Raw genomic sequence first — 227,027 nt, forward strand, 5'->3', positions numbered from 1 at the left:
CCGCAGTACCACACCGGCTTCCGTCACGCCATGCCGGTACGCCAGCAGTTGAAGACCCGCACGCTGTTCAACGTGCTGGGCCCGCTGATCAACCCGGCGCGTCCGCCGCTGGCGCTGATCGGCGTTTACAGCCCGGAACTAGTGCTGCCGATCGCCGAAACCCTGCGCGTGCTGGGCTATCAGCGCGCGGCGGTGGTTCACGGCGGCGGCATGGACGAGGTGGCGATCCACGCCCCGACGCACGTGGCGGAATTGAACAACGGCGAAATCTGCAGTTATCAGCTCACGCCGCAGTCCTTCGGATTGGAAACCTATCCGCTGGAGGCCTTGCTGGGCGGCACGCCGGAAGAAAACCGTGACATTTTGGCGCGGCTGTTACAAGGTAAAGGCGAGCCGGCGCACGCCGCGGCGGTCGCGGCCAACGTCGCGTTGCTTCTGAAGTTATTCGGACATGAAGACCTGCGCCAAAATGCGCGGCAGGCACTGGATATGATCAACAGCGGGCAGGCTTATGAGCGTGTCATCGCACTGGCGGCAAGAGGATAAATGATGCAGGAAACCGTGCTACACAAGATTGTCCGCGACAAAGCGCAATGGATCGCGGCGCGACAACAGCAACAGCCCCTGGCCGGCTTTCAGAATGACATCGTACCGAGCGAACGCAGCTTCTACCACGCGCTGCAGGGCACCCGTACGGCTTTCATTCTCGAATGCAAGAAGGCCTCGCCTTCCAAGGGGCTGATTCGCGAGAACTTTGATCCGGTGGAGATCGCCACGGTCTATAAAGATTTCGCCTCGGCGATCTCGGTGCTGACCGACGAGAAATACTTCCAGGGCAGCTTTGATTTCCTGCCGCTGGTGAGCAAAACCGTCAGCCAACCGGTGTTGTGCAAAGACTTTATCATCGACCCGTATCAGATTTACCTGGCGCGCTACTATCAGGCCGACGCTATCCTGCTGATGCTGTCGGTGTTGACCGACGAACAGTACCGCCAGCTGGCGGCGGTGGCCCACAGCCTCAATATGGGCGTGCTGACCGAAGTGATCAGTGAAGAAGAGCTGCAGCGGGCGATCGCGCTGGAAGCGCGCGTGGTCGGCATCAATAACCGCGATCTGCGCGATCTGAGCATCGATCTGGACCGCACCCGGCAGTTGGCGCCGCGCGTGCCGCATGGGGTGACGGTAATCAGCGAGTCGGGCATCAACAACTACGGGCAGATCCGCGAGCTCAGCCACTACGCCAACGGTTTCCTGATCGGCAGCGCGCTGATGTCGGAACCCGATCTGCGCGCCGCCGTGCGCCGCGTGATCCTGGGCGACAATAAAGTGTGCGGTCTGACTCGCCCACAGGACGCCGCCGCCGCGTATCAGGCCGGCGCCATCTACGGCGGATTGATTTTCGTCGGCCGCTCGCCGCGCTATGTGGATATCGTCCGCGCCCGCGAAGTCATTTCCGGCGCGCCGCTGAAGTACGTCGGCGTCTTCTGCGACGCCCAGCTTGATACCGTGGCGCTGACCGTGGAGCGCCTCGGTCTGCAGGCGGTGCAACTGCACGGCGCGGAGGACCAGGCCTATATCAGCGCCCTGCGCGCCCGCTTGCCGGCCGATTGCCGCATCTGGAAAGCGCTGAGCGTGAAAGAACGGGTGCCGGCGCGCGATCTGCAGCATGTCGATCGCTATTTGCTGGACAACGGCGCAGGCGGCACCGGCCAACGCTTCGACTGGTCGGTATTGCAAGGCGAAGATCTGACTAACGTGATGCTGGCGGGCGGTCTGCGCGCCGACAACTGCGTCGAAGCGGCCAAGCTCGGCTGCGCCGGTCTGGACTTCAATTCCGGCGTGGAAAGCGAACCGGGCATCAAGGATCCCGCGCGCCTGGCCTCGGTCTTCCAAACCCTGCGCGCTTACTGAATACGGCTCTACATTAATAACGGATAATGACGGGAACTCTCATGACGCTGCTTAACCCCTACTTCGGCGAATTTGGTGGTCAATACGTACCGCAAATTCTGATGCCGGCCCTGAAACAACTCGAAGAAGCCTTTGTCAGCGCTCAGCGCGATCCGGCGTTTCAGGCGGAATTCATCGATCTGTTGAAGAACTACGCGGGCCGCCCTACGGCGCTGACGCTGTGCAAAAATCTCACCGCCGGCAGCAACACCAAGCTCTATCTGAAGCGGGAAGATCTGCTGCACGGCGGCGCGCACAAGACCAACCAGGTACTGGGCCAGGCCCTGCTGGCCAAGCGCATGGGCAAAACCGAGATCATCGCGGAAACCGGCGCCGGCCAACACGGCGTCGCGTCGGCGCTGGCCTGCGCGCTGCTCGGCCTGAAATGCCGCATCTATATGGGCGCCAAAGACGTTGAGCGTCAGTCGCCGAACGTGTTCCGCATGCGGCTGATGGGCGCGGAAGTGATCCCGGTGCACAGCGGCTCCGCCACCCTGAAAGACGCCTGCAACGAAGCGTTGCGCGACTGGTCCGGCAGCTATGAAACCGCGCACTACATGCTCGGCACCGCCGCCGGCCCGCATCCGTACCCGACTATCGTGCGTGAATTCCAGCGCATGATCGGCGAAGAAACCAAAGCGCAGGTGCTGGAGCGCGAAGGCCGTCTGCCGGATGCGGTCATCGCCTGCGTCGGCGGCGGCTCCAACGCCATCGGTATGTTCGCCGACTTTATCGATGATGCCGATGTCGGGCTGATCGGCGTGGAACCCGCCGGTTTGGGCATCGAGACCGGCCAGCACGGCGCGCCGCTCAAGCATGGCCACGTCGGCATCTATTTCGGCATGAAGGCGCCGATGATGCAGACCGCCGAAGGCCAGATTGAAGAATCCTATTCAATCTCCGCCGGGCTGGACTTCCCGTCCGTCGGGCCGCAACACGCCTACCTGAACAGCACCGGTCGCGCCGAATACGTGTCGATCACCGACGACGAAGCGCTGGAAGCGTTCAAGGCGCTGTCGCGCCATGAAGGCATCATCCCGGCGCTGGAATCCTCACACGCCCTGGCGCACGCGCTGAAAATGATCCGTGAAACGCCGCAAAAAGAGCAAATCCTGGTGGTCAACCTGTCCGGCCGCGGCGACAAAGACATATTTACCGTTCACGACATTTTGAAAGCACGGGGAGAAATCTGATGGAACGTTATCAGCAACTGTTCACGCGTCTGGAAAGCAGCAAGGAAGGCGCCTTCGTCCCGTTCGTGACGCTGGGCGATCCTAATCCGGCGCTGTCGCTGCAGATTATCGACACCCTGATCGAAGCCGGCGCGGACGCGCTGGAGCTGGGTATCCCCTTCTCCGACCCGTTGGCGGATGGCCCAACCATCCAGAGCGCGACGCTGCGTGCCTTCGCCGCCGGCGTTACGCCGACCCAGTGTTTCGAGCTGCTGGCGGCCATTCGTCAGAAGCACCCGACCATTCCCATCGGCCTGCTGATGTACGCCAATTTGGTGTTCCATAAGGGCATCGATGCCTTTTACCAACGCTGTGCGGAAGTGGGCGTGGATTCGGTGCTGGTCGCCGACGTGCCGTTTGAAGAATCGGCACCGTTCCGTGCCGCGGCCGTGCGCCACGGTATCGCGCCCATCTTCATTTGCCCGCCGAACGCCGACGACGATCTGCTGCGAGAGATCGCTTCACACGGTCGCGGCTACACCTACCTGCTGTCGCGTTCCGGCGTCACCGGCACCGAAAGCCGGGCGCAGTTGCCGCTGCATCACCTGGTGAACAAACTGCGCGAGTATCACGCCGCGCCGCCGCTGCAGGGCTTCGGCATCTCCGAGCCCGAGCAGGTGAAGGCTGCGCTGCAGGCCGGCGCCGCCGGCGCCATCTCCGGATCGGCAATCGTCAAAATCATCGAACGGCACCATGCCAACCCGGCGGAAATGCTGACCAAGCTGGCGGCCTTCGTCAGCGCGATGAAGCACGCGACCCGCGCGTGATCCCCTTCGGCGAGCGCCTTGCCGGCGCTCGCTTTAACAGCTTGTTTCCCCTCAAAGTTTGTTCTATTTATTTACAGCAAAAATTTGAACAAACCCGCGTCTTGTCTCACAATAAACATTGTTCGCTATGCATTTCTTCATTTGATTTGGGGAATGCGCTCGCTGCGGCGAAAAAACCGCATCGAATTTCAACCATAACATTGCATGGAGAGTAATTTATGAAGCTGTTTAAAACCCTTTCGGCCTTGTGCATGGCAGCCGTTGTGGCGGTCGCGGTGAGCGCTTGCGCACCGACGGCGAAATCGGAGGGAACAGGCGGTTATATCGATGACACCGTGATCACCACCAAAGTGAAATCGGCGCTGCTGGCGGATAAAAACATTAAGTCGCGCGAAATCAGCGTGGAAACCTTTAAAGGACGCGTGCAGTTGAGCGGCTTCGTGACGTCAAGCGATGACGCCAACCGTGCGGTGCAGGTCACACGCGGCGTGGCCGGCGTGAAATCTGTTGAAAACGTCATGCAGGTTAAATAATACCGACACAGGGAGGCGCAATGCCTCCCTGTTTGCGGCCTTCATCAGAAGCGGTAACCCGCCCCAAACATAAACACCCACGGATCCAACCGCGTATCGAAGCTGTGGTGCCCACCGCTCGCGTCGTTGAAACGCGTTTTGGTTTCGATGTTCATCCACCACACCGACATGTTCAGCATCCAGTGCTCATCCAGGTTGTAATCCAGACCGGCCTGCGCCGCCACGCCCCAGGAGTCTTTCAGATCGAGGTTGCTCAACCCGGCGCTTTTGCCGTAGTCGTTGAACTTCTCGTCGAAGAAAGTGGTGTAGTTAACGCCGACGCCCAGATAAGGACGCAGTTTGTCCTGCTTGTCGCCGAAGTAGTATTGCGCCATCAGCGTAGGCGGCAGTTGATGAACGGTCGCCAGATCGGTGCCGCCCAGGGTAACCTTGTGGCGGAACGGTGTCGCGGCCAACAACTCAACGCCGATGTTGTCCGTCACCATATAACCGAAGGTCAAACCGAGCTGGGTATTGTTTTTCGCATCCAGCGATCCCAAACCCAATACGTTGTCCGAGCCCGCATTTGGACGCACCGTCGCGGTGCCCGCACGGAACAGGAAATCACCGGCCTGATGCGCACTTGCCAACATAGGCGCCATCATCGTCGCCAATACCACCAGAGTTGTCTTTTTCATTATCCATTCCATTTGTGTGGTTAATCTCTCGAGGGGGAATATACCTACTTTCGGGTATTTGTGATCCCATCGAGATCACATCTTATGTGTAAAATTTTAAAATCCCACCAAAAACAAGGTTACCTAACCGCTTAATAAATCAAGGATTGATCTGCATCAAAAAAACGATTTTGTTGCAAATTATCTACATGTTCAAATTTCAGTTGCGGAAAAAAATACGGCTGAGGTAATTTCATCTTCCGTGTTGGTTTTGGTTGGTGCCGTGAGGAGTCGGCGGGCAATCAAGATGAGCGAAATCCTTAATCCCTGTGTCAGCTGCGGCGCATGCTGCGGTTATTTTCGAGTGTCATTCTATTGGGCCGAAGCCGAAGACGGCGGCGGCGCCGTTCCCCTTTCCCTGACGGAGCCTCTGACCCCGTTCCTGCGCTGCATGCAGGGGACCAACAGCAAGTCTCCGCGCTGCACCGCGCTGGACGGCGAGATTGGCAAAGCCGTGTCGTGCTCGATTTATCTTAATCGGCCCAGCCCGTGCAGAGAGTTCGATCAGTCCGGTGAAAACGGCCTGCGCAACGAAGCCTGCGATCGCGCTCGAGAACGCTACGGCCTGCCCCCCTTGCCGGTGCCCTTGCCGCTGTCGTTGCCTGAGACGACGATCGTTGAAGAAATAGACGTAGTGCAATTCGCGGGGTGCCACAGCGGCGTGGAACAGGGTACAATCACCCACTGATTTATCTCTGTTTTCTCGACGCCAAGGAGTCTGCATGCCTATCACGGCCAACGCTTTGTACCGTGACAGTTTTAACTTTTTACGCAATCAACTGGCCAGCATCCTGATGCTGGCGCTGTTGACGGCGTTTATCTCGGTGCTGCTGAACCAAGCTTTCAGCCCCGATGCCGAACAGTTGGCGACGCTGGCCGCCTCCACCAGCGATTTCGCGTCGTCGACCGGCATGGGCATTCAGGACGTGATCCAGCAGATGACGCCGGAACAGCAGATGGTGTTGCTGAAAGTGTCGGCCGCCGCCACGTTCTCCGCGCTGGTCGGCAACGTGCTGCTGGTCGGTGGGATGCTGACGTTGATCCGTCTGGTGTCTCAGGGGCAACGCACCAGCGCCCTGCGCTCGCTCGGCGCCTCGGCGCCCGATCTGCCGCGCCTGCTGCTGCTGCTGTTTATCTGCACCTTGCTGATCCAGCTCGGTCTGACGCTGTTCGTGGTGCCGGGCGTGATCATGGCTATCGCCTTCGCGTTGGCGCCGGTGATCGCCTCCGTCGACAAGAAAGGCGTCTTCGCTTCACTCAAGCTGAGCAGCAAATTGGCCTTCGCCAATGCGCGCGTGATTGTGCCGGCGATGATGCTGTGGTTGGCGGCCAAGCTGCTGGTGCTGTTTTTAGTGAGCCATCTGTCAGTGCTGACGCCGAACGTGGCCAGCGTCGTGCTGACCGCGTTAAGCAACCTGGTCTCCGCCCTGCTGCTGATCTATCTGTTCCGTTTGTATATGCTGCTGCGCGGCTGACGCCGGCGCAACAAATGCCCAGGGGCACGCTTCGGCGCGCCCCTTTTTGTTTACCCCACCGCGGCGGCTTCCGCCTGTTCCTTACTCTGAATCAGCTTCAGCGCCAGATACAGATCCGGCACCAAAATCAGCTCCTTGTCCCGCCCCAACCGATTGATGCGGAACCAGCGCGTCAGTTCAGTGCGGCGCCCGGCCAGCACCAGTTTGACGTTACGCTGCAACAGATCGCGTTTCAGTTCGTCGATGGCCGCCAGCACGCTGATATCGGCATGGGTAAAGCTGGCCACCGCGTCCACCACCACCCAGCGCGGCTGGAATGGCGTACTGTCGACCAAATTGAGAATGCGGCGTTTGAAGTAGGCCACGTTGAAGTAGGTCAGCGGCGAATTGAAGCGATACATCATGACGCCGGGCACCGCCTTCACCCCATTGTTGTTGCCCATAGAATGGATCATGCCTTCGTCGTTAACGCCCAGCAGCTGTTCCGTCGGCCGAAAGACGGTGTGCAGAAACTGCATCAGCCCCAGCAACACCGCCAGCCCGATGCCGCTGATCACCCCGACCAACAAGACGCTGAGGAAGGTAAATATCGCCAGGCGGAAAGCCTGCGCGTTGCGGCGGCGCAAGATCCAGATGCCGCGAAAATCCAGCAGCGACCAAGCCGCATACATCAGCACCACGCCCAATCCCGCCACCGGAATAAACTGCAGCGGCGCCATCAGGAACAGCAAGACGAAAGCGATCACCGCGGCGGCGATGATCGACACAAGCTGGCTCTTGCCGCCGTTGGCGTCATTCACCGCGGTGCGCGAATCCGCCCCGCTGATGGCGAAGCCTTGCGACAATGCGGAGACGATATTCACCATCCCCAGCGCGCGAAACTCAGCGTCAGCGTTGACCTCATAGCCATTTTTGGCCGCGAAACTGCGGGCGGTCAGCATCATGCTGACAAAGCTCACGACCGCCAGGTTGAGCGCCGGGATCACCATGTCGCGCAGCAGCCCGGGCTGAAAGTCCGGCCACTGGACGATCGGTAACACGCCGCTGAAACCGCCCACCGTCACCACGCCATACTGCTGCAATCCGCCCGCCCAGGTGACGAACGCCGCCAGCACGATGGCGAACAGCGGCGCCGGCCAGTTAGGCCGCCATTTTTTAAATCCGAGCAGCGTCACCAGCGTCAACAAGGACACCGCCATCGTCAGCCAGTCGCTGTGCAACAGGTTGGCCGGCAGCGCGTAGATGCGCTCGATCAGCTGCGCCGGGCGCACTGTGAACCCCAACACCTTGCCGATCTGATCGACGATGATGGTCAGCGCCACGCCGTTCAGCAGCCCGCTGAGGATCGGCCGCGACAACAGATCCGCCAGCGCCCCCAGCTTGAACCGGCTGGCCAACAGGCACCAGCCGCCCATCATCGCGGTCATCATGATGGTCAACTGCCAATGGCGTTCCATATTGCCCGCCGCCAGCGGCGTCACCACCGCGGCGATCACCGCACAGGTGGCGGCATCGGGCCCGACGATCAGCTGGCGTGACGAACCGAACAGCGCATAGGCCACCATCGGCAAGATACAGGAATAAAGCCCCACCACCGGGCTAACCCCGGCCAGTTCGGCATAGGCGATGGCCACCGGCAAGGCGACGGCGGCGACGGAAAGACCGGCGCGCATATCCGGTTTGAGCCAACTGCGTTGATAGCCCAATAAATGCGTCAAACCAGGCGTCAGGGCCTGGAGAGATTTCCACTGCATGCTGTTTTCCGCGGTAAATTATCTGGTTATTATGGCACTTACTATGCGATCTGCGGCCAGCGCTGGCAATGCGTCCGTGCTTTCTTGCGTAAGTTTATGCAAATTCCTGCTTTCGCGGCAGAAATCCGCCGGCCAAACGCCGATAATCGGCAGCGCCCGGCGGTACACAGAACTCGCCGAATCCGGTATAGTCGGCCGATGAACAGATGATGGATTGATTTATGAAGCAGTTTCTTGATTTCCTCCCGTTAATTGTCTTTTTCGCTTTTTACAAGCTGTACGACATTTACGTCGCTTCCGGCGCATTGATCGTCGCCACCGCGCTGGCGCTGGTGTTCACCTGGGTGAAATACCGCAAGGTCGAGAAGATGACGCTGATCACCTTCCTGATGGTGCTGGTGTTCGGCACCCTGACGCTGGTGTTCCACAACGATTTATTCATCAAGTGGAAAGTGACGGTGATTTACGCGCTGTTCGCGCTGGCGCTGCTGATCAGCCAGTGGGTGCTCAAAAAGCCGCTGGTTCAGCGCATGCTGGGCAAAGAGCTGACGCTGCCGGACAAAGTGTGGAGCAACCTCAACCTGGCCTGGGCCCTCTTCTTCCTGGCCTGCGGCCTGGCGAACATCTATGTCGCCTTCTGGCTGCCGCAAAGCGTCTGGGTCAATTTCAAAGTCTTTGGCCTGACGGTGCTGACGCTGGTATTCACCCTGCTCAGCGGCATCTATATTTACCGGCACATGCCGGCAGAACAGAAAAAATAGTTACAAATTTGTTAATGCCTGCGGCGCTTGCCGCGGGCAGTATGATGTGATTCCCTCCTTTTAAAAGCAGACTGCTATGACACAACAACGACCTTTACCCAGCGGCGAGCTGGTGCTGCGCACGCTGGCGATGCCGGCCGATACCAATGCCAACGGCGATATTTTCGGCGGCTGGCTGATGTCGCAAATGGACATCGGCGGCGCCATCCAGGCAAAAGAGATCGCCGAGGGGCGCGTAGTGACGGTACGCGTAGACGGCATGACCTTCCTGAAACCGGTGGCGGTAGGCGACGTGGTTTGCTGCTATGCGCACTGCATCCGCACCGGGCGCAGCTCGATCACCATCAATATCGAAGTGTGGGTAAAGAAAGTCTCCTCCGCCCCAATCGGCCAACGCTACCGGGCGACCGAAGCGGTGTTCACCTACGTGGCGGTCGATGCGGAAGGCAACTCGCGCGCGCTGCCTGAGGGTAAAATGAATTTCCGCGTCGGCTTCGAAGAGTAACCCTGCGGCTGCGCCGCAAATGCAAAAAGGGTCGCCGAGGCGACCCTTTTTTTCTTGGCGCAAACCGAAATCAGTTCATTTCGGTGGTGCCGTTCAGCTTGAAACGAATATTGACGATAAGATCCTTCGCTTCTTTGGCTTGATACCGCCATTTGCGCAGCGCCTGTTTCACTTCTCGCTCGAACATGTTGCGCGGCTCAGCCGACAAGATGCGCACGTTGGTCACACGGCCATCGCTGTCGACATCGAACTGCACCCGCACGTTGCCTTCGATCTGCAAGGCTCTGGCGCGCGGCGGATAAATCGGTTCCGCACGGCTGATCGGTTTTGGCCCGACCTCGCGCGAGTTGCCCTGTACCGGCGCGGCGGGCGCTTGTTTCACCGGCGCTTTATCGATCGGTTTGGCCGGCGAGTCGTTATTGAACGGCGAAGGCTCGCGCGGCTCGACCTTCTTCGGCTCCGGTTTCACCGGTTTTTCTACCTTCGGCTTTGGCTTGGGCTTCGGTTTCGGCTTGACCGGCTCCGGTTTCACAATCGCCTTCGGCGGCGGCTCCACAATAGGTTCTGGTTCAGGTTCCGGCTCAGGTTCCACCTGCGGCGGCTCCGGTTCTGCCGGAGCAGGCGGCGGCGGTTCAGCCATCGCGACGGTGTTGACCATCATGACGCTGATCGGCGCCTCTTCAGGCTTTGGCAGCTCAACCACTTCTTTTACCGAAGCGTAAAGCAGTCCCGCCACCAGGGCGCTGTGCAGGCCTACGGACAGGACGAAAGGCACGGATATACGGCGATTAAGGAACATCTTTTTTAGCGGCATAATGATTCTGTTTCCTCTGGTTCGCCAAGTTTAAATGCAAATAGCAATCATATTCAATAACGAAAGGCAAACTATCGCTTTAATCGTCAGTCTCCGCGGCGAAAACCAGCAAACTCATAAGGATATTAACCTGAACGTTGCTTTTTTACCGCCGAATCAACACGCTTCGTTAACGTTCAGACGGCGCTAAAAAATAAAAAACCCGCCGTAGCGGGTGGATTGCGGTGATTAAGCGTTATTCTTCATCACCATAGTAGAGCACGCCCAGTTTGATCAGCGGCCGCCCTTGCGCTTTGCGGTGCAGGTTGGTGTCGCGCAGCGAATAGACGCAGCCGCAGTATTCCTGCTGATAGAAGCGTTCGCGCTTGCTGATCTCTATCATGCGGGCCGCGCCGCCCTTCTTGCGCCAGTTGTAATCCCAATACACCAGATCGGGATACTTTTCCGCCGCCCGAATGCCGCAGTCGGTAATCTGCTGCATGTTCTTCCAGCGCGAGATGCCGAGCGAGCTGGAGATGGTGTCGTAACCGTGCTCATGCGCATACAGCGCCGTGCGCTCAAAACGCATGTCGAAGCACATGGTGCAGCGAATGCCGCGCTCCGGCTCATGTTCCATGCCCTTGGCGCGTTCGAACCAGTTGTCGGTGTCATAATCGGCATCGATGATCGGCACCCCGTGCTTTTCGGCGAAACGGATGTTCTCTTCCTTACGCAGCAAATACTCTTTTTGCGGGTGAATGTTGGGGTTATAGAAGAAAATAGCGTACTCGATGCCGGACGCCTGGATCGCTTCCATCACCTCGCCGGAACAGGGCGCACAGCAAGAATGCAGCAGCAGTTTGCTTTTGCCCGCAGGCAAATCGAGTTTTTCCCTTACCAGTTCCGTCATGTCCTCACCTCAATGGCATATCTGTTTAAGCGCGCCGCACTATACGAATAAAAAGTAGCGGCTTCAAGGCATAAGCGCCAATCCCCCCATAAATTCACCGCGCGCCGTTCCCCTGCCGCGCCTTTTGCGCTAACTTGGTAGCACCGTTTTATAGCCATGATTTTACAGGTGAAATATGCTTTATCTGATCTACGCGCAAGACGTTCCCCACTCACTGGGAAACCGTCTGGCGGTGCGCCCGGCACATCTGGCGCGCCTGCAGGCGCTGCGTGATGCCGGCCGTCTGGTGGTCGCCGGCCCCAACCCGGCCATCGACAGCAACGATCCCGGCGCCGCCGGCTTCACCGGTTCAACGGTGATCGCCGAGTTCGCCTCACTGGCGGAAGCCCAGGCCTGGGCGCAGCAGGATCCGTACGTCGCCGCCGGCGTCTACGCCGACGTGACGGTGAAGCCGTTCAAACAGGTGTTCTGATCTCCAGCCCTCCGAATACCGGGAACGCCCCGCTATACGGCGTTTCCGGCGCTAGCCACACCTCAGCGTCACCGTCGCGCTCGGTTCGTCTTCCCCGCGCGGTCGATATTCATGTTCCGCCCCTGAAATACTCACCGATAACGCTTTCCAGCATCGCCACAGCCGATTGACCGGCGGCAGCGGCAGAGCGCAGCAGCTGCACTTCGTGCGGAGCGACCGACGGCAATTCGTCGAGGATCCGCATCGCCGTCGTCACGCGTGCGCGGTCGAGCAGCGTGACGGCCAATCCTGCCTCGACGGCGGCAGCCACCACGCTGGCCGAAGGACTGCTCACAACCACTCGCCAATGCCTTCCCGCCCCGCTCAATGCATCGATCATAGCCTCTCGGTAAGGGCAATCGGCGGCATGCAACGCCAATGGTATCGGTTGGGCCATATCCAGCGCCAACCGGCGGCCGCCAACCCAAACCGGCGCAGTCACCGCAAGCGGCATCTGGCGCAGTCCCCCCATCGGCAGCACCGCCAACGCCAGCTGTAGCCGGTTGCGTCCGATCTGTTCAACCAACGCCTGGCTGGCGGCCGTAGACACCTCCAGCATCACCGCAGGAAAACGGGTGGCAAACGCCGGCAGCACATCGCGCATGACATGTGATGCGTATTCATCAGGCACTCCCAGCTTGATGTGCCCACTCAGCGGTGCGCCCTGCAGCTCACGCAGAATATCGTCGTGGGCATTCAACAGCCCGAGCGTCGAGGCCAGCAGTTTGTCGCCTAAGGGCGTCAACACGACGGACTGATTGTCGCGCTCCAGCAAGCGGCCGCCCACGACCTGTTCCAGACGCTGAATATGAACGCTCACCGCGGCTGGGCTGCGATGAACAAAGGCCGCCGCCGCACGAAATTGCCCCAAACGGGCGATGGCGTGAAAAGTGCGCAAAAGATTAATGTCCAGGGTTGGCCGCATGGTTTAACTCCATTAAACAACTGAACGAAAATTATTCGATTTATTAAATTATAGCGGCTCACTACCCTTGGGGAAAAAGGAGAAGATCACCATGCCCCTGTCAGAATTTCGTCCACCTGCCTGCCGCGATAAGGTGGGCGACAAAGCCGCCGTCTGGTTGCCGGCCGCGGAAGTCCTGCTGATCGTCGCCTGGAGCTCGGGCTTTGTCGGCATCCGTTTCGCCGCCGATTACGCGCCGGTGTTGCTGGTGGCGTTCTGGCGCTGTGTCGTGGTCGCTTTACTGCTGATGCCGTTTAGCCTTCACGCCATCAGGCGCTCCTCGCCGCAGTCGGTAGCCGCTCACGCCGGGATCGGACTGCTCGCCATGACCGGATACCTGACCGGCGTCAGTAAAGGCATCGAGTACGGCGTGCCGACCGGGTTGGCCGCGCTCATCGCCGATTTGCTCCCTCTCGGCACCGCACTCTTGAACATGCTGTTTCAACGCCGGCAGCCCGATGGCCGCGTCTGGCTCGGCCTGGCATTAGGCTCCCTCGGGGTAATATTGGCGACGGGCGGTGCTATTTCCTGGGGAAGTGCGCCATTGTGGAGCTACCTGTTGCCGCTGGCGGGGATGCTGTCACTGGCACTGGCGACGCTGTGGCAGCAACGGCTGCCGCAGGCGCAAGCGGTGAGCCTGCCCGCCAGGTTGGGGATACAAAGCGCGATTTCAGCGCTGGCTTTTGCCCCACTGGCAGGCGCAGAAAGCCCGCTGCTGCCAACCATGACGACAGGGTTGGTTATCGGCGTGCTTTGGACCGCGCTTTTGGCCACCCTGGCCGGTTACGGTTTGTATTGGTTCTGCCTTAGGCATACCTCTGCATTGCGTGTGACGAGCCTGCTGTTCCTCAGCCCCTTCGTCACCTTCTGCTGGGCAGGGTTAATGTTCGATGAGCCCCTTTCCTGGCCCATGCTGCTGGGCGCAGCAACGGCGGGGAGCGGCTTGTGGCTGCTTATCCGCCCCCCGATGAGGGGCCGGACTGAACGCGCTGAAATGAATAATGGCAGATAAGGTTAACGGAGATGCCGGCTACACGTTGCCGGCACCGTTACACGACGAGTTTTCCCCGTACCACCACCTTGCCCGGTTTTATCTCGGGATCGGCAATACGGCGGATCGCCAGATTCAACGCTTGCCAGGCGATCTCTTGCAAGTCGTGTGACACACAGGGGAAATGGAAACCGTAGATCTCGGCATGTGAAACCTCATCGATGCTGAACAACGACACGTCCTGCATCAACGGCAACCGATGTTCGATACAGGCCTTGATGATGCCCAGCGAGATCTGGTTATTGCAGCCGACGAAAAAATCGGGGGCGGGGTTATTGGCCAGCCAGCGGCTCGTCTCTTGCCAGGCGACATCCATAAAGAAATCGGCATACCGCACGTCGAGCGAAGCCACCTTCCCTTGCAATGCCGCCTGCAAGCCAGTGACCCTGTCACGCGCAACGTTGGAATTCTCCGGCCCGGAGATCACCACCACCCGCTGCGCCTGCTGTTCCAGAAGCCAACGCCCCGCCTGAAGGCCGCAATCCAGATTATCAATATACACCCCGCTGCAGTGGTGACTCTCCAATTCCCGATCGATCAACACCACCGGTATATTGAGCGTTTCCAGACGTTTGAGGTAGGAAGGGCGGTACAGATGATCGTTGGAAATGACAGAGAGAATAATCGCATCGACGTTGTAGCCAATGAGTTTGTCGATGATCCTGTCTTCGCTTTCCTGAGACTCATAGGAGTCGAACACCAGCGTGTCGTACCCCATCTTTTGCGCTTCAAGCGTCATCAGACGCGTCAGGCCGCCAAAAAATGGGTTGGCCATGTCGGGGTTGACGATGCCAATGGTTCTGCTGCTTTTCGCCCGCAGATTGCGCGCCGCGGCATTGACCACGTAACCGAGTTCGGCGGCGGTCTCCCGAATTCTCCTCAACGTTTCCGGATGAACCTTGTCCGGCTGTGAAAATGCCCGCGAAGCGGTTATTTTGCTGACGTTCGCCTGTGCGGCGACGCTAGCCAGCGTCGCTTTCCGTCCTCGACCCACGGCCAAATGCAGCTCCTTAGCTTTAAGATATCATTTTGTATCATTCCCGGCATCATGACAGAACTTTGTTCTTGGCGCTAATGGTTTACGCCGGCAAGACGGTTAATTCGCGGATCGGTAAAAATATCCAGCTCGTCACGGCTCTCGGAAGAGAACTCGGACACCACCGCGCCCTGCTTCCCCGCCTGAAACCAGTGACGGGTATTGGGCGCAATGGTGTATTGTTCCCCCGGCCGCAAGAGGATATAGCGATGACAGGTATACCACTGCTCCGCGCCCTCCGGCACCCGGCATACCGGTTGGCCGCCGCGATCGTTGGGCGCCAGGTTTTCATCATCGACAAACAAAAACACCTCTCCCCAACGGCAACGGAACGTCTCTTGCTTGCCGGGCGTGCCGGCAAAGGGAGGGTGTAAATGTTCCGGGCAAGTCTGCCCAGGAAACAGCACCAGCTCTTTCGCGCAATACCGAGGTGAGTTGACGTAGGTCAGCAGCTGCAATCCGGACACGGGATAGTCGGCCAGACCAAACGTCGCAATTTCAATGCGTTGCTGTTCTTCTTCGGTCAAGATAATGTCCGCCTGGCGCAAATACTCCAGCGTAGCGGCTCTGGCGCTTTGTTGTTTGTTCATCATTCCCCCGGCAAAGTAACGGTATCGATATCAACAGGCCGATATTAAAACCGTCATTGCCACGCCGATTTTGTGACCACCGTCGCTATATTGAATAACAACCCGCCAGCAAAATTAACTCTCGTCGAGTAATTCCAACATTGATCACAGTTTAACCACCCGCATTAGCTCACTATCGCCGCACTGGAATGATACCGTTACCATAAAAATGATTCACCAGGAGGCAATATGAAAGCATTAGTGCTGGCCAAAGCGGGGGAAATCGCTATCGAGGATGTCCAACTGGCCGAAACGCTGGGGCCCGACGATGTACAGATAAAAATTCATTCCGTGGGCATCTGCGGCAGCGATGTGCACTATTACCAGCATGGCCGCATTGGCCCGTTTGTGGTCAAAGCCCCGATGGTGCTCGGCCATGAGGCCGCCGGCGTGGTGCTCGCGACAGGTGAAAACGTCACTCACCTCAGCGTCGGCGATCGCGTTTGCATGGAGCCCGGCATTCCCGACCTCAACTCGGCGCAGACGCGCGCCGGGATTTACAACCTGGACCCCGCCGTTCGCTTCTGGGCGACGCCGCCGGTGCACGGCTGTTTGCGCGAAACCGTCATCCACCCCGCCGCATTCACGTTCAAACTGCCGGACAACGTCAGTTTCGCTGAAGGCGCCATGGTTGAACCCCTGGCCATCGGCATGCAAGCGGCCACCAAAGCCGGGATCAAACCCGGCGATATCGCGCTGGTGATCGGCGCTGGGCCGATCGGCGTGGTCACCGCCCTCGCGGCGCTGGCGGGTGGCTGCTCGGACGTCATTATCTGCGACCTGTTTGACGAGAAACTCGCCGTGGCGGCCAGCTATGAAGGGCTGCACGCCGTCAATATCAAAACCGGCGACCTGGCGGGTAAAGTGGCTGCGTTCACCAGCGGCAATGGCGTCGATATCGTGTTTGAATGCAGCGGCGCAAAACCGGCTATCGCTACGCTGGCCGAACATGCGGCGCCAGGGGCGACCGCCGTGCTGGTCGGCATGCCGATCGACGCCGCGCCGATGGATATCGTCGCCGCGCAGGCCAAGGAAATCACCTTCAAGACCATTTTCCGCTACGCCAACATGTATCCGCGCACGCTGCGGCTGTTGAGCAGCGGCAAATTGCGCGTCCAACCGTTGATAAGCCAAACCTACAAATTCTCCGACAGCGTGGCCGCCTTCGAGCGCGCGGCGGCGGGACATGCCTCGGACATCAAAATCATGCTGGAAATGGAGTGATCCTATGGCGCTCTATGCTGGCATAGACTGCGGTACGCAAGGCACGAAAGTCGTGATTGTCGACAGCACACAGGGCGTGATCCTCGGTGAGGGCAGCGCCCCTCACCGCCTCATCAGCCAAGCCAATGGCCGGCGCGAACAAGAGGCCGACTGGTGGATTGAGGCGTTGGTCACCGCGTTTCATCAAGCCGTGACTAACGCCGGTATTGATGCCGGGGAAATTAACGCTCTCGGGGTCTCGGGCCAACAGCATGGATTTGTGCCGCTGGACGCAGATGGCAACGTGCTGCACAGCGTCAAGCTGTGGTGCGATACCGAAACCGCGGAGGAAAACGAACTGCTGCTGCAGCGGCTCGGCGGCGCCAAGGGCTCGCTGGACAAGCTCGGCTTGCGGCTCGCCACCGGTTATACCGCGTCAAAAATCCTTTGGTTCAAGACGCACCATCCGGCGCTCTGGGCAAAACTGCACACCGTGCTGCTGCCGCATGATTATTTGAACTTCTGGCTGACCGGGGAGCGTGTAGCGGAATATGGCGATGCTTCCGGCACCGGGCTGTTCGATGTGCGCGCCCGTAGCTGGAGTCAAGCCGCCGTCAATCTGATCGATGACAGCGGCCGTTTATGGCATGCCCTGCCGCCGCTCAAAAGCGCGGAATGCTGCATCGGCACGGTGCGCCCCTTCGCGGCGGAAAAGCTCGGCCTTGGCCCGGCAGTTCGGGTCTCGACCGGCGGCGGCGACAACATGATGGCGGCCATCGGTTCCGGCAACATCGAGGCCGGCACCGTTACCCTAAGCCTGGGCACCTCCGGCACGCTATTCGCCTGGTCCGCCGCGCCCGTCGTGGCGGAATCCGACATGATTGCCGGTTTCTGCTCCAGCACCAACGGGTGGCTGCCCTTGATATGCACCATGAATGTCACCTCGGCCACCACGGCCATGCAGACGCTGCTGGACGAAGATCTTGACGGCTTTAACCGCTTATTGGCGCAGGCGGCGCCGGGTGCCGGCGGCGTCGAGATGCTGCCGTTCTTCAACGGCGAACGCGTTCCCCCGCTGCCCCACGCGCGCGCCAGCCTGCATAACCTCGATAGCGACAATTTTACTCGCGCCAATCTCTGCCTGGCGGTGGTTGAAAGCGCCACCTACGGCCTGCGCTATGGCATCGAGCTGTTTCGCCGCCAGGGCATCGAAACGCGCGAGATCCGCCTCACCGGCGGCGGCGCCCGCAGCGTCGCCTGGCGACAAATCGTCGCGGACGTGATGGGGTGCCCGGTGGTCTGCCTGAATGTCAAAGAGACCGCCGCGCTGGGCGGCGCCATTCAAGCGATGTGGGCGACGTCGTTGGCCGATCGCCCGCACCAGAACGCCACCGGGCTCTTGGCAGAACTGTGCCAACGCTTCGTTTCCCTGGATGAAGCCACGCGCACGACGCCAAACGCCGACAGGCAAACGCAATACGAGACGCTTTATCAACGGTACCTGCAGCGTTTGCAGCGGACATACCCGGAGGTTCAATCGTGACGCGAGATCCCCATACGCAAGCCCCTGCCTACCTGCTGGAAGTCAGCGGCGTCAGGAAAGCCTTTGGCCCGGTCGTGGCGCTCAAGAACGCCGAGTTTTGCCTGCGGCGCGGATCCATCCATGCCCTGTGCGGCGGCAACGGCGCGGGGAAATCCACCTTTCTCAGCATTCTGATGGGCTTTATTCAACCCGATGGCGGCGACATTTTTATCAATGGCCAACGCTGTGAATTTCATCATCCCCGGGAAGCCCTCAATGCCGGCATCGCCATCGTGCAGCAGGAGCTGAGCGCGATCCCGGACCTGACGGTGGCAGAAAACATTTGGCTGGGCCGCGAGCCGAGACGCCTGGGTTTCGTCGACTTTGCGACGCTCAACCAACGCACCACCCGTCTGCTCGAGGAACTTGATTTCAAGATCGACGCCCGAGAAAAAAGCGCAACCTGAGCGTCGCCGAGCAGCAACTGGTCGAGATCGCCAAAGCGCTGTCGCACGCCAATGCCGACATCATCATCATGGATGAACCCACCTCGGCGATTGGCGAAGAGGATGCGCAAAAAATCTTTCAGACGCTTCAGCAACTGGCGGCGAAAGGTAAAGGCATTATCTACGTCTCCCACCGTTTGTCCGAGATATTCCAAATCGCGGACAGCTACACCATTTTCCGCGATGGCGCCTATATCCATGAAGGCTATATCGCCGACATTACCCGCGAGCAGTTGATCGAACACATTATCGGCGGCGAGTACGACAGCGAGTTCGCCAAGTTCAATCAACCCGGCGAAGAGGTCTTGCTGGAGGTCAACGGCCTGTGTTGGCGCAGCAAGATAAAGGATATCAGCCTGCAGCTTAAGCACGGTGAGATCCTGGGCATCTACGGCCTGGTGGGATCGGGCCGCAGCGAGTTTCTCGATCTTATCTTCGGCATTCAGCATGCCGACGCCGGCACGATTCGCTTGGGCGACAAGACGCTGAACCGCCATTCCCCGCGAGAGGCCATCGATAGCGGCATTGCCTACGTGACGGAAGATCGCAAGGAAACCGGCCTGGTGCTGTGCCGTTCCGTCAGTGAAAACATCAATATCGCCTCTTTTGCCGGCATCAGCCGAATGGGGTTCGTCAGCGAGAAACGGGAGCAGGCGCGAACCCGCGACATGATCCAGCGCTTTAACGTTAAAACCCACGATGGCGAACAGCCCGTGGGCAACCTGAGCGGCGGCAACCAGCAAAAAGTGGTGCTGGGCCGCTGGGCGCTGCTGGATCCGGAGGTTTTGCTGCTCGACGAACCGACGCGCGGTATCGACGTCGGCGCCAAGAAAGAGATCTATCGATTTATGTCGGAGTTCGCCTTGCAAAACAAAGGGATCATCATGGTTTCCTCCGAGCTTTCGGAAATTATCGGCATGAGCGATCGCATCCTGGTGTTTCGTGACGGGCAGTTGGCCGGCGAGCTTTCGGCAGCCGATGCGACTCAGGCAGCACTGATGAAACTTGCGGTTTAACAGAGAGAGAAAAACAAATGAGCAGCGCCCACTCCTTATCACCAGGAATGTCATTTTTCACCCGCAATAAGCGCCGTATGCACAAATACGGCATTATCATCGCCTTCTTCGCGCTGTGCCTGATCGTGGCGCTGATTGGCGAATATCAGGTCGCCCAGGGGGCCTGGAGCAGCAATTATTTTCTCAGCAATGAAAACACCCTGATCGTACTGCGCCAGGTCTCGATCAACGGCATTCTGGCGATAGGCATGACCTTCGTCATCATCACGGCAGGCGTCGATCTCTCCGTCGGCTCGGTGCTGGCGTTAAGCGGCATCGTCGCCGCCCGCTTCGCCACCAACAATAGCGGATTGGCTATCGGCGATACCGCGACCGCCGTTATGGCGCCGCTGATCGTGGCGCTGGGGATCGGCATCGTCTGCGGCCTGGTGAACGGCACCGTGTTGGCTCGCTACCGGCTGCAGCCGTTTATCGTCACCATGGGCATGCTCTCCGCGGCGCGCGGGTTAACCATGTTGACCACCAACGGCAATCCGGTATCGCAATTGAACAGCGATTTCCGCTGGTTAGGCAATGGCTACCTCGGCGGCGTTCCGGTGCCGGTCATCATCTTCATCGTGCTATTCGCCCTCGCCTGGCTCGTGCTGAATAAAACCCTCTTCGGGCGCTACATCTACGCCGTCGGCGGCAACCCGAAAAGCGCGCGCACCTCGGGAATTAACGTCACGCGCATCAAAATACTGGTGTATACGCTGTGCGGCGCGCTGGCCGGCATCGCCGGCCTGATCCTCACCGCGCGCACCGGTTCGGCGCAAACCAACGCCGGCGCTGGGTATGAGCTGGACGCCATCGCGGCGGTGGTGATCGGCGGCACCAGCATGGCCGGCGGCGTCGGTACGCTGGTCGGCACCTTCTTCGGCGTGCTGATTATCGGGGTGATGAATAACGGCCTCGATCTGCTCGGCGTGCAATCGTATTACCAACAAATTATCAAAGGCGCATTGATCGTTCTTGCCGTCTTGCTCGACCCATCGCGTAAGCAACAGCGCGATTAATAACATCAGACCCAACTCTACCAGGAGAAAACCATGAATAAGACCAAGATAGCGTTGTTTGCCTCTGCCATGCTGTTCGGCAGCCTGTCGGCGGCTCAGGCCGCCCCGGTTAAAATCGCGGTATTGATGTACGGCAACAAAGCCGAGTTCGTGCAATTGATGGAAAGGTTCGGGAAAGAACACCCGGCGGTGAAAAGCGGCGAAGCGGTGCTGACCTTCTACGATGGGCGTTATGATGCATCGGTGCAAAACGATCAGGCCGCCACCGCTATCCAAACGCGCGCCGATGCCATTATCGTCAACCCGATGGATTTTGAGGCCAATATCGATATCGTCACTAATGCCAACGAAGCCAAAATCCCGGTGGTGGTCACCAACGCGCGCCTGAACACGGACGCGATGACGTCTGAAGTGGTGTCTAATGACGAGCTGGGCGGGTATCTGGAAGCCAAAGCCGTACTGGACAAACTCGACTGCAAGAACCAGAAGGTGAACGTGGTGATTATCGAAGGCCCGAAAGGCGGCAGCGGCGAGATCCAGCGCGGCAAAGGCAATGATAAAGCGATTGCCGAGTGCGGCGCCGGCCAGGTGACCGTGCTTGAACGTAAAACGGCCAACTGGTCACGCGCTGAAGCGCAGCCGCTGATGGAAAACTGGCTGCAGAAACACCGGGGCAAAATCAACGGCGTGATTGGCCAGAACGACGAGATGGCGCTGGGCGCCATCGAAGCGATTAAAGGGGCCGGCCTGAACGTGAAAGACTTTGCCATTGCGGGCGTCGACGGCGTTTCCGACGCGATTCATGCGGTGCAGGCCGGTGAAATGGTCTCTATCCTGCAAGATGCCAAAGGCCAGATGCAGGGTTCCATCGACGTCGCGCTGCGCGCCGTGAAAGGGGAACGTTATCAACCACAGTCGGATATCTGGAAACAGTACGCCAAAGATCTGAAATGGGAGGGCGGCACGCAGAAGCATTATTATATTCCGTGGACCGTCGTCACCGCAGAGAATGCCCAGCAACTGTTGGACGCGCGCAAGTAATGTCCGGCGCCCCCTGCCCTCAGGGGGCCTTTGCTCCGAAGCTTGCCGCAGGCAAAAAAAAAGCCAGCACGGAGGGGCTGGCTAAAAAGTTCTTCGAGGGAATATCTTGTGCGATAAACATACGCCTTTCGCCGCACGCTTTACTAGCTATCAGTGCGATAGGCGCTGCCCGTTAAAATCAACGCCTGCATATCGGCGAACATCGTTTCCCATTCCGCCTGGCCGATATCCATCAAACCGAAATAACGCAGCATAAAGGCGCCTTCGGTGGCCAGAAACGCCAGCCGCGCGCGCTTACCCTCTTCGGTAGTCAAATCCAGCCCGGCGATGCGGCTGCGGTACCATTCGCGCGTGCTCGCCAGATGCTCCGGCGTTTGAATCAGCGTCGCCATCAACCCGGCGGCCTTGGCGCTGGCGGTCTGATCCGAACTTTGCGTCGCCAGCATATGCGCCCGCACGCCGGTCTGCGGCGAAGGATCGTCGCCGGCGATCTCCGCGAACAGCGTTTCATAGGCGCTGCCCCAGCGATCGAACATCGCGTCGATCAGGGCGTCTTTGCTGCCGAAGCAATACTGCACCCCGCCCTTGGAGATCCCCATCGCTTTGGCGACGGCGTCGATGGTCAAACCGGCGGCGCCCTGGGTGGCGACAATCTCTTCGGCGGTGTCCAAAACCTTGTCGCGATCGATGCTGCGTTGACGTCCCATTAAGAAACCCTTCTTTTCAATACGAACGTATGGATATATATTATCACCAGTATACCACCCGGCATCGCCGGAGGGTTACCGCAATGGCGGCGCCTTCGCGCCGCCCACGTAAACTGGATTATGACTTATGTACGCCAAGAACCGCTGGTTGATCCTGACGATGGTCGCCAGCGCCCTTTTCCTGATTGTTATCGACATGACGGTGCTCTATACCGCTCTGCCACGTTTAACCCAGGCGCTGGACGCCAGCGCCTCGCAAAAACTCTGGATCGTCAACGCCTACCCGCTGGTGGTCGCCGGGCTGCTGCCCGGCGCCGGCATGCTGAGCGATCGCGTCGGCCATAAGCGGCTGTTTCTCGCCGGGCTGCCGGTGTTTGCCGTCGCTTCGCTGTGCGCCGCCTTTTCGCCAACCGCCGAATGGCTGATCGCCGCACGGGTGTTCCTCGCCGTTGGCGCGGCAATGATGATGCCCGCCACGCTGTCCATCGTGCGCCACGTCTTTACCGACGAACGCGAACGCGCGCTGGCGATCGGCATCTGGGCCTCGGTGGCCTCGGGCGGCGCGGCCATCGGCCCGGTGGTCGGCGGCCTGCTGCTGGAGTATTTCTGGTGGGGATCGGTGTTCCTGATCAACGTACCGGTGGTGTTGCTGGTCTGGCCGCTGGCGTGGAAACTGATCCCCCGCTGCGGCGGCGATAACCCACGTCCCGCCGATATCGTCGGCTCGGTGCAGATCATGATCGGTCTGGTCGGCGCTATCTATGCGCTGAAGGAACTGAGTAAGCCGGCGCCTGACGTCAGCGCGTTGCTCGCAGCGGCCCTGATCGGCATCCTGTTCCTGGCGCTGTTCGTGCGTCGCCAGCAGCGCAGCGCCCACCCGATGATCGATTTCTCCCTGTTTCGCAACCGGCTGTTCGCCGGCGGCATCGGCGTGGCGCTGCTGTCGATGGTGGCCCTGATCGGCGTCGAGCTGGTGCTCAGCCAGCGATTGCAACTGGTGCTCGGCCTCAGTCCGCTGCAGGCGGCGCTGTTTATTTTGCCGATTCCGCTGGCCTCGGCGCTGGCGGGGCCGATGGCCGGTTTACTGTTGCCGCGCTATGGCGAACGCAGCATCATCCTCGGCGGTTTCGCCCTGACCGCCTTCGGCATCGCCGCCCTCGCCCTGTTGTATCAAAGCAGCATGGCGCTGCAGCTGGTGAGCCTGGCGTTGGTGGGCTTTGGTCTCGGCGGCGTGATCACCGCCGCGTCCACCGCCATCATGCTGAACGCGCCGGAGGAGAAATCCGGTATGGCGGCCTCTATCGAAGACGTCTCCTACGAGCTGGGCGGCGTACTGGGCGTGACGTTGCTCGGCGGGCTGATGACGGCGGTCTACAGCCATAGTCTGGCGCTGCCGGCGGAGCTGCCGGTCAGCGAGTTGGCCTACGACAGCATCGACGAGGCGTTGCGCCTGGCGGCCGGGATGGCGGCCGATCGCGCGCAGCAGCTGACGCAGTTGGCGCGTTTGGCCTTCGATCGCGCGTTTATCATGGTACTGATCGCCGCCGCGCTGTTAATGGCGCTGGGCGCCGGCGTGGTAAAACTGGCGCTGCGCAAGTAACCGATAAAAGCGGCTTTTTTCGCCTGCGGATCCTGCGTAAACTGATTCGGCAATTTGCTCGACGGATTTATCGTCATCGGTTTGAGCGATGGCAATGATGCCTGTTATCGTGTTTAACCCTGCGATAAATCCGGTTACTGTAACAGCTATGGAAATTGATTCTGTCTACCCTTGGAACGAATAATCAGGAGAAGATTATTATGGCAACGGCGAAGAAAGCAGCGAAAACCCATATCGGCCTCGACAGTAAACAATCGGCAAAACTCGCCGAAGCGCTAAATGCGCTGTTGGCGAATTATCAGGTGCTGTATATGAATGTGCGCGGCTATCACTGGAATATTACCGGCCCGCAATTCTTTGAGCTGCACGCGAAATTCGAAGAAACTTACAACGATCTGCTGACCAAGGTGGATGAGCTGGCGGAACGCATTCTGACGCTGGGCTCGCAGCCGCGCCACGCTTACAGCGACTATATGAAAACCGCCGATATCAAGGAACACACCAATGTGACCGATGATAAGGGCACGCTGCGCGGCCTGTTGGAAGGGTATTCAATCTTGCTGCAACAGCAGCGTGAACTGCTGACGGTCGCGGCGGACGCCGGCGACGAAGGCACCGCGTCGCTGATGAGCGATTACATCAAAGAGCAGGAAAAACAGGTCTGGATGCTCAACGCCTACCTCGGCAAATAAACCCAGGCGCCATAACAAAACAGTCCCTCACGGGACTGTTTTCGTTTTACCACTCGCAGGATACCGCAAACAGCAGCGCGCGCCGATGCTGATCGTCCAGGCGACGGCGCACCCGGATAATATGGCGATTGCTGCAAGACTGGCGCTCCAGCCAACGATGCCGACGGCGTTGGCTCTGCCGCAACATTCGCCAACGGCCCACTTCATTTCTACTGCGTCTCATAATTCCGTCACTCGTTCGTCTAATGCCAACCGCGGGCATTATAGCCCTTTCAGCCCGCGATCCAAGTCGCCGTTATCGGCGACATCGCAGGCGCCGCGCCGCTAAAAGCCGCCCTTTCGGTTTCGGCAAGTGCCTTAACTTCATCATATTTATGTAACATAAGCGCCGATAAAAGGTTTCGCCTTGACCGATCTGTGCGTACACTCATCATTGGTGGTTTGCGAACGGGATTTTTCGCCTTTATGACAACATTTTATACCGTAATCAGTTGGCTCATGGTGTTCGGCTACTGGCTGCTGATCGCCGGCGTGACGATGCGCATTTTGATGAAACGCCGTGCGGTTCCCTCTGCCATGGCCTGGTTGCTGGTTATCTATATTCTGCCGCTGTTCGGCATCGTCGCCTATTTATCGTTCGGCGAGCTGCATCTGGGCAAGCGCCGGGCCGAGCGCGCCAAGGCCATGTGGCCGTCGACCGCGCGCTGGCTGAAAGAGCTGAAAGAGAGTCGCCGCATCTTCGCCACCGAATACAGTAAAGTCGCCGAACCGCTGTTCCAGCTGTGCAACCGCCGCCAGGACATCGACGGCGTCAAGGGCAACCAGCTGCAGTTGCTCACCACCACCGACGACACGCTGAAAGCGCTGATCCGCGACATCGAGCTGGCGCGCCACAACATCGAAATGGTGTTCTATATCTGGCAGCCCGGCGGCCTGGTCGATCAGGTGGCCGAATCGCTGATGGCCGCCGCGCGGCGCGGCGTACACTGCCGTCTGATGCTGGACTCCGCCGGCAGCCTGCAATTTTTCCGCAGCCCCTACCCGGCGATGATGCGCAACGCCGGCATCGAAGTGGTCGAAGCGCTGAAGGTCAACCTGCTGCGCGTATTCCTGCGCCGCATGGATCTGCGTCAGCACCGCAAGGTGGTGCTGATCGACAACTACATCGCCTATACCGGCAGCATGAACATGGTCGATCCACGCTATTTCAAACAGGATGCGGGCGTCGGTCAATGGATCGATCTGATGGCGCGCATGGAAGGCCCGGTGGCCACCACCATGGGCATCGTCTATGCCTGCGACTGGGAAATTGAAACCGGCAAGCGCATTTTGCCGCCGCCGCCGGACGTCAACATCATGCCGTTCGAGCAGGAAAGCGGCCACACCATTCAGGTGATCGCCTCCGGCCCCGGCTTCCCCGAGGAAATGATCCACCAGGCGCTGCTGACCGCGGTTTATTCCGCGCGCGAACAGCTGATCATGACCACGCCGTACTTCGTGCCGAGCGACGATCTGCTGCACGCCATCTGCACCGCCGCTCTGCGCGGCGTCGAGGTCAGCATCATCGTGCCGCGCGACAACGATTCGATGATGGTGCGCTGGGCCAGCCGGGCGTTCTTCTCCGAGCTGCTGGAAGCCGGCGTGAAAATCTATCAGTTCGAAGGCGGCCTGCTGCATACCAAGAGCGTGCTGGTCGACGGCCAGCTCAGCCTGGTCGGCACCGTCAATCTGGATATGCGCAGCCTGTGGCTGAATTTCGAAATCACCCTGGTGATCGACGACGACGGCTTCGGCAGCGATCTGGCCTGCGTGCAGGAAGATTACATCGCTCGCTCCAAGCTGCTGAACGCCAAAGAGTGGCTGAAGCGGCCGTTCTGGCACCGCCTGGTCGAGCGCCTGTTCTACTTTTTCAGCCCGTTGCTGTAAAAGCCGCGGCGAGCGTGCTTTAATAGCGCCAAATCATTTGTTATCAGGATTTTTTTATGGATTTGAATAACCGCCTTACCGAAGACGAAACGCTGGAACAGGCCTACGACATCTTCCTCGAATTGGCCGGCGACAATCTGGATCCGGCGGATATTCTGCTGTTCAATCTGCAGTTTGAAGAGCGCGGCGGCGCAGAACTGTACGACCCCTCCGAAGACTGGAGCGAGCACGTGGATTACGACCTGAACCCGGACTTCTTCGCCGAAGTGGTGATCGGTCTGGCGGACAGCGACGGCGAGCCGATCAACGACGTGTTCGCCCGCGTGCTGATCTGCCGCGAGAAAGACCACAAGCTGTGCCACATTCTGTGGAAAGAGTGATTCACTGCTAACGTTTCGGATAAAAAAAGCCCCGCTGAATAAGCGGGGCTTTTTGTTGCCGGCTAGCGGCGCATTACAGCGGATCGACCTTCAGGCACGAAACCGCATGGCGGAAACTGCCCTCCAGCAGCGGGCGCGTCTTGGCGCACTCCGGCCCGGCGATCGGGCAGCGGGTGCGGAACACGCAGCCGGACGGCGGGTTGATCGGCGAAGGCAGCTCCCCTTCCAACAGCTGGATCTGCTTTTCCTTCTCCTTGTCCGGATCCGGAATAGGCACCGCCGACATCAGCGCCTTGGTGTAAGGGTGCTGCGGATTGTGGTACACCTCGTCATAGGTGCCCAGCTCCACCGCATGGCCCAGATACATCACCAGCACGCGATCGGAAATGTGCTTCACCACCGCCAAATCGTGGGCGATAAAGATCAATGACAGCCCCATTTCGCGCTGCAGCTGCTGCAGCAGGTTCACCACCTGCGCCTGAATCGACACGTCCAACGCGGAGACCGGCTCGTCGCAGATCACCAGCTTCGGTTCGAGGATCAGCGCGCGCGCGATGCCGATACGCTGGCACTGGCCGCCGGAGAACTCGTGCGGATAACGGTTGATCAGATTAGGCAGCAGGCCGACCTTCAGCATCATCGCCTTGACCTTGTCCTTCACTTCCTGACGCGGCATTTTCGGGTAGTAGGTGCGCAGCGGCTCGGCGATGATTTCGCCGATGGTCATGCGCGGGTTGAGCGAAGCCAGCGGATCCTGGAAGATCATCTGGATATCGCTGCGGGTTTTGCGCCAGTCGGCGTCGCTCATGCCCAGCAGATCTTTACCCAGCCAGGCGACGCGCCCGCTGGTGGCCTTCACCAGGCCGATGATGGCGCGCGCGAAGGTGGATTTGCCGCAGCCGGATTCGCCGACCACGCCCAGGGTTTCCCCTTCGAACAGCCGCAGCGTAACGCCGTCGACCGCCTTCAGGGTTTTCGGCGGCTGCCAGAACCACTGCTTGTCGTCATGAATGTCGAAATGCACTTTCAGATCGGCCACTTCGAGCAGCACTTTCTTGTCGGTTACCGCTGTCATACCAACGCCTCCACCGGTTTAAAGCAGGCGCGCAGGCGCCCTTCCCCAAATTGCTCCAACGGTGGAGCGCTCGCGCACTGTTCCATGGCGTACGGGCAGCGCGGCTGGAACGGGCAGCCTTTCGGCAACCGCAGCAGGTTCGGCGGGTTGCCGGGAATGGTCAGCAACGCCTCGCCTTCGGCGTCGAGACGCGGCACCGCGTTCAACAGACCGATGGAGTACGGGTGGCTCGGCTGGTAGAACACCTCGCGCGCGCTGCCGTATTCCATGGTACGCCCGGCGTACATCACCAGCACCTTGTTGCAGATGCCGGCCACCACGCCCAGATCGTGGGTGATCATGATGATGGCGGTGTTGAACTCGCGTTTCAGCTCGTTGAGCAACGTCATGATCTGCGCCTGGACGGTCACGTCCAGCGCGGTGGTCGGTTCATCGGCGATCAGCAGCTTCGGCCGGCACAGCAGCGCCATGGCGATCATCACGCGCTGGCGCATGCCGCCGGAAAACTCGTGCGGGTACATGCGCATGCGCTTGCGCGCTTCCGGCATTTTCACCGCGTCGAGCATGCGTACCGACTCTTCGAAGGCTTCGCTTTTACTCATTTTCTTATGCAGCATCAGCACTTCCATCAGCTGTTCGCCAACGCGCATATAAGGGTTCAGCGAGGTCATCGGGTCCTGGAAGATCATCGAGATTTCCTCGGCCCGCAGCTTGTTGAGCTGATTTTCCGGCAGGTTGAGGATTTCACGGCCGTTGAATTTGGCCGAGCCGCCGATGCGGCCATTGCTGGCCAGCAGCCCCATCAGGGCGAACGCGGTCTGCGATTTGCCGGAGCCGGATTCACCGACGATGCCCAGCGTTTCACCGGCGCGCAGATCGAAGTTCAGATCGTTCACCGCCGTCACGTCGCCGTCCGGGGTGGAAAACGTGACGCGCAGGTCTTTCACGTCCAGCAGCGGCGACGCTTTGACGCCAGCGGCGGTTTGCAGTTGAGGATGTTCAATGGTGCTCATGGTTGCACTCCTTAACGATCTTTCGGGTCGAGGGCGTCACGCAGGCCATCGCCGATAAAGTTGAAACAGAACAGAGTGACGACCAGGAAACCCGCCGGGAACAGCAGCAACCACGGTGAAACTTCCATTGAGTTGGCGCCGTCGCTGAGCAATGCGCCCCAGCTGCTCAACGGTTCCTGCGTGCCCAGCCCCAGGAAGCTGAGGAAGGATTCGAACAGGATCATGCTCGGCACCAGCAGCGAGGCATACACCACCACCACGCCGAGCACGTTAGGCACGATATGCCGCAGCACGATGTTGCGCGTGGAGACGCCGCACACCAGCGCCGCTTCGATGAACTCCTTGCGCTTCAGGCCAAGGGTTTGCCCGCGCACGATACGCGCCATATCCAGCCACGACACCATGCCGATCGCCACGAAGATCAGCAGGATATTCTGACCAAAGAAGGTCACCAGCAGGATAACGAAGAACATGAACGGGAAGGAGTTGAGGATCTCCAGCAGGCGCATCATCACCGAGTCGACCTTACCGCCCAGATAGCCGGACATCGCGCCGTACAGGGTGCCCACCACTACCGCCACCAGCGCGGCGGCCACGCCGACCATCAGCGAGATGCGCCCGCCGATCGCCACGCGCACCAGCAGATCACGCCCGGAGGAGTCGGTGCCGAAGTAGTGCCCCGATTCCATGCTCGGCGCGGCGGACATCATCGCCCAATCGGTATCGTCGTAGGCAAATTGCGACAGCATCGGCGCCAGCACCACAAACAGCGTGATCAGCGCCAGAATGAACAGGCTGCCGACCGCCGCGCGGTTGTGCATAAAGCGCCGACGCGCGTCTTGCCACAGGCTGCGCCTTTCCACTTCCAGCTTCTCGCTGAAGTGCTCCAGAGCTTCGCTGTTCTTTTTAGTCAACATCATTCGCGTGCTCCAGATTAATAACGGATTTTCGGATCGATGACCGCATACAGCACATCGACGATCGCGTTGAACAGAATGGTCAGAGCGCCCACCAGAATGGTCAGGCTCAGCACCAGGGAGTAGTCGCGGTTCAGCGCGCCGTTAACGAACAGCTGGCCGATCCCCGGCAGACCGTAGATGGTTTCGATCACCATCGAGCCGGTGATGATCCCGACGAACGCCGGGCCCATGTAGGACAGTACCGGCAGCAGCGCCGGCTTCAGCGCGTGGCGGAAAATGATGCGGCGCATCGGCAAACCTTTGGCGCGCGCGGTGCGAATGAAGTTGGAGTGCAACACTTCAATCATCGAGCCGCGCGTGATACGGGCGATGCTGGCGATATAGGCCAGCGACAGCGCCACCATCGGCAAGATGATGAACTTAGGCGCGCCGCCGTTCCAGCCGCCGCCCGGCAGCCATTTCAACGTAATCGCGAAGATCAGCACCAAGAGCGGCGCCACCACGAAACTGGGTATCACCACCCCGGTCATGGCGAACCCCATCACCGTATAGTCCCATTTGGTGTTTTGATTCAACGCCGCGATCACGCCGGCGCTAACGCCCAGCACCACCGCCAACAGAAACGCGGCCAGACCGAGCTTGGCGGACACCGGGAAAGAACTGGCCACCAAATCGTTGACCGAATAGTCCTTGTATTTAAAGGACGGGCCGTAGTCTCCCTGCGCAAGCTGCGCCAGATAATGACCGTACTGTTTCCAGATCGGGTCGTTCAAATGGTATTTGGCTTCGATATTCGCCATGACTTCCGGCGGTAATGCGCGTTCCCCGGTAAATGGACTGCCGGGCGCGAGGCGCATCATGAAGAATGAGATGGTAATAAGGATAAATAGTGTCGGGATCGCTTCCAACAAGCGACGAAGTATAAATTTCAGCATTGCCCTAACCCTGTGCGACAGCCTGATGACGGCTTATTATTCTCAACATGGGCCGGCGGCCTGCGCCGCCGGCTCTTACCGTATCAATGCTTGATGATGTACAGGTTTTTGTCGTACACGTTATCAAGCGGGTCTTTGCCGGTGTAGCCACCGACGTAAGGTTTCACCAAACGGGCGTTCACGTAGTAATACAGCGGAACGATGGCGGAATCTTTATCCAGCTGAACTTCCGCTTTCTGATACAGATCGGCGCGCTCGTCTTTGGTCTTCGCGGTCAACACGTTGGCCATCAGCTTGTCGAACTCGGCGCTCTTGTAGTGCGGGGTGTTACTGCTGCTGTCGGACAGCATCATGTTCAGGAACGAACTCGGTTCGTTGTAGTCGGCGCACCAGCCGGCGCGCGATACGTCATAGGTGCCCTGATGGCGGGTATCCAGGAAGGTTTTCCACTCCTGGTTCACCAGCTTCACGTCCACGCCCAGGTTTTTCTTCCAGATGGAGGCGGCGGCGATCGCCAGCTTCTTGTGCAAGTCGGAGGTGTTGTACAGCAGGGAGAAGGTCAGCGGTTTACCCGGGCCGTAGCCGGCGTCCGCCAGCAGTTTCTTCGCCACTTCGTTGCGTTTTTCCTGCGTCCAGCCGAACCACTCCGGCGGGGTCAGCTTGGCGCCGTCGGTGTATGGCGGCGTAAAGCTGTAGGCCGGCAGATCGCCCTGGTTTTTCACCTTGTTGACGATAATGTCGCGGTCCATGCCCAGCTTCAGCGCTTCACGCACGCGCGCATCGGTGAACGGCGCCTTCTGGTTGTTGATTTCGTAGTAATAGGTGCACAGATAAGGATCGACGTGCACCTCTTTCGGGATCTCTTTCTTCAGCTTCTGGAACAGTTCGATCGGCATGTTGTTGTAGGTCATGTCGATTTCACCGGTGCGGTAGCGGTTAACGTCGGTCACTTCCGACGAAATAGGCAGGAACGTCACTTTATTGATGATGGTTTTGGCGTTATCCCAGTATTCCGGGTTACGTTCCAGTACGATGCGTTCGTTGACAACCCAGTCTTTCAGTTTGTAGGCGCCGTTGCTGACGTAGTTGGCCGGCAGCGTCCACTTCTCGCCAAACTTCTCTACCGCGTCCTTATAGACCGGTTTCATGGCGTAGTGCGGGGTCATTTCAACCAGATAAGGCACCGGCTCGCTCAGGGTCACCTGGAAGGTGTGGTCGTCGATGGCCTTCACGCCCAGCGTCGACTTGTCTTTTTTACCGGCGATGATGTCATCGACATTTTCTACGTGGGCGTACTGCAGGTAGCTGGCGTAAGGCGACGCGGTTTTCGGATCCACCACGCGCTGCCAGCTGTAAACGAAATCTTGCGCCGTCACCGGCTTGCCGTTGGACCATTTGGCGTCTTTACGCAGGTGGAAGGTCCAGACTTTGAAATCCTTGTTATCCCAGCTTTCCGCGACGCCCGGCACGATGGAACCGTCCGGGCTGTTGTTCGCCAGGCCTTCCATCAGATCGCGGGTCACGTTGTTTTCCGGCACGCCCTCGATTTTATGCGGGTCAAGCGACTGCACTTCGGAACCGTTGTTTTTGACGATTTCTTGCTTGTCGGCCAGTTGCACGCCTGCAGGAACGTCGGCCGCGAAGGCGGAGGTGGTTGCTGTGATGCCGAGCGCGGCGATGACGCCGGCGGCAATGAGGGTTTTCTTCGTGATGTTGGTCATACTTATCGACTCCAGTTTTTTATTATCACAGGCTCTTCGTGGAACCTGCGTTGCCCGTAAGCGGACTCTGTTTTCCCGCCGCTGCGGAACGAATGCGGCGGCGGGCCTTCCCCATATTCCCCTGCGGTTCAGCGTGAGGAATACCCCTTTTACTGCTTGATGATGTACAGATTTTTAACGTCGGTATAGTCCAGCGGATCTTTGCCGGTGAACCCGCCTACCGTCGGTTTGATCAAACGCGCGCTGACGCGGTAATACACCGGAATCAATGCGGAGTCTTTGTCCAACTGCGTTTCCGCCTGTTGGTAGAGCGCGGCGCGCGCGGCTTCATCCGGCGCCTTCAGCGTGGCGGCCATGATGGCGTCGAACGCCGGGCTCTTGTAAAACACGGTGTTGATGCTGCTGTTGGACAGCACCAGGTTCAGGAAGGCGCTCGGCTCGTTGTAATCCCCGCACCAGGTGGCGCGCGCCACGTCGTACTGCCCCTGATGGCGGCTTTCCAGCGAGGTCTTCCACTCCTGGTTGCGCAGCGTGACGTCGGCGCCGAGGTTCTTCTTCCACATCGATGCGGCGGCGATCGCCTGCTGTTTGTTTTGATCGGAGGTGTTGTACAGCAGCGAGAACTTCAGCGGCTTGGCGGCGCTGTAACCCGCTTCCGCCAGCAGTTTTTTGGCTTCGGCGTTGCGTTGCTCCTGGCTCCAGCCGGCCCACGCGGGCTGCGTGAAGTTGGCGCCTTCGGTGAAGGTCGGCGTGAAGCTGTAGGCCGGGATCTGCCCCTGGCCCATGATTTTGTTGGCGATAATGTCGCGATCCAGCGTCATCTTCACCGCCGCACGCACCCGCGGATCGGTGAACGGCGCCCGCTGGTTATTGAGTTCGTAATAGAAAGTGCACAGATAAGGGTTAACGTGCAGTTGCTCGGGCACTTCGCGCTTCATTTTGACGTACAGGTACGGCGGAATGGCGCTGTTGGTGATATCGATCTCGCCGCTGCGGAAGCGATTGACGTCGCTGACTTCAGAAGCGATCGGCAGGAAGGTCGCCTGGTTGATCACCGTCTGCTTGTTATTCCAGTAGCTCGGGCTGCGCTCCAGCACAATGCGCTCGTTCACCACCCACTCTTTCAGGCGGTAAGCGCCGTTGCCGACATAGTTAGCGGGCAGCGTCCATTTATCGCCGAATTTCTCCACCACTGCGCGTTTGACCGGTTTGAGCGACGTGTGGCTCAGCATGCTGATGAAATACGGCACCGGTTCGCTCAGGGTCACCTGCAGCGTTTGATCGTCCAGCGCCTTGACGCCGAGAGTCTGCGGGCTCTTTTTGCCGGTCAGGATGTCGTCGATATTCTCGACTTTGGTGTACTGCAGGTAACTGGCGTAGGGAGAAGCGATCTTCGGATCGGCCAGGCGCTGCCAACTGTAGACGAAGTCTTGCGCGGTGACCGGGCTGCCGTCGCTCCATACCGCGCCGGGGCGCAGGTGGAAGGTCCACTGCCGATAATCCTGGTGTTCCCAGCTCGCCGCCGCCGCCGGTACCACATGCCCGTTGGCGTCGGTGCTCACCAGCCCTTCCAGCAGGTTAAGAATGATATTGCTTTCGGGCACGCCCTCGACCTTGTGCGGATCCAATGAAGCCACTTCGCTGCCGTTGTTGATGATAATATTCTGCTGCTGCGCCAATTGGACGCCGGCCGGAACCTCTGCCGCCAAACTGCTATTTACGGCAATGACGCTCAACGCGCCGCTAATCAACAAGGTCAAAGAAGTGCGCTTCAGGGTTTGCTGCATAATCGAGGCTCCTTTTCACCGACAAGCATCGCTTATCGAAGTTTGTGAAGTGTTTATAAGAATTCTAAATAAACGGATACCAGCAAAAATCATTCCCGTTTTTATGGCGCATTTCAGTTAATTGACCACGGGAAAGTTGCTCGGAAATTAGCAGAAGCCAAATTCCATAGCCAATAAATTTTACAAAAATGTTAAGCAATTCTCTTTTATCGCACCAAGCCCGATCCAGCCCTTGTGATGAAGGGCAAAGGAAAACATGAAAACAACCTTGATTTTAAAGGAGAAAACTCAAAATTAGTTTCATTTGAAACTGTCGACGCAATCCCATTGCCGCACAAAGAAACATTCAGTTAACAAACCAGCCATTCAAAGAACAAACACCTGCCTACAGGCGGTTAATCACTAATAACACCTGGATGAAAGTGAGACAAGCCCCACAGAATGATGTGATTAATTTAACAACAGCTTTACCGTTTAACGAGGAGAAAACGCGCGGAAATGGGGAAAGAAAAGTGTCTGAAATAACGCTTAGCCTTTTTTTTAAGCAGCAACATGAGATTTATGCAACATAAGAGTGCAATGGCATAAATTTTATTCATCTTGTGCACTATAATAATGCGAACCAATAAATAATTTAACTTTTAAAATTAATTTTAGCCGCGCTCAAGGTCAGAGGCGCGGCCAAGCGAGAGCGATTACAGCAGGCCGGGGAATATCGCCTTAATGCCGGTAACGATAAATTCGATCCCGAGCGCCATCAGCAACAGGCCCATGATACGGGTAATCACGTTGATGCCGGTCTGCCCAAGCAAACGCACCAACAGCGGCGCGGCGCGGAACAATAACCAGCAGCAAAAAGCGAATAAGGCGATCGCCACCGTAAAGCCGAGCAGGCTTTGCCAATTGTGATAACGGGAACTCCACACGATGGTGGAACTGATCGCCCCCGGCCCCGCCATCAACGGCAGCGCTAACGGCACCACGCCGATGCTTTCGCGGATCGCGCTCTCCGATTTCTCCTGTTTGTTCTGCTTATCTTCACCCAGCTTGCCGCTGATCATCGACATGGCGATGGTCACCACCAAAATACCGCCAGCGATGCGGAACGAATCGATGGAGATGCCGAACATCCGCAATATCCCTTCACCCAGGAACAGCGATGTCCATAGAATGATGGCAACCGACAGGTTGGCGGTCAGGTTGGTTTTATTGCGCCCCGCTTCCGCCTGGTAACTGGTCATACTGATAAACACCGGCAAGATGCCCACCGGGTTGACCAGCGCAAACAGACCGACAAAGAACTTGATAAAGCCGGAAAGATCCAACAGAGATTGGCCCACAGATGGCTCCGCGTTAATTGCTGTAAAGGTGTGCTGACTATGCGCGCTAATGTAATGGAATTGCCGCGGGTAATCCATCCGGCCAGAGCAGCATTTTTGACTACCAGCAAGTTAGGCAACAAAACAAATGCCCTTTGTTAAAGTAATGTATGGCCTTTTGATTTTTTATGTTGAAAAAAGAGTCACCGATCACAGTTATTGAGAATCACTCTCAAAAACACCAAGCTGAAAGGTGTCAGCTTGCACTTTTCATGATTTAGATCACAAATCAACTACCCAACAGTGGGTAAGCTCTTAGTCGTAGTCAGGGAGTAGAACAAAGTAGGCCGCGGCATCGCCGGTTCCGTTCTCCTCACTGCCTGCCCCTCCGGTTGGCGTAGGGTAAAGCTCTTTAAGCAAATCAGCAGCATGCGAAGAAATAACGCGGGAAGACCCCGGTATTCTCATCACCGCTTATCCCCGTTACGACTATACTAGTGGCTCGCACGGCTTATTTACTGAAAGAGTTTAACATTATCAGGAGAGCATTATGGCTGTAACGAATGTCGCTGAACTGAACGAGCTTGTCGCACGTGTCAAAAAAGCCCAGCGCGAATATGCCAACTTCACTCAAGAGCAAGTGGATAAAATCTTCCGCGCTGCCGCCCTCGCCGCTGCTGATGCCCGTATCCCGTTGGCCAAAATGGCCGTGGAAGAATCCGGAATGGGTATCGTCGAAGACAAAGTGATCAAAAACCACTTCGCTTCCGAGTACATCTACAACGCCTATAAAGATGAAAAAACCTGTGGCATCCTGTCTGAAGATGACACTTTCGGTACCATCACCATCGCCGAACCTATCGGCCTGATTTGCGGTATCGTTCCTACCACCAACCCAACTTCTACCGCGATCTTCAAAGCGCTGATCAGCCTGAAAACCCGCAACGGCATCATCTTCTCGCCGCACCCGCGTGCGAAGAATGCCACCAACAAAGCCGCCGACATCGTGCTGCAAGCCGCTATCGCCGCCGGCGCGCCGAAAGACATCATCGGTTGGATCGACCAACCTACCGTCGAGCTGTCCAACCAGCTGATGCACCACCCTGACATCAACCTGATCCTGGCCACCGGTGGCCCGGGCATGGTGAAAGCCGCCTACAGCTCCGGCAAACCGGCAATCGGCGTAGGCGCCGGTAACACGCCGGTCGTGGTGGACGAGACCGCAGACATCAAACGCGTGGTCGCCTCTATCCTGATGTCCAAAACCTTCGACAGCGGCGTTATCTGCGCTTCCGAACAGTCGGTCATCGTCGTTGATTCTATCTATGATGCGGTACGCGAGCGCTTCGCTTCCCACGGCGGCTATCTGCTGCAGGGCAAAGAACTGAAGGCGGTGCAAGACATCATCCTGAAAAACGGCGGCCTGAACGCGGCCATCGTCGGGCAATCCGCGCCGAAAATCGCCGAGATGGCGGGCATTAAAGTGCCGGCCAACACCAAAGTGCTGATCGGCGAAGTGAAGCTGGTCGACGAGTCCGAACCTTTCGCCCATGAAAAACTGTCGCCAACGCTGGCGATGTACCGCGCCAAAGACTTCGAAGACGCCGTCGCCAAAGCCGAAAAATTGGTCGCCATGGGCGGTATCGGCCACACCTCTTGCCTGTATACCGACCAGGATAACCAAACGGCTCGCATCGCCTACTTCGGCGATAAAATGAAAACGGCTCGCATCCTGATCAACACCCCGGCTTCTCAGGGCGGTATCGGCGACCTGTATAACTTCAAACTCGCGCCTTCGCTGACGCTGGGTTGCGGTTCCTGGGGTGGTAACTCCATCTCTGAAAACGTCGGACCTAAGCACTTGATCAACAAGAAAACTGTAGCGAAGCGAGCAGAAAACATGTTGTGGCATAAACTTCCGAAATCGATCTACTTCCGCCGTGGCTCGCTGCCAATCGCGCTGGAAGAAGTGGCGACCGACGGGGCGAAACGCGCCTTCATCGTGACCGACCGTTTCCTGTTCAACAACGGCTATGCTGACCAGATCACCAAGGTTCTCAAGTCACACGGCATCGAAACCGAAGTGTTCTTCGAAGTGGAAGCCGATCCGACGCTGAGCATCGTGCGTAAAGGCGCCGAGCAGATGAACTCCTTCAAACCGGACGTCATCATCGCGCTGGGCGGCGGTTCGCCGATGGACGCCGCGAAAATCATGTGGGTGCTGTACGAACATCCTGAAACCCACTTCGAGGATCTGGCGCTGCGCTTCATGGACATCCGCAAGCGTATCTACAAGTTCCCGAAAATGGGCGTCAAAGCGAAGATGATCGCCATCACCACGACGTCAGGCACCGGTTCGGAAGTCACGCCATTCGCCGTCGTGACCGACGACGCCACCGGGCAGAAATACCCGCTGGCCGACTATGCGCTGACCCCGGACATGGCGATTGTCGACGCCAACCTGGTGATGAACATGCCGAAATCCCTGTGCGCCTTCGGCGGCCTGGATGCGGTGACCCACGCGCTGGAAGCCTACGTGTCGGTGCTGGCGAACGAATACTCTGACGGCCAGGCGCTGCAAGCGTTGAAACTGTTGAAAGAGTATCTGCCGGCCAGCTATAAAGAAGGCGCGAAGAACCCGGTTGCCCGTGAACGCGTGCACAACGCCGCCACCATCGCCGGTATCGCTTTCGCCAACGCCTTCCTCGGGGTTTGTCACTCCATGGCGCACAAACTGGGTTCGGAGTTCCACATTCCGCACGGCCTGGCGAACGCGATGCTGATTTCCAACGTCATTCGTTACAACGCGAACGACAACCCAACCAAGCAGACGGCCTTCAGCCAGTACGACCGCCCTCAGGCGCGCCGCCGCTACGCTGAAATCGCCGACCACCTCGGCCTGAGCGCGCCGGGCGACCGCACCGCGCAGAAGATTGAGAAGTTGCTGGCCTGGCTGGACGAGCTGAAAACCGAGTTGGGCATCCCAGCTTCCATCCGTGAGGCGGGTGTGCAGGAAGCCGACTTCCTGGCGAAAGTCGACAAGCTGTCGGAAGACGCTTTCGACGACCAATGCACCGGCGCCAACCCACGCTATCCGCTGATTGCCGAACTCAAGCAAATCATGCTGGATACCTTCTATGGCCGCGAGTTCAGCGAAACGGTGGAAGAGGAAGCGGCTGCACCGGTCGCAGCCAAAACCGCAGTAAACAAGCCCAAGAAATAACGGTTCCGTGAACCGATGAAAAAACCCGCCGAATGGCGGGTTTTTTATTGCGCCTGGCGCGCGGTTTTTCTTATCCCGCCGCCAAAACGCCTCAGCGGGCGCTGGCGGCATTTTCGCCCCTACTCCAGGGAGTGAATCGCCTCTTTATAATGCTTGCGACAGACGGAGACATAGCTCTCGTTACCGCCAATCACCACCTGCTCGCCGGCGTGCATCGCCTTGCCATTCTCATCCAACCGCAACACCATGTTGGCTTTACGCCCGCAGTGACAGATGGTTTTCAATTCCACCAGTTTATCGGCCCAGGCCAGCAAATATTGGCTGCCGGTAAACAACTCGCCGAGAAAATCGGTACGCAAGCCGTAACACAATACGGGAATGTCCAGTTGGTCCACCACATCGCATAATTGCTCAACCTGCGCTTTGGTCAGGAATTGGCTTTCATCCAGCAGCACACAATGCACCGGCTGCTGTTGATGCTCTTGCTGGATCATGGCGTACAGCATCGAGTCGTTGTTATAGAGCTGCGCCTGCGAGGATAAACCAATGCGCGAACTGACTTTACCTACGCCAAAGCGGTGATCGATCTCCGCGGTGAACACCAGCGTGCGCATACCGCGCTCTTGATAGTTATATGAAGACTGTAGCAGCGCGGTGGACTTGCCGGCATTCATCGCAGAGTAATAAAAATAAAGTTGAGCCATGGCCCCGCAACTCCGATGGTATAAGAAATATTCAAAATGTTGATTAGGACGGTAAGTGTACCATAACCCGCCCCCCAGCTCAGCCCAAAGCGAACGAATATTGCGTTCGCCGTAATAATGCGCTTTCAAGCGAAACATATCGTTCTGTCGGCCTGTTCTTTTTACAGCTATTTACAGGATAATGTATGCCTGTCATCACTATTAATTCTTGCTAATGGTTAAGCCCGGTGATTTGCCCATTAATGCCGACTTGCCCATTCCCTCTCGCTGGCGCTGCAGCCGCGGCGGAGCCCCCGTCTATTATACGCGAGCCCAATACCGGGCATTTAATCACCTGCGCCGACGCGCCAAGGTTTACTGACGCAATCTTTACCTATATACCCCTATTGTTTACAATGTCTGGCCTGCCGTGGCGTGATTAAGCCCACAGAACTCATTGTAATATTGATATAAATTACTACGATAACTTATCGATGAAAGCCTTGTGATACGCGCCTTTTAAAGCCTGTCTGCTGAAATTTTGACTTAAGCGTGCCAAGGGTAATAGTTAACAGCCCTTCCTATTATTAGTCGGACTGATCCGATTAACGGTTTTTTTAAAGGTAAATTTGAGTATTCAAGCCAATTTGGCTATTGCAGAAAAGAAAAGAGCACTCTATTATTATCGAGACGCCCCCCACCAATATAATTTGAGACTAGGACAATGAGCGAAGCATTAAAGATTTTGAACAACATCCGCACTCTGCGCGCCCAGGCAAGAGAATGCACACTGGAAACGCTGGAAGAAATGCTCGAGAAACTGGAAGTTGTTGTGAACGAACGTCGCGAAGAAGACAGCCAGGCTCAAGCAGAAATCGAAGAACGCACTCGTAAACTGCAGCAATACCGCGAAATGCTGATTGCTGACGGTATCGATCCAAATGAACTGCTGCAAACCATGGCTGCCAACAAGGCTGCCGGCAAAGCAAAACGTGCAGCACGTCCAGCTAAATACCAATATAAAGACGAAAACGGCGAACTGAAAACCTGGACCGGCCAAGGCCGTACTCCTGCGGTGATTAAGAAAGCAATCGAAGAGCAAGGTAAATCTCTGGATGATTTCCTGCTGTAATAGCGATTCAGTCCGTATCTGAAAGGCTCCCTGCGGGGGGCCTTTTCATTTTTAGAGCGTATAACCCTGATCCCGTCATTCCTCTCTCCTTTTAGTAAATATCCTAATTCGCTTTTGCGCCGTACATGAGATCGCAGCGAAAAAAAAGGGACCCAAAGGCCCCTTCTATCGCATTTATCCGCGTGCAATTATTGAACCTGATAGAATGCCTTATACCAGTCAACAAAGCGCTTCACGCCCTCTTCAACGCTGGTTTCCGGTTTAAAGCCAATGTCACGATAAAGCTCTTCCGTATCCGCGCTGGTATCCATCACATCGCCCGGTTGCATCGGCAGCATATTCTTACGGGCCGTCACCCCCAATGCCTTCTCCAACGCACTGATATATTCCATCAGTTTAACAGGGGTGTTATTGCCGATATTATAAACGTGATACGGCGCTGAACTGGTTGCCGGCGATCCCTGTTCAACGGTCCATGACGGATCCGCCTGCGGAATAACCGCCTGCAACCGCACTATCGCCTCGGCGATGTCATCGATGTAAGTAAAATCTCGGTGCATTTCACCGTGGTTATATACGTCGATGCTCTCCCCGGCCAATATGGCTTTGGTAAACTTGAACAGCGCCATATCCGGGCGCCCCCAGGGACCATATACCGTAAAGAACCGCAGTCCGGTCGTCGGGAGACCGTATAAATGGGAATAGCTGTGTGACATCAGCTCGTTGGCTTTTTTAGTCGCCGCATACAGTGACACCGGATGATCGACAGAATCTTCGGTGGCGAACGGCAGCTTGCGATTCAGGCCATATACCGAGCTGGAAGAGGCGTAAAGTAAATGCTCAACCTTATTATGACGGCAGCCTTCCAAAACGTTTAAATGACCGATCAGGTTAGCATCGGCATAAGCCAACGGATTGACCAGCGAATAACGTACGCCGGCTTGAGCCCCCAAATGAATGACTCGCTGGAACTGATGCTCGGCAAACAATGCCGCCATGCCTTCACGATCGGCCAAATCCAGCTTGATAAAGCGGAATCCCGGCTTATCCGCCAGTCGATCCAGACGGGCCATTTTCAGGCCCACGTCATAATAATCATTCAGGTTATCAATGCCGACAACCTGATGACCGGCGGTCAACAAACGCTCTGCAACGTGATAGCCAATAAACCCTGCGGCGCCTGTAACCAGGAATTTCATGCTCACTCCTTAAATAACCGGTTTAATCGAGGCGCCGCGGCCAATTGCGTAATAGGTAAAGCCGCGATTTTCCAAACGCTCCGGATCGTACAGGTTACGGCCATCGAAGATCACCGGCTGCTTCAACGCGCCCTTGATCACATCGAAGTCCGGCGCGCGGAAGTTCTGCCACTCGGTGCAGATCACCAGCGCATCGGCGCCGTGCAATGCAGCCTCTTTGGTGCCCACCAGCTTCAAATCGTCACGCTGGCCATAGATGCGCTGAACTTCGTTCATCGCCTCCGGATCGTAGGCTTGAACGGTGGCGCCTGCGGCCCACAGCTGTTCCATCAGCACGCGGCTGGAAGCTTCACGCATGTCATCGGTATTCGGCTTGAACGCCAGCCCCCACAGCGCGAAGGTTTTGCCCTTCAGATCGCCGCCGAAGTAGTCGTTGATAAAGCTGTTCAGCTTGTCTTTCTGCTGATAGTTGACCTGCTCTACCGCCTGCAACAGCTTCGGTTGGTAACCGATCTGCTCCGACGTGCGGATCAGCGCCTGGACATCTTTCGGGAAGCAAGAGCCGCCGTAGCCGCAACCCGGGTAGATGAAGTGATAGCCGATGCGTGAGTCGGAACCGATGCCCTGACGCACTTTCTCAATGTCCGCGCCCAGCATTTCCGCCAGGTTGGACATTTCGTTCATAAAACTGATCTTGGTCGCCAGCATGCAGTTAGCGGCATATTTGGTCAGCTCCGCGCTGCGGATATCCATCATGATCATGCGATCGTGATTGCGGTTAAACGGTTCGTACAGCTCGCGAATAGGCTCGATCACATCTTTATTGTCGGTACCGATCACGATGCGCTCAGGACGCATGCAGTCTGCCACCGCCGCGCCTTCCTTCAGGAATTCCGGGTTGGATACCACGTCAAACGGCACGTTGCTGCCGCGTTTCGCCAGCGTTTCAGCCATCACCTGACGCACCTTGTCCGCCGTACCGACCGGCACGGTGGATTTGTCGATCACCACTTTGCGATCGGTCATGTGCTCGGCGATAGTGCGCGCCACCGCGGTGACGTACTTCAGATCGGCGGAACCGTCTTCATCCGGCGGCGTGCCGACGGCGATGAACTGGATAGTCCCGTGCGCCACGCCCGCTTTGGCATCGGTGGTGAAATGCAGACGGCCGGCCTCATAGTTTTGCTGCACCAGCGGCGTCAGACCCGGTTCGAAAATCGGGATATTCCCTTTTTTCAGGTTTTCGACTTTTCGCTCATCAACGTCAATACACATAACGTCATGGCCTACTTCAGCCAGTACGGCGGCCTGCACCAGACCCACATAACCAATACCAAAAACTGTCACTTTCATGTGAAAATCCTAGTTTTTCAAATTAAGACGAAAGATCACTCAATTACTTCTTGTCAGCGGCAACAACCTGTTGCAGCCACTGAGAAAATTCTTTGCCCAGGCTGGCATGGCGCATGCCGTATTCCACGAAGGCCTGCATGTAACCCAGTTTGTTACCGCAGTCATGGCTCACGCCTTTCAGGTGATACGCTTCCACCGTTTCCTGCTGCATCAGCATTTCGATGCTGTCAGTCAGCTGAATTTCGTCGCCGGCGCCCGGAGGCGTTTTCGCCAACAGCGGCCAGATATCGGCGGAGAGGACATAACGACCGACAATCGCCAGGTTGGAAGGCGCTTTCTCCGGAGACGGCTTCTCGACCACGCTGACCATCGGCGCGCTTTCGCCCGGATGCAATTCGACGCCCTTACAGTCGGCTACGCCGTAGTTGCCAACATCTTTATGCGGCACAGGTTCAACCATGATCTGGCTGATGCCGGTGGTTTCGAAGCGCTGCAGCATGTCGTGCAAGTTGTCTTTTTTCGGATCGGCGCTGTATTCGTCAAGGATCACGTCCGGCAATACCACCGCGACCGGCTCATCGCCCACCATCGGGTAGGCGCACATAATCGCGTGCCCCAAGCCTTTGGCATTCCCCTGGCGGACTTGCATCACGGTAACGCCCTTCGGGCAGATTGACTGCACTTCATCGAGCAGTTGACGCTTGACGCGTTTTTCCAGCATCGCTTCCAGTTCGAAACTGGTATCAAAATGGTTTTCGATCGAGTTCTTGGAGGAGTGGGTGACCAGCACAATCTCGTTAATCCCTGCCGCAATGCACTCATTGACGACGTATTGGATCAGCGGTTTATCAACCAGCGGCAACATTTCTTTCGGAATGGCTTTGGTGGCCGGCAACATCCGCGTACCCAAGCCTGCAACCGGGATCACGGCTTTTCTGACTTTGCGATTTACAGCAGGCATTATTTCCTCTCTTAAAGCTGAAGCGCTCATTTTATGAGCTTGGGCTCGATATAAAAAAACCTTCGGAGTATACCAGCTTATGCGCGCCTGGCATTAACCAGAACACAAATAGAAAACATTTAGGACTATTACCCGTTCTGATAATCGGGAGAAAAAATAAACGGTTTAATTACCGATAAGTGAATAGCTTAAGATATCGCCGATCAACGTCCATTATTCGGCGCTGAGCATCAGCCGCAATCGGCCGCCGCTGCCCCATACCTGACATTGCCAGGCCGTACAGCGTTGACTGATCTGGTTCATGTAGGTGGCGCCCAGCGTGCCCAGCGGCACGCCGTTGCTCAGCTGAATTTGATTGTCGCCGGTATTGACGTTGGCATGCAGCCCGGCGGAAACCAGAATCAGGTTTTTATTTTCGGCGTGATAATATCCCAGCAACAACGGGAATTGGCCCTCTAATTTCCCCTGCCGCAATAATTGATTAACCTGCTTTAACAATGCCGACATTTGCGGCAGGCGATGTTGTTGATTAGCCAGATGGTCTTGCAGCAACCCATTAAATAATGCGCGCAACAGCAGCGCCGCCAATACGCCATTATCACCGGCGCGCGTGACGTCCAGGCAATAGAACGCCAGGTCTTTTTCTGACAATGCCGCGATATCCAGCACCAGCCCGGGATTTTCGCCCGTGGTTAACTGGCGATAGTTGATCCGGCAATGCGCAATGGTTTGCTGCACCGGCGGCTGCAATTGCTTAAGCAGTTTGACGGCTTCGGAAGGATTCTTGCTTAGCGCGTCCCAATCCTGAAACAGCTCAACCTCTTCAATCGCCTGGGAGGTAAACATATTGGGGTATAAACACGCCAGCACCGCCTCACGCAGGCGATTGAGATCGGTCAGCGGCTTCAGCAGCACATCTTGTACGCCCAAACGCAGCACCTTGGCGATGTCCGCCATCTTGTCGGTAGCGGAGATCACCAGCACCGGGATCTGCAGCCCCTGCAGACGCAGGTGTTCAACGAATTCGATGCCGCCCATTTCCGGCATCGCGAGATCGCACAGAATCAGATCCGGCTTGAAGTCATCGACGGCACTCAGCGCCTGTAAACCGTTGGTCGCCTCGCCGGTTTCAGCGCCCAGCGAGGTCAGATAACCGACCAGCACGGAACGAAAAACCTGTTCGTCCTCAACGATCAAGATACGCTTGTGAGTGAGTGGTAATGCCATCAGCCGAGCCTCGTCCCTTTCCATAGTGTAATAGTGGCTCAAAAAGGTCACTTATGCTCGTCTGAAACAGACCAACCGCGCATTGCCAACCAAGAACCGAGAATTATCTATTTTTTATCAACGGCAACAACCGATCCAGTTGTTTTTCAACCGCCAGCAACCCCGCCTCGATCGCTTCATCGGCGCGGTGGAAATCCAGCGTTGAGATCTGCGGGCAAAAAGGCTGGATCAAAACGTCCGGCGGATCGCTCGCCATCCGGTTGCGCTTCAGGCGATTTTCCAGCATTTGAATCGATGTGCTCATAATCTCCATCGCCGTCGGCGCCGTCGTCGGTTTGCGCTTGCGCATTCTGCCGACGCGCTCCCGCAGGCGCCCGCGCCAGGTCTCCGCAGGCGTATCGTCCGGGCTTTCGTCCTCGCCGCGTATCGAGAACAGATCCTGCTGCATCAAATGCGCGTCATGCTGCAGATCGACCGCAATGACAATATCGGCGCCCAGCGCCCGGCAGAGCGACACCGGTACCGGATTAACCACTGCGCCGTCCACCAGCCAATAGCCGTCGGCCCACACTGGCGCCAATAGACCTGGCATGCTGCAAGAAGCGCGCACCGCCTGATGAATATCGCCTTCGGTCATCCACAGTTCGCGGCCGGTGCTGAGATTGGTCGTCACTGCGCCGAACTTCAGCGCACATTCGGCAATATCACTAATCTTCAACAGTTGCCCGACGGCATTGAACACCCGATCGCCGCGCAACAAACCGCCGCGCTGCCAGGAAAAATCCATCAGACGGATGACGTCCCAATAGCTGAACGACCGCACCCACTGCTCCATCACCGGCAAACGGTGACTGGCGAATGCCGCCCCCACCAACGCGCCAACAGAGCAGCCGGCAACGATATCGACCTCAATCCCCAGTTTCTTTAACGCATTGATCACGCCGATGTGCGCCCAGCCTTTAGCCGAGCCCGCCCCCAGCGCCAGTCCGATCTTGATTTGCCGCATAGCGCCATCCTCTCGGTAAAAGGTGTTCTCTGCTTTCAGGGTAGATTGTCACTGACGAATATTGTTAGGTAACATATGCGCTAAATTCATTTTCAGCCTCGTTTTCTCAGGAGTTATTTTGCCCGAATCATGCCCATGCGGCAGCGGACTGGCGTATAACGCGTGCTGCGCCCCTTTTATCAGCGGCAGTCAGCCGGCGCCGACGCCCGGCCAACTGATGCGTTCACGCTTCACCGCCTACGTGAATCATAACGTCGACTATCTGATCGCCACCTGGCACCCCGACTGCGGCGCCGAAGCATGGCGCAATGCGATCGTCGACAGTTTCAAAAACACCGAATGGCTGGGCTTGACGATCGTCGAGGAACAAACCGGCCATGAGCCGGACGAAGGCTTCGTCGAATTCATCGCCCGCTTCACCGATGGCGAAAGCGGCGAGCCCCAGGCGATGCATGAGCGCTCACGCTTCCTTCGTCGCGATCAACGTTGGTATTATATCGACGGCAGCAAACCCCAGCCCGGCCGAAATGCGATATGTCCCTGCGGCTCAGGGAAAAAATATAAGAAGTGCTGCGGGCGCTAGCCGGCCGGCGCTTCACGTTAACGCCTGCGCAGACAGGCCGTTCAGTATCAGACAGGATCCTCAAACCCATGCCACACCAAAATGTACAACGAAAAGTGTTACGCACCATCTGCCCGGACGCCAAAGGGCTGATCGCCAAGATCACCAACATCTGTTACAAACACGAGCTCAATATCGTCCAGAATAATGAGTTCGTCGATCACCGCACCGGGCGTTTCTTCATGCGCACCGAGCTGGAAGGCATTTTCAACGACAACACGCTGCTGGCCGATCTGGACAGCGCGCTGCCGGAAGGTTCGCTGCGTGAGTTGCACAGCACCGGACGTCGGCGCATCGTGGTGCTGGTCACCAAAGAGGCGCACTGCCTGGGCGATCTGTTGATGAAAAGCGCCTATGGCGGCCTCGACGTTGAGATCGCCGCCGTAATCGGCAACCACGACACGCTGCAAACGCTGGTGGAGCGTTTCGATATTCCTTTCCATCTGGTGAGCCACGAAGGATTGACGCGCGAACAGCACGACCGCGAAATGACGGCCAAGATCGATCAATATCAGCCGGATTACGTGGTGTTGGCCAAATACATGCGCGTGCTGACGCCGGCCTTCGTGCAACATTATCCGAATCAGGTGATCAACATTCACCATTCGTTCCTGCCGGCGTTTATCGGCGCGCGGCCTTATCACCAGGCCTACGAACGCGGCGTGAAAATCATCGGCGCCACGGCTCACTACGTTAACGACAATCTCGACGAAGGCCCGATCATCATGCAGGACGTAATCCACGTCGATCACACCTATTCCGCCGAGGATATGATGCGCGCCGGCCGCGACGTAGAGAAAAACGTGCTCAGCCGAGCCCTGTATCAGGTGTTGGCGCAGCGCGTCTTCGTCTACGGCAATCGCACCGTTATTCTGTAATCGCTCAATAAATCGGTGCATTTCGTTCAGGGATGCACCGCCAAGAATAAAAAAACGGCAAACGATTCATTTTCTGCATTTCAATGCTTTACACATCCGCTTCATTTGATATGATGCGCCCCGCTTACCGAGACAGCGCTCTCGCAAGCAAGGCCAGTTAAATAGCCATGTATATGGTGGGGTTCCCGAGCGGCCAAAGGGAGCAGACTGTAAATCTGCCGTCACTGACTTCGAAGGTTCGAATCCTTCCCCCACCACCATCTTCTCTTTGTTGATGAACTTGAAGCGAAAGCTGAAATATCATTAAACGCCGAGGGGGAGGATGAGAAGCTTCGACAAGGTTCGAGCCGAGCGCAGCGAGACAACACGCTTTAGCGCGGTAATCCTTAGAAGCACACAATAGGAATTTAGCCCATTCCTTAAAAAATCAGCAAATCCATGAATACCATGGTGGGGTTCCCGAGCGGCCAAAGGGAGCAGACTGTAAATCTGCCGTCACTGACTTCGAAGGTTCGAATCCTTCCCCCACCACCATCCCTTGCAGAAACCCCCAAACCGAATTAAAAGCACATCGCATCCATAATGCTCCGTATTGGGGAGGGATGAGAAGCTTCGACCAAGGTTCGAGTCTCACGCAGTGAGACAACGCGCTTCAGCGCGGCCCGCAGGGTGAGTCGCGCAGCGACGAATCATCCTTCCCCCACCACCATCCCTTACAGAAACTCCCAAACCGAATTAAAAGCACATCGCATCCATAATGCTCCGTATTGGGGAAGGATGAGAAGCTTCGACCAAGGTTCGAGTCTCACGCAGTGAGACAACGCGCTTCAGCGCGGCCCGCAGGGTGAGTCGCGCAGCGACGAATCATCCTTCCCCCACCACCATCTCTTGCAGAAAAATCCAGACCCTACTTAAAACACGTTGCATCCAATGTTCTCGTATCAATGAATCAAGTTATCTCCCCCTTATTTACCGCTTTCATCCAGACGTTTTATTTCTCTCCTCCGCCCGTAACTTGAACTCCGGCCGACAATTCGCTATACCACTGGCTTCTTTAGTGCAGTAAGGAACAGGTGGATGCGAAACAATATTTGCGTTTTTTGTGGCGCCAGCGAAGGCGTCAATCCCGCTTATGCCGAGCAGGCTCGCCAACTGGGGCAATTGCTGGCCGCACAGGGACGCCGTTTAATCTACGGCGGCGGCAAAAAAGGACTGATGGGGATTGTGGCGGACGCGGTGTTGGCGGCGGGCGGTGAAGCTGTCGGCATTATCCCCGAGCGCCTGGTTGAAGCGGAAACGGCGCATCGCGGCCTGACTGAATTGGAAGTGGTGCCAGACATGCATACGCGCAAAGCCCGTATGGCGGCGCTGGCGGACTGTTTTATCGCCCTGCCCGGCGGCATCGGCACGCTGGAAGAGCTGTTTGAAATCTGGACCTGGGGGCAAATCGGGTATCACAACAAACCGGTCGGCCTGCTGAACGTCAACGGTTTCTACCGCCCACTGAGCCAGTTCCTCGAACACGTCGCCGATCAGGGCTTCATGCGCCACGACTATCTCGGTACACTGCACATCAGCGAATCGGCGCAAACGCTGCTGCAACAGTTTGACGACTATCAACCCAAAAATTACGACCGCTGGGCGAAATAAAGCCGGCTGCGCAGTCAGCGGGCTCGCCGCTGTCTGCGTTACATTTCCCGCCAAACTCTGCTACTATCACAGCACATTTTTCTCGTGAAAACGGCACCGCTCATGAAGTTTGTCTCTTTTAATATCAATGGACTGCGCGCGCGTCCGCATCAGCTGGCGGCAATTATCGAACAGCACCAGCCCGACGTGATCGGTCTGCAGGAAACCAAAGTTCACGATGACATGTTCCCATTGGAAGAAGTCAGCCAGCACGGCTATCACGTGTTCTATCACGGGCAAAAAGGCCATTATGGCGTGGCGCTGCTGACCAAAGCGGAGCCCCTGGCCGTGCGCCGCGGCTTCCCGACCGATGAAGAAGACGCGCAGCGTCGCATCATCATGGCCGATCTGGCTACGCCGCAGGGCACGCTGACGGTGATCAACGGCTACTTCCCGCAAGGTGAAAGCCGCGACCACCCGATCAAATTCCCGGCTAAAACACGCTTTTATCAGGATCTGCAAAACTACCTGGAGCAGCAGCTATCGGCGGAATCCCCGGTGCTGATCATGGGCGACATGAATATCAGCCCCAGCGATTACGATATCGGCATCGGCGAAGACAACCGCAAACGCTGGCTGCGCACCGGTAAATGCTCCTTCCTGCCGGAAGAGCGTGAATGGATGGACCGCCTGCTGAACTGGGGCCTGGTCGATACCTACCGCCACGCCAACCCGGGGCGCAACGACGAGTTTTCGTGGTTCGACTACCGCTCCAAAGGGTTCGACGACAACCGCGGCCTGCGTATCGATCTGCTGCTGGCCAGCACCCCGCTGGCTTCGCGCTGCATCGCCACCGGCATCGATTACCAAACCCGCGGCATGGAGAAACCTTCCGACCATGCGCCGGTCTGGGCGGAATTTACGCTGTAACCCCATCACCCCGGCGTCCGCCGGGGTTTTACTCTGTGAAGCCAATGAAAATTATCGACGTGGTAGCCGCCATTCTGGAAAAAAATGGCCGCATTTTGCTGGCCCAGCGCGGCGCAGACAGCGATCAGGCCGGTCTGTGGGAGTTTCCCGGCGGCAAAGTTGAGCCGGGTGAAAGCCAACCGCAGGCGCTGGCGCGCGAACTGGATGAAGAATTGGGGATTTGCGCCCGTATCGGCAACTATGTGGGCAGCAATCAGTGGCAGCAAGGCGAACGCCTCATCCGGCTGCACGCCTGGCGAGTCGCGGAGTTCTCCGGTGAATTGCAGCTGCATTGTCACTCAGCGCTGGTGTGGGTCACGCCGCAACAGGCGCAGGAATATACCCTGGCCCCGGCCGACGTTCCACTGCTGGCGGACTATATCGCCGCGCAAGGCGATGCACGCTGAGCGCGGCGATAGGTTACATGGTCACTTCTTCAATCGCACCCAAATCAAGGGGTTGGTGCCGATGGTGTTAGGCTCACGCACGCACTGCAGCACTTCTCCTTCGACTTTGAGCACCGCGCCTTCGGAATAGTTTTGATTCTGGTAGACGCAACAGCGGTTGCAGGGTTGCGCCGGTGGCGAATTGGCGCCGTTTTTCGCCGTGCCCCAAATCTCCGGCGAAACCGGCAACACCACGTCCACATCGCCCCGGTTGGCAGCCGCCAGGCCGCAGTACGCCAGGGCAGCGGCAGCCAGCACCCCATTGAGTCCGTGCTTCATTCACTCTTCTCCTGCGCCTTACCGGCGCTTTTCCTGCGTTTTTTGCCTCCGCTGGAAGGCGGCGGCGGCAACCCACGAAACGCCATGCTCGCCCGGCTCTGCTTAGCCTGATAAATCAGCTCTTGCAGCGTGCCGACCAACGGCTGCATAAAGTCCTGATAACGGCAGGATTTCTCGCTGATTTGCGTCAGCGTTGCCTCCCAGTTGGCCGTCATATCAGGACGCGCAGCAAGATCCGGCAGCGAGTGAATCAACGCGCGCCCGGTTTCGCTGGAGTGAATATAGCGTCCCTTCTTGTACAGAAACGCCCGTTTGAACAGCAATTCGATGATCCCCGCTCGCGTCGCTTCCGTACCTAAACCATCGGTCGCCCGCAGGATTTTCTTTAGCGCTTTATCTTGTACGAAGCGCGCGATGCCGGTCATGGCCGACAACAGACTGGCGTCGGTAAACGGCCGCGGGGGCTGCGTCTGGCGCTCCACCACCTCACCGAGCTCACACAGCAGCTCATCATCTTTAGCCACCACCGGCAGCGGTGCGCCTTCGTTTTCTTCGTCGCGTTCCTTGCTCCCCAGCAGCGTACGCCAACCGGCTTCCGCCAGGAAACGCGCCTTGGCGATAAATTTGCCGCCGGCGATATCCAGCTCAATCACGCATTTGCGGAATACCGCATCCGGACAAAACTGCATCAGATACTGGCGCGCCACCAGCCCATACACGTTCCGTTCATCCTGCGTCAGATTAATCTTGCCGGCACGGGCGGTGGGAATGATAGCGTGGTGCGCATCGACTTTTTTATCGTCCCAGCAACGGTTGCGGCGATCGCTGTCAATCACCGGCTGCGGATACAGCTCAGGCTGGTGCACGCTGATGGCGTTCAGCACCGCGTGACGGCCGGCGAAATGTTCTTCCGGCAGGTAGCGGCAGTCGGAACGCGGATAGGTGATTAATTTATGGGTTTCGTACAACCGCTGGCAAACGTCCAGCACCTGTTGGGCGCTGAGGTTATAACGCCGGGCCGCTTCGATTTGCAGCGTGGAGAGCGAAAACGGCAGCGGCGCGGTATCTGATTCCCGCTTATCGTTATAGGACGTGACCAGCGCCGGCTGGCCCTCGATGCGCTTGACCACGTGCTCCGCCAACGGCCGGTGCAGCAAGCGCCCCTCTTCGTCCTGATAAGGCTCGCACGACTCGCTGGGCTGCCACAGCGCCACGAAACGCTCTTCTTTAGGCGTAACGATGTGCGCCTTGACCTCAAAGAAGTCTTTCGGCACGAAGTTTTCGATCTCTTCATCGCGCCGCACCACCAACCCCAGCACCGGCGTCTGCACCCTGCCCACCGACAACACGCCGTCATAACCGGCGTTGCGGCCCAGCAGCGTATAAGCGCGGGTCATATTGATGCCGTACAGCCAGTCGGCGCGTGAGCGCGCAAGGGCGGACACGCACAGCGGGATGAAGTCACGGTTGTCGCGCAGGCGTTCAACCGCGCGTTCCACCGCCTGCGGGTTGAGATCGTTGATCAGACAGCGGCGCACGTTCTGGCGTTTTTCCGGCGTCAGATCCAGGTAGTCCAGCACCTCATCCACCAGCAGTTGCCCTTCGCGATCCGGGTCGCCGGCGTGAACCACTTCATCGGCTTCAAGCAGCAACTTTTTAATGGCGTTGAGCTGTTTACTGACCGACGGCCGCGGCTGCAACCGCCATTTTTCAGGAATGATCGGCAGATCCGCCAACGACCAGCGCGCATAGCGGCTGTCATAAGCGTCAGGCTGAGCCTGCTCCAACAGGTGGCCGACGCACCAGGTCACCACATCGTTGTTGCCGCAGGCGATATACCCGTCGCCGCGGCGATGCGGCTTGGGCAATACGTCGGCAATGGCGCGCGCCAAACTCGGTTTCTCGGCTATGAACAGTCGCATTATTCACCGTTTTTCTGGCTGAACGTCATCAAGAATTCTCTTACTTCTGCATAGTTCCCACGGAAGACAATCCGCTGGGCTTTCTTTTCCAACTGATAGCAATACATCGGATCGTAGTACTGCTGCAACAGGGGCGCCAGCCACTCGCGGTGCGCCTCGCCCTGGCCGCTGAGCCGCTGTGTCCGCAGCGCCGCTTCCAGTCGTTGCGTCAGCTGCTGGAAGCGTTCCAGCCCCAGGCGGCGGCGTATGGCGTACAGGCCGTGGTGCAGATAGTCGTCGTACTGTCGCCAGCCCTCTTCCATGCCATAGGCCTGTTCGAACTGTTCGCGCATGCCGTCGATATATTCCGCCTGCAAACGCGCCAGGCGAATGTCGAACGGATCGTCGATCACCGCCACCGGCGCCTGCTGCATCCCATTGAACAACGGCAGCGGCAAATTGTTGCTGCCGATGATCCGCCCTTCGTCTTCCAGCACCCAACGGCGGCTGCCACCATGCTGTTTTTTCAGCAATAACACAGCCAGACGATTCTCAAAATCGATCTGCGAGCTCTGGCCCGCCAGCGTTCGACCAAAAGATGAACCGCGATGGCGCGCCGCACCTTCCAGATCGACGCCGTCGGCCAGTTCGTTGACCAGCAACGTCTTGCCGCTGCCGGTATTGCCGCCCACCAGGACCATCGGCAATGCTGCGCTTTGCGCCAGCACGCCGAGCAAATAATTGCGCAGCGCCTTATAACCGCCAATGATACGCGGGTACTCGACGCCGGCCTCATGCAGCCATTGCTGCACCAGCTGCGAGCGCAGACCGCCGCGGAAGCAATAGAGATAGCCTTCGGGCCGCTGCGCACAGGCCGCCAGCCAGGCGGCGGTGCGCTGTTCGCGCAGTTTGCCGTTCACCAGACTGTGGCCGAGCGCTATCGCCGCTTGCTGCCCATGCTGTTTATAGCAGGTGCCCACCGCCTGCCGCTCGCTGTCGATCATCAGCGGCAGGTTCAGCGCCTGAGCGAAGGCGCCCTGCTGAAACTCGATCGGCGCGCGCACGTCAATCAGCGCCACGTCCTGCAGGAAAATGCGTTGGTAATTGTCGCTGTCCGGCCTTCCTTGCATGTTGGACACTACACGACCTCGATCAGCGGCTTATCGGCCGATGCCACATGCAGCTCGCCGATGGCGTTGAGCGTAATGCCATGCTGTTCGGCAATCGCCAGCACCTGCGCTTCCGCCTCCGGCAATACCGCCAACAGCAAACCGCCGGAGGTCTGAGGATCGCACAGCAACTGGCGCTGCAGATCGCTCATCTCGCCCACCAGATGGCCATAGCTGTCGAAGTTGCGCCCGGTACCGCCCGGCACGCAGCCCTCGGCAATATACGCCTCGACGTCCGGCAGCTTCGGCACCCGATCGAACCAGACCGTCGCCTGCAGGCCGGAGCCCTGACATACCTCGCTCAGGTGGCCCAGCAGGCCAAAACCGGTGATGTCGGTCATCGCCGTGACGCCCGCCACCTCGGCAAAGTCGGCGCCCGGCTTGTTAAGGCGGCACATCACGTCCGTCGCCAGCCCCTGATGCTCAGGGCGCAGCTTGCTTTGCTTCTCGGCGGTCGTCAGCACGCCGATGCCCAGCGGCTTGGTCAGATAGAGTTTAGCCCCGGCCTGCGCGGCGCTGTTCTTCTTCACCCGCTCGGTATTGACCACGCCGGTGACCGCCAGGCCGAAGATAGGTTCAGGCGTATCGATGGAGTGGCCGCCGGCCAGCGCGATCCCCGCCTGCTGGCAGGCGAAACGCCCGCCGTCGATCACCTGCTGCGCCACCTCCGGCGGCAGTTTGGCGATCGGCCAGCCGAGAATGGCGATCGCCATGATCGGTTTGCCGCCCATGGCGTACACGTCGCTGATGGCGTTGGCGGCGGCGATGCGGCCGAAATCGAACGGATCGTCGACGATCGGCATGAAGAAGTCGGTGGTGCTGATAATGCCGACGCCGTTGCCGATGTCATACACCGCGGCGTCGTCGCGGGTTTCATTGCCGACCAGCAGACGCGGATCGACAAATTTCTCCCGCTCGCTGTGCAGGATGGTTTCGAGAACTTTCGGTGAGATTTTGCAGCCGCAGCCAGCGCCATGGCTGTACTGGGTTAAACGGATCGCTGGCGATGTCATAGTCCACTCCCTTCGATAACGGCACTCAAGATAACATAGGGTAGCGCTTGCCGAGGGGATTGATAAGAGCGGGCCGCCGATAAGCGAACGGCCTGCTCAGAAACCATGCAATTTTGCGGGGTTTGGCGCATTTTCGCCGCGCCCCGTCGGATAATACTTAGAAATAGCTGACGAAAGGCGTGCTGTCCGGCGGCGTCACTTTAGTGGCGGCCTTCAGCTGCGGCGTGCCCAGATAGAGGAAACCGACGATCTCGTCCTGCTCGCGGCAACCGAAGGCTTCACGCACCAGCGCATGCTCGGTCCAGGCGCCGGTGCGCCAGATGCCGTTAAAACCCTGCGCCAGCGCCGCCATCTGCATCGCCTGCACGGCGCAACCGGCGGAAACCACTTGCTCCCAGCGCGGCACCTTGGTCTCTTCAGTGCAATGCGCGATGACGGTGATGATCAGCGGTGCGCGGAACGGCGCCTTGGTGGCTTTTTCGATCGCCGCTTCATCCAACTGATCCTGCTTCGCCGCCGCCTGCAGCAGCTGACTGAAGCGCTCCAGGCCCTGATTCTCGATCATCACGAAACGCCACGGCTGCAGCGCGCCGTGATCGGGCGCACGCAGGCCCGCGTTGATGATGTTTTGGCGCACTTCCCCCGCCGGCGCCGGTTCCGCCAGGCGCGAAGCCGAGCGACGATTCAATAAAAGATCCAGAGCATCCATCGTAAACTCCTGATAACAATTTTCATTCCGGCCACGTTAACATAGCTAAACGGCGAGTTACAGCCTCGGCGATAGCGTCTGTGTGCCACGATTTAAAGCTGACATTTACCCGGCCGCTCATTAGGATAGCGGAACATTCTCGACTCTTGTTGGAGAGCACATGCGCACATTGTGGCAAATTATTGCCGGCATTTTCCGGTGGACATGGCGTCTGCTGAATTTTATCAGGGAACTGATCCTTAACCTGTTCCTGGTCCTGCTGATCCTGGTTGGGGTCGGCATCTATCTGTCCTTCCAAAGTTCCTCCACCTCGACGGCCCCGGCGCGCGGCGCGCTGTTGGTCGATTTAAGCGGCGTGGTGGTCGATCAGCCTTCGGTAAACAACCGGGTGCGGCAATGGGGGCGTGAACTGTTGGGCGCCTCCAGCAGCCGCCTGCAGGAGAACTCGCTGTTCGACGTGGTGGACAGCATCCGCAAGGCCAAAGACGACAAAAACATTACCGGCATGGTGTTGCAGCTGAATGACTTCGCCGGCGCCGATCAGCCGTCGCTGCGCTATATCGGCAAAGCGCTGCGCGAGTTCCGCGACAGCGGCAAACCGATCTTCGCCATCGGCGACAGTTACAATCAAACGCAATACTACCTGGCCAGCTACGCCAACAAGGTCTACCTCTCGCCGCAGGGCGCGGTCGATCTGCACGGTTTCGCCACCAACAACCTGTATTACAAGTCGTTGCTGGACATGCTCAAGGTCACCACCAATATCTTCCGCGTCGGCACCTATAAATCGGCGGTCGAACCGCTGATCCGCGACGACATGTCCCCGGCGGCGCGCGAAGCGGACAGCCGCTGGATTGGCGGTCTGTGGCAGAACTATCTGGAAACCGTGGCGGCCAACCGGCAGCTGACGCCGCAGCAGCTGTTCCCCGGCGCCGCCGGCGTGCTGAGCGGCCTGCAGGCGGCAGGCGGCGACACCGCCCGCTATGCGCTGGACAATAAGCTGGTGGACGAGCTGGCGTCGCGCACCGCGATCGAAAATCAGCTGGTCAAAACCTTCGGCTGGGACAAACAGGCGAACGATTTCAACGCCATCAGCATCTACGACTACCAGCCGAAGCCGGACGCCAACCAGGGCGGCAAGATCGCCGTGGTGTTCGCCAACGGCGCCATCATGGACGGCCCGCAGACGCCGGGCAACGTCGGGGGCGACACCACCGCCGCCGAGCTGCGTCAGGCCCGTTTGGATCCGGCCGTCAAAGCCGTGGTGTTCCGCGTCAACAGCCCTGGCGGCAGCGTCAGCGCGTCCGAAGTGATCCGCTCCGAGCTGGCCGCCGTGCGCGCCGCCGGCAAACCGGTGGTGGTGTCGATGGGCGGCATGGCCGCGTCGGGCGGTTACTGGGTCTCGACGCCGGCCGACTACATCATCGCCAGCCCGAGCACGCTGACCGGCTCCATCGGTATTTTCGGCATCATCAATACCTACGAGAAAACCCTGGATACGCTGGGCGTGCACACCGACGGCGTGGCGACATCGCCGCTGGCCGATATCGCGGTCACCAAGGCGTTGCCGCAGGAGTTCTCGCAGATGATGCAGCTGAATATCGAAAACGGGTATAAGAACTTCCTCGATCTGGTCGCCAAATCACGCAAGATGACCCCGCAGCAGGTTGACCAAATCGCGCAGGGCCACGTGTGGCTCGGCAGCGACGCCAAGGCCAACGGCCTGGTCGATCAGTTGGGCGATTTCGACGATGCGGTGAAGAAAGCCGCTGAGCTGGCGAAACTGCAACAGTGGCAGCTCGACTGGTTCGTCGACACTCCGAGCCTGAGCGATATGGTGCTCAGCCAGTTCGGCGTTTCCATTCACGCCATGCTGCCGGCGGCGATTCAGGCCATGCTGCCTGCCCCGCTGGCCTCGGTCGCCAATGCGGTGAAAGAGCAGCCGGGTTTGTTCAATAACTTGAACGATCCGCAGAACCGTTACGCGATCTGTCTGACCTGCGGAGAAGTCCGCTAACAAATAATTCTGCAGCCCGGCCTCCGCCGGGCTTTTTTTCTGCCGCCATGTCCCTATAATTCAGCCCATCTTATCTTTGTTAAAATCATAACCATGCAAAAGAAATCCATTTACGTCGCCTACACCGGCGGCACCATCGGCATGCAGCGTTCCGAGCACGGCTATATTCCGGTTTCCGGCCACCTGCAGCGTCAGCTGGCGCTGATGCCGGAATTCCATCGGCCAGAGATGCCGGATTTCACCATTCATGAATACGCGCCGCTCATCGATTCCTCGGATATGACGCCGGAAGACTGGCAGCACATCGCCGACGACATCAAACAGAACTACGATCGCTACGACGGCTTCGTGATCCTGCACGGCACCGATACCATGGCGTTCACCGCCTCGGCGCTCTCCTTCATGCTGGAGAACCTGGCCAAACCGGTGATCGTCACCGGCTCGCAGATTCCGCTGGCGGAGCTGCGCTCCGATGGCCAAACCAATCTGCTGAATGCACTGTACCTGGCGGCCAACCATCCGGTGAACGAAGTCAGCCTGTTCTTCAACAACAAGCTGTTCCGCGGCAACCGCACCACCAAAGCGCACGCCGACGGCTTCGATGCTTTCGCTTCACCCAACCTGCCGCCGCTGCTGGAAGCCGGTATCCACATTCGTCGCCAGCACGGCATCGACAGCCCGGTTTGCAACGGCGCGCTGCAGGTACATGACATCACGCCGCAACCGATCGGCGTCGTCACCATCTATCCGGGCATTTCCGGCGCGGTGGTGCGCAACTTCCTGCTGCAACCGGTCAAGGCGCTGATCTTACGCTCCTACGGCGTCGGCAACGCGCCTCAGAAGGCCGAGCTGATCGACGAGTTGCGTGCGGCTTCCGAACGCGGCATCGTAGTGGTCAACCTGACGCAGTGCATCTCCGGGCGCGTCAATATGGAAGGCTACGCCACCGGCAACGCGCTGGCGCACGCCGGGGTGATCAGCGGTTTCGACATGACGGTGGAAGCCGCTCTGACCAAGCTGCACTATCTGTTGAGCCAGCCGCTGACGCCGGAACAAATCCGCGCCCTGATGCAGCAAGATCTGCGCGGCGAGCTGAGCATCAACGGTTAACCTACCGATCTTTGGAGCGGCGATGAAAACGGCCCTGTTGTTGATCGATCTGCAAAATGATTTCTGCCCCGGCGGCGCGCTGGCGGTCACGGAGGGCGACGCCGTCATCCCGGTCGCCAATCAGGCGATCGCCGCCTGCCTGGCGCGCGGCGAACCGGTGGTGGCCAGCCAGGACTGGCATCCCGCCAATCACCGCAGCTTTGCGGTGAACTCCGATGCGCAAGTCGGCACCCTCGGTGAACTGGAAGGTTTGCCGCAGGTGTGGTGGCCGGTGCACTGCGTGCAAGGGAGCCTCGGCGCCGATTTTCATCCTCAACTGCAGCGGCAACACATCAATGCCGTCTTTCGCAAAGGACAGGATACGGACATCGACAGCTATAGCGCGTTCTTCGATAACGGCCACCGGGCGCAGACCGAACTGCACGGCTGGCTGCAATCGCAGGGCATTCAGCGGCTGGCGATCATGGGCCTGGCAACCGACTATTGCGTGAAGTTCAGCGTGCTGGATGCGCTGGCTGCCGGCTATCCGACGCAGGTGATCGTCGACGGCTGCCGCGGCGTGAATCTGCAGCCGGACGACAGTGAGCGGGCGCTGCAGGAGATGGCGCGCGCCGGCGCGCAGCTAGTTACCCTGTCACAATTTCTCACCAATTAAATCCTGCCGGGCGCTATCGGCGCCCTCTCTGGGCGGCGGCGAAAATATCGACGCCGCTCACAATGCTGTTCTTCTTCTCCTCCAGCCGCTTGTGACCGGCAGGCGCTTTTGCTGTTATGGCAGCGACGCTTTTGGCGTCAAACGGTTATACGCATCCGGGGCCCGCTGAGCCCGGCTTTATTGTGACCGCTACTGGCGGTACGGTCGGCCTTGCCGATCCCAAGGAGACAAACATGAAAATAACCCGAAAACTGCTGCCTTTGCTGGCAGCGGTGCAGTTGGCTATCGCCGGTATCGGCGCGGCTCAGGCGGCCTATCTCTCCGTCGGCTACTTCAACGGCGGCGGCGACGTCACCGCCGGCCCCGGTGGTGACATCGACAAGCTGGACGTGACGCAAATCACCCACCTCAACTATTCGTTTGGCCTGATCTACAACGACGAGAAAGACGAAACCAATGCGGCGCTGAAAGACCCCGCTCGCCGCCACCAGATCTACCTGTCGCCGAAAGTCACGGCCGATCTGCAACGTCTGCCGGTGCTGCGCAAACAGAACCCCGAGCTGAAAGTGCTGTTGTCGGTCGGAGGCTGGGGCGCACGCGGTTTCTCCGGCGCCGCCGCCACCGCGGAAAACCGGGCGATTTTCATTCGCTCCGCGTTGCAGGTGATCGAGCAGTACCGGCTGGATGGGATCGATCTGGACTGGGAATACCCGGTAAACGGCGCCTGGGGTTTGGTGGAAAGCCAACCGGCAGACCGCGACAACTTCACCCTGCTGCTGAAAGAGCTTCACCAGGCGCTGGGTAAAGGCAAACTGTTGACCATCGCCGTTGGCGCCAACGTCAAAAGCCCACGTGAATGGGTCGATGTGAAAAATATTGCGCCCTACCTCAATTACATCAATCTGATGACCTACGACATGGCTTACGGCACGCAGTACTTCAATGCCAACCTGTACGATTCAACGCGTTGGCCAACCGTAGCCGCCGCCGATCGCTACAGCGCCGATAACGTAGTAAAGCATTATCTGGCCGCCGGTCTGAAACCGGCGCAGATGAACCTGGGCATCGGTTTCTACGGCCGGGTGCCGAAACGGGCGACCGAGGCGAGCATCGACTGGGACAAGCCGGACGCCGCCAAGCATCCGGTGACGCAGCCTTACTTCAGCGCGCGAGAAATCGCCCTGTTCCGCACGCTGGGATTGGATCTCAGCAAAGACACTTATTTTAAATACCGCGATATCGTCAACAAATTGCTCAACGATCCGCAGCAGCGTTTCCGCGAGCACTGGGATGACGACGCCAAAGTGCCATACCTGACGCTGCAATCCGCCGAGGGCAAGCCGCTGTTCGCCATCTCGTACGAGAACCCGCGTTCGGTGGCCATCAAGGCCGATTACATCAAAAGCCAGGGATTGGGCGGTGCGATGTTCTGGGAATACGGCGCAGACGACAATAACCGGCTGGCGCAGCAGCTGGCGGAATCGCTGGGCATAAAGGGCGAGAAACGTTGAATCGACGGGGCGATGGCGACATCGCCCCGCTTTAGGGGTGGAGCCTTACTGCGGCTTGAGTTTCACCAGCGGCTCGGCAACGAACTGCTGCTTCAGCTCTTGTTTGCTCTTCATCACGATCTGCCCGTCGGTGCCGATGCTCATATGCTGCGGATCGACGTTGTTCATCGACTGCCACAGCATCACCGCCTGCAGGCTGTTTTCCTTTTGCTCCGGCGTCAGCGCCACGCCGTCCGGCCATTTGCCCAGTTCAACCGCCTGCACCAGGCGTTGGTATATCTCGGGCGTCATCGCCGCAATCAGATCTTTCACGTCCATCAGGGCCCTTCTCGCTTACGGAAGAATAATTAGCTGAATCGATTTTGTTGGTTAAATTACCGCTTAACCGGCCGTTTGATCGCCATTTTCGCCATCGGTGAAACTCAGCGAGGCGGAATTGACGCAGTAACGGTCACCGGTCGGCTGCGGGCCATCGGGGAATACATGCCCCAGGTGCGCGTCGCAGTGGCCACAGCGGATTTCAACACGATGCATATTATGTGAATTATCATCAAGATAACGGATTGCATCGGCGGAAACCGGCTCGTAAAAGCTGGGCCAGCCGCAGCCGGAATCGTATTTGGTTTCGGAATAGAACAGCGGCTGGTTACAGCACAGACAATGGTACACGCCCTCACGCTTGTTATGCAGCAATTTGCCGCTAAACGGCGCTTCGGTGCCACGCTGTTGCGTGACATAACGTTGGATTTCATTCAGTTCCGTGACCGGATGAGCGGGGGTTGTCTCTTTAGCCATTTGTGCTTATCTCTGAATGTGGATAATGTCAACGAAAACAATGATTAATAATAACAAAAAATTAACACCGCTGCAGGGGTTTTTGGCCTAAACTGTAGCCCATAAAGGCCACGTCACGATGATATGTGATAGCGATCACACATCTTGCGTATGCTGACTTTATACTTGGCGGCTTGTCCCCATATAACGGATGAGGCCGAGCGCAAATGGACTGTGCAATAAGCGTGCAAAACCACCCTTCCGGTTTGACTTGCCGCAAGTATTGACACGATTCCGCTTGACGCTGGGTAAGGTTTTTGTAATTTTACAACCAACCTTTTATTCACTAACAAATAGCTGGTGGAATATATGACTATCAAAGTAGGTATCAACGGTTTTGGCCGTATCGGTCGCATTGTTTTCCGTGCTGCTCAAGAGCGTTCTGACATCGAGATCGTTGCAATCAACGACCTGTTGGACGCAGAGTACATGGCTTACATGCTGAAGTATGACTCTACTCACGGCCGTTTCAACGGTACGGTAGAAGTTAAAGACGGCCACCTGGTTGTTAACGGCAAAACCATCCGTGTTACCGCAGAGAAAGACCCGGCTAACCTGAAGTGGAACGAAGTGGGCGTTGATGTGGTTGCTGAAGCGACCGGTATCTTCCTGACCGACGAAACCGCGCGTAAACACATCACCGCCGGCGCTAAAAAAGTGGTTCTGACTGGCCCATCCAAAGATGCGACCCCAATGTTCGTTCGCGGCGCCAACTTTGACAAATATGCCGGCCAGGACATCGTTTCCAACGCCTCTTGCACCACCAACTGCCTGGCGCCGCTGGCTAAAGTCATCAACGACAACTTCGGTATCGTTGAAGGCCTGATGACCACCGTTCACGCGACCACCGCTACTCAGAAAACCGTTGATGGCCCGTCTCACAAAGACTGGCGCGGCGGCCGCGGCGCATCCCAGAACATCATCCCTTCTTCTACCGGCGCAGCGAAAGCGGTTGGCGTGGTTCTGCCAGAGCTGAAAGGCAAACTGACCGGCATGGCGTTCCGCGTACCGACCCCTAACGTGTCCGTTGTTGACCTGACCGTGCGTCTGGAAAAAGCGGCTACCTACGAAGAAATCAAGAAAGCCATCAAAGACGCCGCTGAAGGCTCTATGAAAGGCGTTCTGGGCTATGTTGAAGACGACGTGGTTTCCACCGACTTCAACGGCGAAGTGCTGACTTCCGTGTTCGATGCCAAAGCCGGTATCGCACTGAACGACAACTTCGTGAAACTGGTTTCCTGGTACGACAACGAAACCGGCTACTCCAACAAGGTTCTGGATCTGATCGCTCACATCTCCAAGTAATGGCATGATGTTAAGCTGATAATGAGGGCGACATTTTTTTGTCGCCCTTTTTTTACCCGTCATCTTTCGAGTCACAGCGTTGTTCGCTGCACACACTCACCTCAGTCACTGTCTAAGCATGCGCCTGAGGGCCTGGTTGTGACCCGAAAGCTAATAGGGTCCATTTCTATTTCCGGCAAACAATAGGTTATGAAATGAACGAGAAAATTTTCACCCTGCCCGTTTCCGAACAGATTTCTCCTTATATCAGCCAGCGCCAACTCGATGAGCTGGGCGTGGTGGTCGTGTCGCACCCGAAAGTGCGCGCGGCGGTCGCGCTACAGGGTGCGCATTTGCTAGCCTGGCAGCCTAGCGGTGAGCAGCCGGTAATTTGGCTCAGCAACAACACGCCTTTCGCCAAAGGCAAGGCCATCCGTGGCGGCGTGCCGATCTGCTGGCCGTGGTTCGGCCCGGTGGCGCAACCCTCCCACGGGTTCGCCCGCAACCAGCCCTGGAGCCTGACGGCGCACGATGAAGATGACAACGGCGTCATCCTGACCTTTACGCTGAAAGACAATGAGCAGACCCGCAAGCTGTGGCCGCACGCCTTCACGCTGATTGCTCGCTTCAAGCTGGGTGAAGAGTGCGAGATCGAACTGGAATCGCACGGCGATTATCAAGCCACGGCGGCGCTGCACAGCTACTTCCAGGTTGGCGATATCGATCGGGTCAGCGTGGCGGGCCTGGGCGAACCTTATATTGATAAGGTGGCGGGCGGCGTCGAAGCGCGTCAGACGGGCGACGTGACCTTCGTCGGCCAAACCGACCGCGTCTATACCCATCCGGAGGCCTTCAGCCTGATCCGCGATCCGGCGCTCGCACGCACCATCGAGGTTCATCACCATCATATGAGCGACGTTATCGCCTGGAACCCCGGCGTAGAGCTGTCCTGCAGCATGGGAGACATGCCGAACGACGGTTACAAGACCATGGTCTGCGTTGAGACTGGGCGCGTCAGCAAACCGCTGGTCGCCGCCGGCGAACAACCCGCCCGTTTGGGTGTGACCTTCCGCAGCCGTAAAAAGGCCTGAAACCCCGTGCGCGCCAGCGCACTACGGATGTGCAAAAGGGGCGCTCGCGCCCCTTTTTGATGCACGCCATGCACGCTTATCGTGCAATGCGCGATTAGAAGGTGTAGCTCACACCTGTCATCAGCAAACCGGTGTAAGATTTATCCACCATCGGGCTGTCTTTCACTTCATCCGACAACTTCACATAGCGGCCGAGGAAGAAGGCGTTCCAGCTCTTGTTGATCTGGTAATTGGCGCTCAGCTCGATATACGGCGCCCAGCTATCGCTCGGGGTGTAGCTGTCCAGACCGCTGCGGCGCGATTCATTGGCGCTGACGCCATAGTAATATTTGTTCTGGTTTTTGCTGTTCCACATCACGCCTACGCCCGGAACCAGCGTCAACGCGTCCAGATCAAACTTGTACAGATAAGCCACATCGCCCACCAGCCCGTTGCTGTAGTTCAGCGTGTCGCCGGTGAAGGTGGTGCGAATGGTGCCCCACTCTGCGTTGTGTGAATAGGCCAGGCCGGCCATCAGCGTGCCGCGACGCTTGTCGAGACGCTTCATGCGATCGTCGTCGCTGTCGCCCGGACGGTAGCCCCATGGCGTGTAATACCCCATGATGCTCAGCTGATTTTCTTGATCTTTCCACAGGTAGTAACCGGCGGTCAGAGTACGGAAGTAGAAGTCGTCACCTTCATAGTCGATGACGGGCACCGGATAAACGCGATCCTGATAACCGCGATACGGGTCCGGGCTAACCAGCGCGGCAGCACCCAGTGACCAGGTTCCCGCCTGGGCACTTTGCGCACAAACCATTGCGAAAGCGATAATTGCTAGCGTTTTGAGTTTTGAAATCTTCACTGGTTCTTTTTCCATAAATTACAGGGTTAATAGCCGCAATAGTTTATGTGAAAATTTAGTTACGCGCCTAATCTTTACAATAGAAAACGACCAAGATCGAATAACTTATAGGGGAATTATGAATTAATCATGGCGAAACGATGACGATTCATGCCGCAGGCCGCGCCAGACAAGGCATTTGGTTATCCCGGCAATAACTGAGTCATTGATATGACTTAAAAAAAGCTTTTTCTACGGCAGGAAATTTTCCGGCAAGCAAACTAAGCTTAAATCAGAAGGTGAATTTATCCTGGGCCCAGTGGCATACAGCGCAACTCGCGATAATAAGCGCACCAAGTTGGCATACGGGTTGCTGTACTCAGGCGTATTCTCATCTTTCGGGAGCCAGAACACTATCACACGCTCTCTTTAACCTGTGCTAATAACGAAAGGACGGGCATCATGAACATATTTGACCACTATCGCCAGCGCTACGAAGCTGCCAAGGACGAAGAGTTCACACTGCAGGAATTTCTTACCATTTGCCGGCAAGATCGCAGTGCCTATGCCAACGCAGCCGAACGTCTGCTGATGGCTATCGGTGAACCTGTGATGGTCGACACTGCGCTAGAATCACGCCTGTCGCGCCTGTTCTCCAACCGCGTGATCGCACGCTATCCGGCCTTCGAAGAGTTCTACGGCATGGAAGAGGCCATCGAACAGATCGTCTCTTACCTGAAACACGCCGCTCAGGGCCTGGAAGAGAAGAAACAGATCCTTTACCTGCTGGGCCCGGTGGGCGGCGGCAAGTCCTCGCTGGCGGAACGTCTGAAAGCGCTGATGCAGCGCGTGCCCATCTACACCCTCAGCGCCAACGGCGAACGCAGCCCGGTCAACGATCATCCGCTGTGCCTGTTCAATCCGCAGGAAGATGCCACGATCCTGGAAAAAGAGTTCAATATCCCAAGTCGCTATCTCGGCACCATCATGTCGCCGTGGGCGGCGAAGCGCCTGCATGAGTTCGGTGGCGATATCACCAAGTTTAAAGTCGTGAAAGTGCGCCCTTCCATTCTGGAACAGATCGCCATCGCCAAAACCGAGCCGGGCGATGAGAACAACCAGGACATCTCGGCGCTGGTCGGTAAAGTGGACATCCGTAAACTGGAGAACCACGCACAGAACGACCCGGACGCCTACGGCTATTCCGGCGCCCTGTGCCGCGCCAACCAGGGGATTATGGAATTCGTCGAGATGTTCAAAGCGCCGATCAAGGTGCTGCATCCGCTGCTGACCGCAACCCAGGAAGGCAACTACAACGGCACCGAAGGCATCTCCGCCCTGCCGTTCAGCGGCATTATTCTGGCGCACTCCAACGAGTCCGAGTGGGTGACCTTCCGTAACAACAAGAACAACGAAGCGTTCCTCGACCGCGTGTATATCGTCAAGGTGCCTTACTGCCTGCGCGTGTCGGAAGAGATCAAAATTTACGACAAGCTTCTGGATCACAGTGAGCTGACCCATGCGCCCTGCGCGCCTGGCACGCTGGAAACGCTGGCGCGCTTTAGCGTGCTGTCGCGGCTGAAAGAGCCCGAAAACTCGAGCATCTACTCGAAAATGCGCGTGTATGACGGCGAAAGCCTCAAAGATACCGACCCGAAAGCCAAGTCCTATCAGGAATACCGCGACTACGCCGGGGTTGACGAAGGCATGAACGGCCTCTCCACCCGTTTCGCCTTTAAAATCCTCTCGCGGGTATTCAACTTCGATCACGCCGAGGTGGCAGCCAACCCGGTGCACCTGTTCTATGTGCTGGAACAGCAGATCGAGCGCGAACAGTTCCCGCAAGATTTGGCGGAGAAATACCTGGAGCACCTGAAAGGCTATCTGATCCCGAAATACGCCGAGTTTATCGGCAAAGAGATCCAGACCGCCTATCTGGAATCCTACTCGGAATACGGACAGAACATTTTTGACCGCTACGTCACCTATGCCGACTTCTGGATCCAGGATCAGGAGTATCGCGATCCCGACACCGGCCAGCTGTTTGACCGCGAGTCCCTGAACGCCGAACTGGAGAAAATTGAAAAACCGGCCGGCATCAGCAACCCGAAAGATTTCCGCAACGAAATCGTGAACTTCGTGCTGCGCGCCCGCGCCAACAACAACGGCCGCAACCCGAACTGGACCAGCTACGAGAAGCTGCGCACCGTGATCGAGAAAAAGATGTTCTCCAATACCGAAGAACTGTTGCCGGTGATTTCGTTCAACGCCAAAACATCGACGGACGAGCAGAAAAAACACGACGACTTCGTCGATCGCATGATGGAGAAAGGCTATACCCGCAAGCAGGTGCGCCTGCTGTGTGAATGGTATCTGCGGGTCAGAAAATCCTCATAACGCCTCAGGTAAGCGGCATTATCAGGGCCATGTCCACAATCATGGACGTTGCAGCGCAGCCCACGGAGGGGCTGGCACATTGCGCTGCCGCGGCCGGGACATGAAGAGTTGGCAACGTCGTTTGGGGGAAGTATGGCCTATTTCATTGACCGGCGGCTGAACGGCAAAAACAAGAGCACGGTGAACCGCCAGCGCTTCTTGCGCCGTTACAAGTCGCAAATCAAACAGTCGATTGCCGAAGCCATTAACAAGCGTTCGGTCACCGACGTAGACAGCGGGGAGTCAGTCTCTATCCCCACTGACGATATCAACGAACCGATGTTTCATCAGGGGCGCGGCGGCACGCGCCATCGCGTTCACCCGGGCAATGACCACTTCGTGCAGAACGATCGCGTCGAACGGCCTCAGGGCGGCGCAGGCGGTGGCGGCGGCCAGGGCAACGCCAGCCAGGACGGTGAAGGCCAGGATGAGTTCGTCTTCCAGATATCCAAAGACGAGTACCTCGATCTTTTATTCGAGGATCTCGCCCTGCCCAACCTGAAAAAGAATCAGTACAAGCAGCTGACCGAGTTCAAAACCCACCGCGCCGGCTATACCGCTAACGGCGTGCCGGCCAACATCAGCGTCGTGCGTTCGCTGCAAAACTCGCTGGCGCGGCGTACCGCCATGACCGCCGGTAAAAGGCGCGCGTTGCACGAACTGGAAGACGCGCTGACCCAGTTGGAAAACACCGAGCCGGTGCAACTGCTGGAAGAAGAGCGGCTGCGCAAAGAGATTGCCGAACTGCGCAAGAAAATCGAAAGCGTGCCGTTTATCGACACCTTCGATCTGCGTTACAAAAACTACGAGCGCCGGCCGGAGCCCTCCAGCCAGGCAGTGATGTTCTGCCTGATGGACGTATCCGGTTCGATGGATCAGGCCACCAAAGACATGGCCAAACGTTTTTACATTCTGCTTTATCTGTTCCTGAGCCGAACCTACAAAAACGTCGAGGTGGTCTATATTCGCCATCACACCCAGGCGAAAGAGGTGGACGAGCAGGAGTTCTTCTATTCGCAGGAAACCGGCGGCACCATCGTCTTCAGCGCATTGAAACTGATGAACGACGTGGTCGAAGAGCGTTACGATCCGGCGCAATGGAATATCTACGCCGCGCAGGCGTCGGACGGGGACAACTGGGCCGACGATTCACCGCTGTGTCACGAGCTGTTGGCGAAGAAGATCCTGCCAATGGTGCGGTACTACAGCTACATCGAAATCACTCGCCGCGCTCACCAAACGCTGTGGCGCGAATACGAAGATCTGCAGGCGAAATTCGACAACTTCGCCATGCAGCATATCCGCGAACCGGACGATATCTATCCGGTATTCCGCGAACTGTTCCGCAAACAGACCGCATAATCATAAAAACGGCCGGAGAATACCTGCCCGGCCGTTTTTATTCTCAACGAATTCAAATGCTATTTCTGCGGGATGCATCCGCATCCGGCGTCAATCATAGAACCAACTCACCTGAATACAACACGGGGCCGGTCGGTTGCTTGCTCGGTGAGCCGCCTAATGGCTCCAGGCTAATGGCAATCGTTGTTCCTTTAACTAAATCTGCATCTGCCAAATAAAACTGGCTCACGCCTTTCACGTTCACGAGTCCAATTGAAACGGGCTTATGTCCAACGGGGATCAGCCACAGCTCAAGACTTTTTCCATCCGGAATAGCGGCCAAGCCTAAGGGGGTTATACGAACAATTTTTCTTTGACCGTCTGAACTTACGACCCACGTCCCTTGATGCGCTCCGTTCAGGACCACTAACGGTTTCAGCTCTGGCGCACGCCAATAAAACCACGAGCTCAGGCTCAATGCGCCCAATCCCGCAGCAAGCCCCCATGCAATATAGTTTCGCACGCGCCGTCGAGGCGAAGCGTATTGAGGCAGATTTAATTCAATTTTTTTCCAAACGCTTTCAGGGGGCGGTATTGGCATTATATCGATATCCAACCCCGACAACATATTTTGCCACTTTCCAACCTGGGTCGCCAAAATGCTGTCCGTTTTCAGACGGCGCTCAAAATGCAGCCGGGCATTCCCTCTGAGCGTGCCAAGAGCATATTCTGCAGCCAACATGTCATCACTTTCGCGTCTGTTCATAGGCCCAGGCAATCCTTTAGATGTGCTAGCGCCCTGCGGACCCAGCTTTTTACCGTACCAAGCGGTTGCTGCAACCAATCAGCGATATCCGCGTGCGACATCCCTTGATAATATGCCAAAGCAATACTTTGCCGTTGTTCAGACGTCAGATGCTTCAAACAGTCATTTAACTTTTTAGCCAGCTCCCCCTCATCACCCTGGCTTTCATTTTCCGACTGAGGGATTTGATCGCTATATTCTTCTTCCAGTCCGATATGGCGTCCGTGCCGGCTACGCAATCCATCTATACATCGGTTCCTTATAATGTGAGTAAGCCATGTCATAGGCGAACTCAAGGTCGGATCATAATCTCCGGCACGCTGCCACACGGCAAGAAAGCCGTCGACCAGAACCTCTTCCGCCCACTGGCGATTACGTAACATGCGCAGCGCAATGGCGAATAAACTTGCGGATGTCGATCTGTACAAGCGTTCAAATGCTCGGCGATCGCCATTAGCGATCGCCTTTAAGCACATTACCTGGTTTTCTTTCAACGAGTGATCCATACCATCCCTAAAGCTGTTAAGCTTTGCCCATTCCGAGTATAGGCCTTACTTGGGCATTAGCACGGTATCAATAACGTCGATTACACCGTTTTGCTGCCGCACATCATAGGTGCTGATGTTGGCGACGTCGCCTTTAGCATCTTTGATCTGAATATTATGCGGGCCATTATTCATAAACCATAGCGACTGACCGTTGACGGTTTTGAGTTCCGCCCGTCCGCCGCCCTGCTCAATTTTTCTTTCCAGCGCCCGCATGTCGTAGTTCCCAGCCACAACGTGGTAGGTTAATACACTGCTTAACAGCGCTTTATTTTCGGGTTTTAACAGATTTTCAACGGTGCCGGCCGGTAATTTGGCGAATGCGGCATTCGTCGGCGCAAAAACAGTATAAGGACCTTTGCCTTGTAAAGTATCAACCAAGCCGGCGGCCTTAACGGCCGCGACCAACGTTGTGTGATCTTTTGAGTTCAGCGCATTTTGCACAATGTTTTTTGAGGGGTACATCGCCGCGCCGCCAACCATTACGGATGACGTGTCCCCACTCGCCGCATAAGTGGCGACGCCGAAAAGTAATGAGCCGGTAACCAGAGTAACGATAAGTGTTTTCATGATGAAGTCCTCTCCGTAAGCTGAGCGTAAGTGTTGCTCATTCCTGATATACGTATGAGGTTCTCCAAGTGGATGCACGGGTCGAAAAAAATAATGTAGAGAGAACGAACGCTGTGACAGACAAATAAGCACGCCGTGATGGCCGCCCGTTTCCGCTCTTTCTTATGAGGTTATTCCTAAACCTTCACATCCTCCCTCATGCGTCTTGATGGGAATATTCCCATTCAGTTATCGTTAACACACGCATCGGGTTCCACCCTAAGCGAAATTTGACTCATTTTATTTTCTATGGCTTCTCAGCCCGCTTCGGCGGGCAATTTACCTGTCAGCAGGTTAGACACCATGATCGATTACACCCTCTATGGCCTCAACAAGAATGATGTTGATGAATACCATAAGCAAATCTGCTGCCTGCTCGGCAAAAGCGTGCTGCTGGTGCTTATCGCCAACAAACCGATCACCAAACAGAATCTGCTGGCCAGTCTTATTCAGGAAGTTGAACAACAGCACGACGAGTATTTTCAAAAATTGCATCGCGCGGCAATAGAAATGATCGGCGTTAACGGGCGCTAGATCGATATGCGCAAGGCGGAAATCTACGCCATTATTGCCGCCGCCGTGGTGTTGATTATGCTGTTAATAATGAACTCCGGCAGCGATATCAGCGCTTATCCCTAATGCGAAGCGAAGCACCCCTTTGCCGCAAGGTGTCTCTTTTTTGGCCCGAAGCGCGTTTCTGCCCGGGTTTTATTTTGAACCGGCCGCTTCGTCAATCAATCCCGCCACGTCATCGGCATGGGAAACCAGCGAGGCATGACTGGCCTTCAGCACCATCACTTTCTTAGCCTGCAGCCGCTGCGCCATACGCCGTTGGTTCTCCGGCGCTATCATGCGGTCGTCGCTGGAGAGTTGATACCACGACGGTTTATGTTTCCAGGCGGGCTCACCGAGGGGGTTGCCGAAGGTATCGGCCAATGGCGCCTTCTGCGTCGCCGCCATCACCAGAGCCTCGTCGGCGGTAAGATCCTGGCAAAAGCTTTCGTGAAACTTGTCGGTCTTGATCCACAGATAACCGTCGCTGTCCGGAATCAGATTCGCGACTGCCGCAGGAGGATGCGCTTGCGTAATGCCACCGGGGCTTTCACCGGCATCCGGCGCAAACGCGGCAATGTAGACCAGGCCGACCACGTTAGGCTGGTTGCCCATTTCCGTGATCACCGCGCCACCGTAAGAGTGCCCCACCAACAATACCGGTCCCGCTTGCTGCGCGACCATCTTGCGCGCCCGTTCCGCATCCTCAGCCAGTGAGGTCAGCGGCATTTCCACCGCATGAATCGCCGAATAGCCCCTGCGCGACAACTCGATAATCACCTTACTCCAGTGCGCGGCGCCGCCCCAGAATCCGTGCACCAGCACGATGGTTGGTTTTGTGCTCATTGCCGACCTCTTCATCTCATTTGGAGGCGCTGTAGACAGATCAACAGCCGCCCTACAGGGACGCGCCTTGCAGCCGGCGACGTCGCGCGATCTCCATTTATATAGTTAGCACTGCGGTATTCGGCAATAGCTACGACGGGTTAAGGCGCTCGGTTTACAGGCGTCGTCATGACTTGCCGAGGCAGCGTACGCCGTGGCGGCAGTGCAAAAAACGGGATTAAAACTAGGATTTTTACCCATGCCGATCTAAAATCCCACGCAAAAACAAAGACAAGTAAATTTGTTTCATCGGGAAAAGGAATGAAGTTGTGAAGGAAATGATCTCCATCGTATTGATGACATGCCTGCTGGCGCTGCTGTTTTCGTGGCTGTTCGTCTACGGTCTTAACATTCATTAAACCTACAGCAACACCAAACCCCCCTTCCTGGCTGACCGGCAGCGCATCCGGACGATGCGCTAAAAACCCCTCTCCCCGCATGTTTCTATCCCATCATTCGCCCGCCGACAGCTAAAAAGAACCCAAAGCTCGCCGGCGCAACGCGATCTCGCCTTCGTCTGCTCGCCCACTAAAACATCAATAAAATTTATGATTGATAACCTCGTCGCGTTTCCGGACATCTGAATGACTATTTTCCTTCTTCACACCGTTCCCGCCTGAAATCAGGCTGACAACCTTAAAATGTTACCGGTAACTATGTTGTTGATTTCTTTTCGTAATAAACATAAAGCCGTTAATAACCTTACATTCTTTATAGAAATAAATTATGCATTCTTATGGATAAAGGCATGAATTAACGGCCTTCGGTCATTGATTATCGCCCGCCAAGCTCCTAAAATTCGCGCGTAAAAATACAACTGGGATCGAGTTTCATGTCGTCGCTGTGGGTTGCAACGCAATACTGTTATTTTATTGGTCTGTTAGTTTCAATGATTTTCACCTACCTGGTAAGCAGGGACACCGTCAAAATTCGTTGCATCAGCGCGCTGACCATCGGGTTAACCTGGCCGTTGAGTCTGCCGGTCGTCTTGCTGTTTTCGCTGTTCTAACGCCCTAACAGGCTGTGCCGCCACGGATGCTTTTAAACAGCCGTGCTAATGGAATGGGTCAGCCGACGACGCTGCCCCCTCACCGGCGAAACAAGTGACGATACGGCGCATTGTTAAATGAAAGGCCATTTCCCCGCGTAACGTATTATTTAGGGGGCGACTATTCACCGCGCCGCGATCGCCAACGGCGGTACAGCCGCCCCGCGCCCCATACCATCAGCCATAGTAAAATATTCCCCCCCAACCAAAGCATCAGCAGGTAGAGGAAAGTCTGATAACCGGGTATGCCCCGATCGGCGAAGAACGGATTAAAGTGCAAAAATTTGACGATCGCGAAGGGATTAAGATTGAAACGGGTGAAGACGCAGGCGGTCAGCACAGGCGGCAACAGGATGTAAAACGCCAGGGTGAATATCAGCAGCAGCCTGGTGCCATGCGTGTTTTTATAATCTTTCATATCAGCGTATTGCTTGCTTCATCTCAGTGCGAGAATCGCCTGGCGATCGCTCGCCAATCGACCCTGCGGGCCAAAAATAGTTCCGCGCAAACGCGGGAATAAAGCCGGTTCAGCGTTTAATTCTCATTTAGCGCTCGGGTGATATATACCCTGTGGATTATAAATTACGATGCCGACGCGCCGCCTTCAACTGCAGCGTTTGCGTGGCGTCATCAGGAGGCCCTAATGAAACCGGACGCACTCTCCCTGCCGCCGAGCGCCAAAAAACTCAAAGTGATCTACGGCTGGTATATTTATGTGATCTATATCCTGCTGGTTTTCAACATTTACATGGCGGTCTACAACGTCTGCGTTCGGCATCCGATCGAAGCCCCGCTGCTATCGCTGTGTCACAGCCTGTTTCTCGCGCTGATGTTGCAACAGGTGCTCAAGAAAAACGTCGTTTTCGCCTGGATCTTGTTGGGCTATTTTATTCTGATGCGCCTGTATTACGCCAATGTGCTGCACATTGAGTTCACGCTGGTGAGCCGTGGCCTGGTGCTGCTGATTCTGACGCTGCTGCTGACCGGCACCGTGGCCGTCGGGCATCTGGCCACGCCGCCACAGCGGCATGACTGGCTCGCTCGCCTAGGCTGGCGGCAATGGACGACGCTCGCGGCGCTGGCGGCGATCCTGACCCCGCTGATCACCACCGATTACCTCGGCTAAACGCGGTGCTATCTGGGGATATGGGGCTCTGAAATGTCTACGATGCGGCATATTTTGGTGTAGTTGCCTGCCTTCTCACAGATCTTGTCCGTGACGAACACGCTAAGGTAGCCCAGCAGCAGCAAGTAGCCAACCATGCACAAAATAAAGATAAGCGTTCTCACCGATAGCGACCAACCTGACAAGAGTATCTCCAGCATCATAACCTGAACGAGGCGCTTTAAAAGGATTTCATGTGCGCACTGGCCGCATCGGCGCACGTTCTGTAGTAACATTAAGCCACCACGCCAACCACCGGAAACGCCGATGCACCATCTGATGTTAGACATTGAAACCCTGGATATAAAACCCAGCGCCGTGATTTTGGTGGTCGCGGCGGTGTTTTTCGATCCCCGCACCGGCGAACTTGGCGCCGAATTCGAGGCCGCCGTCAGCAGCCAGAAAGATCAGCCGGGGCGAACCATAAGCCTGGACACGGTTGCCTGGTGGGCGAAACAATCCGATGAAGCGCGCAAGCTGGCCTTCGGCGGCACCGAGAGCCTCAAGCGCGTGCTGAGCAGTCTCAGCCGTTTTATCCATATGAACAGCACCGATACGGTAAAGGTCTGGGGCAACGGTAAAGAGTTCGACTGCGCAATCCTCGAACACGCCTTCCAGCAGTTGGAGATGCCCTGTCCGTGGAAATTCTGGGATACCCAGGATGTGCGCACGGTGATCACGCTGGCGGAACTGCACGGCTTTAACCCGAAAAAGACCCGTCCGTTCGAAGGCATGCCGCATCGCGCGTTGGATGACGCTCGCCATCAGGCCCGTTATGTGGCCGATACCGTCTCAGCGCTTTATCTCCGCCCGGGAGCGCAGCGCTGACCCGCTTTGCCCCTTTTCATTTGCCGCCAGAATCTCTACTCTAGCCCTCTTTGTCACTCGGACGTGCCTTTCCTGCTATGCAAAAGTTCCTGTTTCTGCTTCTCAGCCTGGTGCTGCTCGGCCCATTGGGCATCGATCTCTATCTGCCCACCATTCCCGCCATCGCCGTAGGTCTGGGCAGCAGTGAAGCGCTGATCCAATCCACCATTTCGCTGTTTATTCTGGTGCTCGGCCTCGGTCAAATCATCGCCGGTCCGTTGGTGGATAACTATGGCCGCAAACCGGTGGCGCTGGCCGGCATTATTCTCTACACGATCGGCGCGGCAATGGCGGCGCTGGCCACCAGCCCGACGATCTTCATCGCGTCGCGCCTGTTGCAAGGGGTTGCGGTCTGTTGCACCGCCGTCGTCGCCTTCAGCGGCGTGCGCGATCGGCTGAATGGCGACGACGCCGCCCGCGCCTTCGGCTTTCTCAACGGCACGCTGAACATCATCCCGGCATTGGCGCCGCTGCTCGGCGGCCTGCTCGCCGAAGCCTTCGGCTGGCGCGCGCCCTTTTGGTTCCTGGCCGGTTACGCGCTGCTGGTGTTGGTGCTCATCGCGCTGCGCCTGCCGGAAACTCGCCCCGCCGACACCGTGCCGGTCAAAGGGCTGCCGGTGCGCCAATACGCGCGCATCCTCAGCGAACGGCGTTTCCTCTCTTTTGCGGTGGTGAACTCCGGGGCGATGGGCATGGCGCTGACCTACGTTTCTCTGGCGCCTAACGTGCTGATGGGCACCGCGGGCCTGACTCCGCTGCAATTCTCGTTGGTGTTCGGCGCCAACGGCTTCTGGATCATGTTGGTCAGCTTCTTCGCTAACCGCATCATCCACAAAGTCGGCCGCCCGGTTTGTCTGGCGACCGGCGGCATTTTGATGGGGTTGGGCTGCCTGGGCCTGCTGCTGGGCGTCATGTGGCTTCCCGCGGCGGCGCAAGCGCACTGGCTGGCGTATATGCTGCCGGTCGCCAGCGCCTGCGCCGGGTTGGCGTTCGTGATGGGCCCGGCCACCAGCTATGCGCTGGAACCGTACTCCAATGAGGCCGGCGTCGCGTCCGCACTGGTCGGTTTCGTACAGATGGCCGGGGGCGCCGCGCTGGGGCTGCTGGCGATGGCGCTGCCGCTGCAACCGAAGCTGTCGCTGGCCTTGGTCATGCTGGCGGGCTGCCTGCTGGCGCTGCACGCGCGGCGGCTCAGCAAGCAGATTAAAGGACAGATCAGAAAAGTCGCCTGAGCCGCAGCTCAGGCTTCGGTAACAACCGGCACGCGTGCCGCCAACGCCGACAACAGTTCATAGCCTAACGTCCCTGCCGCCGTGGCCACCTCGTCCACCGGCAGGCGTTTTCCCCACAGCTCCACCTCGGCGCCCAGTTCAACGTGGGGACAGGGCGTCAAATCCACCGCCAGCATATCCATCGATACCGTTCCCAGGGTGCGCGTCAACACGCCATCGACCCATACCGGCGTTCCGGTCGGCGCATGACGCGGATAGCCGTCGGCATAACCGCAGGCCACCACGCCGATACGCTGCGCGCCGGCGGCGCTGTAACGGCCACCGTAGCCCACGCGATCGCCAGACTTCAGCTGCTGAATGCCGATGATCTCGCTGCTCAGCGTCATCGCCGGCTGCAACCCCGTCGATGCGATATCGTTCCAGCACCCGCTCGGCGAAGCGCCATAGAGAATGATCCCAGGGCGCACCCAGCTGCCGTGGGTCGCAGGATGCCACAGCGTAGCGGCCGAGTTGGCCAGGCAACGCGGCAGCGGTACATCGGCCGCCGCCGCCTCGATGGTGGCCATCTGTTGAGTTACGCCTTCCGGCCCGTCGGCGGTGGCGAAGTGACTCATCAGCGTAAGCTCGGCAATATTGGCGACAGCCTGCGCCCTGCGCCACACCTCATGCAGGCGCTCGGGCGCAAACCCCAGCCGATTCATGCCGCTGTTCACTTTCAGATAGACATCAAGCGGCGCACTCAGCTTTGCGTCGGCGATCGCCGCCAGTTGCCAGTCGCTGTGCACCGCCGTCGTCAGGCGATAACGATCGAGCAAGGCCAGATCCTGTCGCTGGAAGAAGCCTTCCAACAACAGGATCGGCCCCTGCCAACCGGACTCGCGCAGCAACACCGCTTCGGCCAGATCCAGCATGGCGAAGCCGTCGGTGTGCGCCATGCTGCGCCAAACGTGTTTGATGCCGTGGCCATAGGCGTTGGCCTTGACCACCGCCCAGACTTTGGCGCCGGGGGCGAAACGGCGCACCATCTGCAGGTTGTTTTCAATTGCACCGAGATGCATCGTGGCGGTTATCGGACGGGGCATCGCTTCTCCTTGGGGCAGCGTACAGCGGCCACGCGCGCCTGCGCGTGGCCGAAAAAGTCTATGACAGCGTCGACGATTAACGTGCGGGATGCACGTCGTTCAGCGGAACCGCGTGTTGCTGGCGAAATCCGGCGCTGTAACGCGCCACCGCCAGGTCATCGGAAGGGATTGCCGGCGTAATGCCGGACATCAGATCGGACAACAACTGCCCGGAACCGCAGGCCATGGTCCAGCCGAGCGTGCCATGCCCAGTGTTGAGGTACAGGTTTTTCAACGAGGTGCGGCCGACGATCGGCGTGCCGTCCGGCGTCATCGGGCGCAAGCCGGTCCAGAACGTCGCGTCTTCCACTCTGCCGCCGTTCGGGTAGAGATCGCGCACCACCATCTCCAGCGTTTCTCGCCGCTTTTGCTCCAGCTGAGTATTGAAACCGACGATCTCCGCCATGCCGCCGACGCGAATGCGCTGGTCGAAGCGCGTGATGGCGATTTTATACGTCTCATCCAGTACCGTAGAGAATGGCGCCGCCGCCTCATCGACGATAGGGATCGTCAGCGAATAGCCCTTCAGCGGGTAAACCGGAATAGACACCAGGCCGCGCAGCAGCGCCGTGGAGTACGAACCGAACGCCACCACATAGCTATCGGCTTTGAACACTTCCTCGCCGCACTGTACGCCGGCGATCTTGTCCCCCTCCACCAACAGACGGTCGACGCTGCGGTTGAACAGGAAGGTCACGCCCGCCTGCTCAGCCATCTTCGCCAACTGTTGCGTAAACAGTTGGCAATCGCCGGTTTCGTCGTTCGGCAACTGCAGGCCGCCGGTCAGCTTGTGCGCCACCTGCGCCAGCGCAGGCTCAACGCTACCGAGTTGGCCGGCTTCCAGCAATCGGTAAGGCACTCCGGCATCTTCCAATACCGCAATATCTTTCGCGGCGTTTTCGAACTGTTGTTGGGTGCGGAACAGCTGCAGCGTGCCGCCCTGACGGCCTTCGTACTGGATGCCGGTTTCCTGCCGCAGCGCCTTGATGCAGTCGCGGCTGTATTCCGCCAGGCGCACCATGCGGCCTTTGTTGGTCATGTAGTGTTCGGTGTTGCAGTTTTTCAGCATCTGCCACATCCAGTTCAGCTGGAAGCTGCTGCCGTCGAGACGGATCGCCAGCGGCGCATGGCGTTGGAACATCCACTTAATGGCCTTCAGCGGCACGCCCGGCGCCGCCCAGGGAGCGGCATAGCCCGGTGAAATCTGCCCGGCGTTCGCCGCGCTGGTTTCCAGTGCCGGGCCGGGCTGACGATCGATCACCGTCACCTCATGCCCAGCCTTCGCCAAATACCAGGCACTGGCTACGCCCACCACTCCACTACCTAAAATTACCACTCGCATCGCTGACTCCAGCCCAAGGCTTCACAAAGCACAATCTTCTGCTAACAGGAAATTAACTCAGTGAAAAAATCCGTCCAACAACTTCGTCATCAAACGTGACAATATTCACAATTAATTTATCGTCGATGGCCCGCGCATTTGCAATAGCCGCCAGAAAATAGCGATAAGATACGGTTTAAGGGGGTTTATGGCGCGAGGTCACCCCTGATCCGCTAGCATTGCTATCATTGATGGCATGGAAAATTGGCGTGATAAGCAACATGGATTTAACAGAATATAAAAATATCAGCTAACCTATAAATAGAATAAAAAACCACAAAAACAAAAAATACCAAAACAACTGGCAAATAACGGCACCACCCGCTGCAGCAGAAAAATCGCGTAAATTTTCAGCCCTTAATAGCCTTATTTTTACTGTTGGAATAAAGCGGCGTTCACTGTGGCGCCATCTTGTTTTCGCTGCAGCACGATATGAACGTTCAAGCCCCCAGCCGCGCCTAGAGTTCATACTGTCGCTATTCAGGAGAACCTCGCATGTTCATCGCTCTCTATCAGTTCTCAGTCAAAACCGGACACGAACACGCTTTTCGCCAGGCCTGGCTTGAATTGACACAGGGCATCTATCAGCAACGCGGCAGCCTGGGCTCGCGCCTGCATCGGGAGGTGAACGGCAAATATATCGGCTATGCGCAGTGGCCAAGCCGCTCGGCATGGGAAAACGCCGGTGATATTCAGCTGGATGAACGGTACCGAGCGGCTCGGGATCGTATGCGCGCCACTTTATTGGCGGATGAAACGCTATTTGAAATGGACGTCACGGACGATTACCTGCAAATCAGGTCGTTCGACTGACCACAAGCCCACGCGTGCGGGCTTGTGGTGGCAGAAGAGAGAAGCATCAATGATGCAGCATCTCGTCCACGACTTCTTTGGTCTGCAGCTGGAATGGGTAGTAGGTCGGCCAGTTATCCATCTCTTTCAGCAACGCCTCCTGCGACGTGTTGCCCATAAAGATATGGAAATGCGCCGATTTGCGCGGCCCGATAATGTGATCGCTGAACTGTACGAATTTCGGCGCCTGGCTGTCGGCATCCTGGCACTCGAACAGATAACGCACGCCTTTCTTACCGGAGACATACGTCAGGATCTTATGCCCGGCGTACTTGTACTGACAGGCGCTGGATTGGTCGCCACGGTGAAATTCCATGATACCGTTCTCAATGCCAATGGTATCCACATCGGTGGCGTAACCTTTGCGGTAATACGCCTTCACCTCTGCGAAGGTTTTGCTCTTATCCTGCGCCGCTTTCTTGAACACCGGGTCAAGATCCCCATTGATCAGATACGGATACACGGATTGCCATACGCCCTCCCAATCCGCCAGGTCGCGATCTTTGACGTCTTTATCGTCGAACACGCCTCCCTCCGCCTTTTTTTCCAATTCCGTCAGCGGCTTGCCATGTGAATGATGCCCGTGAGCCAACGTTTGCCCACTGATGAACAGCGCCGCCAACGCCACTGCCAATTTGCCCAAATGCCTCGTCAAAACGCGCTCCTTGTCCGTTATTGAGAAAAATGAAAAGTTACAATATAACATAACAGTTTTCAATCCCTGTCGCACAGCAGGCAATGTGTTGCACGCCCCTGCCGCAGGGCTATACTCGGAGAAGATGCGTGGTGTTGCACCGCCTTCTGCCGGGACGGGCGCCGGATCGACCGCCGTTCGCCCCTTTGCGTACCGGCATTTTTATTTCACTGATTTGCAATGGTTAATTATGACTTGAACTATGCTTGTTACAGGGTCTGCCGTTTGAGCAAGGCCCGTGAATAATGAGGGTGCGCTGATGACTACTTCAACACATGACAAGGTTAAGGATGATAAACGTCTGAGCGATGGACCGGACTGGACGTTCGAACTGCTGCAGGTGTATTTGGAGCAGATCGACCGCGTCGCCAAGCATTACCGGCTCGACACCTACCCCCATCAGATCGAGGTGATCACCTCAGAACAGATGATGGACGCCTATTCGAGCGTCGGCATGCCGATCAACTATACCCATTGGTCCTTCGGCAAAAAATTCATCGAAACCGAGCAGCGCTACAAACAGGGCCAGCAAGGGCTGGCGTATGAAATCGTCATCAACTCCAATCCCTGCATCACCTACCTGATGGAGGAGAACACCATCACCATGCAGGCGCTGGTGATGGCGCACGCCTGCTATGGCCACAACTCGTTCTTCAAGAATAACTACCTGTTCCGCAGTTGGACCGACGCCAGCTCCATCGTCGATTACCTGCTGTTTGCTCGCCACTACATCAGCCAGTGCGAAGAACGCTACGGCGTCGAAGAAGTGGAACGGCTGCTGGACTCCTGCCATGCGCTGATGAACTACGGGGTCGACAGGTACAAACGCCCGCAAAAAATCTCTTTGGTGGAAGAAAAAGCGCGCCAGAAAAGCCGCGAAGAGTATCTGCAAAGCCAGGTGAATACGCTGTGGAAGACCCTGCCACGCGTCGAGCGCGAAGAGTCGCCTGAGCAGGCGCGCCGATATCCGAGCGAACCGCAGGAAAATATCCTCTATTTTATCGAGAAGAATGCGCCGCTGCTGGAACCGTGGCAGCGTGAGGTGCTGCGCATCGTGCGCAAAGTCAGCCAATATTTCTACCCGCAAAAACAGACCCAGGTAATGAACGAGGGGTGGGCGACCTTCTGGCACTACACCATCCTTAACCATCTTTACGACGAAGGCCGGGTGACCGAGCGGTTCATGCTGGAGTTTTTGCACAGCCACACCAACGTGGTTTATCAGCCGCCGTACAACAGCCCATACTATAACGGCATCAACCCCTACGCGCTGGGCTTCGCCATGTTCCAGGACATCAAGCGCATCTGCCAATCGCCGACCGAGGAAGATCGCTACTGGTTCCCGGACATCGCCGGTAAAGACTGGTTGGACACGTTGCACTTCGCCATGCGCGACTTTAAGGATGAGAGCTTTATCAGCCAGTTCCTGTCGCCCAAAGTGATGCGCGACTTCCGCTTGTTTACCGTGCTGGACGACGATCGCAACAACTACCTGGAAATTGCCGCGATCCATAACGAAGCGGGCTACCGGGCAATCCGCCAGGAGCTGTCGGCTCAATACAATCTGAGCAACCACGAGCCGAACATTCAGATCTGGAACGTAGACCTGCGCGGCGATCGTTCGCTGACGCTGCGCTATATCCCGCAAGAGCGCGCGCCGCTCGATAAGAGCCGCCGCGACGTGTTGAAGCACCTGCATCGCCTGTGGGGCTTCGACGTGATCCTCGAGCAGCAAAACGAAGACGGCAGCGTGGAATTGCTCGACCGCTGCCCGCCGCGGCCTACGCCGCTGTAACCGCCATAACGACAAAGGGCGCCAACACGGCGCCCTAATTATGTCATTCGCACGGCATCAGCGGCGCGCTTCGGTCAGATCGCTCGGCATGGTGCCCTGCATGCTCTGCCAAATCGCCCCGCTGTCTTTACCGTAGTTGCGCACGGTGTCCATCACCTGGTCGTACAGCTTCTCATGGCAAAGCGTAGACAGCTTGCTGTAGAAGGTCAGCGCCAGCTTGCGCGCTTCCGGGTTGGAGAAGTAGTAACGGCCCACGCGGGTGTACAGCCCTTTCAGGCCGTTGAAAATCAGGCCATAGATCGGGTTGCCGGAAGCGAACGCCAGACCACGGAAGATCTCATAGTCCAGGACATTGAAGGCATCCGCCTGATCTTCCACCTCGGCGGCTTTCGCCAGCACTTCCTGCGCCTGCTCAGGATGATTGCGCACCGCAGCGCGAATAAAGATCGACGCGATATTGGTACGCACGGACAGCAGGTTATCGATCAGCTGCGGGACGCTTTTGTGATCGAGACGAGCCACGGTCTCAAGGATATTGAGGCCGGACGTTTCCCAGAAATTGTTCACTTTGGTCGGTTTACCATGCTGAATGGTCAACCAGCCATCGCGGGCCAGACGTTGCAACACTTCACGTAACGTGGTGCGCGTGACGCCAATCAACTCCGAAAGCTCACGCTCCGCGGGCAAAATAGAGCCAGGGGGGAAGCGATTATTCCAAATACTCTCAATAATGTACTCTTCCGCGAAACCGGCAGGACTCTGCGCCTTTATGACCATGTGTTTGACGTTCCGTTGCGACGATAAAATCAGTAAAAGTAATCAGCTCATCATACCAGATCACACAGACATGACATAGCGTGAGCGAAAAACAATAAACGAAAGTGTGCATAAAGTGGCAAAAAACGCGCAAAAACACCGGCCCTGAGAAATTTGCCGCCGTAAAACAAGCTCCGGTTGCGCCCGCCCCCGCCGCGTTGTTAGGGTACGTGCTACGACTGATTTAAGGATGCATAAAGGACAATGGAAACAACCCTGCGCAGCGCCCTGCTCAAAAACTTCCTGGGGCAATCTCCCGACTGGTACAAACTGACCATTCTCATTTTCCTGGCGATCAACCCGCTGGTGTTCTTTTTCGCCAGCCCGTTTCTCGCGGGTTGGCTGTTGGTGATCGAGTTCATCTTTACCCTGGCGATGGCGTTGAAATGTTACCCGCTGCTGCCAGGCGGCCTGCTGGCGCTGGAAGCCGTGGCCATCGGCATGACCAGCCCGGCGCAGGTTTCGCAGGAAATCGAACATAATCTGGAAGTGCTGCTGCTGCTGGTCTTTATGGTGGCCGGCATCTACTTTATGAAGCAACTGCTGCTGTTCGTGTTCACCAAACTGCTGCTCAATATCCGCTCGAAAACGCTGCTGTCGCTGGCGTTCTGCCTGGCGGCAGCCTTCCTTTCCGCCTTCCTCGATGCGCTGACGGTCGTCGCGGTAGTGATCAGCGTCGCCACGGGGTTCTATTCCATCTATCACAATGTGACGTCGAACCGCTCCGACGGCGACATCGGCGATGACAGCGATTTCACCGGCGAAGAGCGCAAGCAGACGCTGGAGCAATTCCGCGCCTTTCTGCGCAGCCTGCTGATGCACGCCGGCGTCGGCACCGCGCTCGGCGGAGTCATGACCATGGTGGGCGAGCCACAGAACCTGATCATCGCCAAAAGCGCGGGCTGGGGCTTTATCGACTTCTTCCTGCGGATGGCGCCGGTCACTTTGCCTGTGCTGGCATGCGGCCTGCTGGTCTGCTGGCTGGTAGAGCGTTTTCGCCTGTTTGGCTACGGCACGCCACTGCCGGAAGCGGTGCGTGAGGTGCTGAAAGAGTATGATCGCAAGGCCACCGCAGGCCGCAGCAAGCAAGAAAGGCTCAAGCTGGTGATGCAGGCGCTGATCGGCGTTTGGCTGGTGCTGGCGTTGGCCTTCCACCTGGCGGAAGTCGGGCTGATCGGCCTGTCGGTCATCATTCTCGCCACATCGCTTTGCGGCGTGAACGACGAACACGCCATCGGCAAAGCTTTCCAGGAGGCGCTGCCGTTCACCGCCCTGCTGACGGTATTTTTCACCGTGGTGGCCGTGATCATTGAGCAACACCTGTTCAGCCCGGTGATCCAGTTTGTACTGCGCGCCGAGCCCGCTTCTCAGCTTTCGCTGTTCTACCTGTTCAACGGTCTGCTGTCGTCGGTTTCCGACAACGTATTCGTCGGCACGGTTTACATCAACGAAGCGCGCACCGCGCTGGAAACCGGCGCCATTGCGCTGAAACAGTTCGAACTGCTGGCGGTCGCCATCAATACCGGCACCAACCTGCCTTCGGTCGCTACCCCCAACGGCCAGGCGGCGTTCCTGTTCCTTTTGACGTCGGCCTTGGCGCCGCTGGTGCGTCTGTCGTATGGCCGCATGGTGTGGATGGCTCTGCCTTATACGATCGTATTGACCGTGGTCGGCCTGCTGTGCGTACAGTTCACGCTGGAGCCGGCGACCGAACTGTTGACACAGTGGCACTGGCTGACGCTGCCGCCTGTCGACGCCATCGGCCACTGATGCGGCGCCGGCAGGGTAAACCGACTATTTTTACGCTGAAACCGGCCCAGGTGGCTGGCAGCGAGGGGGAATTGGTTTACACTGCCGGTTCAATTGCTTACTGCATGGAAGAATCTAGATATGTTGCAATTCTTTAACCGCTGTTCACAAGGACGCGGCGCCTGGCTGCTGATGGCCCTGACAGCGTTGGTGTTGGAACTGGTCGCGCTCTATTTCCAGCACGTTATGCTGCTGCAGCCCTGCGTCATGTGCATTTACGAGCGTTGCGCGCTGTTCGGCATCCTCGGCGCCTCACTGGTGGGCGCCATCGCGCCGAAAACGCCGCTGCGCTATGTGGCGATCCTGCTGTGGATGTACAGCGCCTGGGAAGGCGTACAGCTGGCGTGGAAACACACCATGATCCAACTGCACCCCTCGCCGTTCAATACCTGCGATTTCTTCGTCAGCTTCCCGTCCTGGCTGCCGCTGGATAAATGGCTGCCGGCGGTGTTCCACGCTTCCGGTGACTGTTCCGTGCGTCAATGGCAGTTCCTGACGCTGGAAATGCCACAGTGGCTGGTGGGTATCTTCGGTGCCTATCTGCTGGTGGCGCTGATTGTGCTGATCGCGCAATTTGCCCGCCCACGCCGCCGCGATTTGTTCGGCCGCTGATAGGCCAACAAACAAAAAACGGCGCCTCAGGGCGCCGTTTTTTTAGGGTATTACTGTTGAATTCAGAGATAACCCCATTTCAGGTATGTGTAAGGAAGTAAACGAGCACGATCAGTGCCCCAGCTACGGCAAACAGACGGACCATTTTCATTGTTATGCTCTCGAACTTGCGGGAGAGCGGCCAAATTACCCAACTTATCGTTTAAAAAGAAGCATCCTGGCTCGATTAAGCGCGTAATTTACATAACATTAAACTTCTGCGTTGCCAGCGGGCCAACACATGCTGTGCAGGCACTTTCCTCACGCCCTGCGGGCATCAATAAATTACCGTTATTTATGAACGACTGCGTCTTTGTCACATTCAGAGCACAATATTTTGGTGAAGTTTGCCCATAAAATCCTTATAGTATCGGCAAAGTGAGTACTACCGATTTCCCTGGTGTTGTTGTGTGTCTTGCCCCTCATCTTTGCAGGGGCTTTTTTCCTTCTCCCCCCAACCGTCAGTCCCCGCTGCCTTTAAATAAATCATTCAAATTTAACTCTGCGCGGTATCACTCATTGGCCAACGTTCGCGCACTAATGATTAAAATCGTTCGTGATTCTTTCCTTATGCTGAATGCAGTAGGCCAATGATATCAAGGACACGATTTATGCCGGATAGCACATTTCCCCCCACGTCTCAGCGCCCGTTCCTGCGGCGCATGCTGCTCAAAGCAGGGAAAAAATTCCTGCGCTGGAACGGCGAATTTCAGACTCGCCATTCGCTCATCTCCACCACGCCGCGGATCGGTAATCATGAATTTAATTGGGTGACGGCGCTGGAAGCCCGTTGGCCTGCCATTCGCCAGGAGTTGGATCGGTTACTGGAGCATCCGGAGGACATCCCCGCGTTCCACCAAATATCACCGGATCAGAAACGCATCTCCAAAGGGGATAATTGGAAAACCTTCGGGCTATTTGTCTACGGGCAGCGCGTTGATGAGAACTGCGCCATTTGTCCGCACACCGCACAGGCGGTGAGCGAGATCCCCGGCATGCGCACCGCCATGTTTTCGATCCTTAAGCCGCACTATCACATCGTCCCCCACAAAGGCCCGACTCGTGCCGTGGTGCGCGCGCATTTGGGATTGATCGTGCCAAAGGATCGGGAAAAGCTCTGGATCCGCGTCGACGATCAGATCCTGCACTGGGATGAAGGCAAGGTCATTTTGTTTGATGACTCTTATGAGCATGAGGTGCGCAATGATACCGACGAACTGCGTGCGGTGCTGTTTCTCGATATCGACCGGCCGATGGACAAAGTGGGGACGGCGGTAAATAAACTGCTGTTCAGCCTGATTAAAGCCAGCCCTTACGTGAAGCAGCCGCTGAAAAATCTGGCCAACTGGCGCCGCCGCGACAAAAAAGAGTGAAGTGACGGCTTATGCCATAACCTCACGCCTGCCGGTTAGCGCAATTGCAGAGGGCGGCGTGTCCTGACACGCCGCCCTCTTGCATGAAAACGCGTCTTGCTGCGCAAGCGGTCCGGCGTTATCTGGCCCAGTCCGGCTTGTTAAGAATATGGTCCTGCCAGTCCACCACTTCGCTCTCGCGCACCGCGATATGCCGCACCGTGATGCGCTCACCGTGCATCGCCGCCTTGGAGCCGCTCAGCAACGGGTGCCAGGGGAACAGCGGCTTGCCCTCACCGATCAGGCGATAGGCGCAGGTCGGCGGCAACCAATCGAAGGTGGTGAGGTTTTCGCGCGTCAATTTGATGCAGTCCTCTTCCAGCTCGAAGCGCCGCTCGTAGTTACGGCATTGGCAGGATTTGATGTTGAGCTGGTTGCAGGCTACGTTGGTAAAATAAATCTCGTCGGTATCTTCGTCGATCAGCTTATTCAAACAGCATTGCCCGCACCCGTCGCACAGCGATTCCCACTCTTGTTCTGACATTTCCGCCAGCGTTTTCTGTTGCCAAAAAGCGAGTTGTGACATGTTAGCGTCCGGTTTCGGTAAATGGATAACTCACCTGCGCACAGGTTCGAGGGGGGACTATATAGACATTTTAGCCGCGAGATGCAAGTTTTGCCGCCGACGATGCCGGCGGCCAACAGCGATCAGATCACCCGGGTGCTGAGCGCTTTACCGTTCAGACTGATTTTCAGCATGTCGCCGGAAGCCATCGGGCCTACGCCCTGCGGCGTGCCGGTCAGGATGATGTCGCCGGCGCGCAGCGTGAAGAAACGGCTCATGTAGCTGATTAGCGGCAGGATCGGCGTGATCATGTCACGCGTATTGCCCTGCTGGCGCAGTTGATCGTTGACGGTCAACGACAGCTCGGCGTTTTGCGGATCGCCGAATTCCGCCACCGGGATAAACCCTGACATCGGACAAGACCCGTCGAAGGCTTTGGCCTTTTCCCACGGCTGACCGGCCTTTTTAAAACCGGCTTGCAGATCGCGCAGCGTCAGATCAAGCGCCACGCCGTAACCGGCAATCGCACGCGCCACGCGATCTTCGTTGGCCTGCTTCAACGGCGTGCCGATCAGTACCGCCAGCTCTACCTCATGATGCACCGCACCGAACTCTTTAGGGATGGCCACCGGCTGGCGGATATCGCATAACGCCGTTTCCGGTTTGATGAACACCACCGGCTCGACGGACACCGCGCTGCCCATTTCCTTGATGTGATCGGCGTAGTTGCTGCCGACGCAGACCACCTTGTTCACTGGGAAATCGAGCAGCGAACCTTGCCAGTCTCTGTGTTGATACATACCGCTTCTCCCAAACTGTAGAGGCTTGGCGCGCCAAGCCGATTATTGGTGTGCCGGATCAATGCCCGATCGCGTCTGCCATCATACCCACGGCGATAGCGAAATAGTAAGAGCGATTCCAGTGCATCAGGGTGCGGAAATTATCATAGACCAGGAAGGTCCGCCCCTGCAGATCATCCGGCGCGATGATCCAGCCGCGCTGCACGGCGTGCGGCAACGCGCGGCCATCCGCACGGCGCACGCCGCGTTTCTGCCAGTCGTTGACGCTGCGCGCCTGCGCGTCTTTCAGGCCCAGTTCGGCTCGATTGAAGCCGGCGGGCAGTTTGACCTCGCGCCCCCAACCGATGCCGGGCTGCCAGCCCTCTTTGGACAGGTAGCTGGCCGTGGACGCGAAAACGTCGTCAATGTTATTCCAGATATCGATGCGCCCGTCACCGTCGCCGTCCGCCGCATAGCGCAGGAAGGAGCTTGGCATAAACTGACATTGCCCCATCGCGCCGGCCCAGGACCCTTTCAGTGGCGTATCGCCAACGTGCCCCTGTTCGACTATCTGCAACGCCGCCAGCAGCTCCCGGCTGAAAAAGGCCTCGCGGCGCCCTTCGAACGCCAGCGTCGCCAGCGCGGACACCACGTCCTCCCGCCCCTGGATCTTGCCATAGGCGCTCTCCATGCCCCACAGCGCGATGATATAGCGCCCCGGCACCCGATAGCGTTCGCTGGCCCGCAGCCATTGCGCATGGCGCTGCCGGTACAGTTCGCGCCCCTGCCGCACCTTGGCGGGCGACATCACCCGCCGCAGGTAATCGTCCAACGTGATCTTCTGCTCCGGCTGATTGCGATCGGCCTTGATCACCCGATCGACGAAATGGATTTGCGCAAAGGCGCGGTCAAGGGTGGCCTGACTGATGCCCTGTTCCCGCGCCCGGCGCTTCAGTTGCTCGACATACGCCGGGAACTGCGCCGGATCGCGCCCGCTGGTGGCCAGCGTCGTCTCCTGCGCCGCCTGCGGTGCGCCCGGCATCATCGCACCGCCCAGCGCCAGCCAAACGGCCAACGCGGTACTTCTCGCCGAACGTGTCATCATACCTCCCCTGACCGTAGCGGCGGTCTCAGGCCTTGTCGCCCGCCAAATGCTGATTGAGCAGGTTTTCCACCGGCGGCGGGAACTGCAGGTAATAACCTTCGTCTTTCAGCGCCTGCTTCACCTTTTCGATATCTGCCGAGGCCAATTTCTTGCGTTCATCGAGTGAAAGCATCATGGCGAATTGCGGTACGCCGAAACTTTTCATCAGCGCTTCCGGCACACGAGAGAAATCGTCTTTTTTTTCGACATAAAGATAAGTTTGATCGCGTTTCGGGCTTCTATAGATCACACAAAGCATTTTTTTAACTCTATTTAATTGAGGGAGCGTCTTGCCTGGATATAACTCTGACTATAACATGCTTATAGTACATCGGAATATCGCACCCCGAGTGGTATTCCGGGGATTTAAAGTTGCTGAGACTGAGTCAGGATAGATGTCACAATCGCCAATTGAGCTAAAAGGCAGCAGTTTTACCCTATCGGTTGTTCATTTGCATAATTCGCAGCCCGAGGTAATACGCCAGGCGTTACAGGAAAAAGTTGAGCAAGCGCCCGCTTTTCTGAAAAACGCCCCTGTTGTTATCAACGTCGCAACGCTGGATGGCGATGCGAACTGGAAAGAACTTCAACAGGCTGTCGCGGCGGCAGGTCTGCGCGTTGTGGGTATCAGCGGTTGCAGAGATGAGCGTCAAAAGCGCGCGATAGCCCGTGCCGGGCTGCCGTTGCTGAGCGAAGGCAGAGGCCAGAAAATGGCGGCGCCGGAGCCTGCACCTGCGCCCGTGGTGGCGGACAACGCCCCCGCCAAAACGCGTATCATCAGCACCCCTGTCCGTTCCGGCCAACAGATTTACGCCCGCAACTGCGATCTTATCGTGACCAGCAGCGTCAGCGCCGGCGCCGAACTGATTGCCGACGGCAACATTCATGTCTACGGCATGATGCGCGGTCGCGCGCTGGCAGGCGCGTCAGGCGACACGCAATGTCAGATTTTTTGCACCCACCTGGCGGCTGAGCTAGTCTCTATCGCAGGGCAGTACTGGTTGAGCGACCAAATCCCGTCCGATTACGTCGGGCAGGCCGTACGACTCAGCCTGTTGGATAACGCTTTAACCATACAACCTTTAAATTAAGCCCTTTTGACAAGGAATCCATTTCATGGCACGCATTATTGTTGTTACATCGGGTAAAGGGGGCGTTGGCAAGACCACTTCGAGCGCGGCCATCGCTACCGGCCTGGCCCAGAAAGGCAAGAAAACCGTCGTGATCGATTTCGATATCGGCCTGCGTAATCTTGACCTGATCATGGGCTGCGAACGTCGGGTAGTTTATGATTTCGTGAACGTGATTCAGGGCGACGCCACGCTGAATCAGGCGTTGATCAAAGACAAACGCACTGAAAACCTCTATATCCTGCCGGCTTCGCAGACACGCGACAAAGACGCGTTAACCCGTGAAGGCGTTGAAAAAGTCCTCAACGATCTCGGCGAGATGGATTTTGACTTCGTGGTCTGCGACTCTCCGGCCGGTATCGAAACCGGTGCGCTGATGGCGCTGTATTTCGCCGACGAAGCTATCATCACCACCAACCCGGAAGTCTCTTCGGTGCGCGACTCCGACCGTATCCTGGGCATCCTTTCCTCCAAATCGCGCCGCGCCGAGAAAGGCGAATCGCCTATCAAGGAACACCTGCTGCTGACCCGTTACAACCCGGGCCGCGTCAGCCGTGGCGACATGCTGAGCATGGAAGACGTGCTGGAAATCCTGCGCATTCCACTGGTGGGTGTGATCCCGGAAGACCAGTCCGTACTGCGTGCTTCCAACCAGGGTGAGCCTGTCATTCTGGATGCCGAGTCAGACGCCGGTAAGGCGTATGACGATACCGTTTGCCGCTTGTTGGGGGAAGAACGCCCATTCCGCTTCATTGAAGAAGAGAAGAAGGGTTTCCTGAAACGCCTTTTTGGGGGATAAACCATGGCCTTATTAGACTTCTTTCTGTCCCGCAAAAAACAGACAGCCAATATAGCCAAGGAACGGCTGCAGATTATCGTCGCAGAGCGTCGTCGCGGGGACAGTGAGCCCCCGTATCTGCCTGATTTGAAACGCGATATTCTGGCGGTTATTTGCAAATACATTCAGATCGATCCTGAAATGCTGCATGTGCAGTTCGAGCAGAAAGGGGACGATATTTCGGTACTTGAACTTAACGTGACATTACCGGAATCGGAAGAAGCAGCTAAATGATTGCGACGCATTAATTACCCCCTGTATATTTTATGCAGGGGGTAACTGTATGTGCATCCAGTTATTAAGCATTATCGGCAGCAAAAAATCGATTTTTCCCTTTGGGACAATTCCCAATTAACTTTGCCGCCACCTCGTTTAAAGTAAATTCTGGCCAGATTTACCTTCAACGCATTATTTCCTGCCTATATTCACCCGAGCAGAGTTTCCCTACCCTGCCCTGGTGATAACCAGCGATTAATAATCTTTCAGGATGTCCTGCAACGGCGCCATTAATAAATCGCCGCGCCAGCCGCTGATTAATTCAGGGCGACTCTCGCCGTCCTTCAGTTTCCAATGCCAGTTCAACAATTGGTTAATTTGGCGACGGGATGCCAGCAGCTCGCTGCTCAACCCGCTTTGCTCGCTGACGGTGGCGATAGCGGCCTTGATGTCCTTAAACACCTTCTTGTAGCCCGGCTGATCGATAAGGTTAGCCAACGGCGCCGGCAACTCGGACTCCTCCAGCGCTTCGGCTTCGGCCACCAGCGCCAACAGCGTTTTGCCGTGATAACGGATCTCCGGCCCGCTCAGGCCCAGCGAATCCAGTTCTCCCAGCGAAGACGGCATAAAGCGCGCCACCTGCCACAGGTTCTCCTCGCGAACCACGAAGTTCACCGCCAGATCGCGCTCGCGCGCCTGGCGCAACCGCCATTCCGCCAACTTCTGCAGACACCCAAGCTGACGCGGGCGCAACTGCCAGGCATTGCTGATTTCGCGATAGGCCACTTCCGGCGCCAGCGCCTCGCTACGGCGTTGGCACAGCAGCAAGCACTCGTTATTGGCCGCAGCGGTCCAGCCGGCCTCTTCGGTCTCCTGCACCAGCTGTTTGGCCATCGGCAGCAGGTAGAACACGTCGGCGGCCGCATACACGCACTGTCTTTCAGTCAGCGGGCGCGCCAGCCAATCGGTGCGCGACTCGCTCTTGTCCAGTTCAACCTTCATGTACTCCGCCACCAGCGTCGCAAAGCCGCAGGAGAGCGGCCGGCCGGTAAAGGCCGCCAGGATCTGAGTGTCGATCATCGGCGTCGGCAGCGTTTTAAAGGCGTTGAGAAACACTTCAAGATCTTCACTGCCGGCATGCAGGAACTTCACCACGGCGGTGTCGGCCAGCAGCTCGACAAACGGTTGCCAGTGCTTGATCGGCAGAGGATCGATAAGGGAGAGTTGTTCACCGTCGTAAAGCTGGATCAGGCCCAGCTGCGGATAGTAGGTACGCGTTCTGACAAACTCGGTGTCCAGCGCAACCTGGGCATGCTTTCTCGCCTGCTCGCAGACCTGCTGCAATCCGGCATCGGTAGTGATCAACTGATAATTCAAAACATCATTCTCTTGTAGGATTCAAACACAACAACGCCGGCATTCACCGGCGTTGTTGATAGGCTGACGCGAGAGCAAAACCTAGGCGGCATCGGCCGGCTTAGGCGCTTTTTGCTCATCGCGCAATTCTCGCCGCAAAATCTTGCCGACGTTCGACTTCGGCAGCTCATCGCGGAACTCAACAATTTTAGGCACTTTATACCCGGTCAGGTGGCGTCGGCAATGGGTCAACAGCTCTTCCTTGGTCAGCGAGGCGTCTTTCTTCACCACGCAGATCTTCACAGTTTCGCCGGAGGCCTCGCTGGGCACGCCGATTGCCGCACATTCCAGCACTTTCGGGTGCTGGCTGACCACATCTTCAATCTCGTTCGGATACACGTTGAAACCCGAGACCAGGATCATGTCTTTCTTGCGGTCGACGATGCGCACAAATCCCTGATCGTCCACGGTCACCACATCACCGGTCGCCAGCCAGCCGTCTTTCAGCACTTCGTCGGTGGCATCCGGGCGCTGCCAATAGCCTAACATAACTTGCGGCCCTTTGACCCACAGTTCGCCCGGCTCGCCCGGCGGCACGTCATGGCCGTTGTCGTCCACCAACCGAATGTCCGTCGACGGCACCGGCAGACCGATGCTGCCGCTGTAGTGTTTAAGATCGTAAGGGTTGCCGGCCACCAGCGGCGCGCACTCCGTCAGGCCGTAACCTTCCAGCAGGTGTTTGCCGGTGGTTTTCTCCCACTTCTCGGCCACCGATTTTTGCACCGACATGCCGCCGCCGACCGAGAAACGCAGCGTAGAGAAATCGAGCTTGTGGAAGTCTTCGTTGTTCAGCAACGCATTGAACAGCGTATTTACCCCGCTCATGGCGGTGAACGGGTATTTGCCCAATTCTTTCACCAGGCCCGGAATGTCACGCGGGTTGGTGATCAGCAAATTGCGCCCGCCCAGATCGATAAACAGCAGGCAGTTCACCGTCAGCGCGAAAATGTGATACAGCGGCAGCGCCGTCACCACCAGCTCCTGCCCTTCACGGAACAGCGGCGAATAGGCGGCCTTGGCCTGCTCAAGGTTGGCCTGCATGTTGCGGTGCGTCAGCATCGCCCCCTTCGCCACCCCGGTGGTGCCGCCGGTGTATTGCAGGAAAGCCAGATCGGCATTAATGATGTCCGGTTTTACATATTGTAAACGGCGGCCGCGCTGCAGCGCGCTGCGGAAGGAAATGGCGTCCGGCAGATTGTATTTCGGCACCAGACGCTTAACGTATTTGACCACGAAGTTGACCAACGTGCCCTTGGCGGCCGACAGCTGATCGCCCATGCGCGTCAGGATCACGTGTTTGACCTGGGTGTTGAACACCACTTTTTCCAGCGTATGGGCAAAGTTGGAGACGATGACGATGGCGCTGGCGCCGCTGTCGTTCAACTGGTGCTCCAGCTCGCGCGGGGTATACAGCGGGTTGACGTTGACCACCACCATGCCGGCACGCAGAATGCCGAACAGGGCAATGGGGTATTGCAACAGGTTAGGCATCATCAGCGCGACGCGGTCGCCCTTCTTCAGGCCCAGCTCATTTTGCAGGTAAGCCGCGAAAGCCCGGCTGCGTTCTTCCAGTTTGCGGAAGGTCATCACCTCGCCCATATTGATAAAGGCGGGCTGATCGGCATAGCGCTGCACGGCATGCTCAAACATTTCGATCAACGACGAATAGCGATCGGCATCAATCTCTGCGGGCACATCTGCCGGATACCGTTTTAACCAGACCTTATCCAAGGTATTACTCCTGAAATCATTACTAATTATCATCGCAGCCCTCAAACTCGCAGCCTAACCATAACAATATTTTAACTCAGCAGACCAGTTCGGGTTTTAAACATTACTCAGGTTGCGATGTACGTCACTAATTGTCGGATATTCCTTATCCCAAAAAACAAAAGGGCGGCCTGAGCCGCCCTGTCAAATTTGTTCACATCAAGCGTATGTTACTCGGTTACGATGGTTTGCACCTGTGCCGGGCCGGGGTTGTACCAGCCATAGCCGGCGCCCCAGCCGGATCCCCACGGGCCACCGCGCCAGCCCCAAGGGCCCATCGGCGCAGGCGGCATCACCACCTGTTGCACCAGATGCCAGCGCTTGAAACCGGTCACGTTCATCGTTACGAAGCGATATGGCGTCATGCCGATCCGTCCCTCTTTCAGGCCGGTGATAGGGCCGACGACGGTCACCAGTTGGCCTTTGAAATCGACCGGTTCGAGGAAGCCGTTCACCGTGGCCAGCAAGCGGCCGTTCGACGGTTCACCCAGTATCGGCCGCGCACCGCTGTCGAGCGGCACCGCCGCGATCTCCAGCAGCGTGCGCCCTTGTTCGTTGGCGACGTTCACCACGGTGCCGCCGAAGCGGGCTTCCGCGCCGGTAAACAGGTTCGGTGCATTTTGTACCGAGGAAAGCTGAGTCACCGGCGAAGGGCTGGAGCCTTTGATCGCATCCGGTACGGTGACGCACCCGGTCAGAACCAGCGCGCCGCAGGCGACGGCCAGCAGCGACAGCTTTTTACTTGCAGTGCGGATTAACATGGTCGCAATCTCCTGAAATGCCTGTAACTTTGACCGCGTTTCAGCGTTCAAGTTGCAGGCCTTCATCGCCCGGCATCAACATCAGCACAATAACGCCGCGATTACTCGCGGCCCGGCAGTTTTTTCCAGGTCACTTCATTGCGCAGGTAGGTCGGCTCGGCGTTTTCCACCGCCACCGCCAGCCCCTGTTGCCAGGCGTGCAGCGCCAGCGGCAGCATGTCTTCCGCCTGCGGCAACAGCATCTGGCCGTCGCGCACGCTCAGCGTGGAACCGTTGACCAGATCGGGGTAGGTTTGCCAGCCGGTGCCGACGTGGGCCCATTCGCCCTGCAGGCGCTGTGCACGCTCGAGCGCCTGCGCCGGCGACAGCACCGCCTCGCCTTCGCTTTCCAACCAGCGGCCGTCGGCCTGACGTTCGAACTGCCCCCAGTAGACCTCGCCCATACGCGCATCGATCGCCGCCAGCACACGCTCCGCGCCGCTGACGCGCCAGGCGCCCTGCGCCATGGTTTGCAGCGTAGAAACGCCGATCATCGGCAGATCGGCGCCCAGCGCCAGGCCCTGAGCGATGCCGATGCCGATGCGCACCCCGGTAAAACTGCCGGGGCCGCGGCCGAAGGCCAGCGCATCGAGCTGGTTGAGCGCCAGGCCGGATTCCGCCAGCACCTGCTGCACCATAGGTAAAATACGTTGCGTATGCTCGCGTGGGCACAGCTCAAACAGGGCGTGGATTTCGCCTTGATTCCAGACGGCGACGGAACAGGCTTCCGTCGCGGTATCGATCGCTAAAATTCGCGTGGACATGCCAACCTCTGGCGGGAATAAAACTGGGTTTTTCATACAGGGCGCGCATTGTAGCACAGCCCCGTAAGCCCTTCATCTTTCACGTGGCCGACGTATCAGCGGCCTGCAAGAAGGCGATCGCCTGCTTCAGATCGCGGGTACGCGGCGTAGGCGGCAGGCTATTGAGGAACACCTCGCCATAAGGGCGCATCACCAGACGGTTATCGCAGATCACCAGCACGCCGCGATCGTCGGTATCGCGGATCAAACGGCCCACCCCCTGTTTCAGGGTGATGACCGCATCCGGCAACTGCACCTCATTGAACGGATCGCCGCCGCGCAGGCGACAATCTTCAATGCGCGCCTTCAGCAGCGGATCGTCCGGTGAGGTAAACGGCAGCTTATCGATGATCACGCACGACAGCGCATCGCCACGCACGTCCACCCCTTCCCAGAAGCTGCTGGTCGCCACCAACAGCGCGTTACCGGCGGCGACGAACTGCGCCAGCAGTTGCCCTTTGCTGGTTTCCCCTTGCAATAAGACCGGCAGCGTCATCGTGGCGCGGAACTCTTCCGCCAGCTCGCGCATCATCTGGTGCGATGTGCACAAGAAGAAGCAGCGGCCGTTGTTGGCTTCGATTAATGGGCGCAGCATGCGCGCCAGCTGGCGCGCCCCGCCGGGCTGATTCGGCGAAGGCAAAAAGCGCGGCACGCACAGCAACGCCTGTTTGGCATAGTCGAACGGGCTCGGCAACAGCAGCGTTTTGGCCTTGGTCAGCCCCAGCCGTTCGGTGAAGTGACCCAACTGATCGTTGACCGACAGCGTGGCCGAGGTAAAGATCCAGCTGCCCGGCTTCTCGTCCAGCATTTCGCGGAAACGATCGGCCACCGTCAGCGGCGTCAACGCCAACACGAAGTGGCGCGAATTGCACTCATACCAATAGCTGTAGCCCGGTTCCGTCACCGCCTTGAGGCGTTTGAGACGCGCGCGGTACAGCGTGGCGCGCTCAAAGGCGGCGTCCAGCAGCGCCGAACGCCCCAGCGACAGTTTCATGACGTCATAACACAGCTCCAGCGCGTCATCGAGCAGCAACAAAGCGCGCTGCACGTTCGGTTCGCCGAGCACATCCCGCAGGTTGCCGCGAAAACCCGGCTCCCCCAGATTCAGACGGAAATCTTGCGTGCTCAGGCTGAGACGGTCGGCGCTTTTTTGCAGTTGGGCGGCATCGCGCACCTCGGTGCGGTAGGCGATGGTGATGTCCTTCGCCAGATCCAGCAGTTGGCGGCTGGTGAGCTGCTGGCCGAAATACTGGCTGGCGATGTCGGGAATTTGGTGCGCCTCATCGAAAATCATCACCTCGGCTTCCGGGATCAGCTCGGCGAAGCCGCCCTCTTTCACCACCATATCCGCCAGGAACAGGTGATGGTTCACCACCACCACATCAGCATCCATCGCGCGGCGGCGCGCTTTGACCACGAAGCAATCCTGATACAGCGGGCAGTCGCTGCCGAGACAGTTGTCATTGGTGCTGGTCACCAATGGCCAGACGAAGCTGTCTTCCGCCACTTCGCTGCAGGTGCTGATATCACCCTCTTTGGTCTGCGACGACCATTTGCGCAGTTGCACCAGATCGATCAACGTCTGCCCCGCCAGCTCCCCGCCGGCCATCGACTGTTGCTCAAGACGCTCCAGACACAGGTAGTTGGAGCGCCCCTTCAGCAGCGCCAGCTTGCCTTTGTACTTCAGCGCCTTGGCGACGGTGGGCAGATCGCGCGCATACAGCTGATCCTGCAGCGCTTTCGAACCGGTGGAGACGATCACTTTGCGATCGGCACGCAGCGCCGGCGCCAGATAAGCGAAGGTTTTGCCGGTGCCGGTGCCGGCTTCCACCACCAGTTCCTGCTTGAAATTGATCGCTTCGGTAACGGCTTGCGCCATCTGCCGCTGCGGCTCACGCGGTTTGAATCCCTTGATAGCCTGCGCCAATGCGCCGTCTGTTGCAAAATCGTCTGTCACGCTGTCTCTCTGCCGGTGTCATTCAGCGGTGATTATGCCAAGCCTGCCGCCCGGCTACCACCCACTTTATCGCCGCGCTTTTTCATCACCGGCTGTGCTACCCTTAGCGGGACTATGATATGGAGATAAGCAAATGAATATCGAAAGAATTGATCCCGATCAGCGCTGGTCCGAAGCCGTGGTGCACAACGAGACCGTTTACTACACCAGCGTGCCGGAGAATCTGGACGATGACGCGACCGCGCAGACCGCCAACGCTCTTGCCGCCATCGACGTGCTGCTGGAACGCGTAGGGTCGGACAAAAGCCGTATTCTGGATGCCACCATCTTCCTGGCCAATACCGCCGACTTCGCCGCGATGAACGCCGCCTGGGACGCCTGGGTCGTCGCCGGCAGCGCGCCGGTGCGCTGCACCGTGCAGGCTCAGCTGATGAATCCGAAGTACAAGGTGGAAATCAAAATCATCGCCGCGCTGTAAGCCACGCGCAGACGAAAAAAAACCGCAGACGGCAACGCCTGCGGTTTTTTATTGCCCGCTATCAGGACAGTTTGAGGATCACCATCCCCGTCAACAGCAGCGCCAGGCCAATCCAGCCTTTGGCGTTCAACCGCTGGCCGAACATGATCCAGCCTGCGGCGATGGTGGCGGCGATGCCGAAACCGCCCCACAACGCGTAAGCGATTGACAGATCGATGCCCTTTACCGCCTGCGCCAGGGCGCTGAACGCACCGAGTACCGACAGCAGCGACAGCAATCCCAGCCAAATTTTACGGAAACCGTCCGACATCTTCAGGAAGATGTTGGCGATGATTTCCAGCACGATGGCCAATCCCAGGAACCCAATGTGGTACAACTCAAACTGTTGCATGGTTGTCACCTCGCGGGCTGACCTGTTTTCGCTCTTTGCGGGTACCGGATTTCACCAGCATGATACCGGCGATCAGCGTAGCCAGACCCAGTACCTTCAGCGCCGAAATGGGCTCGTCGAACCACAGCACGCTGAACAGGGTAATGAACAGAATGCCGATACCTTCCCACAGCGCATAAGCCACGCCCAACGCCACGCGTTTTACCGCTACTGACAGCAACACATAAGACGCGGTGATCATCACGTACATCACGATATGCCCGATCATGCCGCCATTGACGCTGGCGTATTTCATCGACAAGGTGCCGATGATTTCGGTCATGATGGCCAAACCTAAAAAGATCCAATAAATCATAATTTTTCTCCCAAACGGCGAATAACGCGCGCCAAGGCATATTTATCCCGATTTATCTCGTCGAACGGCCGCAGTACGGCGCGCAAGACGCAGAGATCCCTGGGGATAAACTGACCCAAACGCAAAAAGAATGTTTGCCCGGCTGAACGGTAGAGCGAAGGCGTAAGCCCGCTACCAGCACCGGTTAAGGGAGAAAGACGCTATAGCTCGCTGCACCAGTGATGCTCACTGGCAAGGATCGCAGACAGGAAGAGTTGGCACGTAGAGGTTCTGAGGGTAGTTCCGTTAATAGTCATCATAATAGTTCTCTATTATCAGCCGCACACCGTGCGATTTGCCCAATATCCTCATAAAAGTAAAATTTTCAACTGAGATATTTTTACCACAGCCCAAATAAGAAAGCAAACTGCCGTTTTCATAAAAAAGCAGAAAAAAACGGGTTAAAAATAAGAAAGTTAATCGCGATAAAAATTAAAAAAGGCCCAACGGAGCGTTGAGCCTTGCGATATCCGCGGGTGAGCAAATAAGCGCCAACCCCAGGCCTGGCGCGGGTTACAACTCGGCGCCGTTGACGGCGCTGCGCGCCAGTTCAGTGATGCGCGCGTAGTCGCCGCTTTCGAGCGCATCGGCCGGCACCAGCCAGGAGCCGCCGATGCACAGCACGCTTTTTAGCGCCAGATAATCGCGGTAATTGTTCGGCGTAATGCCGCCGGTCGGGCAAAAGCGCACCTGCGGGAACGGGCCACCGATCGCCTGCAGCGCCTTCACGCCGCCGTTGGCTTCCGCCGGGAAGAATTTGAATTCGCGCAGGCCGTAATCCATGCCCAGCATCAGTTCAGATACGGTGCTGATGCCCGGGATCAACGGGATTGACCCCGCCGTCGCCGCCTGCAGCAAAGCGTCGGTCAGCCCCGGGCTGATGGCGAACTGCGCCCCGGCCTCGGTCACCTCCCGCAGCTGCTGTGGATTGATCACCGTACCGGCGCCGATGATCGCCTCCGGCACCTCTTTGGCGATAGCGCGGATAGCCTCCAGCGCACAGGCGGTGCGCAGCGTCACCTCCAGTACCCGCACGCCGCCGGCAACCAACGCTTTCGCCAGCGGCACCGCCTGTTCCAGCGTGTTGATCACGATAACAGGCACCACCGGCCCCGCCGTCAGGATCTGTTCAGCGCTGGTTTTCCAGTTTTTCATCATTCTTTCTCCATTACTCGCGGTTAACAATGGCACGCCCCTGCCACAGGGCTCCGCGCAAACGCGCGAACGTCCGGCCGTACCGTAAGTGATGTGGCCCACGCGCAGATCGCAGGCAAAAAAAAAGCCGGCAAACGGGCTGCCGGCATTGCGCATTACTCGAACTCGTTCCAGGAACGGCCGTCGCGGGTGATCATCGCCACCGAGGCCACCGGCCCCCAGGTGCCCGCCTGATAAGGCTTAGGCGCTTCGTTGTCGGCTTTCCACGCGTCCATGATGGAGTCGACCCATTTCCAGGCCTCTTCCACTTCGTCACGGCGAACGAACAGCGCCTGAATGCCGCGCATGGTCTCCAGCAGCAGGCGCTCGTAGGCGTCCGCCACGTGCTCCTGGTTGAAGGTTTCCGAGAAACTCAGATCCAGCTTGGTAGTCTGCAGGCGGTGCTTGTGATCCAGCCCCGGCACCTTGTTCAACACCTGAATTTCGATGCCTTCGTCCGGTTGCAAACGAATGGTCAGCTTGTTTTGCGGCAGCTGCTGATAAGAATCGCTGAACAGGTTAAGCGGCGGATTCTTGAAGTACACCACCACTTCCGAGCATTTGGTCGGCAGACGTTTACCGGTACGCAGATAGAACGGCACCCCGGCCCACTGCCAGTTGTCGATGTCCACGCGGATGGAAACGAAGGTCTCGGTGCTGCTGCTCTTGTTCGCCCCTTCTTCTTCCAGATACCCCGGCACTTTCTTACCCTGAACGAAACCGGCGGTGTACTGACCGCGCACGGTGGTTTCCCGTACATTGGTCTGATCGATGCGGCGCAGCGAACGCAGCACCTTCACCTTCTCGTCGCGGATGCGGTCGGTGGTCAGATCCGCCGGCGGCGACATGGCGATCATGGTCAGGATCTGCAGCAGGTGGTTCTGGATCATGTCGCGCATCTGGCCGGCCTGATCGAAGTAGCCCCAGCGCCCTTCGATGCCCACCTCTTCCGCCACGGTGATCTGCACCGAATCGATGGTGCGGTTGTCCCAGTTGGACGCGAACAGCGAGTTGGCGAAACGCAGCGCCAACAGGTTCAACACCGTCTCTTTGCCGAGGTAGTGGTCGATGCGGTAGACCTGGGACTCGTTGAAGAACTCCGCCACCTGATCGTTGATCACGCGGGAGGACGCCAGATCGGTGCCCAACGGTTTCTCCATCACCACGCGCGCCGGCTCATGGTTCAGCTTGGCTTCGCCCAACCCTTTGCAGATGGCGCCGAAGGTGCTTGGCGGCATGGCGAAGTAGTTGATGGTGGTGCGATGCTTCTGATCCAGCATTTTACCGAGTTTGGTAAAGTTCTTGCTGTCGTTGACGTCCAGATTGCAGAAGTCCAGGCGCGCGCTCAGCGTGGCCCAGAGTTCGTCATCCAGCTTTTCCTTCATGAAGGTGCCAAGCGCTTCCTTGACCACTTCGGTATAGGCTTTTTTATCCCACTCCGCGCGGCCGACGCCGATGATCCGCGTATCCGGGTGGATGTGTCCGGCTTTCTCTAACTGGTACAGGGAAGGCAGCAGCTTACGGCGCGCCAAATCACCTTTCGCGCCGAAAATAACCAGGTCACACGCCTGGGCTGTAGAGGTTACCGCCATGTTCATCTCCTCGTTGCAGGATATTTGTAATTTTCTTACATTACTAATGTACTCTGTTTGACTACGGCCAGCAAACCCGGCGCAGAAGCAGAAAAAAGACGTTAAGATCTCAGTGGTAGCGCCACTGCGCGCCGGCGCCCTCACAGGCGGGCAAAACTGTAATTTTTCGTCTTTTTTGACGCTCTGTTACCATTATGAAAGTTAGACACAGGTCATATTCTGGTGAAAAAAGCCTGCATACGCCCTGTCGAGACTGCCAACGGTTACCAGCACGTAGTATATTTTCACTAAACTGGCATTGATTTCTCCTTTGTTTGCAATCGACATACCCTATCGATTTCAGGTTACAGCCGCTCGTTTGGCGTCTGCTTGCACGGCGAACACGGGCGAAATTCGGCGCTGTTGCTTGAAAGCCACAGGGATAAAACCATGAGTGACTCTCGTTATATGAATACGCTGGACAAAATCCAGAGCCATCTGGAGCTCCTGAGCAAATCTGAAAGGAAAGTCGCCGAGGTGATCCTGGCCTCCCCGCAGACCGCCATTCACTCCAGCATCGCCACGCTGGCGCGCATGGCCGACGTCAGCGAACCCACCGTCAACCGTTTTTGCCGTCGCCTTGATACCAAAGGCTTTCCCGACTTCAAACTGCATCTCGCCCAAAGCCTGGCTAACGGCACGCCCTACGTGAACCGCAACGTCGAGGAGGATGACAGCGTCGATTCCTACACCAGCAAGATCTTCGAATCGGTGATGGCCAGCCTGGATACAGTAAAGGCAAATTTGGATATTGCCGCAATCAATCGTGCGGTTGACCTGCTCACCCAGGCAAAAAAGATCTCTTTCTTCGGTCTGGGCGCCTCCGCCGCCGTGGCCCACGACGCGATGAACAAATTTTTCCGCTTCAATATTCCGGTGGTCTACTTCGATGACATCGTCATGCAGCGCATGAGCTGCATGAACTCCGGCGAGGGCGACGTGGTGGTGTTGATCTCTCACACCGGCCGCACCAAGAACCTGGTGGAAATGGCCCACCTGGCGCGAGAAAACGACGCCACGGTACTGGCTATCACCTCGCGCGACACCCCGCTCGCCCAGGCGGCGACCCTCGCGTTGCTGCTCGACGTGCCTGAAGACACCGACGTTTACATGCCGATGGTGTCGCGGATCGCGCAATTAACGCTCATTGACGTGCTCGCCACCGGATTTACCTTGCGCAGAGGGGCTAAATTCAGAGATAACTTGAAGCGGGTCAAAGAAGCGCTCAAAGAATCGCGCTTTGATAAAGGCGTAGTCATTCCCAACAGTTTTGACTCGTAACCCGACGAAGAAAAAAGTCGCCGTTCAACAGACATTTGAATGGCGACATCAGAGGCTGTACCCTGTTAATACGCTCATGCGGGTAACCCGGGTGAAATATCAGTGTTGTAAAATTACATTTCACGCCTGGTTTCGTTATCCGACGTTATCGCAACACCAATATTTGCTTCACCAGTCAACGGAGTAATACATGTCCAGACGGCTCAGAAGAACCAAAATCGTTACCACCCTGGGTCCGGCTACAGACCGCGACAATAATCTGGAAAAGATCATTGCCGCCGGCGCCAACGTAGTTCGGCTTAACTTCTCCCACGGCAGCCCGGAAGATCACCAGGCTCGCGCAGACAAAGTTCGCGAAATCGCTGCCAAACTGGGACGTCACGTCGCTATCCTCGGCGATCTGCAAGGGCCGAAAATCCGCGTTTCCACCTTCAAGGAAGGCAAAATCTTCCTCAACGTGGGCGATAAATTCCTGCTGGACGCCAACCTGTCAAAAGGCGAAGGCGATAAAGAAAAAGTCGGTATCGACTATAAAGGCCTGCCTGCCGACGTCGTGCCGGGCGACGTCTTGCTGCTCGACGACGGCCGCGTTCAGCTGAAAGTGCTCGAAGTTCAGGGCATGAAAGTATTTACCGAAGTCACCGTTGGCGGCCCGTTGTCCAATAACAAGGGCATCAACAAACTCGGCGGCGGCCTGTCGGCCGAAGCGCTGACCGAAAAAGACAAGGCGGACATCGTCACCGCCGCCAAGATCGGCGTCGACTACCTGGCGGTCTCCTTCCCGCGCACCGGTGAAGACCTGAACTATGCTCGCCGCCTGGCGCGCGACGCAGGCTGCAACGCCAAGATCGTGTCCAAGGTTGAGCGCGCCGAAGCGGTCTGCAGCGACGAAGCGATGGACGACATCATTCTGGCCTCCGACGTGGTGATGGTCGCCCGTGGCGATCTGGGCGTCGAAATCGGCGATCCGGAACTGGTCGGGATCCAGAAGAAACTGATCCGCCGCGCCCGTACTCTGAACCGCGCGGTGATCACCGCGACTCAGATGATGGAGTCGATGATCACCAACCCGATGCCGACCCGCGCCGAAGTCATGGACGTGGCCAACGCCGTGCTGGACGGGACCGACGCCGTCATGCTGTCGGCGGAAACCGCTGCCGGCCAATACCCGGCGGAAACCGTGGCGGCGATGGCGCGCGTTTGTCTGGGCGCCGAGAAGATCCCGAGCATCAACGTTTCCAAACACCGTCTGGACGTGCAGTTCGACAATATCGAAGAGGCGATCGCCATGTCTTCGATGTATGCGGCCAACCACCTGAAAGGCGTCACCGCGCTGATCGCCATGACCGAGTCCGGCCGCACCGCGCTGATGATGTCACGCATCAGCTCCGGCCTGCCGATCTTCGCCATGTCGCGGCATGAGCACACGCTTAACCTGACCGCGCTGTATCGCGGCGTGACACCGGTGTATTTCGACAGCCACAAAGACGGCGTCATCGCCGCCAACGAAGCCGTCAATCGCCTGCGCGACAAAGGCTTCCTGGTCTCCGGCGATCTGGTGATCGTCACCCAGGGCGACGTGATGGAAACCGTCGGCACCACCAATACCAGCCGTATCCTGCGCGTCGAGTAATTCACGCCGCAGACGAAATGCCGGCCGGCTCACCTAGGCCGGCATTTTTTTTGCTCTAACACTGCCATTACGACGGAGAACGCCATGCTCCACCAGCACAATCCCGCCTCGACCTGTGATGAGCTCGAGCTCGATGGACGCGGCCTGACGCAGCTCGACGAATCGCTGGTTGCCGGCCACGCGCTGCGCAAGGTCAGCCTGTACGACAATCGGCTGACGACCTTCCCTACTTCCCTATTCCGGCATCGCAACCTGCAGGTGCTGAACATCTCTTGCAATCAGCTCGACCGTCTGCCGCCGGAGATTGGTCAGTTGCAACAGCTCGAGATGTTCGATTTTGGTCACAACCGCGCGAGCGAACTGCCTGAAACGTTGGGGCGACTGCACCGGCTGAAATACCTCTACCTGAGCGATAACGGCTTTAGCGACCTGCCGCGCGCGCTGGCGCAACTGCAGCAGTTGGTTTACCTCAACGCGACCGATAACCAGCTGACCGCCTTGCCGCAGGCAATACCGAGGCTGGCGGCGTTGCAGGAGCTGCGTTTATACAACAATCGCATCCGCAGCCTGCCCGACGAAATCGGGCAACTGCGCGCGCTGCGCGAGTTGCATATCATGAAAAATGCCCTGACCACGCTGCCGGCGGAAATGGCTCTGCTCGGCGAGCTTGAGATACTCGATGCGGCCAACAATGCCATCACCGAACTGCCGGCAGCCTTCTGCCGCCTGCCGCGATTGAGCGAGCTGAACCTGCGTTTTAATCAGCTGACGCGCCTGCCGGAAAATATCGGTGAGCTCACGGCGCTGAGAAGTCTGGATCTGCGCGCCAACCGCCTGAGCGATCTGCCGGAAAGCCTCGGTGAACTGAGCCGGCTGCGCAAGCTGGATCTGCGCTGGAATGATTTCACCCACACGCCCAACGTCATTGAGATCCTGCGGGCGCGCGGCTGTATGGTGCACATCTGAAGTGACGCCGGCCAGGGTGCGGCCCGACCGGCGTTAGCGGTAGATAGGATTAACGATACAGATCGTCGCGCGAGTAGGGTTCAATCTCCCCTTCCTTGCGCGTCTTCAACAGTTTGAGGATCCAGGTGTACTGCTCCGGGTTCGGGCCCACCAGATTCTCCACCTCTTCGTTCATGCGGCGGGCAATGCGCGGATCGTCCGCTTCGGCCAGATCGTCCATCGGCTCGCGAATATAAATATCCAGCATGCTGGTCTTGCCGTCGTACACCGGGAACAACGGCACGATCGCCGCACGACACACTTTCATCAACCGCCCGACCGCCGGCAACGTCGCCTTATAGGTGGCGAAGAAGTCGACAAACTCACTGTGCTCAGCGCCGTGATCCTGATCGGGCAGATAGTAACCCCAATATCCCTGGCGAACCGAACTGATAAACGGTTTGATGCCGTCATTGCGCGCGTGCATGCGGCCGCCGAATTTACGACGCACGGCATTCCACAGGTAGTCGATCAGCTGATTGCGCTGATTGTGGAACATCGCCGCCATTGGTTGACCGCGCGCGGCCATCAACATCGCCGGCACATCCACCGCCCAGCCATGTGGCACCAGGAAAATCACGTTGCGCCCTTCCGCGCGGATCTTGTCCAACACCTCTTCACCGTGCCAACGCACGCGCTTGAGCACTTTTTCCGGTTTGGTGCAGGCCAGTTCCGCCATCAGCACCATCGACTGCGGCGCACAGGCGAACATCTGGTCGATAATGTGCTCACGCTCGCTTTCCGGCAGTTCCGGCAAGCAATACAGCAGGTTGATGCGGGCACGACGACGCGCCCCTTTCGCCAGCTTGCCGGCCAGTGTGCCGATCGCCCCCAGCACCGGATCGCGCAGGCGCGCAGGCACCAGCGAAACGCCGGCCATCAGGCCGGTTCCCAGCCACACGCCCCAGTAGCGCGGGTATAAAAAGGCTTTTTGAAACTGCGGGATGAACTCTACGTTCGATTTCTTCTCGTTTTGCATGCACATGCTCTTCGCTTAGCAATTCGGCTAATCATAATTGCCATCACCAATTTTGCAATTAACAACCGCGAACCGCCCAGATAAAACAGCATCGGCCCGCAATCAGGCCGATGAAATTAACGGCGCCGGAGCGCCGGAATAAGGGGGACGTTAATCCAGTTGCAGCTGAGGAACCACTTCCTTCACCTGCGCCAGATAATCGCTGCGGTCTTTGCCGCTCAGGCCTTCGGAACGCGGCAGCTTGGCCGTCAGCGGGTTCACCGCCTGTTGACCGGTCCACAGTTCAAAGTGCAGATGTGGCCCGGTGGAACGGCCGGTGTTGCCGGAGAGCGCTATGCGATCGCCACGCTTCACCTTCTGGCCCGGTTTCACCAGCAGCTTTTTCAGGTGCATGTAGCGCGTGGTGTATTGGCGGCCGTGGCGGATCGCCACATAGTTGCCCGCTGCGCCGCTGCGCTTGGCGATCACTACCTCGCCGTCGCCGACCGCCAGCACCGGCGTGCCGACCGGCATGGCAAAATCGACGCCTTTGTGCGGCGCCACGCGGCCGGTCACCGGGTTCACCCGGCGCGGGTTGAAGTTGGAGGAGATGCGGAACTGTTTCATGGTCGGGAAACGCATGAAGCCGCGCGCCAGGCCAGAGCCCTGGCGATCGTAGAACTTGCCGTCCTCGGCGCGGATCGCATAGTAATCTTTGCCGCCCGTGCGCAGACGCACGCCCAACAGTTGGCTTTGCGATTTCTTGCCGTCGAAATGTTCGCGCGACATCAGCACGGAGAACTGGTCGCCCTTGCGCAGTTTGCGGAAATCGAGCTGCCATTGCAGCGCCTTGATCACCGCATTGATTTCGTTACGGCTCAACCCGGCGTCGCCGGCGCTGCTGACGAAGCTGCCGTTAACGCGGCCGCTGATCACGTTGTTGCGCCATTCGCCCTGCTGCGCCTCTTTCGACTCTTTGAAGCTGTTGCCGACGCGATCGTAGGTGCGGGTTTCGCGACGAGAAACTTCCCAGGTCAACTGCTGCAGATCGCCCGCTTCGTTCACGGTCCACGACAGCTGTTGGCCGATCTTCAGGTTGCGCAGATCGCGGTTTTGCGAAGCCAGCAGCGTGACATCCGACATATCGATGCCGTACTGCGTCAGAATGCTGCCGAGGGTATCGCCGGTGGAAACCACATATTCATGCACGCCATCATCGCCGGCATCCTTCTGGTCCAGCTCATCCTGCGGGATTTCGTCATCGGGGGTGGGTTGGTCGGCATCTATCGGCTCACTGGCTTCGGGGAGCAATGACCGCAACTGGCTGGATTCTAACTCGACGCTCTTGGCGATGGGATTGTGTTCTGGGTGGTAAACAAAAGGCCGCCAAACAGCGACGGCCAATGTGACGACTGTCAGCGACCCCAGCATGACGCGGTGGGGCCGTGGCAGGTTGTTATACGCCAGAGCGATAGTTCGGACTATCTGCTGCACTCGATATTATCCTCATAAGCTTACTTCAGGCAGCTCACGTACTGGCTTGACAACTGTGTCAGGAATTTCCCGTAGCTGTCCTTCCCCAGCGCGATGCCGATGCCCAGCGGGTCCAGCGTTCCGGAACGCACAGTGGTACCCTTGGCGACGGCATTGATTACGGCCGGCCTGAATTGTGGCTCAGCAAAAACGCATACCGCTTTCTGCTCAACCAACTGTGTTCGAATTTGGTGTAGGCGCTGTGCTCCAGGCTGAATTTCGGGATTGACGGTGAAATGGCCCAGCGGACTCAAACCGTAGTGTTTCTCAAAGTAGCCGTAAGCATCATGAAAAACAAAATAACCCTTACCTTGCACAGGCGTAAGCATGTTACCAACATTTTTGTCAGTTTGCGTCAGCAGATTCTCGAACTGGCGCAGGTTTGCGTCTAATTTGTCCTTATTTTGCGGCATAAGTTCCAACAATCTGTCGTGAATCGCGATCGCGGTCACTTTTGCCACCTCCGGCGACAGCCAAACGTGCATATTGTACTCGCCGTGATGATGCCCATGATCGTCATCAGCATGGTTATGCGCCTCGCCTGCATGATCATGATCGTCGTCATCTTCGCCTTTCATCAGCAGCGGCTTCACCGCGGGCAGTTCGCTGATGGCGAGTTTGCGGGTTGCCGAGATAGGCACCAGCGCCTTGGTCAGGAACGCTTCCATGTCCGGGCCGACCCACAGCACCAGGTCGGCAGAACGCAAACGCTGAATATCGGAAGGCCGCAGCGCGAAGTCGTGCGGCGAAGCGCCATCCGGCAGCAGCACCTCGGTCGGCGTCACGCCGTCGGCGATAGCCGAAGCGATAAAGCCCAGCGGACGAATCGTCGTCACCACCGCCGCGGAAGCGCTGCTCAGCGGGCCGGCCATCACGAGTGCGCTGGCCAGCAGCGTGCGCTGCAGCCATTTATTTTTCTGTGCCATCATCAGTAATCCCATCGTTTTCATCAACAAGGCGTGATATTATAACATTCGCTTCGTTCTGCAACCTGTAATCTCGAGATGTCTACACTGATAACGCTAAAAAATATCTCCGTCGCCTTCGGCAGCCGCAAGGTGCTGTCGAATATTTCCCTCAGCCTGCAGCCCGGCCGTATTCTCACCCTGCTGGGCCCGAACGGCGCGGGTAAATCCACGCTGGTGCGCGTAGTGCTGGGATTGGTAAAACCGACCGCCGGCACGCTGGAGCGTGAGCCCGATCTGCGCATCGGCTACGTGCCGCAAAAGCTGCACCTCGACGCTACCCTGCCATTAACCGTCAGCCGCTTTATGCGCCTGAAACCGGGCGTAAAGAAAGCCGACATTCTGCCGGCGCTCAAACGCGTGCACGCCGCCCACCTGCTCAACCAGCCCATGCAAAAGCTCTCCGGCGGCGAAAACCAGCGCGTGCTGCTGGCGCGAGCGCTGCTGAATAAACCGCAGCTGCTGGTGCTGGACGAACCCACGCAAGGGGTGGACGTCAATGGCCAACTGGCGCTGTACGATCTGATCGACCAGCTGCGCAAGGAGCTGGGGTGCGCCGTGCTGATGGTCTCGCACGATCTGCATCTGGTGATGGCGAAAACCGACGAGGTGTTGTGCCTCAATCAGCACATCTGCTGCTCCGGCGCGCCGGAGGTGGTCTCGATGCATCCCGAATTCATCGCGATGTTCGGCAACCGCGGCGCAGAGCAACTGGCGGTGTATCGCCACCACCACAACCACCGCCATGATCTGCAGGGAAGAATTGTCTTGAAGAAAACCGGGAGCCGCGAAGCATGATTGAACTGTTACTTCCCGGCTGGCTGGCCGGCGTGTTGCTGGCTAGCGCCGCCGGGCCGCTGGGTTCCTTTGTGGTCTGGCGCCGGATGTCCTACTTCGGCGATACCCTGGCGCACGCCTCGCTGCTCGGCGTCGCCTTTGGTCTGCTGCTCGACATTAACCCCTTCTATGCGGTGATCGCCATTACGCTGCTGCTGGCCCTGGCCCTGGTGTGGCTGGAGCGCCGCCCGCAGCTCTCGGTGGATACCCTGCTCGGCATTCTGGCGCATAGCGCCCTGTCGCTGGGACTGGTGGTGGTAGCGTTGATGTCTAACGTGCGGGTCGATCTGATGGCCTATCTGTTCGGCGATCTGCTGTCGGTCACGCTGAGCGACATCGTGATGATCGCCGGCGGCGTCGCCGTGGTGCTGTTGGTGCTGTGGTGGCAATGGCGCGATCTGCTGTCGATGACCATCAGCCCTGAGCTGGCGCACGTCGACGGCGTCAATCTGGCGCGGGCGCGCACCGTGCTGATGCTGGTCACCGCCTTGACCATCGGTCTGGCGATGAAATTCGTCGGCGCACTGATCATCACCTCGCTGCTGATCATTCCGGCGGCCACCGCTCGCCGCTTCGCGCGCACGCCGGAGCAAATGGCGGGCATCGCGGTGCTGCTCGGGATGGTGGCGGTTACCGGTGGCCTGACCTTCTCGGCGTTTTACGATACGCCTGCCGGCCCTTCGGTGGTGCTCTGCGCCGCCGTGCTGTTCACGCTGAGCCTGTTCAAAAAACAGCAGGCTTGATTAAAGCCGGGATATGACAAGGGCCGCATCTGCGGCCCTTTCTTATTGGCGGATTAAAAACTTACGCTTCGCGTTCGAGGCCGAAATGCCGGTAGGCATGCTGCGTCGCCAGACGGCCGCGCGGCGTGCGCTGGATAAAGCCCTGCTGGATCAGGAACGGTTCGATCACGTCTTCGATGGTCTCGCGCTCTTCGCCGATCGCCGCCGCCAGGTTATCCAACCCGACCGGGCCACCGGTAAACTTGTCGATAATCGCCAACAGCAGTTTGCGATCCATATAGTCGAAGCCTTCGGCATCCACGTTAAGCATATCGAGCGCCTGCGCCGCCACCGCGCCGCTGATCACGCCGTTGGCGCGCACTTCGGCGAAGTCGCGCACCCGGCGCAACAGACGGTTGGCGATACGCGGCGTGCCGCGCGCGCGACGAGCTACCTCATGGGCGCCCTCGTCGGACAGCTCCAGCCCCAGGCAGCCGGCGCTGCGTGAGACGATGTGCTGCAGATCCGCCACCTGATAAAACTCCAGCCGCTGGACAATGCCGAAACGATCGCGCAGCGGCGAGGTCAGCGAACCGGCGCGGGTGGTTGCACCCACCAAGGTAAACGGCGGCAGATCGAGCTTAATCGAACGCGCCGCCGGCCCTTCGCCGATCATGATATCCAGCTGATAGTCTTCCATCGCCGGATACAGCACCTCTTCCACCACCGGTGACAGGCGGTGAATTTCATCGATGAACAACACGTCATGCGGTTCAAGGTTGGTCAGCATCGCCGCCAGATCGCCCGCCTTCTCCAGCACCGGGCCGGAGGTAGTGCGCAAATTCACGCCCATTTCGTTGGCCACGATGTTGGCCAGGGTGGTTTTCCCCAGCCCCGGCGGACCGAAGATCAGCAAGTGGTCGAGCGCGTCGCCGCGCTGCTTAGCCGCCTGGATGAAAATCTCCATCTGCTCGCGTACGTGCGGCTGGCCCACATATTCGGTCAACAGCTTAGGACGAATGGCGCGATCGAGGACTTCTTCCTCGTTGAGCGGTTCGGCGGAGATCAGGCGATCGGCTTCAATCATTATCTACCTCTTAGCGGCCTTACAAAGCAGCGCGCAACGCGTCGCGGATCAGGGTCTCGCAGTCGGCACCCGGTTTGGCAATTTTGCTGACCATGCGGCTGGCTTCCTGCGGCTTATAGCCCAGCGCCACCAATGCGGAGACCGCTTCGGCCTCCGCATCCGCCTCGGGTGCTTTCTCAGCGGCGGACGGCAAGCTGATCTCGCTGCTGTTGAACAGATCGCCGTTGAGCCCTTTGAAGCGGTCTTTCATCTCTACCACCAGGCGTTCGGCGGTTTTCTTGCCCACGCCCGGCAGCTTCACCAGCGCGGTGATCTCTTCACGCTCCACCGCGCTGACGAACTGCTGCGCGGACATGCCGGACAGGATGGCGAGCGCCAGTTTCGGCCCGACGCCGTTGACCTTGATCAGCTCGCGGAACAGCGCGCGCTCTTGCTTATCGTTGAAACCGTACAGCAGCTGCGCGTCTTCGCGCACCACGAAGTGGGTAAACACGATGGCCTCTTGCCCCAGTTCCGGCAGCTCGTAAAAGCAGGTCATCGGCATGTGCACTTCATAGCCCACGCCGTTCGCCTCCAATAACACCAGCGGCGGCTGCTTTTCCAGAATATTTCCTCTGAGACGACCTATCATTTACCCTCCTGCAGAATGACCGGGCATGGCGCCCTGCCATGCCGTTGCTGGTAAAGCTTATAACATAAAAAAGGCTGGATGAATATCCAGCCTGAGCAATCATCGCTTGCGTCAGCGCAAACGCCCGCGCGCCAGGTTAAGCCGCCCTTCGCTCATCCGCAGCACGTTCTGGCTGAGGTGGCAGTGGGTGATGGCGATGGCCAGGGCGTCGGCGGCGTCCGCCTGCGGGTTGGCCGAGAGTTTGAGCAGCGAGCGCACCATGTGCTGCACCTGCGCCTTTTCGGCTGCGCCGGTGCCGACCACGGTTTGTTTGACCTGCCGCGCCGCATACTCGAACACTTCCAGATTCTGATTCACCGCCGCGACGATCGCGACGCCGCGCGCCTGGCCGAGCTTGAGCGCCGAATCCGGGTTCTTGGCCATAAACACCTGTTCGATGGCGAAGAAGTCGGGCTGAAACTGGGTGATGATCTCGCTGACGCCGGCGTAAATCAGCTTCAGCCGCGTCGGCATGTCGTCCACCACCGTGCGGATGCAGCCGCTGGCGATATAGCTCAACTGGCGCCCCTGCTGGCGGATAAGGCCATAGCCGGTGACGCGTGAGCCGGGATCGATACCGAGTATGATCGCCATATCTACATCCACCTTGCATGCACGGCGCCGCCTGATGGCGGCGCCCGTTTTACCGGATTACAGCGTCGCCGCCACTTCGTCGGAGATCTCACCGTTATGGTAAACTTCCTGCACGTCGTCGCAGTCTTCCAGCATATCGATCAGGCGCAGCAGCTTAGGCGCCGTTTCCGCGTCCATGTCGGCCTTGGTCGATGGGATCATCGACACTTCCGCCGCTTCGGCTTCGAAGCCCGCCGCGGTCAGCGCGTCTTTCACCGCGCCCAGGCTTTCCCAGGCGGTGAACACGTCGATGGCGCCATCGTCATAGGTCACGATGTCTTCCGCACCGGCTTCCAGCGCCGCTTCCATCACGCTGTCTTCATCCAGGCCCGGTGCGTAAGTGATTACGCCCTTCTTGGTGAACAGGTAGGCAACGGAACCGTCGGTACCCAGGTTGCCGCCGCATTTGGTGAAGGCGTGACGCACTTCCGCCACGGTGCGGTTACGGTTGTCGCTCAGGCATTCGATCATGACGGCGGTGCCGCCAGGGCCGTAGCCTTCGTAGATGATGGTTTCCATGTTGGTATCATCATCGCCGCCCACGCCACGCGCGATCGCCCGGTTCATGGTGTCGCGCGTCATGTTGTTCGACAGCGCCTTGTCCATCGCCGCGCGCAGACGCGGGTTGGAATCCGGATCGCCGCCGCCCAGCTTCGCGGCAGTGACCAGCTCACGAATAATCTTGGTGAAAATTTTACCGCGCTTGGCGTCCTGCGCCGCTTTACGGTGCTTTGTGTTGGCCCACTTACTATGACCTGCCATAAAAAATCTCCGAAAAAAACTACTGGACTGAATTGATCACGAACTCTTCAATCGCCTGCTGATTGCTCCACGACTTGGTCAACTTCACGGCCTCGGCCGCCTCAAGCCATTGGTAAGCGTGATGCTCGGTAATCACCGGATCGCGCTCCTCGGGCAACGCCAGACAGAACCAGTGCTCTTTATTACGCGTGGTTCCCGGCGCATAGCGATGTCGCAAATGGACAAAGAGTTCAAACTCCACGCAGCGTTGGCAATCGAACAACGGCAGGTGCTCTGCTTCGATATCGATGCCGACTTCTTCCATGACTTCACGCCGCGCGGCATGCGGCGGCGACTCATCCTGCTCCAGACTGCCGGTGACCGACTGCCAGAACTCGGTATCGTCGCGCCGCTGTAACATCAGCACCCGACCACTGGATTTCGCGTAAATCACTACCAGGATAGATTCAGGGCGCTTATAACTCATCACTCGCTCTCTTGTTCCGCACCGGCTTTCTTTACCACGCTGATCGCCAGCTCCTGCAGCGACGCCGGGTTGGCGAAGCTCGGGGCGTCGGTCATCAGACAGGCCGCCGCGGTGGTTTTCGGGAAGGCGATCACGTCGCGGATATTGTCGGTGCCGGTCAGCAGCATCACCAGACGGTCCAGGCCGAAGGCCAGGCCGGCGTGCGGCGGCGTGCCGTACTTCAGCGCGTCCAGCAGGAAGCCGAACTTCTCGCGCTGTTCGTGTTCGTCAATGCCCAGAATGCTGAATACCGTCTGCTGCATTTCGCTGCGGTGAATACGCACCGAACCGCCGCCCACTTCGTAACCGTTGATGACCATGTCATAAGCGTTGGCGATAGCGTTGACCGGCGCTGCGGCCAGCTCTTCCGGGCTCATGTCGCGCGGCGAGGTGAACGGGTGGTGCATCGCCGCCAGGCCGCCCTCTTCGTCTTCTTCGAACATCGGGAAGTCGACCACCCACAGCGGCGCCCAGCTGTCGAGTTGGGTCAGCCCCAGATCGCGCCCCAGCTTCAGGCGCAGCGCGCCCATCGCATCGGTGACAATCTTGAAGCTGTCTGCGCCGAAGAACAGGATGTCGCCGGTCTGCGCGTCGGTACGCGCCAGGACAGCTTCCAGCACTTCCGCGCTGAGGAATTTGGCGATCGGGCTCTGCACGCCTTCCATGCCGGCGGCGCGGTCGTTGACCTTCAGCCAGGCCAGGCCTTTCGCGCCGTAGATGTTGACGAAAGCGCCGTACTCATCGATCTGCTTGCGGGTCAGCTGTGCGCCGCCCGGTACGCGGATCGCCGCCACGCGGCCTTTGGCGTCGTTGGCCGGGCCGGAGAACACTTTGAACTCGACGTCCTTGACCAGGTCAGCCACGTCCACCAGCTCCAGCGGGTTACGCAGGTCCGGCTTATCGGAACCAAAGCGACGCATCGCTTCGGCGAAGGTCATGACCGGGAAATCGCCCAGATCCACACCCTTCACGTCCAGCCACAGTTCACGCGCCAGTTTCTCCATCACTTCACGCACCTGGTCGGCGGTCATGAAGGAGGTTTCGACGTCGATCTGGGTAAATTCAGGCTGACGGTCCGCACGCAGGTCTTCGTCACGGAAGCATTTGACGATCTGATAGTAACGATCGAAGCCGGACATCATCAGCAGCTGTTTAAACAGCTGCGGAGACTGCGGCAACGCGTAGAATTTGCCCTTGTGCACGCGGCTCGGCACCAGGTAATCGCGGGCGCCTTCCGGCGTCGCTTTGGTCAGCATCGGCGTTTCGATGTCGAGGAAGCCGTGGCTGTCCATGAAGCGGCGCACGAAGCTGGTGATTTTGGCGCGGGTCTTCAGACGCTCGGCCATTTCCGGGCGGCGCAGATCCAGGTAGCGGTATTTCAGGCGCGCTTCTTCGCTGTTGACCTGGTTGGAGTCCAGCGGCAGCGGCTCGGAGCGGTTGATGATCTCGAGCGCGTGGGCAAACACTTCCACTTCGCCGGTGGCCATATCTTTATTGATCTGGCTGTCCGGACGCGCACGCACGGTGCCGACGATCTGGATGCAGAACTCATTGCGCAGGTCGTAGGCCTTGTCGAACGCCACTTTCTCGTCCGGATCGAAGAACACCTGCACGATGCCTTCGCGGTCGCGCATATCAATAAAGATCAGGCCGCCGAGATCGCGACGACGATTGACCCAACCACACAGAGTGACTTCCTGGCCCACGTGGGACAGATTCAACTGCCCGCAATATTCAGTACGCATACGCTATCCTTTTACACAGCCGATGCCGCGCCGGGCTACTGCGCCCCTGTCGCGCGGCTGTTATCTGATAAATTCTACTTGTTACCCGGTTTAAAATCCGTCGCATACCAGCCGGTGCCCTTAAGCTGGAAACCGGAAGATGAAATCAACTTGGTCAACGCGGGCTGCCCACACGCCGGGCAGTCTGCCAGCGGCGCATCGGAAAATTTTTGCAATTTCTCTAACCGATGGTTGCAAGCACCACATGCATATTCATAAATCGGCATAGGTCGTTGGATTAAAGAGTGTTGAAAAAAGGGAGTCATTATAAAGGAAATTCATCCGCCCGATAAGTGCGAACACAGCATTGTTACTGCACTAAATGGCGCGTTTTTGTTCGAATCAACACATCGGTTAACAAATTTCCCATTAACCTGCGACAGTTTTTTCACGTAGCCTGATTCTCCCCCGGTTTTGCGCCGAACGCAGCTCGCCCGACGCGCCGAACAGTTTTTATCCACTTCGCAACGAGATGAAATCCATGCTGAAACTTGACGCTCAAACCACCGCTCTGGTGCTGATCGATTTGCAAAACGGCATTCTGCCCTACGCCGGCGGCCCGCACGGCGCCGACCAGGTGGTGGCGAACGCCGCCCTGCTGGCCGCGCGTTTTCGCATGCTGGGCGCGCCGGTGCTGTTGGTGCGCGTCGGTTGGTCAGACTCCTTCGCCGAGGCGCTGAAACAACCGGTGGATAAACCGGCTCCCGCGCCCGCCGGCGGTTTGCCGGCCACCTGGTGGGAGTTCCCCGCGCCGCTGGCGGTCTGCGACAGCGATATTCTGATCACCAAGCGTCAATGGGGCGCCTTCTACGGCACCGATCTGGACTTGCAGCTGCGCCGTCGCGGCATCAAATCCGTAGTCTTGGGCGGCATATCCACCAATATCGGCGTGGAATCCACCGCCCGCGCCGCCTGGGAACACGGCTATGAGCTGGTGATCGCCGAAGACGTCTGCAGCGCGCAGAACGCGGAAATGCACCGTTTCGCGTTCGAACACATCTTCCCGCGTTTGGCGCGGGTGCGCGACACCGGCGAAATTCTTGCCGCGCTCGACCGGTAACGTTAAGTTGTAGCCTGATAAGCCAAGCACAAGTAAAGGAAGACAAGCCGTGATCTACATCGGACTGCCACAGTGGCAACATGCAGCCTGGAACCGTATCGGGCTGCGCGACTTGGCGGATTACAGCCGCTACTTCAACTGCGTGGAGGGCAACACCACCTTCTATGCGCTGCCGAAGCTGGAAATCGTGCAGCGCTGGCGCGACATGACCGGCGACGATTTTCGCTTTTGCTTCAAATTCCCGTCGGACATCAGCCATAAGGCCGCCCTGCGCAACTGCGCCGCCGAGCTGCAGGCGTTTTACCACTGCCTGAGCCCGGTGCATCAACGCATCGGGCAATTGTGGCTGCAGTTGCCCGCAGCCTTCGGCCCCGATGAGCTGCCGCGCATGTGGCAGTTCTTCGAAAGCCTGCCGCAGGAGTTCACTTACGGCGTCGAAGTGCGTCATCCGGCATTTTTCGCCAAAGGCGAGGAAGAGCGCGCGTTGAATCAGGGGCTGCATCAGCGCGGCATCAATCGGGTGATCCTCGACAGCCGCCCGGTGCATCACGCCGCCCCTAATACCGCCGCCGTGCGCGATGCCCAGCAGAAAAAACCGAAGCTGCCGGTGCACGCGCTGGTCACCGCCGACCAACCGCTGGTGCGCTTTATCGGCGGCGACCAATTGGCCGACAACCTGCGCTGGTTCGAAGCCTGGCAGCAAAAACTGCCGCTGTGGCAGCAACAGCATCAACCGTATCTGTTTATTCATACGCCGGACAACGGCGATTCACCCCAGCAAGCGCAAAAAATTTGGCAGCAGCTGCGCCGGGCGATCCCCGATTTGCCTGCGCCGCCGGACTGGCCAGAGCAAGATGCACTGTTTTGACCTATTAATCTGACCAATAACATCAAATATTTCCCCGCGACAGTGAATACAATGACGGCTATGATGCTGGCTGCCAGTTTTGGTTAGGGAACGGAGTTAAAAATGGTAAGCGCGCTTTATGTGGTGCTCGGCGCATTGTTGTTGATCAAACTCTCTTATGACGTTGTCAGATTAAGGATGCAGTACCGCGTAGCCTACGGCGACGGCGGTTTTTACGAATTGCAGACCGCCATCCGCGTGCATGGCAACGCCGTTGAATACATTCCTATCGCTGCTGTATTGCTGGTGATTATGGAAATGAACGGCGCGGAAATCTGGATGATCCACCTTTGCGGCCTGATGCTGATGGCCGGGCGACTGGTGCATTACTACGGTTTGCGCAACCGCGAGGTTCGCTGGCGTCGTTCGGGCATGGCCGCGACCTACATCTCTTTGTTGTTGATGGTTCTGGCAAATATCTTCTATCTGCCCTGGGATCTGATTTTCAGCCTGCATTGATCCCGTTTTATCATCAGGCGGCCGCGCCGCCTGCTTCCGCTCCGTTTTTTTACGCTTTTCTGTTAGACTACGCAGCTTCGAATTCTGAACTGATTTGCCGCTATGCCAAACCGCGATACTCTTTTCTCAGCCCCCATCGCCAAACTGGGCGACTGGACCTTCGACGAACGCGTCGCCGAAGTGTTTCCCGACATGATCCAACGCTCCGTTCCCGGCTATTCCAACATCATCTCGATGATCGGCATGCTGGCCGAACGTTTTGTGCAACCCGACAGCCGGGTGTATGACCTGGGCTGCTCGCTGGGCGCGGCGACGCTGTCGATGCGGCGGAATATCAGGGTGCCCGGCTGCACTATCGTCGCCGTCGACAATTCGCCGGCGATGGTGGAACGTTGCCGCCGCCATATCGACGCCTTCCGCGCCGACACGCCGGTCGACGTCATCGAAGCCGATATTCGCGACATCGACATCGAAGACGCCTCGATGGTGGTGCTGAACTTTACGCTGCAGTTCCTCGAACCTGCCGATCGCCTGCGCCTGCTGGAAAAAATTTATCGTGGCCTGCGCCCGGGCGGCGCACTGGTGCTGTCGGAAAAGTTCAGCTTTGAAGACGCCGAAGTCGGCGAGCTGCTGTTCAACATGCACCACGATTTCAAGCGCGCCAACGGGTACAGCGAGCTGGAGATCAGCCAAAAACGCAGCATGCTGGAAAACGTGATGCTCACCGACTCGGTGGAAGCGCACAAGGCGCGTCTGCAACAGGCCGGATTCGAGCATGCCGAAGTGTGGTTCCAGTGCTTCAACTTCGGTTCATTGATCGCTCTGAAAGCGGGGGATGCGCAATGATCGAGTTTGGTGACTTCTATCAGCGCATTGCCAAGAGCCCCCTCAGCCACTGGCTGGATACGCTGCCCGCTCAGCTGAGCGCCTGGCAGCGCGAATCGCTGCACGGCAAATTCAAGCAGTGGTTCAACTCGGTAGAGCATTTGCCGACGCTGACTCCCACCCGTCTCGATCTGCTGCACGGCGTGCGCGCCGAGATGGAGCCGGGGCTGTCGCCGGGCCAGCTTGAAGGCATCGAGAAAATGTTGCGCACCCTGATGCCGTGGCGCAAAGGGCCCTTCTCGCTGTATGGCATCGATATCGATACCGAATGGCATTCCGATTGGAAATGGGATCGCGTACTGCCGCACATTTCTCCGCTGGCCGGCCGCACCATTCTCGACGTCGGCTGTGGCAGCGGCTATCACCTGTGGCGCATGATTGGCGCCGGCGCACACTTCGCCGTGGGTATCGATCCGATGCAGCTGTTCCTGTGCCAGTTTGAAGCCGTGCGCAAACTGTTGGGCGGCGATCAGCGCGCCCATCTGCTGCCGCTCGGCATCGAGCAGTTGCCGGATCTGGCGGCGTTCGACACCGTGTTCTCGATGGGGGTGCTGTATCATCGCCGCTCGCCGCTCGATCATCTCCATCAGTTGAAGAATCAGCTGGTGGCTGAAGGTGAGCTGGTGTTGGAAACGCTGGTGGTGGAAGGCGACCGTCACCAGGTGCTGGTGCCGGGCGATCGTTATGCGCAGATGCGCAACGTGTATTTCATCCCTTCCGCCGAAGCGCTGAAATGCTGGCTGGAGAAGTGCGGCTTTGTCGACGTGAAGATCGCCGATATGTGCGTCACCAGCCTCGAAGAGCAGCGACGCACTGACTGGATGACCAGCGAATCGTTGGCCGAATTCCTCGATCCGAACGATCGCAGCAAAACGGTCGAAGGCTATCCGGCGCCGCTGCGCGCCGTGCTGACCGCCAAAAAGCCCTAGCGCACGCTAATCGGGCCGGCCTGCGCCGGCCCGCCTTCACCCGTTACTGACATCGACAATCCGCAGTTCATAAACCATCGTCGCGTTTGGCGGGATCTGCGGCGCATAGCCAGTTTCACCGTACGCCAACGCCGGCGGCACCACCATCGTCAGCGAGCCGTGATTTTTCAGATGGCCGATAGCCTCGCGGAACAACGGCGGATAGGCGGAGAGCGGCTGGGACATCACCTTCCCACTGCGATCCATATCCTGAATCACGCGACCGTCGGTTAAACTTTCTTTCACCACGATATCCACCCGCGAGTTTTCCGTAATGGCCTCATCACCCGCATAATCGATGCGATACCAGAAACCGGAAGGCGACTTCTGCGTGCCCTTCTTCTTTTGGAACTCGGCGACGAACGCCTCACCTTTGCTGGCCTGCGTCTTCGCCGCCTGGTTTCTGGCGTCGTTCACCGCTTTTTCCGACTCCGCCAGTGCGCTGGTCAACTGCGCATCGCTCAACTGGTAATGGCCGTTGAAGGTATCGATCACGCCCGCCAGCAGCACGGTTTTGTCGGGCGTGATACCCCAATTTTTACGTTCCGCCAGCATTGTTTGAATATCGCGCCCCAAAGCGACACCGGCGGCATAGCTCTGTTGCTCCGGCTTTTTCTTCAGCGCTTGCCTATCCGGCAGCCATTTGGCCCGCGATCTCAGCCCGTCCAGTTCCTCACGCAAGGCATGCTGCGCCTGATGCGCGGCCGCCAGCTCCGTCGCCGTTTTATCCGCCTGTTGCGCCGCTTTATCCCGTTGCTGCGCAGCCTGCGCGCTTTCCGCCGTCAGCGCCGCCAGACGCTGTTCCAGCGCCTTAGCTTGTTCGGTTTGCGTCTTGTTTTTTTCCTGCAGCTGCGCCAGCTGCTGCTGAAGTTCACCCGCCGCTTTGGCGGCCTCGGCCTTTTGCTGCTCCAGCGCCATCTTCAGTTTTTTCTCTTGCTGCTCGGCCTGCTGGCGTTGGTCATCACGCTCTTTTTGCAGCGCTGCCAACTGCTGTTGAAGTTCGCCCGCCGCTTTGGCGGCCTCGGCCTTTTGCTGCTCGAGCGCCATCTTCAGGTTTTTCTCTTGCTGCCCACCCTGCTGGCGTTGGCTTTCCTGCTCTTTTTGCAACTGCGTCAGTTGTTGTTGCAGTACGCCGAGCGCCTCGGCGGCTTCGGCCTTCTGCTGTTCCAGTTCAGCGGCGGCCGCTTTTCGGTCCTGTTCATAACGCTGGCGCGCTTTATCATTGGCAGCTTGCGCCGCCGCCAGTTTCTCCTGCCAAACCTGTTGCTGCGCGTTATCAGACTGTTTTGGCAACGCCGCCAACCGTTGCTCCAGCGATGCGATGCGTCGATCCCGCTCCTCGGTTTGCTGCTTTTGCCGCGCTAACGCCGCTTGCGCCTCGGCGATTTGCGCCTGAGCCTTACGCTCCTGCGGCGTCAGGTTCAGCGCCTGTCGCACGCCGCTGGCAAAGTCGCTCAACGCGCTCAGATCGGGCGCCGGAGCCGGTTTATCGGCAGCCGCCAGGGAAGACGCGACGCGCAACGCGGTCAGCTCCTGCTGCAGTGATTGAATGGAAGCCTGCTGTTGCTCCAGTCGGGCATCTTTCTCGCGCAGCGCCTTTTGCCACTGCGCCAGCTGCTGCTTCTGCGCCGTCGCCTCACGCGTTTGAACCTGGCGGGATGCCGACTTCTGGGGGGCCTGGGGTTGCGTGACGGCGGCATCAGCCTCCGCGGCCGGTGCATCCTGCCGCTGGTAGCGCTCGGCAAACTGCAATAACGCCGGCACATCGTCATCCGCAGCGGCCACCGCCGGCGCAAACGCCAACGGTATCATCAGGCTCAGTAACGCCTTTCTCGCACGCGGGGTCATTGGGTGCGCTCTCCACGCTCAGCCAGACCGGTCATCATGGCAGAACTGATGTCTGCGCACAGACGGCTGGTGCGATAACGATACAGGGCGTCAACGGTTTCCTGCGTCCCCGTGTTGACCCGCTGACGCACCCCGGCATACTGCGCGGCGCCGCCCATCAAAGCATCGAATTCGCGTTTGAATTTTTGGTATTTTTCGTTATCCATGCCGCGCATGGCATCCAGCTCGCGCTGGCACTGCTGCATGCGTTCGGCCTCACGTTGCCGTTTGTCTTGCTCCGCAATTTCTTCTGCGCTGGGGGGCTTACTTAAGGTAGAAACAGGCCGCTTAGTGGTCTGGCAGCCGGTCAGGGCCAAGGTCAGCAAAAGCGCAGCGGTCAAACAGTGTGCCGTTCGGGTCATTATCGTTATCTCCTTGTAAAGTCCGCCGTCGACGTGCTCTGTGGCTGCGCCGAGGGCTCTCCTCATTGGTGCTGTGATGTTCCGGCCATAAAAACCGGCGGTGAACAGGTATAGAAATGCAGACGCGATAATGAGTGGCAGAGCGCAAATCATTCACCACGCCAATACATACCAAAAAATCATTTAATATTATGATATTTAAAGGATTTTAACTCACAAACTTATCAGCAGGGCATGGCAAGCGCAAGAGAAGAGATGGCGCCTGACCGAGCGAGCAGCAGTGCAGGAATGGGCGCAGTGTCTTAACAAGGCATAAAAAAAGCCCCGGCAAAACGCCGGGGCCTGGTACTTGCGTGATCACCGATGGTTCAGTGACACGCAAAGGGGTCTTACGGCCCGGAAACCGGTTATCAAACGCGGTTAGCTGCGTGTTTATGCGCTTTGCGCCAAGGGGTCAACCAAGGCCAGCGCGTTTTTCATCGCCTCCACCATTTCGCCATCCACGCAATAATGGCTAAATTCGTCAAACTCGTTATCGGAACACATGGTGACCCCCGCCTTGCGATAACGCATGGTCGATGGCACCAGATGGCCGGAAGAGCTGTGCAATTCATGCAGGCCGATATCGACAAACTTGTGCAAATTGCTCAGACGCACGCCGGCGCCCGCCATGATCACCGGACCCTGGCTGGCCTGACGCAAATCACGCAACAGCGGCAGGCCCAGTTCGGCGCTCTGCTGTTGACCGGAAGTCAGAATGCGCGCCACGCCCAGGTCGGTCAGTTGCTCCAGCGCCACCATCGGGTTTTGACACATGTCGAATGCGCGATGGAACGTGACAGCCATCCCCTCGCACAACGTCATTACCTCGCGCATCCGCGGCAGATCGATATGCCCTTCTTCGTCCAGCATGCCGACGACCACGCCGGGGAATCCCAACTCGCGGATCTGGCGGATATCCTGCTTGATCACCTCGAAATCCACCGCGCCATAACAGAAATCGCCACCGCGAGGGCGTACGATCGGATGAACCGGAATCGAAACCCGTTCCCGCGCCAAACGCAGCGTGCCATAACTCGGCGTCAATCCGCCCTCGCTCTGGCTGGCGCATAACTCGATACGATCGGCGCCCGCCCGTTCGGCCGTTAGCGCGCAGTCGACGCTAAAGCAACAAACTTCCAGTTTTATCATTGTCACCCCCAGATAACGGCCAACATACGGCGGCAATTGTTCATTTCTTCATTTCTCACGTAGGCTCATGCTTAGGCATAAACCGGCTCAGGGTTGTAACTATGGCATTCAATTTTGATCAATGGGTAGACCGCAGTCACAGTGACAGCGTTAAGTGGGATAAATATCGCGACCGCGACATCATTCCGCTGTGGGTCGCCGACAGCGACTTCGCCTCCCCGCCGGCGGTCATCGACGCCTTGCAGCGGCGCGTGGCGCACGGCGTGTTCGGCTACACGCACCCATCCCCCGATCTTCTTGAGGTTTTTACCCGCCGCATGGTAGAGCGCTACCGCTGGCACATCAAGCCTGAATGGATCCTTTTCCTGCCCGGCCTGGTGTGCGGCTTGAACCTGTGCGTGCGCGCCTTCACCGAAGACCATCAGAGCACGCTCGCGCCCAGCCCCATTTATCCGCCATTTCGCAAAGCGGCCAAATTCGCCGGGCGCAAGCACCTCTCGGTACCGCTGGCGGCAACAGGCCAACGTTGGGTGCTGGATTTTTCCGCGCTGCATGGGCAGCTCAGCGGCAATGAGAAGCTCCTGCTGCTGTGCAACCCGCAAAATCCCGGAGGCACCGTTTATCGTCGAGAAGAGCTGTCGCAGCACCATCAGTTCGCCCGCGAGCACGATTTAATCGTCTGTTCGGATGAAATCCACTGCGAATTGCTGCTTGAACCCGGCGCACGGCATATTCCTTTCGCCACCCTGAACGAAGACGCGGCCCAGCGCAGCGTAACGCTGATGTCGCCGTCAAAGGCGTTTAATCTCGCCGGGCTGGGCGCCTCGATGGCGATCGTCCCTAATGAGGCGCTGCGACAAAAGCTGAAACGCGCGCGCAGCGGCATCGTGCCGGAGGTCAATCTGCTGGCGCTGGTCGCCGCCCAAGCGGCCTATCAATACGGGCAACCCTGGCTGGACGAGCAGTTGATTTATCTGCGCGCCAATCGCGATAGGGTGACAGAGCGCATCAACGCCATGCCGGGATTGAGGTTGTTGCCGATTGAAGCCACCTATTTGGCCTGGATCGACTGCGGCGCATTGCCGGTAGACAATCCGCATCAGTTCTTCGAGCGTGCGGGCGTTGGATTAAGCGCCGGTTTGGATTTTGGCGATCGGCGCTTTGTACGACTGAACTTCGGTTGCCGGCGGGCTCTGCTCGATGAAGCGCTCGATCGCATGGCGCGGGCCTGCGCCACGCTGTTCGACTAGTCTTGCTCGCTGGCGACAATGTCCCGAATGGAGTAAGGATGAAACTTGATCGTGACCGTTCCATCGGTGATGGCCAGCGTCGGGTTCGGCAACCGCTCGCCCTCGCCTTTTGGCGAGCTTTGCTTCAGTTTGATCCCCGGCGCCAGCAACGCTTCATCAGCGAGATGGCTCAACGCGCGGGCGTGCAACGTCTGCGGATCGCCGCTCAGCACTAGCTCGACATGTTCCCACCCTTCATGCGGATACCGTTTCTCCCCGGGATACGGCAGCTCGACGCAATCTATCCGCCACGGCCCAACGGCCAGCGGCTGCTGTAAATCAAACAGACAGATAGGCCGCCCGTTGATCATCGATTCGGACAACAGTGTCCCGCACTGCATCAATCCCTGGCGCCAGCGTTCGGCGGTAGCGTTCTGGTGACAGCGCAAGGAAATGTGATCGGCGGTAAACGAGGACAGGTCAAGCTGCAATCTGGCGGCGAATTGTTGCAACGCCTGCTCGAAACGCGGCAGGTCGAGCCTCAGATCGTCAAGCTCGGCAATGGCCTGCAAGGGATTGGTCATAGAAACCTCAAAACAACGAGCGCAAAGTTAAACGCCGTAATTTACACGGTGGCGACGGCGCTCGCCAGAGTGGCGAGATTTTTCAGCGGCAGTACAGCATAATTTTCGGTTCTGGATGGAGGACGAAAAACCCAGCGCTTATTAAGATGGCAGCTTATTAATTCGGCAATTAAATAAAAAATAGGATTTTTCGCAATCCATTATATCATTTCCTTATGACAGTAAAATTTAAGTTATTTTGCACAAAACCCTCCGCCACCTGCGGGCCAAATCGATTGATTTTTTGCGCTTAATCAAACCTCGCCCACTTATATAAGTCACACAAAACCACAAGCTTAACCAATTGTAAACAAAGAGAATGCAGCACAAAAAATGATGAAAAAGTAAGGATTATCTTAATTTAATGCCGGGCAATTGATTCACCCACTCAACTCGGCTACTTTGGGGGAAATTTAAATTAGAGATGATCATTATGTTATTGCTGACGATATCCTTGGTGTTGATAATTATCGCCGTATACGCCATCTACCGTCATTTTAAATCTCGCAGCACCAATACGCTGGATTCCGGTCGCCGCAATAAAAAACGCTAGCCCCTCATTTTTTCCACCGTATATCTTCTCTCGGTTGTCCATCTTTTACCCCCACGGCAATAACGCGCGCCTCCGCAACTGTTTCATCGCTGCGGTCGCGCCAACTGCTGACGGGCTCCCTCAGATCGGTTACAATTGCAGGCTGTTTTGTGGAGGTCGCCGCCGCCCGCGCGCCGTTGGCCACCACCGTTGAATCCCTCGGGGGCTGGTTTCGGCCCCTCGTTCGTCATTAAGGTAACCCGGTGAATATTCAGGTTCTTCTTTCAGATAAAGTCAGCCAGGCGCTGATCGCCGCTGGCGCGCCAGCCGATTGCGAAGCGCAGGTCCGCCCATCCGCCAAGGCGCAGTTTGGTGATTACCAGGCCAACGGCGTGATGTCAGTCGCCAAAAAGCTGGGCATGCCGCCCCGTCAACTGGCGGAAAAAGTGGTGCAACTGCTGGATCTCGGCGACGTCGCCAGTAAAGTGGAAATCGCCGGCCCCGGCTTTATCAATATCTTCCTGAACAGCGACTGGGTCGCCCGCCAGGCCGACCAGGTGCTGAACGCACCGAAATTGGGCATTGCGCCGGTTGAACCGCAAACCATCGTTATCGACTATTCTGCGCCGAACGTGGCGAAAGAAATGCACGTCGGCCACCTGCGCTCCACCATCATCGGCGACGCCGCAGCGCGTACTCAGGAGTTTCTGGGCCATAAAGTGATCCGCGCCAACCACGTCGGCGACTGGGGCACCCAGTTCGGCATGCTGATTGCCTACCTGGAAAAAATGCAGAATGAAAACGCCAGCGATATGGGCTTGTCCGATCTCGAGCAGTTCTACCGCGAAGCCAAGAAGCATTACGATGAAGACGCCGAGTTCGCCGAGCGCGCACGCGCTTACGTCGTGAAGCTGCAGGGCGGCGATCAATACTGCCTGAAAATGTGGCGCAAGCTGGTCGACATCACCATGGCGCAAAACCAGCTGACCTATAACCGCCTGAACGTCACGCTGACCGAAGACGACGTGATGGGCGAAAGCCTGTATAACGCGATGCTGCCGGGCATCGTCGCCGATCTGAAAGCCAAAGGGCTGGCGGTGGAAAGCGAAGGCGCCACCGTGGTGTTCCTCGACGAATACCAGAACAAGGACGGCGACCCGATGGGCGTCATCATCCAGAAAAAGGATGGCGGCTACCTCTATACCACCACCGATATCGCCTGCGCCAAGTATCGCTACGAGACCCTGGGCGCCAATCGCGTGCTGTATTACATCGATTCCCGCCAGCATCAGCACCTGATGCAGGCCTGGACCATCGTGCGCAAAGCCGGTTATGTACCGGAGTCCGTCTCGCTGGAACATCACATGTTCGGCATGATGCTGGGCAAAGACGGCAAGCCGTTCAAAACCCGCTCAGGCGGCACCGTGAAGCTCTCCGACCTGCTGGATGAAGCCATCGAACGCGCCGAGCAGTTGATCGCCGGCAAAAACCCGGACATGCCGGAAGACGAAATGAAGACCATCGCTCGCGTGGTCGGTATCGGCGCGGTGAAATACGCCGATCTGTCGAAAAGCCGCACCACCGACTATGTTTTCGACTGGGATAACATGCTGGCCTTCGAAGGCAATACCGCGCCTTACATGCAATACGCCTATACCCGTGTGGCATCGGTATTCAAACGCGCCGGGATCGACGAAAGCAGCCTGACGTTGCCGCTGACCCTGACCGAAGAGCGTGAAATTGCGCTGGCCACTCGCCTGCTGCAGTTCGAAGAGGTGCTCACCGCCGTCGCGCGTGAAGGCACACCGCACGTCATGTGCAGCTACCTGTACGATCTGGCCGGCTTGTTCTCCGGCTTCTACGAGCACTGTCAGATCCTCAACGCCGACAGCGAAGAAGCCCGTCAGAGCCGCCTGAAGCTGGCGCTGCTGACCGCCAAAACGCTGAAAACCGGCCTGGATACGCTGGGCATCGAAACCGTCGAGCGCATGTAAACCGCGCCGCGCAGAAAAGCAAAAAGGTCGCCGTGGCGACCTTTTTTTTTACGCTTTCACTCGGCTCAGACGACCCGGCGCGCGAAATCACGCGGGCGGAAACCCAACCCGGCCAGCACGCCGAAGTAGGCTACCACACCGGCCACCACCACCGCCGCCAAGCGCAGCAAACGCTCCAGCATGTTGCCCTGATCCCAGGCCGGCATCAGCCACATCAAGCCAATCAGCACGGCCGACATCACCAGTACGGCAATCACCAGCTTGGTGAGGAACAGCGCCCAACCCGGCTGTGGCTGGAAGATTTTCTGCTTGCGCAACTGCCAATACAGCAGCGCGGCGTTCAGGCAGGCCGCCAAACCGATCGACAGCGCCAGGCCGGCATGCTTCAGCGGACCGATAAACGCCAGGTTCATCACCTGCGTCATGATCAGCGTAATGATGGCGATCTTGACCGGCGTTTTGATGTCCTGACGCGAATAAAAGCCCGGCGCCAGCACCTTAACCACGATCAGCCCCATCAGCCCCACCGAGTAAGCCACCAGCGCGCGTTGCGTCATCGCCGCGTCAAAGGCGCTGAACTTACCGTACTGGAACAGCGAGACGGTCAACGGTTTGGCCAAAATACCCAGCGCGATGGCGCTCGGCAGCGCCAGCAGAAAGCACAGGCGCAGCCCCCAATCCATCAGGCGCGAATACTCGTCGTGGTTGCCGCTCGAGAAGCTTTTGGCCAGCGACGGCAGCAGGATGGTGCCCAATGCCACGCCCAGCACGCCGGAAGGAAACTCCATCAGGCGGTCGGCATAGTACATCCAGGACACCGAGCCGGACACCAGGAACGATGCGAAGATCGTGTTGATGATCAGCGAGATCTGGCTGACCGACACCCCAAGGATCGCCGGCCCCATCTGGCGCATCACCCGCCAGACCCCGGCGTCGCCCAATTTGATGCGCGGCAGCACCAGCATGCCGATCTTGCGCAGGTGCGGCAGCTGATAGCCCAGTTGCAGCACGCCGCCGACCACCACCGCCCACGCCAGCGCCAGCACCGGCGGGTGGAAATACGGCGCGGCGAACAGCGCGAAGCCGATCATGCTGACGTTAAGCAGCGTTGGCGCAAAGGCCGGGATCGAGAAACGGTTCCAGGTATTGAGGATCGCCCCCACCAGCGAGGCCAGCGAAATCAATAGAATATAGGGGAAGGTAATGCGCAGCAGCGCCGACGTCAGCGCAAACTTGTCGGGCGTATCGGTAAAGCCCGGCGCAGTGATATAGATCACCCAGGGCGCGGCCAGCATCCCCAGCACCGTCACCACCGCCAGCACCAACGTCAACAGCCCGGAGACATAGGCGATAAAGGTGCGCGTCGCTTCCTCGCCCTGCTGGCTCTTATATTCCGCCAGGATCGGCACGAAAGCCTGCGAAAATGCGCCTTCGGCAAAGATACGACGCAGCAGGTTAGGAAGTTTGAACGCCACGAAGAAGGCGTCCGTTGCCATGCCGGCCCCGAACACGCGCGCGACGATCGCATCGCGGGCAAAGCCCAACACCCGCGAAAACATCGTCATCGAGCTGACGGCAGCCAAGGATTTGAGTAGGTTCATGTGGTTGTCTGATAGGTACCGTAAATATCAACGCCTGCAACAGCAGGCGTCAGTGAAACAATCGGCTCAGTTTACGCATCCGGAAAAGAATAGCTACCGCCATATGTTACATAGAGTTATCGCGTAACAAACGCTCGACCACCCGCTGCGCAACCAGCGCCTGCTCGCCGCCGGTTTCCGGCGCGCTCTGATTGGCGACGGCGCAGAGGAAATGCCGCACCGCCCCGTCGAAACCGCGTTGCACCAGCGTGCTTTGCCAACCCGGCACCGGCTGTTCCAACTCGCCCTGCGCATCTTCGCGCAGCCAGTGGCGCATATCGGTCAACTGATACAGCGCGCCGTCTGACACCGCCTGCACGCTTTCGCGCTGGCTGCCGCCGCGGCGATGCATACTGGTCGTCACCAGCGTATCGCCACAGGCGAAGTGGTGCTCGGCGTACAGCATTTCGCCTGCAGCGTTGGCGCGCACGCTGCCGCTCAGCAGTTGCTCGCCTCCGCCCGCCAGCCACAGGGCGGTGTCCACCACGTGCAGATAGTCATCCAGCAGGGTAAAGCGCAGATCGTGAGGGCCGACGCTGTCCGCCCGATGTTTATCCATGCGAATGGAGGCGGGCTGATTCATTTGCTGCTTGAGTTGGCGGTAAAGCGGCGCGAAACGGCGGTTGAACCCCACCATCAGCGTTTTGCCCCGCCGCTCGGCCAGCTCAAGCAACTGCTCGCCCTGCTCCAGCGTTTCCGCCAGCGGCTTATCGACGTAAACATGTACGCCACGGTTAAGCAGCTCGCCAATGACCGAAAAATGGCTGGCGGTGCTGCTGTGGACAAAGACCGCATCGCACTGTTCGGCCAAGCTGTCCAGCCGAGGGAAACAGGCCATGCGGTAGCTGTCGCACAGCGGCTGCGCTTTCTGTTGATTAGGCGAGAAGCCGCCCACCAGCGTCCAGTCCGCCGCCTGACTGAGGATCGGCAGGTAGGCCTTCTGCGCGATGCTGCCCAGCCCCACCACGCCCACGCGCAATTTAGTCATGCGTTTCCCTCGCCAACAGTTGCTGCACCTGCCGTTTCAGCTCCGCCACGTCGTTTTCCAACGCGCTGACCCTGGCGCTCAATTCACCGTCGATCTCCGACTCGAGCGCCGGCGGCGCCTCATCGATTGGCCCGCTGAACAGATGCATGAAGCGGCTTTCGCGCTTGCCCGGCTCGCGCGCCAGGCGCACTACGAACGGGCCGTCTTCGCGCGTGGTCAACTGCTGCAGCACCTGTTCGACCTCGCTGACATCGCTGAACTCGTGCATTCGGTTGGTGCGCGTGCGCAGCTCGCCCGGCGTTTGCGCGCCGCGCAGCAGTAAGGTGGCGATCACCGCCAGTTCGGCGGGAGAGAGCTTCAGCTGGCCAAACTCGGAATTGCAAAACCGCTGCTCGTATTTCACGACCCGATTGCCGAACCCGCTGAGGGTGCGCAGGAAATGTTTGCGCAGCAACAGATCGAGGAGTTGCTGCACCTCGCTTTCGCTCAGATCCATCACCGGCTCGCGGTTGGTCTTTTGGTTACAGGCCAGGGTAATGGCGTTAAGCGAAAGCGGGTATTGGTCCGGCGTCGTCACCTGTTTTTCCAACAGGCAGCCGATGACCCGGGCCTCTTTGGCGTTCAATTCATATTTCATCGTTTGGCCTCAACGTGGGGGTAGCTACTCTTTATTGGTGTATGCCGTCAAAACGTGGTCTTGCCACTTGCCGTCGATCAGCAGGTAATCTTTGGCGTAACCTTCGCGTTCGAATCCCAGACGCGTCAGCAATGCGCCGCTGCGCTGGTTATGCGGCATATAGTTGGCCATGATGCGGTGCATGCGCTGTTGGCGCAGCATATAGCGGATGGCGGACTGCAAGGCTTCGAACATCAACCCCTGCCCCTGCCATTTCTCCCCCAGCGAATAACCGAGGAAGCAGGCGTGAAACGAACCGCGCAACACGTTGCTGAAGTTCGCCACGCCGCGGACTTCCTGCTCTTCCGGATCGAGCAGGATAAAATAGTAGGCGCTGCCCTGCTTTTGCATTTCAGCGATCATCCCCAGGCGCGCCTGCCAGCCGGACGGATAACAATGGCTTTCATCGCGCACCGGCTCCCAGGGTTTGAGAAAGGTCCGGTTCTCGGCATAATAGTCCGCCAGACGATAGGCGTCCCGTTCATGCACTAAACGGACCACCATCCGGTCGGTAGTAAGACGTACTTTTGGCGATGCAGAGCGGTAGCCGAACATCATTTCCCCCGCGGTCAAAACGGTTCGATAAGAAGTATTTATTAGGAAGCGTCGAGGATAATTATCCGACGCCGATCTGAGGCCATGACTTTATGTTGCCAATAGCGCCTCAGAACCGCGCTCCCTTGCATTCAATATAACCGTAGGCCGCCCCCGAGGTAAAATACCGGCCGCTCAGTAAATCGCCGAATACGCGTTTTACGGCGTTTTTCCGCCAATTTTGCAGTTCAGGTAACACCTTGACGATAAAAAAATATTATCTACTCCGCCCCTGTCGCCGTCCGCCAATTGGGTAGAGAATGGTGGGGTTGCCTTCCCCCTCTCTCTTAATTGCTCATGGTGATGCATGTCTCTGGTGTCGCAAGCGCGCAGCTTGGGTAAATATTTTCTGTTGCTCGACAACCTGCTGGTGGTTTTAGGCTTCTTTGTCGTGTTCCCGCTTATTTCGATCCGCTTCGTCGATCAGCTGGGATGGGCCGCGCTGATCGTCGGCATCGCGCTGGGTTTGCGTCAGTTGCTGCAACAAGGGCTCGGCATCTTTGGCGGCGCGGTCGCCGATCGCTTTGGCGCCAAGCCGATGATCGTCACCGGCATGCTGCTGCGCGCCGCCGGTTTCGCCACCATGGCGATGGCCGATGCGCCGTGGATCCTGTGGTTCTCCTGCGCGCTGTCGGCCCTCGGCGGCACGCTGTTCGATCCGCCGCGCACCGCTTTGGTGATCAAACTGACCCGTCCGCACGAACGCGGCCGCTTTTTCTCGCTGTTGATGATGCAGGACAGCGCCGGCGCGGTAGTCGGCGCGCTGATCGGCAGTTGGCTGCTGCAATACGATTTCCACTTTGTCTGCTGGGTCGGGGCGGCGATCTTCGTGCTGGCCGCAGGCTGGAACGCCTGGTTACTGCCGGCTTATCGCATCTCCACCGTGCGCGTACCGATGAAAGAAGGCATGTTGCGGGTCGTGCGCGATCGCCGCTTCCTCACCTATGTCCTGACGCTGACCGGCTACTATATGCTGGCGGTACAGGTGATGCTGATGCTGCCGATCGTGGTCAATGAAATTGCCGGCTCACCGGCGGCGGTGAAATGGATGTACGCGATCGAAGCGGCGCTGTCGCTGTCGCTGCTCTATCCGCTGGCGCGTTGGGGTGAAAAACATTTTCGGCTTGAACAACGCCTGATGGCGGGCCTGCTGCTGATGACGCTCAGCCTGCTGCCGATCGGCCTTGCCAGCAGCCTGCAAGGCGTGTTCACGCTGATCTGCTGTTTCTATCTGGGTTCGATCATCGCCGAGCCGGCGCGCGAAACGCTCAGCGCGTCGCTGGCCGATCCGCGGGCGCGCGGCAGCTACATGGGTTTCAGCCGCCTCGGGTTGGCGTTGGGCGGTGCGTTGGGATATACCGGCGGCGGTTGGATGTACGATACCGGGCGGATGATGAACATGCCGGAGCTGCCCTGGCTGCTGCTCGGCGCCGTCGGCTTCGCCACGCTGCTGGCGCTGTACTGGCAATTCAGCCCGCGGCGCAACGCGTCGGTGATACTGCGCGGCGGCTAACGCCATAGAAATCCGGCCGAATCGGCAACAGCTGCTATCCTGTTAGTAAAAACACCCACAGGAGCCCGTCGGCATGAGCGAAGAAGCCAAATTACCGCAACTACTCGAACATATGATACTGAACTTGCGCATGATTTATGCGCGCTCCACCCTGGTGGAAAAGGCGCTGGCGCATATCCTCGCCAGCGACGCCGGCCTGAAAAACGATATTATCAAACAGCTGCAGGTCGTCACCGCCGCCAACGAACGCGATCAGATCGATTTGGAACAAGCCCGCATTCACCTGATCGATGTGCTCAACTCGGTACCGGTCAAGAAATAGCACTCCTCGCCCGCGCCTGTTGCGCGGGCAATATCGCAATAACGCACCATCCAACACACGCGTTTCAAGACAGCCTCGATAAGCTGTGGTAACTATTGCTGTTAAAACCTGACAACCCGGAGCAAGCATGAAACTGTTCATTTACGATCATTGCCCATTCTGCGTTAAAGCCCGCATGATTTTCGGCCTGAAACATCTTCCGATTCGCCTGGTCACGTTGCTCAACGACGATGAGACGACCCCGTTCAATCTGATTGGCAAAAAAATGGTGCCGATCCTGATCAAAGACGACGGCGAAGCGATGCCGGAAAGCCTGGATATCGTGCGCTATGTCGATGGCTTGGACGGCAAACCGGTGCTGACCGGCCGCACCAACCCGGCCATCGCCGAGTGGTTGCGCCGGGTCGACAGTTATGCGGCCAAATTGCTGTTGCCGCGTATTGCGCATGCCGATTTCGAAGAATTTGCCACCGACAGCGCCCGCCGTTACTTTATCGATAAAAAGCAGGCGTCAATCGGTAATTTCGCCGAGCATCTCGCCAACAGCGCCGATCTGATCGCCGAACTGGAGGCCGACCTGCAAACGCTGTCACCGCTGATCGTCTCCGCCGACGCCGTGAACGGCGAGCTTTCTGAGGACGATATTCATCTGTTCCCGCTGCTGCGCTCATTGTCGATCGTCGCCGGGGTTGCCCTGCCGGACAACGTGGAAGCCTACCGCAACCGCATGGCGCAGCGCAGCGAAGTGCCGTTGCTGCTGGATATGGAACAATAACGTTCGACAGTCACAAAAAGGATATGGCGTACTGATGCTGAAAATGGTGCTCGCCACCGCTCGCGATCGGGCGCGGCTGAAGGAAATTACTTCCGTTCTGATTCGTTATGGTTTGCAAGACGTTCTGCGCCTGCTGGGCCTGGGGGCGTTGCTGCGTGGCGCCCGCGGTGAGCCCGCCCGGCAGAGCGCGCAGCCCCTTCCTCAGCGGCTGCGCGAAGCGCTCGAGGCGCTCGGCCCAACCTTCGTCAAATTCGGCCAGATCCTGGCCACGCGTTCTGACCTGCTGGATCCGGCCTGGACCGACGAACTGGATCGTCTGCACAGCCAGGCGGCGGTGTTGCCATGGGAAATGCTGGCGCCGCAGATCATCGCCGATCTCGGCGATGATCCCGAGCAGCTGTTTGCCGAATTCGATCGCACACCGCTGGCCGCGGCGTCGATGGCGCAAATTTACCGCGCGCGCCTGCACAGCGGCGAACAGGTAGTGGTGAAAGTGCTGCGCCCCGGCCTGGCAAAAACCATTCACGCCGATCTGCGGCTGCTGGCCTCGCTGGCGGAAACCGTGGAGCAGCAGAGTCAGGCGCTGGCGCGCTATCGACCACGGCAGATGGTCAGAGCGCTGGCGACGGCGCTCAATCATGAACTGGATTTGACCCATGAAGGGCATAACTGCGATCGCGTCGCCGGCATGTTTGCGCGTGAACCCGACGTGGTCGTGCCGAAAATCTATTGGCAATGGTCTTCCCCGCGTCTGTTAGTGCAGGAATACTTGCCCGGCACCGCGCCGGAGAACCCCCGGCAGTTGGCGGAAGCGGGATTTGACGGCCCGCTGCTGGCGCAGCGCGGCGCCCGCGCCTTTATGAGCATGGTGCTGGAGCACCGGCTGTATCACGCCGATCCGCACCCCGGCAACGTGATGGCGCTGAGCGGCGATCGCGTCGGCTTCATCGACTTCGGCATGGTGGGCCAGCTGTCAGAACGGCGGCGCAACCAGTTGCTCCTGCTGCTGCAGGCCATCGCCGATCGTCAGTCCGAAGGCATCGTCAACACGCTGATCGCCTGGTCGGACAGCGAACCGCTGGATCTGATGGACCTGGAGCTGGCGGCGCAAAACTTTCTCGACAAGCAGGCCGCTGCCACCCTGACGCTCGGCAAAGCCCTCACTGACCTGTTGGTGATGGCGCGTGAGCACCAGCTGGCGCTGCCGCCGGATCTGGTGCTGCTGTTCAAGGCCTTAATCACCGCCGACGGCGTGCTGCACCGGCTGGATCCGGCCTTTGACATCGTCGCCACGCTCAAACCGATGCTGCAACAAACGGTGCTGCAACGTTATGCCCCAGACGCCGTGCGCCAACGGCTCTTGACCCTGGGCGGGGAAGCGCTCGACGCCGGAGAGGAGCTGCCGCAAACCCTGCGGCTGTTGGTGCGCCGCCTGAAACGCGGGCAGCTCAATGCCGATATTAACGTCAAGAACCTCGGTCAGTTGAGCAAAGCGCTGGAGCGCAGCGCCGTTACCCTGGCCATCGCCATCGTCACCGCCGCTTTTGCCCTGGGGCTGGCGCCTTATCTGATGCATTCGTCGCTGCGGCTGTGGGGCATTCCGCTGTTCCCGCTGTTGGGAGGCGCAGCCTGCCTGGCCGGCGTGATCCTCTTGGCGCTGCGATTACGGCGCTGACGCTTTCGGCGTTATCCGATAGGTCTCGCCCTGTTTTACGCGCACTATTCCCGCCATACCTCCGCCTGCCGTTTTCACGCGCAGGCGGAGCGTTTATAATGATTAATCAATTATCTGCAGCACTTTTCGCCAGCAGTCGCAATGAGGCATTAATGAAGAAGATCCTGATGGGCGCAGCCGCCCTGCTGTTCGCCGGCGTATTGGCCGGTTGCAATCAACTGACCCAGTACACCCTGAGTGAGCAGGAAGTGAATGACTACCTGCAGAAACATAACGACTATCAGAAGCAAATCGGCGTGCCCGGCCTGCTGGACGCCAACATCGTGCTGACTCAGTTGCAAAGCCAGATCGGCCGCAGCGAACCGGGTAAAGTCACCCTTTCCGGCGACGCCAAGGTCAACATCACGTCGATTCTCGGCCCGCAGACCGCTGATCTGAAGCTGACGCTGAAGGCGCAGCCGGTTTATGACCGGGCGCAGGGCGCCATTTTCCTGAAGGACATGGAGCTGACCGATTACAGCGTGCAGCCGGAAAAAATGCAGACGGTGATGAAAGCGCTGACGCCGTATCTGAACCAGTCGCTGAAATCCTACTTCGACCAAAAGCCGGCTTATGTGCTGAATCCTGACAACAGCAAAACCGAAGCGCTGGCGAAAAAACTGGCGAAAGGGTTGGAAGTGAAACCGGGTGAATTGGTGATTCCGTTCAGCGACTGACGCCGCCTGAGAACATCAAGCCCGCCGCTCGGCGGGCTTTTTACTGCCGGGAAAGCGTTACTGTGGGGCGCTGTAGGCGATTTCGCCGGTGTTGCAGTTGAGCGTCACGTTGTAGGTTTTATCTGCCTTGGTGCCACGCACCGTCAACGGCACCTGCCATACCTGATCCTTGCCGCTGATGGCATCCGGGCTAACCCAGGCAATCGGCGTTGCGGTACCCAGCAGCTTTTTGTCCGACTCCCAGCGCGTAATGCGGTTCTGCAAGAAGTCGCGCTTGACCTGGGCGGCGATATCCGCCGGCTGCAGGCCCGCACACTGCCCCACCTTGGCGGTGCGCTGTTCGTGATCCTGCGCCCACACCGTCGTCGATGCTCCCATCATGGCCAACAAGGCGATAGCCAAACCCGTTTTTTTCATATGTCCTCCCGTTGTGATTAGCGCTATCCGGGCGCCCATCCCTGGCTCACAACAGGGCTTCGGCAAAGGGTTACCGTTTGACGAACTCAATGACAAACAGCGCATCCAGGCCCGGATAGATTTCCTTGATCACCTGCTTCAGTTCGCCGAGCGACATGTTCTCCTGCTGTGCGTGGCGTTCGGTCAGCGCATCCAGGCGCACCGGCGTTACCGACAGCACTTCGATAAAGCAGAAAAATACACCATCCTCATTGCGGCTGACGCGCAATACCTCACCCGGTTCAAAATGCGATTCACTGGCATCCCGAATGGTGATGGTTTTACGCCCGGCCAGAATGTCTTGCTCAAAGCGGCTGAAGAAAGTTATTTCACGGCTCATTTTAGATCCTTTTTCATCACAACACCGCAACATAAGTCATTATGCCGCCTGCTTTTCTGACACAGATCCCTCTTTTGGGGTAGAGGCCGCTTTTTTCGCTTTGCTTTCCGCTGGTTTCTTGAGGGTTTCCGCCGGCGATGCGCCGCGTAGAATCAGGCCCAGCGCATCCTTGTTTTCCGCCAGGAAGAAGCTCAGCCCTTCGCGCTGTTCGTCATCCAGGTTCAGCGGCGCCTGCTGCAGCCACTCCCCAAGGTTGTCCGCCAGATCCAGCATTTTGTCGTAGGCGTCGGCTTCTTTCTTGCTCGCGAAAGTCATTTTTTCCTCACCGTTTCTCACCACCACATATTTAACTTCAACCGCCATGCGTGCGTCCTCAAATACTCAAATTACTGTTATTATATACAGTATAAATAGATCGTGGCGGGAAGGCAAACCGCCGCCCGCCTTTGGCTTATTTCAGCAGCCGCACCTTGCAGCTTTTGCCTTTGATTTTGCCCTGCTGTAACTGTTGCAGCGCCTTGCGCGCGCTGGCTTTGCGGATCGCGACATAGGCATGCACCGGGAACATATCGATCTTGCCCACTTCCGCCGCCGTCAGCCCGGCATCACCGGTCAGCGCCCCGAGAATATCGCCGGGACGGATCTTCGCCTTGCGGCCGCCGTCGATGCACAGCGTCACCATTTCCGCCTCCAGCGAGCCGTTGGCCGCCCCGCTCAGCTCGGACACCGGCGACCAGTCGACGCTCATCTGCAGATAGTCTTCAATCGCGTGCGCACGCGCCATTTCCTGCGGCGTGCACAGGCTGATCGCCAACCCGCTCATGCCAGCGCGGCCGGTACGGCCAATACGGTGCACATGCACTTCGGGATCGAACGCCAGCTCGTAGTTGACCACCAACTCCAGCTCTTTAATATCCAGCCCGCGTGCGGCGACGTCGGTCGCCACCAATACCCGGCAACTGCGGTTGGCGAAACGCACCAACACTTGGTCGCGGTCGCGCTGTTCCAGATCGCCATGCAGCGCCAGCGCGCTGATGCCGCGGGCCTCCAGGGCCTCAAGCACCGTCTGACAGTCGCGCTTGGTATTGCAGAACACCACGCAGGACGCGGGTTGATGATAGCGAATGGCCGACACCAGCAGCGCTGGGCGCTGATCGCGCGTGGTCTCATAAAAGCGTTGTTCGATGGAGGTCTGCGCTTCGCCATCGTCCACCTCGACGCTCAGCGGCTGGCGTTGAACGCGCGCGCTGATGCGCTCGATGCCTGCCGGGTACGTGGCGGAAAACAGCAGCGTCTGACGTTGCGGCGGCGTATAGCTGATCACATCGTCGATGTCGTCGGCGAACCCCATGTCCAGCATGCGATCGGCCTCATCCAGCACCAGCACCTTCAGCTCGTCCAGCTGCAGCGTTTTCTTGCGCAGGTGTTCCTGGATACGGCCCGGCGTCCCCACCACGATGTGCGGCGCATGCACCAGCGAATCGAGCTGCGGCCCCATCGGCTGGCCGCCGCACAGCGTCAGGATCTTGATGTTTTGCGTAAAACGCGCCAGGCGACGCAGCTCTTTGCTCACCTGATCGGCCAGCTCGCGGGTGGGACAAAGCACCAGCGCCTGCGTGGCGACCTGACCGACGACGATACTGTTCAGCAGACCAATGCCGAAGGCCGCCGTTTTACCGCTGCCGGTTTTCGCCTTGGCGCGCACGTCCCGCCCTTGCAGGATGGCGGGCAATGCGGCGGCCTGTACCGGCGTCATTTCGGCGTACCCCAGTTCGTTGAGGTTGGCCAACTGTTCGGCTGGCAGCGGCAGGGAAGAAAAAGAAACTGTGCTCACGGCGATAACTCTTATATGACGAATGGAATGGCGGCGCGCCCGCAGGTAAGCGCCGAATCAGCGGTAAATCATAACAGAGATGGGCGGCGTTACGGGGTGCGGGCATAAAAAAACCCGCCGGCGGCGGGTTTCTCGGCAACGCAGTCGTTAAATCGCAACGACGTTGGCTGCGGCTGGGCCACGTTGGCTGTCCTGGATGGAGAACTCAACCTGCTGGCCTTCAGCCAGGGTCTTGAAACCATCGCTGACGATAGCGGAGAAATGAACGAAAACGTCTTTAGAGCCGTCGGCAGGGGTAATAAAGCCGAAACCTTTGCTTTCGTTGAACCATTTAACGTGACCAGTGATCTTGCTCATTTGTGTTTCCTTTACTTGATAAACCTGCCTTGACGGCACGAGACGCGAAAACCTTTCGATAAGTAGGCCTTCTTTCGCCGTCGGTTATTAACGCACAATCGCTCATACAGGGCAAATATTTCTGTTTGTTATAAAAACAGCCAGTTAGCAACAAAACCGGGGCGGCGGCTGCGCGCGCAATCGTTTTCGTATATACTGCCCGCCGATCATCAATCCGCTTACTTTCACCGATCCAGGTACGAAACTATGTTAACGATTGGAACCGCCCTGCGCCCTTCCGCCACCCGCGTCATGTTGCTCGGCTCAGGCGAGCTGGGTAAAGAAGTCGCCATTGAATGCCAGCGCCTCGGTCTGGAGGTGATCGCTGTCGATCGCTACGCCGATGCGCCGGCCATGCATGTGGCGCACCGCAGCCACGTCATCAATATGCTGGACGGTGACGCGTTGAAAGCCGTCATCGAACACGAGCGGCCGGACTATATCGTTCCCGAAATCGAAGCGATCGCCACCGCCATGCTGGTCGAGCTTGAACGCCAGGGCCACCGCGTAGTGCCCTGCGCCGAAGCCACACGCCTGACCATGAACCGTGAAGGCATCCGCCGTCTGGCGGCGGAAGAGCTCGGTCTTCCCACCTCCAGCTACCGCTTTGCCGACAGTGAAATCGCCTTCCGCCAGGCGGTTGAGCATATCGGCTACCCGTGCATCGTCAAACCGGTGATGAGCTCTTCCGGCAAAGGCCAGAGCCTGATCCGCACGCCCGAACAGCTGCAAAGCGCCTGGGATTACGCCCAACAGGGCGGCCGTGCCGGCGGTGGCCGGGTGATCGTCGAAGGGCTGGTAAGATTTGATTTCGAAATTACGCTGCTGACCATCAACGCCGTGGATGGCGTGCATTTCTGTGAGCCGATCGGGCACCGTCAGGAGGATGGGGATTACCGCGAATCCTGGCAGCCGCAACGCATGTCGGCTACGGCGCTGAGCCGGGCCCAGGCTATCGCCGAGAAAGTGGTGAAGGCCCTGGGGGGCTTCGGGCTGTTCGGCGTGGAGCTGTTCGTTTGTGGCGACGACGTGATCTTCAGCGAAGTGTCGCCACGCCCGCACGATACCGGCATGGTCACGTTGATTTCACAGGATCTGTCTGAGTTCGCCCTGCACGTGCGCGCGTTTCTCGGTTTGCCGATCGGCGCTATCCGCCAGTTCGGCCCTTCCGCTTCAGCGGTGATCCTGCCACAGCTCACCAGCACCGATGTGCGCTTCAGCGGATTGGAAAACGCGCTGCGCGGGCACAACCAGCTGCGTCTGTTCGGCAAGCCGGAAATCGCCGGCCAGCGCCGCCTGGGTGTAGCGCTGGCGACGGCGGACACCACGGAACTCGCGGTGGAGCTGGCGAAACAGGCCGCCGCCGCCGTGGCGGTCAACCGCTAAAACTGACGGGGCCGCTTGCGCGGCCCCGATAACATCAATAGTCTTCGTCTTCTTCAGCATCGTCATCCCGCGACGCCTCCGGCGCGGCATCCTGCTGTTCGTCTTCGTCATCGAACAGCACCGCGACATGAGCGCCCTGATGCTTCTCACGAATTTCCTGCGCAACGCGAGCAATGGCCTCACCGCTGCTCATGCCCTGTTCCATCAGCTGATGGATGCGATCCGCCGCTTCCTGCTGCTCCGCGTGGCTCAGTAATGGCATACCTGCATGCATGTGTCGTTCTCTCCGGCAAAAGGGAGAAGGAGTATACGCGCTAACGCGGCGGATCCCAACGTCTTGTGCCTCAGGCCGGCTGTGAACAGCCGTTATCGTTGCGCCACTGCTTTAAACGGTGCCGCCACAGCATGACATGCCACCCCTGCTTCACGCCGCGCGCATTGGCGAGCATCGCTCTGTCGATGCCACGTTGGTAAAACTCTTCGGTAATCTGATTCTGAGCGGCCGGATCCGGCTCACGGCGAATGCTGTGGCAAATCCCCAGCGCTTCGCGGGTGATCTGCCAATGGAACGCCGGCCGAATGGCGATGGTGCTCGCATAACGCAGGTTGAGCCGCTCAAGCATTTCGACGATTTTCATATAGTGGCGCTGATAATCCACGTTAGCCTTGCCGGTGCGGCGGCGATTGCTGATCGACTTGTCGTGCACCCGTTGGCGGTACAGCGGCGTGCTTAAATATTTGACCCGCTTGGCATTAAACATGACCTCCGTCGTCCAGGGAATATCCTGGTGATGTAAGCCCGGTTCAAAATAGAGCCGATGCTGGCGGATAAAATCGAGACGATATATTGCCAACCACACAACGTGAATAAACTTTCGCGATTTCAACGCGCGTTCGAACCATTGAACGCCAGTGATAACATCAGTGGTGCGTAAACGCTCCTGAGGAAAAATCGGCTGCAATTCGTCCTCGCTGGCAAAATAGCGTTCGCCATTGCATTGCATCACGTCTAGTTGGTGCCGTTCGGCCTGCTCGAGCAGCGTGGAATACATTTCCGGCGCCAACAGATCGTCAGCGTCGGGAAACGCCACGTATTTTCCTCGGGCAACGGCGAGCCCGGCATTACGCGCATTGGAAACGCCGGCGTTCGCCTGATCGATAACCCGAATATGCGGATGCGCCGCCGCATAGCGGTGGACGACCTCCCCCGAACCGTCGGTGGAACCATCGTTAACGATGATCACCTCCAACCGCTGTTCTCGTTGAGCAAGCAACGAAGCCAGGAAAGGTTCTAACAGTTCTCCCGCATTGTGCATCGGGACGATGACGCTCAGCATTAACGACATAGGCAGCTCTTCAATAATAATGTAACAAAATGATAATTTTATTTTTTTGAAAAATAGAAATCGCTTCAGCGCCCGAGCGAAATATGACGCAAACATTCACATTTCCGCCGCGAGCCAAATAAGATTCATCTTGTTTGTCTTTTCATGCTTTCTACAAGAAAAGCGTTCCACAACAAGGAATAACTTTCACAAGACGGCCACCTTAAAAAACACAGGCAAAACCGTTTCGCATCGCCCGCTTAATAACAACGAGCAACAATAAAATTGTGAAATTAACGAGTTGTCTTTATATTTCTCGGGTCTTGCGCCCTCGGTGAAAAATGCTTCCAGTTATTTTGACGTTAAATTTTTAACATATCGAAGTATAAACAATGGCGCAAAAAATGCCTTATTTCAGGTTTATTGAACTGCCGTTTATGTGAGGTGTGCTGCATGTCTCGCATGGCAAAACATGCATGCCATGGCCGTCTATGGCACACTAGCCGCCAGATATTGCCGTCTTCACAGCCAGGTTTATTGACGTTCATGAGCGTAACCGCCCCAAACATAAAGTCTTTGCCCTACCATCGCAGCGCCCTGATGACGCTTTTTACCCCGCTTTCATCGCAGCCTTGGGCGATGCTGCTGCACTCGGGCTTTGCCGACCATTCGCACAACCGCTTCGATATTCTGGTCGCGCAGCCGCGCATTACTCTCACGACTCACGGCGCCACCACGGAAATCATAAGTGACGACGTAACAATACGGTCGCAACAAGATCCGTTTGAGTTGTTGCAACAGCAGATGGTGGCGCAAGGTTGGCAACCGGCCTTTAATCCGGAGCTGCCGTTTCAGGGCGGCGCCCTGGGGCTGTTCGGCTACGATCTTGGGCGGCGGGTGGAAAGCTTGCCGCAGTTGGCCGAAGCCGACCTCGCCTTACCGGACATGGCTGTGGGCATTTATGACTGGGCGCTGATCGCCGACCACCGGCTGCAAACGCTGACGCTGCTCAGCTATGGCGACGTGGAACAGCGCTGGCGCTGGCTCAATAGCCAAACCGCGCCTGCGGCACGCCCTTTCACACTGCTGAGCGATTGGCGCGCCAATATGAGCCGGCAGCAGTACGGCGAGAAGTTCCAACGCATTCAGCACTACCTGCGCAGCGGCGACTGTTACCAAATCAATCTGGCGCAGCGATTCTCCGCAGACTATCAGGGAGATGAATGGCAGGCGTTTTGCCGATTGAGCGCCAGCAACCGCGCGCCGTTCTCCGCGTTCTTGCGTCTGCCTCACAACAGCGTGTTGAGCGTTTCTCCCGAGCGCTTCCTGTGGCTGGAGCAGCAGCGCATCCAAACCCGCCCGATCAAGGGCACGCTGCCGCGGCTGGCGGACGCGGAACAAGACGCCGCACAGGCTCGTCGTTTGGCCGGTTCACCCAAAGACCGCGCTGAAAATCTGATGATTGTCGATCTGCTGCGCAACGATATCGGCCGCGTCGCCCAGCCCGGCAGCGTGCGCGTGCCGGAGCTGTTCGTCGTGGAGCCGTTCCCGGCGGTGCACCACCTGGTGAGCACCATCACCGCAACCCTGCCGGACACCGCCTCGGCGACCGAACTGCTGCGTGCCTGCTTCCCCGGCGGCTCGATCACCGGCGCGCCCAAGGTGCGGGCGATGGAAATCATCGAAGAACTGGAGCCGCAGCGTCGCAACGCCTATTGCGGCAGCATCGGTTACCTGAGCGCCTGCGGCACCATGGACACCAACATCACTATTCGCACGCTCGTCACCGAAAACGGCCGCATCCATTGCTCCGCCGGCGGCGGCATCGTGGCGGACAGCCAGGAACAGGCGGAATATCAGGAGACCTTCGACAAGGTTGGCCGCATTCTGCCGCAGCTCGGGGAGTGCGCCCAATCGTGATCCCACCAAATGCACCGGCCTCACTGCACGCCTTTATCAGCCGTTTCCAACTGCAGCTGCCGCAGGCGGCGCAGATCTCGCACAATGTGCGCCCGGCCGCGGTGCTGATCCCGATCGTCTGTCGCGCCGAGCCGACGCTGCTGTTGACCCGCCGCGCCGACTCGCTGCGCAAACATGCCGGCCAGGTGGCCTTCCCCGGCGGTAAAACCGACGCTGAAGACGGGTCGGCGATCGTGACGGCGCTGCGAGAAGCGCAGGAAGAAGTGGCGATACCGCCGCAGGCGGTTACCATACTCGGCCAAATGGCGCCGCTCGACAGCAGCACCGGATTTCAGGTCACGCCTATCGTCGGCCTGGTCTCGCCGGACGTGCAGTTCCGCGCCAACGAAGGCGAAGTGGCTGACGTGTTTGAAATGCCTTTGCGGGAGGCGCTGACCCTGTCGCGTTACTACCCGCTGGACATTCATCGCGCCGGCCATACGCACCGGATTTACCTTTCCTGGTACCACAGCCAGTTTATCTGGGGGCTGACCGCCGCCATCATTCGCCGCCTGGCGCAGCAAGTCAGTATTTAGAGCCGGCATTGCGTGATCTGACTCGCAATCTGGCACGGTTGCCGGCCTCCGCTGCGGGTAAAGCGATCGAAATCACTTCATTTGATCGCTTTTTCAACTACCGTTCCGGTTGAATGGTTTTAAAAAAACTGTAAACCCTCTCTTAAACCTTACGAAATACCTGTAAAATACCACCGTCCGAGATAAACCACTGTAGAAACAGGGATTAAGCCGGCGGCGTTCAGCAAGGAAAGCTGGCGCGATTACCGTTAATGGAGCTTGGGCGAAAGCGGATGCCCCGCACAAGGGTTCGCCCCGGGTAATCAGTAAAAAAAGCGACACCACGGATTATTTAATTTCATGCGAAAAAGGCAGCCGAACCCGCACGGCCCTTTTACAATATCGCTGTTCCCTGCGCGGTTTTTAACCGCCGCAGCCATAACAATACGTCTCTTTAAGGAGTTTTAGCGTGATTAGCGTTTTCGACATGTTTAAGATCGGCATCGGCCCGTCCAGCTCTCATACGGTTGGACCGATGAAAGCCGGCAAACAGTTTGTCGACGATCTGGTAAATAAAGGCCTGATGCCTTCTATCACGCGTGTTGCCGTAGACGTTTACGGCTCACTCTCATTGACCGGCAAAGGTCACCATACCGACATCGCTATCATTCTCGGCCTGGCCGGCAACATGCCGGACACCGTCGATATCGATAGCATCCCGGGTTTTATTCGCGATGTAGAACAACGTCAACGCCTGATGCTGGCCAACGGCCTGCATGAAGTCGATTTCCCGCGCGACGGCGGCATGGTCTTCCGCAGCGACAACCTGCCGCTGCACGAAAACGGCATGCAGGTCCACGCCTTCGCCGGTGATAAAGAAGTGTACAGCAAGACCTATTACTCTATCGGCGGCGGCTTCATCGTCGATGAAGAGAACTTCGGCAAGGCCGCCGAGCAAGAACTGCAAATGCCTTATCCGTTCAATTCCGCGCGCGAAATGCTCGACCACTGTCGCGATACCGGTCTGTCGCTGTCCGGCATGGTGATGCAGAACGAACTGGCGCTGCACAGCAAGCAAGAGATCGACACCTACTTCGGTAACGTCTGGCAAACCATGCGCGCCTGCATCGATCGCGGTCTGAACACCGAAGGCGTGCTGCCGGGCCCGCTGCGCGTGCCGCGCCGTGCCTCCGCGCTGCGCCGTATGCTGGTGGCGTCGGACAAACTGTCCAACGATCCGATGAACGTGATCGACTGGGTCAACATGTTCGCGCTGGCGGTTAACGAAGAAAACGCCGCCGGCGGCCGCGTCGTCACCGCGCCGACCAACGGCGCCTGCGGCATCGTGCCTGCCGTGCTGGCTTACTACGATCACTTCATCGAGTCCGTCAGCCCGGACATCTATATCCGCTACTTTATGGCGGCGGGCGCCATCGGCGCGCTGTACAAGATGAACGCCTCCATTTCCGGCGCCGAAGTCGGCTGTCAGGGTGAAGTCGGCGTTGCCTGCTCCATGGCGGCGGCCGGCCTGGCCGAACTGCTGGGCGGCAGCCCTGAGCAGGTATGCGTGGCGGCGGAAATCGGCATGGAACACAACCTGGGTCTGACCTGCGATCCGGTCGCCGGCCAGGTGCAGGTGCCGTGCATCGAGCGCAACGCCATCGCCTCGGTCAAGGCGATCAATGCCGCCCGCATGGCTCTGCGCCGCACCAGCGAACCGCGCGTTTCGCTGGATAAGGTGATCGAGACCATGTATGAAACCGGCAAAGACATGAACGCCAAGTATCGAGAAACATCACGCGGCGGCCTGGCTATCAAGGTGCAATGCGACTGACCGACAACCCCGCCACCCGGCGGGGTTTTTTATGGGTAATCAATTCATTGAGCGTTTTTGTGACAATGTCACCAGAAAAAATCCTGCATTTTTCTCATCGATCCGGCGGTTAGCCTGCAAATTGACCTTCTGTTTTGCCAAATCGAAATAATTTACTGAGTTACCATCAATCTTGTATAACCTCAGGCTAGAATTAGCCGAGCGCAACTTAAGGATCTATGGCCTGACCGTGACTCGGAGCTGGATTACCGAACAAGGATTTACCGGATGTTGATGACCCACCTCGCCGCGTCCCAATATCGTTACTACCGTTGGCTGCTGGCCGGAGCGGTGGGCGCGGCTATTCTGTTGGTATCGCTGTATACCCGTTACTATCAAGAGGTCAAAAGCATCGAGCAGAGCCAGCAAACGTTGGCCACCCGCACCGTCGGCAAGATTGACCAGCTGCTGTCCCCCGCGCAGCTGCAGGCGGAACGCAGTATGGACATGCTGGAACAACCCTGCGAGAACGTCTCATCGACCCTGCGCTTTCGCGCCGCGCAAAATCAGGCGCTGCGCGCCATGCTGCTGGTAAAAAATGGCGTCATCTACTGCTCCAGCCTGTTTGGCGCCCGTCATTATCAGTTGGCCGCCGTGCTGCCGATTTTCGTCAACAGCAACGTCAAGCTGGCGCTGCGCCCTTCGTTGGCGGTGAGCAAAGGACTGCCCACGTTGGTGATGTGGACACCCTCCCCCAGCGATAGAACCAGCGGCGTGCTGCACGTCTTCAATATCGAGCTGTTATCGAACTTTTTACTCGAACCGCAGGAGCCTTATGTTCAGCGAATGGTGCTGAACGTAGCTGACAGCAGCCTGGAATACGGACGCCGTGAAATCCTGCGCCGCGACACTCTGACCAACGATCTGCGTTACACCGCCGGTTCCGAGCGATACCCGTTCTCGATTTCGCTGTTCGGCCCGCAGGTCGGCATGCTGGCGTTTTCCGCACTGCCGCGCCATATTCCTCTGGCGCTGTTGATCAGCCTGCTGGCGGCCTATGTGGTCTACCTGCTCACCGCTAACCGTATGAGCCTGTCTTATCACATCGGTCATGCCATTACCCACCGGGAGTTCCGCGTTTACTGCCAACCGATCATTCACAGCGATACCGGCCGCTGCGCCGGCGTCGAGATGCTGCTGCGTTGGAAAAAGAAACGGCAGGGGTGGATATCGCCAGACGTGTTTATCCCGCTGGCCGAGCAGCATGAGCTGATCATTCCGCTGACCCGCTATCTGATGAACACCGTGACGGAAAATCTGCAGCTGTTCCCGCCGCGGCCGTCGTTCTACATCAGCATCAACGTCGCGGCCGAGCATTTTAAAACGCTCAACATCATCGACGATATCCGCCAGATTTGGCTGCCGGCGCACCCAATGCCGTCACTGATGCTGGAGCTGACCGAGCGCACCGCGCTGTCAGCCATCCAGCATGACCAGATCCGGACGCTGAAAGACATGGGTATCATGCTGGCCATCGACGATTTCGGCACCGGCCACAGTTCGCTGAGCTACCTGAAAAACCTCAGCCCGGACGTGTTGAAGATTGACCGCGGGTTTACCGCGGCCATCGGCACCGACGCGGTAAACGCCACGGTGACCGACACCATCATTACGCTGGCGCAGCGGCTGAAGCTGAAGTTGGTGGCTGAAGGGGTAGAAACGGCGGAACAGGCTGACTACCTGCGCTCACGCGAGGTCAATGCCCTGCAGGGGTATTATTTCGCCAAACCGATGCCGATCCACGTTTTCCCGCTATGGTTGCAGCAGTACGAATCGCGCGTCAGGCATGCGCAAGAGGATCCGCCGGAGGCCTGAGCCTCCGGCGAACGGGTTACGACTGCGTCGGCTCGTCAAAGACGACGCGGGTGACACGCACCAGTTCGATGCGGTATTCGGAGACGTCGACGATATCGAAACGCAGGTGGTTCAGCTCGATAGTATCCCCCACCACCGGCATCTGGCCGTAGTGGGCCAACAGCAGCCCCGCCAGGGTGGCGTAGTCCGCGGTTGGGCTCACCAGGTCATCGCAGGCCAGCGCCTGTTCCAGCGAGTGCAGGTCGGTCCCGCCCTTCACCAGCCAGCCGTCGCCTTCCGCCACAATGTCCGGGGTTTCATCTTCGTCCGGGAATTCACCGGCAATCGCTTCCAGCACGTCCAGCGGCGTCACCAACCCTTGCACGACGCCGAACTCGTTGGTGACCACCACCAGACGCCCTTTGGCGCGACGCAGCACCGCCAACAGCTTGATGACGTCCATGGTTTCCGGCACCACGATCGGCGGCGTGCGGGCGGCAAACTCGGCGATATCTTCACCCTGCTCCAGCGCCACCAGCAGATCCTTGGCGCGCACCACGCCAACAATCTCATCCACCGAATCGCGGCACACCGGGAACAGGCTGTGCGGCGTGTCCAGCAGCTGTTCGCGCACCTCTTCGCGGGAGCGCTCGCAATCGACCCAGGAAATCTCGGTGCGCGGCGTCATCACGCTGCGCAATGAGCGCGAGGCCAGCGTCAGCACGCCGCTGATCATATAACGCTCTTCCTCCGCAAAGGTTTCATCCCGCGGCAAGGCGACCGCATCGTCCGTCTGCTGCGCGCGCTGCTGCCCCATCAGGCGCATGATCGCTTCCGCAGTGCGCTCGCGCATCGGGCGACGCGCCTGATGCTTGATGAAGTTGCGACGCGCGATCTGGTTGAACAATTCAATCAGGATCGAGAAGCCGATCGCGGCGTACAGATAACCTTTAGGAATATGCAAGCCGAAGCCTTCGGCGATCAGGCTCAGGCCGATCATCAACAGGAAGCTCAGGCACAGCACCACAATGGTCGGGTGCGCGTTAACGAAGTTAGTCAACGGTTTGGACGCCAACAGCATCACCGCCATCGCGATCACCACCGCCGCCATCATCACCGGCAGATCGTTCACCATGCCCACGGCGGTAATCACCGCATCGAGCGAGAACACCGCGTCGAGGATGACGATCTGCACCACCACCGCCCAGAACTTGGCGTAACCGCGATTGGCGCCGTCCTGGTGCGTCTGCCCTTCCAGCCGTTCATGCAGCTCCATGGTGGCTTTGAACAACAGGAACACCCCGCCGAACAGCAGGATAAGATCGCGGCCCGAGAAGCTGAAATCGCCGACGCTGAACAGCGGCGTGGTCAGCGTCACCATCCAGGAGATCACCGACAACAGGCCCAAACGCATCAGCAGTGCCAGCGACAGGCCGATGATGCGCGCTTTATCACGCTGCTTCGGCGGCAGCTTGTCGGCCAAAATGGCAATGAACACCAGGTTGTCGATGCCCAGCACGATTTCCAGCACCACCAGCGTAAGCAACCCCGCCCAAATAGAGGGGTCCATTAAAAATTCCATATCAGACTCCAGAGAAAAGTGGGAATGAGCGCAGGAGGCTCAGACGTGACGATGCCGCCGCTGCATGGGCGCAGTCGACAATAGCAAGGTGACGGGATGGGATTACCGGGTGGTGGCCGAGCGGCCGAACAGCATATGTAACGCCAGCAGGTGGCGGGTGAAACCTGGAAAAACAGTAACTTCGGTGACAGTCCATAGGGAGGGCTGAGGCCCTTCACTCCTTAGTGATGAAAGAGGAAATTACTGTATCAGGATTTTTCTGGCGGACAAAGCGGCTTTTTCAACGGCGGTTTAAGGTTGCGCCCTGTCATCTCGCCCACGACCGTTAAGATTTATCCGAGCATTCAATAGCGGAGCAGCGTCACAAAAAATATTTTTTCACTCACTAAAATAAATCTCGCGTTCGTGAAGTATCACGCACAGGCATTTGAAACTGCGTGAGAAATGTTAGGCGTGCGTTTCTTTTTTTCTACCATAATGTATCTGAACCGCGGAAGTGACTGCCAAGACGGCGCGGAGAAACGACACAAACCGCGTCTGGAGTTCAACGAGGAGGTAGCGAGTGGCAATAGCTATTATCATCGGCACACACGGGGCTGCAGCGGAACAACTGCTGAAAACGGCGGAGATGCTATTGGGCGAGCAGGACAACGTCGCCTTTATAGACTTCGTTCCCGGTGAGAATGCCGAAACGTTAATCGTCAAGTACAACGAAAAAATCAGTGGATTGGATACCAGCGGCGGCGTGCTGTTCCTGGTGGATACCTGGGGCGGCAGCCCGTTCAACGCCGCCAGCCGCATTGCGGTCAATAAAGACAACTATGAGGTCGTCACCGGGGTCAACATTCCGATGCTGGTGGAAACCTTCATGGCGCGGGACGATAACCCCGCTTTCGATGAACTGGTGGCGCTGGCGTTGGAAACCGGCCGTGAAGGCGTGAAAGCGCTGAAAAAACCGCAAGAAGAACCCGCAAAACCCGCAGCACCCGCCCCGAAAGCCGCTGCTCCTCAAGCGCCGTTGGGGCCGAACGATCACATGAAAATCGGCCTGGCGCGTATCGACGATCGCTTAATCCACGGCCAGGTCGCCACCCGCTGGACCAAAGAGACCAACGTCAGCCGCATCATCGTCGTCAGCGATGAGGTCGCCGCCGACCATGTGCGCAAAACCTTGTTGACCCAGGTTGCCCCGCCGGGCGTCACCGCTCACGTGGTGGACGTGGCGAAGGCCATCCGCGTCTGGAACAACCCGAAATACGCCAACGATCGCGTGATGCTGTTATTCACCAACCCGACCGACGTTTGGCGTCTGGTGGAAGGCGGCGTGGAGATTAAATCCGTCAATATCGGCGGCATGGCGTTCCGTCAGGGGAAAACCCAGGTGAACAACGCCGTTTCCGTCGATGAAAAAGATATCGAAGCGTTTAAGAAGCTGAACGACCGCGGTATCGAGCTGGAGGTGCGTAAGGTCTCGTCCGACAGCCGGCTAAAAATGATGGACCTGATTAACAAACTCAATTAGTGGCGCCAGCCGCTGATTATTTTACTCAGAGCTTTTTTGGTCATAGGAGAAGTGCAATGGAGATCACCACTCTTCAGATTGTGCTGATATTTATCGTTGCCTGTATCGCCGGGATGGGTTCCGTCCTCGACGAGTTCCAGTTCCACCGCCCGCTGGTCGCCTGTACCCTGATCGGCTTCATCCTCGGCGACATGAAAACCGGCATCATCATCGGCGGTACGCTGGAAATGATCGCCCTCGGCTGGATGAACATCGGTGCGGCAGTCGCGCCGGATGCCGCCCTGGCGTCCATCATCTCTACCATTCTGGTCATCGCCGGTGGGCAGAGCGTCGGCGCCGGTATCGCGCTGGCCATTCCGCTGGCGGCGGCCGGCCAGGTGCTGACCATCATCGTGCGCACCCTCACCGTGGCCTTCCAGCACGCGGCGGACAGCGCGGCGGAGCGCGGCAGCCTGCGCGCCATCACCTGGATCCACATTGGCGCCCTGCTGCTGCAGGCGATGCGTATCGCCATCCCTGCGGTCATCGTCGCCATTTCGGTCGGCACCGCCGGGGTACACGCCCTGCTCAACTCGATCCCGGAAGTGGTCACCAGCGGCCTGAACATCGCCGGCGGCATGATCGTCGTGGTCGGTTACGCAATGGTGATTAACATGATGCGCGCCGGCTACCTGATGCCGTTCTTCTATCTCGGTTTTGTTACCGCCGCCTTCACCAACTTCAACCTGGTGGCGCTCGGCGTCATCGGCGTGGTGATGGCCGTGCTGTATATCCAGCTCAGCCCGAAATACAACAAATCTCAGGTTGTCCAGGCCGGCCCGGCTAACGCGAACGATCTCGATAACGAACTCGACTAGGAATAGGTGAGAGAAATGGTTGATACAACTGCTCAAAAGAAACTCACGCCGGCCGACATTCGCGGCGTATTCCTGCGCTCTAACCTGTTCCAGGGGTCATGGAACTTCGAACGCATGCAGGCGCTGGGTTTTTGCTTCTCGATGGTGCCGGTGATCCGTCGCCTGTATCCGGAAAACAATGACGATCGCAAACAGGCGATCAAACGCCACCTCGAGTTCTTCAACACGCACCCTTACGTGGCGGCGCCGGTGCTCGGCGTGACCATGGCGATGGAAGAGCAACGCGCCAACGGCGCGCCGATCGACGACGGCGCGATCAACGGCATCAAGGTCGGTTTGATGGGGCCGTTGGCAGGCGTCGGTGACCCGATTTTCTGGGGCACCGTGCGGCCGGTGTTCGCCGCGCTCGGCGCCGGCATCGCCATGAGCGGCAGCCTGCTCGGACCGATCCTGTTCTTCGTGCTGTTCAACCTGGTGCGCCTGCTGACCCGCTACTACGGCGTGGCCTACGGTTACCGTAAAGGGGTGGATATCGTCAACGACATGGGCGGCGGCTTCCTGCAAAAACTGACGGAAGGAGCGTCCATTCTCGGCCTGTTTGTGATGGGGGCGCTGGTCAACAAGTGGACGCACGTGAATATCCCGCTGGTGGTGTCCAAGATAACCGACCAGACCGGGCATACCAACGTCACCACGGTGCAGACTATCCTCGACCAGCTGATGCCGGGCCTGGTGCCGTTGCTGCTGACCTTCGCCTGCATGTGGCTGCTGCGCAAGAAAGTCAACGCGCTGTGGATCATCATCGGCTTCTTCGTCATCGGTATCTTTGGCTATTGGATTGGCCTGCTGGGCCTGTAATCGTTCGGAACGGCCGGGGGGCAACCCCCGGCTTTTTTATGTGTGGAGCAAGAGATGTCACTGACCGACGCCGTACTGATGCTGTTTATCGCCCTGCTGTTGCTGTATTCGCTGTATGACGAATTCGGCATGGATCTGCTGAAAGGCAAAACGCGGCTCAAAGTGCCGCTCAAACGCCGCAACCGGCTCGACAGCCTGATTTTCGTCGGCCTGATCGCCATTCTGATTTACCGTAACGTCACCACCAACGGCGCGGCATTAACCACTTACCTGCTTATTTCTTTGGCGCTGCTCGCCATCTATATCGCTTATATTCGCTCACCCAAGATGGTGTTTAAAGCGCACGGTTTTTTCTTCGCCAATGTGTTTGTCGAATATAACCGCATTAAAGCCATGAATTTATCGGAAGATGGCATTCTGGCCATCGACCTGGAACAGCGCCGGCTATTGGTTCAGGTAACTCACCTGGACGACCTGGAGAGGATCTATCACTTTTTCGTTGATAATCAATAAATAAAAATAAATCCATTCCGTTATCGCTCAAACCCCGCGCTGCTTATGGACAATTAATCGGCAGCGCCATTTCCTTTCTGACTATTATTTCCGCAACATTGTTACCCCCGGCTACATTATATTCCCGCATGAACTCAGATTAATGAAAACGAGTCTCAATTAAGAGCCAATATTGCCAAAGAATAAGGTTGTCGATGGCTGAAATAATATGGTATGGTTGCGCCGTCATTGGGGAGTAGCCGGTTTCTGGAGAATAAAAACCAGAAACGCCCGTATCAACATACTCGTTTCGCCGTATGAAACGTGGTGCGGGCAGCCAGGTAAGGTTGGCGAGACCATAGACACGTAACTCCGTCGTTTGGTTGGGGGTGGGTTACGTGTATATGGAGCCACCCGGCCGAGGCTATTTCACATGAACCTTTCAGCAACGCTTATTCTCGCTTTCGGCATGTCCATGGATGCTTTCGCCGCTTCAATCGGCAAAGGCGCCAGCCTGCATCAACCCCGTTTTCGCGAAGCGATCCGCACCGGCCTGATCTTCGGCGTGGTGGAAGCGATCACCCCGCTCATCGGTTGGGCCATCGGCCTGTTCGCCAGCCAATACATCATGGAATGGGACCACTGGGTCGCCTTCTCGCTGCTATTCATTCTCGGCATGCGCATGATCGTCGAAGGGGTGCGCAACAGGCCCGACGAAGAAGAGAAGGTCAAACGCCATGGTTTCTGGTTATTGGTCGCCACCGCCATCGCCACCAGCCTCGACGCCATGGCGATCGGCGTCGGCCTGGCCTTCCTGCAGGTGAATATCGTGCACACCGCGATGGCCATCGGCTGCGCCACCATGATCATGGCGACGCTGGGCATGATGATCGGCCGCTTTATCGGCCCGCTGCTCGGCAAACGCGCCGAGATCCTCGGCGGCGTGGTGCTGATAGGTATTGGCGTCAACATCCTGCTGGAACACCTCGGCTACCTGGCCTGAGGCGACCGAACTGCAAAAAAAACCTGCCGCGGCAGGTTTTTTTGTTTCTGGACGCGCGCCTTTTAAGCGCGACGTCGGTACAGCGCCAGGACGAAATCCGTCTCGCACACAAACTCCCCGCCTTCGGCCAACCGCTGTTGCACCTCCGGCGTGGCGCGCCAGGCGAACGGCGTCATCTGCAGCAGGTTGGCGGCCTGCGCGCCCGGCAAGGTCATCGTATAGGCCAGCGCCTCTTTGCGCTCGCAGTCGAACCCATCGAACTGTTCGTCCTGTTCGGCATGCAGCTGCACCTGCTGGTACACCCGCTCTTTCAGCTGGTACAGATGACGCGGGCCCGGCGAAACCGTCACTACCACGCCGCCCGGCTTCACCACCCGCGCCAGCTCCTGCGCCTTGCAAGGGGCGTAGATGCGCAAGACCGCATCCAAGGCCCCGTCGGCGAACGGCAAACGGTGGCTGGAGGCGACGCAGAACGAGACCGCCGGATAACGTTTGGCGGCATAACGGATCGCCACCTTCGCGACGTCCAGCCCATAGACCGCCATATTGCGCCCCTGGGCCAGCCGTGAGGCCACGGCGGCGGTGTAATACCCTTCCCCACAGCCTATGTCCAATAACGCGCCAGCATCGGCCGCCAGCGCCACATCCAGCCACTCGGCCACCTGCGCTTGCAGCGGCTGATAATACCCACCGTCGAGAAACGCGCGCCGCGCCTGCATCATTTCCGCGCTGTCTCCCGGCTGTTTCGATCGCTTGTGCTGTACCGGCAGCAGATTGACGTAGCCCTCTTTGGCCTGATCGAACTGATGATTGCTGTCGCAACGCCATTGTTGAGACGAAAAATGCAGCGGCTGATGACACAGGGGACATTGATAAGACATGAATGGGCTTCCAGAGAGACAGGGCGCGGCTAGTCTAAAGAAGGCGCCGGTTTGATGCAAGGCGCATCCCCGCTCGCTTTCATCGCCAACAACACCTGGCCAAGCGGGGAAAAAGCTGGCTACACTGAGAGTCTGTTTTCTCACGCAGGTGAAAATAATTTATGAGCGATCGTTCCGCGCTGCTCGATGCGGTGCCCCACATTCAGCACGGCTTCGGCAGCAAACTCGCGCTGCTGCCGGGGCATCTGCTGCCCTACAGCGCCACATTGCCGGAAAAGAAGCAGGTGCATGGCACCCGCATCGTCGATGTGCTGCAACCGGCGCAGGCGTGCGGTGAGGCCGATGGCTTCTACACGCGCCAGCCCGGCATTCTGCTCAGCGTGCTGACGGCGGATTGCCTGCCGGTGCTGTTCAGCCGTCGTGACGGCGGCGCCATCGCGGCGGTGCACGCCGGCTGGCGCGGGTTGCTGGACGGTATTCTGGAACAGATGGCGGCCCGCATTCGCCAGGACGGCGACACCGCCGATTGGGTGGCCTCCATCGGCCCCGCCGCCGGCCCGTGCTGTTACGAAGTTGACGAAGCGCTGGTGGAAAACTTTAAACAGCGTCTGCCGCTGCCCGCTACGCTGATCAGCCCGCACTATCGGCATCTGGATCTGGCCGCGATCGCCGAATACAAGCTGACGACGCTCGGCTTCGCCGCCGTTGACCGCTCAGGCAGTTGCACTATCTGCACACCGGACGTCGATCCGCAGCGGCCGCAGCGCTTCAAATACACCAGCTATCGCCGCAACAGCCATCGGCGCGCGCAGGATCCGACGCATCCGGGCATTAAAGGCCGCAACCAGTACGCCGGCATCGTCATCGTCGCCGAATGACGGAAACGAAAAAGCCCGCGCGAAGGCGGGCTTTTTGTACAGCTGACGCTGATTAGATAGCAGTAACGTTTACTGCAGATGGGCCTTTCTGGCCATCTTGGATTTCGAACTCAACGTTCTGGCCTTCAGCCAGGGTTTTGAAGCCGTTACCCTGGATTGCAGAGAAGTGTACGAACACGTCTTTGCTGCCGTCAGCCGGGGTGATGAAACCGAAACCTTTAGACTCGTTGAACCACTTAACTTGACCTTTGATCTTTGCCATCTTGAGTATTTCCTTTGGATTGTTTAAACCGCCCGTAGGCGTTACATAGACAAACTAGAGTCGTTACTGCTTGAGGCACTAAGATAAGGATCGGCAGAGAAGCGGTATTCAACGCTAACGTCTTTACTCAGAACTTCTTTACTGAAAATGCCACACATATACAGAACTGTACCTCGTTTTACCCAGATGCGTTATCACATACTCTGTATGCGATGGCAAGCCATTTTTAATCACTGAACGACATGTCGCACATATTTGAAACGGTCGAGAGCCACATTTGCTTAAATAGGCCAAAAGATGTTGAAGCATCGGCTATTTTCTGCTTGCCAAAATCACTGCGCCAGACCCCGCATTCTGCTGGCGTTTTAACAAAACTTTCATCGTATTGACGCCTATCTGTCTCATCATTTCCGCTTTTTTGCCGCTTATAGCGTTAAAAAATTTGAATCTTTATGGAATTTGATATGCAACATTTGAATATCGATGAACGGGGGCCAATTTATTCATCGCTCCTCCGACCATTTACCGCCGGAAAGCCCATTCATCATCGGCTTTCAGCCCTGCCGCCAAACGGCGCGGGCGAGCACGGCGAACGGGCCAGCGGTGACGCATCCGCCCTGCACAACGGATGCATAAACATGCAAAGCGCCGACACCTCTCCCGCTTGCCGGTGGGTTCATCATAAATAATCCGAATATCATTAACCTCAATAGCCGGAATAGTCTTATCAATAACGAAAGTTCAACGTTGAATTAAATCCTGAAAACAAGGGGGTTATTTGAATCACCACCCGCGCTTATCAATTCGGCTAATTACAGCCGCGCTTTCAAACCGTTGGTTTTATTCATCCCGCAGCGCCGCCGGGTGATGAGGTAACGCAGACGGTGAGTCCTGCAACGCGATGCGCTCACCAATCTTCAACGGATGGAATTGATGCTGCTCCAGCCCCGCTTCACTCAACGCCAGGTTCAACTGCTGCGGCGGCTCGTCCAGCGATTCATCCGCCAATTCGAACACCCCCCAATGAATGGGAATGGCGCGCGGCTGATTCAGTTGACGGTACAGCGTCACCGACTGCTGCGGATCCATATGCTGCTCCTGCATAAACCAGCGCGGCGCATAGGCGCCGATGGGCAGCGCCGCCACGTCGAACGGCCCCAGCCGTTGACCGATCTCCGCCAACCGTTCCGAATAGCCGCTGTCGCCGGAAAAATAAAACCGCAGCGCCGGATGGTGGATCACCCAGCCGCACCACAGCGAGCGATTGCGATCCCACAGCGTGCGCATGCTCCAGTGCCGCGCCGGCGTGGCGTAGACCGTCAGCTCGCCCAACGGCAGACTCTGCCACCAGTCCAGCTCATGCACCTTCAGCCGATAACGGCGGAACCAGCGCTTCAAGCCGAGCGGCACGATGAACTCGGCCTGAGGGAAACGCCGCGCCAATTGCCGCACCGTGCGCCTGTCAAGGTGATCATAATGGTTATGGGAGATCAGCACCGCATCCACCGCCGGCAGTTGCTCCACCGCCAGCGGCGGCGGCGTTCTGCGCTTCGGGCCGTAAAAGCTCAGCGGCGATGCGCGTTGGGACAACACCGGATCGATCAGGATATAGCGCCCGCTCAACCGCAGCAGCATCGAGGCATGCCCCAACCACCAGACGCTGTCGCCACTGCCGCTGAGATCGGCCGGCTGCCACCAGCGTTCGGTAAATTGCGCGTAGCCCTGCTGCGGCGGCTTGGGCAACCCCTGGCGCTTGCGCTCATCTTGCCAACGTTGAAGATCCCCCTCCTGACGCCGCGAAGGTTCCGGGTTGCGAAATCCCTCCGGCGTGTGATGCGCCTTGGCCGCGTCGTAATAACGGTTGATTCTTTTCATCCAGCGTCTTCTCCCGACCCTCAGCGCCCTGCACGGGCATGACTTTCAGTGTAACAAACCCGATGAAGCTCGCACTTCGTCAGCCGTGCGCTGCATTGAGGGAGCTTTTGCCGTATGCTGTTGTCTCACTTCGGTGAGACAGCCAGGGCCGCCAAGAGCCCGTTAAGACTCTCTTAAGAACTTTGTGATTGACTTGTAGGGCATACAGAAAAGGAGAAGTTATGAGTCGTTCGACATCCCGCAAATCAGGCGCAGGCCTGGGGCGCCGTATTCGCAGCGCGCTGCTGGCGCAGAAGCAATACTGGAAAATGTATTTCGCCATGAAGCTGCGCCGCGTGCGCGTGCCTGCACCGCTGGTGCTGCTTGGCGGTTCGCTGCTCGGGTTCTTCATGCTGACCCTGCTGATGCTCAGCGTGGTGACCATCGACGTCATCAGCACCCTGCTGCTGCTGTGCCGGAAACTGCTGGGACGGGGTGACGGTGAGGGGCGCGCCTTTATGCCGCGCAGCTGACGAGAAGAGCGCGGAGGCGCAATACGCCTCCGCGCGCAGATTAACGCTTGGCGCCTTTGCGGCGCGTCAGCATGAATCCGCCCCACAGTACTGCAACCCACACCGGCATTAACAGCACCGAAATGCGGATCCCTTCGCTGAAATACATAATCACCAAAATCAGGCCGAGGAACGCCAGGCACAGATAGTTGCCGAACGGATACCACAGCGCCTTAAAGCTCGGAATGACGCCCTGACGGTTCTTCGCCGCACGGAATTTCAGGTGCGCCAGGCAGATCATCACCCAGTTGATCACCAGGGTGGACACCACCAGCGCCATCAGCAGCTCAAACGCCTTGCCGGGCATCAGATAGTTGATCAGCACGCCGATCGAGGTAATCAGCGCCGACAGCGCGATGGACAGCACCGGCACGCCGCGCTTGTTGACGCGCGTCAGCGCTTTCGGCGCATTGCCCTGGCTGGCCAGCCCGAACAACATGCGGCTGTTGGCATAAACGCCGCTGTTGTAGACCGACAATGCGGCGGTCAGCACCACCACGTTGAGCACCGTCGCCACCAGATTGCTGTTCAGCGCATGGAAGATCAGCACGAACGGGCTGCCGCCCTCCACCACTTGCCCCCACGGATAAAGCGAGAGCAGTACGGTCAGCGAACCGATATAGAAAATCAGAATACGGTACACCACCTGATTGGTCGCTTTAGGAATGCTGCGACGCGGATCGGCGGCTTCCGCCGCGGTGATGCCCACCATCTCCAGCCCGCCGAACGAGAACATGATCACCGCCATCGCCATCACCAGCCCCGAGAAGCCGTGCGGCATAAAGCCGCCCTGCTGCCACAGGTTGGTGATGCTGGCCTGTGGCCCGCCGTTGCCGCTGGCCAACAGCCAGGCGCCAAACACGATCATGCCGACAATCGCCACCACCTTGATGATGGCGAACCAAAACTCGGTTTCGCCGTACAGGCGCACGTTCACCAGGTTGATCAGATTGATCAACACAAAGAACAGCGCGGCGGACGCCCAGGTGGGGATCTCTGGCCACCAGTACTGAATGTAGATGCCGACGGCGGTCAATTCCGCCATGCCGACCAGAATGAACATCGCCCAGTAGTTCCAGCCGGAAAGGAAGCCGGCGAAATCACCCCAATATTTATAGGCAAAGTGACTGAAAGATCCGGCGACCGGCTCCTCCACCACCATTTCGCCCAGCTGGCGCATGATCAAAAACGCGATAAAACCGCCGATGGCGTAGCCCAACAGCACGGCGGGGCCGGCCATTTTAATGGTTTGCGCAATGCCGAGAAATAAACCGGTGCCGATGGCGCCCCCGAGGGCAATAAGCTGTATGTGTCTGTTTTTTAATCCGCGTTTTAGCGGGGTATCCTGATGCTGACCGCCCATCTTATCCTCATATGGCGTACCTCCTTGCCGTTATCGGCCAAGATTTCACCAATCAATAAATGTATCTGCGGGCGGCTTTTTAACACTTAACCCCGTGAGCATCAAGGAGTAGCGCCCCGAGACGGCAGACCGGAGCGCGATTTTTTAACCGAGGGAGAGCGGGTAACGGCGGCGTTCAGCCAGGCATACCGCACAGTTTGGTCAGGTTGCGCGCGCCGATCATCAGCGTGGCGACATAAGATTGGCGACGCGTAACCACTTCCACCGCCACGCGATCGTTTTGATATTTTATCAGATAGGTCGAGGGCCAGCCCTGACGGCGCTGGCCGAAGCTTTCGGCATGACGATCGATCGCCGCATGGGCAATCACCAGATGAGACAAGTTTTTATCACCTTTGATAATGCGCTTCATAAACAGCCTCCGCCAACGACAGCTCTGTTATTAGAAAAAGGAGAAACTCTTACCAATCACCGGTATTTTTGCGAATCAGTTAGCCTGTCGGCTCATCAGAAAACAGATCATCGCCGCGCGCAGCGGGCTGGCGCTGTCGGCCTGCCATTCACCGCCCTGGGTGCTCATGCGCGCCTGCCACTGTGGGCTGTCGCTGTGGTTGTCGGGGTTCAGACTGATTTTGTTGGCGCAAATGATCGGCCAGGCGTCGGAGGGATTCTTGCAGTAATCTTTACCTTTCACGCCGCCGTAGGGATACCACTTGTCCGGGTTCTCCCCGGTCAGCAGCGCAATGCTGCGGTTCACTTCGGCATCGCTTTCTTCGTACCATTTAATCATCGGCTTTATCCATCTTTTGTAAGGTTCGCGCTACATTACGATGTCTGTAAGACAGTTTTATGACAGCGTCGCCGGTTTTCACATTATCTGCACTAATGTTTCGCCCCCTTTAACTTTTCTCCCCTTCTGCGTACACTTTTCGTCTGTTTAGCGCCCAGGAAACGCACGCATGTTGACCGGCCTCAACCACCTGACGCTCGCCGTCAGCGATCTCGATCGCAGCTTCGATTTTTACCGTCATCTGTTGGGGTTTACCCCTCACGCCCGCTGGCAAGGCGGCGCCTATCTGTCGTTGGGGGCGTTGTGGCTGTGCCTGTCATTGGATGAGGCCCGCACGCAACCACGGGCGCGTGATTACACCCATTACGCCTTCAGCGTCGCGCCGGAACACATTGAACGGGTCAGGGAGCGGCTGCGCCAGAGCGGCGCAGAAGAGTGGAAAAGCAATCGCAGCGAGGGCGAGTCGCTCTATTTTCTCGATCCTGATGGGCATCAGTTGGAGATCCATGCCGGCGATCTGGCCAGCCGCCTGGCGGCATGCCGGGAAAAACCGTATCAGGGCATGGTATTTTACTGAAGCGCCCCAGCGGCGCAGCGCCGGCCGGAGCAAGGTGTTCAACGTTCGGGGATAAAACCTTTAAAATCCAGCGCGGGGCTGAGATCGTCGTCATCAGCATCGCCGCCGTCGGCGCGAGCGCTGTGCGCCAAACGCTTCAACAGCGCCGTTTGTTGACGTTGCTGCTCGGCAATTTCCTGCAGCAGGCGAATCTGCTCGTTGGCGCGCACGCTGGCGCGGTTCACCAGGAACCAAACCCAGAGCCCCACCAGCAACGCCACGGCGGCGAGAGCCAACGACAACAGGCCGTTCTGGCCAAAACCTAAATCGTACATGGACAACCCTATCTACTGCGAAATTCAGGCCGCCATCTTAACACTCGCGGCGGCCGGGCGAACATCCCTGCCAAAAATTGCTTACCAGGGTACGAAGCGCGTCACCGAACAGATGCCCAGCGCAAAATTTCCACCATCGTCGCAATAACTGTCCAGCGCCAACAGGTAGAAAAACAGGCAGGCAGCGACGGCCGTCATTATCACGAGGATTTTTTTTCGCAACAAATTTAGCAGCCTCATTGTTATCAGGATGGTCTATCGCGCATGTTATCACAGCAAAGTTAAACGAAGTTTAACTTGTCGTTTAGATTTCTGGCTATCGTCCGGTTTTCAGACTGTTACCCTTGCCCTCGCGCTGGCGCCGTGGCTAGATGAACCCTCAGGGATAACGAGGAAACGCAATGAGCAGACTGATTAAGTGGGTACTGGTATTGGCGGTCATTTACGGCGGCTTTTTGATCTCGGGCTACGGCGTGCTGATCGGCAGCAACAAGAACGTCGGCGGATTGGGATTGCAGTGCAAATACCTGACGGCGCGCAACGTGGCGATCGCCCAGTACGTCAATGGCGACAACGGTTTCATCGGCGTGACCGACTGCCCGCTGTTCAAGAAAATCGAAACGGTGGTGGATTAACCGCCACCGCCCGACGCCGTCGCTCTGCGGCGGCTCCGCCTCAATCGCGGGTAAACTTCAACTCGATCAGCGCAATCGCCTTGTCAATCGCTCTGCGGGTCACCGGATCGGCGCCGGCGGGATGCGTGGAGAAATCGATGCTTTTGAGCTGGCCCGCCATCTTGTCGCGCACTTCGGTCGGCGCAATCACGTCGATAACGTCCAGAATCTGTTTAATGACCAGTTGGCAAGCGACCAGATCGGAAGCCAATTCCTGCTCATTGCTCAGCATGTCAGACATAATAACTTTCCCTCTTGATTCAAACGCCGCACAGAATAGCATGCCGCCTGCGCCATTGCCCGCCCTCCCCGCCTTTTTCCCCATTCTGCGCACCGCCGGGCAAAAGCCCGCGGCAGATTAGCCTATACTTGCAGCATGACGGTGATAAAAACATCCGTAACCTAAGCCACAACCAACAGGAGATAGTTATGGCGAATCACAATGTGAAATCCTGGGCAACAGTGCGTGAAACTTCGGTGGAAATTGCCGAAGCTATTTTTGAACTGGCAGGGAACGATGAAGTGTTGGCGCAGAAGATCTGGGAAGAAGGCAGCGATGAAGCGCTGGAAAAGGCTTTTGCCAAAACCACCGCCGACCAGCTTTATTGGGGAGAGGAAACCGTCGAGCGTAAAAACGTTTAAGCCACCAGGCAACAAAAAGCCCGGGTTTCTGGCCCAGGCTTTCCCGATCAGCGCTCACCCCGCTCAGCGGCGTGCATCTCTGCTTGCTCTCACGGTTCTTCACCTCCCACACCTTCCGCATTTTTCATGCTCATCACCGGCGTCGCCATAAAAGCGCCGACGCCCACGATTACAACCAGAGTAATAATCACTGTCATTAACATGCGATCACCCCATCAACGTTGAGTTGTTACGGCTGACTCTGTTTTGGCGGTTCTTGCTGCGGTCTGCTCCGCGTCACCCACCGCGGCGGCGACAGTCTCAGATTAGCCGTTTTTCCTTTCGGCTGACAAGCGGCGGTTCAACGGTTTTTCCGAATCATGCCCCGTCATCGGCGGCGTTTTTTGTCCGCGGCGGCAAGTTGTGTATACTTCACCGCTATGTAGATCTCACACTGACGCACTGATGATACAAGAACACCATCTCTCATTGGTCTGCGCCCTCAGCAAATGGGTCGAAACTCACCTCGGACGAGTGATCCATCTCGAAGAGCTGGCCGAGTACTCCGGCTACTCGCTGTGGCACATGCAGAAGCTGTTCAAAGAAGCGACAGGGATTTCGCTGGGCAAATACATTCGTGAACGCCGTCTGGCCGGCGCGGTCTATCAACTGCGCAGCAGTGAAGCGTCGATTTTCGATATCGCCCTGGACTTTGGCTTCGGCTCACAGTCCCACTTCACCTACATGTTCAGAAAGCGTTTTAATATCACGCCTTACGATTTCCGCCAGGATCTGAGCGTCGATCTGCACATCGATCCGCCGCTGCACGTCATTCATCAAAAATCCGCCTGATTTTCGCCCGCCGTCAACCGGCGGGTTAACGCGCGCCCCAGACCGCCAGCAGCGCGATCGCGGCCGGCAACGCCTGCACCCACAGGATCTTGCGGCTGGCGGTCAGCCCGCCGAACACGCCGGCCGTCAGCACGCAGCCGAGAAAGAACAGCTGCAGCGCCACATCTTCACGCCAATAGCCCCATACCAGGCCCAGCGCCAGAAAACCGTTGTACAGCCCCTGGTTGGCGGCCAAGACTCGCGTGGCCGCGGCGAACTCCGCCGTCGTCCCGAATGCTCGCCTGCCGATCGGCGCGCGCCACAGGAACATTTCCAATACCAGGATATAAAGGTGGAGCGCCGCGATAAGCAGCAGAGCAATGTCGGCAAAGAGCTTCATGATTATCCAAATAGCGGAATGGGGATGCCGTCAAGTATAAGTGATGAGTGAATATCGCTCACCATCCAAGATAAAAAAACCCGCCGAAGCGGGTTTATGCAGGAGTCATTTTTTGAGGTTAGTGTAATACGGCAACCAACAATGCCGCGACAGAGACCCAAAACAGCGCCGTGGCAACCACGACATGGGACAGTCTTGCTCGATAAAGAACCTGGCTCATAATGACCTCACTGACATCAGACTAACGGGAGACAACCTGACTTCCTGAGGATTATCCTAATCTTCTTCCGTTTATCATTATATGCGTCAGATCACTATTTCGTTGAGAAACTTTATATTGTCGTGAAGCTGGAGCCGCGATCACATTTATTGCGCGTTATTAGAGCGAAATAAGTCGAATAATCTCGGCGATTATATCCTAACGCTATCAAACTTCGCTCCACGGCAGGCGTGGCGCGGCCATGCGCTCACCGGAATAACCGCTGACCGCCGGAAAACGATCCGTTTCCTGCTCCCAATCGCGCTGAGCCTGAATAATTTCCGCTTTGGTATGGCCAACGAAGTTCCACCAGATAAGGATCTCTTCATTTAACGGCGCTCCACCGATTAATAATCCCCGGCTGCCCTTCTCTGCATTTAACTCAATAGAGTTATTACCTATGCCTAAATAGGCGAATGCGTCAGGTGAAAATGTTTCACCATTAAGTTCAAATGCACCAATTAGGGGCAAAAAGCCGATTTCATAATCATCGCGCAGCGGCAATTGCGCCGTCGCCGCCTCTTGCCATTCCATATCAATGGCGATTAATGGCGAAAGAGTAAACACCGGTGAACGATAAGCGCCAAATTCCCCGACCAGCAAACGGTGATTCACGCCGTTATTCCGCCACTGCGGCAAATCGGGATAATGATCGAATCGCGGCGCCATGTCGGCATATTCGGCCGGCAACGCAATCCACAATTGTGCGGCGTGCAGTCGTCGGTCCTCGCCCACCGACTGTTCCGTATGCGCGATGCCGTGCCCTGCGGTCATCAGATTGACCTGCCCCGGACGGATCAACTGTTCGCTGCCGAGGCTATCGCGGTGCAGCACCTCACCCTCGATCATCCAGGTAAAGGTTTGCAGACCGGTGTGCGGATGCGGCCCTACGTCCATGCCGGGCGCGGTGCCGTTGAATACCGTCGGGCCGGCGTGATCGAGAAAACACCAGGCGCCGACGGTGCGCCGCTCCCGGGTTGGCAACGCGCGGTTGATAGGAATGCCGCCCACTTCAGCATTGCGCACGGCAATGCGCTGGATCTGGCGCGCGCCGTCAACGACAGGGCACTCGCGTGAGGGTGAAAAGCGCGCAGGATGTGACTGACTCATCGCAAAGACCTCCTGAATGGCGCCGATTCGCCAAGGATAATCGCCCCAGCTTAGCACAGGACAACGCCCCCTGGAGAGCGACGACGCTCAGCCGCGCTCACGCGGATTAAGGTGTTTTGATGTAGCAGCTTTTAATATCGATATCGTCGTGGGCATGCCTGAGATCGGAGAAATAAGTCACTCCGAAGAGAATCGACACGACCAGCAGTACAGAAACCAACAGGCCGATAATCGCCAACAGTTTGGTTTCATCGTGGAGATTGGGCTCCATTTTCTCTCCCCTAGTTAATGACGTCAGGTCAGCCACAGCGTGACCGCCAACGTAAAAATGATCAGTGAGCAGGACGCAATCGCCAAAACGACGATCGCAAATTGCGCATCACCCAAGGTTTCTCTGTAGTTTTTATCCGTCAAGGCGTTACGCTGCTGTTTCACTAAATCGGCTTTCACTCGTTCAACTGCTGCATTGCTGTTTGATGGGGCAAGACACCCCCTCAGAATGGGGGAGCGAAATCCCCCTTCGGCTGCTCAGTCCGCAACCGGGCCATGACGCTACCAACTTTCCCCCCCAGGGTCAACACCGCCGCCGCGGGCCGGCGAGCGCAGGCACACGGTATGTGTAACTTTTATTTAGAGGGAAGGGAAATAAGAGATGCTTATAGCGGAGGCAAAAAAAAGCCCGGCACATCGCCGGGCCAGGGGAGACAGAAGCGTTATTGCGGGATACGCAGCACCTGTCCCGGATAGATCTTGTCCGGGCTCGACAGCATCGGCTTGTTGGCTTCGAAAATTTTGTTGTAGAGATTGGCGTTACCGTACATCTCTTTGGAGATTGCGCTCAGCGTATCGCCCTTCTTCACGGTATAGAAGCGGCTCTCGGCGTCGGATTGCGCTACCGCCACCTTGTCTTCCACACCGCTGATGCCCGCTACGTTGCCAATCGCCACCAGAATCTTCTCTTTCAGCTCCTGGCTGACGGCATCGCCGGTCACCACCGCTTTCCCATCGACCACCTGCACATTGACTTTGTCGGTGCCCGGCAGGCCGCTCTTATCGAGATGCTCCTTGAGTTTGGCGCTTTGATCTTCGGCGGAGGCATTGCCGGTGACTGTGTCCCACAGTTTTTCGCCCGCTTCTTTGACAAAGTTAAACAAGCCCATATTCACTCCTTTTGATGGTTGCACTAATGCGTTGATGTAAGGCTTGTTAAGCTTAGCATCGTCAAAAGGATCTGCCATCCGCTCTCGCCCCCAGAAACGGCTGGAGAATTCCGAAAGTGCCGTCTGCGGCGCCTCATTGGCGTTTTATCGCGCAATGATGCTGAAAAATCGCGCTTTTTTACCTACACTGTTGCAGACAAGGCGGCTCGACGAAGGAGGCTGCAAGATGTACGCATTGGTGATGTTTGTCTGTTATCTGGATGGCGGCTGCAGTGAAATGGTGGTGGACATATTGCGCGACGAACCGCAATGCCTGGTGGCGATGAAGGAACAGAACCTGCGTCACGCCGGCTGTTATCCCATGGAAGAATTTATTGACGGCTTCTGGTTGCCGGCCAGCGAATACTCGGATTTTTGATCCCCTCCCCGCCTGATGCTGAGGAATTTCTGATTTCATCGGAAACTGCATCTTCCTCCGAGGCACAAGGCCGCTGTTTTGCTAAATTGCGGCTCCCGAAGAAGAAAGACAGAGAAAGGTCATGTCAGCATCGGCTCATTCCAACGAGCAATATGAAATTCTGCTGCGCAACGTCAGTCTGGCGTTAGGCGACGCAGTGTTGCAGTTAATCAAAAACCATAAAAAGGTATCCGGCGGCAATATTCTTTCGCAGCTGGTGACAGAGATAGAGCGAGAGCAGGATCAGCAGCGGTTTGCCGCGCTGCGTTCGGCCATCGAGCTGGTGGGGTTGGCGCCAAAAGGCTGAGCGCGCGATACAAACGAAGGCAGGGCTTGCGCCCTGCCTGATTACCGATCCCGACACAGGATGAGGGTAATGAGAGAAACTTAGAAGCGATAGGTCAGGTTGACGGCAACGATGTCGTCGGTGTTCAGCTTCAGTTTGTTGTCGTCGTTCAACTGGTTGATCTTGTAGTCGACGTAGGTGTACATGTTCTTGTTGAAGTAGTAAGTCGCGCCCACTTCCACGTATTTCACCAGATCGACGTCGCCGATCCCTTCAATATCCTTGCCTTTCGACTGCACGTAGGCCAGAGACGGACGCAAACCGTTTTCGAACTGGTACTGGGCCACAACTTCGAAGTTCTGCGTTTTGTTGGCGAAGCCGGAGACGCCATTGCCGCTGATCGGCGTCATGTTGCGGGTATCGGCATACATAGCCGCCAGATAGACCTGGTTGGCGTCATATTTGATTGCGGTGGTCCAGGCGGTGGCCTTGTCGCCTTTACCGTACTGCAACGCTTTCTGATCGCCGGTGCGGCTGGAGTCGGAGAACGCCGCCGCGACGCCGATGCCGGTGCCGCCGATGTCCTGATAGTCCAGAGACATGCCGTAGCCGTCGCCGTTTTGCTTGGTCACGCTGCGCTTGTCTTCGTTGTTTTTACCCTGATACTGCAACGCCAGGTTCAGGCCTTCCACCAAACCGAAGAAGTCACGGTTGCGGTAGGTCGCCAGGCCGTTGGAGCGCGCGGTCATGTAGTTGTCGGTGTAGCTGTAGGAGTCGCCACCGAATTCCGGCAGCATGTCGGTATAAGCTTCGGCGTCGTACACCACGCCGTAGTTACGGCCGTAGTCGAACGAGCCATAGTTGGCGAACTTCAGGCCGGCGAAGCCCAGACGGGTTTTGGTGCCGGTGGTGCCCTGCGCTTCATCGTGGTTGGCCTGAACGTTGTATTCCCACTGGCCGTAGCCGGTCAACTGGTCGTTGATCTGGGTTTCGCCTTTAAAGCCCAGACGAACGTACGTTTTATCTCCGTCTTCACTTTTATCTTTACTGAAAACGTGTTTGGCCGAAACGCGGCCGTACAGGTCGAGTTTATTGCCATCTTTATTGTAGATTTCAGCCGCGTTGGCGAAGGAGGTGACCGCCCCGAGGGCGACAGCTAAGGCTAATACACTGCGTTTCATCATTTATTTTCCTAGATATTATAATTAAAACCCTGCCCGTCACGCCCAATTTATAATTTGGGCTGTGATTTTATCTTTTGGTATTTTATGAGCTCCCCTAATTCTGGGGTGATGTGACATTAGCATCATGAATCAAAACTTAAAATCAAAAAGTTCATGAAACAACGAGGAGAAAGCATGTTTATTTGTAACTATATATTTCAAAAAAGAGAGTACATAACCCATTGAATATAAGAAATTTTTATCACATAACTTATAACCAAAACGGTGCAATGCACCAATTTAGTGCATTTTGGTTTCGTTTTGCGTGCTTTCTGCGCGATTCAAAAGTAACAACAATATTAGCATGGTTATTAAAAACGTTACTTATTTCACATTTTTATCTTAACAAAGTCACCAGGCAATTAAGGCTTTCCGATAACGGCTGAATACGGCCTTTATTCATTCACGTAAAGAAATCCCTATAGGACGAATAAAATTCGATTTATGGCCATTTAAATAGCGGGAAATAGCAGATTAAAATAATGAAAGGAATAAACGGCAGCGCGCTGACGGCGCCGCCGAGGATAAATCAATACAACGTAGAACGGGAAACTTCGCTCAACAGCATGCCGGCGCGCAGGCCCAGCGCCACAGTGGGGTTAGGAAACAGTATCCACGCGCCCTCTTCGCCAACGCGATACTCCTCCTGCGGCTGCTCGCACAGCAACATCCCCGGTTTCAACTCGGTGAAGTTGGCGGTGTCATCATCCAGATGCAGCTTGAAATCCTCGCTGTGTTTGATCAACGAGTGCATCACACGGAATACCCGGATCGCCTCGCCCGCGCGCTCCGGCAACGGCACCTCGCTGACCGCCGCCCGCAGAGCGCGATCGATGGCGGCGAACTGCTGCAGATCGTTGCTGCCGAACGGCCGCGCCTTGCCCAGCTCGAGCGTACAGCTCGCTGCATTGAGATGCTCGCTGGAATAGTGGCTGAAAGTCCCGCCCGGCGCGCTGTGTACCACCAGCGCATCCAGATCGGCGGCATCCAGCAGCTTTAGCATCGGTTCGCTGTACGGGCGCTTCTGGAAGGGCAAAATGCCAAAGCGCGGCAAATGCGACTCGCGAATGGCGGTGTGCAGATCGTAATGGAAACGCGCCGCCTGTTCGCCATCAAAAAAGGCGGCGAGCGTGCGCTCCAACTGCTGGGCGCGCGCGGTTTCCCCGCTGGCGGCGAAGTTGCGGTAGCGGCCGCCGAACATGCGGTTCATGTCGCTGTGCAGATAGCGCTTGCCCGCCCGCATCGCCGCCGGGTTGCCCAGCACCACCAACAGCCGCACCGCCAGCGGCAAGCGGCCGCTCAACAGATCGCCGATTAACTGATTGAGCAGTTCAATCGGCGCGGTTTCGTTGCCGTGTACGCCCGCCGACACCACCAACGCCTGGCGATAACGCTGCCGCGGCGTGAGCTCCAACACCCCTTCCCCCAGCCAACGCCAGCGCAGCTGCGGCGTTTCGCCCTGCCATTCGGCGGGCTCTTTCCCCTCCAGCGTCAGGGGCAGTAGATCGATCATGCAGCCTCCCTTATCGTTGGAACGGATAGATGGACCCGAGACCGAGGATCGACGTCAGCGAATCCAACGCCTCGCGCCCTTCGCGCAGCAGCAGCGGATCTGCCAGGTCATCCTGCGTCAGGCGATCGCGGTAATGACGATCCACCCATTCGTTCAGCGTCGCGAACAGCCGATCGTTCATCATGACGCGTGGATTCACCGCCCGCAGCTCTTGATCGTTGAGCGCCACCCGCAGCCTCAGGCAGGCCGGGCCGCCGCCGTTGCGCATGCTTTCGCGCAGATCGAACACGCGGATTTCATCAATCGGGCCGCCACTGCCGACCATCTCGTTCAGATAACGCCACACGCCGACATGCTGGCGCGACTCTTCCGGCACCACGATCATCATCTTGCCGTTCGGCTTGGTGAGAATTTGGCTGTTGAACAGATAAGTCGCCACCGCGTCCGCCACCGAGACGCGCTCCGTCGGCACTTCAATCGCCACCAGCTCGCTGTCCAGCGTCGCCATCTTGCGGCGCACTTCATCCAGCGCCTGTTGCTGGCGGTAAAACGCCTGCTGGTGGTGGAACAGCACGTTCTGGTTGCTGACCGCAATCACGTCGTTATGGAACACGCCCTGGTCGATCACCGCCGGATTTTGCTGCACGAAGACCGTATGCTGCTCGTCCAATTGGTGCAGGCGAGCGATCGCCTCACCGGCTTCGCGCGTCTGGCGCGCAGGATAACGCGCCGGCGCCGTTTCGCCGCCAAACTCCTGGCGACCGTAAACGAACACCTGCACGCTGCGCCTGGCATAATCGCCGCCCAGCCGGTTATGGTTGGCCGCCCCTTCGTCCCCGAACAACGCCACCTGCGGCAGCGCTTCATGGTGGGCGAAATGCCGGTCGTCGTTAAACATCGCCCGCAAAACGTCGGTGGTCGTTTCCGCTTCAATGGCGCGGTGGAATTTATTGTTCAGGTTAGCGGCGGTGAAATGCACCTTGCCGTCTGCGCTGTCCGCCGAGGGGGACACCGTGGCCGCATTGGCGGTCCACATGCAGGACGCCGAGCTGAGCGCCGACAGCAAACGCGGCGATTGACGCATCGCCTGCGCCAGCACCGCCTCATCGCTGCCGCTGAAACCCAGGCGACGCAGCATCGGCAAATGCGGCCGCTCCTGCGGCGGTAATACCCCTTGCTGGAAACCGAGATCGGCCAGCGCCTTCATTTTCAGCAGACCCTGCTTCGCCGCCAGCTTCGGGTTCGATACGCTGTTTTGATGCTGCGTAGAGGCCTCGTTACCGAACGACAGCCCGGCATAGTGGTGCGTCGGCCCCACCAAACCGTCGAAATTGACTTCATATCCTGACATGGCTATCCCCTGGGGATGGCCTGCGGCGACGCCATGACGCCGCCGCAGACGATTAACGGAACGACAAGCCCGGCGAGAGCGTCGCCGGCAGCGACAGGCTTTCGCTTTCCAGCGACGCCATCGGCCAGGCGCAATAGTCCGCCGCATAGAAGGCGCTTGGGCGATGGTTGCCGGAAGCCCCCACGCCGCCGAACGGCGCCGCGCTGGACGCCCCGGTCAACGGCTTGTTCCAGTTGACGATGCCGGCGCGCGCTTCCAGCAGCAACCGCTCGAACAGCTCGCGCTGCGGCGAGACCAATCCCACCGACAGGCCGTAGCGCGTCTGGTTGGCGAGCCGCAGGGCCTCGTCGAAATCGCGGTAACGCACGATCGTGGTCAACGGCCCGAAGTACTCTTCGTCCGGCACGCCGGCCACGCCGGTCAGCTCGATGATGCCCGGGCTGAGCAGCGAACTGCCCGGCTCCAGCAGACGCATGGCCAGCAGCGATTTACCGCCCAGCGCCAGCAAGCGCTGCTGCGCTTTCAGCATGTTTTCCGCTGCGGCCGCCGACACTACGCCGCCCATGAACGGCTGCGGTTCGGCATCCCAACGGCCGACGCGCAGCTCGCCCGCCACCTGAACCAAACGCGCGATAAAGGCGTCGCCTTCCGCCCCCTGTTTCACCAAAATGCGGCGTGAACAGGTGCAGCGTTGGCCGGCGGAGATAAACGCCGACTGGATAGCCAGGTTGACCGCCGCGTCGCGATCCTCGAAACCATCGACGATCAGCGCGTTGTTGCCGCCCATCTCCAGCGCCAGGATCTTCTCCGGCTGCCCCGCCAATTGGCGATGCAGGTGGTAACCGGTGCCGGCGCTGCCGGTGAACAACAGGCCGTCGATATCCGCACTGGCCGCCAGCGCCTCGCCGGTTTCCCGGCCGCCCTGCACCAGATTGATCACCCCGTCCGGCAGACCGGCCTTCAGCCACAGCTTCAGGGTCTCCTCGGCGGTCAGCGGCGTCAGTTCGCTCGGCTTGAATACCACGCAGTTTCCGGCCAGCAGCGCCGGCACGATATGGCCGTTCGGCAGATGGCCGGGGAAGTTGTAAGGCCCGAACACCGCCAGCACGCCGTGCGGGCGATGGCGCAGCACCGAAGCGCCGTCGGCCATCGCCGTCTGGCTAAAACCGGTGCGCGCCTGATAGGCCTGCAGTGAAATGCCCACCTTGCCGATCATCGCCTGAATTTCGGTCAGGGTTTCCCAGCGCGGTTTGCCGGTCTCGCGGCTGATGGTTTCCGCCAGCGACTGTTTATGTTCTTCCAGCAAAGCGGCGAAGCGTTTCACCAGCTGTTCGCGCTGCTCGAACGGCGTACGTGCCCAGCCGGGGAATGCGGCGCGCGCGGCTTCGCAGGCGGCGGCGACGTCATCGGCGTCGGCGGCGTTGGCGCGCCACAGCGGCTGATTGCCGACCGGATCGGCCTTGCCGAACTCCGCGCCGCGGCCCTGCCGCCAGACGCCGTTAATCAACAGTGCAGGATGGGACATCATGCTTTCTCCTGTGCAATAAGGGGGAGCACCCGCACCGGGCTGCCCTGTTCGACGCCCAGCGCCGCAGCGGTGGCGGCGTTGATATGCAGGCGGTCGTCATACAGATCGGCATTGACCAGCAGTGCGCGGTAATTCTGATAGTTGTCGTTGGCGACCAGATGGACCGGCGCATCGGCGCGCATCGGCGTGTCATCCAGCACCACTTTGACCAAGCGGCTCTGCTTCACCGCACGGATGTGGTCGATTTCGGCTTCCAGCGTCGGGCCGCCGTCGAAGATATCGACGTAGCCCTGATAGCTCAGGCCTTCCGCCTCCAGCAGGCGGCGCGCCGGCAGGGTTTGCGGGTGCACTTCACCGATCACCTTCTGCGCGTCTTCGGCCAGGAAATCGACATACAGCGGATGTTTCGGCATCAGTTCGGCGATAAACGCCTTTTGTCCGGTGCCGCTCAGGTAGTCCGCCTTGGCGAACTCGATGGAGAAGAAACGATGCCCGACGCTCTCCCAGAACGGCGAACGGCCGTTTTCATCTGAGAAGCCGCGCATCTCGGCGATCAGACGGCGGGAGAAGCGTTCACGGAACGCGGCGATAAACAGGAAACGCACCTTCGACAGCAGCTTGCCGTTCTCGCCGTGACGATAGTCCGGATCGAGGAACAGCGTGCACAGTTCCGAATGCCCGGTATGGTCGTTGCTGAGGAACAGCGTCGGCACCGATTTATAGACGTTCAGCTGTTTGGAAGCGTGCACCTGCGTGCCGACGCGGAAGCTGTACCAGGGTTCCGCCAGGCCGACGGCCACTTCGATCGCGCAGACCCCCACCGCCTGCCGGCGCTCGCTGTCTTCCAACACGAACAAATAACACTGGTCACTTTGCGGAAGTTCGCCTTGCCAGGTTTTTAACGCCCGCTCAATGCGTGCCGACAGGGTATCTTCATTTTGCGGCAGCGACGTGAGACCGATACCGGATTTGCCGGCAAGCGTCAGCAAATCCGCCAAATCGCGGCGCTCTATAGGGCGAATAATCATCATAATGCGAACCTCTTCTGAATCAGGCTGCGCCGATAAAGGCGCAGCCCGCTGATTAGCTGCAAATGCGCGCCACGGCGCGCGCGAATCGCGCCAGCCCCTCTTTCACATCCTGCTCAGGGATGATCAGCGACGGCGTGAAACGCACCACGTCCGGGCCGGCGATCAGCGCGATAACGCCTTCTTCGTTGGCCAGTTGGGTGATCTGCTTCGCTTTGCCGGCATAGTCTTTCTTCAGTTGGCAGCCGATCAGCAAACCGCCGCCGCGAATCTCGGCGAAGATCGGATACTGACGGTTGATGTCGTTCAACCCGTCGATGAACCACTGGTGGCGCTGCTTAACGCCTTCCAGCACTTCCGGGGTATTGATGATGGAGAACACTTCCCCCGCCACCGCCGTCGCCAGCGGGTTGCCGCCGTAGGTGGTGCCGTGAGTGCCGACACCCAGCGTTTTCGCCAGCGCATCGGTGGTCAGCATGGCGCCGATCGGGAAGCCGCCGCCCAGCGCTTTCGCGGTGGTCAGCACGTCCGGCACCACGCCGTACTGCATATAGGCATACAGGTGGCCGGTGCGGCCGACGCCGGTCTGCACTTCGTCGAAGATCAGCAGCGCGTTATGGCGATCGCACAGTTCACGCAGCCCCTGCAGGAAACTGGCTTCCGCCGGCAGCACGCCGCCTTCGCCCTGGATAGGCTCGACGATCACCGCGCAGGTGCGATCGTTGATAAGCTCGGCCGCCGCGGCCAGATCGTTATACGGCGTATGGGTGATACCGCCCGGCAGCGGCGCAAAGTCCTGCGAATATTTTGGCTGGCCGCCGGCGGACACGGTAAACAGCGTACGGCCGTGGAACGCGTTGTTGAACGCCACAATCTGATCTTTACCGGCGCCGTGCTGGTCGTGCGCATGTTTGCGCGCCAGTTTCAGCGCCGCTTCGTTGGCTTCTGCCCCCGAGTTACAGAAAAACACCTTGTCGGCGAACGTGGCGTCGATCAGTTTCTTGGCCAGGCGCAGCACCGGTTCGTTGGTATAGCCATTGCCCAGATGCCACAGTTTGCCCGCCTGCTCCACCAGCGCCGCCTTGACCGCCGGGTGCGCATGGCCCAACGCGTTAACCGCGATGCCGCCGGCGAAATCGATGTAAGACTTACCCTGTTGATCCCACACCTGCGATCCTTCACCCCGCACCAGAATAAAATCGGCAGGGGCATAAACCGGGACCATCCAGTCATCGAAAGACTGGCGGGTAACTGCGATTGGCTGTTCCATAGTGACCTCATAATCTCAGCAAAGGCTGAATTTTGACTGTAAGGACCGCGCAAGCCCGGCTAGGCCGCCACAATGCAAAAAAACCGCTGTTCAAAACCGACTTTCCCGGCGGAGAAAATGCTGTCTCTCACCGCTGATTTAGAAACAAATCTGTTACATAAAATCGGTTTTTCACTATTTATGGCGCTTATCCGGTCCCTGAGCGGGGAGTAAATGTTAACGAGCAGTTAAAATACATGTCGTTTGATAAAGAGTGTAGAGCAGCTATCGTGCCAAAACGGGATTTTTGCCGGATTTTGCTATTTTTTACGTTAAAACAACGGCTTATAATGCATATTTATTCATTTTATATGCATTTGCAATGCATAATTTAAAAAATAAGGCCTAAAATCATCATTGCTCGCGAAATCCTATTCAATTGCGAAAAACTTCAGGATTTCTGATCGCGCTCGCAAAAATAATTTCATCCGATTTGCTCGCCATCACACTTTTTGCCCCAACCCGGTGCAGCGCTGCGCCAGGATCGGGCAATGCGGCGACGAAGCGCCTATTCCATCGGCAGCACCCCGGAAAACGAACCGCGCCGATCGCCGCCGGCCGCGGCTCCCGCTTTATGCGCCAACGACTACACTGTGATTCTGACCGCACTTTTTCTTCTGCGCACAAGGAGTCACCATGCCCAAACGAACCGTCGATCTCAGCCGGCCTCTCCTCCAGCACGACATCCGCGCGTTTCTCGAGACGCTGAATGCCGCTGGCGGTAAACCTATGGAACAAATGAAGCCCAAAGAGGCGCGCAGAGTTTTGGAAGCGGCGCAGCGCAGCGTAGACGTGCCGCTGCGCGAGGTGGAGATCAGCGAGAAAACCATTCACGTAGAAGGCCAGGATATTCTGCTGCAGCTGGTGCGGCCGGCCAGGGTCAAGGAGACATTGCCGGTATTCATGTTCTTTCACGGCGGCGGCTGGGTGCTGGGCGATTTTCCCACCCATGAACGGCTGGTGCGCGATCTGGTTTACAGCTCCGGCGCGGCGGCGGTGTTCGTCAACTACCCCCGCTCACCGGAAGCGCACTATCCGCAGGCGATCAATCTGGCTTACGCCGCCACGGAATGGGTGGCCGAATATGGCGAAAAAATCAACGTTGACGGTTCACGGCTGGCGGTGGTCGGCAACAGCGTCGGCGGCAATATGGCGGCGGTGGTCAGCCTGATGGCCAAAGAGAAAGGCCTACCGGCATTGCGTTGCCAGATCCTGCTGTGGCCCGTTACGCACGCCCATTTTGATACCGATTCCTATCATCAGTTCGCCGAAGGCCATTTCCTGACCCGCAATATGATGAAGTGGTTTTGGGACAGCTATGCGCCCGATAAGGCGCAGCGCAAAGACATCTACGCCTCGCCGCTCAACGCTACGCCGGAACAGCTGCGGGGCTTGCCGCCGGCGCTGGTGCAAACCGCCGAGCTGGACGTGCTGCGCGATGAGGGCGAAGCCTACGCGCGTCTGCTCGACGCCGCCGGCGTCGAGGTCACCTCTACCCGCTACAACGGGCTAATCCACGACTACGGCCTGTTGAACCCGCTCGCCCACGTCCCGGCGGTGCATTCGGCGATCCACCAGGCCGGGCGCGCGTTGAAACACTACCTGTCCTGACGCTAACCGACCAGGTGGCAAGCCACCTGATGACCGGACGCCACGCTGCGCAGCTGCGGCGCCTGTTCGCGGCACTGCGCCGTGGCCAGCGGGCAGCGGGGATGGAAACGGCAGCCGCGCGGCGGGTTGGCGGGGTTCGGCGGCTCGCCGCCGGCCACCCACGCCGGCGCGCGTTGCGCATCCAGCGTCGGCACCGCCGCCAACAAGGCCTGCGTGTAGGGATGCAGCGGTTGGCGGAACAGCGCATCGCGATCGGCGCTCTCAACGATCTGCCCCAGATACATCACCGCCACATCCTGGCACAGATGCTCCACCACGCCGAGATCGTGCGAGATAAACAGCAGCGTCACCCCCTGCCGCTCCTGTAAATCGGAAAACAGATTGATGATCTGCGCCTGAATCGACACGTCGAGCGCCGATATCGGCTCATCGGCGACGATAAATTCCGGTTGCAGGATCAACGCGCGCGCAATGCCGATACGCTGCCGCTGACCGCCGGAAAACTCATGCGGAAACCGCCCGTAATGCTGTGAGGACAACCCGCAGATCGCCAGGGTATCGAGCACCCGTTCGCGCAGTTCCGCCTTGCTCGCCAGGCCATGTTGCAACAGCGCTTCCCCAATGGCGTCGCCCACGCGCAGACGCGGATTCAGCGAGCTGTAAGGATCCTGAAACACCAGCTGCATTTTCGGCCGCAGGGCGCGCAACGCGTCCTTGCTCAGGCCGTCCAACGCCTGCCCTTTGAACAGCACCTCGCCGGCGGTTTTGTCGTGCAGGCCGAGCAGCGTGCGGCCAACGGTGGTTTTGCCGCTGCCGGACTCGCCCACCAGCCCGAAAACGCGCCCCTTGCGGATGCTGAAGCTGACATCATCCACCGCCTTCAGTTGGCCGGTGGTGCGCCCGAACAGCCCGTCGCGCAGCGGAAAATATTTCTTTAACCCCTTTACCTCCACCAAAGGTTCAGTCGACATACGGATGCCCTCCGGCATTGAGAAAACAGGCGGACTGACGCTGACGGGAGCCGTACAGCGGCGGAATGCCGTCGCGGCAGCGAGCGGAGGCCTGCGCGCAGCGCTCGGCGAAAGCGCAATGCTCCGGCAGCCGCGCCAGATCCGGCACCTGACCGGGAATGGAGTACAAGCGGCGTCGCCGCTGCCCCGGCACCGGCCGCGAGGCGATCAGCCCCTGCGTATAGGGATGTCGCGGCTCGTCCAGCACTTCCCGGGTCGTTCCCTGCTCGACGACGCGCCCGGCGTACATCACCGCCAGCCGATCGGCCATCTGGGCGATCACCCCGAGATCGTGGGTGATCAAGATCATCGCCATGTTGTGTCGCCGGCTCTGCTCACGCAGCAACGCCAGGATCTGCGCCTGTACCGTGACGTCGAGCGCCGTGGTCGGTTCGTCGGCGATCAGCAGCGCCGGGCGGCACCCGATCGCCATGGCGATCATCACGCGCTGCAGCATGCCGCCGGAAAGCTGATGCGGGTAGCAGCGCATCAGCGCCTCCGCGCGCGCCAACCCCACTTCCGTCAAGAGTTGAATCGCCTGACGCCAGGCCGTTTTCGGCGACAGAAGCAAGTGCCTGATCAGCGGCTCCACCAGCTGTTCGCCGAGGGTCAACACCGGATTCAGAGCGCTCATCGGCTCCTGAAAGATCATCGCCAGCCGGTTGCCGCGCAGATCTGCCATCTTGGATGCCCGCAGCGACAGCAGGTTTTGCCCTTCAAAGCGAATCTCACCGCCGTCTACCTGCGCCAGCGGCTGCGGCAACAGCCCCATCAGCGCCATGGCGGTCACGCTTTTGCCGCAGCCCGATTCGCCGACGATCCCCAGCGTTTGCCCGGCCTGCAGTTCAAGGCTGACCTGCTGCACCGCCCGCACCGGCCCCTGCTCGCCATGAAACGACACCGACAGCCGGTCGAACGCCACCAGCGGTTGACTCATCGTTTTACCCCGCTCATTTTCGGATCGAGCGCGTCCCGCAGGCCGTCGCCCAAGATATTGATCGCCACCACGGTGACGAAGATCGCCAGCCCCGGCGGCATCCACAGCCAGGGGCGGCGCTGAAAGTCGATCAGGCTATTGGCGGCGTCCATCATGTTGCCCCACGACGGCGTCGGCGGCACCACGCCCAGCCCAAGGTAGCTCAACGCCGACTCGCTGAGGATGGCGTTGGCCACCGCCATGGTGGCGACCACCACCAAAATCGGCACGGTATTGGGCAATAGATGGCCGAAGAGGCGCCGCCGAGTGGAGAGCCCCAGCACTTCGGTGGCCAACATGAAATCCCGCTCGCGCAGCGACAGGATCTGGCCGCGCACCAGCCGCGCCAGCGACGGCCAGCCCAGCAGGCTCAGCATGATCATCACCATGTAGATACGGTAGTCCGGCGACACGTCGAGTTCGGTCAGCATCGCCCCCATGATGATCAGCAGCGGCAGGCCGGGAATGGTCATCAACAGATCGGCGAAGCGCATGATCAGCCGATCCGCCACGCCCCCCAGATAACCGGCGAACGCCCCCAGCACATAGCCCAGCGTCACCGACAGCAGCATCGACACCAGGCCGATGGTCAGCGATATTCGCCCCGCCAGCAGCAGCCGGGTGCAAATATCGCGGCCGAGAAAGTCGGTGCCCAACCAATGCGCGCCGCTCGGCGCCTGATTGATGTTCAGCACATCGCCGGCGTCGTCAGGCCACGGCGACAGCGACGGCCCAATCAGGCACAGCAGCGCCAACAGCACCAGCAGCGCCAGCGAGATCATCGCCGGTCGGTGGCGGCGCAGACGGCGCCAGGCCTGCGCGGCGGGCGGCGGAGACAGCTGCGCCAGCGCCGGCAACTGCGCCTGGCGCCAGCGGCGACGGCGCCCGAAAAACAGCGTTACCCACATCGTGTTACCTCAAGCGAATGCGTGGATCGGCGTAGGCGTACAGAATGTCCGCCAGCAGATTGCCGAGAATGGTCAGCGCCGCCAGAAACAGCGTGAACCCCATCAATACCGGATAATCGCGCGCCGCCAGCGAATCGATATGGATATGCCCGGCGCCCGGCCAGTTGAAGATTTTTTCGGTGATCAGCGCGCCGGAGAACAATCCCGGCAGCTCGAACCCCAGCAGGGTAATGATCGGCAACAGCGCATTGCGCAGCGCGTGTTTGAGGATCACCGTTTTCTCCCTGAGCCCTTTGGCGCGCGCGGTGCGGATATAGTCCATGCGGATCACCTCCAGCATGCTGGCGCGAAAATAGCGCGTCAGGCTGCCGGCCTGCAGCATCACCAGCGCCAGCACCGGCAACAGCAGGTGCGCCGCCACCTCCAGCGCCCAGGCCAGCCCGCTCGCTTCGCTGCCGGTGCGCAACATGCCGCCCGCCGGCAACCAGTGCAGATCGACGGCGAACCATTTGATCAGCAACAGGCAAAGGAAAAACGTCGGAAACGACATGGCGGCGAACACCGCCACGGTGATCAGATGATCGAACAGCGAATAGGGTTTCATCGCCGAGATCACTCCCACCGCCAGCGCGATGCCCCAATACAGCACCATCGCCACCGCCGCCAGCAGGAACGAGTTCCAGATGTATTGGTTCAGCAGCGTGCTGACCGGGATCTGATACTGCAGCGAGAAGCCGAGATCGCCCTGCAACAGCCGGCCAAGCCAATGCAGGTAACGGCTGAACAAGGGCTGATCCAACCCATACAGCGCCCGCAGCTCGGCGGCGCGTTGCGCGGTCAGGTTGATATTGCCGTCGATAAAGTCGCCGGGCGCCAGGGCGAAGATGCAAAAAATCAGCAATGAAGCCAACAACAGCATCGGGATAGTCTGCAACAAACGGCGCAGGATAAAATTTCTCATCGCGAATTCCATCGCCGCCGCCCGGAATAGCGCGGCGGCATCGGGGCGTTACGGCGCCGGTTTGACGTTCGGCAGGCTGCCGACCAGTCCGTTGTAGATATCCGGTTTAAAGCCGGTGACGCGCGCGCTGCTGGCGCTCAATATTTCGCGGTTGCCGAGCAGGATCACCGGCGGATCGTCCGCCAGCACCTGATACAACTGATGGTACAGCGGCTTACGCTGCGCGATATCCAGCGTGGCGTTGGCTTTGGCGATCAGCGCGTCCACCTGCGGGTTGTGGTAGCCGGTCTCGCTCTCGCGGCTGATGAAGTCGCGTACGCCGTCGTGCGGATCGTTCAGCGTGCTGGTGCTGAGAGACGCCAGGTCGTAATTGCCCGCCTTGCGCTGCGCCAGCAGCGCGTTGAAATCCAATACCTGCGGTTTCAGCACCACGCCGAGCCGGCGGTAGTTATCCTTGGCGATCGGCACCAGCGCGTCGTTGATCAGCTTTTTGGTCACCAGCAGCGTCAGCTCCAGCTTTTTACCGTCTTTCTGCCGGATGCCGTCAGCGCCCACCTGCCAGCCCGCCTCGTCCAACAGCTTTTTGGCCTTATCGAGATCGTAAGCGTAAGGATTGATGCCGTTGGCGTCGTAAGCCCAGGAGATCGGCGAAATCGGCTGGTTGGCGACCTTGCCGTATCCCTGGTACACCACGGCGATCAGTTTTTGCCGATCGAGGCCGTAGATCAGCGCCTGACGCACCCGCTTGTCCTGCAGCGCCGGGCGTCTGAGGTTGAAATCAACCCGGCTGTAATCGCTCGAGCTGTAAAGGTTGATATTGGCGAAGCCGAGCAGCTTGAGCTGTTCGATATCGTCCGGCTTGGCGGTAAAGGCGTCGTAGTCGGTCTCACCGGTCTGGAACAGCTGGAAGTTGGTGGCCGGGTTGGTGACGCGATAGATAAAGCGCGCCATCGGCGGCGGGCCGAGGTAGAAGTTCGGGTTGGCGTGGAAGCGGATTTCCTGCCCCGGCACGTACTTGTCGTAAATATAGGGGCCGTTGCCGAGCGGCTTGCCGTTCAAGGCGCGCACGCCGTCGAGCTTGCCGCGCTGATAGTCTTTGCCGTAGTAAGCCCGCGACAATACCGGCCCGCCAATCAGTTGCAACGTGGTCGCGCCCGGTTGGGTGGTGACGATCTGAATGGTGCGATCGTCGATCACCTTCAGCCCGCTGATGCCGGCCGCGGTGCCGTTTTTATACTCGGCGCCGCCCTGAATGTGCGCCGGCGTGATATCGGTATCGCCGTCATAGGCCGGGTCATGCAGCAGCGTCAGGGTAAAGGCGATATCGTCGGCCTTCAGCGGCGAGCCGTCGCTGTAGACCAGATTCGGCCGCAGCTTGATGGTGTAGGTCAGATTATCGGGGCTGACCCGCCAGGACTCCGCCAGGCGCCCTTCCGGTTTGCCCTGGCTGTCCAGGCCGATCAGCCGGCTGAAGATCACGTCGGTCACGTTCTCGTCCCAGCCGTTGGTGAACAGATACGGGTTGAAAATCCCCTGCGGCTCCGAGATGCCCGCCACGACGGTATCTTTGCGCAGTTTGGCGACGGCCGGCACCCGAGCGGCGTCGCTGGCCGGCGTAATGCCTTCGGCCAGCGTTTCCGCCTGCGCGGCGGCGCTCAATCCCAGCGCACAGACCAACGCCAGCGGCGTCAGCCGATAGCGCAACAGTTTGTTTAGCTTATTTTTTATTCCACTCACCCACTGCCCCTCGTCTACCCGTTGATAAAAATGTGACAAAATTTATCGCAGAGTAATGGGCGGCCGGAGGGCTGTCTAACAACGAAACCGGCATTCCATTGCCGAAAAAAGCATTATGAATTTTTCTGGGGCGAAGCGGCGGGAAAAACGCGGTTCAGCCGGCCGCCGCCAGCCCCCGGATAAGTTTGGCTAAGGTTTTTATCGCCTCTTCAAAGCGGTCATTCCATTCAAATGAGGCGTTGAGACGGAAGCAGTGGTTGAAATGGTCGCCGGTGGTGAACATGCGCCCCGGCGCGATGCTGATGCCCCGTGCGAGTGCGCGCCGATACAACTCCATCGACGACAGCGCCGGATCGAGTTCCAGCCACAGGAAATACCCGCCGTCAGGCTGACTGACTTTCACCGTCGGCGGGAAATGGTGGGCGATCGCCTGACGCATTGCGCTTTGGCGCTGGGCCAGCAGGCGGCGCAGCCGCCGCAGATGGGTGTCGTAGCCGCCGTGCAGCAGATAATCCGCCAGCGCCATCTGGGTCGGCACGCTGGTGGAAACGGTGCTCATCAGCTGCAAACGCTGGATCTGTTGCGCATAACGCCCCGCCGCCACCCAGCCGACGCGAAAGCCCGGCGCCAGACATTTGGAAAATGACGAGCAGTGCAGGATCTGGCCACCGCTGTCGAGCGCCTTCGCCGGCAGCGGCCGTTCGGCGCTGAAGTACAGCTCACCGTAGACGTCGTCTTCGATCAGCGAGATCTGCCGTTCGCGCAGCAGCGCCACCAGACGCTGCTTGTTGGCCTCCGGCAGGGTGGCGCCCTGCGGGTTCTGGAAGTGGGTCATCAGCCAGCAGGCTTTGATCGGATACTGCTCCACCGCCTGCTGCAACGCGTCCAGATCGATGCCGTCCTGCGGATGCGTGGCGATCGCCACCGCCTTCAGCCGCAGCCGTTCCAGCGCCTGCAGCGCGCCGTAAAACGCCGGCGACTCGATCGCCACATAGTCGCCCGGTTGGGTCACCGCCTGCAGGCTGAGGCTGAGCGACTCCATCGCCCCGGCGGTGATGACGATCTCGTCCGGCGCGACCTGCATGCCGCTCAGCGCATAGCGTTGGGCAATGTGCCGCCGCAGCGCGTCGTTGCCCGGCGGCAGGTTGACCAGCGAACTGTGCGGCGTGAACTTGCGCGCTACGCTGCTCAGCGCCCGCGCCAGCTTCGGCTGGGCGAACAGCGTGGCGTCGGGAAACGCCGAACCGAAAGGCACGATGTCCGGATCCTTGCAGGCCTGCAGCACATCGAAAATAAAGGCGTTGATGTCCACCTGTTCGCTCAGCAGCAGTTTCTCGCCGCGCGAAGGCTGCGGCAGCGGCTGCGGGCGCGCCGCCACATAGTAGCCCGACTGCGGCCGGGCGACGATCCACCCCTGGCTCTCCAGCAGTTGATAAGACTGCACCACCGTCATCAGGCTCAATCCGGCGCGTTTGCCGCTCTCGCGCAGCGAAGGCAGCTTGTCGCCCGCCCGCCACACCCGGTTCTGGATCTGTTCTCTAATCTGCTGCGCAAGCTGCTCGTATCGGGTCATAACCATTAACTGTTATATAAAAAAGTAAAATAACTGTCACTATTATAGGCACTGTACTCCGTGCTTAACTTAACGCCAAGCATTTCACATAAAAATGACAGCTATACTCAAGAGGTTAATTTATGTTCAACCCTAGGAGGCGCCATGCTGGGTCTTGATGCACTGGAACTTGCCAGAATACAGTTCGCCTTCACCGTGTCTTTCCATATCATTTTCCCCGCCATCACCATCGGTTTAGCCAGCTATCTGGCGGTGCTGGAAGGATTATGGTTGAAAACGCACAATGAAGCCTATCGTGAGCTTTATCACTTCTGGTCAAAGATTTTCGCCGTTAACTTCGGCATGGGCGTGGTATCCGGGCTGGTGATGGCTTACCAGTTCGGCACCAACTGGAGCTTCTTCTCCGAGTTCGCCGGCAGCATTACCGGGCCGCTGCTGACTTATGAAGTGCTGACCGCCTTCTTCCTCGAAGCCGGTTTCCTCGGCGTGATGCTGTTCGGCTGGAACCGCGTCGGCCCCGGCCTGCACTTCTTCGCCACCTGCATGGTGGCGCTCGGCACGCTGATCTCCACCTTCTGGATCCTGGCCTCCAACAGCTGGATGCAGACCCCGCAAGGGCATGAAATCATCAATGGCCAGGTGGTGCCGGTTGACTGGCTGAAGGTCATCTTCAACCCGTCCTTCCCGTACCGCCTGCTGCACATGTCCACCGCCGCCTTCCTCTCCTCGGCGTTCTTCGTCGGCGCGTCCGCCGCCTGGCATCTGCTGCGCGGCCGCGACACGCCGGCGATGCGCAAGATGCTGTCGATGGCGATGTGGATGGCGCTGATCGTCGCGCCGGTGCAGGCGCTGATCGGCGATGCGCACGGCCTGAATACGCTGAAACATCAGCCGGCGAAGATCGCCGCCATCGAAGGCCACTGGGAAAACCCGCCGGGCGAAGCCACGCCGCTGATCCTGGTCGGTTGGCCGGACATGCAGCGTGAAGAGACCCGCTTCAAGCTAGAAGTGCCCTATCTCGGCAGCCTGATCCTGACGCACAGCCTGACCGAGCAGGTGCCGGCGCTCAAATCGTTCCCGCCGGAAGATCGCCCCAACTCCACCGTGGTGTTTTGGTCGTTCCGCATCATGGTCGGACTGGGCATGCTGATGATCCTGGCCGGGGTGTGGAGCCTGTGGCTGCGCTGGCGCGGCGGGCTCTATCAGTCGCGTCCGTTCCTGTACTTCATCCTGTGGATGGGCCCTTCCGGGCTGCTGGCGCTGCTGGCGGGCTGGTTCACCACCGAGATAGGCCGCCAGCCGTGGGTGGTGTACGGCCTGCTGCGCACCAAGGATGCGGTGTCCGCGCACGGCGATCTGCACATGAGCATCAGCCTGCTGGCGTTCATCATCGTCTACTGCTCGGTGTTCGGCGTGGGCTACTCCTACATGATGCGCCTGATCCGCAAAGGGCCGCAGCCGCATGAACACCAAGAAGACAATACCGAGGGCCGCCCGGCGCGTCCGCTGTCCGCGGTCAACGACACTCTGGACGACAGGAGCTGAACATGGGTATCGATCTTCCGCTGATTTGGTTTGTCATCATCGTGTTCAGCACCATGATGTACGTGGTGATGGACGGTTTCGATTTGGGCATCGGCATTCTGTTTCCGTGGGTGAAGGCGAGCGGCGACCGCGATCTGATGATGAACACCGTCGCCCCGGTGTGGGACGGCAATGAGACCTGGCTGGTGCTGGGCGGCGCGGCGCTGTTTGGCGCCTTCCCGCTGGCCTACTCGGTGATCCTCGACGCGCTGGCGATCCCGCTGACACTGATGCTGATCGGGCTGATTTTCCGCGGCGTGGCCTTCGAGTTTCGCTTCAAGGCGACGCCGGAGAAGCGCCATATCTGGGATAAAGCGTTCATCTGGGGCTCTCTCTTCGCCACCTTCAGCCAGGGTGTGGTGGTGGGCGCCGTGATCAACGGCTTCCCGGTAGAAGGCCGCACCTACGCCGGCGGCGCGCTGGACTGGCTGACGCCGTTCGCGCTGTTCTGCGGGCTGGGGCTGGTGGTGACCTACGCCCTGCTCGGCTGTACCTGGCTGGTGATGAAAACCGCCGGTGACCTGCAGGCGCGCATGTATCACCTGGCGACGCCGCTGCTGGCCATCCTGCTGCTGGTGCTGGCTGCGGTCAGCATCTGGACGCCGATCGCGCATCCCGAAATCGCCGCGCGCTGGTTTACGTTGCCGAACCTGTTCTGGCTGCTGCCGGTGCCGGTACTGGTGCTGCTCAGCGCCTGGGGGATCCAGCATGGGGTGAAACGCGGCGCGCACTACTCGCCGTTCATGCTGACGCTGCTGCTGGTGTTCCTCGGCCTGAGCGGGCTTGGCATCAGCATCTGGCCGCACCTGATCCCGCCGGCCATCAGCCTGTGGGACGCCGCCGCGCCGCCGCAGAGCCTCGGCTTTATGCTGGTCGGCGCGCTGTTCATCATCCCAATCATTCTGGTCTACACCTTCTGGAGCTACTACGTGTTCCGCGGCAAGATCAGCCATGAACACGGCTATCACTGAGGAAGGAGGACGCTATGCAAGATAAAACGGCAGCCGCCGCTCCGGCGCCCTGGTGGAAACGCATCGGTTGGCTGGTGATCATCTGGAGCGCCAGCGTGCTGGGGCTGTTCGTGGTTGCCTCGCTGTTCCGCCTGCTGATGACTGCGGCGGGCATGAAGTCACATTGACGTGACGCCTTATCTGGACGCGCTGTTGGGAAAGTAAAAAGAGACCACCAGCGTGACCAGCGGCAAGGCGCCGATCTTGACCAGTTCGAACACTTGACCGAGCGCTTCGTTTTTGTCCCAATACGCGTGGGCGGCGAATACGCCCACGCTGACCGCGAATATCCCGCACAGCACCTGGCGTGCCAGGCGCAGCCGCTCCATTTCGTCGAAGACCAAGACCTGCTCCAGATAAACCTGGCTGGCCTCATCGCGCAGATTACGGCTTTCGATGTTCATGGGAAGATCTCCACGACCCGCCCCACCGCTTCAAGCTGTTCACCCTTCTCCCGTACAATGCCAAGAGAAGTACCATCCTGTTTCATCCAGTACTTATCGGCAAGGGTAATCAGTGCAAACGCCATTTTGATTACCTCGGTTTTTTCCATCCCGTGACGTCGGGCGATATCGTTCAGATCATCATCAATTTTGTTGGATAACCGAATCGGCAAGCTGCGCATACTCCACCTCCTGTGGCCGTTGATTCACAGAGGGAAAGTCTACTGGAAGGGCAAATATCGTTCAATTAGTGAACTGCGTAACGCCTCGCACAATTCGCATGCAACGCTAGTGCGGCTTGCGGCCCATCGCGCTGAGGAAGCGTTGCTGCAGACGCAACAGCTCCTCCAGCTCCAGCAGGCGGTAGTCGATGCCGAAACGCGGCGCCACCTCGCCGATGATGCGGCTGAGCGCCGGGTAATGGCGGTGGCTCCAGTGCGGAAACAGATGATGCGTCAAATGCAGGTTCGCCCCGCCTAGCCAATAGCCCAGCCAGCGCGGCCGGGTCTGCCAGTCGAACGTGGTGGCGAACACGTGGTGATACCAACCGTGCGGCATCGCGCCCTGCGCCGGCGCCTGATAAAAGTTGGCCTTGGCCCAGTGGGTGCCGATGATCAACATCACGAACAGCAATGAAGAAAGCATCTGGCTCAGCAAATAAACCAGCAGAATTTGCCCGATGCCGATAGCCGGCGGCAACAGCCAACATGGGATCGCCAGCGCCAGCAGCAGGTGCGCCGCCTTCCCCGCCAGAAACCCGATCCAGCCGCGTACGCCCTGCTGCGCCATGCGCGCCGCCACGCGGGTGCGGCCCGCCCTGTCCAACCAATCGAACAGCCAGATGTAGTACGGAAAAGTCAGCGCCGCCACCAGCGGCCAATAGTAACGCTGCGCGCGCATAAAGGGCCGCCAGCGCTGGAACGGCGTTTGCCGCAGCACGCCGTTGGCGTCGATATCGGGATCGTAATGTTCGATGTTGTTATGGGCATGGTGGAACAACACATGCCGCACGCGCCAGCAGTCGGGATCCAGCCCCAGCGGCACGCTCACCAGTGCGTTCAGCCAGCGGTTGGCCCAGGGGCGGCGGAAAAACGCGTTGTGCGAGGCGTCGTGCACCACGTTCACCGTCAGGAACATGCCGATAAAGATAAAGCCGAAATAACAAGCGAAAAACGCCCAGCCGTTTTGCTGCTGCAGGCTCAACCCGTAACACAGGCCGCACAGCGCCAGCAGCAGCGCGACCTTCGCCAGCATGCCGCCGTCGGCGAAGCGGTGATCGCCGTTGGCCGCCAGATAATGCTGTGCGGCCTGCATCAGCGCGCGGTGCAACCCGTTATCGTCGCGCCGATAGGCTAACGGACGCAGCGGTTTCATGGCTGCCCCATCCGCCGCAAGAAACGCTGTTGTTGCGCCAGCAGTTCACGATAGCCAATGCAGCGGTACGCCATGCCGTGCCGCTGCGCGACCTCCGCCACCGCGGCAGCCAGGGCCGGATAGTGGCGATGATTCCAGCCGGGAAACAGGTGATGGGTCAGGTGATAGTTTAGCCCGCCGGTCAGATGCTCCAGCCAGCGCGGTTCGGGCTGCCAGTCGCAGGCGGTGGCGAAATTGTGCCGATACCAGCCTTGCGGCATGCTGTCGCCCGTCGGCGCCGGGTAAAACTCGGCCTGCGCCCAATGGGTGCCCAGCAGCAAGAACACCACCAGCAGCGAGGCGCACATCTGGCTGAGCGCGTAAGCCAGCAACACCCAGCCCCAGCCGATGCCGTGCAAGTGGCCCACGACCAGCGGCGCCACCAGCACCAGCGCCAGATGCGCGAGCTTGCACAGCACGAACAGCGCCCAACCGCCGCGCCCCGCCAGCACGCGTTTTTCCCGCAGCGGCGTTTTATCGAGCCGATCGGACCAATCGAAAATCCAGGCGATATAGGGCAGCGAGAGCGCGGCGATCAGCGGCCAGTACAGATGCTGATAGCGCATATGGGGCCGCCAGCGCTGGAACGGTGTCTGGCGGAAGAAGCCGTTCTCTTCGGTATCCAGATCGTAATGTTCGACGTTGGCGTAAACGTGGTGGTAATCCACATGCCGCGTGCGCCAGTAGTCCGGATCGACGCCCAGCGGCAGCGTCACCAACCGCCCCACCAGCCGATTGGCCCAGGGCGCACGCAGGAAAGCGTTATGCGAAGCATCGTGGTTGACGTTGACATTGAGCAGCATGCCCATGGTCACGAACAGGAAATAGCAGAGGAAAAACGCCCAGGGCTGATGCTGCAGCAGGCTCAGCGCGTAAAACCCGACGCACAACGCCAACAACAGCGCGGCCTTGGCCAATCGCGCGGCATCGGCATAGCGATGATCGCCCGCCAGACAGGCGTGTGCCGCGCGCTTAAGATCGCGGTGGAAGGCCTGTTCGCCATCGGCGGGAAAACGCAGCGGCGGCAATGATTCAGCCATGCGGTTCCTCCACGGCGGCCGGTGCGGCTACTCTTCCCCAGCCCAACGCGACGCACAGGGCATGCAACGCCACGGCGGCCATGGCGATATGCCAATAGCGCTGCGGCCAACCGAGATAGCCGATAAACAGCAGCGGCATGCCCAGCGCGATCAGCAGCCAGACGGCGCTCGCCCACCGCCGCCCTTCCGTCATGCCGCCCAGCGCCACCGATCCCAACGCCAGCAGCGCCAACAGCGCCATTTGCGGCCAGCTGATGTCGCTATAGCCGTAACCGTATTGGTAGACGTAACCGACCACCAGCGAGAACAACAGCATGGCGCCGCTGAAAACGCTGAGCGCCGAACGGCGGTCGCGTGGCCGGCCCGGCGCCGGGCGCCATGCCAGGCGCAAATAGCGCAGGAACGGCAGATTGCTCGCCCAGAATGGGTTGGCGGACGGCCTGTCGCCGCCGACGCCATAGCTGAACGGCGTGCTCGGCAATGCCGGGCAAAAGGTGCCGAACAGCTTGTCCCAGAAGATAAAGCTGCCGCCGAAGTTCTTATTGGAATACGCCATGTCCTTGACGTGATGCACCCGGTGATGCGCCGGCGTGACCAGGATTTTTTCCAGCACGCCGAGCTTCGGCGTCAGCGCATTGTGGTTAAACAGCTGAATGCTGTAATGAAAAATAGAGACCGCAACGAACACCGACAGCGGCACCCCCGCCAGCGCCAGCAGCAAAAAGAACGGGATCGACGTCAGCGACGAATACCAGGAGTTGCGCACCCCCAGCGACAGATTAAAGTGCTCGCCCTGATGGTGCACCACGTGCACCGCCCACAGCAGGCGGAAACGATGGTGCAGACGGTGCAGCCAGTAGAAACCGAAGTCCCACGCCAGCAGGGCGAACAGCCACATCAGCAGTGGCGGCCAGGCATCCAGCAACCCCAGGCTGAAATGCGCGGCCACATAGCCGTAGCAGGTGATCTCCAACCCACGGAACAGCCACAGCATGATATGGCCGGAATTCAGGTTGAACACCAGATCGTGCCAGTTGACCGGCTCGCGACGCCCCCACTGCAGCGCCACCGCCTCGGCCACCACGATGAACAGCATGAACACTATCGGCAATGCCAGATCGCTCATCCCATTTCTCCTTTAACGACGCGCCTGCGCAGGGTTTTCATGCGCAGGGCCAGCCAGCCGGCGAACAGCGCCAGCAGCGCGCCGCCGGCCAAATCGACAAACAAATGCCGACGCAGTTGCAGAATCGAGAACGCGATCGCCACGCCCCACAGCATCCACAGCGCCGTGCGCACTTTGCGCTCGCCGTCGCTCAGCGCCCACACCGCCAGCACCGTCAGCGCCATATGCAACGAAGGCAGGCAGTTTTGCGGCGAGTCCACCCGGGTTAACGCCGCCAGCAGTTGCGCGCTGATCCCGACGCCATCGTTCTGCGGATAGGCCATGGTGGTCGGCCACAGCAGATAAACCGCCCCGGCGCCCAGCGCGGTCAGCTGCATCGCCAGCGTCAGCCATTTGATCCGCGGCAGCGGCGCCAGCAGATAGCCCGCCGGGACGATGAGGAAGAACGACAGATAGAGCCAGATGGCCGTGGGGCTGAACGGGATCGCCCGATCAAGCGCCGACGGCGGCAACAGGGTTCCCGCCCCCTGCAAGCGATCGGTCAGGCTATACACCACGCCGACCGTGCCCCATCCCAGCAGCATGTGCCATAGCCTGAACAGTGCGCTTTTCATGCCTCCTCCGCCCGGCGCACGATGCGCCGCCGCTTGCGATCGAACTGCGGCAGCACCGCTTGCGCCGTCAACCGCCATTCGAGGCGATCGGTGGCGATACCCTGACGAGCGAACAGCGCCATCAGCTGCGCCTGACAGTGCGCCAACGCCGCCGGGCTGCAATCGGCAATCAGCTCCAACCGCCGTTCGCCATGCTGGATCAGGCGGTAATCGCTGGTCAGCGGCAACGCATTGGCGATCGTTCGGCTACAGGCATCGGCGAACACCGCCTGCGGTTGCCGCTGCGCATCGGGCAGCATCAGCTGATCGTCGCGCCGCCCCTCGATACGGGCGATCGCCCGCGTCGGTTGCCCACATGGGCAGGGTTCCTTGCGCAGCACCAATACATCGTCCAGCCGATAGCGCACGATCGGCTGCGTACTGCGGGTAAAATCGGTGATCAGCGGCGTGAAGCGCAGTTCGTCGATCCACTGCGGCTCGATATGCAAAAACTCCTCGTTCAGGTGCAAGGTGCCGTGCGCGCAGGTGGCGGCGAGGAACCCCTCGGTAGCCTGATACACTTCGCCGACCGCCGGAAACACCTGCTGCAGCAGGCGGCGATCCTGTTCTTCAAGCACCTCGGCGACCGAGATCACTTTTTTGACCGACAGCGTCACCTGCCCGGCCAGCACCGCCAACGCCAATGCGCGCAGCACCTGCGCCGGGGCCACGATGATGCTGGGCGCCTGCCGTTCCAATGCCGGCAAATGGCCGCTGAACGGCGCGAGCAAATCGTAAAACGCCAGGCTCAGCCAACGGTTGTTCACGCTGTGATAGAGATTATTGTCCGCGCGCAGAAACAGCGCGACGCGCTCGCCCGCCGACAGCCCGTCCGGCAGCATTTTCGCCAGCATGCCGCCGGCCCACACCTGCTGTTCCCGCGGGCTGACGACAAACACGCCGCGCTGCCCGGAAGTGCCGGACGACAATCCGACGCTGTAGCGCCCGATCTTCGGCGTGAAATCGCGATCCGCCTCGCTGCGCTGCGCGCAGGCCAGCACCGCATCGCGCCGCAGCCCGGCGGTGTTCATGCGGTCGAACTGCGCCATCATCAGCGCCTTGTCCATCTGCGGCCATTCGGCGAACGGCCGGCGGCTGAAGCCTTGAAAATAGGGACTCTTGCTCAGCACCCGGCGGGCAAACCCCTCAAGCTGTCGGGCCTGATGCGCCTCCAGCGCCGCACGATCGCCAAAGCGCAGGCGCCGGGCGCGGAAATAGTGCCAAAGGGTCATGAAGGGGATCACAGGTCCCCCTCGTGGCACAGCAAAATGTTGACCTGGCCGCCCGCCCACAGCTGGTTGAGCCGCTCCAGGGTGCGGGTGTAAGCCGCCGCGTCGTCCATCACCAGATTGGCCAGGCGCGAAGGCCCGCGCAGCGTCTGGTAACTCTGCGGCGACCAGGCGGCGTCGCTGGCCAGCAGCGTCCAGCCGGCGTCGGTGAGAATAAAGGCGCCGATATGGCCGGCCGCATGCCCCGGCAACGGCACCAGCACGACCTGCCCTTCACTGCCCGGCAGCGCGTAACCGCGATCGAACGGCGCCAACAGCGCGGGCAACGCCACCGCAGGAAAAGACTCCATAAACTGCAGACGGCTCTCGAAATCCGCCGGGATCAGGCCGGGAATAAAGGCGCGCTTCAGCGCCGCGAAACCGCGCAGCCCACGGGTTTGCTGCCAACCCTCGCCGGAGCAAATAAAGTCGAGTTGGCTGAAATCCTGCAGCCCGGCGATGTGATCGGCGTGAAAATGCGAGACGATCAGCGCCTGAATATCCCCCTCGGCGTAACCGGCTTCGCGCAGCTGATGCGCCAACGACTCGGCCGGATCGAAATAGACCGGCGTCATGCGGCGGTAAAGGCTGAACAGCCCCGACTGTGTGTGCTGCTGAAAATAACGCGCGTAGCCGGTATCCCACAGCCAGCGGCGCTCCCCCACCTCCAGCAGATAGGCGCGCGCCGGGAATTTGCACACCCGGAATCCGGCGCCGCGCAGCGCCATGCAGCCGATATGCGTGCAATAGCCCACTTCAAACACGGTGACCTTAGCCATGCTGTCCGCCTCCTTGCCGCCGCAGCCACTCGCCGGTCAGACGAATGCCCTCTTCCATCGAATAACGCGGCCGGTAACCCAGCTCTTCGATCGCACGGGTCTGGCTCAGCGTCATGTCAAAATGTACCGCCGCCACGCTGTAGCGCGTCAACAGCGGTTCCTTGCCGCTCAGCGCCGCCCACAGCTCCATGCCGCCGGCCAGCGTATGCAGCAGCGGATAGGACACGGCCTGCAGCCGGTAACTTAGCCCCAGCTCCTGACGCAGCAACGCATCCAGCATCTCCGCCAGCCGCTGCGGTTGGTGGTTGGTGATGTTGTACACGGCGCCGGACGGCAATCCGCGCTGCCGGCTGGCCAGATCCATCGCGTGCACCACGTTGGGGGCGAAGGTCAGATCCAGCAGCGCTTGTCCGCCGCCGGGCAATCTCAATACCCCGCGCTCGCGTTCGAGCTGCTGCAACAGCCGCGGCACGATCACCCGATCGTGCGGGCCAAACAGGCCGCGCGGCCGCAGCAAAATGTAGGTGGTTTGCGGATAGATCTTCGCCTGCACCAACAGGCGCTGCTCGGCCGCATACTTGCTGGCGGCATAGTGATTGGCGAAGCGCCGGGCGCGGTAACCCTCGTCAAGATCGTAATGCGGCTGAAAATCGAAGTAGATTGCCGGCGTGGAGATATGCACGAAGCGCCGCACGCCGCAGCGCCCGGCCGCCTCCGCCAGCTTCTCCGTCGCCGCGGCGTTGATGCGGTGAAACTCCGCTTTGCCGCCCCAGGGCGAAGACTTGGCCGCGCAGTGCCAGACCCATTCGCAGTCGGTCACCAGCTCCCGACACTGCTGCGGCGTGGCCTGCGCCAGATCGAGCGCGCAAAACTCGGCGCCCAGCTGACGCAGCGTTGCGCCGGCCCGTTCATCGCGGCCGGTGGCGCGCACCTGATGTCCGGCCTCCAGCAACCACTGCGCCGCGTTGCGTCCCAGCCCGCTGGTCGCCCCGGTGACCAGCACCCTCATGGCAGCAACACCATGCCGGCCAGCGCCAGCCCGGCGGCGGTGCCGATCAGCATCACCGGCTGACCGGGATTGAAGCGCCCGGTGGTCACGGCGGCATGCAGCGCCGTCGGGATAGACGCCGCCACCTGATTACCATGATGGCGGTAGATATCGACCAGCGCCTCGCTGGAGACGTGCAGCCGTTTGCGCATATGTTCGAGCGACAGATGGCTGGCCTGATGCGGCACCACGGTGGCGATCTGCGCCAGGGTCAGGCCGCTGGCGCTCAACAGCCGATCGAGGTAACCCTCAATCAGCGCCGAGGCCTGGCGGAACAGCGGCTTGCCCTGCATATGAAACAGGAAGTCTTGCTCACACATGCCGGCGCGCGGGTTGCGACGCGTGCCGCCGGCGCGGATCTCGCACAGTTCGCTGCCGGCGGGGTAGGTTTCCACCAGGCTGGCGAGGATGCCGCTGGCGCCGTCGCCGCGCTCCACAATGGCGCAGGCCGCGCCGTCGCCGAAGATGAGCGACGACTCTTCGTGCTGCCAGTCGATGCCGCGTGAAGCGAGATCCGCCGAGACGATGGCGATGCGTCGATACGTCCCGGCGTTCAGCAGCCCCGCCGCCACTTGCAGCGCAGAGATAAAGCTGACGCAACTGCAGTTGATGTCGAAGCCCGGCGTGCCCGGCGCCAGCCCCGCCACCTTGAGAATATGCGCGGCGGTGCACGGCAGCGCCTGCACCGAAATCGCCGAGGCGGAGATCAGCAGATCGATCGAGTCCGCCGGAATGGCGTGGCGAGCCAGCGCATCTTGCAGCGCGGCAGCGGCGAGTTCGGCCTGGCTGGCATCGTCGGCGGCGTGATAGCGGTAAACGATGCCCGAGCGTTTTTCAACGTAGCCGGCCGGTTTCCCCAGCCGAGCGTCGAGCGCAGAGGACGCCACGCGGTTAGGCGGCAACGCGGCCCCGGTGGCGATGATTTTCAGAGGCAGCAGCTCGGGTGAGCGTAATTGTGTGGTCATTATTGTTATTGATTAACCTGACTATCCATAAAGCGATTCTCCCGTAGGGCACGAAGGCCACACGGATCATCCCCGGTTTTTATGTCCCAAAATGCCTTTCATCAAGGCGGTATCTCTTGTTATCGGCTACCACAGGCCGACGTCCGTCGGCGGAAGCATAAACGTAACATAACTGAGATAGTGAGTTTACGACAAGGCGACGAGAATGGGCAGACGGCGGGAGAATTATCGGAATAGCGCCGCCGCTGGCGATCGGCGGCGGCGGGGTCAGGCTCAGCGGCGGTTGCGCACCAGCTGGTAACGGCGGGTCAGGTACTCTACCGGCGCACTCCAGATATGCACCAGGCGGCAGAACGGGAACAGCACGAACAGCGTCATGCCCAGCACCATATGCAGCTTGAAGATCAGCGCCACGCCTTCCAGGTGCGCAGAAGCGCCGGCGTGGAAGGTCACGACCGCCTGCGCCCAAGCCACCAGCTTCATCATTTCGCTGCCGTCCATATGCTGGGCGGAGAACGGAATGGTCAGCAACCCCAGGCACACCTGCACCACCAGCAATGTCAGGATCAGGATGTCGGCGACGCTGCTGGTGGCGCGCACCCGCGGGTTGGTCAACCGGCGCTTCAGCAGCAGCGCGCCGCCGATCAGCGTCATCAGGCCGCAGGCGCCGCCGGCGATCATCGCCAGCTTCTGCTTCACGTCGATCGGCAGGAAGGCCTCATACATCCAGTGCGGCGTCAGCATGCCGAGGAAGTGGCCCGCGAAGATGCCGATAATGCCGATGTGGAACAGGTTGGACGCCAGCCGCATGCCCTTTTTATCCAGCATCTGGCTGGAGCCGGCGCGCCAGCTGTACTGCCCGTAGTCGTAGCGCAGCCAGCTGCCGATCAGGAACACCGCGCCGGCCAGATAAGGGTAGATGTCGAAGAAGAACTGATTCAAAAATTGCATAATTAGCGTCCTTTGGTTCCGGTTAACGCATCCGTCAGGTCCAGATACTGTGGCGCCACCGCGCCGGCGAAGCGCCGCTGGTGCGCCGTCTGCTGGGCGGAGGCGCAGCCCTGCTCGCCGAGAAATTTGACCTGCTCCTCTTCCCATACCGCATCCAGCGCCTGCGGCGTATCGTCGCGCGCCTCTTGCGCCACCTGCGTCTTCAGCGCCTGCGCCTGCGCATCGCTGCCGGACAGCGCCAACAGCAGATCGAACAGCACCGCGTACGGGCTTTCGCGCTGCTGCAAGCGCGCGCCCAGCAGCGCCAGGATCGGCGCAATGTCCTGCAGCCCTTCCCGCGCCTGTGCCGCGCTGCGGCTGGCCAAATACTCCAGGTACAGCGGCAGGAAATCAGGCAGCTCGCGGCTGTCGATCTCCAGCCCGGCGGCGCGGTACTGCGCCATCAGGTCAACCATCGCCTGGCCGCGATCGCGCGACTCACCGTGCACGTGTTCAAACAGCAGCAGCGAGGTGGCGCGGCCGCGATCGAACAGCTCGCAATAGTCGGCCTGCGCGTCCAACAACGGGCGCGCGCACAGGCGGCGGATAAACAGAATCAGCAGCGCGCTGTGGTGCAGATCCAGCTCGCTGGCCGGTTCCAGCGCTTCAATCAGCGCCTGCTGATGGTCAAACAGCGCCTGCTCCGGGTAATCCAGCAGGCGGGCGATCACTTTCAGGCTGATCATGAGGCATCCTCCGGCCGCGCGGTTTTCGCGGTCACGTCAATGGCGTCGATACGACGGCTGTTGAACAGATTGAACTTGCCGTCGCTGCCTTGGCAGCCGTCGCCGAAGCTGAAACCGCAGCCTTTGCTTTCGGGGAAGGCTTCGCGCGCCAGCTCGCGGTGGCTCGACGGCACCACGAAGCGATCTTCATAGTTGGCGATCGCCAGGTAGCGATACATCTCCTGCGCCTGCGCTTCGCTCAGACCGACCTGCTCCAGCGCGCTGATGTCCACCACGCCGTCGACGGTTTCCGCCCGTTTGTAGTGGCGCATCGCCAGCATGCGTTTCAGCGCCAGCAGCACCGGCTCGGTATCGCCGGCGGTCAGCAGGTTCGCCAGATACTGCACCGGAATGCGCAGGCTCTCGACGTCCGGCAATACGCCACTGTGCGCCAGCTCGCCGGCGTCGGCGGCCGACTGAATCGGCGACAACGGAGGCACGTACCACACCATCGGCAACGTGCGGTATTCCGGATGCAGCGGCAGCGCCAGCTTCCAGTCCATCGCCATTTTGTACACCGGCGACTGCTGAGCGGCTTCAATGACGCCCTGCGGCACGCCGTCCGCCAGCGCCTGAGCAATCACCTTCGGGTCATGCGGATCGAGGAAGATATCGAGCTGGCTCTGGTACAGATCCTTGTCGTTTTCCACCGCCGCCGCCTGTTCGATGCGATCGGCGTCGTACAGCAGCACGCCGAGGTAGCGGATGCGGCCGACGCAGGTTTCCGAACAGACCGTCGGCTGCCCGGCTTCGATGCGCGGGTAGCAGAAGATGCACTTCTCGGACTTGCCGCTCTTCCAGTTGAAGTAGATTTTCTTGTACGGGCAGCCGGTCAGACACATGCGCCAACCGCGACACTTGTCCTGATCGATCAGCACGATGCCGTCTTCGCCGCGCTTGTAGATCGCCCCGCTCGGGCAGGTGGCGACGCAGGCCGGGTTGAGGCAGTGCTCGCACAGGCGCGGCAAATACATCATGAAGGTGTTTTCGAACTGGCCGTACATCGCCTTCTGCAGGTTGTCGAAGTTCTTGTCCTGCGAACGTTTTTCGAACTCTCCGCCGAGGATCTCTTCCCAGTTCGGGCCGTTTTCGATCTTGTTCATGCGCCGGCCGGTGATCACCGAGCGCGGGCGTGCCACCGGCTGGTGTTTGCCCTGTTTGGCGGTGTGCAGGTGCTGGTAGTCGTAATCGAACGGCTCGTAGTAGTCATCCAGCGCCGGCACGTCCGGGTTGGCGAAGATTTTCGCCAGCACGCCGACGCGGCTGCCCATGCGCGGCTCCAGCTTGCCGTTGATTTTACGGATCCAGCCGCCCTTCCATTTTTCCTGATCTTCCCAGGCGTGCGGATACCCGACGCCGGGTTTGCTTTCCACGTTGTTGAACCAGGCGTATTCCATCCCCTCGCGGCTGGTCCAGACGTTTTTGCAGGTGACCGAACAGGTGTGGCAACCGATGCACTTGTCCAGATTCAGCACCATGCCGACTTGCGAACGAATTTTCATTTGTTGTTCTCCTGCTGACTGCCCTGCGCGTAGTCGTTGCCTTCATCGTCCAACCAATCAATACGGTTCATCTTGCGCACCACCACGAACTCGTCGCGGTTGGAGCCGACGGTGCCGTAGTAGTTGAAGCCGTAGGCCAGCTGCGCATAGCCGCCGATCATGTGGGTCGGTTTCGGACAAGCGCGGGTCACCGAGTTGTGGATGCCGCCGCGTTGGCGGGTGATCTCCGAGCCAGGCAGATTCACGATGCGCTCCTGCGCGTGGTACATCATGGTCATCCCCGCCGGGATACGCTGGCTGACCACCGCGCGCGCCGTCAGCGCGCCGTTGGCGTTGAAGGCCTCGATCCAGTCGTTGTCCGCGATGCCCAGATCTTTGGCGTCGTCTTCGCTCAGCCAGACGATCGGGCCGCCGCGCGACAGCGTCAGCATCAGCAGGTTGTCGCTGTAGGTGGAGTGGATGCCCCACTTCTGGTGCGGCGTCAGGAAGTTCAGCGCCTTCTCCTTGTTGCCGTTCGGTTTACTGTTGAGCAGCGGCTGCGCGGCGCGGGTGTCGATCGGCGGCCTATACGCCAGCAGGCTTTCGCCGAAGGCGCGCATCCACTCGTGATCCTGATACAGCTGCTGACGGCCGCTGAGGGTGCGCCACGGGATCAGCTCGTGCACGTTGGTGTAGCAGGCGTTATAGGAGACGTGCTCGTCTTCCAGGCCGGACCAGGTTGGGCTGGAGATGATTTTGCGCGGCTGCGCCTGAATGTCGCGGAAGCGAATTTTCTCGTCTTCCTTGTTCAGCGCCAGATGCCGGTGATCGCGGCCGGTGACGTTGCTCAGCGCTTCCCAGGCTTTCACCGCCACCTGGCCGTTGGTTTCCGGCGCCAGCGACAGGATCACTTCCGCCGCGTCTATCGCGCTCTCGATCTTCGGCCGCCCCGCCGCCGGGCCATCGGCCTTGACGTAGTTAAGCTGCTTGAGGAAATCGACCTCGGTCTGGGTGTTCCAGCTGATGCCCTTGCCGCCGTTGCCCAGTTTGTCCATCAACGGCCCCAAGGAGGTAAAACGCTCGTAGGTGGCCGGATAATCGCGCTCCACCGCGATGATGTGCGGCGCGGTTTTGCCGGGGATCAGTTCGCACTCGCCTTTCTTCCAATCCTGCACGCCGTAAGGCTGCGCCAGCTCGGCGGCGGAGTCGTGCTGAATAGGCAAGGTCACCACGTCGGTTTCCTGGCCCAGATGGCCGACGCACACCTCGGAGAAGGCTTTGGCGATGCCCTTGTAGATTTCCCAGTCGCTCTTCGAATCCCAGGCCGGATCGACCGCCGCCGACAGCGGATGAATGAACGGGTGCATGTCGGAGGTGTTCATGTCGTCTTTTTCGTACCAAGTGGCGGTCGGCAGCACCACGTCGGAATACAGGCAGGTGCTCGACATGCGGAAATCAAGCGTCACCACCAGATCCAGTTTGCCTTCGCCGCCCTGCTCGCGCCATTCCACTTCCTGCGGCTTCACGCCGCCCTGCTGGCCGAGATCTTTCCCCTGGATACCGTTCTCGGTGCCCAACAGGTATTTGAGCATGTATTCATGGCCCTTGCCGGAAGAACCCAGCAGGTTGGAGCGCCAGACGAACAGGTTGCGTGGGAAGTTCTGCGGATTGTCCGGCTGCTCGGCGGCAAAGCCCAGCGCGCCGCTCTTCAGGCTGTCGACGGTGAACTCAACCGGCGACTGGCCGGCGGCACGGGCCTGCTCCGCCAGGCGCAGCGGGTTAGCGCCCAGCTGCGGCGCCGAAGGCAGCCAGCCCATGCGCTCCGCGCGCACGTTGAAGTCGATCAGGCTGCCGCCGAAGCGCGATTTGTCCGCCAGCGGCGACAGCAGCTCATCGGCGCCGACGGTTTCATAGCGCCATTGGCTGGAATGGTTGTAGAAGAACGAGGTGCTGTTCATGTGGCGCGGCGGGCGCTGCCAGTCAAGGCCGAACGCCAGCGGCAGCCAGCCGGTTTGCGGCCGCAGTTTTTCCTGGCCGACGTAGTGCGCCCAGCCGCCGCCGCTCTGGCCGACGCAACCGCAGAAGATCAACATATTGATCAGGCCGCGGTAGGTCATGTCCATGTGATACCAGTGGTTGACGCCGGCGCCGACGATGATCATCGAACGGCCGTGGGTCTTCTCGGCGTTTTCCGCGAACTCGCGGGCAATGCGGATGATGTTGTGGCGCGACACGCCGGTGATCTGCTCGGCCCAGGCCGGGCTGTAAGCCTTGACCTCGTCATAGTCGGCGGCGCAGTTGGCGTCGCCCAGCCCGCGCTCCAGGCCGTAGTTGGCAAGCAGCAGGTCATACACGCTGGTCACCAGCGCTTCGCTGCCGTCCGCCAGCCGCAGGCGTTTCACCGGCAGCTTGTGCAGCAGGATTTCGTCCAGCGCCACGCTGTTGAAATGCTCGCTGTCGGCACCGCCGAAGTACGGGAAGCCCACCTCGGCAACGTCGTCATGCATGCCCAGCAGACTGAGCTGCAGCTCGACTTCCTGTTGCGACTTGCCTTCGCGCTGCTCCAGGTTCCACTTGCCCTTCTCGCCCCAGCGGAAACCGATGGAGCCCTGCGGCGCCACCAGCTCGCCGCTGCGGCTGTCGATAGCGACGGTTTTCCACTCGGGATTGTTTTCCTGGCCCAGTCCGTCCACCAGATCGGCGGCGCGCAGCAGGCGGCCGGCGGCGTAGTGGCCGCCTTCACGCGGCTCCAGCAGCACCAGCATCGGCATGTCGGTATAGCGGCGCACGTAGTCGCGGAAGTAGCCGACTTCGCGATCGAGATGGAACTCTTTCAGCATCACATGGCCCATCGCCAGCGCCATCGCGCTGTCGGTGCCCTGCTTCGGATTCAGCCAGTGGTCGCACAGCTTGGCGACTTCGGCGTAGTCCGGCGTCACCGCCACGGTTTTGGTGCCCTTGTAGCGCACTTCGGTAAAGAAGTGGGCGTCCGGGGTGCGCGTCTGCGGCACGTTGGAGCCCCAGGCGATGATGTAGGAGGAGTTGTACCAGTCGGCGGACTCCGGCACGTCGGTCTGCTCGCCCCAGGTCATCGGCGAAGCCGGCGGCAAATCGCAATACCAGTCGTAGAAGCTCAGGCAGGCGCCGCCGATCAGCGACAGGTAACGGGCGCCGGCGGCGTAGGACACCATCGACATCGCCGGGATCGGCGAGAAGCCGATAATGCGATCAGGGCCGAAGGTTTTGGCGGTATAGACGTTGGCGGCGGCGATCAGTTCATTGACCTCTTGCCAGCTGGAGCGGACGAAACCGCCGCGGCCGCGCGCCACCTTGTAGCTTTTGGCTTTTTCCGCATCGCCGACGATCGAGCCCCAGGCCTCGACCGGATCGCTGTGCTGCGCTTTCGCCTCGCGCCACAGTTTGAGCAGCCGCTTGCGCATCAGCGGGTATTTCAGCCGGTTGGCGCTGTACAGGTACCAGGAGTAGCTGGCGCCGCGCGGGCAGCCGCGCGGTTCATGGTTGGGCAGATCGGGGCGGGTGCGCGGATAGTCGGTTTGCTGGGTTTCCCAGGTCACCAGACCATTCTTCACGTAGATCTTCCAACTGCAGGAACCGGTGCAGTTCACGCCGTGGGTGGAACGCACCACTTTGTCATGCTGCCAACGGCTGCGGTAGCCGTCTTCCCAGTCGCGGTTGGTGTTCAAGGTCTGGCCGTGATCGCCAGAAAAAGGCTCCGCCAACTGCTTGAAATAGCGGAAACGGTCTAAAAATTTGCTCATCCGGAATGCTCCTGAAGGCTCTTGTCGTTATAAGAAGACATGCTCAATCTGCCGCCAGCCTACTGACGGCCAACCGGCGGCAAATTGATTGCGATCAAGAGAAAGCGGCGGGCGACGCGTGCGCCGGGCGGGAAATACCACCAAAGTATAGGGGTGAGAAATAGGATTAATTGTTTGAATTAAAATGAATAAATCAGAATATCAAGATGAAGGCGAACGGGTGGGAGGCAAGACGGGGTATTTGGGGGTAGGACGCGGGGGAAAACCCCGCGTCGGGTTTCAGAAAGGGACGCCGCGGAAGAAGACGTTGCGCAGAATGTTCTTCATGTAAACGCCGGCCATCACCCCGCTGTTGACGTAGATGATGCCCTTCATGCCGTGCAGCACGCCGCCGAGACGGCTTCGGCTGTCGGTGATGATGCGCGACGTGATACAGGTGTGGCGCAGCCGCATCACCTTGCGCGCCCGCGGCGAAATCTGCGGCATCAACCGGCGCTCGAACTGCATTTTGTTGTGATAGCCGATGATGCCTTTCGGGCTGGAGGTAATACGCTCACCGTCGTGATCGTTATGCACCGCCAGGCGCTCGTGCAACGTGCCGATGCGCATGCCCGCCGCCAGCAGGCGATAAATGAAGATATGATCCTGATAACGCGGGGTATTGAAGAACCCGCGCACCGCGATCGCCGCCTCGCGGCGCAGCATGATCATCGGCGTGTAAGCGACGCCGGCCAGCATGAAGTCCTCCAGGCCGTCGCAGCGGGCGCGGTAATAGCGCTCGGCGCTGATTTGGCCGTCCTGCAGAATATCCATATCGCACAGGCTGACGGAGTAATCGCCGCGCTGCATAAAGGCCAGCTGACGGGCGATCTTCTCCGGATGGTAATAATCGTCGTCGTCCAGAAAAGTGAGGTATTCCCCGGTGGCGCGCAGGATGCCGCTGTTGCGCGCCCGCGCCCCGCCGCCGTTGCGCGCGCGCGGGCAATAGACGATCTGCCCGGCGGCAATATAGCCGGCCAGCCGTTCGCGGGTGGCCTGGCGCTGCGGATGGTTCGGCGGATTATCGTCTACCACCACGATCTCCACCGGCTGATGGGTTTGCGCCAGGACGCTGTCGATGGCGCGCGCCAGCAGTTCGCTGCGGCCATAGGTCGGAATAATGACGCTGACTTTGATACTCATAATGGGCTTCCACACGGGTTTATCGTCGTTCGGGCACGGTCAGATTCACCCGAAACGGTTGTAGAGACTGGCCATCAGGTAGTAGACCAGCGGACTGCGGTAGAACAGGCGGTTCTTGCGGCTCAGCATTTGCCGCTCCTCCGCCCGCAGCCGGGCATAGCGCCGTTTCAGCTCGGCGGTTTCCCGCAGCGCGTCGCGCAGGCCGAAGAAGTCCAGCCCGACCAGCAGACGCGCCTTCAGCGTGGTGACGAACAGCACCGAGTGGAATCCCTTCCCCCCCTCGCGGCGGCGCCCGCTGTCAGCGCGCTCGATGGCGTAATCGAGATCGTCCAAATCCCGCCGCTTCGGCGCGCGCGTGATGCCGTTGGGGTTAGCGCGGTATCCTACTAACGGCGTGTCGCACACCACGATGCGGTTCGCTTTCAGATACAGCTGCGGGATCAGCTGGATATCCTCGAAGTTGCGCCCCGCCGGAAACGCGGCGTCGTTGAACAGCGAACGGTGATAAATCCGCGCCCAGGCGTACCACAGGCTGCGGTTAAAACTGTCAGCCAGCAGCGCCATATGCGGCTCGCGCTCCTGTGGCGCGGCGTTGCCGGGCACGATCGCCATCAGGCCATCCGGTTCTATCTTGCCGTTTTTCAGCCGCGAGAAGCGCTGGGCGTTGAACGCCACGATCTCCACCTGCGGGTTATCCGCCAGCAGGCGCCCCAAAATGCTGAAATAGCCCGGCAGCAGCACGTCGTCGGAGTCCAGAAAACCGAGATATTCGCCGTCGGCATGGGCGATCCCGGCGTTGCGCGCGGCGCTCAACCCCTGGTTTTCCTGGCGCAGGATGCTGACCTGCGTTTTCAACGCCGGATAACGGCACAGCACCTCTTGCGCGACGGCGATGGAGCCGTCCGGGCTGCCGTCATCGACGAGGATCACTTCCGCCCAGTCGGGCAATTGACTCAGCACCGAGTCCAGGCACGCTTCGATGTAGGCTTCCACCTTATACACCGGGACGATCAGGCTTAGCGTGATAGTCATGAACGGGTATCCTTATTGATTGCTAGTGTCTCGTTGCACCCACAGCGCGCTGCTGCCCACCGCGGGCAATTTGGCGTCGATCTGCGGCTGCCCCTGCCAGCGCCAGCCGGGCGGCAGGTCAAAACGGGCGGCCATCGGCCGATAGTACGGGTTGGCGATCAGCACCAGGCCGCGCTCGCCGTCGATAAACAGCCGCGCCGGTACGGCAGTGTTGTTGCCGGACAGCGTCGCGCTTTCGCCCGAGAGCAGGTACGGCGTGAAGCTGTCGATCTGTTGCGCCACGCGGGCAACCCCTTGCCAGATACCGTCGAATTCCTGTTGGTTGAAATCGCCGCTGCGGCGCTTGTAGAACAGGTCGGTATAGGAGTAGAACAGCAGCCCTTTGACGCCGCCGATCAGCCCCAGCCAGGCCTGGTTGCGGATCTCCGCTTCGCTCGGCTGGCGCGGCTTGCGGTGCGGCTCATAGGCGGCGTGATCCATGATCTGCATCACCAGCCAGGCGCCCTTCGCCTGACGCGCCACCTGCACCGTCAGGCGCGAGTATTCCAGCGTGCGCGTCATATCGGCATCGCGTCCGACCGGATAAGGATCGCTGGCCAACACGTCGGAACTGTTGAAATAGGCGTTGAGCGCGCCGGTCTGATTCAGCGCCTGAAATGTCAGATGGTCAGGGTCTTGTTGCTTCACCTGCAGATGCATCTGCTCTATCTGCGGCGCATACTTCGGCGCCAGCTCATCGTTGATGTACCAGGCGAGCAGGTTCGGCTGAGTTTTAAACTTCTCCACATAAGACGCCGTCAACTGCGGGTAGCTCAGGCGCGTTTTCGGCGCAGAGTCGAGGCCGGGGTAGAAATCCTTCAGCGAGAAAATCACCTGCAGCCCGTACTGCTGCGTTTTGCGGAAATAGGCGTACGGGTCGCGCCCTGCGCCGTAGTTGTAATTCAGCACGGTGTTGAAACCGGCGTCGCGGATGCGCGCCAGATGTTCATCGGTCGCCATGTTGCCGTACATGTAGATGCCCAGCGGAAAGAAGCGCTTGCCCTGCCGCAGCGTATAGCCCTGCTCGTCCAGCGCCACTTTCGGCGGCGCCTCGCCGATGCTGACCGGCATTTCGCTGCTCCGGCTGTGCTTCGACGCCACGTCCGTCACCTGCTGCTGCAGGCGGTACTCGCCGGCGGCCAGGTTGGCCGGCAGCGAGAACTCTACGCGCTGACGCTCGGCGACATGGTAGCGGCGGCTCTCCTGCCGCACGGCGGTGCGTTGGCTATCGAGCAGCGTACTTTCCACCTGCACTTCCTGAGGCTGCTGCACTTCGATCAGGCTGGAGGCCGATTGCCCGCCGGCGCGCATCTGATACAACGCCGGCGCCGTCGGCTGGCTGCAAACGTAGGCATCGTCGAACCAGGCGTTGCCGGTCGTGCCCTTGCGCATATACAGCCCCAGTACGGTGGTGGTGGCCTCTGCCGGTACGGTGAAGCTGCCCTCCACCGGCTGCCAACCGCTGCTGCCCAGCAGGCCTTGCGGGTAGCTGCCGGCCAGGTGGCGCCCCTTGGCGTCATAGCTTTCGACGTACACCCCGGCGCCCGGCTGATCGCCTTTGCCGCGCAGGTTATCGCCGCGCACCCACACGCCGAACGCGATCGTCTGGCCCGCTTTCACCTGCAGCGTTTGCAGCATCTGGTGATACTCCGCCGGGTCAGGATTGCTGTAGTACAGGCTGGCGCGGCCGCTGCGGCCGCCGGAGACCACCTTGGCCGGCGGCAGCGACCAGCCCGTCTGTCCCTGCTCAAAGCCGGGGTTGGTCAGCAGATTGGTCTCGCAGCCCGCCGCCCCGGCCTGAGCCGCCAGCCCGCATCCGATCAGCACGCAGGCTGCGTTCAAGATTTTGCTGGTCATTGTCTTTTCATCACCGCGCTGTACAGGTAGGAGAAGAACAGGTAGCAGGATTTTTGATAAGAGAGCCCCAGATGACGACGGTAGATCTGCCACTGCCAGTCCGCCGCGCGGATCTTGTTGCCGGACAGCGAATTGGCGGACAGCCGGTAAAACGCCAGCGGCTCCGGAATACAGTACGCCAGGCGATTGCGCGCGCGCTCCAGAATAGACAGCCACATCACATAGTCTTCGTGCCCGACCTTGCGCTGGTAGACCTTGCCGACCCGGCGCTGGTTGTACATGCCGGTCAGGTTGCCGATCCAGTTGCTTTTCAACATGTCGCGGTAGGCGATGATCTCCCCGGCGCCGCGGTAGTTTTTCACCTGCGCCAGGTCATTCTCGAAGGTGTAATAGTGCGAGCAGACCACGTCGTAACGCTGGGTTTTAAGGATGCCGACCTGGCGGGCCAGCTTATTCGGGTGCCAAACATCGTCGCTGTCGCAAAACGCGATGTAGTCGCCGCGCGCCGCCTCGATGGCGATGTTGCGCGTTTCGGCCACCCCCTGATTGGCGTTGTTGCGGATGTAGGTCAGCCGATCGTGAATGAACGGCTTGACCACCTCGGCGGTGTTGTCGGTGGAGGCGTCGTCAATCACATACAGGTGATAGTCCTGATAAGTTTGATTCAATACGCCAAGGATCGACTCGCGGATAAAACCGGCGGCGTTATAAGCCGGCATAATGACGGACACTTTTTCCATGATGATTACCTCAGACGATAAGCTCTTGCCACTGGGGGTAAATACGTTCAGGCACAAACCGCTGCGCCTTTTCCAACGCACGGTGGGAGAAGCGGCGACGCAGTTCGCCGTCGCCGATCAGCGCCAGGACGCGCTGACTGAAGGTGTCGACGTCGCCGTCCGTCACCAGATAACCGTTTTCGCGATCGTCGATCAGCTCCGCCGGGCCGGTCAGACAGTCAAAAGCCACCAGCGGCAGGCCGAAGCTCATGGCTTCGATCAGCACCATCGGCAGGCCTTCGTAGCGAGAGGTCATCAGCAACAGGCTCGCCTGCCGGTAATGCCCGGCGATATCGGCGGTGGCCGGCAGCAGCTGCACCCGATCGTCGAGCCCGTAATCGGCGATCTGCCGTTGCAACGCCGCCCGATCCGGGCCATCGCCGACGATGTGCAGCCGCCACTCCGGCGCCTGCTGCGCCACCTGCCGCCAGGCGGCGATCAGCCGGTCGAAGCCTTTCTGGTGGCACAGTCGGCCGACCGCCAGCGCCACCGGCTGTTGCTGTTCCGGATGCGGCGCCCGCAGCGGAAACGGCGACACGTTCTCAATCACCCGACATTTGCGGGCGGGCACCCAGCGGCCGATATTCGCCAGATCTTTTTGCGTCAGCAGCACGGTGCGATCGCCCAGCCGGTAGATCAGCACCTTCAGCCACTTCATCGGCCACGGATACTGGTGGAAACTGACATGTTCACTCAGCACCAAGCGGCTGCCGGGACACAACAGCCGCAGGTAAGGCACCATGATCACCGAGAGTTTCCCCATCGAGACGGTGATGATGGCGTCATAGCGGCCGCGGCGTAAGAACAGCGCCAGGCGCCACGGCCAGAGCAGCGTCTTGCCGCGCATGAAGCGCAGCGTCACCGCCGGCTCCAGCGGATAGAACGCCCGATCCCCGCAGATGGATATCAGTTCGACCTGGTGGCCGAAGCGGGTGGTCAGCGCATTGGCCAGGCTGCTGGCCACCCGTTCGGTGCCGCCTTTGCCGCCGATGTCTTCGATTACAATTGCGATTTTCCGCGGTTGCATGTCACCTCCGTAATCCCTCGCGGGCCGTGCGCAGCAGCCTCCCCCCCAATGGAAACAGTCCCAGCCTGGCCAGACAGTCGCCATACAGCTTGATCGCCTTGAATTTTCCGCTCAGGGTGTGGCGCTCCATGCGCGATGAGTAGTAGTTGAAAGCCTGCAGATCTTCGCTGTACAGCGAAGCCAGCAGGTGTTTACAGGCAAAGCCGCTGATGTAACGGCCGCTGGCCTGCAGATAGGTATCGATAAAGCGTTCGCTGGCGTCGATGTTCAATCGGCAGCGGTTCAGATCCTCGTCGCCGCAGCGGATGAACACCCCACCGCCCTGATCGTGAACCACCCGGGCGCCCAGGTTGGTGGCGTTGACCAAAAACCCCCAGTCCTGGTAACGGGCTAAAAACTCCGGAAATAAAAACCGCCGGTCTTGTTTCTTGCGCACGCTGATGGTCGAGGTGCGAATATCCCCCATCTCGATAAATAAGAAATCTTCCCCGGCCACGCCCTCTTGATAATTAAACACGTAGCTGCGCACATTCTTGTCGTTGACCGTGGTGTAATTGCCGAACACGATATCGATCCGCGTGTCCTCATGCCGTCTCAAGCGCCGGATGATATAATTGGTGCCAAACATATCTTCCGGTTCCAGAAAAAAAACCACCTCAGAACGCGCCAGGCGAAAACCGATATTGCAGGCGACGGCGATATTGCCGCGCACCCGGCTTTCATGCAGCCTGGCGCGATGATTCGCCGCCAACAGTCCGTGTATCTTTTCCGACTCACCGGCTTCCGATGAATAATCGACCACGATAATTTCATAATCAAAACCGGCGCAATAATGGGTCATGCGCGCCAGCGTGGCGGCGAGATGGTTTGAATTATTAAAAGCGGGAATAACAATTGATAAGTCCATTTAATACCTCAAAAGCTATTATCAACTGGCGAGTGCAGCCTGATGCCAGAGAAAAAGTTTGTTATCGCAGCATATCCCTGCCCGGTTATCCCCCCGCCTCGGGTCGAGTACGCGCAGCCAACGGCCTGTTTCAGCTACGTATGAAAATACCCTCCCCATTCTTGTTCAATTGTTTCTGGCATCAGCCGTTGTAATCCGGCCCCCGGGGTGAAAGTCAGCTCGCCAAAATAAATGCGATCCTGCACCTGATAAAAATCGACGCGTACGTACGAGAATTGTTCCGCCACCTGGCGCGCCAGCCGCAGCATCTCCTTTAGCCCGCTGGGGCGCGACATCGGCACGTCGCTGTTCGGCACGCCCATGCGGATCTCGGTGCGGTTCCAGTCCGCATCAAAGAAATCGCGGCGATGATCGATAAAGCGCTGATAATCGATCTGAATAAAGAAGCGCACCTCACCGTCAAGATTAAAACAGTGGATCTTGATGTCGTTCGGTATTTGCCCTTCGTCGATCAGCATTCTTTCCACCATGATGCAAGGTGGAATATCTTTATAATGCCGCTCGCGATAAACCTGATAAAAACTTTGCCGCAGCCAACTGTTGGTCAACACCCGCAGTTCGTTATAACCGGTTTGGCTTTTATCAAATACCAGCTTGTTATATCCGCTGCCATGGTTGGCTTTAATCACAAACGACTCGGGCAGCTGCTGATACATCTCTTCCGTAAATTCGTTGCCGTGCGCGTAAAGATCGATCAAATACTCTTTACCCCATAGCTGTTCGATATACTCTCTCACCCGATATTTATCAGATAGCTGCGTATATATCGCCAGTGGATAAACTTTCCTACGCATCAGTTTTTCGCTGTACCCCACCGGATGGGCCAGATGCGGCACCTTGCGGAAAAACATTGCGTATTTTAACTGATGATATATTGCATCGGGCATACGTCGGTATAACCCTTTCACCAGATTATTTAACATATATTTCTCGTACCTTCCCTATTAATTGCGGAAAACACCGATAGCAAGTCACCTGCAAACGCGTAATTTTTCCTCCTCTGAAAAAGCTGTTGAGCACAAAGAATGAAATAAACTCCGTGATCAACGTCGATATCGCCGCGCCCATGATCCCGTAGCGCGGGATCAGGATGAAATTCATCACCACGTTGGCCAACGCCGCCAGCGGCATTTTGATGGCGATGAATCGATAGCCGCTGAACAGCACGATGGCGCGGTAAGACACCGTTCCCATCACCGAGAACAGCGACGTCACCGAGCACAGCGCCAGAATGGTCGCCGTTTGCCGGTAACTTTCGCCGAACATCAGCGCGACTATCTGCTGCGGAAACAGCGACAGCACCGCGATCACTGGCATCGAAAGCACCAGCACCATCAGATACAGCTGGCGAATGCGCGCCTCTTGTTCCTGCTCCGAACCGGCGTTCGCCACGCCTGGCATCATCGACATGATCAGCGCGATGGGCACGAATACCCACCCCTGGCTCAGCGTGATGGCGGCGCTGTAAAGCCCGACGCTGTGTTCTCCCAAATAGTTGCCCAGCATGATCTGATCGATGCGCGTATAAATGACGATCGACAGGCTGGAGATCGCCAGCGGCAAGCCGACGCTGAACAGGTAGCGGCCGTAGCGCCGTTTGTGTCTGCCGCTGATCGCCGGCATCTGCGCCTGCTCGCGACGGAACAGCACCCAGCGCACCGCATAAGGCAGCAGGCTGCTCAGCACATAGGGCAGCGCAAACCACACCAGCGGCAATTGCGCGTACACCAGGCCGAGCCGCATCACGATCGACAGCAACAGCGCAACGTTGTTGATCAACGTGTTCAACTTCGACTTCAGCAGCGCGTCGTAATAGATTTTGTAGACGTCCTGCACGGAGAAATACGCGCTGATCAACATCAGCAGCATCATGATTTGGTTGGTGCGATCCTGCGTCAACAGCGTCCAGGCCATCAGCGGCAGCGCGATCAGCGCAAACAGCTGGCGGCGGATGCGCATCGAAGCCAGCATCAGCCGCATGCCGCTCCGGCGCCGTTTGGCGACGCGGTTGAACAGCACCGCGTCCGCCCCCAGCTGCACCAGCGGCACGGCGATGGCGATCACCGACAGCAAGTAGTTAATCAAACCGTATTGCGCCGGCCCGAGATAGCGCGCGACGTACACCGAAACGAAAATCCCCGACAGACTCAGCGATACCCGCTCCAGCATTAACCACAAAGAGTTCATCAGCATCGCTTTCATGCGCTTACGGCACCTTTTCTTCCTGATGGCTCGGATAGGCGAAGGCGTAGTAACCCGCATCGGCGGCGGATTTTTTCACCATGCCGTTGAGGATCACGCCTTTGATCGCCACGCCATTCTGTTCGAAACGGCGCATGCTGGTTTCGATCTGCTTGACGGTGTTCACTTCAAAACGCACCACCAGCAGCGAGGTGCCGGCGTGATGACCGACGATCGCCGCATCCGTCACCGCCAGAATCGGCGGCGTATCGATCAGCACCAGATCGTAGTGTTGCCCGGCCCAGCGCAGGAAGTCGGCGAAGCGGCGATGCATCAGCAGTTCGGACGGATTTGGCGGCACCTGGCCGCGCGGCACGAAGTCCAGGTTGGCGATGGCGGTTTTCCGCACCGCCTGTTCCGCCATCACGTCGCCCACCAGCATGTCGGACAAACCGCGATGTCCATCCTCGGCCAGCCAGCGATGCAGGAAGCCTTTGCGCATATCCGCGTCGATCAGCAACACCCGCTGCCCGGCCTGCGCCACTACCACCGCCAGGTTGGTGCTGGTGAAGCTCTTGCCGCTTTCCGGGCTGGCGCCGGAGACCATCAGAATATTGTTTTTGGCTTCCAGCATGGCGAAATGCAGGCTGGTGCGCAGGCTGCGGATTGCCTCCACCGACAGATCCGTCGGCTCGGCCACCGCCAGGATCGGCAGGCGCCGGCCGCCGGATTTGGGCAACAGATGACGCTGCTCGCGGTTGCGCTTCACCTGCCACGGCGACAGCGGCACGGTGGCGTAGACGTTGATGCCCCGTTTCTCCAGCGTATCGATATCATTGATGCCGCGGTGGAAGGCCGCGCGCAACAGCACCACCGCGGCGGCGCCCCCGGCGCCCAGCAGCAGCGCCAACAGCACGATCAGCATCTTTTGCGGCTGGATCGGCCGAATGGCGGTTTCCGCTTCATCGATGATGCGCACGTTGCCTACCGTGCCGGCCTTGCTGATGCTCAGCTCCTGCTGCTTGTTCATCAGCTGCATGTAAACCTGCTGATCCACCTGCACATCTCGGGTGAGGCGCAGGATCTCCTGCTGCATTTTCGGCAGCGTCTGCACCTGTTTGCCCAGCCGCGCCTTTTCCGCTTCCAGCGTGGCGCGCTTTTCCAGCAGCGCCCGGTAAGCCGGGTGCGCACGGGTATAGAGCTTGGAGATCTCCGCTTCCTTGAAGGTCAGTTCATTGAGCTGCGCTTCGAGCTGCACCTGCGTGTCCAACACCGATTTGGCTTCCAGCGACAGATCCACCGAGTCGTTTTGCTGACGGAACTGATTGAGCTGGGTTTCGGCGTTGTTGAGCGAGGTTTGCGTTTGCGGCAGTTGCTCTTGCAGGAACGCCAGCATTCGCTGCGCCTCTTCCGTTTTGCGATCCACGTTCTGCTGCAGGTAGTTGTCGGTGATGTTCTTCAGCACCGCCTCGGCGCGCTGCGGATCTTCACTCGGCAGCGTAAAGGTCATGATGCCGCTGTCTTTACCGCCCGGCACTACGTCAAGATTTTTGCGCAGATCGTCCACCGCTTTCTGGCGCGCGACTTTGACCACCGTGAAGCTGGCGCCCGGCGCCGCGTCCAGCGCCGAGACGGCCATGTTCCATCCGCCCTGCGCCACCGGCTGCCCGACCGCGCCGCTGAACAGTTTGGCGCCGTCATGGCTCAGCTCGTAATGCTGCCCATCGCGCACCGTCAGCGTCAGCGCTTCGCCCTCCATTTCCGGCGGCGTCGTTAACGTGGCGATATCCAGCACCGGCGCCTTTTCGCCGCTCAGTCGGGCAAAACCTTTACCGAATACCGGGAAATAGTCCGGCTCGACGCGCACCGTCAGGCCAAGGGCATCCACCGTTTTGCCGAGCACGTAGCGCGACTTGGCCAGCGTCACTTCATCCTGCGTCGCCGAATTCTGCCCCATCGAGCTGTCCAGCGTTTCGCGCAGCAGCGAGTCGCCGGACAGCTGTTTCTCCACCTGCACCACCGCCGTGGCCTGATACACCGGGGTCGCCAACAGGGCATAGGCGACGCCCAGCGCGCCGGCCACGCCGGTTACGACGGCGATCCGCCAGCGGTTATCCCAAAGCGGCCCTACCAGACGCTCCCACTCCAGCTTTTCATCTTGTTCGGCCACCATCACGGACAGCGCATTGTTCTTCATCTTCTGTTCCTTATTCATCCTGCGGATTTACCAGTTGCGCACGCGCAAGGTAGCCTCGCTGAGATCGTTAAAGCTGCTGATGGTCGGCACCAGCTGGCTGATCAAACGGTTCCAGCGCGCGACCGGCGCCGCAGTGACGTACACGACGTCGTAAGGTTGCAGCTGAAATTCAGCGCCCATCGCCAGCGCGCTGGCGTCGGAAAGATCGAACTGATACAGCGTCGCCAGCCGCTGCGGCGTTTTGCCGCCGCTCGGCCGGATCACGAATACCCCGGTCGCATCCGCGACCGTCTGGCTGATCCCTTCGGAAGAGCCGAGGGCCTCGGTCAACGTCATGCCGCTGCGATCCATCTTCAGCGTCGCTTGCTTGCCCACTTCGCCCATCACGAACACTTTCAGTTCGTCATTGCGCGGGACGTAAAGGATGTCACCCGGCTGCAGCAACGCGTTCTGACTGATGTCGCCGCGCTGCATCAGCGCCTGCAGCGAGATGGCCCGATCCTTGCCCTGATGGGTCAGCACCACGTTGCGCCAGTCGGCGTTCTCCGTCAGGCCGCCGGCGGCGTTGATCGCATCCAGGATGGTCAGCGGCACGTTGGTGATCGCCTGCTGGCCGGAGGTTTTCACCTCACCGGTCACATAAGCCTTCTGCGAACGGAAAGCGGCGATGCTGACATCCACCTGCGGGCTTTCCACATACTGCGCCAGACGGCCGGCGATCAGGCTGCGCACTTCGGTGACGGTTTTGCCCACCACCGCCACTCGCCCGATATAGGGATAAAAAATCGTGCCATCGGCATGGACCCAGTTACCGGTGTCGCTGGCGCTGCGGTATTGCCCGGCCGGCGTAGTCAGCTCAGGGTGATCCCAGACGGTGACGTTCAACACGTCGCCGACGCCGATACGGTATTGATAGTTCTGCAGCCGCTGATCCAGCGCCGGGTTCGGCCGGGCGACCGGTTCTACGCGCCGCATTTTCTGCAGCAACATCGGCGACATGCGGTAGACCTGCACCTGGTTATTTAAATCAAAACCGTCGTCTTGCTGCACGACGACGGCTTTTCCGCTGGTAGGTAAATGTGAGCCGGGAATCACCGTACACCCGCTCAACAGCGCGGAGGTAAAGGCCAACGGCATCAAAAGAGGCAAATGAAAATTCATGGAAGTACCGTGATAAACGGGCTGCCGCCGCAGCCCGTGAGGGGATTAACGGCCGACGGTCGGATTATCGCTGAACACCGTCGCCTGACGCGGCTCGCGCAACAGGGCGAAATAGCCGCAAAAACAGAGCAGAAACGCCACCAGCATCAAACTCTCTTGCAGTTTCAGCACTTCGCTGCAGATACCGATGCAGGCCAGCGTCACCGCCAGCATGGTGCTCATCGCCAGCGCCTGGCGCGCATTCAGTCCGCGACGCATCAGAATATGGTGCAAATGATCGCGCCCCGCTTTGAATGGGCTTTGGCGGCGCAGCAGGCGGCGCACCATCACCGTCACCATGTCCATCAGAGGAATGGCGATCAGCCACAGCGCGGTCACCGGGCGCATCACCGCCTGCGGTCCCTGGGTCGCCAGCAACACCAGCCACAGCACGCTGAAGCCGATCACCATGCTGCCGGCGTCTCCCATAAAGATCTTGCTGCGGGCACCGAACAGACTCAGGTTGAACAGCAGATAAGCCGCCAGAGCGGCGATCAGGCCCAGGCACCACAGCGCCAGGTCTTCCCGGCCGCCCAGCCCGAACACGATGGCCAGCGCGACGAAGGTGACGCAGGACAAAGCGCCCAACTGCCCGTCGATGCCATCCACCATGTTGTAGGCATTGATCGCTCCCCATACCGCCAGCGGCGTGAGCAGCAACGCGCCATAGCCGAGCATCACTTCCTGATGCCCCCAGACATAACCCAGCGAGGAGAGTTGCATCCCTGCCGCCAGCATCATCGCCAGCGCGATCCCTCCCTGCACCATGACGCGCGGCGCCACGGGCAGATCAAAGCGGTCATCCAGCACGCCCAACACCACCAGCGCCGTTATGCACAGCAGGTAGATCGTACTTTCGGGCAGCCAGGCGGGTTGCCACAGCGTCATCAGCATCAGCGTCAGGTACACGGCGATGCCGCCGACCAGCGGAATGTGCCCCAGATGTTGCTTGCGCGCATTGGGCTTATCCACTAACCCCACCACCAAGGCGGCGCGGCGGGCAATAAGCACCCACGCCACCGCCAGCACAAATATCACGCTCAGTTGATATAACATCGTTCCTCCAGCGAATAAGCACGCTACCGCCCTTGAGTTACAGCTCCCAATGCGCTATTAACAAAAACAAAATTGATCCGGCCAGGATATAAGTCAGCATGCGCTAATCCTGAAAATGCAGATTTATCCGCTTGTCAGCGAAAATATCGAAATAACGTCAGCGTGCGATTAAGTTATCTATCAGAAAACTCATGTTTAATGGTTCTTTCGATTGCCGAATCAAGTTCGACCGGCGCCACGAAATTATTCTGCACATTGCTTTTAAATTGCGTTCTGGCGCAGAATTTCTGCACTCTGACGCGACTGATTGGAAATTTCTTGCGACTTATTTTACTCACGACATCCAATGCGGTTGCACCGCATATTCCCAAGGCGTAAGGAATGCGAATCGTCTTATTTTCCCTGCCCAATGAAGAGGAAATAACGTCGACCAGCTGATTCATCGTAAAGTCCGGTTTATCGACATAGTTACTGACCTGATAACTGGACTGCTGATCCAACGCATGCTCCAGCCGTGCAGCAATATTCTCGACGTAAGCCATCGACTTCATATTATTGCCGCTGCCAATCATCACGAAACGGCCGCTGGCGATCTGGCGGAACAGGTTATACACGTTGCCGCGGTTGCCTTCGCCGAACACCACCGTCGGACGGATGATGGTCAATTTATTTGCGGCGTCTGCCTTGCGCCAGGCCTCATAAACATATTCCGCCTCGAGCTTGGACTTGCCGTAATGGTTGAAAGGTTCAAAACGCCCTTCTTCGCCGGTTTCCTGCTTGACGAACCCGTAAACGGCGACCGAGGAGGTGAAAATGATTTGGCGGATATTCAATGCAGAGGCGGTCATGCAGACATGACGTGCGCCTTCGACATTGACCTGATAATAGAGCGAAATGGGATCGACATTGTCCTGATGCTCCGCCGCCAGATTAATGATGGCGTCACAGCCCGCCAGCGGTTCTTGCAAAGTCTGAGGTTGAGTCACATCGCCATACTGATAAAGGGATGGAAAATGTGCACTGGGTTGCTTATCGACGATGACCAATGTCAGATCATCGCGCTTACTGAGACGTTTCGCCAGGCGTGTTCCGATAAAACCGGAACCCCCGATAATAGCTACTTTACGCTTATCCATAATTTGTCACTCAGCAGGTTCTCATTATTCCCGTCACCCGATTGGGACAGGCGCTAATACGCGTTAGGTAATGAGTTCCAGACTGGACAAATCGAACCTGGCTTTCAAATAACAAATAATGAAATAAAAGATTTCATCAAATGTAAAATTATCGCTATAGATAAAACCTCATTCAGCGCTAATTTTTAACATCGTAAGCAACTTGATATTGCAAGGTTTTATTCGGCAATATGAGATTAATCCGACCTTTACCGGTGGAGGAAGAGGTCTCATATTTTACCGGCAATTTCAGCTGGCCTTGTTTAGGATCGACACATTCGATGGTGGCCTGATCCATGTTCTCTCCCTGGTACAGACAGAACAGCGTTTGCGGGCTGTTGGTATGGGGATTATTCAGCGTCAGCGTCAACACCACGCGCGTGTTGTTCTGAATATCATTGATCACCGGCGGACGGGTTTGGTTGCCCAGGACATATGAAAAATGTGAAATAACCAGTAACGAGGCGAACACCGTCAGGTATTTCACCACGCGACTGGCAGGCACGCTGAAAAAACGGCGCACGGATAGCGACTTCTTTTCATGCGCCGGATCTTGAGAGGAATCCATCGCCGCAACAGGCGCAGAAACGAGGGTCGATTTACGCGGCTTAACTATTTTCTCGTCGTTGGCTACAGGCGATTCATTTTCACTTTCAGAAAGTTCCGCTTGAATATCAACGTCAATATCATCGTTACCGTTTAATATATCATCATCGGCGTAGTCTTCATCTTCAGATATAAAGTGAAAAGCCGCTTGATTTTCCACCTTGTAACCCAAGCGTGGAATGGTTCTGATAAGCGTGTGTTCCGAATCGCTAATTTTCTGACGAATGGATTTAATTGTTTAATTTATCGTTGAATCTGAACAATAGGTTCCTTTCCAGATATTTTCTATAATTTCCGTTCGGGTAACCAGCTCGGGGGATCTGGCGACAAGCAGCGAAAGAATTTGATACTCCTTCCAACGCAGACGGAATTTCTCCCCGGCAGGAGTCAGAACATCGAGATTCCTAATCTTTATTCTTTTATCAAGATTCACTTTTAATTTCCTTAGCGTGCCTGTCCTGCACACTTTGTATAGAAATATCAAAAAATGTTCAAGAAATTAAATGTAAACTCAACAGGTTGCATTCATCGGATATTGGCTTTTATAAAAATTTTCTGATTTCATTTTTTACATTAAGCCTGATTCAGGATGTTCCGTTTATCCAAACGACTCTATTTCCCTGTTGGCAACATGGATTTCTTTCCTGGCTACCGTAAAATTCAAACTAACACCTCTTTGATTTAGAAAGAAAAAACTAACGGCGTTGCTTGATTGTTAATCGAATGAAATTGTGAAATTTCATTCTTCGCCCTGAATTCATTCTGTTTTTCCACCTAATCTGAACGTCAGATAGACTACAAAAAGACGGAAAAAACAGAATGAGAGTTATCTGATTTAACTCCGGCGTTCATTCCATCCAACGGGCTCAGCATCTAAGACAAAACCCTATTGCTGATTTTATAATACGCACATCAATTAGGTATTCTCCTAAGCAATTTCATTTAAACGCAGGAAAAAGCATTAATTGTTTAATAGTAAGAACACGCTCAACAAAACGAAAAAACCGCGTGAATAATATAAACCTTTTGTGAGAAAGGATTCATACATTGAGAGATATAACTATAAAAAAAGAAAAAAACGGCAAGCGGGGGTGAGAATTTTACCTAAAGGCAGAAAATTTCACTGAGGAGGAGAAGAGAGAAGTTTCGGTATGAACGAAATATCCCTCCCCTGTCGGGAGGGATAGAGAAAGTCGTTTGACACTCAGGCTTTTTTCTTGCGGCCATACACCGCCCAGGTGATCACGACGCACAAAATGTAAAACACCAGGAACACTTTCATCGCGCCCGCGGGTGAACCGGTCAGCGCCAGTGAGGTGCCAAAGGCCTGCGGAATGAAGAAGCCGCCGGCGGCGCCAATCGCCGAGATAAAGCCCAATGCGGCGGCGGAATCGGTTACCGCCTCACGCTGCGCGCTTTCATCGCTGCCGCCGGCCGCTTTAACGCGATCGACGGTGATTTTGCGGAAAATAACGGCGATCATTTGGAAAGTCGATCCGCTGCCCAGCCCCGCAGTGAGGAACAGCACCATAAAGATACCGTAGAAGGCGATGAACGACCCGCCCTCGCCCGCACTCGGCAAGGTCAGGAACAACAGCGCGGCAAAAACGGCCATGACCACAAAGTTGATCAACGTCACCCGCACACCGCCGAAACGGTCAGACAACGCGCCGCCGACCGGCCGCGCCAGCGCCCCCAGGAACGGCCCGAAAAACGCGTAATGCAAGATCACCACGTCGGGGAACTGCGTCTTCGACAGCATGGCGAAGCCGGCGGAGAAACCGATGAAAGAGCCAAAGGTCGCGAGATACAGCAGGCTCAGCATCCACAGATGCCCACGCTTGAGCACCGGCAGTTGCTGACGCAGCGATGCCTTGGCCGCCGCCAGATCGTTCATGCCGAACCAGGCCGCCAACGTGCCGACCAGCAGGAACGGCACCCAGATCCAGGCGGCGTTTTCCAGCCACAGCTGGCCCCCCTCCACCTGGTTTTGCGCCGTGCCGCCAAACAGGCCGAACAGGCTGAAGGAAATCGCCAGCGGCGCGACCAGCTGCATGACGCTGACGCCCAGATTGCCCAACCCGCCGTTGAGCCCCAACGCCCCGCCCTGACGCGCTTTCGGGAAGAAGAAGCTGATGTTGGCCATGCTGGAGGCAAAGTTGGCGCCGGCGAAACCGCACAGCAGGGAAATAATGACGAACACGCTGTACGGCGTACTGCTGTCCTGCACCGCAAACCCGAGCCACAGGCAGGGCACCAGCAGGAAGCAGGTGCTGATGGCGGTCCAGCGACGGCCGCCAAACAACGGGATCACGAAGGAATACGGTACGCGCAAAATGGCGCCCGAGACCGACGGCAGCGCCGTCAGGAGAAACAGCTGGTCGGTGGTAAAATTGAAGCCGACCTTGTTCAGGTTGACCGCGACGGCGCTGAACAGCATCCAGACGCAGAAGGCCAGCAGCAGACAGGGAATGGAAATCCATAGGTTGCGGGTGGCGATGCGCTGGCCACGCTGCTGCCAAAAAGCGCTGTCTTCAGGGCGCCAGTCCTGAATCAGCGCACCGGTTTTCTTTGATGAAGGCGTTGCAAGTTGCGACATAAAAACCTCAGACACGGGGGATCATTCCGCACACCCTAGGGGGCGGTCCCGGCGGCAAAGTTGATGTATATCAACCCGCATGCAAGTAGTTGGCGGCGGAAATGGCGCCTTCATCCCCTTAGGGGTACGCCCTAACCAAAAATTAAATTCATTTAAATCAATAAACTAATCACTATCACTTTCGTTTTCTTGCCGTCTCGACGCCCCCCTGGAAACTAATGGGTACTTCATTCGAGGTATGGGGTTATGCGCAGGGATAATCAAAAATACGGCTGAATCGTGACTTGTTTAGCCCCATCGCCGCCTTCGCCCCTGAGCTTCAGCGGCGCCAAACGCCAGGAATCCGCACTTATGAAACGCCTGTTGGCCCCGCTTTCGATCGTGAATCAGGTCGCCCTGCTGATGTTGCTGTCGGGCATGCTGGGCGTGGCCGGCATGGGGATTTCCGCCTGGATGTCGCAAAGCATTCAGGGCAACGCGCACGCCATCAACAAGGCCGGCTCGCTGCGCATGCAAAGCTACCGGCTGCTGGCGCAGGTGCCGCTGGATGAACGGCACGAAGCGCTGATCCGGGAACTGGAGCGCGACGAAAACAGCCCCGACCTGCAGCGTTCGGTGGAGCAGGAAGGGTTGACGCAGCCTTTCAACGCCCTGCGCGACTATTGGCAACAGACGCTGCAACCTCGCCTGCGCAGCGCGCAGCAGCCGGCCGACGCCGCGCCCCAGGTCGCGCACTTCGTGCGGTTGTTGGACAAGCTGGTGTCGGATATCGACAGGCAAACCGAACGCCGCCTGCTGATGGTGACGCTGGTGCAGGCCGGCTTTATTGCGCTGACGCTGCTGCTGTTGATCGGCACCACCTGCTACCTGCGGCGCCGGTTGCTGCATCCCTGGCGGCAACTGGTGGAGATGGCCCTGGCGGTAGGCCGCGGTGATTTTAGCCGCCGCTTCGCGCAGCGCGGCCATCAGGATGAAATGGCGTCGCTCGGCGGCGCGTTGAACACCATGTCCGACGAGCTGTCGGCCACCTACAGCGGGCTGGAGCAGCGCGTGGCCGAGAAGACCGCCGACCTGCAGCAGAAAAATCAGGTTCTTAGCTTCCTCTATCGCGCCAGCCGCCAGCTGCACGCCAGCGAGCCGCTGTGCAGTCGCCTGACGCCGCTGCTCAACCAATTGCAAACCCTGACGCCGCTGCGCGCCATTCAGGTGCGGCTGTATGAAAACGACAGCCGGGAACCGCTGCTGCAGCTGAGCGGCAACCAACCGCTAAGGCCGGAGCATTGCCATAACCCGGTGTGCAGCGCCTGCCTGAACGACAGCGACCGCCAGTACCCCAACAATCCGTCGCTGAGCTGGAGCCTGAGCGACAAGCTCGGCGACTACGGCGTGATCGTGGCGCAACATGCGCCGCAGCAACCGCTGAACGATGAACATCGCCAACTGATCAATACCCTGGTGGAACAGTTGACCAGCGTGCTGGCCATCGAACGCCAGGTCGACCACCAGCAGCAGTTGATGCTGATGGAGGAGCGGGCGGCGATCGCCCGCGAGCTGCACGACTCCATCGCCCAATCACTCTCCTGCCTGAAAATGCAGATCGCCTGTCTGCAGATGCAGGGGGAAACGCTCTCTGCCGCCAGCCAGGCGCTGGTGCAACAGATGCGTGAAGAGCTGAACGGCGCCTATCGCCAACTGCGCGAACTGCTGACCACCTTCCGTCTGCAGTTGACCGAACCGGGTCTGCTGGCGGCACTGCAATCGACGGTGGCGGAGTTCAACCCCAAACTGGGCCTGACCATCAGCCTCGATTATCAGCTGGGGCCGCGCACGGTGCCTGCCTATCAGGCCATACACCTGCTGCAGATCGCCCGCGAGGCGCTCAGCAACATCCTTAAGCATGCCGCCGCCAGCGAGGTAAGCATTCAGGTCATCAATAAACGCGGCGAAGTGACCCTGAGCGTATGCGACAACGGACGCGGCCTGCCGGCCGAGACCTCTCGCCCCGACCATTACGGCTTGATCATCATGCGCGATCGCGCCAAGAGCCTGCACGGCCGCTGCGACATTTTACCGCGCAGCGGCGGCGGCACCGAGGTGCGGGTCAGCTTCACGCCGGATAACCACGCCATCGACTAACGGAGACACCATGACGACAGAAACCGCCGCCACCATCTTACTGATCGACGACCACCCCATGCTGCGCAACGGCGTAAAACAGCTGATCGGCATGGACGCTCGCCTGCAGGTCATCGCCGAGGCCAGCAACGGTGAACAAGGGGTCGCGCTGGCGGAGCAGCACGATCCGGATCTGATCCTGCTCGACCTGAACATGCCCGGCATCAACGGGCTGGAAACGCTGGATCGCCTGCGCCAGACCGACCTGTCGGGGCGCATCGTGGTATTCAGCGTATCCAACCATGAAGACGACGTCGTCAGCGCGCTCAAGCGCGGCGCCGACGGCTATCTGCTGAAAGACATGGAGCCGGAGGATCTGCTGAAGGCGCTGCATCAGGCGGCGGCCGGGCAGATGGTGCTCAGCGAAACGCTGACGCCGATCCTCGCCGCCAGCCTGCGGGAAAACCGCCCGAGCGCCGAGCGCGATATTCAGCAACTGACGCCGCGCGAACGGGATATCCTGAAGCTGATCGCCCAGGGGCTGCCGAACAAGCTGATCGCCCGCCGCCTGACCATCACGGAAAGCACCGTCAAGGTACACGTCAAACACCTGCTGAAAAAGATGAAGCTGAAATCCCGCGTCGAGGCCGCCGTGTGGGTGTTGCAGGGTAAAAACGGTTAATCGTCGCCGTACAGCGGCCCGGTTTGCGCCGGGATCGGCGGCGGCGTCAGGGTTTGGATCGGCAGCTGATCCGTTTCATCACCGGCGGTCGCCGTCAGCGGCGGCGCCACTTTCAGTTCTATCCAGTTGGACGTCACGCGCTGCTGTTTGTCGTCCTCCAGCGTGACCGACAGCCGATAGCTGTTGGCGGCGCCCGGGGCGTCATCCCACGGAGGCACGATCGCCGTCCAGCCCTGCGGGTCGTTGGCATTGTGCGGCGGCGTCAGGCTCAGCGCCTGCGTATCCCCCTGCCAGCTGACGTGAGAAATCCCGTGCAACGCCTTGATTTCCAACACCAACGGCACGGTTTCCCCCGCCTGCAGGCTCCACGGCGGCGTGGCCAGGAACACCTGCAGCGTCTTGCGCTGGCGGAACTCCAGCACCGGCACGTTTTTACGTTCGACAGGATCGTAGCGGCTGCCGCGCAGCGACTTGGCCTGCGCCACATACTCCGGCGAAATCTGCTTGACCAGCGGCACCCCGAGCCGGTAGCTCAGCGCCAATTCCACCTGATCCTGGCTCTGCCCGCCCGCACCAATCTTATGCAACGCCTTCATCGTCACCAGCGGTACCGGGGTATAGTTGAGCCCCAGCTGCATCGCGCGCGGATCGTTCTGTTTCTTGCCGCTGCCGAACAGATCGACATTCTCGCCCAGGTACTGTTCATAGCTGAGCGAACCGCCGATTTGGCGATAGAACGGCAAATAGCCCTGCGTCGTGATATCGTAACCGCGCGCCGGACGGCTGAAAAATACCCCATCGCCGGGCTGTTGCGACAGCGCCGACAGCGGATAGTAATAGTTGGTGGAGAAACGCAGGTAGTCCCCCCAGGCTTCCGCCCCCACGCTGCCGCGATTGCGCTGCCGGGCGAAATCGCTGTCGAGCGCCGTGTTGTAACCCAGCAGCCAGTCACCGGCGATCCAGCGTTGCCCCAGCGCGACATTGCCGAGCGCCCCGGTGCTTTGCTGCAGCCAGCCGATTTGGCTGTAGGTCAACAACCCATCGACGTCGTACAACGGGCTGAAGAGCTGGCCGTTGCTGCCGGTAAAATCGCCCTCGCCGTTCATCTTCAGCGACAGCCGGGCGGTTCCCAACGGAGACAGCAGTTCTTGCGCCTGTTGCTGCAGCGCACCGGTCGCCTGCCCCAGCAAATAATCTTCAGCGCGGCTGCGCATCTGCTGACGTGAAACGTTGTTCAGATCTTTTTCGCCGAGCTGTT

At 58.6% G+C, this 227,027-nt stretch carries 224 protein-coding genes, 2 tRNA genes, 2 other RNA genes, 2 pseudogenes and 1 riboswitch (1 of these 231 running past the window's edge); of the genes and pseudogenes, 94 read left to right on the forward strand and 136 right to left on the reverse strand.

Annotated elements, in window-relative coordinates:
* From trpD to H7A77_RS00025, 5 genes are all read left to right on the forward strand, one after another.
* A partial coding sequence (gene trpD / locus H7A77_RS00005) for an anthranilate phosphoribosyltransferase (RefSeq protein ID WP_182073652.1) occupies positions 1-546 on the forward strand: 546 nt, incomplete at its 5' end.
* 3 nt (positions 547-549) lie between these two features.
* The gene (gene trpCF / locus H7A77_RS00010) at positions 550-1,911 is read left to right on the forward strand and encodes a bifunctional indole-3-glycerol-phosphate synthase TrpC/phosphoribosylanthranilate isomerase TrpF (protein ID WP_089191876.1); all 1,362 of its coding nucleotides are present in this window, start codon (positions 550-552) and stop codon (positions 1,909-1,911) included.
* A 26-nt stretch (positions 1,912-1,937) separates the two neighbouring features.
* Positions 1,938-3,143, forward strand: a complete 1,206-nt coding sequence (gene trpB, locus H7A77_RS00015) for a tryptophan synthase subunit beta (RefSeq protein WP_170852993.1) — start codon at positions 1,938-1,940, stop codon at positions 3,141-3,143.
* Positions 3,143-3,949: a tryptophan synthase subunit alpha gene (gene trpA / locus H7A77_RS00020; RefSeq protein WP_047574957.1), complete on the forward strand. Its 807-nt coding sequence runs from the start codon at positions 3,143-3,145 to the stop codon at positions 3,947-3,949. The genes trpB and trpA overlap by 1 nt, the downstream gene beginning before the upstream one ends.
* 218 nt (positions 3,950-4,167) lie before the next feature.
* The gene (locus H7A77_RS00025) at positions 4,168-4,482 is read left to right on the forward strand and encodes a BON domain-containing protein (protein WP_046898934.1); all 315 of its coding nucleotides are present in this window, start codon (positions 4,168-4,170) and stop codon (positions 4,480-4,482) included.
* Positions 4,483-4,526: 44 nt separating this feature from the next.
* Here H7A77_RS00025 and ompW read toward each other — a convergent pair whose 3' ends face one another.
* Positions 4,527-5,159, reverse strand: a complete 633-nt coding sequence (gene ompW, locus H7A77_RS00030) for an outer membrane protein OmpW (RefSeq protein ID WP_099785823.1) — start codon at positions 5,157-5,159, stop codon at positions 4,527-4,529.
* Between the two features lie 286 nt (positions 5,160-5,445).
* Here ompW and H7A77_RS00035 point away from each other — a divergent pair, with 286 nt between their 5' ends.
* Together H7A77_RS00035 and H7A77_RS00040 are read left to right on the forward strand one after the other, a co-directional pair.
* Entirely contained in the window at positions 5,446-5,886 is a 441-nt protein-coding gene (locus tag H7A77_RS00035) for a YkgJ family cysteine cluster protein (protein ID WP_108680878.1), read from the forward strand.
* Between the two features lie 34 nt (positions 5,887-5,920).
* Positions 5,921-6,673 carry a YciC family protein gene (locus H7A77_RS00040; protein ID WP_182073653.1) on the forward strand — a complete coding sequence of 251 codons (753 nt, stop codon included), beginning with the start codon at positions 5,921-5,923 and terminating at the stop codon, positions 6,671-6,673.
* Positions 6,674-6,723: 50 nt separating this feature from the next.
* Here the strand turns inward: H7A77_RS00040 and H7A77_RS00045 are convergent, their stop codons facing one another.
* Positions 6,724-8,427, reverse strand: coding sequence for a SulP family inorganic anion transporter (locus H7A77_RS00045; protein ID WP_033643279.1), 1,704 nt, complete (start codon positions 8,425-8,427; stop codon positions 6,724-6,726).
* 221 nt (positions 8,428-8,648) lie between these two features.
* Between H7A77_RS00045 and H7A77_RS00050 the strand changes: the two genes are divergently transcribed.
* Both H7A77_RS00050 and yciA read left to right on the forward strand, forming a co-directional pair.
* On the forward strand, positions 8,649-9,188 hold the full coding sequence (locus H7A77_RS00050; protein ID WP_033643280.1) for a septation protein A: 540 nt from the start codon (positions 8,649-8,651) through the stop codon (positions 9,186-9,188).
* 76 nt (positions 9,189-9,264) lie between these two features.
* The gene (gene yciA / locus H7A77_RS00055) at positions 9,265-9,693 is read left to right on the forward strand and encodes an acyl-CoA thioester hydrolase YciA (protein WP_004932085.1); all 429 of its coding nucleotides are present in this window, start codon (positions 9,265-9,267) and stop codon (positions 9,691-9,693) included.
* Between the two features lie 70 nt (positions 9,694-9,763).
* Here yciA and tonB read toward each other — a convergent pair whose 3' ends face one another.
* Positions 9,764-10,507: a TonB system transport protein TonB gene (gene tonB / locus H7A77_RS00060; protein WP_182073654.1), complete on the reverse strand. Its 744-nt coding sequence runs from the start codon at positions 10,505-10,507 to the stop codon at positions 9,764-9,766.
* 235 nt (positions 10,508-10,742) lie between these two features.
* Entirely contained in the window at positions 10,743-11,396 is a 654-nt protein-coding gene (locus tag H7A77_RS00065) for an epoxyqueuosine reductase QueH (protein ID WP_033643282.1), read from the reverse strand.
* 175 nt (positions 11,397-11,571) lie between these two features.
* Between H7A77_RS00065 and H7A77_RS00070 the strand changes: the two genes are divergently transcribed.
* Entirely contained in the window at positions 11,572-11,868 is a 297-nt protein-coding gene (locus tag H7A77_RS00070; protein ID WP_182073655.1) for a YciI family protein, read from the forward strand.
* A gap of 109 nt (positions 11,869-11,977) precedes the next feature.
* Here the strand turns inward: H7A77_RS00070 and H7A77_RS00075 are convergent, their stop codons facing one another.
* On the reverse strand, positions 11,978-12,805 hold the full coding sequence (locus H7A77_RS00075) for a LysR family transcriptional regulator (protein WP_255443838.1): 828 nt from the start codon (positions 12,803-12,805) through the stop codon (positions 11,978-11,980).
* Between the two features lie 118 nt (positions 12,806-12,923).
* On the opposite strand from H7A77_RS00075, the gene H7A77_RS00080 reads away from it, so the two are divergent.
* Entirely contained in the window at positions 12,924-13,883 is a 960-nt protein-coding gene (locus H7A77_RS00080; protein WP_182073657.1) for a DMT family transporter, read from the forward strand.
* A gap of 37 nt (positions 13,884-13,920) precedes the next feature.
* On the opposite strand, the gene H7A77_RS00085 is transcribed toward H7A77_RS00080, so the two are convergent.
* Positions 13,921-14,922, reverse strand: coding sequence for a LacI family DNA-binding transcriptional regulator (locus tag H7A77_RS00085; protein WP_033643286.1), 1,002 nt, complete (start codon positions 14,920-14,922; stop codon positions 13,921-13,923).
* A 71-nt stretch (positions 14,923-14,993) separates the two neighbouring features.
* The gene (locus tag H7A77_RS00090; RefSeq protein WP_182073658.1) at positions 14,994-15,548 is read right to left on the reverse strand and encodes a D-lyxose/D-mannose family sugar isomerase; all 555 of its coding nucleotides are present in this window, start codon (positions 15,546-15,548) and stop codon (positions 14,994-14,996) included.
* 228 nt (positions 15,549-15,776) lie between these two features.
* On the opposite strand from H7A77_RS00090, the gene H7A77_RS00095 reads away from it, so the two are divergent.
* The 5 genes and pseudogenes from H7A77_RS00095 (at position 15,777) to H7A77_RS00115 (ending at position 21,930) form a co-directional block, all read left to right on the forward strand.
* On the forward strand, positions 15,777-16,811 hold the full coding sequence (locus H7A77_RS00095) for an NAD(P)-dependent alcohol dehydrogenase (protein ID WP_042784692.1): 1,035 nt from the start codon (positions 15,777-15,779) through the stop codon (positions 16,809-16,811).
* Positions 16,812-16,815: 4 nt separating this feature from the next.
* On the forward strand, positions 16,816-18,333 hold the full coding sequence (gene xylB / locus H7A77_RS00100) for a xylulokinase (RefSeq protein ID WP_182073659.1): 1,518 nt from the start codon (positions 16,816-16,818) through the stop codon (positions 18,331-18,333).
* Positions 18,327-19,834, forward strand: a pseudogene (locus tag H7A77_RS00105) (sugar ABC transporter ATP-binding protein). The gene xylB and the pseudogene H7A77_RS00105 overlap by 7 nt, the downstream one beginning before the upstream one ends.
* A 17-nt stretch (positions 19,835-19,851) precedes the next feature.
* On the forward strand, positions 19,852-20,889 hold the full coding sequence (locus tag H7A77_RS00110) for an ABC transporter permease (protein ID WP_033650230.1): 1,038 nt from the start codon (positions 19,852-19,854) through the stop codon (positions 20,887-20,889).
* A 33-nt stretch (positions 20,890-20,922) separates the two neighbouring features.
* Entirely contained in the window at positions 20,923-21,930 is a 1,008-nt protein-coding gene (locus tag H7A77_RS00115; protein ID WP_182073660.1) for a substrate-binding domain-containing protein, read from the forward strand.
* Positions 21,931-22,073: 143 nt separating this feature from the next.
* On the opposite strand, the gene H7A77_RS00120 is transcribed toward H7A77_RS00115, so the two are convergent.
* Positions 22,074-22,637: a TetR/AcrR family transcriptional regulator gene (locus H7A77_RS00120; RefSeq protein ID WP_042784698.1), complete on the reverse strand. Its 564-nt coding sequence runs from the start codon at positions 22,635-22,637 to the stop codon at positions 22,074-22,076.
* A 127-nt stretch (positions 22,638-22,764) separates the two neighbouring features.
* On the opposite strand from H7A77_RS00120, the gene smfY reads away from it, so the two are divergent.
* Complete coding sequence (gene smfY, locus H7A77_RS00125; RefSeq protein WP_072627535.1) at positions 22,765-24,237, forward strand: multidrug efflux MFS transporter SmfY; 1,473 nt, start codon at positions 22,765-22,767, stop codon at positions 24,235-24,237.
* Positions 24,238-24,437: 200 nt separating this feature from the next.
* Positions 24,438-24,929, forward strand: coding sequence for a Dps family protein (locus tag H7A77_RS00130; protein ID WP_182073661.1), 492 nt, complete (start codon positions 24,438-24,440; stop codon positions 24,927-24,929).
* A gap of 46 nt (positions 24,930-24,975) precedes the next feature.
* Here the strand turns inward: H7A77_RS00130 and H7A77_RS00135 are convergent, their stop codons facing one another.
* Positions 24,976-25,152, reverse strand: a complete 177-nt coding sequence (locus H7A77_RS00135) for a YciY family protein (protein ID WP_025159792.1) — start codon at positions 25,150-25,152, stop codon at positions 24,976-24,978.
* Between the two features lie 242 nt (positions 25,153-25,394).
* On the opposite strand from H7A77_RS00135, the gene cls reads away from it, so the two are divergent.
* Positions 25,395-26,855 carry a cardiolipin synthase gene (cls, locus tag H7A77_RS00140; RefSeq protein ID WP_182073662.1) on the forward strand — a complete coding sequence of 487 codons (1,461 nt, stop codon included), beginning with the start codon at positions 25,395-25,397 and terminating at the stop codon, positions 26,853-26,855.
* A gap of 56 nt (positions 26,856-26,911) precedes the next feature.
* The gene (locus H7A77_RS00145) at positions 26,912-27,235 is read left to right on the forward strand and encodes an HI1450 family dsDNA-mimic protein (RefSeq protein WP_004932139.1); all 324 of its coding nucleotides are present in this window, start codon (positions 26,912-26,914) and stop codon (positions 27,233-27,235) included.
* Between the two features lie 73 nt (positions 27,236-27,308).
* Here H7A77_RS00145 and oppF read toward each other — a convergent pair whose 3' ends face one another.
* From oppF to H7A77_RS00180, 7 genes are all read right to left on the reverse strand, one after another.
* Positions 27,309-28,310: a murein tripeptide/oligopeptide ABC transporter ATP binding protein OppF gene (gene oppF, locus H7A77_RS00150; protein WP_019452737.1), complete on the reverse strand. Its 1,002-nt coding sequence runs from the start codon at positions 28,308-28,310 to the stop codon at positions 27,309-27,311.
* Positions 28,307-29,323, reverse strand: a complete 1,017-nt coding sequence (locus H7A77_RS00155) for an ABC transporter ATP-binding protein (RefSeq protein WP_047574933.1) — start codon at positions 29,321-29,323, stop codon at positions 28,307-28,309. The genes oppF and H7A77_RS00155 overlap by 4 nt, the downstream gene beginning before the upstream one ends.
* Before the next feature lie 11 nt (positions 29,324-29,334).
* Positions 29,335-30,243 carry an oligopeptide ABC transporter permease OppC gene (gene oppC, locus H7A77_RS00160; RefSeq protein ID WP_182073663.1) on the reverse strand — a complete coding sequence of 303 codons (909 nt, stop codon included), beginning with the start codon at positions 30,241-30,243 and terminating at the stop codon, positions 29,335-29,337.
* Positions 30,244-30,257: 14 nt separating this feature from the next.
* On the reverse strand, positions 30,258-31,178 hold the full coding sequence (gene oppB, locus H7A77_RS00165; protein WP_182073664.1) for an oligopeptide ABC transporter permease OppB: 921 nt from the start codon (positions 31,176-31,178) through the stop codon (positions 30,258-30,260).
* A gap of 83 nt (positions 31,179-31,261) precedes the next feature.
* Positions 31,262-32,899, reverse strand: a complete 1,638-nt coding sequence (oppA, locus tag H7A77_RS00170) for an oligopeptide ABC transporter substrate-binding protein OppA (RefSeq protein ID WP_033643298.1) — start codon at positions 32,897-32,899, stop codon at positions 31,262-31,264.
* A 149-nt stretch (positions 32,900-33,048) separates the two neighbouring features.
* On the reverse strand, positions 33,049-34,686 hold the full coding sequence (locus tag H7A77_RS00175; protein WP_182073665.1) for an ABC transporter substrate-binding protein: 1,638 nt from the start codon (positions 34,684-34,686) through the stop codon (positions 33,049-33,051).
* A 695-nt stretch (positions 34,687-35,381) separates the two neighbouring features.
* Positions 35,382-36,026 carry a YchE family NAAT transporter gene (locus H7A77_RS00180; protein WP_015378089.1) on the reverse strand — a complete coding sequence of 215 codons (645 nt, stop codon included), beginning with the start codon at positions 36,024-36,026 and terminating at the stop codon, positions 35,382-35,384.
* Between the two features lie 529 nt (positions 36,027-36,555).
* Between H7A77_RS00180 and adhE the strand changes: the two genes are divergently transcribed.
* A complete protein-coding gene (gene adhE / locus H7A77_RS00185; RefSeq protein ID WP_182073666.1) occupies positions 36,556-39,228 on the forward strand; it encodes a bifunctional acetaldehyde-CoA/alcohol dehydrogenase in 2,673 nt (890 codons plus the stop codon).
* A 119-nt stretch (positions 39,229-39,347) separates the two neighbouring features.
* Here adhE and H7A77_RS00190 read toward each other — a convergent pair whose 3' ends face one another.
* On the reverse strand, positions 39,348-39,932 hold the full coding sequence (locus H7A77_RS00190; protein ID WP_033650224.1) for a thymidine kinase: 585 nt from the start codon (positions 39,930-39,932) through the stop codon (positions 39,348-39,350).
* Between the two features lie 703 nt (positions 39,933-40,635).
* Here H7A77_RS00190 and hns point away from each other — a divergent pair.
* A complete protein-coding gene (gene hns / locus H7A77_RS00195) occupies positions 40,636-41,043 on the forward strand; it encodes a histone-like nucleoid-structuring protein H-NS (protein WP_004932170.1) in 408 nt (135 codons plus the stop codon).
* 188 nt (positions 41,044-41,231) lie between these two features.
* Here the strand turns inward: hns and H7A77_RS00200 are convergent, their stop codons facing one another.
* The 5 genes from H7A77_RS00200 to rssA form a co-directional block, all read right to left on the reverse strand.
* On the reverse strand, positions 41,232-42,242 hold the full coding sequence (locus tag H7A77_RS00200) for an NAD-dependent epimerase (RefSeq protein WP_033650223.1): 1,011 nt from the start codon (positions 42,240-42,242) through the stop codon (positions 41,232-41,234).
* Positions 42,243-42,251: 9 nt separating this feature from the next.
* On the reverse strand, positions 42,252-43,595 hold the full coding sequence (locus tag H7A77_RS00205) for a UDP-glucose/GDP-mannose dehydrogenase family protein (protein ID WP_182073667.1): 1,344 nt from the start codon (positions 43,593-43,595) through the stop codon (positions 42,252-42,254).
* Between the two features lie 43 nt (positions 43,596-43,638).
* A complete protein-coding gene (gene galU, locus H7A77_RS00210; RefSeq protein WP_033650221.1) occupies positions 43,639-44,556 on the reverse strand; it encodes a UTP--glucose-1-phosphate uridylyltransferase GalU in 918 nt (305 codons plus the stop codon).
* Positions 44,557-44,769: 213 nt separating this feature from the next.
* Complete coding sequence (rssB, locus tag H7A77_RS00215) at positions 44,770-45,783, reverse strand: two-component system response regulator RssB (RefSeq protein ID WP_042784707.1); 1,014 nt, start codon at positions 45,781-45,783, stop codon at positions 44,770-44,772.
* A gap of 103 nt (positions 45,784-45,886) precedes the next feature.
* A complete protein-coding gene (gene rssA / locus H7A77_RS00220; protein ID WP_182073668.1) occupies positions 45,887-46,789 on the reverse strand; it encodes a patatin-like phospholipase RssA in 903 nt (300 codons plus the stop codon).
* A 118-nt stretch (positions 46,790-46,907) separates the two neighbouring features.
* Between rssA and H7A77_RS00225 the strand changes: the two genes are divergently transcribed.
* The 9 genes from H7A77_RS00225 (at position 46,908) to H7A77_RS00265 (ending at position 51,294) form a co-directional block, all read left to right on the forward strand.
* Positions 46,908-47,372, forward strand: a complete 465-nt coding sequence (locus tag H7A77_RS00225) for a YchJ family protein (protein WP_033643306.1) — start codon at positions 46,908-46,910, stop codon at positions 47,370-47,372.
* A gap of 68 nt (positions 47,373-47,440) precedes the next feature.
* Positions 47,441-48,289 carry a formyltetrahydrofolate deformylase gene (gene purU / locus H7A77_RS00230; RefSeq protein WP_004932187.1) on the forward strand — a complete coding sequence of 283 codons (849 nt, stop codon included), beginning with the start codon at positions 47,441-47,443 and terminating at the stop codon, positions 48,287-48,289.
* Positions 48,290-48,464: 175 nt separating this feature from the next.
* Positions 48,465-48,549: transfer RNA gene (locus H7A77_RS00235), tRNA-Tyr, on the forward strand.
* A gap of 189 nt (positions 48,550-48,738) precedes the next feature.
* Positions 48,739-48,823 (forward strand) — tRNA-Tyr (locus H7A77_RS00240).
* Between the two features lie 47 nt (positions 48,824-48,870).
* Positions 48,871-48,998: non-coding RNA, RtT sRNA (locus H7A77_RS00245), on the forward strand.
* A 47-nt stretch (positions 48,999-49,045) separates the two neighbouring features.
* Positions 49,046-49,173, forward strand: a non-coding RNA gene (locus tag H7A77_RS00250) — RtT sRNA.
* A 193-nt stretch (positions 49,174-49,366) separates the two neighbouring features.
* The gene (locus tag H7A77_RS00255) at positions 49,367-49,939 is read left to right on the forward strand and encodes a TIGR00730 family Rossman fold protein (RefSeq protein WP_089194848.1); all 573 of its coding nucleotides are present in this window, start codon (positions 49,367-49,369) and stop codon (positions 49,937-49,939) included.
* A gap of 102 nt (positions 49,940-50,041) precedes the next feature.
* The gene (gene xthA, locus H7A77_RS00260) at positions 50,042-50,848 is read left to right on the forward strand and encodes an exodeoxyribonuclease III (RefSeq protein ID WP_004932192.1); all 807 of its coding nucleotides are present in this window, start codon (positions 50,042-50,044) and stop codon (positions 50,846-50,848) included.
* 44 nt (positions 50,849-50,892) lie between these two features.
* Complete coding sequence (locus H7A77_RS00265; protein ID WP_033650971.1) at positions 50,893-51,294, forward strand: pyrimidine (deoxy)nucleoside triphosphate diphosphatase; 402 nt, start codon at positions 50,893-50,895, stop codon at positions 51,292-51,294.
* Between the two features lie 21 nt (positions 51,295-51,315).
* Here H7A77_RS00265 and H7A77_RS00270 read toward each other — a convergent pair whose 3' ends face one another.
* The 5 genes from H7A77_RS00270 to H7A77_RS00290 form a co-directional block, all read right to left on the reverse strand.
* Positions 51,316-51,612 carry a YnjH family protein gene (locus H7A77_RS00270; protein WP_033643308.1) on the reverse strand — a complete coding sequence of 99 codons (297 nt, stop codon included), beginning with the start codon at positions 51,610-51,612 and terminating at the stop codon, positions 51,316-51,318.
* On the reverse strand, positions 51,609-53,534 hold the full coding sequence (locus H7A77_RS00275; RefSeq protein ID WP_164057231.1) for a DNA topoisomerase III: 1,926 nt from the start codon (positions 53,532-53,534) through the stop codon (positions 51,609-51,611). Before H7A77_RS00275 ends, H7A77_RS00270 begins: the two co-directional genes overlap by 4 nt.
* Positions 53,534-54,643, reverse strand: coding sequence for a tRNA 2-selenouridine(34) synthase MnmH (gene mnmH / locus H7A77_RS00280; RefSeq protein WP_182073669.1), 1,110 nt, complete (start codon positions 54,641-54,643; stop codon positions 53,534-53,536). Before mnmH ends, H7A77_RS00275 begins: the two co-directional genes overlap by 1 nt.
* Before the next feature lie 8 nt (positions 54,644-54,651).
* Positions 54,652-55,695, reverse strand: a complete 1,044-nt coding sequence (gene selD / locus H7A77_RS00285) for a selenide, water dikinase SelD (RefSeq protein WP_182073670.1) — start codon at positions 55,693-55,695, stop codon at positions 54,652-54,654.
* Positions 55,696-55,852: 157 nt separating this feature from the next.
* Positions 55,853-56,404, reverse strand: coding sequence for an NAD(P)H nitroreductase (locus H7A77_RS00290; RefSeq protein WP_004932204.1), 552 nt, complete (start codon positions 56,402-56,404; stop codon positions 55,853-55,855).
* 160 nt (positions 56,405-56,564) lie between these two features.
* Here H7A77_RS00290 and sppA point away from each other — a divergent pair, with 160 nt between their 5' ends.
* The 4 genes from sppA (at position 56,565) to H7A77_RS00310 (ending at position 61,697) form a co-directional block, all read left to right on the forward strand.
* Positions 56,565-58,421, forward strand: a complete 1,857-nt coding sequence (gene sppA / locus H7A77_RS00295) for a signal peptide peptidase SppA (RefSeq protein WP_033643311.1) — start codon at positions 56,565-56,567, stop codon at positions 58,419-58,421.
* Positions 58,422-58,514: 93 nt separating this feature from the next.
* On the forward strand, positions 58,515-59,531 hold the full coding sequence (gene ansA / locus H7A77_RS00300) for an asparaginase (protein WP_033643312.1): 1,017 nt from the start codon (positions 58,515-58,517) through the stop codon (positions 59,529-59,531).
* 22 nt (positions 59,532-59,553) lie between these two features.
* On the forward strand, positions 59,554-60,186 hold the full coding sequence (pncA, locus tag H7A77_RS00305; RefSeq protein ID WP_147838022.1) for a bifunctional nicotinamidase/pyrazinamidase: 633 nt from the start codon (positions 59,554-59,556) through the stop codon (positions 60,184-60,186).
* A gap of 233 nt (positions 60,187-60,419) precedes the next feature.
* Complete coding sequence (locus tag H7A77_RS00310; protein ID WP_182073671.1) at positions 60,420-61,697, forward strand: glycoside hydrolase family 18 protein; 1,278 nt, start codon at positions 60,420-60,422, stop codon at positions 61,695-61,697.
* Positions 61,698-61,742: 45 nt separating this feature from the next.
* On the opposite strand, the gene H7A77_RS00315 is transcribed toward H7A77_RS00310, so the two are convergent.
* Both H7A77_RS00315 and msrB read right to left on the reverse strand, forming a co-directional pair.
* Positions 61,743-62,015 (reverse strand): YeaC family protein, encoded by a 273-nt coding sequence (locus tag H7A77_RS00315; protein ID WP_004932218.1) that lies wholly within the window; start codon positions 62,013-62,015, stop codon positions 61,743-61,745.
* A gap of 63 nt (positions 62,016-62,078) precedes the next feature.
* On the reverse strand, positions 62,079-62,492 hold the full coding sequence (gene msrB, locus H7A77_RS00320; RefSeq protein WP_033643315.1) for a peptide-methionine (R)-S-oxide reductase MsrB: 414 nt from the start codon (positions 62,490-62,492) through the stop codon (positions 62,079-62,081).
* Positions 62,493-62,840: 348 nt separating this feature from the next.
* Here msrB and gapA point away from each other — a divergent pair, with 348 nt between their 5' ends.
* Together gapA and H7A77_RS00330 are read left to right on the forward strand one after the other, a co-directional pair.
* Positions 62,841-63,836, forward strand: coding sequence for a glyceraldehyde-3-phosphate dehydrogenase (gapA, locus tag H7A77_RS00325; protein ID WP_004932222.1), 996 nt, complete (start codon positions 62,841-62,843; stop codon positions 63,834-63,836).
* Between the two features lie 194 nt (positions 63,837-64,030).
* Positions 64,031-64,906: a D-hexose-6-phosphate mutarotase gene (locus tag H7A77_RS00330; RefSeq protein WP_182073672.1), complete on the forward strand. Its 876-nt coding sequence runs from the start codon at positions 64,031-64,033 to the stop codon at positions 64,904-64,906.
* 94 nt (positions 64,907-65,000) lie between these two features.
* Here H7A77_RS00330 and H7A77_RS00335 read toward each other — a convergent pair whose 3' ends face one another.
* Positions 65,001-65,765: a MipA/OmpV family protein gene (locus H7A77_RS00335; protein ID WP_304621527.1), complete on the reverse strand. Its 765-nt coding sequence runs from the start codon at positions 65,763-65,765 to the stop codon at positions 65,001-65,003.
* 426 nt (positions 65,766-66,191) lie between these two features.
* On the opposite strand from H7A77_RS00335, the gene yeaG reads away from it, so the two are divergent.
* Positions 66,192-68,126, forward strand: a complete 1,935-nt coding sequence (gene yeaG, locus H7A77_RS00340; protein ID WP_016927472.1) for a protein kinase YeaG — start codon at positions 66,192-66,194, stop codon at positions 68,124-68,126.
* 132 nt (positions 68,127-68,258) lie between these two features.
* The gene (locus H7A77_RS00345) at positions 68,259-69,527 is read left to right on the forward strand and encodes a YeaH/YhbH family protein (RefSeq protein WP_182073673.1); all 1,269 of its coding nucleotides are present in this window, start codon (positions 68,259-68,261) and stop codon (positions 69,525-69,527) included.
* A gap of 94 nt (positions 69,528-69,621) precedes the next feature.
* Here H7A77_RS00345 and H7A77_RS00350 read toward each other — a convergent pair whose 3' ends face one another.
* The 3 genes from H7A77_RS00350 to H7A77_RS00360 are packed head-to-tail and all read right to left on the reverse strand — an operon-like array spanning position 69,622 to position 71,426.
* Entirely contained in the window at positions 69,622-70,272 is a 651-nt protein-coding gene (locus H7A77_RS00350; RefSeq protein WP_042784716.1) for an anti-sigma factor domain-containing protein, read from the reverse strand.
* A complete protein-coding gene (locus H7A77_RS00355; protein ID WP_033650962.1) occupies positions 70,269-70,817 on the reverse strand; it encodes an RNA polymerase sigma factor in 549 nt (182 codons plus the stop codon). Before H7A77_RS00355 ends, H7A77_RS00350 begins: the two co-directional genes overlap by 4 nt.
* 45 nt (positions 70,818-70,862) lie before the next feature.
* A complete protein-coding gene (locus tag H7A77_RS00360; protein ID WP_033650960.1) occupies positions 70,863-71,426 on the reverse strand; it encodes a fasciclin domain-containing protein in 564 nt (187 codons plus the stop codon).
* 342 nt (positions 71,427-71,768) lie between these two features.
* Between H7A77_RS00360 and H7A77_RS00365 the strand changes: the two genes are divergently transcribed.
* Positions 71,769-71,999 carry a hypothetical protein gene (locus tag H7A77_RS00365; RefSeq protein WP_033643319.1) on the forward strand — a complete coding sequence of 77 codons (231 nt, stop codon included), beginning with the start codon at positions 71,769-71,771 and terminating at the stop codon, positions 71,997-71,999.
* A 174-nt stretch (positions 72,000-72,173) separates the two neighbouring features.
* Here the strand turns inward: H7A77_RS00365 and H7A77_RS00370 are convergent, their stop codons facing one another.
* Together H7A77_RS00370 and H7A77_RS00375 are read right to left on the reverse strand one after the other, a co-directional pair.
* Positions 72,174-72,863 (reverse strand): alpha/beta hydrolase, encoded by a 690-nt coding sequence (locus H7A77_RS00370; protein WP_042784718.1) that lies wholly within the window; start codon positions 72,861-72,863, stop codon positions 72,174-72,176.
* 140 nt (positions 72,864-73,003) lie between these two features.
* Entirely contained in the window at positions 73,004-73,342 is a 339-nt protein-coding gene (locus H7A77_RS00375; protein WP_159085280.1) for a hypothetical protein, read from the reverse strand.
* Between the two features lie 392 nt (positions 73,343-73,734).
* Between H7A77_RS00375 and H7A77_RS00380 the strand changes: the two genes are divergently transcribed.
* The gene (locus H7A77_RS00380) at positions 73,735-73,911 is read left to right on the forward strand and encodes a GhoT/OrtT family toxin (protein WP_033634815.1); all 177 of its coding nucleotides are present in this window, start codon (positions 73,735-73,737) and stop codon (positions 73,909-73,911) included.
* Positions 73,912-74,071: 160 nt separating this feature from the next.
* Here the strand turns inward: H7A77_RS00380 and H7A77_RS00385 are convergent, their stop codons facing one another.
* On the reverse strand, positions 74,072-74,368 hold the full coding sequence (locus H7A77_RS00385; protein WP_033643321.1) for a hypothetical protein: 297 nt from the start codon (positions 74,366-74,368) through the stop codon (positions 74,072-74,074).
* 225 nt (positions 74,369-74,593) lie between these two features.
* Here H7A77_RS00385 and H7A77_RS00390 point away from each other — a divergent pair, with 225 nt between their 5' ends.
* From H7A77_RS00390 to H7A77_RS00400, 3 genes are all read left to right on the forward strand, one after another.
* Positions 74,594-75,076, forward strand: coding sequence for a hypothetical protein (locus tag H7A77_RS00390; protein WP_108680898.1), 483 nt, complete (start codon positions 74,594-74,596; stop codon positions 75,074-75,076).
* 306 nt (positions 75,077-75,382) lie between these two features.
* Positions 75,383-75,943 carry a 3'-5' exonuclease gene (locus tag H7A77_RS00395; protein ID WP_033643325.1) on the forward strand — a complete coding sequence of 187 codons (561 nt, stop codon included), beginning with the start codon at positions 75,383-75,385 and terminating at the stop codon, positions 75,941-75,943.
* Between the two features lie 77 nt (positions 75,944-76,020).
* The gene (locus tag H7A77_RS00400) at positions 76,021-77,214 is read left to right on the forward strand and encodes a Bcr/CflA family efflux MFS transporter (protein WP_033650957.1); all 1,194 of its coding nucleotides are present in this window, start codon (positions 76,021-76,023) and stop codon (positions 77,212-77,214) included.
* A gap of 8 nt (positions 77,215-77,222) precedes the next feature.
* On the opposite strand, the gene dadX is transcribed toward H7A77_RS00400, so the two are convergent.
* Together dadX and H7A77_RS00410 are read right to left on the reverse strand one after the other, a co-directional pair.
* Entirely contained in the window at positions 77,223-78,296 is a 1,074-nt protein-coding gene (dadX, locus tag H7A77_RS00405; protein ID WP_182073674.1) for a catabolic alanine racemase DadX, read from the reverse strand.
* Positions 78,297-78,372: 76 nt separating this feature from the next.
* Positions 78,373-79,677, reverse strand: coding sequence for a D-amino acid dehydrogenase (locus tag H7A77_RS00410; RefSeq protein ID WP_033643328.1), 1,305 nt, complete (start codon positions 79,675-79,677; stop codon positions 78,373-78,375).
* Positions 79,678-80,211: 534 nt separating this feature from the next.
* Here H7A77_RS00410 and H7A77_RS00415 point away from each other — a divergent pair.
* Entirely contained in the window at positions 80,212-80,529 is a 318-nt protein-coding gene (locus H7A77_RS00415; RefSeq protein ID WP_033643329.1) for an antibiotic biosynthesis monooxygenase, read from the forward strand.
* Positions 80,530-80,575: 46 nt separating this feature from the next.
* Here the strand turns inward: H7A77_RS00415 and zinT are convergent, their stop codons facing one another.
* On the reverse strand, positions 80,576-81,223 hold the full coding sequence (gene zinT / locus H7A77_RS00420; protein ID WP_182073675.1) for a metal-binding protein ZinT: 648 nt from the start codon (positions 81,221-81,223) through the stop codon (positions 80,576-80,578).
* Positions 81,224-81,521: 298 nt separating this feature from the next.
* Here zinT and H7A77_RS00425 point away from each other — a divergent pair, with 298 nt between their 5' ends.
* Entirely contained in the window at positions 81,522-83,057 is a 1,536-nt protein-coding gene (locus tag H7A77_RS00425) for a SpoVR family protein (protein WP_182073676.1), read from the forward strand.
* Positions 83,058-83,114: 57 nt separating this feature from the next.
* Here H7A77_RS00425 and fadR read toward each other — a convergent pair whose 3' ends face one another.
* Positions 83,115-83,834, reverse strand: coding sequence for a fatty acid metabolism transcriptional regulator FadR (gene fadR, locus H7A77_RS00430; protein WP_033643333.1), 720 nt, complete (start codon positions 83,832-83,834; stop codon positions 83,115-83,117).
* Between the two features lie 243 nt (positions 83,835-84,077).
* Here fadR and nhaB point away from each other — a divergent pair, with 243 nt between their 5' ends.
* The 3 genes from nhaB to H7A77_RS00445 all read left to right on the forward strand — a co-directional run bounded on the left by nhaB (position 84,078) and on the right by H7A77_RS00445 (position 87,706).
* Complete coding sequence (gene nhaB / locus H7A77_RS00435) at positions 84,078-85,643, forward strand: sodium/proton antiporter NhaB (RefSeq protein WP_033643334.1); 1,566 nt, start codon at positions 84,078-84,080, stop codon at positions 85,641-85,643.
* A gap of 120 nt (positions 85,644-85,763) precedes the next feature.
* Positions 85,764-86,294, forward strand: a complete 531-nt coding sequence (gene dsbB, locus H7A77_RS00440; RefSeq protein ID WP_182073677.1) for a disulfide bond formation protein DsbB — start codon at positions 85,764-85,766, stop codon at positions 86,292-86,294.
* Positions 86,295-86,944: 650 nt separating this feature from the next.
* Positions 86,945-87,706 (forward strand): aspartyl/asparaginyl beta-hydroxylase domain-containing protein, encoded by a 762-nt coding sequence (locus H7A77_RS00445; RefSeq protein ID WP_033643337.1) that lies wholly within the window; start codon positions 86,945-86,947, stop codon positions 87,704-87,706.
* Between the two features lie 118 nt (positions 87,707-87,824).
* Here H7A77_RS00445 and H7A77_RS00450 read toward each other — a convergent pair whose 3' ends face one another.
* The 4 genes from H7A77_RS00450 to H7A77_RS00465 all read right to left on the reverse strand — a co-directional run bounded on the left by H7A77_RS00450 (position 87,825) and on the right by H7A77_RS00465 (position 90,432).
* Positions 87,825-88,271: a YcgN family cysteine cluster protein gene (locus tag H7A77_RS00450; protein ID WP_025159803.1), complete on the reverse strand. Its 447-nt coding sequence runs from the start codon at positions 88,269-88,271 to the stop codon at positions 87,825-87,827.
* 122 nt (positions 88,272-88,393) lie between these two features.
* On the reverse strand, positions 88,394-89,050 hold the full coding sequence (locus H7A77_RS00455; RefSeq protein ID WP_033643338.1) for a fumarylacetoacetate hydrolase family protein: 657 nt from the start codon (positions 89,048-89,050) through the stop codon (positions 88,394-88,396).
* 58 nt (positions 89,051-89,108) lie between these two features.
* Positions 89,109-90,131, reverse strand: coding sequence for a lytic transglycosylase domain-containing protein (locus tag H7A77_RS00460; RefSeq protein WP_089192611.1), 1,023 nt, complete (start codon positions 90,129-90,131; stop codon positions 89,109-89,111).
* A 28-nt stretch (positions 90,132-90,159) separates the two neighbouring features.
* A complete protein-coding gene (locus H7A77_RS00465; protein WP_033643340.1) occupies positions 90,160-90,432 on the reverse strand; it encodes a YcgL domain-containing protein in 273 nt (90 codons plus the stop codon).
* 136 nt (positions 90,433-90,568) lie between these two features.
* On the opposite strand from H7A77_RS00465, the gene minC reads away from it, so the two are divergent.
* From minC to minE, 3 genes are read left to right on the forward strand one after another with little or no spacing between them, the layout of a single operon-like run.
* Entirely contained in the window at positions 90,569-91,264 is a 696-nt protein-coding gene (minC, locus tag H7A77_RS00470) for a septum site-determining protein MinC (RefSeq protein ID WP_033650952.1), read from the forward strand.
* Positions 91,265-91,289: 25 nt separating this feature from the next.
* Entirely contained in the window at positions 91,290-92,102 is an 813-nt protein-coding gene (gene minD / locus H7A77_RS00475) for a septum site-determining protein MinD (protein ID WP_004932300.1), read from the forward strand.
* Between the two features lie 3 nt (positions 92,103-92,105).
* Positions 92,106-92,375, forward strand: a complete 270-nt coding sequence (gene minE / locus H7A77_RS00480; protein ID WP_004932303.1) for a cell division topological specificity factor MinE — start codon at positions 92,106-92,108, stop codon at positions 92,373-92,375.
* A gap of 237 nt (positions 92,376-92,612) precedes the next feature.
* On the opposite strand, the gene rnd is transcribed toward minE, so the two are convergent.
* From rnd to H7A77_RS00505, 5 genes are all read right to left on the reverse strand, one after another.
* Complete coding sequence (gene rnd, locus H7A77_RS00485; protein ID WP_046687239.1) at positions 92,613-93,734, reverse strand: ribonuclease D; 1,122 nt, start codon at positions 93,732-93,734, stop codon at positions 92,613-92,615.
* A gap of 81 nt (positions 93,735-93,815) precedes the next feature.
* Positions 93,816-95,504 (reverse strand): long-chain-fatty-acid--CoA ligase FadD, encoded by a 1,689-nt coding sequence (gene fadD, locus H7A77_RS00490; protein WP_033643344.1) that lies wholly within the window; start codon positions 95,502-95,504, stop codon positions 93,816-93,818.
* 209 nt (positions 95,505-95,713) lie between these two features.
* Positions 95,714-96,304: a Slp family lipoprotein gene (locus tag H7A77_RS00495; protein WP_182073678.1), complete on the reverse strand. Its 591-nt coding sequence runs from the start codon at positions 96,302-96,304 to the stop codon at positions 95,714-95,716.
* 101 nt (positions 96,305-96,405) lie between these two features.
* Positions 96,406-97,107, reverse strand: coding sequence for a tRNA (adenosine(37)-N6)-threonylcarbamoyltransferase complex dimerization subunit type 1 TsaB (gene tsaB / locus H7A77_RS00500; protein ID WP_033643345.1), 702 nt, complete (start codon positions 97,105-97,107; stop codon positions 96,406-96,408).
* A 79-nt stretch (positions 97,108-97,186) separates the two neighbouring features.
* A complete protein-coding gene (locus H7A77_RS00505) occupies positions 97,187-99,103 on the reverse strand; it encodes an ATP-dependent DNA helicase (protein ID WP_182073679.1) in 1,917 nt (638 codons plus the stop codon).
* 133 nt (positions 99,104-99,236) lie between these two features.
* On the opposite strand from H7A77_RS00505, the gene H7A77_RS00510 reads away from it, so the two are divergent.
* Positions 99,237-99,581, forward strand: coding sequence for a RidA family protein (locus H7A77_RS00510; protein WP_004932322.1), 345 nt, complete (start codon positions 99,237-99,239; stop codon positions 99,579-99,581).
* Between the two features lie 61 nt (positions 99,582-99,642).
* On the opposite strand, the gene mdtI is transcribed toward H7A77_RS00510, so the two are convergent.
* The 4 genes from mdtI to zwf all read right to left on the reverse strand — a co-directional run bounded on the left by mdtI (position 99,643) and on the right by zwf (position 103,152).
* Complete coding sequence (gene mdtI, locus H7A77_RS00515; RefSeq protein WP_016927446.1) at positions 99,643-99,972, reverse strand: multidrug/spermidine efflux SMR transporter subunit MdtI; 330 nt, start codon at positions 99,970-99,972, stop codon at positions 99,643-99,645.
* A complete protein-coding gene (gene mdtJ, locus H7A77_RS00520) occupies positions 99,959-100,327 on the reverse strand; it encodes a multidrug/spermidine efflux SMR transporter subunit MdtJ (RefSeq protein ID WP_004932327.1) in 369 nt (122 codons plus the stop codon). Before mdtJ ends, mdtI begins: the two co-directional genes overlap by 14 nt.
* Before the next feature lie 552 nt (positions 100,328-100,879).
* On the reverse strand, positions 100,880-101,521 hold the full coding sequence (locus tag H7A77_RS00525; RefSeq protein WP_182073680.1) for a bifunctional 4-hydroxy-2-oxoglutarate aldolase/2-dehydro-3-deoxy-phosphogluconate aldolase: 642 nt from the start codon (positions 101,519-101,521) through the stop codon (positions 100,880-100,882).
* Between the two features lie 155 nt (positions 101,522-101,676).
* The gene (gene zwf / locus H7A77_RS00530; RefSeq protein ID WP_033643346.1) at positions 101,677-103,152 is read right to left on the reverse strand and encodes a glucose-6-phosphate dehydrogenase; all 1,476 of its coding nucleotides are present in this window, start codon (positions 103,150-103,152) and stop codon (positions 101,677-101,679) included.
* Between the two features lie 447 nt (positions 103,153-103,599).
* Between zwf and H7A77_RS00535 the strand changes: the two genes are divergently transcribed.
* From H7A77_RS00535 to H7A77_RS00545, 3 genes are all read left to right on the forward strand, one after another.
* Complete coding sequence (locus H7A77_RS00535; RefSeq protein WP_033643347.1) at positions 103,600-104,472, forward strand: MurR/RpiR family transcriptional regulator; 873 nt, start codon at positions 103,600-103,602, stop codon at positions 104,470-104,472.
* 190 nt (positions 104,473-104,662) lie between these two features.
* On the forward strand, positions 104,663-106,105 hold the full coding sequence (gene pyk / locus H7A77_RS00540; protein ID WP_019452801.1) for a pyruvate kinase: 1,443 nt from the start codon (positions 104,663-104,665) through the stop codon (positions 106,103-106,105).
* Positions 106,106-106,189: 84 nt separating this feature from the next.
* Complete coding sequence (locus tag H7A77_RS00545) at positions 106,190-107,071, forward strand: leucine-rich repeat domain-containing protein (RefSeq protein ID WP_182073681.1); 882 nt, start codon at positions 106,190-106,192, stop codon at positions 107,069-107,071.
* Between the two features lie 49 nt (positions 107,072-107,120).
* Here H7A77_RS00545 and lpxM read toward each other — a convergent pair whose 3' ends face one another.
* The 3 genes from lpxM to znuA form a co-directional block, all read right to left on the reverse strand.
* The gene (lpxM, locus tag H7A77_RS00550; RefSeq protein WP_042785718.1) at positions 107,121-108,089 is read right to left on the reverse strand and encodes a lauroyl-Kdo(2)-lipid IV(A) myristoyltransferase; all 969 of its coding nucleotides are present in this window, start codon (positions 108,087-108,089) and stop codon (positions 107,121-107,123) included.
* Positions 108,090-108,239: 150 nt separating this feature from the next.
* The gene (mepM, locus tag H7A77_RS00555) at positions 108,240-109,562 is read right to left on the reverse strand and encodes a murein DD-endopeptidase MepM (RefSeq protein ID WP_033643350.1); all 1,323 of its coding nucleotides are present in this window, start codon (positions 109,560-109,562) and stop codon (positions 108,240-108,242) included.
* 20 nt (positions 109,563-109,582) lie between these two features.
* A complete protein-coding gene (gene znuA, locus H7A77_RS00560; RefSeq protein WP_033644289.1) occupies positions 109,583-110,527 on the reverse strand; it encodes a zinc ABC transporter substrate-binding protein ZnuA in 945 nt (314 codons plus the stop codon).
* 78 nt (positions 110,528-110,605) lie between these two features.
* Here znuA and znuC point away from each other — a divergent pair, with 78 nt between their 5' ends.
* Both znuC and znuB read left to right on the forward strand, forming a co-directional pair.
* A complete protein-coding gene (gene znuC / locus H7A77_RS00565) occupies positions 110,606-111,364 on the forward strand; it encodes a zinc ABC transporter ATP-binding protein ZnuC (RefSeq protein WP_089191899.1) in 759 nt (252 codons plus the stop codon).
* Entirely contained in the window at positions 111,361-112,146 is a 786-nt protein-coding gene (gene znuB, locus H7A77_RS00570) for a zinc ABC transporter permease subunit ZnuB (protein ID WP_060660627.1), read from the forward strand. The genes znuC and znuB overlap by 4 nt, the downstream gene beginning before the upstream one ends.
* 61 nt (positions 112,147-112,207) lie before the next feature.
* Here znuB and ruvB read toward each other — a convergent pair whose 3' ends face one another.
* From ruvB to H7A77_RS00605, 7 genes are all read right to left on the reverse strand, one after another.
* Positions 112,208-113,212 carry a Holliday junction branch migration DNA helicase RuvB gene (gene ruvB, locus H7A77_RS00575; RefSeq protein WP_033643352.1) on the reverse strand — a complete coding sequence of 335 codons (1,005 nt, stop codon included), beginning with the start codon at positions 113,210-113,212 and terminating at the stop codon, positions 112,208-112,210.
* 19 nt (positions 113,213-113,231) lie between these two features.
* Complete coding sequence (ruvA, locus tag H7A77_RS00580; protein ID WP_033643353.1) at positions 113,232-113,843, reverse strand: Holliday junction branch migration protein RuvA; 612 nt, start codon at positions 113,841-113,843, stop codon at positions 113,232-113,234.
* Between the two features lie 111 nt (positions 113,844-113,954).
* Positions 113,955-114,476, reverse strand: coding sequence for a crossover junction endodeoxyribonuclease RuvC (gene ruvC / locus H7A77_RS00585; RefSeq protein ID WP_004932367.1), 522 nt, complete (start codon positions 114,474-114,476; stop codon positions 113,955-113,957).
* Positions 114,477-114,533: 57 nt separating this feature from the next.
* Positions 114,534-115,277, reverse strand: coding sequence for a YebC/PmpR family DNA-binding transcriptional regulator (locus tag H7A77_RS00590; protein ID WP_004932370.1), 744 nt, complete (start codon positions 115,275-115,277; stop codon positions 114,534-114,536).
* A 19-nt stretch (positions 115,278-115,296) separates the two neighbouring features.
* A complete protein-coding gene (nudB, locus tag H7A77_RS00595; RefSeq protein ID WP_004932373.1) occupies positions 115,297-115,743 on the reverse strand; it encodes a dihydroneopterin triphosphate diphosphatase in 447 nt (148 codons plus the stop codon).
* Positions 115,743-117,527: an aspartate--tRNA ligase gene (gene aspS, locus H7A77_RS00600; protein WP_033643354.1), complete on the reverse strand. Its 1,785-nt coding sequence runs from the start codon at positions 117,525-117,527 to the stop codon at positions 115,743-115,745. Before aspS ends, nudB begins: the two co-directional genes overlap by 1 nt.
* A 74-nt stretch (positions 117,528-117,601) precedes the next feature.
* Complete coding sequence (locus tag H7A77_RS00605) at positions 117,602-117,832, reverse strand: zinc ribbon domain-containing protein (RefSeq protein ID WP_320204121.1); 231 nt, start codon at positions 117,830-117,832, stop codon at positions 117,602-117,604.
* 215 nt (positions 117,833-118,047) lie between these two features.
* Between H7A77_RS00605 and H7A77_RS00610 the strand changes: the two genes are divergently transcribed.
* The 5 genes from H7A77_RS00610 (at position 118,048) to cmoB (ending at position 121,806) form a co-directional block, all read left to right on the forward strand.
* On the forward strand, positions 118,048-118,626 hold the full coding sequence (locus H7A77_RS00610; protein WP_033643355.1) for a hydrolase: 579 nt from the start codon (positions 118,048-118,050) through the stop codon (positions 118,624-118,626).
* 52 nt (positions 118,627-118,678) lie between these two features.
* Complete coding sequence (locus tag H7A77_RS00615; protein WP_096242837.1) at positions 118,679-119,494, forward strand: DUF72 domain-containing protein; 816 nt, start codon at positions 118,679-118,681, stop codon at positions 119,492-119,494.
* Positions 119,495-119,596: 102 nt separating this feature from the next.
* Positions 119,597-119,992 carry an MAPEG family protein gene (locus H7A77_RS00620; protein ID WP_004932387.1) on the forward strand — a complete coding sequence of 132 codons (396 nt, stop codon included), beginning with the start codon at positions 119,597-119,599 and terminating at the stop codon, positions 119,990-119,992.
* 102 nt (positions 119,993-120,094) lie between these two features.
* On the forward strand, positions 120,095-120,838 hold the full coding sequence (cmoA, locus tag H7A77_RS00625) for a carboxy-S-adenosyl-L-methionine synthase CmoA (protein ID WP_033650946.1): 744 nt from the start codon (positions 120,095-120,097) through the stop codon (positions 120,836-120,838).
* Complete coding sequence (gene cmoB / locus H7A77_RS00630) at positions 120,835-121,806, forward strand: tRNA 5-methoxyuridine(34)/uridine 5-oxyacetic acid(34) synthase CmoB (protein ID WP_072627505.1); 972 nt, start codon at positions 120,835-120,837, stop codon at positions 121,804-121,806. Before cmoA ends, cmoB begins: the two co-directional genes overlap by 4 nt.
* Positions 121,807-121,842: 36 nt before the next feature.
* Here the strand turns inward: cmoB and H7A77_RS00635 are convergent, their stop codons facing one another.
* From H7A77_RS00635 to cutC, 3 genes are all read right to left on the reverse strand, one after another.
* Positions 121,843-123,693, reverse strand: a complete 1,851-nt coding sequence (locus tag H7A77_RS00635; protein WP_182073682.1) for an FKBP-type peptidyl-prolyl cis-trans isomerase N-terminal domain-containing protein — start codon at positions 123,691-123,693, stop codon at positions 121,843-121,845.
* The gene (locus H7A77_RS00640; RefSeq protein ID WP_033643360.1) at positions 123,690-124,094 is read right to left on the reverse strand and encodes a hypothetical protein; all 405 of its coding nucleotides are present in this window, start codon (positions 124,092-124,094) and stop codon (positions 123,690-123,692) included. Before H7A77_RS00640 ends, H7A77_RS00635 begins: the two co-directional genes overlap by 4 nt.
* 432 nt (positions 124,095-124,526) lie before the next feature.
* A complete protein-coding gene (gene cutC, locus H7A77_RS00645) occupies positions 124,527-125,285 on the reverse strand; it encodes a copper homeostasis protein CutC (protein WP_033643362.1) in 759 nt (252 codons plus the stop codon).
* A 101-nt stretch (positions 125,286-125,386) separates the two neighbouring features.
* Here cutC and H7A77_RS00650 point away from each other — a divergent pair, with 101 nt between their 5' ends.
* Positions 125,387-126,535 carry a MalY/PatB family protein gene (locus H7A77_RS00650; RefSeq protein WP_182073683.1) on the forward strand — a complete coding sequence of 383 codons (1,149 nt, stop codon included), beginning with the start codon at positions 125,387-125,389 and terminating at the stop codon, positions 126,533-126,535.
* Here the strand turns inward: H7A77_RS00650 and H7A77_RS00655 are convergent.
* Together H7A77_RS00655 and H7A77_RS00660 are read right to left on the reverse strand one after the other, a co-directional pair.
* Positions 126,532-127,098, reverse strand: a complete 567-nt coding sequence (locus H7A77_RS00655) for a VOC family protein (RefSeq protein WP_164057242.1) — start codon at positions 127,096-127,098, stop codon at positions 126,532-126,534. The genes H7A77_RS00650 and H7A77_RS00655 overlap by 4 nt on opposite strands.
* 475 nt (positions 127,099-127,573) lie before the next feature.
* Complete coding sequence (locus H7A77_RS00660) at positions 127,574-127,732, reverse strand: hypothetical protein (protein WP_154219869.1); 159 nt, start codon at positions 127,730-127,732, stop codon at positions 127,574-127,576.
* Positions 127,733-127,932: 200 nt separating this feature from the next.
* Here H7A77_RS00660 and argS point away from each other — a divergent pair, with 200 nt between their 5' ends.
* Positions 127,933-129,663, forward strand: a complete 1,731-nt coding sequence (gene argS / locus H7A77_RS00665) for an arginine--tRNA ligase (RefSeq protein WP_033650942.1) — start codon at positions 127,933-127,935, stop codon at positions 129,661-129,663.
* 65 nt (positions 129,664-129,728) lie between these two features.
* Here argS and murJ read toward each other — a convergent pair whose 3' ends face one another.
* The 4 genes from murJ to rimJ all read right to left on the reverse strand — a co-directional run bounded on the left by murJ (position 129,729) and on the right by rimJ (position 133,522).
* A complete protein-coding gene (gene murJ, locus H7A77_RS00670; RefSeq protein WP_033643367.1) occupies positions 129,729-131,264 on the reverse strand; it encodes a murein biosynthesis integral membrane protein MurJ in 1,536 nt (511 codons plus the stop codon).
* A gap of 106 nt (positions 131,265-131,370) precedes the next feature.
* Complete coding sequence (locus H7A77_RS00675) at positions 131,371-132,291, reverse strand: Gfo/Idh/MocA family protein (RefSeq protein ID WP_182073684.1); 921 nt, start codon at positions 132,289-132,291, stop codon at positions 131,371-131,373.
* Positions 132,284-132,928 carry a YceH family protein gene (locus tag H7A77_RS00680; RefSeq protein ID WP_042784746.1) on the reverse strand — a complete coding sequence of 215 codons (645 nt, stop codon included), beginning with the start codon at positions 132,926-132,928 and terminating at the stop codon, positions 132,284-132,286. The genes H7A77_RS00675 and H7A77_RS00680 overlap by 8 nt, the downstream gene beginning before the upstream one ends.
* A gap of 24 nt (positions 132,929-132,952) precedes the next feature.
* Entirely contained in the window at positions 132,953-133,522 is a 570-nt protein-coding gene (gene rimJ, locus H7A77_RS00685; RefSeq protein ID WP_182073685.1) for a ribosomal protein S5-alanine N-acetyltransferase, read from the reverse strand.
* A gap of 346 nt (positions 133,523-133,868) precedes the next feature.
* Between rimJ and mdtH the strand changes: the two genes are divergently transcribed.
* The 5 genes from mdtH to H7A77_RS00710 all read left to right on the forward strand — a co-directional run bounded on the left by mdtH (position 133,869) and on the right by H7A77_RS00710 (position 138,562).
* Positions 133,869-135,074, forward strand: a complete 1,206-nt coding sequence (gene mdtH, locus H7A77_RS00690) for a multidrug efflux MFS transporter MdtH (protein WP_033643370.1) — start codon at positions 133,869-133,871, stop codon at positions 135,072-135,074.
* 73 nt (positions 135,075-135,147) lie between these two features.
* Positions 135,148-135,396 carry a hypothetical protein gene (locus H7A77_RS00695; RefSeq protein ID WP_033643371.1) on the forward strand — a complete coding sequence of 83 codons (249 nt, stop codon included), beginning with the start codon at positions 135,148-135,150 and terminating at the stop codon, positions 135,394-135,396.
* 127 nt (positions 135,397-135,523) lie between these two features.
* A complete protein-coding gene (gene grxB, locus H7A77_RS00700; protein WP_182073686.1) occupies positions 135,524-136,171 on the forward strand; it encodes a glutaredoxin 2 in 648 nt (215 codons plus the stop codon).
* Positions 136,172-136,205: 34 nt separating this feature from the next.
* The gene (locus H7A77_RS00705; protein ID WP_182073687.1) at positions 136,206-137,846 is read left to right on the forward strand and encodes an AarF/ABC1/UbiB kinase family protein; all 1,641 of its coding nucleotides are present in this window, start codon (positions 136,206-136,208) and stop codon (positions 137,844-137,846) included.
* Between the two features lie 152 nt (positions 137,847-137,998).
* Entirely contained in the window at positions 137,999-138,562 is a 564-nt protein-coding gene (locus tag H7A77_RS00710; RefSeq protein ID WP_016927416.1) for a lipoprotein, read from the forward strand.
* A gap of 57 nt (positions 138,563-138,619) precedes the next feature.
* On the opposite strand, the gene yebF is transcribed toward H7A77_RS00710, so the two are convergent.
* The 5 genes from yebF to cspC all read right to left on the reverse strand — a co-directional run bounded on the left by yebF (position 138,620) and on the right by cspC (position 141,549).
* A complete protein-coding gene (gene yebF, locus H7A77_RS00715) occupies positions 138,620-138,979 on the reverse strand; it encodes a protein YebF (RefSeq protein ID WP_089191905.1) in 360 nt (119 codons plus the stop codon).
* Positions 138,980-139,049: 70 nt separating this feature from the next.
* Positions 139,050-139,358, reverse strand: a complete 309-nt coding sequence (gene yqfB / locus H7A77_RS00720; protein WP_004927562.1) for a N(4)-acetylcytidine aminohydrolase — start codon at positions 139,356-139,358, stop codon at positions 139,050-139,052.
* Between the two features lie 39 nt (positions 139,359-139,397).
* On the reverse strand, positions 139,398-139,721 hold the full coding sequence (locus tag H7A77_RS00725) for a YebG family protein (RefSeq protein WP_182073688.1): 324 nt from the start codon (positions 139,719-139,721) through the stop codon (positions 139,398-139,400).
* 88 nt (positions 139,722-139,809) lie between these two features.
* On the reverse strand, positions 139,810-141,192 hold the full coding sequence (gene dbpA, locus H7A77_RS00730; RefSeq protein WP_033643376.1) for an ATP-dependent RNA helicase DbpA: 1,383 nt from the start codon (positions 141,190-141,192) through the stop codon (positions 139,810-139,812).
* A 147-nt stretch (positions 141,193-141,339) separates the two neighbouring features.
* Positions 141,340-141,549 (reverse strand): cold shock-like protein CspC, encoded by a 210-nt coding sequence (gene cspC, locus H7A77_RS00735; protein ID WP_004927572.1) that lies wholly within the window; start codon positions 141,547-141,549, stop codon positions 141,340-141,342.
* 246 nt (positions 141,550-141,795) lie between these two features.
* Here cspC and purT point away from each other — a divergent pair, with 246 nt between their 5' ends.
* Positions 141,796-142,974, forward strand: a complete 1,179-nt coding sequence (purT, locus tag H7A77_RS00740) for a formate-dependent phosphoribosylglycinamide formyltransferase (protein ID WP_033650935.1) — start codon at positions 141,796-141,798, stop codon at positions 142,972-142,974.
* Between the two features lie 34 nt (positions 142,975-143,008).
* Here the strand turns inward: purT and H7A77_RS00745 are convergent, their stop codons facing one another.
* Complete coding sequence (locus tag H7A77_RS00745) at positions 143,009-143,248, reverse strand: YoaH family protein (RefSeq protein WP_033643378.1); 240 nt, start codon at positions 143,246-143,248, stop codon at positions 143,009-143,011.
* A 70-nt stretch (positions 143,249-143,318) separates the two neighbouring features.
* Positions 143,319-144,320, reverse strand: a complete 1,002-nt coding sequence (locus H7A77_RS00750; protein WP_182073689.1) for a glycosyltransferase — start codon at positions 144,318-144,320, stop codon at positions 143,319-143,321.
* Positions 144,321-144,845: 525 nt separating this feature from the next.
* On the opposite strand from H7A77_RS00750, the gene pabB reads away from it, so the two are divergent.
* The 4 genes from pabB (at position 144,846) to H7A77_RS00770 (ending at position 150,461) form a co-directional block, all read left to right on the forward strand.
* Positions 144,846-146,219: an aminodeoxychorismate synthase component 1 gene (pabB, locus tag H7A77_RS00755; protein ID WP_182073690.1), complete on the forward strand. Its 1,374-nt coding sequence runs from the start codon at positions 144,846-144,848 to the stop codon at positions 146,217-146,219.
* Entirely contained in the window at positions 146,216-146,794 is a 579-nt protein-coding gene (locus H7A77_RS00760) for a CoA pyrophosphatase (protein WP_033644292.1), read from the forward strand. The genes pabB and H7A77_RS00760 overlap by 4 nt, the downstream gene beginning before the upstream one ends.
* A 448-nt stretch (positions 146,795-147,242) precedes the next feature.
* Positions 147,243-148,607, forward strand: coding sequence for an L-serine ammonia-lyase (gene sdaA, locus H7A77_RS00765; RefSeq protein WP_033650934.1), 1,365 nt, complete (start codon positions 147,243-147,245; stop codon positions 148,605-148,607).
* A 267-nt stretch (positions 148,608-148,874) separates the two neighbouring features.
* Positions 148,875-150,461 carry an EAL domain-containing protein gene (locus H7A77_RS00770; protein ID WP_147838041.1) on the forward strand — a complete coding sequence of 529 codons (1,587 nt, stop codon included), beginning with the start codon at positions 148,875-148,877 and terminating at the stop codon, positions 150,459-150,461.
* 16 nt (positions 150,462-150,477) lie between these two features.
* On the opposite strand, the gene H7A77_RS00775 is transcribed toward H7A77_RS00770, so the two are convergent.
* A complete protein-coding gene (locus H7A77_RS00775) occupies positions 150,478-152,022 on the reverse strand; it encodes a TerC family protein (RefSeq protein ID WP_033643383.1) in 1,545 nt (514 codons plus the stop codon).
* Positions 152,023-152,584: 562 nt separating this feature from the next.
* On the opposite strand from H7A77_RS00775, the gene manX reads away from it, so the two are divergent.
* The 5 genes from manX to mntP all read left to right on the forward strand — a co-directional run bounded on the left by manX (position 152,585) and on the right by mntP (position 156,754).
* A complete protein-coding gene (gene manX, locus H7A77_RS00780; RefSeq protein ID WP_182073691.1) occupies positions 152,585-153,544 on the forward strand; it encodes a PTS mannose transporter subunit IIAB in 960 nt (319 codons plus the stop codon).
* A gap of 56 nt (positions 153,545-153,600) precedes the next feature.
* Positions 153,601-154,401 carry a PTS mannose/fructose/sorbose transporter subunit IIC gene (locus H7A77_RS00785; RefSeq protein WP_033634888.1) on the forward strand — a complete coding sequence of 267 codons (801 nt, stop codon included), beginning with the start codon at positions 153,601-153,603 and terminating at the stop codon, positions 154,399-154,401.
* Positions 154,402-154,416: 15 nt separating this feature from the next.
* A complete protein-coding gene (locus tag H7A77_RS00790) occupies positions 154,417-155,259 on the forward strand; it encodes a PTS mannose transporter subunit IID (RefSeq protein ID WP_033634889.1) in 843 nt (280 codons plus the stop codon).
* A gap of 54 nt (positions 155,260-155,313) precedes the next feature.
* The gene (locus tag H7A77_RS00795) at positions 155,314-155,772 is read left to right on the forward strand and encodes a DUF986 family protein (protein ID WP_182073692.1); all 459 of its coding nucleotides are present in this window, start codon (positions 155,314-155,316) and stop codon (positions 155,770-155,772) included.
* A 218-nt stretch (positions 155,773-155,990) separates the two neighbouring features.
* Positions 155,991-156,177: riboswitch (yybP-ykoY riboswitch) on the forward strand.
* A gap of 7 nt (positions 156,178-156,184) precedes the next feature.
* On the forward strand, positions 156,185-156,754 hold the full coding sequence (mntP, locus tag H7A77_RS00800; RefSeq protein ID WP_025159822.1) for a manganese efflux pump MntP: 570 nt from the start codon (positions 156,185-156,187) through the stop codon (positions 156,752-156,754).
* A gap of 62 nt (positions 156,755-156,816) precedes the next feature.
* Here the strand turns inward: mntP and rlmA are convergent, their stop codons facing one another.
* Positions 156,817-157,635, reverse strand: a complete 819-nt coding sequence (rlmA, locus tag H7A77_RS00805) for a 23S rRNA (guanine(745)-N(1))-methyltransferase (RefSeq protein WP_033643386.1) — start codon at positions 157,633-157,635, stop codon at positions 156,817-156,819.
* Between the two features lie 161 nt (positions 157,636-157,796).
* On the opposite strand from rlmA, the gene pgeF reads away from it, so the two are divergent.
* Complete coding sequence (pgeF, locus tag H7A77_RS00810; protein WP_033650929.1) at positions 157,797-158,513, forward strand: peptidoglycan editing factor PgeF; 717 nt, start codon at positions 157,797-157,799, stop codon at positions 158,511-158,513.
* Between the two features lie 52 nt (positions 158,514-158,565).
* Here the strand turns inward: pgeF and cspE are convergent, their stop codons facing one another.
* From cspE to H7A77_RS00825, 3 genes are all read right to left on the reverse strand, one after another.
* On the reverse strand, positions 158,566-158,775 hold the full coding sequence (cspE, locus tag H7A77_RS00815; RefSeq protein ID WP_002221949.1) for a transcription antiterminator/RNA stability regulator CspE: 210 nt from the start codon (positions 158,773-158,775) through the stop codon (positions 158,566-158,568).
* 41 nt (positions 158,776-158,816) lie between these two features.
* Positions 158,817-158,933 (reverse strand): DUF2627 domain-containing protein, encoded by a 117-nt coding sequence (locus H7A77_RS00820; protein ID WP_002211058.1) that lies wholly within the window; start codon positions 158,931-158,933, stop codon positions 158,817-158,819.
* Between the two features lie 682 nt (positions 158,934-159,615).
* Entirely contained in the window at positions 159,616-160,650 is a 1,035-nt protein-coding gene (locus H7A77_RS00825) for an MBL fold metallo-hydrolase (protein WP_182073693.1), read from the reverse strand.
* A 221-nt stretch (positions 160,651-160,871) separates the two neighbouring features.
* Here H7A77_RS00825 and H7A77_RS00830 point away from each other — a divergent pair, with 221 nt between their 5' ends.
* The gene (locus H7A77_RS00830) at positions 160,872-161,162 is read left to right on the forward strand and encodes a hypothetical protein (protein ID WP_033643389.1); all 291 of its coding nucleotides are present in this window, start codon (positions 160,872-160,874) and stop codon (positions 161,160-161,162) included.
* Positions 161,163-161,202: 40 nt separating this feature from the next.
* Here the strand turns inward: H7A77_RS00830 and H7A77_RS00835 are convergent, their stop codons facing one another.
* The 3 genes from H7A77_RS00835 to H7A77_RS00845 form a co-directional block, all read right to left on the reverse strand.
* Positions 161,203-162,564: an amino acid permease gene (locus tag H7A77_RS00835; protein WP_033643390.1), complete on the reverse strand. Its 1,362-nt coding sequence runs from the start codon at positions 162,562-162,564 to the stop codon at positions 161,203-161,205.
* Positions 162,565-162,739: 175 nt separating this feature from the next.
* Positions 162,740-162,976: a DUF4060 family protein gene (locus tag H7A77_RS00840; RefSeq protein WP_025303167.1), complete on the reverse strand. Its 237-nt coding sequence runs from the start codon at positions 162,974-162,976 to the stop codon at positions 162,740-162,742.
* 75 nt (positions 162,977-163,051) lie between these two features.
* Positions 163,052-163,354, reverse strand: coding sequence for a phage protein NinX family protein (locus H7A77_RS00845; protein WP_033643391.1), 303 nt, complete (start codon positions 163,352-163,354; stop codon positions 163,052-163,054).
* A 169-nt stretch (positions 163,355-163,523) separates the two neighbouring features.
* Here H7A77_RS00845 and fos point away from each other — a divergent pair, with 169 nt between their 5' ends.
* Positions 163,524-163,931 carry a fosfomycin resistance glutathione transferase gene (fos, locus tag H7A77_RS00850; RefSeq protein WP_123061756.1) on the forward strand — a complete coding sequence of 136 codons (408 nt, stop codon included), beginning with the start codon at positions 163,524-163,526 and terminating at the stop codon, positions 163,929-163,931.
* A 38-nt stretch (positions 163,932-163,969) separates the two neighbouring features.
* Here fos and H7A77_RS00855 read toward each other — a convergent pair whose 3' ends face one another.
* Positions 163,970-164,245, reverse strand: a complete 276-nt coding sequence (locus H7A77_RS00855) for a YebO family protein (RefSeq protein ID WP_033643394.1) — start codon at positions 164,243-164,245, stop codon at positions 163,970-163,972.
* Between the two features lie 81 nt (positions 164,246-164,326).
* Complete coding sequence (locus tag H7A77_RS00860) at positions 164,327-164,485, reverse strand: PhoP/PhoQ regulator MgrB (protein WP_004927688.1); 159 nt, start codon at positions 164,483-164,485, stop codon at positions 164,327-164,329.
* 161 nt (positions 164,486-164,646) lie between these two features.
* Here H7A77_RS00860 and H7A77_RS00865 point away from each other — a divergent pair, with 161 nt between their 5' ends.
* Positions 164,647-164,880 (forward strand): YobH family protein, encoded by a 234-nt coding sequence (locus H7A77_RS00865; RefSeq protein WP_033643398.1) that lies wholly within the window; start codon positions 164,647-164,649, stop codon positions 164,878-164,880.
* A gap of 40 nt (positions 164,881-164,920) precedes the next feature.
* Here the strand turns inward: H7A77_RS00865 and H7A77_RS00870 are convergent, their stop codons facing one another.
* The gene (locus H7A77_RS00870) at positions 164,921-165,160 is read right to left on the reverse strand and encodes a DUF2766 family protein (RefSeq protein WP_033643399.1); all 240 of its coding nucleotides are present in this window, start codon (positions 165,158-165,160) and stop codon (positions 164,921-164,923) included.
* 188 nt (positions 165,161-165,348) lie between these two features.
* Between H7A77_RS00870 and H7A77_RS00875 the strand changes: the two genes are divergently transcribed.
* Entirely contained in the window at positions 165,349-165,561 is a 213-nt protein-coding gene (locus H7A77_RS00875) for a YccJ family protein (RefSeq protein WP_004927694.1), read from the forward strand.
* Between the two features lie 444 nt (positions 165,562-166,005).
* The gene (locus H7A77_RS00880) at positions 166,006-166,392 is read left to right on the forward strand and encodes a helix-turn-helix domain-containing protein (RefSeq protein WP_004927697.1); all 387 of its coding nucleotides are present in this window, start codon (positions 166,006-166,008) and stop codon (positions 166,390-166,392) included.
* Positions 166,393-166,417: 25 nt separating this feature from the next.
* On the opposite strand, the gene H7A77_RS00885 is transcribed toward H7A77_RS00880, so the two are convergent.
* From H7A77_RS00885 to lysM, 5 genes are all read right to left on the reverse strand, one after another.
* Positions 166,418-166,771 carry a DUF1304 domain-containing protein gene (locus H7A77_RS00885; protein ID WP_108680929.1) on the reverse strand — a complete coding sequence of 118 codons (354 nt, stop codon included), beginning with the start codon at positions 166,769-166,771 and terminating at the stop codon, positions 166,418-166,420.
* A gap of 427 nt (positions 166,772-167,198) precedes the next feature.
* Entirely contained in the window at positions 167,199-168,140 is a 942-nt protein-coding gene (locus H7A77_RS00890) for a pirin family protein (RefSeq protein ID WP_108680931.1), read from the reverse strand.
* Between the two features lie 106 nt (positions 168,141-168,246).
* Positions 168,247-168,411, reverse strand: coding sequence for a hypothetical protein (locus H7A77_RS00895; protein WP_162837199.1), 165 nt, complete (start codon positions 168,409-168,411; stop codon positions 168,247-168,249).
* Positions 168,412-168,434: 23 nt separating this feature from the next.
* Positions 168,435-168,590 (reverse strand): hypothetical protein, encoded by a 156-nt coding sequence (locus tag H7A77_RS00900; protein WP_162882310.1) that lies wholly within the window; start codon positions 168,588-168,590, stop codon positions 168,435-168,437.
* Between the two features lie 263 nt (positions 168,591-168,853).
* Entirely contained in the window at positions 168,854-169,300 is a 447-nt protein-coding gene (gene lysM / locus H7A77_RS00905; RefSeq protein WP_015378169.1) for a peptidoglycan-binding protein LysM, read from the reverse strand.
* A 226-nt stretch (positions 169,301-169,526) separates the two neighbouring features.
* On the opposite strand from lysM, the gene H7A77_RS00910 reads away from it, so the two are divergent.
* Both H7A77_RS00910 and H7A77_RS00915 read left to right on the forward strand, forming a co-directional pair.
* Entirely contained in the window at positions 169,527-169,718 is a 192-nt protein-coding gene (locus H7A77_RS00910) for a YebW family protein (protein WP_004934567.1), read from the forward strand.
* A 121-nt stretch (positions 169,719-169,839) separates the two neighbouring features.
* Positions 169,840-170,064, forward strand: a complete 225-nt coding sequence (locus tag H7A77_RS00915) for a biofilm development regulator YmgB/AriR family protein (protein ID WP_033643403.1) — start codon at positions 169,840-169,842, stop codon at positions 170,062-170,064.
* Between the two features lie 80 nt (positions 170,065-170,144).
* On the opposite strand, the gene ompC is transcribed toward H7A77_RS00915, so the two are convergent.
* From ompC to H7A77_RS00945, 6 genes are all read right to left on the reverse strand, one after another.
* On the reverse strand, positions 170,145-171,227 hold the full coding sequence (gene ompC / locus H7A77_RS00920) for a porin OmpC (RefSeq protein WP_072627481.1): 1,083 nt from the start codon (positions 171,225-171,227) through the stop codon (positions 170,145-170,147).
* Between the two features lie 568 nt (positions 171,228-171,795).
* Positions 171,796-172,779 (reverse strand): succinylglutamate desuccinylase, encoded by a 984-nt coding sequence (gene astE, locus H7A77_RS00925; protein WP_060660611.1) that lies wholly within the window; start codon positions 172,777-172,779, stop codon positions 171,796-171,798.
* 10 nt (positions 172,780-172,789) lie between these two features.
* Positions 172,790-174,130: an N-succinylarginine dihydrolase gene (astB, locus tag H7A77_RS00930; RefSeq protein WP_142075649.1), complete on the reverse strand. Its 1,341-nt coding sequence runs from the start codon at positions 174,128-174,130 to the stop codon at positions 172,790-172,792.
* Positions 174,131-174,182: 52 nt separating this feature from the next.
* Complete coding sequence (astD, locus tag H7A77_RS00935) at positions 174,183-175,655, reverse strand: succinylglutamate-semialdehyde dehydrogenase (protein WP_046896729.1); 1,473 nt, start codon at positions 175,653-175,655, stop codon at positions 174,183-174,185.
* Positions 175,655-176,689, reverse strand: a complete 1,035-nt coding sequence (astA, locus tag H7A77_RS00940) for an arginine N-succinyltransferase (RefSeq protein WP_004934585.1) — start codon at positions 176,687-176,689, stop codon at positions 175,655-175,657. The genes astD and astA overlap by 1 nt, the downstream gene beginning before the upstream one ends.
* A 52-nt stretch (positions 176,690-176,741) precedes the next feature.
* Positions 176,742-177,956, reverse strand: a complete 1,215-nt coding sequence (locus tag H7A77_RS00945; protein WP_015378175.1) for an aspartate aminotransferase family protein — start codon at positions 177,954-177,956, stop codon at positions 176,742-176,744.
* A 675-nt stretch (positions 177,957-178,631) separates the two neighbouring features.
* Between H7A77_RS00945 and H7A77_RS00950 the strand changes: the two genes are divergently transcribed.
* Positions 178,632-179,606: an alpha/beta hydrolase gene (locus tag H7A77_RS00950; RefSeq protein ID WP_033643407.1), complete on the forward strand. Its 975-nt coding sequence runs from the start codon at positions 178,632-178,634 to the stop codon at positions 179,604-179,606.
* Between the two features lie 2 nt (positions 179,607-179,608).
* Here H7A77_RS00950 and H7A77_RS00955 read toward each other — a convergent pair whose 3' ends face one another.
* From H7A77_RS00955 to H7A77_RS00980, 6 genes are all read right to left on the reverse strand, one after another.
* Complete coding sequence (locus H7A77_RS00955; protein ID WP_182073694.1) at positions 179,609-180,577, reverse strand: ABC transporter ATP-binding protein; 969 nt, start codon at positions 180,575-180,577, stop codon at positions 179,609-179,611.
* Positions 180,567-181,553 (reverse strand): ABC transporter ATP-binding protein, encoded by a 987-nt coding sequence (locus H7A77_RS00960; RefSeq protein WP_047574833.1) that lies wholly within the window; start codon positions 181,551-181,553, stop codon positions 180,567-180,569. The genes H7A77_RS00955 and H7A77_RS00960 overlap by 11 nt, the downstream gene beginning before the upstream one ends.
* On the reverse strand, positions 181,550-182,500 hold the full coding sequence (gene opp4C, locus H7A77_RS00965; RefSeq protein ID WP_046687269.1) for an oligopeptide ABC transporter permease: 951 nt from the start codon (positions 182,498-182,500) through the stop codon (positions 181,550-181,552). The genes H7A77_RS00960 and opp4C overlap by 4 nt, the downstream gene beginning before the upstream one ends.
* Positions 182,501-182,504: 4 nt before the next feature.
* Entirely contained in the window at positions 182,505-183,461 is a 957-nt protein-coding gene (locus tag H7A77_RS00970) for an ABC transporter permease (protein ID WP_004934604.1), read from the reverse strand.
* A 48-nt stretch (positions 183,462-183,509) separates the two neighbouring features.
* Positions 183,510-185,198 carry an ABC transporter substrate-binding protein gene (locus tag H7A77_RS00975; protein WP_182073695.1) on the reverse strand — a complete coding sequence of 563 codons (1,689 nt, stop codon included), beginning with the start codon at positions 185,196-185,198 and terminating at the stop codon, positions 183,510-183,512.
* A gap of 154 nt (positions 185,199-185,352) precedes the next feature.
* Entirely contained in the window at positions 185,353-186,771 is a 1,419-nt protein-coding gene (locus H7A77_RS00980) for a PLP-dependent aminotransferase family protein (RefSeq protein ID WP_042784770.1), read from the reverse strand.
* A 144-nt stretch (positions 186,772-186,915) separates the two neighbouring features.
* On the opposite strand from H7A77_RS00980, the gene H7A77_RS00985 reads away from it, so the two are divergent.
* The 3 genes from H7A77_RS00985 to H7A77_RS00995 are packed head-to-tail and all read left to right on the forward strand — an operon-like array spanning position 186,916 to position 189,493.
* Positions 186,916-188,316, forward strand: coding sequence for a cytochrome ubiquinol oxidase subunit I (locus H7A77_RS00985; protein ID WP_004934615.1), 1,401 nt, complete (start codon positions 186,916-186,918; stop codon positions 188,314-188,316).
* A gap of 2 nt (positions 188,317-188,318) precedes the next feature.
* Positions 188,319-189,326 (forward strand): cytochrome d ubiquinol oxidase subunit II, encoded by a 1,008-nt coding sequence (cydB, locus tag H7A77_RS00990; protein WP_182073696.1) that lies wholly within the window; start codon positions 188,319-188,321, stop codon positions 189,324-189,326.
* A 14-nt stretch (positions 189,327-189,340) separates the two neighbouring features.
* Positions 189,341-189,493 (forward strand): DUF2474 domain-containing protein, encoded by a 153-nt coding sequence (locus H7A77_RS00995; protein WP_004934619.1) that lies wholly within the window; start codon positions 189,341-189,343, stop codon positions 189,491-189,493.
* A 9-nt stretch (positions 189,494-189,502) separates the two neighbouring features.
* On the opposite strand, the gene H7A77_RS01000 is transcribed toward H7A77_RS00995, so the two are convergent.
* The 28 genes and pseudogenes from H7A77_RS01000 to H7A77_RS01135 form a co-directional block, all read right to left on the reverse strand.
* Entirely contained in the window at positions 189,503-189,769 is a 267-nt protein-coding gene (locus H7A77_RS01000; RefSeq protein ID WP_033650914.1) for a hypothetical protein, read from the reverse strand.
* Positions 189,766-189,990, reverse strand: a complete 225-nt coding sequence (locus H7A77_RS01005; RefSeq protein WP_025303190.1) for a hypothetical protein — start codon at positions 189,988-189,990, stop codon at positions 189,766-189,768. The genes H7A77_RS01000 and H7A77_RS01005 overlap by 4 nt, the downstream gene beginning before the upstream one ends.
* 106 nt (positions 189,991-190,096) lie before the next feature.
* Positions 190,097-191,182: an acyl-CoA desaturase gene (locus tag H7A77_RS01010; protein WP_164106969.1), complete on the reverse strand. Its 1,086-nt coding sequence runs from the start codon at positions 191,180-191,182 to the stop codon at positions 190,097-190,099.
* Entirely contained in the window at positions 191,179-192,261 is a 1,083-nt protein-coding gene (locus H7A77_RS01015; protein WP_033650911.1) for an acyl-CoA desaturase, read from the reverse strand. Before H7A77_RS01015 ends, H7A77_RS01010 begins: the two co-directional genes overlap by 4 nt.
* Entirely contained in the window at positions 192,254-193,387 is a 1,134-nt protein-coding gene (locus tag H7A77_RS01020) for a sterol desaturase family protein (RefSeq protein WP_042784774.1), read from the reverse strand. Before H7A77_RS01020 ends, H7A77_RS01015 begins: the two co-directional genes overlap by 8 nt.
* Positions 193,384-194,001: a phosphatase PAP2 family protein gene (locus H7A77_RS01025; protein ID WP_033650909.1), complete on the reverse strand. Its 618-nt coding sequence runs from the start codon at positions 193,999-194,001 to the stop codon at positions 193,384-193,386. Before H7A77_RS01025 ends, H7A77_RS01020 begins: the two co-directional genes overlap by 4 nt.
* The gene (locus tag H7A77_RS01030; RefSeq protein WP_182073697.1) at positions 193,998-195,284 is read right to left on the reverse strand and encodes a F390 synthetase-related protein; all 1,287 of its coding nucleotides are present in this window, start codon (positions 195,282-195,284) and stop codon (positions 193,998-194,000) included. The genes H7A77_RS01025 and H7A77_RS01030 overlap by 4 nt, the downstream gene beginning before the upstream one ends.
* Entirely contained in the window at positions 195,281-196,087 is an 807-nt protein-coding gene (locus H7A77_RS01035) for an MBL fold metallo-hydrolase (protein ID WP_099785941.1), read from the reverse strand. Before H7A77_RS01035 ends, H7A77_RS01030 begins: the two co-directional genes overlap by 4 nt.
* The gene (locus H7A77_RS01040) at positions 196,080-197,096 is read right to left on the reverse strand and encodes an NAD(P)-dependent oxidoreductase (protein WP_182073698.1); all 1,017 of its coding nucleotides are present in this window, start codon (positions 197,094-197,096) and stop codon (positions 196,080-196,082) included. The genes H7A77_RS01035 and H7A77_RS01040 overlap by 8 nt, the downstream gene beginning before the upstream one ends.
* Positions 197,093-198,100 (reverse strand): 3-oxoacyl-[acyl-carrier-protein] synthase III C-terminal domain-containing protein, encoded by a 1,008-nt coding sequence (locus tag H7A77_RS01045; RefSeq protein WP_147838050.1) that lies wholly within the window; start codon positions 198,098-198,100, stop codon positions 197,093-197,095. Before H7A77_RS01045 ends, H7A77_RS01040 begins: the two co-directional genes overlap by 4 nt.
* Before the next feature lie 273 nt (positions 198,101-198,373).
* Positions 198,374-199,051 (reverse strand): respiratory nitrate reductase subunit gamma, encoded by a 678-nt coding sequence (gene narI, locus H7A77_RS01050; RefSeq protein WP_033643426.1) that lies wholly within the window; start codon positions 199,049-199,051, stop codon positions 198,374-198,376.
* Between the two features lie 2 nt (positions 199,052-199,053).
* Positions 199,054-199,776, reverse strand: coding sequence for a nitrate reductase molybdenum cofactor assembly chaperone (gene narJ / locus H7A77_RS01055; protein ID WP_033650904.1), 723 nt, complete (start codon positions 199,774-199,776; stop codon positions 199,054-199,056).
* Complete coding sequence (gene narH, locus H7A77_RS01060; RefSeq protein ID WP_147838051.1) at positions 199,773-201,317, reverse strand: nitrate reductase subunit beta; 1,545 nt, start codon at positions 201,315-201,317, stop codon at positions 199,773-199,775. The genes narJ and narH overlap by 4 nt, the downstream gene beginning before the upstream one ends.
* The gene (locus H7A77_RS01065) at positions 201,314-205,075 is read right to left on the reverse strand and encodes a nitrate reductase subunit alpha (protein WP_033650902.1); all 3,762 of its coding nucleotides are present in this window, start codon (positions 205,073-205,075) and stop codon (positions 201,314-201,316) included. The genes narH and H7A77_RS01065 overlap by 4 nt, the downstream gene beginning before the upstream one ends.
* Before the next feature lie 279 nt (positions 205,076-205,354).
* Positions 205,355-206,257 carry a glycosyltransferase family 2 protein gene (locus H7A77_RS01070; protein ID WP_182073699.1) on the reverse strand — a complete coding sequence of 301 codons (903 nt, stop codon included), beginning with the start codon at positions 206,255-206,257 and terminating at the stop codon, positions 205,355-205,357.
* A gap of 45 nt (positions 206,258-206,302) precedes the next feature.
* Complete coding sequence (locus H7A77_RS01075; RefSeq protein ID WP_069100991.1) at positions 206,303-207,289, reverse strand: glycosyltransferase family 2 protein; 987 nt, start codon at positions 207,287-207,289, stop codon at positions 206,303-206,305.
* Positions 207,290-207,301: 12 nt separating this feature from the next.
* Positions 207,302-209,185: a carbohydrate-binding protein gene (locus H7A77_RS01080; protein WP_042784785.1), complete on the reverse strand. Its 1,884-nt coding sequence runs from the start codon at positions 209,183-209,185 to the stop codon at positions 207,302-207,304.
* The gene (locus H7A77_RS01085; RefSeq protein ID WP_033643433.1) at positions 209,182-209,925 is read right to left on the reverse strand and encodes a glycosyltransferase family 2 protein; all 744 of its coding nucleotides are present in this window, start codon (positions 209,923-209,925) and stop codon (positions 209,182-209,184) included. The genes H7A77_RS01080 and H7A77_RS01085 overlap by 4 nt, the downstream gene beginning before the upstream one ends.
* A 10-nt stretch (positions 209,926-209,935) precedes the next feature.
* A complete protein-coding gene (locus H7A77_RS01090) occupies positions 209,936-210,991 on the reverse strand; it encodes a glycosyltransferase family 4 protein (protein WP_047574805.1) in 1,056 nt (351 codons plus the stop codon).
* A gap of 1 nt (position 210,992) precedes the next feature.
* Positions 210,993-211,898, reverse strand: coding sequence for a glycosyltransferase family A protein (locus H7A77_RS01095; protein WP_033643435.1), 906 nt, complete (start codon positions 211,896-211,898; stop codon positions 210,993-210,995).
* A gap of 134 nt (positions 211,899-212,032) precedes the next feature.
* On the reverse strand, positions 212,033-212,881 hold the full coding sequence (locus H7A77_RS01100; RefSeq protein ID WP_033643436.1) for an ATP-grasp fold amidoligase family protein: 849 nt from the start codon (positions 212,879-212,881) through the stop codon (positions 212,033-212,035).
* On the reverse strand, positions 212,871-214,160 hold the full coding sequence (locus tag H7A77_RS01105) for a flippase (RefSeq protein ID WP_033643437.1): 1,290 nt from the start codon (positions 214,158-214,160) through the stop codon (positions 212,871-212,873). Before H7A77_RS01105 ends, H7A77_RS01100 begins: the two co-directional genes overlap by 11 nt.
* 4 nt (positions 214,161-214,164) lie before the next feature.
* A complete protein-coding gene (locus tag H7A77_RS01110; protein ID WP_033643439.1) occupies positions 214,165-216,336 on the reverse strand; it encodes a polysaccharide biosynthesis tyrosine autokinase in 2,172 nt (723 codons plus the stop codon).
* Between the two features lie 27 nt (positions 216,337-216,363).
* The gene (locus H7A77_RS01115) at positions 216,364-217,497 is read right to left on the reverse strand and encodes a polysaccharide export protein (RefSeq protein ID WP_033650895.1); all 1,134 of its coding nucleotides are present in this window, start codon (positions 217,495-217,497) and stop codon (positions 216,364-216,366) included.
* Between the two features lie 45 nt (positions 217,498-217,542).
* Positions 217,543-218,592, reverse strand: coding sequence for a UDP-N-acetylglucosamine--undecaprenyl-phosphate N-acetylglucosaminephosphotransferase (gene wecA / locus H7A77_RS01120; RefSeq protein WP_033643441.1), 1,050 nt, complete (start codon positions 218,590-218,592; stop codon positions 217,543-217,545).
* A 173-nt stretch (positions 218,593-218,765) separates the two neighbouring features.
* Positions 218,766-219,728, reverse strand: a complete 963-nt coding sequence (locus tag H7A77_RS01125) for an NAD(P)-dependent oxidoreductase (RefSeq protein ID WP_033643442.1) — start codon at positions 219,726-219,728, stop codon at positions 218,766-218,768.
* Between the two features lie 178 nt (positions 219,729-219,906).
* Positions 219,907-220,806 (reverse strand): annotated as a pseudogene (locus H7A77_RS01130) (transcriptional regulator).
* A gap of 771 nt (positions 220,807-221,577) precedes the next feature.
* Positions 221,578-222,972 (reverse strand): NarK family nitrate/nitrite MFS transporter, encoded by a 1,395-nt coding sequence (locus H7A77_RS01135; protein WP_033650893.1) that lies wholly within the window; start codon positions 222,970-222,972, stop codon positions 221,578-221,580.
* A gap of 351 nt (positions 222,973-223,323) precedes the next feature.
* Between H7A77_RS01135 and narX the strand changes: the two genes are divergently transcribed.
* Both narX and narL read left to right on the forward strand, forming a co-directional pair.
* Complete coding sequence (narX, locus tag H7A77_RS01140) at positions 223,324-225,108, forward strand: nitrate/nitrite two-component system sensor histidine kinase NarX (protein ID WP_033643445.1); 1,785 nt, start codon at positions 223,324-223,326, stop codon at positions 225,106-225,108.
* A gap of 10 nt (positions 225,109-225,118) precedes the next feature.
* Complete coding sequence (gene narL / locus H7A77_RS01145; RefSeq protein WP_033643446.1) at positions 225,119-225,769, forward strand: two-component system response regulator NarL; 651 nt, start codon at positions 225,119-225,121, stop codon at positions 225,767-225,769.
* Here narL and H7A77_RS01150 read toward each other — a convergent pair.
* A protein-coding gene (locus H7A77_RS01150; protein ID WP_182073700.1) for a YchO/YchP family invasin crosses the window boundary here: on the reverse strand, positions 225,766-227,027 show its 3' portion. It continues 250 nt past the right edge of the window; only the last 1,262 of its 1,512 coding nucleotides appear in the window; its start codon lies off the right edge, out of view — the gene reads right to left on this strand; the stop codon is at positions 225,766-225,768. The genes narL and H7A77_RS01150 overlap by 4 nt on opposite strands.

The sequence above is a fragment of the Serratia sp. ME47 genome (assembly GCF_903970925.1).
Classification (GTDB): domain Bacteria; phylum Pseudomonadota; class Gammaproteobacteria; order Enterobacterales; family Enterobacteriaceae; genus Serratia; species Serratia ureilytica.

Bases quoted from the DNA above. Each gene is read 5' to 3' on its own strand.
- H7A77_RS01090 (WP_047574805.1), bottom strand. From the start codon at position 210,991: ATGCAACCGCGGAAAATCGCAATTGTAATCGAAGACATCGGCGGCAAA.
- narJ (WP_033650904.1), bottom strand. From the start codon at position 199,776: ATGATCAGCCTGAAAGTGATCGCCCGCCTGCTGGATTACCCGGAGCAG.
- H7A77_RS00970 (WP_004934604.1), bottom strand. From the start codon at position 183,461: ATGAGAAATTTTATCCTGCGCCGTTTGTTGCAGACTATCCCGATGCTG.
- H7A77_RS00875 (WP_004927694.1), top strand. From the start codon at position 165,349: ATGGCGAATCACAATGTGAAATCCTGGGCAACAGTGCGTGAAACTTCG.
- H7A77_RS00985 (WP_004934615.1), top strand. From the start codon at position 186,916: ATGCTGGGTCTTGATGCACTGGAACTTGCCAGAATACAGTTCGCCTTC.
- H7A77_RS00950 (WP_033643407.1), top strand. From the start codon at position 178,632: ATGCCCAAACGAACCGTCGATCTCAGCCGGCCTCTCCTCCAGCACGAC.
- trpCF (WP_089191876.1), top strand. From the start codon at position 550: ATGCAGGAAACCGTGCTACACAAGATTGTCCGCGACAAAGCGCAATGG.
- mdtH (WP_033643370.1), top strand. From the start codon at position 133,869: ATGTCTCTGGTGTCGCAAGCGCGCAGCTTGGGTAAATATTTTCTGTTG.
- msrB (WP_033643315.1), bottom strand. From the start codon at position 62,492: ATGGCTAAAGAGACAACCCCCGCTCATCCGGTCACGGAACTGAATGAA.
- cmoB (WP_072627505.1), top strand. From the start codon at position 120,835: ATGATCGAGTTTGGTGACTTCTATCAGCGCATTGCCAAGAGCCCCCTC.
- H7A77_RS00465 (WP_033643340.1), bottom strand. From the start codon at position 90,432: ATGCTTTGTGTGATCTATAGAAGCCCGAAACGCGATCAAACTTATCTT.
- ompC (WP_072627481.1), bottom strand. From the start codon at position 171,227: ATGATGAAACGCAGTGTATTAGCCTTAGCTGTCGCCCTCGGGGCGGTC.
- H7A77_RS01065 (WP_033650902.1), bottom strand. From the start codon at position 205,075: ATGAGCAAATTTTTAGACCGTTTCCGCTATTTCAAGCAGTTGGCGGAG.
- H7A77_RS00895 (WP_162837199.1), bottom strand. From the start codon at position 168,411: ATGGAGCCCAATCTCCACGATGAAACCAAACTGTTGGCGATTATCGGC.
- astB (WP_142075649.1), bottom strand. From the start codon at position 174,130: ATGTCAGGATATGAAGTCAATTTCGACGGTTTGGTGGGGCCGACGCAC.
- dadX (WP_182073674.1), bottom strand. From the start codon at position 78,296: ATGCCCCGTCCGATAACCGCCACGATGCATCTCGGTGCAATTGAAAAC.
- H7A77_RS00590 (WP_004932370.1), bottom strand. From the start codon at position 115,277: ATGGCAGGTCATAGTAAGTGGGCCAACACAAAGCACCGTAAAGCGGCG.
- H7A77_RS00190 (WP_033650224.1), bottom strand. From the start codon at position 39,932: ATGGCTCAACTTTATTTTTATTACTCTGCGATGAATGCCGGCAAGTCC.
- oppF (WP_019452737.1), bottom strand. From the start codon at position 28,310: ATGACAGCGGTAACCGACAAGAAAGTGCTGCTCGAAGTGGCCGATCTG.
- cmoA (WP_033650946.1), top strand. From the start codon at position 120,095: ATGCCAAACCGCGATACTCTTTTCTCAGCCCCCATCGCCAAACTGGGC.
- rimJ (WP_182073685.1), bottom strand. From the start codon at position 133,522: ATGTTCGGCTACCGCTCTGCATCGCCAAAAGTACGTCTTACTACCGAC.
- H7A77_RS01015 (WP_033650911.1), bottom strand. From the start codon at position 192,261: ATGGCTGAATCATTGCCGCCGCTGCGTTTTCCCGCCGATGGCGAACAG.
- aspS (WP_033643354.1), bottom strand. From the start codon at position 117,527: ATGCGTACTGAATATTGCGGGCAGTTGAATCTGTCCCACGTGGGCCAG.
- ansA (WP_033643312.1), top strand. From the start codon at position 58,515: ATGCAAAAGAAATCCATTTACGTCGCCTACACCGGCGGCACCATCGGC.
- H7A77_RS01105 (WP_033643437.1), bottom strand. From the start codon at position 214,160: ATGAAAGCGATGCTGATGAACTCTTTGTGGTTAATGCTGGAGCGGGTA.
- H7A77_RS01115 (WP_033650895.1), bottom strand. From the start codon at position 217,497: ATGAATTTTCATTTGCCTCTTTTGATGCCGTTGGCCTTTACCTCCGCG.
- H7A77_RS01110 (WP_033643439.1), bottom strand. From the start codon at position 216,336: ATGAAGAACAATGCGCTGTCCGTGATGGTGGCCGAACAAGATGAAAAG.
- opp4C (WP_046687269.1), bottom strand. From the start codon at position 182,500: ATGTGGGTAACGCTGTTTTTCGGGCGCCGTCGCCGCTGGCGCCAGGCG.
- pgeF (WP_033650929.1), top strand. From the start codon at position 157,797: ATGAGCGATCGTTCCGCGCTGCTCGATGCGGTGCCCCACATTCAGCAC.
- H7A77_RS01125 (WP_033643442.1), bottom strand. From the start codon at position 219,728: ATGGATAAGCGTAAAGTAGCTATTATCGGGGGTTCCGGTTTTATCGGA.
- H7A77_RS01045 (WP_147838050.1), bottom strand. From the start codon at position 198,100: ATGACCACACAATTACGCTCACCCGAGCTGCTGCCTCTGAAAATCATC.
- H7A77_RS00775 (WP_033643383.1), bottom strand. From the start codon at position 152,022: ATGGAATTTTTAATGGACCCCTCTATTTGGGCGGGGTTGCTTACGCTG.
- H7A77_RS00120 (WP_042784698.1), bottom strand. From the start codon at position 22,637: ATGGGACGTCAACGCAGCATCGATCGCGACAAGGTTTTGGACACCGCC.
- rlmA (WP_033643386.1), bottom strand. From the start codon at position 157,635: ATGTCTTATCAATGTCCCCTGTGTCATCAGCCGCTGCATTTTTCGTCT.
- znuA (WP_033644289.1), bottom strand. From the start codon at position 110,527: ATGGCACAGAAAAATAAATGGCTGCAGCGCACGCTGCTGGCCAGCGCA.
- hns (WP_004932170.1), top strand. From the start codon at position 40,636: ATGAGCGAAGCATTAAAGATTTTGAACAACATCCGCACTCTGCGCGCC.
- H7A77_RS01100 (WP_033643436.1), bottom strand. From the start codon at position 212,881: ATGTTAAATAATCTGGTGAAAGGGTTATACCGACGTATGCCCGATGCA.
- H7A77_RS00415 (WP_033643329.1), top strand. From the start codon at position 80,212: ATGTTCATCGCTCTCTATCAGTTCTCAGTCAAAACCGGACACGAACAC.
- ruvA (WP_033643353.1), bottom strand. From the start codon at position 113,843: ATGATAGGTCGTCTCAGAGGAAATATTCTGGAAAAGCAGCCGCCGCTG.
- H7A77_RS00885 (WP_108680929.1), bottom strand. From the start codon at position 166,771: ATGAAGCTCTTTGCCGACATTGCTCTGCTGCTTATCGCGGCGCTCCAC.
- oppB (WP_182073664.1), bottom strand. From the start codon at position 31,178: ATGCTGAAATTTATACTTCGTCGCTTGTTGGAAGCGATCCCGACACTA.
- adhE (WP_182073666.1), top strand. From the start codon at position 36,556: ATGGCTGTAACGAATGTCGCTGAACTGAACGAGCTTGTCGCACGTGTC.
- narL (WP_033643446.1), top strand. From the start codon at position 225,119: ATGACGACAGAAACCGCCGCCACCATCTTACTGATCGACGACCACCCC.
- H7A77_RS00725 (WP_182073688.1), bottom strand. From the start codon at position 139,721: ATGGCGGTTGAAGTTAAATATGTGGTGGTGAGAAACGGTGAGGAAAAA.
- pncA (WP_147838022.1), top strand. From the start codon at position 59,554: ATGAAAACGGCCCTGTTGTTGATCGATCTGCAAAATGATTTCTGCCCC.
- rssA (WP_182073668.1), bottom strand. From the start codon at position 46,789: ATGCGGCAAATCAAGATCGGACTGGCGCTGGGGGCGGGCTCGGCTAAA.
- H7A77_RS00370 (WP_042784718.1), bottom strand. From the start codon at position 72,863: ATGAGCACAAAACCAACCATCGTGCTGGTGCACGGATTCTGGGGCGGC.
- H7A77_RS00275 (WP_164057231.1), bottom strand. From the start codon at position 53,534: ATGCGACTGTTCATAGCCGAGAAACCGAGTTTGGCGCGCGCCATTGCC.
- minC (WP_033650952.1), top strand. From the start codon at position 90,569: ATGTCACAATCGCCAATTGAGCTAAAAGGCAGCAGTTTTACCCTATCG.
- H7A77_RS01020 (WP_042784774.1), bottom strand. From the start codon at position 193,387: ATGAGCGATCTGGCATTGCCGATAGTGTTCATGCTGTTCATCGTGGTG.
- H7A77_RS00795 (WP_182073692.1), top strand. From the start codon at position 155,314: ATGTCACTGACCGACGCCGTACTGATGCTGTTTATCGCCCTGCTGTTG.
- gapA (WP_004932222.1), top strand. From the start codon at position 62,841: ATGACTATCAAAGTAGGTATCAACGGTTTTGGCCGTATCGGTCGCATT.
- ompW (WP_099785823.1), bottom strand. From the start codon at position 5,159: ATGAAAAAGACAACTCTGGTGGTATTGGCGACGATGATGGCGCCTATG.
- trpB (WP_170852993.1), top strand. From the start codon at position 1,938: ATGACGGGAACTCTCATGACGCTGCTTAACCCCTACTTCGGCGAATTT.
- yqfB (WP_004927562.1), bottom strand. From the start codon at position 139,358: ATGAGCCGTGAAATAACTTTCTTCAGCCGCTTTGAGCAAGACATTCTG.
- rssB (WP_042784707.1), bottom strand. From the start codon at position 45,783: ATGGCATTACCACTCACTCACAAGCGTATCTTGATCGTTGAGGACGAA.
- H7A77_RS00835 (WP_033643390.1), bottom strand. From the start codon at position 162,564: ATGGGCGGTCAGCATCAGGATACCCCGCTAAAACGCGGATTAAAAAAC.
- H7A77_RS00400 (WP_033650957.1), top strand. From the start codon at position 76,021: ATGCAAAAGTTCCTGTTTCTGCTTCTCAGCCTGGTGCTGCTCGGCCCA.
- H7A77_RS00620 (WP_004932387.1), top strand. From the start codon at position 119,597: ATGGTAAGCGCGCTTTATGTGGTGCTCGGCGCATTGTTGTTGATCAAA.
- H7A77_RS00065 (WP_033643282.1), bottom strand. From the start codon at position 11,396: ATGACGGAACTGGTAAGGGAAAAACTCGATTTGCCTGCGGGCAAAAGC.
- minE (WP_004932303.1), top strand. From the start codon at position 92,106: ATGGCCTTATTAGACTTCTTTCTGTCCCGCAAAAAACAGACAGCCAAT.
- H7A77_RS00175 (WP_182073665.1), bottom strand. From the start codon at position 34,686: ATGCAGCAAACCCTGAAGCGCACTTCTTTGACCTTGTTGATTAGCGGC.
- yciA (WP_004932085.1), top strand. From the start codon at position 9,265: ATGACACAACAACGACCTTTACCCAGCGGCGAGCTGGTGCTGCGCACG.
- H7A77_RS00425 (WP_182073676.1), top strand. From the start codon at position 81,522: ATGACTACTTCAACACATGACAAGGTTAAGGATGATAAACGTCTGAGC.
- H7A77_RS00750 (WP_182073689.1), bottom strand. From the start codon at position 144,320: ATGTCGTTAATGCTGAGCGTCATCGTCCCGATGCACAATGCGGGAGAA.
- znuB (WP_060660627.1), top strand. From the start codon at position 111,361: ATGATTGAACTGTTACTTCCCGGCTGGCTGGCCGGCGTGTTGCTGGCT.
- oppA (WP_033643298.1), bottom strand. From the start codon at position 32,899: ATGACCAACATCACGAAGAAAACCCTCATTGCCGCCGGCGTCATCGCC.
- smfY (WP_072627535.1), top strand. From the start codon at position 22,765: ATGTACGCCAAGAACCGCTGGTTGATCCTGACGATGGTCGCCAGCGCC.
- H7A77_RS00050 (WP_033643280.1), top strand. From the start codon at position 8,649: ATGAAGCAGTTTCTTGATTTCCTCCCGTTAATTGTCTTTTTCGCTTTT.
- H7A77_RS00635 (WP_182073682.1), bottom strand. From the start codon at position 123,693: ATGACCCCGCGTGCGAGAAAGGCGTTACTGAGCCTGATGATACCGTTG.
- astD (WP_046896729.1), bottom strand. From the start codon at position 175,655: ATGTCCCATCCTGCACTGTTGATTAACGGCGTCTGGCGGCAGGGCCGC.
- H7A77_RS00860 (WP_004927688.1), bottom strand. From the start codon at position 164,485: ATGAGGCTGCTAAATTTGTTGCGAAAAAAAATCCTCGTGATAATGACG.
- H7A77_RS00680 (WP_042784746.1), bottom strand. From the start codon at position 132,928: ATGAAATATGAATTGAACGCCAAAGAGGCCCGGGTCATCGGCTGCCTG.
- cspC (WP_004927572.1), bottom strand. From the start codon at position 141,549: ATGAGCAAGATCACTGGTCACGTTAAATGGTTCAACGAAAGCAAAGGT.
- cspE (WP_002221949.1), bottom strand. From the start codon at position 158,775: ATGGCAAAGATCAAAGGTCAAGTTAAGTGGTTCAACGAGTCTAAAGGT.
- H7A77_RS00655 (WP_164057242.1), bottom strand. From the start codon at position 127,098: ATGACCAATCCCTTGCAGGCCATTGCCGAGCTTGACGATCTGAGGCTC.
- H7A77_RS00870 (WP_033643399.1), bottom strand. From the start codon at position 165,160: ATGTCTGACATGCTGAGCAATGAGCAGGAATTGGCTTCCGATCTGGTC.
- pyk (WP_019452801.1), top strand. From the start codon at position 104,663: ATGTCCAGACGGCTCAGAAGAACCAAAATCGTTACCACCCTGGGTCCG.
- nhaB (WP_033643334.1), top strand. From the start codon at position 84,078: ATGGAAACAACCCTGCGCAGCGCCCTGCTCAAAAACTTCCTGGGGCAA.
- H7A77_RS00090 (WP_182073658.1), bottom strand. From the start codon at position 15,548: ATGAACAAACAACAAAGCGCCAGAGCCGCTACGCTGGAGTATTTGCGC.
- H7A77_RS00350 (WP_042784716.1), bottom strand. From the start codon at position 70,272: ATGAACAGACGCGAAAGTGATGACATGTTGGCTGCAGAATATGCTCTT.
- murJ (WP_033643367.1), bottom strand. From the start codon at position 131,264: ATGAACCTACTCAAATCCTTGGCTGCCGTCAGCTCGATGACGATGTTT.
- H7A77_RS00695 (WP_033643371.1), top strand. From the start codon at position 135,148: ATGAGCGAAGAAGCCAAATTACCGCAACTACTCGAACATATGATACTG.
- H7A77_RS00035 (WP_108680878.1), top strand. From the start codon at position 5,446: ATGAGCGAAATCCTTAATCCCTGTGTCAGCTGCGGCGCATGCTGCGGT.
- H7A77_RS01010 (WP_164106969.1), bottom strand. From the start codon at position 191,182: ATGAAACCGCTGCGTCCGTTAGCCTATCGGCGCGACGATAACGGGTTG.
- narI (WP_033643426.1), bottom strand. From the start codon at position 199,051: ATGCAATTTTTGAATCAGTTCTTCTTCGACATCTACCCTTATCTGGCC.
- H7A77_RS00450 (WP_025159803.1), bottom strand. From the start codon at position 88,271: ATGTCACAACTCGCTTTTTGGCAACAGAAAACGCTGGCGGAAATGTCA.
- H7A77_RS00385 (WP_033643321.1), bottom strand. From the start codon at position 74,368: ATGAAAGATTATAAAAACACGCATGGCACCAGGCTGCTGCTGATATTC.
- narX (WP_033643445.1), top strand. From the start codon at position 223,324: ATGAAACGCCTGTTGGCCCCGCTTTCGATCGTGAATCAGGTCGCCCTG.
- H7A77_RS00705 (WP_182073687.1), top strand. From the start codon at position 136,206: ATGCTGAAAATGGTGCTCGCCACCGCTCGCGATCGGGCGCGGCTGAAG.
- H7A77_RS00825 (WP_182073693.1), bottom strand. From the start codon at position 160,650: ATGAAAAGAATCAACCGTTATTACGACGCGGCCAAGGCGCATCACACG.
- H7A77_RS00770 (WP_147838041.1), top strand. From the start codon at position 148,875: ATGTTGATGACCCACCTCGCCGCGTCCCAATATCGTTACTACCGTTGG.
- lysM (WP_015378169.1), bottom strand. From the start codon at position 169,300: ATGGGCTTGTTTAACTTTGTCAAAGAAGCGGGCGAAAAACTGTGGGAC.
- purT (WP_033650935.1), top strand. From the start codon at position 141,796: ATGTTAACGATTGGAACCGCCCTGCGCCCTTCCGCCACCCGCGTCATG.
- H7A77_RS00130 (WP_182073661.1), top strand. From the start codon at position 24,438: ATGGCAACGGCGAAGAAAGCAGCGAAAACCCATATCGGCCTCGACAGT.
- H7A77_RS01135 (WP_033650893.1), bottom strand. From the start codon at position 222,972: ATGTCGCAACTTGCAACGCCTTCATCAAAGAAAACCGGTGCGCTGATT.
- H7A77_RS01000 (WP_033650914.1), bottom strand. From the start codon at position 189,769: ATGAACATCGAAAGCCGTAATCTGCGCGATGAGGCCAGCCAGGTTTAT.
- mdtI (WP_016927446.1), bottom strand. From the start codon at position 99,972: ATGCAACAGTTTGAGTTGTACCACATTGGGTTCCTGGGATTGGCCATC.
- xylB (WP_182073659.1), top strand. From the start codon at position 16,816: ATGGCGCTCTATGCTGGCATAGACTGCGGTACGCAAGGCACGAAAGTC.
- trpA (WP_047574957.1), top strand. From the start codon at position 3,143: ATGGAACGTTATCAGCAACTGTTCACGCGTCTGGAAAGCAGCAAGGAA.
- purU (WP_004932187.1), top strand. From the start codon at position 47,441: ATGCCACACCAAAATGTACAACGAAAAGTGTTACGCACCATCTGCCCG.
- H7A77_RS00840 (WP_025303167.1), bottom strand. From the start codon at position 162,976: ATGAAGCGCATTATCAAAGGTGATAAAAACTTGTCTCATCTGGTGATT.
- H7A77_RS00945 (WP_015378175.1), bottom strand. From the start codon at position 177,956: ATGGAACAGCCAATCGCAGTTACCCGCCAGTCTTTCGATGACTGGATG.
- H7A77_RS00070 (WP_182073655.1), top strand. From the start codon at position 11,572: ATGCTTTATCTGATCTACGCGCAAGACGTTCCCCACTCACTGGGAAAC.
- H7A77_RS00255 (WP_089194848.1), top strand. From the start codon at position 49,367: ATGCGAAACAATATTTGCGTTTTTTGTGGCGCCAGCGAAGGCGTCAAT.
- ruvC (WP_004932367.1), bottom strand. From the start codon at position 114,476: ATGGCGATCATACTCGGTATCGATCCCGGCTCACGCGTCACCGGCTAT.
- znuC (WP_089191899.1), top strand. From the start codon at position 110,606: ATGTCTACACTGATAACGCTAAAAAATATCTCCGTCGCCTTCGGCAGC.
- H7A77_RS00335 (WP_304621527.1), bottom strand. From the start codon at position 65,765: ATGGAAAAAGAACCAGTGAAGATTTCAAAACTCAAAACGCTAGCAATT.
- grxB (WP_182073686.1), top strand. From the start codon at position 135,524: ATGAAACTGTTCATTTACGATCATTGCCCATTCTGCGTTAAAGCCCGC.
- nudB (WP_004932373.1), bottom strand. From the start codon at position 115,743: ATGAGTTATAAGCGCCCTGAATCTATCCTGGTAGTGATTTACGCGAAA.
- H7A77_RS00310 (WP_182073671.1), top strand. From the start codon at position 60,420: ATGAAAATAACCCGAAAACTGCTGCCTTTGCTGGCAGCGGTGCAGTTG.
- H7A77_RS00265 (WP_033650971.1), top strand. From the start codon at position 50,893: ATGAAAATTATCGACGTGGTAGCCGCCATTCTGGAAAAAAATGGCCGC.
- H7A77_RS00115 (WP_182073660.1), top strand. From the start codon at position 20,923: ATGAATAAGACCAAGATAGCGTTGTTTGCCTCTGCCATGCTGTTCGGC.
- zwf (WP_033643346.1), bottom strand. From the start codon at position 103,152: ATGGCGGTAACCTCTACAGCCCAGGCGTGTGACCTGGTTATTTTCGGC.
- H7A77_RS00510 (WP_004932322.1), top strand. From the start codon at position 99,237: ATGAATATCGAAAGAATTGATCCCGATCAGCGCTGGTCCGAAGCCGTG.
- H7A77_RS00790 (WP_033634889.1), top strand. From the start codon at position 154,417: ATGGTTGATACAACTGCTCAAAAGAAACTCACGCCGGCCGACATTCGC.
- H7A77_RS00375 (WP_159085280.1), bottom strand. From the start codon at position 73,342: ATGCGGGGAGAGGGGTTTTTAGCGCATCGTCCGGATGCGCTGCCGGTC.
- H7A77_RS00880 (WP_004927697.1), top strand. From the start codon at position 166,006: ATGATACAAGAACACCATCTCTCATTGGTCTGCGCCCTCAGCAAATGG.
- H7A77_RS01085 (WP_033643433.1), bottom strand. From the start codon at position 209,925: ATGGAAAAAGTGTCCGTCATTATGCCGGCTTATAACGCCGCCGGTTTT.
- H7A77_RS00845 (WP_033643391.1), bottom strand. From the start codon at position 163,354: ATGATTAAATGGTACGAAGAAAGCGATGCCGAAGTGAACCGCAGCATT.
- H7A77_RS00095 (WP_042784692.1), top strand. From the start codon at position 15,777: ATGAAAGCATTAGTGCTGGCCAAAGCGGGGGAAATCGCTATCGAGGAT.
- H7A77_RS01040 (WP_182073698.1), bottom strand. From the start codon at position 197,096: ATGAGGGTGCTGGTCACCGGGGCGACCAGCGGGCTGGGACGCAACGCG.
- mnmH (WP_182073669.1), bottom strand. From the start codon at position 54,643: ATGCAAGGAAGGCCGGACAGCGACAATTACCAACGCATTTTCCTGCAG.
- astA (WP_004934585.1), bottom strand. From the start codon at position 176,689: ATGATGATTATTCGCCCTATAGAGCGCCGCGATTTGGCGGATTTGCTG.
- H7A77_RS00535 (WP_033643347.1), top strand. From the start codon at position 103,600: ATGAATACGCTGGACAAAATCCAGAGCCATCTGGAGCTCCTGAGCAAA.
- H7A77_RS00445 (WP_033643337.1), top strand. From the start codon at position 86,945: ATGCCGGATAGCACATTTCCCCCCACGTCTCAGCGCCCGTTCCTGCGG.
- xthA (WP_004932192.1), top strand. From the start codon at position 50,042: ATGAAGTTTGTCTCTTTTAATATCAATGGACTGCGCGCGCGTCCGCAT.
- H7A77_RS00145 (WP_004932139.1), top strand. From the start codon at position 26,912: ATGGATTTGAATAACCGCCTTACCGAAGACGAAACGCTGGAACAGGCC.
- H7A77_RS00605 (WP_320204121.1), bottom strand. From the start codon at position 117,832: ATGACTCCCTTTTTTCAACACTCTTTAATCCAACGACCTATGCCGATT.
- H7A77_RS01035 (WP_099785941.1), bottom strand. From the start codon at position 196,087: ATGGCTAAGGTCACCGTGTTTGAAGTGGGCTATTGCACGCATATCGGC.
- H7A77_RS00915 (WP_033643403.1), top strand. From the start codon at position 169,840: ATGTCAGCATCGGCTCATTCCAACGAGCAATATGAAATTCTGCTGCGC.
- H7A77_RS00395 (WP_033643325.1), top strand. From the start codon at position 75,383: ATGCACCATCTGATGTTAGACATTGAAACCCTGGATATAAAACCCAGC.
- tonB (WP_182073654.1), bottom strand. From the start codon at position 10,507: ATGCCGCTAAAAAAGATGTTCCTTAATCGCCGTATATCCGTGCCTTTC.
- H7A77_RS00955 (WP_182073694.1), bottom strand. From the start codon at position 180,577: ATGTCGACTGAACCTTTGGTGGAGGTAAAGGGGTTAAAGAAATATTTT.
- H7A77_RS00080 (WP_182073657.1), top strand. From the start codon at position 12,924: ATGCCCCTGTCAGAATTTCGTCCACCTGCCTGCCGCGATAAGGTGGGC.
- yebF (WP_089191905.1), bottom strand. From the start codon at position 138,979: ATGAAAAAAACGGGTTTGGCTATCGCCTTGTTGGCCATGATGGGAGCA.
- minD (WP_004932300.1), top strand. From the start codon at position 91,290: ATGGCACGCATTATTGTTGTTACATCGGGTAAAGGGGGCGTTGGCAAG.
- H7A77_RS00390 (WP_108680898.1), top strand. From the start codon at position 74,594: ATGAAACCGGACGCACTCTCCCTGCCGCCGAGCGCCAAAAAACTCAAA.
- H7A77_RS00675 (WP_182073684.1), bottom strand. From the start codon at position 132,291: ATGACTAAATTGCGCGTGGGCGTGGTGGGGCTGGGCAGCATCGCGCAG.
- H7A77_RS00045 (WP_033643279.1), bottom strand. From the start codon at position 8,427: ATGCAGTGGAAATCTCTCCAGGCCCTGACGCCTGGTTTGACGCATTTA.
- H7A77_RS00040 (WP_182073653.1), top strand. From the start codon at position 5,921: ATGCCTATCACGGCCAACGCTTTGTACCGTGACAGTTTTAACTTTTTA.
- wecA (WP_033643441.1), bottom strand. From the start codon at position 218,592: ATGTTATATCAACTGAGCGTGATATTTGTGCTGGCGGTGGCGTGGGTG.
- H7A77_RS00640 (WP_033643360.1), bottom strand. From the start codon at position 124,094: ATGACCCGAACGGCACACTGTTTGACCGCTGCGCTTTTGCTGACCTTG.
- H7A77_RS01005 (WP_025303190.1), bottom strand. From the start codon at position 189,990: ATGCGCAGCTTGCCGATTCGGTTATCCAACAAAATTGATGATGATCTG.
- H7A77_RS01070 (WP_182073699.1), bottom strand. From the start codon at position 206,257: ATGAGTATCAAAGTCAGCGTCATTATTCCGACCTATGGCCGCAGCGAA.
- H7A77_RS00995 (WP_004934619.1), top strand. From the start codon at position 189,341: ATGCAAGATAAAACGGCAGCCGCCGCTCCGGCGCCCTGGTGGAAACGC.
- sppA (WP_033643311.1), top strand. From the start codon at position 56,565: ATGCGCACATTGTGGCAAATTATTGCCGGCATTTTCCGGTGGACATGG.
- H7A77_RS00290 (WP_004932204.1), bottom strand. From the start codon at position 56,404: ATGGATGCTCTGGATCTTTTATTGAATCGTCGCTCGGCTTCGCGCCTG.
- tsaB (WP_033643345.1), bottom strand. From the start codon at position 97,107: ATGTCCACGCGAATTTTAGCGATCGATACCGCGACGGAAGCCTGTTCC.
- H7A77_RS00110 (WP_033650230.1), top strand. From the start codon at position 19,852: ATGAGCAGCGCCCACTCCTTATCACCAGGAATGTCATTTTTCACCCGC.
- H7A77_RS00330 (WP_182073672.1), top strand. From the start codon at position 64,031: ATGAACGAGAAAATTTTCACCCTGCCCGTTTCCGAACAGATTTCTCCT.
- H7A77_RS00855 (WP_033643394.1), bottom strand. From the start codon at position 164,245: ATGTACGATTTAGGTTTTGGCCAGAACGGCCTGTTGTCGTTGGCTCTC.
- H7A77_RS00360 (WP_033650960.1), bottom strand. From the start codon at position 71,426: ATGAAAACACTTATCGTTACTCTGGTTACCGGCTCATTACTTTTCGGC.
- H7A77_RS00960 (WP_047574833.1), bottom strand. From the start codon at position 181,553: ATGAGTCAACCGCTGGTGGCGTTCGACCGGCTGTCGGTGTCGTTTCAT.
- H7A77_RS00865 (WP_033643398.1), top strand. From the start codon at position 164,647: ATGAGCAGACTGATTAAGTGGGTACTGGTATTGGCGGTCATTTACGGC.
- H7A77_RS00785 (WP_033634888.1), top strand. From the start codon at position 153,601: ATGGAGATCACCACTCTTCAGATTGTGCTGATATTTATCGTTGCCTGT.
- fos (WP_123061756.1), top strand. From the start codon at position 163,524: ATGTTGACCGGCCTCAACCACCTGACGCTCGCCGTCAGCGATCTCGAT.
- H7A77_RS00830 (WP_033643389.1), top strand. From the start codon at position 160,872: ATGAGTCGTTCGACATCCCGCAAATCAGGCGCAGGCCTGGGGCGCCGT.
- lpxM (WP_042785718.1), bottom strand. From the start codon at position 108,089: ATGCAAAACGAGAAGAAATCGAACGTAGAGTTCATCCCGCAGTTTCAA.
- H7A77_RS00745 (WP_033643378.1), bottom strand. From the start codon at position 143,248: ATGCATGCAGGTATGCCATTACTGAGCCACGCGGAGCAGCAGGAAGCG.
- H7A77_RS00710 (WP_016927416.1), top strand. From the start codon at position 137,999: ATGAAGAAGATCCTGATGGGCGCAGCCGCCCTGCTGTTCGCCGGCGTA.
- selD (WP_182073670.1), bottom strand. From the start codon at position 55,695: ATGACATCGCCAGCGATCCGTTTAACCCAGTACAGCCATGGCGCTGGC.
- yeaG (WP_016927472.1), top strand. From the start codon at position 66,192: ATGAACATATTTGACCACTATCGCCAGCGCTACGAAGCTGCCAAGGAC.
- H7A77_RS00365 (WP_033643319.1), top strand. From the start codon at position 71,769: ATGATCGATTACACCCTCTATGGCCTCAACAAGAATGATGTTGATGAA.
- H7A77_RS00270 (WP_033643308.1), bottom strand. From the start codon at position 51,612: ATGAAGCACGGACTCAATGGGGTGCTGGCTGCCGCTGCCCTGGCGTAC.
- H7A77_RS00980 (WP_042784770.1), bottom strand. From the start codon at position 186,771: ATGACCCGATACGAGCAGCTTGCGCAGCAGATTAGAGAACAGATCCAG.
- H7A77_RS01025 (WP_033650909.1), bottom strand. From the start codon at position 194,001: ATGAAAAGCGCACTGTTCAGGCTATGGCACATGCTGCTGGGATGGGGC.
- H7A77_RS00610 (WP_033643355.1), top strand. From the start codon at position 118,048: ATGCTGAAACTTGACGCTCAAACCACCGCTCTGGTGCTGATCGATTTG.
- H7A77_RS00890 (WP_108680931.1), bottom strand. From the start codon at position 168,140: ATGAGTCAGTCACATCCTGCGCGCTTTTCACCCTCACGCGAGTGCCCT.
- H7A77_RS00410 (WP_033643328.1), bottom strand. From the start codon at position 79,677: ATGCGAGTGGTAATTTTAGGTAGTGGAGTGGTGGGCGTAGCCAGTGCC.
- H7A77_RS00205 (WP_182073667.1), bottom strand. From the start codon at position 43,595: ATGAAAGTGACAGTTTTTGGTATTGGTTATGTGGGTCTGGTGCAGGCC.
- H7A77_RS01095 (WP_033643435.1), bottom strand. From the start codon at position 211,898: ATGGACTTATCAATTGTTATTCCCGCTTTTAATAATTCAAACCATCTC.
- cls (WP_182073662.1), top strand. From the start codon at position 25,395: ATGACAACATTTTATACCGTAATCAGTTGGCTCATGGTGTTCGGCTAC.
- fadR (WP_033643333.1), bottom strand. From the start codon at position 83,834: ATGGTCATAAAGGCGCAGAGTCCTGCCGGTTTCGCGGAAGAGTACATT.
- mntP (WP_025159822.1), top strand. From the start codon at position 156,185: ATGAACCTTTCAGCAACGCTTATTCTCGCTTTCGGCATGTCCATGGAT.
- mdtJ (WP_004932327.1), bottom strand. From the start codon at position 100,327: ATGATTTATTGGATCTTTTTAGGTTTGGCCATCATGACCGAAATCATC.
- H7A77_RS00545 (WP_182073681.1), top strand. From the start codon at position 106,190: ATGCTCCACCAGCACAATCCCGCCTCGACCTGTGATGAGCTCGAGCTC.
- H7A77_RS00200 (WP_033650223.1), bottom strand. From the start codon at position 42,242: ATGAAATTCCTGGTTACAGGCGCCGCAGGGTTTATTGGCTATCACGTT.
- H7A77_RS01080 (WP_042784785.1), bottom strand. From the start codon at position 209,185: ATGACCAGCAAAATCTTGAACGCAGCCTGCGTGCTGATCGGATGCGGG.
- galU (WP_033650221.1), bottom strand. From the start codon at position 44,556: ATGCCTGCTGTAAATCGCAAAGTCAGAAAAGCCGTGATCCCGGTTGCA.
- H7A77_RS00315 (WP_004932218.1), bottom strand. From the start codon at position 62,015: ATGGACGTGAAAGATCTGATTGCGGCGATGACGCCCGAGATATACCAA.
- cydB (WP_182073696.1), top strand. From the start codon at position 188,319: ATGGGTATCGATCTTCCGCTGATTTGGTTTGTCATCATCGTGTTCAGC.
- H7A77_RS01075 (WP_069100991.1), bottom strand. From the start codon at position 207,289: ATGACTATCACGCTAAGCCTGATCGTCCCGGTGTATAAGGTGGAAGCC.
- H7A77_RS00525 (WP_182073680.1), bottom strand. From the start codon at position 101,521: ATGAAAAACTGGAAAACCAGCGCTGAACAGATCCTGACGGCGGGGCCG.
- H7A77_RS00025 (WP_046898934.1), top strand. From the start codon at position 4,168: ATGAAGCTGTTTAAAACCCTTTCGGCCTTGTGCATGGCAGCCGTTGTG.
- pabB (WP_182073690.1), top strand. From the start codon at position 144,846: ATGAGCGTAACCGCCCCAAACATAAAGTCTTTGCCCTACCATCGCAGC.
- oppC (WP_182073663.1), bottom strand. From the start codon at position 30,243: ATGATGTTGACTAAAAAGAACAGCGAAGCTCTGGAGCACTTCAGCGAG.
- H7A77_RS00355 (WP_033650962.1), bottom strand. From the start codon at position 70,817: ATGGATCACTCGTTGAAAGAAAACCAGGTAATGTGCTTAAAGGCGATC.
- H7A77_RS00135 (WP_025159792.1), bottom strand. From the start codon at position 25,152: ATGAGACGCAGTAGAAATGAAGTGGGCCGTTGGCGAATGTTGCGGCAG.
- ruvB (WP_033643352.1), bottom strand. From the start codon at position 113,212: ATGATTGAAGCCGATCGCCTGATCTCCGCCGAACCGCTCAACGAGGAA.
- H7A77_RS00345 (WP_182073673.1), top strand. From the start codon at position 68,259: ATGGCCTATTTCATTGACCGGCGGCTGAACGGCAAAAACAAGAGCACG.
- H7A77_RS00650 (WP_182073683.1), top strand. From the start codon at position 125,387: ATGGCATTCAATTTTGATCAATGGGTAGACCGCAGTCACAGTGACAGC.
- H7A77_RS00910 (WP_004934567.1), top strand. From the start codon at position 169,527: ATGTACGCATTGGTGATGTTTGTCTGTTATCTGGATGGCGGCTGCAGT.
- narH (WP_147838051.1), bottom strand. From the start codon at position 201,317: ATGAAAATTCGTTCGCAAGTCGGCATGGTGCTGAATCTGGACAAGTGC.
- H7A77_RS00660 (WP_154219869.1), bottom strand. From the start codon at position 127,732: ATGGACAACCGAGAGAAGATATACGGTGGAAAAAATGAGGGGCTAGCG.
- H7A77_RS00155 (WP_047574933.1), bottom strand. From the start codon at position 29,323: ATGAGCACCATTGAACATCCTCAACTGCAAACCGCCGCTGGCGTCAAA.
- H7A77_RS00380 (WP_033634815.1), top strand. From the start codon at position 73,735: ATGTCGTCGCTGTGGGTTGCAACGCAATACTGTTATTTTATTGGTCTG.
- cutC (WP_033643362.1), bottom strand. From the start codon at position 125,285: ATGATAAAACTGGAAGTTTGTTGCTTTAGCGTCGACTGCGCGCTAACG.
- H7A77_RS00455 (WP_033643338.1), bottom strand. From the start codon at position 89,050: ATGTATCAACACAGAGACTGGCAAGGTTCGCTGCTCGATTTCCCAGTG.
- dsbB (WP_182073677.1), top strand. From the start codon at position 85,764: ATGTTGCAATTCTTTAACCGCTGTTCACAAGGACGCGGCGCCTGGCTG.
- H7A77_RS00495 (WP_182073678.1), bottom strand. From the start codon at position 96,304: ATGTTAATCCGCACTGCAAGTAAAAAGCTGTCGCTGCTGGCCGTCGCC.
- H7A77_RS00820 (WP_002211058.1), bottom strand. From the start codon at position 158,933: ATGTGTGGCATTTTCAGTAAAGAAGTTCTGAGTAAAGACGTTAGCGTT.
- astE (WP_060660611.1), bottom strand. From the start codon at position 172,779: ATGATCGATCTACTGCCCCTGACGCTGGAGGGGAAAGAGCCCGCCGAA.
- H7A77_RS00460 (WP_089192611.1), bottom strand. From the start codon at position 90,131: ATGACACGTTCGGCGAGAAGTACCGCGTTGGCCGTTTGGCTGGCGCTG.